Origin of the sequence: Bacillus sp. FSL M8-0049, from assembly GCF_038593355.1 — a bacterium.
Classification (GTDB): Bacteria; Bacillota; Bacilli; order Bacillales; family Bacillaceae; genus Bacillus; species Bacillus safensis.
Window position 1 is genome coordinate 1,607,152 of record NZ_CP151986.1, and the last position, 230,686, is coordinate 1,837,837.

Annotated in this window: 232 protein-coding genes and 1 pseudogene (2 of these 233 running past the window's edge); 138 read left to right on the plus strand and 95 right to left on the minus strand. The window is 40.7% G+C overall.

The window, feature by feature from the left end:
• On the plus strand, nt 1-20 hold the 3' portion of the coding sequence (locus tag NSU13_RS08200) for an ABC transporter ATP-binding protein (RefSeq protein WP_211042750.1). Its footprint begins 1,699 nt before the window's first position; 20 of the gene's 1,719 nt are visible here — the last part of the coding sequence; its start codon lies off the left edge, out of view; it ends in the stop codon at nt 18-20.
• Here the strand turns inward: NSU13_RS08200 and NSU13_RS08205 are convergent.
• Nucleotides 7-267 carry an acyl carrier protein gene (locus NSU13_RS08205; RefSeq protein WP_034281852.1) on the minus strand — a complete coding sequence of 87 codons (261 nt, stop codon included), beginning with the start codon at nt 265-267 and terminating at the stop codon, nt 7-9. The two genes, NSU13_RS08200 and NSU13_RS08205, sit on opposite strands and share 14 nt — an antisense overlap.
• Nucleotides 268-368: 101 nt before the next feature.
• On the opposite strand from NSU13_RS08205, the gene NSU13_RS08210 reads away from it, so the two are divergent.
• Genes NSU13_RS08210 through NSU13_RS08225 form a run of 4 tightly spaced genes read left to right on the plus strand, consistent with a single transcriptional unit; the run spans nt 369 to nt 4,325 of the window.
• The gene (locus tag NSU13_RS08210) at nt 369-1,382 is read left to right on the plus strand and encodes a hypothetical protein (protein ID WP_180951430.1); all 1,014 of its coding nucleotides are present in this window, start codon (nt 369-371) and stop codon (nt 1,380-1,382) included.
• A gap of 19 nt (nt 1,383-1,401) precedes the next feature.
• The gene (locus tag NSU13_RS08215) at nt 1,402-1,980 is read left to right on the plus strand and encodes a CYTH domain-containing protein (protein WP_034281854.1); all 579 of its coding nucleotides are present in this window, start codon (nt 1,402-1,404) and stop codon (nt 1,978-1,980) included.
• 6 nt (nt 1,981-1,986) lie between these two features.
• Nucleotides 1,987-3,132, plus strand: coding sequence for a nucleotidyltransferase family protein (locus tag NSU13_RS08220; RefSeq protein WP_305933646.1), 1,146 nt, complete (start codon nt 1,987-1,989; stop codon nt 3,130-3,132).
• A 23-nt stretch (nt 3,133-3,155) separates the two neighbouring features.
• Complete coding sequence (locus NSU13_RS08225) at nt 3,156-4,325, plus strand: hypothetical protein (RefSeq protein ID WP_342474740.1); 1,170 nt, start codon at nt 3,156-3,158, stop codon at nt 4,323-4,325.
• Here NSU13_RS08225 and NSU13_RS08230 read toward each other — a convergent pair.
• Nucleotides 4,322-5,404: a serine hydrolase domain-containing protein gene (locus NSU13_RS08230; protein ID WP_305933648.1), complete on the minus strand. Its 1,083-nt coding sequence runs from the start codon at nt 5,402-5,404 to the stop codon at nt 4,322-4,324. The two genes, NSU13_RS08225 and NSU13_RS08230, sit on opposite strands and share 4 nt — an antisense overlap.
• A gap of 109 nt (nt 5,405-5,513) precedes the next feature.
• On the opposite strand from NSU13_RS08230, the gene NSU13_RS08235 reads away from it, so the two are divergent.
• From NSU13_RS08235 to mutL, 52 genes are all read left to right on the plus strand, one after another.
• Nucleotides 5,514-6,743: a methionine adenosyltransferase gene (locus tag NSU13_RS08235; RefSeq protein ID WP_342489976.1), complete on the plus strand. Its 1,230-nt coding sequence runs from the start codon at nt 5,514-5,516 to the stop codon at nt 6,741-6,743.
• A gap of 5 nt (nt 6,744-6,748) precedes the next feature.
• On the plus strand, nt 6,749-7,783 hold the full coding sequence (locus NSU13_RS08240) for a hypothetical protein (protein ID WP_342489977.1): 1,035 nt from the start codon (nt 6,749-6,751) through the stop codon (nt 7,781-7,783).
• 13 nt (nt 7,784-7,796) lie between these two features.
• The gene (locus NSU13_RS08245; RefSeq protein WP_051627342.1) at nt 7,797-8,348 is read left to right on the plus strand and encodes an AAA family ATPase; all 552 of its coding nucleotides are present in this window, start codon (nt 7,797-7,799) and stop codon (nt 8,346-8,348) included.
• A 4-nt stretch (nt 8,349-8,352) separates the two neighbouring features.
• Nucleotides 8,353-9,342 (plus strand): phosphotransferase, encoded by a 990-nt coding sequence (locus NSU13_RS08250; RefSeq protein WP_342489978.1) that lies wholly within the window; start codon nt 8,353-8,355, stop codon nt 9,340-9,342.
• Nucleotides 9,339-10,067 carry an SDR family NAD(P)-dependent oxidoreductase gene (locus NSU13_RS08255; protein WP_327827737.1) on the plus strand — a complete coding sequence of 243 codons (729 nt, stop codon included), beginning with the start codon at nt 9,339-9,341 and terminating at the stop codon, nt 10,065-10,067. The genes NSU13_RS08250 and NSU13_RS08255 overlap by 4 nt, the downstream gene beginning before the upstream one ends.
• A gap of 14 nt (nt 10,068-10,081) precedes the next feature.
• Nucleotides 10,082-10,855 carry a glucose 1-dehydrogenase gene (locus NSU13_RS08260; protein WP_046310991.1) on the plus strand — a complete coding sequence of 258 codons (774 nt, stop codon included), beginning with the start codon at nt 10,082-10,084 and terminating at the stop codon, nt 10,853-10,855.
• Nucleotides 10,856-10,870: 15 nt separating this feature from the next.
• Entirely contained in the window at nt 10,871-11,677 is an 807-nt protein-coding gene (locus tag NSU13_RS08265) for a histidinol-phosphatase (RefSeq protein WP_034281867.1), read from the plus strand.
• A gap of 24 nt (nt 11,678-11,701) precedes the next feature.
• Nucleotides 11,702-12,784, plus strand: coding sequence for a myo-inositol-1-phosphate synthase (locus tag NSU13_RS08270; RefSeq protein ID WP_034281869.1), 1,083 nt, complete (start codon nt 11,702-11,704; stop codon nt 12,782-12,784).
• Nucleotides 12,785-12,787: 3 nt separating this feature from the next.
• The gene (locus tag NSU13_RS08275; protein WP_342489979.1) at nt 12,788-13,639 is read left to right on the plus strand and encodes an HAD hydrolase family protein; all 852 of its coding nucleotides are present in this window, start codon (nt 12,788-12,790) and stop codon (nt 13,637-13,639) included.
• Nucleotides 13,640-14,776 (plus strand): aminoacyl--tRNA ligase-related protein, encoded by a 1,137-nt coding sequence (locus tag NSU13_RS08280; protein ID WP_081124398.1) that lies wholly within the window; start codon nt 13,640-13,642, stop codon nt 14,774-14,776.
• Complete coding sequence (locus tag NSU13_RS08285) at nt 14,763-15,893, plus strand: nucleotidyltransferase family protein (protein WP_342489980.1); 1,131 nt, start codon at nt 14,763-14,765, stop codon at nt 15,891-15,893. Before NSU13_RS08280 ends, NSU13_RS08285 begins: the two co-directional genes overlap by 14 nt.
• A 4-nt stretch (nt 15,894-15,897) precedes the next feature.
• Entirely contained in the window at nt 15,898-17,154 is a 1,257-nt protein-coding gene (locus NSU13_RS08290) for an ATP-grasp domain-containing protein (protein WP_342489981.1), read from the plus strand.
• A complete protein-coding gene (locus NSU13_RS08295) occupies nt 17,141-18,451 on the plus strand; it encodes a hypothetical protein (protein ID WP_061109876.1) in 1,311 nt (436 codons plus the stop codon). Before NSU13_RS08290 ends, NSU13_RS08295 begins: the two co-directional genes overlap by 14 nt.
• A complete protein-coding gene (locus tag NSU13_RS08300) occupies nt 18,417-19,610 on the plus strand; it encodes an acyl-CoA dehydrogenase family protein (RefSeq protein ID WP_034281872.1) in 1,194 nt (397 codons plus the stop codon). Before NSU13_RS08295 ends, NSU13_RS08300 begins: the two co-directional genes overlap by 35 nt.
• 25 nt (nt 19,611-19,635) lie before the next feature.
• A complete protein-coding gene (locus tag NSU13_RS08305) occupies nt 19,636-20,631 on the plus strand; it encodes a hypothetical protein (RefSeq protein WP_046311001.1) in 996 nt (331 codons plus the stop codon).
• The gene (locus tag NSU13_RS08310) at nt 20,600-21,154 is read left to right on the plus strand and encodes a hypothetical protein (RefSeq protein ID WP_034281877.1); all 555 of its coding nucleotides are present in this window, start codon (nt 20,600-20,602) and stop codon (nt 21,152-21,154) included. The genes NSU13_RS08305 and NSU13_RS08310 overlap by 32 nt, the downstream gene beginning before the upstream one ends.
• Nucleotides 21,155-21,166: 12 nt before the next feature.
• Entirely contained in the window at nt 21,167-23,134 is a 1,968-nt protein-coding gene (asnB, locus tag NSU13_RS08315; protein ID WP_328699732.1) for an asparagine synthase (glutamine-hydrolyzing), read from the plus strand.
• A 62-nt stretch (nt 23,135-23,196) separates the two neighbouring features.
• The gene (locus NSU13_RS08320; RefSeq protein ID WP_342489982.1) at nt 23,197-23,466 is read left to right on the plus strand and encodes a YlmC/YmxH family sporulation protein; all 270 of its coding nucleotides are present in this window, start codon (nt 23,197-23,199) and stop codon (nt 23,464-23,466) included.
• Between the two features lie 125 nt (nt 23,467-23,591).
• Complete coding sequence (gene dpaA, locus NSU13_RS08325) at nt 23,592-24,494, plus strand: dipicolinic acid synthetase subunit A (RefSeq protein WP_024424129.1); 903 nt, start codon at nt 23,592-23,594, stop codon at nt 24,492-24,494.
• A complete protein-coding gene (dpaB, locus tag NSU13_RS08330; protein WP_025092602.1) occupies nt 24,491-25,084 on the plus strand; it encodes a dipicolinate synthase subunit B in 594 nt (197 codons plus the stop codon). Before dpaA ends, dpaB begins: the two co-directional genes overlap by 4 nt.
• 139 nt (nt 25,085-25,223) lie before the next feature.
• On the plus strand, nt 25,224-26,243 hold the full coding sequence (gene asd, locus NSU13_RS08335) for an aspartate-semialdehyde dehydrogenase (RefSeq protein WP_024427010.1): 1,020 nt from the start codon (nt 25,224-25,226) through the stop codon (nt 26,241-26,243).
• Nucleotides 26,244-26,335: 92 nt separating this feature from the next.
• Nucleotides 26,336-27,550 carry an aspartate kinase gene (dapG, locus tag NSU13_RS08340; protein WP_342489983.1) on the plus strand — a complete coding sequence of 405 codons (1,215 nt, stop codon included), beginning with the start codon at nt 26,336-26,338 and terminating at the stop codon, nt 27,548-27,550.
• Nucleotides 27,551-27,580: 30 nt separating this feature from the next.
• Entirely contained in the window at nt 27,581-28,447 is an 867-nt protein-coding gene (dapA, locus tag NSU13_RS08345) for a 4-hydroxy-tetrahydrodipicolinate synthase (protein WP_024427012.1), read from the plus strand.
• Nucleotides 28,448-28,618: 171 nt separating this feature from the next.
• Nucleotides 28,619-30,286, plus strand: coding sequence for a ribonuclease J2 (gene rnjB, locus NSU13_RS08350; protein WP_034281883.1), 1,668 nt, complete (start codon nt 28,619-28,621; stop codon nt 30,284-30,286).
• 119 nt (nt 30,287-30,405) lie between these two features.
• A complete protein-coding gene (locus NSU13_RS08355) occupies nt 30,406-31,134 on the plus strand; it encodes a ClpP family protease (protein WP_024424124.1) in 729 nt (242 codons plus the stop codon).
• On the plus strand, nt 31,131-31,367 hold the full coding sequence (locus tag NSU13_RS08360) for a YlzJ-like family protein (protein ID WP_008344712.1): 237 nt from the start codon (nt 31,131-31,133) through the stop codon (nt 31,365-31,367). The genes NSU13_RS08355 and NSU13_RS08360 overlap by 4 nt, the downstream gene beginning before the upstream one ends.
• Nucleotides 31,368-31,477: 110 nt before the next feature.
• Entirely contained in the window at nt 31,478-33,850 is a 2,373-nt protein-coding gene (locus NSU13_RS08365) for a DNA translocase FtsK (protein WP_342489984.1), read from the plus strand.
• Nucleotides 33,851-34,013: 163 nt separating this feature from the next.
• On the plus strand, nt 34,014-34,739 hold the full coding sequence (locus NSU13_RS08370; protein WP_024424122.1) for a GntR family transcriptional regulator: 726 nt from the start codon (nt 34,014-34,016) through the stop codon (nt 34,737-34,739).
• 99 nt (nt 34,740-34,838) lie between these two features.
• Nucleotides 34,839-36,071: an MFS transporter gene (locus NSU13_RS08375; RefSeq protein ID WP_170825840.1), complete on the plus strand. Its 1,233-nt coding sequence runs from the start codon at nt 34,839-34,841 to the stop codon at nt 36,069-36,071.
• Between the two features lie 311 nt (nt 36,072-36,382).
• Nucleotides 36,383-39,499, plus strand: coding sequence for an MMPL family transporter (locus tag NSU13_RS08380; protein WP_111927400.1), 3,117 nt, complete (start codon nt 36,383-36,385; stop codon nt 39,497-39,499).
• 145 nt (nt 39,500-39,644) lie between these two features.
• Complete coding sequence (locus NSU13_RS08385; RefSeq protein ID WP_342489985.1) at nt 39,645-40,925, plus strand: pitrilysin family protein; 1,281 nt, start codon at nt 39,645-39,647, stop codon at nt 40,923-40,925.
• Nucleotides 40,922-42,214 carry a pitrilysin family protein gene (locus NSU13_RS08390; protein ID WP_025092606.1) on the plus strand — a complete coding sequence of 431 codons (1,293 nt, stop codon included), beginning with the start codon at nt 40,922-40,924 and terminating at the stop codon, nt 42,212-42,214. Before NSU13_RS08385 ends, NSU13_RS08390 begins: the two co-directional genes overlap by 4 nt.
• 151 nt (nt 42,215-42,365) lie before the next feature.
• Nucleotides 42,366-42,842, plus strand: a complete 477-nt coding sequence (locus NSU13_RS08395; RefSeq protein WP_034281891.1) for a MarR family transcriptional regulator — start codon at nt 42,366-42,368, stop codon at nt 42,840-42,842.
• The gene (locus NSU13_RS08400; protein ID WP_034281893.1) at nt 42,820-45,939 is read left to right on the plus strand and encodes an MMPL family transporter; all 3,120 of its coding nucleotides are present in this window, start codon (nt 42,820-42,822) and stop codon (nt 45,937-45,939) included. Before NSU13_RS08395 ends, NSU13_RS08400 begins: the two co-directional genes overlap by 23 nt.
• 28 nt (nt 45,940-45,967) lie before the next feature.
• Complete coding sequence (locus NSU13_RS08405) at nt 45,968-46,699, plus strand: SDR family oxidoreductase (protein WP_051627347.1); 732 nt, start codon at nt 45,968-45,970, stop codon at nt 46,697-46,699.
• A gap of 73 nt (nt 46,700-46,772) precedes the next feature.
• Nucleotides 46,773-47,030, plus strand: a complete 258-nt coding sequence (locus tag NSU13_RS08410; protein ID WP_024424114.1) for a DUF3243 domain-containing protein — start codon at nt 46,773-46,775, stop codon at nt 47,028-47,030.
• 131 nt (nt 47,031-47,161) lie between these two features.
• Complete coding sequence (locus NSU13_RS08415; protein WP_003211480.1) at nt 47,162-47,953, plus strand: DUF3388 domain-containing protein; 792 nt, start codon at nt 47,162-47,164, stop codon at nt 47,951-47,953.
• 23 nt (nt 47,954-47,976) lie between these two features.
• Complete coding sequence (locus NSU13_RS08420) at nt 47,977-48,876, plus strand: helix-turn-helix domain-containing protein (RefSeq protein WP_061109885.1); 900 nt, start codon at nt 47,977-47,979, stop codon at nt 48,874-48,876.
• Nucleotides 48,877-48,949: 73 nt separating this feature from the next.
• Nucleotides 48,950-49,531 (plus strand): CDP-diacylglycerol--glycerol-3-phosphate 3-phosphatidyltransferase, encoded by a 582-nt coding sequence (gene pgsA, locus NSU13_RS08425; RefSeq protein WP_008358030.1) that lies wholly within the window; start codon nt 48,950-48,952, stop codon nt 49,529-49,531.
• Between the two features lie 16 nt (nt 49,532-49,547).
• On the plus strand, nt 49,548-50,798 hold the full coding sequence (locus NSU13_RS08430) for a competence/damage-inducible protein A (RefSeq protein ID WP_041117442.1): 1,251 nt from the start codon (nt 49,548-49,550) through the stop codon (nt 50,796-50,798).
• A 177-nt stretch (nt 50,799-50,975) separates the two neighbouring features.
• On the plus strand, nt 50,976-52,019 hold the full coding sequence (recA, locus tag NSU13_RS08435) for a recombinase RecA (protein ID WP_034281901.1): 1,044 nt from the start codon (nt 50,976-50,978) through the stop codon (nt 52,017-52,019).
• A 308-nt stretch (nt 52,020-52,327) separates the two neighbouring features.
• A complete protein-coding gene (gene rny, locus NSU13_RS08440) occupies nt 52,328-53,890 on the plus strand; it encodes a ribonuclease Y (protein WP_003211958.1) in 1,563 nt (520 codons plus the stop codon).
• 90 nt (nt 53,891-53,980) lie between these two features.
• Nucleotides 53,981-54,775 carry a TIGR00282 family metallophosphoesterase gene (locus tag NSU13_RS08445; RefSeq protein WP_342489986.1) on the plus strand — a complete coding sequence of 265 codons (795 nt, stop codon included), beginning with the start codon at nt 53,981-53,983 and terminating at the stop codon, nt 54,773-54,775.
• Nucleotides 54,776-54,977: 202 nt separating this feature from the next.
• On the plus strand, nt 54,978-55,238 hold the full coding sequence (gene spoVS, locus NSU13_RS08450) for a stage V sporulation protein SpoVS (protein WP_003211281.1): 261 nt from the start codon (nt 54,978-54,980) through the stop codon (nt 55,236-55,238).
• Nucleotides 55,239-55,440: 202 nt separating this feature from the next.
• The gene (locus tag NSU13_RS08455; RefSeq protein ID WP_061109888.1) at nt 55,441-58,488 is read left to right on the plus strand and encodes an efflux RND transporter permease subunit; all 3,048 of its coding nucleotides are present in this window, start codon (nt 55,441-55,443) and stop codon (nt 58,486-58,488) included.
• A gap of 174 nt (nt 58,489-58,662) precedes the next feature.
• The gene (gene tdh, locus NSU13_RS08460) at nt 58,663-59,727 is read left to right on the plus strand and encodes an L-threonine 3-dehydrogenase (RefSeq protein ID WP_034281903.1); all 1,065 of its coding nucleotides are present in this window, start codon (nt 58,663-58,665) and stop codon (nt 59,725-59,727) included.
• Nucleotides 59,727-60,905, plus strand: a complete 1,179-nt coding sequence (locus NSU13_RS08465) for a glycine C-acetyltransferase (RefSeq protein ID WP_034281904.1) — start codon at nt 59,727-59,729, stop codon at nt 60,903-60,905. The genes tdh and NSU13_RS08465 overlap by 1 nt, the downstream gene beginning before the upstream one ends.
• A 148-nt stretch (nt 60,906-61,053) precedes the next feature.
• Nucleotides 61,054-62,580, plus strand: a complete 1,527-nt coding sequence (miaB, locus tag NSU13_RS08470; protein ID WP_024427027.1) for a tRNA (N6-isopentenyl adenosine(37)-C2)-methylthiotransferase MiaB — start codon at nt 61,054-61,056, stop codon at nt 62,578-62,580.
• A gap of 1 nt (nt 62,581) precedes the next feature.
• Entirely contained in the window at nt 62,582-63,016 is a 435-nt protein-coding gene (locus tag NSU13_RS08475) for a RicAFT regulatory complex protein RicA family protein (RefSeq protein ID WP_008358013.1), read from the plus strand.
• A 255-nt stretch (nt 63,017-63,271) separates the two neighbouring features.
• Nucleotides 63,272-63,817 carry an outer spore coat protein CotE gene (cotE, locus tag NSU13_RS08480; RefSeq protein ID WP_024424105.1) on the plus strand — a complete coding sequence of 182 codons (546 nt, stop codon included), beginning with the start codon at nt 63,272-63,274 and terminating at the stop codon, nt 63,815-63,817.
• 124 nt (nt 63,818-63,941) lie between these two features.
• Nucleotides 63,942-66,518 (plus strand): DNA mismatch repair protein MutS, encoded by a 2,577-nt coding sequence (gene mutS / locus NSU13_RS08485; protein ID WP_342489987.1) that lies wholly within the window; start codon nt 63,942-63,944, stop codon nt 66,516-66,518.
• 21 nt (nt 66,519-66,539) lie between these two features.
• Nucleotides 66,540-68,441, plus strand: a complete 1,902-nt coding sequence (mutL, locus tag NSU13_RS08490; RefSeq protein ID WP_342489988.1) for a DNA mismatch repair endonuclease MutL — start codon at nt 66,540-66,542, stop codon at nt 68,439-68,441.
• Between the two features lie 36 nt (nt 68,442-68,477).
• On the opposite strand, the gene bslA is transcribed toward mutL, so the two are convergent.
• Together bslA and NSU13_RS08500 are read right to left on the minus strand one after the other, a co-directional pair.
• A complete protein-coding gene (gene bslA / locus NSU13_RS08495; protein WP_111927416.1) occupies nt 68,478-69,002 on the minus strand; it encodes a biofilm surface layer hydrophobin BslA in 525 nt (174 codons plus the stop codon).
• A gap of 123 nt (nt 69,003-69,125) precedes the next feature.
• Nucleotides 69,126-69,530 (minus strand): hypothetical protein, encoded by a 405-nt coding sequence (locus NSU13_RS08500; RefSeq protein WP_111927418.1) that lies wholly within the window; start codon nt 69,528-69,530, stop codon nt 69,126-69,128.
• A gap of 572 nt (nt 69,531-70,102) precedes the next feature.
• Here NSU13_RS08500 and NSU13_RS08505 point away from each other — a divergent pair.
• The 3 genes from NSU13_RS08505 (at nt 70,103) to NSU13_RS08515 (ending at nt 72,946) form a co-directional block, all read left to right on the plus strand.
• Entirely contained in the window at nt 70,103-70,576 is a 474-nt protein-coding gene (locus NSU13_RS08505; RefSeq protein WP_024424099.1) for a CarD family transcriptional regulator, read from the plus strand.
• A 309-nt stretch (nt 70,577-70,885) separates the two neighbouring features.
• Nucleotides 70,886-71,635 (plus strand): poly-gamma-glutamate hydrolase family protein, encoded by a 750-nt coding sequence (locus NSU13_RS08510; protein ID WP_065214380.1) that lies wholly within the window; start codon nt 70,886-70,888, stop codon nt 71,633-71,635.
• A 162-nt stretch (nt 71,636-71,797) separates the two neighbouring features.
• On the plus strand, nt 71,798-72,946 hold the full coding sequence (locus NSU13_RS08515; protein WP_034281920.1) for a Rap family tetratricopeptide repeat protein: 1,149 nt from the start codon (nt 71,798-71,800) through the stop codon (nt 72,944-72,946).
• A gap of 90 nt (nt 72,947-73,036) precedes the next feature.
• On the opposite strand, the gene NSU13_RS08520 is transcribed toward NSU13_RS08515, so the two are convergent.
• Entirely contained in the window at nt 73,037-74,362 is a 1,326-nt protein-coding gene (locus NSU13_RS08520) for a S8 family peptidase (protein WP_101677169.1), read from the minus strand.
• Nucleotides 74,363-74,946: 584 nt separating this feature from the next.
• Between NSU13_RS08520 and NSU13_RS08525 the strand changes: the two genes are divergently transcribed.
• Together NSU13_RS08525 and NSU13_RS08530 are read left to right on the plus strand one after the other, a co-directional pair.
• Nucleotides 74,947-75,681 (plus strand): poly-gamma-glutamate hydrolase family protein, encoded by a 735-nt coding sequence (locus NSU13_RS08525; protein ID WP_024427035.1) that lies wholly within the window; start codon nt 74,947-74,949, stop codon nt 75,679-75,681.
• Between the two features lie 76 nt (nt 75,682-75,757).
• A complete protein-coding gene (locus NSU13_RS08530; RefSeq protein WP_034281924.1) occupies nt 75,758-76,207 on the plus strand; it encodes an OsmC family protein in 450 nt (149 codons plus the stop codon).
• 47 nt (nt 76,208-76,254) lie between these two features.
• Here the strand turns inward: NSU13_RS08530 and NSU13_RS08535 are convergent, their stop codons facing one another.
• The 4 genes from NSU13_RS08535 to NSU13_RS08550 form a co-directional block, all read right to left on the minus strand.
• Nucleotides 76,255-76,623, minus strand: coding sequence for a multidrug efflux SMR transporter (locus tag NSU13_RS08535; RefSeq protein ID WP_034281925.1), 369 nt, complete (start codon nt 76,621-76,623; stop codon nt 76,255-76,257).
• 15 nt (nt 76,624-76,638) lie between these two features.
• Nucleotides 76,639-76,956: a multidrug efflux SMR transporter gene (locus tag NSU13_RS08540; protein ID WP_034281927.1), complete on the minus strand. Its 318-nt coding sequence runs from the start codon at nt 76,954-76,956 to the stop codon at nt 76,639-76,641.
• A 2-nt stretch (nt 76,957-76,958) separates the two neighbouring features.
• Nucleotides 76,959-77,501, minus strand: a complete 543-nt coding sequence (locus tag NSU13_RS08545) for a TetR/AcrR family transcriptional regulator (RefSeq protein ID WP_342489989.1) — start codon at nt 77,499-77,501, stop codon at nt 76,959-76,961.
• 112 nt (nt 77,502-77,613) lie between these two features.
• The gene (locus NSU13_RS08550) at nt 77,614-77,877 is read right to left on the minus strand and encodes a hypothetical protein (RefSeq protein ID WP_025093279.1); all 264 of its coding nucleotides are present in this window, start codon (nt 77,875-77,877) and stop codon (nt 77,614-77,616) included.
• 104 nt (nt 77,878-77,981) lie between these two features.
• On the opposite strand from NSU13_RS08550, the gene NSU13_RS08555 reads away from it, so the two are divergent.
• From NSU13_RS08555 to NSU13_RS08595, 9 genes are all read left to right on the plus strand, one after another.
• The gene (locus tag NSU13_RS08555) at nt 77,982-78,383 is read left to right on the plus strand and encodes a YmaF family protein (protein WP_252050449.1); all 402 of its coding nucleotides are present in this window, start codon (nt 77,982-77,984) and stop codon (nt 78,381-78,383) included.
• A gap of 70 nt (nt 78,384-78,453) precedes the next feature.
• Nucleotides 78,454-79,410, plus strand: a complete 957-nt coding sequence (gene miaA / locus NSU13_RS08560; RefSeq protein WP_034281931.1) for a tRNA (adenosine(37)-N6)-dimethylallyltransferase MiaA — start codon at nt 78,454-78,456, stop codon at nt 79,408-79,410.
• Nucleotides 79,411-79,435: 25 nt separating this feature from the next.
• Nucleotides 79,436-79,657 (plus strand): RNA chaperone Hfq, encoded by a 222-nt coding sequence (gene hfq / locus NSU13_RS08565; RefSeq protein WP_024424088.1) that lies wholly within the window; start codon nt 79,436-79,438, stop codon nt 79,655-79,657.
• 162 nt (nt 79,658-79,819) lie between these two features.
• Nucleotides 79,820-80,140, plus strand: a complete 321-nt coding sequence (locus tag NSU13_RS08570; protein WP_024424087.1) for a YmzC family protein — start codon at nt 79,820-79,822, stop codon at nt 80,138-80,140.
• A gap of 79 nt (nt 80,141-80,219) precedes the next feature.
• Nucleotides 80,220-80,432, plus strand: a complete 213-nt coding sequence (locus tag NSU13_RS08575) for a hypothetical protein (protein ID WP_003212415.1) — start codon at nt 80,220-80,222, stop codon at nt 80,430-80,432.
• A 265-nt stretch (nt 80,433-80,697) separates the two neighbouring features.
• Entirely contained in the window at nt 80,698-81,090 is a 393-nt protein-coding gene (nrdI, locus tag NSU13_RS08580; protein ID WP_008360380.1) for a class Ib ribonucleoside-diphosphate reductase assembly flavoprotein NrdI, read from the plus strand.
• Nucleotides 81,050-83,152, plus strand: coding sequence for a class 1b ribonucleoside-diphosphate reductase subunit alpha (gene nrdE, locus NSU13_RS08585; RefSeq protein WP_024424086.1), 2,103 nt, complete (start codon nt 81,050-81,052; stop codon nt 83,150-83,152). The genes nrdI and nrdE overlap by 41 nt, the downstream gene beginning before the upstream one ends.
• A 17-nt stretch (nt 83,153-83,169) precedes the next feature.
• Nucleotides 83,170-84,150 carry a class 1b ribonucleoside-diphosphate reductase subunit beta gene (nrdF, locus tag NSU13_RS08590; protein ID WP_024424085.1) on the plus strand — a complete coding sequence of 327 codons (981 nt, stop codon included), beginning with the start codon at nt 83,170-83,172 and terminating at the stop codon, nt 84,148-84,150.
• A gap of 84 nt (nt 84,151-84,234) precedes the next feature.
• Nucleotides 84,235-84,852, plus strand: coding sequence for a hypothetical protein (locus tag NSU13_RS08595; protein WP_024424084.1), 618 nt, complete (start codon nt 84,235-84,237; stop codon nt 84,850-84,852).
• Nucleotides 84,853-84,919: 67 nt separating this feature from the next.
• Here NSU13_RS08595 and NSU13_RS08600 read toward each other — a convergent pair whose 3' ends face one another.
• Nucleotides 84,920-85,678: an N-acetylmuramoyl-L-alanine amidase gene (locus NSU13_RS08600; protein ID WP_024427042.1), complete on the minus strand. Its 759-nt coding sequence runs from the start codon at nt 85,676-85,678 to the stop codon at nt 84,920-84,922.
• A 320-nt stretch (nt 85,679-85,998) separates the two neighbouring features.
• Here NSU13_RS08600 and spoVK point away from each other — a divergent pair, with 320 nt between their 5' ends.
• The 5 genes from spoVK (at nt 85,999) to glnA (ending at nt 91,535) form a co-directional block, all read left to right on the plus strand.
• Nucleotides 85,999-86,958, plus strand: coding sequence for a stage V sporulation protein K (gene spoVK / locus NSU13_RS08605; RefSeq protein ID WP_024424083.1), 960 nt, complete (start codon nt 85,999-86,001; stop codon nt 86,956-86,958).
• Between the two features lie 121 nt (nt 86,959-87,079).
• The gene (gene hflX, locus NSU13_RS08610) at nt 87,080-88,351 is read left to right on the plus strand and encodes a GTPase HflX (RefSeq protein ID WP_342489990.1); all 1,272 of its coding nucleotides are present in this window, start codon (nt 87,080-87,082) and stop codon (nt 88,349-88,351) included.
• 6 nt (nt 88,352-88,357) lie between these two features.
• Nucleotides 88,358-89,638, plus strand: a complete 1,281-nt coding sequence (locus tag NSU13_RS08615) for an aminotransferase class I/II-fold pyridoxal phosphate-dependent enzyme (protein WP_342489991.1) — start codon at nt 88,358-88,360, stop codon at nt 89,636-89,638.
• Between the two features lie 91 nt (nt 89,639-89,729).
• Nucleotides 89,730-90,140, plus strand: coding sequence for a MerR family transcriptional regulator (locus NSU13_RS08620; protein WP_034281940.1), 411 nt, complete (start codon nt 89,730-89,732; stop codon nt 90,138-90,140).
• A 60-nt stretch (nt 90,141-90,200) separates the two neighbouring features.
• On the plus strand, nt 90,201-91,535 hold the full coding sequence (glnA, locus tag NSU13_RS08625) for a type I glutamate--ammonia ligase (protein ID WP_024427046.1): 1,335 nt from the start codon (nt 90,201-90,203) through the stop codon (nt 91,533-91,535).
• Nucleotides 91,536-91,877: 342 nt separating this feature from the next.
• Here glnA and NSU13_RS08630 read toward each other — a convergent pair whose 3' ends face one another.
• Nucleotides 91,878-92,375, minus strand: a complete 498-nt coding sequence (locus tag NSU13_RS08630) for a GNAT family N-acetyltransferase (protein ID WP_342489992.1) — start codon at nt 92,373-92,375, stop codon at nt 91,878-91,880.
• Between the two features lie 196 nt (nt 92,376-92,571).
• Here NSU13_RS08630 and NSU13_RS08635 point away from each other — a divergent pair.
• Nucleotides 92,572-92,670: pseudogene (locus NSU13_RS08635) on the plus strand (hypothetical protein); the annotation flags it as partial.
• 36 nt (nt 92,671-92,706) lie between these two features.
• On the opposite strand, the gene NSU13_RS08640 reads toward NSU13_RS08635, so the two are convergent.
• Nucleotides 92,707-92,952, minus strand: coding sequence for a hypothetical protein (locus NSU13_RS08640; protein WP_231122761.1), 246 nt, complete (start codon nt 92,950-92,952; stop codon nt 92,707-92,709).
• Between the two features lie 211 nt (nt 92,953-93,163).
• Here NSU13_RS08640 and NSU13_RS08645 point away from each other — a divergent pair, with 211 nt between their 5' ends.
• From NSU13_RS08645 to NSU13_RS08665, 5 genes are all read left to right on the plus strand, one after another.
• Nucleotides 93,164-94,003, plus strand: coding sequence for an SMI1/KNR4 family protein (locus tag NSU13_RS08645; RefSeq protein ID WP_065214384.1), 840 nt, complete (start codon nt 93,164-93,166; stop codon nt 94,001-94,003).
• Between the two features lie 557 nt (nt 94,004-94,560).
• The gene (locus NSU13_RS08650) at nt 94,561-95,670 is read left to right on the plus strand and encodes a hypothetical protein (protein ID WP_342489993.1); all 1,110 of its coding nucleotides are present in this window, start codon (nt 94,561-94,563) and stop codon (nt 95,668-95,670) included.
• The gene (locus NSU13_RS08655) at nt 95,671-95,805 is read left to right on the plus strand and encodes a hypothetical protein (RefSeq protein ID WP_254966822.1); all 135 of its coding nucleotides are present in this window, start codon (nt 95,671-95,673) and stop codon (nt 95,803-95,805) included.
• An 89-nt stretch (nt 95,806-95,894) separates the two neighbouring features.
• Nucleotides 95,895-97,820 carry a T7SS effector LXG polymorphic toxin gene (locus tag NSU13_RS08660; RefSeq protein ID WP_065214385.1) on the plus strand — a complete coding sequence of 642 codons (1,926 nt, stop codon included), beginning with the start codon at nt 95,895-95,897 and terminating at the stop codon, nt 97,818-97,820.
• A 4-nt stretch (nt 97,821-97,824) separates the two neighbouring features.
• Entirely contained in the window at nt 97,825-98,307 is a 483-nt protein-coding gene (locus NSU13_RS08665; protein WP_041117480.1) for an immunity protein YezG family protein, read from the plus strand.
• A gap of 64 nt (nt 98,308-98,371) precedes the next feature.
• Here the strand turns inward: NSU13_RS08665 and NSU13_RS08670 are convergent, their stop codons facing one another.
• Nucleotides 98,372-98,833 (minus strand): macro domain-containing protein, encoded by a 462-nt coding sequence (locus NSU13_RS08670; RefSeq protein WP_342489994.1) that lies wholly within the window; start codon nt 98,831-98,833, stop codon nt 98,372-98,374.
• A 228-nt stretch (nt 98,834-99,061) separates the two neighbouring features.
• Between NSU13_RS08670 and NSU13_RS08675 the strand changes: the two genes are divergently transcribed.
• On the plus strand, nt 99,062-99,643 hold the full coding sequence (locus tag NSU13_RS08675) for an undecaprenyl-diphosphatase (protein ID WP_046311175.1): 582 nt from the start codon (nt 99,062-99,064) through the stop codon (nt 99,641-99,643).
• 52 nt (nt 99,644-99,695) lie between these two features.
• On the opposite strand, the gene NSU13_RS08680 is transcribed toward NSU13_RS08675, so the two are convergent.
• The gene (locus NSU13_RS08680) at nt 99,696-100,067 is read right to left on the minus strand and encodes an iron chaperone (RefSeq protein WP_046311177.1); all 372 of its coding nucleotides are present in this window, start codon (nt 100,065-100,067) and stop codon (nt 99,696-99,698) included.
• Nucleotides 100,068-100,609: 542 nt separating this feature from the next.
• Between NSU13_RS08680 and NSU13_RS08685 the strand changes: the two genes are divergently transcribed.
• Both NSU13_RS08685 and NSU13_RS08690 read left to right on the plus strand, forming a co-directional pair.
• Entirely contained in the window at nt 100,610-101,722 is a 1,113-nt protein-coding gene (locus NSU13_RS08685) for a tetratricopeptide repeat protein (RefSeq protein ID WP_024425110.1), read from the plus strand.
• Nucleotides 101,723-102,176: 454 nt separating this feature from the next.
• Nucleotides 102,177-102,410 carry a hypothetical protein gene (locus tag NSU13_RS08690; protein ID WP_044335602.1) on the plus strand — a complete coding sequence of 78 codons (234 nt, stop codon included), beginning with the start codon at nt 102,177-102,179 and terminating at the stop codon, nt 102,408-102,410.
• A gap of 40 nt (nt 102,411-102,450) precedes the next feature.
• Here the strand turns inward: NSU13_RS08690 and NSU13_RS08695 are convergent, their stop codons facing one another.
• Together NSU13_RS08695 and NSU13_RS08700 are read right to left on the minus strand one after the other, a co-directional pair.
• Nucleotides 102,451-103,146, minus strand: coding sequence for a YoaK family protein (locus tag NSU13_RS08695; protein ID WP_342489995.1), 696 nt, complete (start codon nt 103,144-103,146; stop codon nt 102,451-102,453).
• Nucleotides 103,147-103,213: 67 nt separating this feature from the next.
• Complete coding sequence (locus NSU13_RS08700) at nt 103,214-105,046, minus strand: DNA ligase D (protein WP_342489996.1); 1,833 nt, start codon at nt 105,044-105,046, stop codon at nt 103,214-103,216.
• A 115-nt stretch (nt 105,047-105,161) separates the two neighbouring features.
• On the opposite strand from NSU13_RS08700, the gene NSU13_RS08705 reads away from it, so the two are divergent.
• A complete protein-coding gene (locus tag NSU13_RS08705; protein WP_024425113.1) occupies nt 105,162-106,010 on the plus strand; it encodes a Ku protein in 849 nt (282 codons plus the stop codon).
• Between the two features lie 217 nt (nt 106,011-106,227).
• Here NSU13_RS08705 and NSU13_RS08710 read toward each other — a convergent pair whose 3' ends face one another.
• Nucleotides 106,228-106,671: a DUF2188 domain-containing protein gene (locus tag NSU13_RS08710; protein ID WP_041117496.1), complete on the minus strand. Its 444-nt coding sequence runs from the start codon at nt 106,669-106,671 to the stop codon at nt 106,228-106,230.
• Between the two features lie 160 nt (nt 106,672-106,831).
• On the opposite strand from NSU13_RS08710, the gene NSU13_RS08715 reads away from it, so the two are divergent.
• The 7 genes from NSU13_RS08715 (at nt 106,832) to NSU13_RS08745 (ending at nt 112,845) form a co-directional block, all read left to right on the plus strand.
• Nucleotides 106,832-107,305 carry a VOC family protein gene (locus NSU13_RS08715; protein WP_342489997.1) on the plus strand — a complete coding sequence of 158 codons (474 nt, stop codon included), beginning with the start codon at nt 106,832-106,834 and terminating at the stop codon, nt 107,303-107,305.
• Between the two features lie 48 nt (nt 107,306-107,353).
• The gene (locus tag NSU13_RS08720; protein WP_034283385.1) at nt 107,354-107,767 is read left to right on the plus strand and encodes an Rrf2 family transcriptional regulator; all 414 of its coding nucleotides are present in this window, start codon (nt 107,354-107,356) and stop codon (nt 107,765-107,767) included.
• Nucleotides 107,768-107,868: 101 nt separating this feature from the next.
• Nucleotides 107,869-108,720, plus strand: coding sequence for an SDR family oxidoreductase (locus tag NSU13_RS08725; protein ID WP_342489998.1), 852 nt, complete (start codon nt 107,869-107,871; stop codon nt 108,718-108,720).
• 189 nt (nt 108,721-108,909) lie between these two features.
• Entirely contained in the window at nt 108,910-109,632 is a 723-nt protein-coding gene (locus NSU13_RS08730) for a (Fe-S)-binding protein (RefSeq protein ID WP_323650248.1), read from the plus strand.
• A 15-nt stretch (nt 109,633-109,647) separates the two neighbouring features.
• On the plus strand, nt 109,648-111,069 hold the full coding sequence (locus NSU13_RS08735; protein WP_342489999.1) for a LutB/LldF family L-lactate oxidation iron-sulfur protein: 1,422 nt from the start codon (nt 109,648-109,650) through the stop codon (nt 111,067-111,069).
• Nucleotides 111,069-111,791: a lactate utilization protein C gene (locus NSU13_RS08740; RefSeq protein WP_101677149.1), complete on the plus strand. Its 723-nt coding sequence runs from the start codon at nt 111,069-111,071 to the stop codon at nt 111,789-111,791. The genes NSU13_RS08735 and NSU13_RS08740 overlap by 1 nt, the downstream gene beginning before the upstream one ends.
• 145 nt (nt 111,792-111,936) lie before the next feature.
• Complete coding sequence (locus NSU13_RS08745) at nt 111,937-112,845, plus strand: DMT family transporter (RefSeq protein WP_034283398.1); 909 nt, start codon at nt 111,937-111,939, stop codon at nt 112,843-112,845.
• 12 nt (nt 112,846-112,857) lie between these two features.
• On the opposite strand, the gene NSU13_RS08750 is transcribed toward NSU13_RS08745, so the two are convergent.
• Nucleotides 112,858-113,049, minus strand: a complete 192-nt coding sequence (locus tag NSU13_RS08750) for a hypothetical protein (RefSeq protein ID WP_034283400.1) — start codon at nt 113,047-113,049, stop codon at nt 112,858-112,860.
• A 110-nt stretch (nt 113,050-113,159) separates the two neighbouring features.
• Between NSU13_RS08750 and NSU13_RS08755 the strand changes: the two genes are divergently transcribed.
• From NSU13_RS08755 to NSU13_RS08785, 7 genes are all read left to right on the plus strand, one after another.
• Nucleotides 113,160-115,376: an RNA ligase gene (locus tag NSU13_RS08755; RefSeq protein ID WP_120206960.1), complete on the plus strand. Its 2,217-nt coding sequence runs from the start codon at nt 113,160-113,162 to the stop codon at nt 115,374-115,376.
• Between the two features lie 64 nt (nt 115,377-115,440).
• Complete coding sequence (locus tag NSU13_RS08760) at nt 115,441-116,151, plus strand: DUF421 domain-containing protein (protein WP_061109909.1); 711 nt, start codon at nt 115,441-115,443, stop codon at nt 116,149-116,151.
• A gap of 228 nt (nt 116,152-116,379) precedes the next feature.
• Nucleotides 116,380-116,958 carry a TetR/AcrR family transcriptional regulator gene (locus tag NSU13_RS08765; RefSeq protein WP_034283407.1) on the plus strand — a complete coding sequence of 193 codons (579 nt, stop codon included), beginning with the start codon at nt 116,380-116,382 and terminating at the stop codon, nt 116,956-116,958.
• Between the two features lie 21 nt (nt 116,959-116,979).
• Nucleotides 116,980-120,123 carry a bifunctional cytochrome P450/NADPH--P450 reductase gene (locus NSU13_RS08770; RefSeq protein WP_120206958.1) on the plus strand — a complete coding sequence of 1,048 codons (3,144 nt, stop codon included), beginning with the start codon at nt 116,980-116,982 and terminating at the stop codon, nt 120,121-120,123.
• A gap of 194 nt (nt 120,124-120,317) precedes the next feature.
• A complete protein-coding gene (locus tag NSU13_RS08775) occupies nt 120,318-121,226 on the plus strand; it encodes a trypsin-like serine protease (protein ID WP_024425124.1) in 909 nt (302 codons plus the stop codon).
• Between the two features lie 259 nt (nt 121,227-121,485).
• Nucleotides 121,486-121,866 carry a NucA/NucB deoxyribonuclease domain-containing protein gene (locus NSU13_RS08780; RefSeq protein ID WP_044335941.1) on the plus strand — a complete coding sequence of 127 codons (381 nt, stop codon included), beginning with the start codon at nt 121,486-121,488 and terminating at the stop codon, nt 121,864-121,866.
• A 144-nt stretch (nt 121,867-122,010) separates the two neighbouring features.
• Nucleotides 122,011-122,859: an STAS domain-containing protein gene (locus NSU13_RS08785; RefSeq protein WP_034283414.1), complete on the plus strand. Its 849-nt coding sequence runs from the start codon at nt 122,011-122,013 to the stop codon at nt 122,857-122,859.
• 31 nt (nt 122,860-122,890) lie between these two features.
• Here the strand turns inward: NSU13_RS08785 and NSU13_RS08790 are convergent, their stop codons facing one another.
• Nucleotides 122,891-123,433: an IseA DL-endopeptidase inhibitor family protein gene (locus tag NSU13_RS08790; RefSeq protein WP_041109224.1), complete on the minus strand. Its 543-nt coding sequence runs from the start codon at nt 123,431-123,433 to the stop codon at nt 122,891-122,893.
• Between the two features lie 295 nt (nt 123,434-123,728).
• Here NSU13_RS08790 and NSU13_RS08795 point away from each other — a divergent pair, with 295 nt between their 5' ends.
• The gene (locus tag NSU13_RS08795) at nt 123,729-124,175 is read left to right on the plus strand and encodes a hypothetical protein (RefSeq protein ID WP_120206954.1); all 447 of its coding nucleotides are present in this window, start codon (nt 123,729-123,731) and stop codon (nt 124,173-124,175) included.
• Nucleotides 124,176-124,220: 45 nt separating this feature from the next.
• On the opposite strand, the gene lexA is transcribed toward NSU13_RS08795, so the two are convergent.
• Nucleotides 124,221-124,841 (minus strand): transcriptional repressor LexA, encoded by a 621-nt coding sequence (gene lexA, locus NSU13_RS08800; RefSeq protein WP_034283422.1) that lies wholly within the window; start codon nt 124,839-124,841, stop codon nt 124,221-124,223.
• 158 nt (nt 124,842-124,999) lie between these two features.
• Here lexA and yneA point away from each other — a divergent pair, with 158 nt between their 5' ends.
• From yneA to NSU13_RS08830, 6 genes are all read left to right on the plus strand, one after another.
• Entirely contained in the window at nt 125,000-125,311 is a 312-nt protein-coding gene (yneA, locus tag NSU13_RS08805; protein WP_024425130.1) for a cell division suppressor protein YneA, read from the plus strand.
• A gap of 17 nt (nt 125,312-125,328) precedes the next feature.
• Nucleotides 125,329-125,976: a recombinase family protein gene (locus NSU13_RS08810; RefSeq protein ID WP_034283427.1), complete on the plus strand. Its 648-nt coding sequence runs from the start codon at nt 125,329-125,331 to the stop codon at nt 125,974-125,976.
• A 69-nt stretch (nt 125,977-126,045) separates the two neighbouring features.
• Nucleotides 126,046-126,276: a DUF896 domain-containing protein gene (locus NSU13_RS08815; protein ID WP_024425132.1), complete on the plus strand. Its 231-nt coding sequence runs from the start codon at nt 126,046-126,048 to the stop codon at nt 126,274-126,276.
• Between the two features lie 187 nt (nt 126,277-126,463).
• Complete coding sequence (gene tkt / locus NSU13_RS08820; RefSeq protein ID WP_024427083.1) at nt 126,464-128,467, plus strand: transketolase; 2,004 nt, start codon at nt 126,464-126,466, stop codon at nt 128,465-128,467.
• Nucleotides 128,468-128,665: 198 nt separating this feature from the next.
• Nucleotides 128,666-129,112 (plus strand): sporulation inhibitor of replication protein SirA, encoded by a 447-nt coding sequence (sirA, locus tag NSU13_RS08825; protein ID WP_024425134.1) that lies wholly within the window; start codon nt 128,666-128,668, stop codon nt 129,110-129,112.
• Nucleotides 129,113-129,196: 84 nt separating this feature from the next.
• On the plus strand, nt 129,197-129,415 hold the full coding sequence (locus tag NSU13_RS08830; protein ID WP_003212379.1) for a YneF family protein: 219 nt from the start codon (nt 129,197-129,199) through the stop codon (nt 129,413-129,415).
• Nucleotides 129,416-129,677: 262 nt separating this feature from the next.
• Here the strand turns inward: NSU13_RS08830 and NSU13_RS08835 are convergent, their stop codons facing one another.
• A complete protein-coding gene (locus NSU13_RS08835) occupies nt 129,678-129,845 on the minus strand; it encodes an aspartyl-phosphate phosphatase Spo0E family protein (RefSeq protein WP_008343814.1) in 168 nt (55 codons plus the stop codon).
• Nucleotides 129,846-130,059: 214 nt separating this feature from the next.
• Between NSU13_RS08835 and NSU13_RS08840 the strand changes: the two genes are divergently transcribed.
• Nucleotides 130,060-130,767: a cytochrome c biogenesis protein CcdA gene (locus NSU13_RS08840; protein WP_024427084.1), complete on the plus strand. Its 708-nt coding sequence runs from the start codon at nt 130,060-130,062 to the stop codon at nt 130,765-130,767.
• A gap of 94 nt (nt 130,768-130,861) precedes the next feature.
• On the plus strand, nt 130,862-131,344 hold the full coding sequence (locus NSU13_RS08845; RefSeq protein ID WP_024425136.1) for a CcdC protein domain-containing protein: 483 nt from the start codon (nt 130,862-130,864) through the stop codon (nt 131,342-131,344).
• 19 nt (nt 131,345-131,363) lie between these two features.
• Here the strand turns inward: NSU13_RS08845 and NSU13_RS08850 are convergent, their stop codons facing one another.
• The 4 genes from NSU13_RS08850 to sspO all read right to left on the minus strand — a co-directional run bounded on the left by NSU13_RS08850 (nt 131,364) and on the right by sspO (nt 132,868).
• Nucleotides 131,364-131,792, minus strand: coding sequence for a DUF2621 domain-containing protein (locus tag NSU13_RS08850; protein WP_024427086.1), 429 nt, complete (start codon nt 131,790-131,792; stop codon nt 131,364-131,366).
• A gap of 262 nt (nt 131,793-132,054) precedes the next feature.
• Nucleotides 132,055-132,456 (minus strand): Hsp20/alpha crystallin family protein, encoded by a 402-nt coding sequence (locus tag NSU13_RS08855; RefSeq protein WP_041117524.1) that lies wholly within the window; start codon nt 132,454-132,456, stop codon nt 132,055-132,057.
• Nucleotides 132,457-132,558: 102 nt separating this feature from the next.
• A complete protein-coding gene (locus NSU13_RS08860) occupies nt 132,559-132,705 on the minus strand; it encodes a small acid-soluble spore protein P (protein WP_003211331.1) in 147 nt (48 codons plus the stop codon).
• A 16-nt stretch (nt 132,706-132,721) separates the two neighbouring features.
• Nucleotides 132,722-132,868, minus strand: coding sequence for a small acid-soluble spore protein O (sspO, locus tag NSU13_RS08865; RefSeq protein WP_034283440.1), 147 nt, complete (start codon nt 132,866-132,868; stop codon nt 132,722-132,724).
• Nucleotides 132,869-133,088: 220 nt separating this feature from the next.
• Between sspO and acnA the strand changes: the two genes are divergently transcribed.
• From acnA to NSU13_RS08900, 7 genes are all read left to right on the plus strand, one after another.
• Entirely contained in the window at nt 133,089-135,818 is a 2,730-nt protein-coding gene (acnA, locus tag NSU13_RS08870; RefSeq protein WP_101677143.1) for an aconitate hydratase AcnA, read from the plus strand.
• 66 nt (nt 135,819-135,884) lie between these two features.
• Complete coding sequence (locus NSU13_RS08875) at nt 135,885-136,388, plus strand: TlpA disulfide reductase family protein (RefSeq protein ID WP_101677142.1); 504 nt, start codon at nt 135,885-135,887, stop codon at nt 136,386-136,388.
• Between the two features lie 73 nt (nt 136,389-136,461).
• On the plus strand, nt 136,462-136,587 hold the full coding sequence (locus NSU13_RS08880; RefSeq protein ID WP_003211002.1) for an FbpB family small basic protein: 126 nt from the start codon (nt 136,462-136,464) through the stop codon (nt 136,585-136,587).
• A gap of 50 nt (nt 136,588-136,637) precedes the next feature.
• Nucleotides 136,638-136,781: an acid-soluble spore protein N gene (locus NSU13_RS08885; RefSeq protein WP_008357830.1), complete on the plus strand. Its 144-nt coding sequence runs from the start codon at nt 136,638-136,640 to the stop codon at nt 136,779-136,781.
• A gap of 13 nt (nt 136,782-136,794) precedes the next feature.
• The gene (gene tlp, locus NSU13_RS08890) at nt 136,795-137,037 is read left to right on the plus strand and encodes a small acid-soluble spore protein Tlp (RefSeq protein WP_024425142.1); all 243 of its coding nucleotides are present in this window, start codon (nt 136,795-136,797) and stop codon (nt 137,035-137,037) included.
• 107 nt (nt 137,038-137,144) lie between these two features.
• Nucleotides 137,145-137,567, plus strand: coding sequence for a thioesterase family protein (locus NSU13_RS08895; RefSeq protein ID WP_024425143.1), 423 nt, complete (start codon nt 137,145-137,147; stop codon nt 137,565-137,567).
• A 3-nt stretch (nt 137,568-137,570) separates the two neighbouring features.
• Nucleotides 137,571-137,882, plus strand: a complete 312-nt coding sequence (locus NSU13_RS08900; protein ID WP_101677141.1) for a hypothetical protein — start codon at nt 137,571-137,573, stop codon at nt 137,880-137,882.
• 39 nt (nt 137,883-137,921) lie between these two features.
• Here the strand turns inward: NSU13_RS08900 and NSU13_RS08905 are convergent, their stop codons facing one another.
• On the minus strand, nt 137,922-138,209 hold the full coding sequence (locus NSU13_RS08905) for a HesB/YadR/YfhF family protein (RefSeq protein ID WP_041117530.1): 288 nt from the start codon (nt 138,207-138,209) through the stop codon (nt 137,922-137,924).
• Between the two features lie 97 nt (nt 138,210-138,306).
• Nucleotides 138,307-138,888 carry a glycerol-3-phosphate 1-O-acyltransferase PlsY gene (plsY, locus tag NSU13_RS08910; protein WP_024425146.1) on the minus strand — a complete coding sequence of 194 codons (582 nt, stop codon included), beginning with the start codon at nt 138,886-138,888 and terminating at the stop codon, nt 138,307-138,309.
• 75 nt (nt 138,889-138,963) lie between these two features.
• Between plsY and NSU13_RS08915 the strand changes: the two genes are divergently transcribed.
• The 4 genes from NSU13_RS08915 to parC all read left to right on the plus strand — a co-directional run bounded on the left by NSU13_RS08915 (nt 138,964) and on the right by parC (nt 144,282).
• Nucleotides 138,964-139,092: a hypothetical protein gene (locus NSU13_RS08915; RefSeq protein ID WP_257995200.1), complete on the plus strand. Its 129-nt coding sequence runs from the start codon at nt 138,964-138,966 to the stop codon at nt 139,090-139,092.
• On the plus strand, nt 139,043-139,456 hold the full coding sequence (locus tag NSU13_RS08920) for a CoA-binding protein (RefSeq protein ID WP_034283453.1): 414 nt from the start codon (nt 139,043-139,045) through the stop codon (nt 139,454-139,456). The genes NSU13_RS08915 and NSU13_RS08920 overlap by 50 nt, the downstream gene beginning before the upstream one ends.
• A gap of 417 nt (nt 139,457-139,873) precedes the next feature.
• Nucleotides 139,874-141,841, plus strand: coding sequence for a DNA topoisomerase IV subunit B (parE, locus tag NSU13_RS08925; RefSeq protein ID WP_034283454.1), 1,968 nt, complete (start codon nt 139,874-139,876; stop codon nt 141,839-141,841).
• A gap of 2 nt (nt 141,842-141,843) precedes the next feature.
• Complete coding sequence (gene parC / locus NSU13_RS08930) at nt 141,844-144,282, plus strand: DNA topoisomerase IV subunit A (RefSeq protein WP_034283455.1); 2,439 nt, start codon at nt 141,844-141,846, stop codon at nt 144,280-144,282.
• Between the two features lie 53 nt (nt 144,283-144,335).
• On the opposite strand, the gene NSU13_RS08935 is transcribed toward parC, so the two are convergent.
• From NSU13_RS08935 to NSU13_RS08945, 3 genes are all read right to left on the minus strand, one after another.
• Nucleotides 144,336-144,461, minus strand: coding sequence for a hypothetical protein (locus tag NSU13_RS08935; RefSeq protein WP_255222231.1), 126 nt, complete (start codon nt 144,459-144,461; stop codon nt 144,336-144,338).
• A gap of 43 nt (nt 144,462-144,504) precedes the next feature.
• Nucleotides 144,505-144,840 carry a hypothetical protein gene (locus NSU13_RS08940; protein WP_034283456.1) on the minus strand — a complete coding sequence of 112 codons (336 nt, stop codon included), beginning with the start codon at nt 144,838-144,840 and terminating at the stop codon, nt 144,505-144,507.
• Nucleotides 144,841-145,034: 194 nt separating this feature from the next.
• Nucleotides 145,035-146,207, minus strand: a complete 1,173-nt coding sequence (locus tag NSU13_RS08945; RefSeq protein WP_342490000.1) for an MFS transporter — start codon at nt 146,205-146,207, stop codon at nt 145,035-145,037.
• A gap of 225 nt (nt 146,208-146,432) precedes the next feature.
• Here NSU13_RS08945 and NSU13_RS08950 point away from each other — a divergent pair, with 225 nt between their 5' ends.
• Complete coding sequence (locus tag NSU13_RS08950) at nt 146,433-147,002, plus strand: sugar O-acetyltransferase (RefSeq protein WP_342490001.1); 570 nt, start codon at nt 146,433-146,435, stop codon at nt 147,000-147,002.
• A 136-nt stretch (nt 147,003-147,138) separates the two neighbouring features.
• Here NSU13_RS08950 and NSU13_RS08955 read toward each other — a convergent pair whose 3' ends face one another.
• From NSU13_RS08955 to NSU13_RS08970, 4 genes are all read right to left on the minus strand, one after another.
• On the minus strand, nt 147,139-147,573 hold the full coding sequence (locus NSU13_RS08955; RefSeq protein WP_046311224.1) for a VOC family protein: 435 nt from the start codon (nt 147,571-147,573) through the stop codon (nt 147,139-147,141).
• A gap of 179 nt (nt 147,574-147,752) precedes the next feature.
• Nucleotides 147,753-148,466: a DsbA family oxidoreductase gene (locus NSU13_RS08960; RefSeq protein WP_070325877.1), complete on the minus strand. Its 714-nt coding sequence runs from the start codon at nt 148,464-148,466 to the stop codon at nt 147,753-147,755.
• A gap of 89 nt (nt 148,467-148,555) precedes the next feature.
• On the minus strand, nt 148,556-149,176 hold the full coding sequence (locus tag NSU13_RS08965; protein WP_335371186.1) for an NAD(P)H-dependent oxidoreductase: 621 nt from the start codon (nt 149,174-149,176) through the stop codon (nt 148,556-148,558).
• Between the two features lie 154 nt (nt 149,177-149,330).
• The gene (locus tag NSU13_RS08970) at nt 149,331-149,975 is read right to left on the minus strand and encodes an NAD(P)H-binding protein (RefSeq protein ID WP_342490002.1); all 645 of its coding nucleotides are present in this window, start codon (nt 149,973-149,975) and stop codon (nt 149,331-149,333) included.
• Nucleotides 149,976-150,201: 226 nt separating this feature from the next.
• Between NSU13_RS08970 and NSU13_RS08975 the strand changes: the two genes are divergently transcribed.
• Nucleotides 150,202-150,789, plus strand: coding sequence for a TetR/AcrR family transcriptional regulator (locus NSU13_RS08975; RefSeq protein WP_034283465.1), 588 nt, complete (start codon nt 150,202-150,204; stop codon nt 150,787-150,789).
• A 448-nt stretch (nt 150,790-151,237) separates the two neighbouring features.
• Here NSU13_RS08975 and NSU13_RS08980 read toward each other — a convergent pair whose 3' ends face one another.
• Nucleotides 151,238-151,819, minus strand: a complete 582-nt coding sequence (locus NSU13_RS08980; protein ID WP_267542746.1) for an NAD(P)H-dependent oxidoreductase — start codon at nt 151,817-151,819, stop codon at nt 151,238-151,240.
• Between the two features lie 123 nt (nt 151,820-151,942).
• Here NSU13_RS08980 and NSU13_RS08985 point away from each other — a divergent pair, with 123 nt between their 5' ends.
• Nucleotides 151,943-152,287 (plus strand): helix-turn-helix domain-containing protein, encoded by a 345-nt coding sequence (locus NSU13_RS08985; RefSeq protein ID WP_041117536.1) that lies wholly within the window; start codon nt 151,943-151,945, stop codon nt 152,285-152,287.
• Between the two features lie 309 nt (nt 152,288-152,596).
• Here NSU13_RS08985 and NSU13_RS08990 read toward each other — a convergent pair whose 3' ends face one another.
• The 5 genes from NSU13_RS08990 to NSU13_RS09010 form a co-directional block, all read right to left on the minus strand.
• Nucleotides 152,597-152,851 (minus strand): hypothetical protein, encoded by a 255-nt coding sequence (locus NSU13_RS08990; RefSeq protein WP_231293985.1) that lies wholly within the window; start codon nt 152,849-152,851, stop codon nt 152,597-152,599.
• Between the two features lie 115 nt (nt 152,852-152,966).
• Nucleotides 152,967-154,070, minus strand: a complete 1,104-nt coding sequence (locus tag NSU13_RS08995) for a threonine synthase (protein ID WP_342490003.1) — start codon at nt 154,068-154,070, stop codon at nt 152,967-152,969.
• A gap of 72 nt (nt 154,071-154,142) precedes the next feature.
• Nucleotides 154,143-154,517: a RidA family protein gene (locus NSU13_RS09000; RefSeq protein WP_024427108.1), complete on the minus strand. Its 375-nt coding sequence runs from the start codon at nt 154,515-154,517 to the stop codon at nt 154,143-154,145.
• Complete coding sequence (locus tag NSU13_RS09005) at nt 154,514-155,179, minus strand: helix-turn-helix transcriptional regulator (RefSeq protein WP_061109937.1); 666 nt, start codon at nt 155,177-155,179, stop codon at nt 154,514-154,516. Before NSU13_RS09005 ends, NSU13_RS09000 begins: the two co-directional genes overlap by 4 nt.
• A gap of 257 nt (nt 155,180-155,436) precedes the next feature.
• Nucleotides 155,437-155,664, minus strand: a complete 228-nt coding sequence (locus tag NSU13_RS09010) for a hypothetical protein (RefSeq protein WP_335371283.1) — start codon at nt 155,662-155,664, stop codon at nt 155,437-155,439.
• On the opposite strand from NSU13_RS09010, the gene NSU13_RS09015 reads away from it, so the two are divergent.
• Nucleotides 155,606-155,794: a hypothetical protein gene (locus NSU13_RS09015; RefSeq protein ID WP_046311248.1), complete on the plus strand. Its 189-nt coding sequence runs from the start codon at nt 155,606-155,608 to the stop codon at nt 155,792-155,794. The genes NSU13_RS09010 and NSU13_RS09015 overlap by 59 nt on opposite strands.
• Before the next feature lie 168 nt (nt 155,795-155,962).
• Nucleotides 155,963-156,277: a monooxygenase gene (locus NSU13_RS09020; protein ID WP_342490029.1), complete on the plus strand. Its 315-nt coding sequence runs from the start codon at nt 155,963-155,965 to the stop codon at nt 156,275-156,277.
• Nucleotides 156,278-156,325: 48 nt separating this feature from the next.
• Here NSU13_RS09020 and NSU13_RS09025 read toward each other — a convergent pair whose 3' ends face one another.
• On the minus strand, nt 156,326-157,273 hold the full coding sequence (locus NSU13_RS09025) for a carbon-nitrogen hydrolase family protein (RefSeq protein ID WP_342490004.1): 948 nt from the start codon (nt 157,271-157,273) through the stop codon (nt 156,326-156,328).
• 101 nt (nt 157,274-157,374) lie between these two features.
• Between NSU13_RS09025 and NSU13_RS09030 the strand changes: the two genes are divergently transcribed.
• Nucleotides 157,375-158,265: a LysR family transcriptional regulator gene (locus tag NSU13_RS09030; RefSeq protein ID WP_046311252.1), complete on the plus strand. Its 891-nt coding sequence runs from the start codon at nt 157,375-157,377 to the stop codon at nt 158,263-158,265.
• 89 nt (nt 158,266-158,354) lie between these two features.
• Here the strand turns inward: NSU13_RS09030 and NSU13_RS09035 are convergent, their stop codons facing one another.
• The 9 genes from NSU13_RS09035 to NSU13_RS09075 all read right to left on the minus strand — a co-directional run bounded on the left by NSU13_RS09035 (nt 158,355) and on the right by NSU13_RS09075 (nt 167,853).
• Nucleotides 158,355-159,668 (minus strand): citrate:proton symporter, encoded by a 1,314-nt coding sequence (locus NSU13_RS09035; RefSeq protein ID WP_342490005.1) that lies wholly within the window; start codon nt 159,666-159,668, stop codon nt 158,355-158,357.
• Between the two features lie 113 nt (nt 159,669-159,781).
• Nucleotides 159,782-160,636, minus strand: coding sequence for a 3-hydroxyacyl-CoA dehydrogenase NAD-binding domain-containing protein (locus NSU13_RS09040; RefSeq protein ID WP_065214421.1), 855 nt, complete (start codon nt 160,634-160,636; stop codon nt 159,782-159,784).
• 14 nt (nt 160,637-160,650) lie between these two features.
• On the minus strand, nt 160,651-161,844 hold the full coding sequence (locus NSU13_RS09045; RefSeq protein ID WP_342490006.1) for a thiolase family protein: 1,194 nt from the start codon (nt 161,842-161,844) through the stop codon (nt 160,651-160,653).
• 19 nt (nt 161,845-161,863) lie between these two features.
• The gene (locus tag NSU13_RS09050) at nt 161,864-162,649 is read right to left on the minus strand and encodes an enoyl-CoA hydratase-related protein (RefSeq protein WP_342490007.1); all 786 of its coding nucleotides are present in this window, start codon (nt 162,647-162,649) and stop codon (nt 161,864-161,866) included.
• A gap of 70 nt (nt 162,650-162,719) precedes the next feature.
• Complete coding sequence (locus NSU13_RS09055) at nt 162,720-163,484, minus strand: enoyl-CoA hydratase/isomerase family protein (protein WP_041117558.1); 765 nt, start codon at nt 163,482-163,484, stop codon at nt 162,720-162,722.
• A 21-nt stretch (nt 163,485-163,505) separates the two neighbouring features.
• Nucleotides 163,506-164,288 carry an enoyl-CoA hydratase-related protein gene (locus NSU13_RS09060; RefSeq protein WP_342490008.1) on the minus strand — a complete coding sequence of 261 codons (783 nt, stop codon included), beginning with the start codon at nt 164,286-164,288 and terminating at the stop codon, nt 163,506-163,508.
• Between the two features lie 22 nt (nt 164,289-164,310).
• Nucleotides 164,311-165,525 (minus strand): CoA transferase, encoded by a 1,215-nt coding sequence (locus NSU13_RS09065; RefSeq protein WP_046311264.1) that lies wholly within the window; start codon nt 165,523-165,525, stop codon nt 164,311-164,313.
• 279 nt (nt 165,526-165,804) lie between these two features.
• Nucleotides 165,805-166,575, minus strand: a complete 771-nt coding sequence (locus NSU13_RS09070; RefSeq protein ID WP_041117564.1) for an IclR family transcriptional regulator — start codon at nt 166,573-166,575, stop codon at nt 165,805-165,807.
• 132 nt (nt 166,576-166,707) lie between these two features.
• Entirely contained in the window at nt 166,708-167,853 is a 1,146-nt protein-coding gene (locus NSU13_RS09075; protein WP_342490009.1) for a choline esterase, read from the minus strand.
• A 206-nt stretch (nt 167,854-168,059) separates the two neighbouring features.
• Between NSU13_RS09075 and NSU13_RS09080 the strand changes: the two genes are divergently transcribed.
• On the plus strand, nt 168,060-168,827 hold the full coding sequence (locus NSU13_RS09080; RefSeq protein ID WP_046311273.1) for a pentapeptide repeat-containing protein: 768 nt from the start codon (nt 168,060-168,062) through the stop codon (nt 168,825-168,827).
• 41 nt (nt 168,828-168,868) lie between these two features.
• Here NSU13_RS09080 and NSU13_RS09085 read toward each other — a convergent pair whose 3' ends face one another.
• The 7 genes from NSU13_RS09085 to NSU13_RS09115 all read right to left on the minus strand — a co-directional run bounded on the left by NSU13_RS09085 (nt 168,869) and on the right by NSU13_RS09115 (nt 175,759).
• The gene (locus NSU13_RS09085) at nt 168,869-169,291 is read right to left on the minus strand and encodes a cytidine deaminase (protein WP_041117570.1); all 423 of its coding nucleotides are present in this window, start codon (nt 169,289-169,291) and stop codon (nt 168,869-168,871) included.
• A gap of 111 nt (nt 169,292-169,402) precedes the next feature.
• Complete coding sequence (locus NSU13_RS09090) at nt 169,403-169,675, minus strand: DUF2651 family protein (RefSeq protein WP_268481060.1); 273 nt, start codon at nt 169,673-169,675, stop codon at nt 169,403-169,405.
• A 229-nt stretch (nt 169,676-169,904) separates the two neighbouring features.
• Nucleotides 169,905-170,825 (minus strand): alpha/beta hydrolase, encoded by a 921-nt coding sequence (locus tag NSU13_RS09095; RefSeq protein ID WP_268481058.1) that lies wholly within the window; start codon nt 170,823-170,825, stop codon nt 169,905-169,907.
• 29 nt (nt 170,826-170,854) lie between these two features.
• Nucleotides 170,855-171,247, minus strand: a complete 393-nt coding sequence (locus NSU13_RS09100) for a MerR family transcriptional regulator (RefSeq protein WP_342490010.1) — start codon at nt 171,245-171,247, stop codon at nt 170,855-170,857.
• A gap of 167 nt (nt 171,248-171,414) precedes the next feature.
• Nucleotides 171,415-172,878, minus strand: a complete 1,464-nt coding sequence (locus NSU13_RS09105) for a glycoside hydrolase family 1 protein (RefSeq protein WP_176544438.1) — start codon at nt 172,876-172,878, stop codon at nt 171,415-171,417.
• Nucleotides 172,879-172,901: 23 nt separating this feature from the next.
• Nucleotides 172,902-174,803 (minus strand): beta-glucoside-specific PTS transporter subunit IIABC, encoded by a 1,902-nt coding sequence (locus tag NSU13_RS09110; RefSeq protein WP_342490011.1) that lies wholly within the window; start codon nt 174,801-174,803, stop codon nt 172,902-172,904.
• A gap of 113 nt (nt 174,804-174,916) precedes the next feature.
• Complete coding sequence (locus NSU13_RS09115; protein ID WP_046311285.1) at nt 174,917-175,759, minus strand: PRD domain-containing protein; 843 nt, start codon at nt 175,757-175,759, stop codon at nt 174,917-174,919.
• A 343-nt stretch (nt 175,760-176,102) separates the two neighbouring features.
• Here NSU13_RS09115 and NSU13_RS09120 point away from each other — a divergent pair, with 343 nt between their 5' ends.
• Nucleotides 176,103-176,411 (plus strand): DUF4870 domain-containing protein, encoded by a 309-nt coding sequence (locus NSU13_RS09120; protein WP_041109292.1) that lies wholly within the window; start codon nt 176,103-176,105, stop codon nt 176,409-176,411.
• A 55-nt stretch (nt 176,412-176,466) separates the two neighbouring features.
• Here NSU13_RS09120 and NSU13_RS09125 read toward each other — a convergent pair whose 3' ends face one another.
• The 15 genes from NSU13_RS09125 to NSU13_RS09195 form a co-directional block, all read right to left on the minus strand.
• Nucleotides 176,467-177,870, minus strand: a complete 1,404-nt coding sequence (locus NSU13_RS09125; protein WP_342490012.1) for a HAMP domain-containing sensor histidine kinase — start codon at nt 177,868-177,870, stop codon at nt 176,467-176,469.
• Nucleotides 177,871-177,872: 2 nt separating this feature from the next.
• Entirely contained in the window at nt 177,873-178,580 is a 708-nt protein-coding gene (locus NSU13_RS09130; protein WP_034283500.1) for a response regulator transcription factor, read from the minus strand.
• 140 nt (nt 178,581-178,720) lie between these two features.
• Complete coding sequence (locus NSU13_RS09135; protein WP_034283503.1) at nt 178,721-179,986, minus strand: glucuronoxylanase; 1,266 nt, start codon at nt 179,984-179,986, stop codon at nt 178,721-178,723.
• 35 nt (nt 179,987-180,021) lie between these two features.
• Nucleotides 180,022-181,560, minus strand: coding sequence for a glycoside hydrolase family 43 protein (locus NSU13_RS09140; protein WP_342490013.1), 1,539 nt, complete (start codon nt 181,558-181,560; stop codon nt 180,022-180,024).
• 220 nt (nt 181,561-181,780) lie between these two features.
• The gene (locus NSU13_RS09145; RefSeq protein ID WP_342490014.1) at nt 181,781-183,241 is read right to left on the minus strand and encodes a CoA-acylating methylmalonate-semialdehyde dehydrogenase; all 1,461 of its coding nucleotides are present in this window, start codon (nt 183,239-183,241) and stop codon (nt 181,781-181,783) included.
• A 338-nt stretch (nt 183,242-183,579) separates the two neighbouring features.
• A complete protein-coding gene (locus NSU13_RS09150; RefSeq protein ID WP_211044075.1) occupies nt 183,580-184,920 on the minus strand; it encodes an alpha-glucosidase/alpha-galactosidase in 1,341 nt (446 codons plus the stop codon).
• Between the two features lie 31 nt (nt 184,921-184,951).
• Entirely contained in the window at nt 184,952-185,782 is an 831-nt protein-coding gene (locus tag NSU13_RS09155; protein ID WP_211044076.1) for a carbohydrate ABC transporter permease, read from the minus strand.
• A complete protein-coding gene (locus NSU13_RS09160) occupies nt 185,782-186,714 on the minus strand; it encodes a sugar ABC transporter permease (RefSeq protein ID WP_041118130.1) in 933 nt (310 codons plus the stop codon). Before NSU13_RS09160 ends, NSU13_RS09155 begins: the two co-directional genes overlap by 1 nt.
• Nucleotides 186,715-186,744: 30 nt before the next feature.
• The gene (locus tag NSU13_RS09165) at nt 186,745-188,001 is read right to left on the minus strand and encodes an ABC transporter substrate-binding protein (RefSeq protein WP_211044077.1); all 1,257 of its coding nucleotides are present in this window, start codon (nt 187,999-188,001) and stop codon (nt 186,745-186,747) included.
• 218 nt (nt 188,002-188,219) lie between these two features.
• Nucleotides 188,220-189,260, minus strand: a complete 1,041-nt coding sequence (locus NSU13_RS09170) for a LacI family DNA-binding transcriptional regulator (RefSeq protein WP_211044078.1) — start codon at nt 189,258-189,260, stop codon at nt 188,220-188,222.
• A 186-nt stretch (nt 189,261-189,446) separates the two neighbouring features.
• On the minus strand, nt 189,447-190,139 hold the full coding sequence (alsE, locus tag NSU13_RS09175) for a D-allulose 6-phosphate 3-epimerase (protein WP_034283513.1): 693 nt from the start codon (nt 190,137-190,139) through the stop codon (nt 189,447-189,449).
• Between the two features lie 17 nt (nt 190,140-190,156).
• The gene (locus NSU13_RS09180; protein ID WP_034283515.1) at nt 190,157-191,419 is read right to left on the minus strand and encodes a PTS ascorbate transporter subunit IIC; all 1,263 of its coding nucleotides are present in this window, start codon (nt 191,417-191,419) and stop codon (nt 190,157-190,159) included.
• A gap of 25 nt (nt 191,420-191,444) precedes the next feature.
• Nucleotides 191,445-191,711 (minus strand): PTS sugar transporter subunit IIB, encoded by a 267-nt coding sequence (locus NSU13_RS09185; protein ID WP_024425192.1) that lies wholly within the window; start codon nt 191,709-191,711, stop codon nt 191,445-191,447.
• Nucleotides 191,712-191,726: 15 nt separating this feature from the next.
• Complete coding sequence (locus tag NSU13_RS09190; RefSeq protein ID WP_342490030.1) at nt 191,727-193,799, minus strand: BglG family transcription antiterminator; 2,073 nt, start codon at nt 193,797-193,799, stop codon at nt 191,727-191,729.
• A 798-nt stretch (nt 193,800-194,597) separates the two neighbouring features.
• On the minus strand, nt 194,598-195,560 hold the full coding sequence (locus NSU13_RS09195; RefSeq protein WP_342490015.1) for an HTH domain-containing protein: 963 nt from the start codon (nt 195,558-195,560) through the stop codon (nt 194,598-194,600).
• Nucleotides 195,561-195,668: 108 nt separating this feature from the next.
• Between NSU13_RS09195 and NSU13_RS09200 the strand changes: the two genes are divergently transcribed.
• Both NSU13_RS09200 and NSU13_RS09205 read left to right on the plus strand, forming a co-directional pair.
• Nucleotides 195,669-196,148 (plus strand): GyrI-like domain-containing protein, encoded by a 480-nt coding sequence (locus NSU13_RS09200; RefSeq protein WP_342490016.1) that lies wholly within the window; start codon nt 195,669-195,671, stop codon nt 196,146-196,148.
• Between the two features lie 21 nt (nt 196,149-196,169).
• Nucleotides 196,170-196,634 (plus strand): phage tail protein, encoded by a 465-nt coding sequence (locus NSU13_RS09205; protein ID WP_268429545.1) that lies wholly within the window; start codon nt 196,170-196,172, stop codon nt 196,632-196,634.
• A 424-nt stretch (nt 196,635-197,058) separates the two neighbouring features.
• Here the strand turns inward: NSU13_RS09205 and NSU13_RS09210 are convergent, their stop codons facing one another.
• From NSU13_RS09210 to NSU13_RS09220, 3 genes are all read right to left on the minus strand, one after another.
• A complete protein-coding gene (locus NSU13_RS09210) occupies nt 197,059-197,340 on the minus strand; it encodes a hypothetical protein (protein ID WP_101677119.1) in 282 nt (93 codons plus the stop codon).
• 5 nt (nt 197,341-197,345) lie between these two features.
• Nucleotides 197,346-199,073 carry a T7SS effector LXG polymorphic toxin gene (locus NSU13_RS09215; RefSeq protein ID WP_342490031.1) on the minus strand — a complete coding sequence of 576 codons (1,728 nt, stop codon included), beginning with the start codon at nt 199,071-199,073 and terminating at the stop codon, nt 197,346-197,348.
• A 320-nt stretch (nt 199,074-199,393) separates the two neighbouring features.
• On the minus strand, nt 199,394-199,813 hold the full coding sequence (locus tag NSU13_RS09220) for a MarR family transcriptional regulator (RefSeq protein WP_342490032.1): 420 nt from the start codon (nt 199,811-199,813) through the stop codon (nt 199,394-199,396).
• Between the two features lie 170 nt (nt 199,814-199,983).
• On the opposite strand from NSU13_RS09220, the gene NSU13_RS09225 reads away from it, so the two are divergent.
• Nucleotides 199,984-201,504: an MDR family MFS transporter gene (locus tag NSU13_RS09225; RefSeq protein WP_342490017.1), complete on the plus strand. Its 1,521-nt coding sequence runs from the start codon at nt 199,984-199,986 to the stop codon at nt 201,502-201,504.
• A 38-nt stretch (nt 201,505-201,542) separates the two neighbouring features.
• Here the strand turns inward: NSU13_RS09225 and NSU13_RS09230 are convergent, their stop codons facing one another.
• The 5 genes from NSU13_RS09230 to NSU13_RS09250 form a co-directional block, all read right to left on the minus strand.
• The gene (locus tag NSU13_RS09230; RefSeq protein ID WP_065214439.1) at nt 201,543-202,412 is read right to left on the minus strand and encodes a class II fructose-bisphosphate aldolase; all 870 of its coding nucleotides are present in this window, start codon (nt 202,410-202,412) and stop codon (nt 201,543-201,545) included.
• A 2-nt stretch (nt 202,413-202,414) separates the two neighbouring features.
• A complete protein-coding gene (locus NSU13_RS09235) occupies nt 202,415-202,873 on the minus strand; it encodes a fructose PTS transporter subunit IIA (RefSeq protein ID WP_024427781.1) in 459 nt (152 codons plus the stop codon).
• 15 nt (nt 202,874-202,888) lie between these two features.
• Entirely contained in the window at nt 202,889-204,304 is a 1,416-nt protein-coding gene (locus NSU13_RS09240; RefSeq protein WP_326483874.1) for a PTS fructose transporter subunit IIBC, read from the minus strand.
• A 13-nt stretch (nt 204,305-204,317) separates the two neighbouring features.
• Nucleotides 204,318-205,232 carry a 1-phosphofructokinase gene (gene pfkB / locus NSU13_RS09245; protein ID WP_342490018.1) on the minus strand — a complete coding sequence of 305 codons (915 nt, stop codon included), beginning with the start codon at nt 205,230-205,232 and terminating at the stop codon, nt 204,318-204,320.
• 130 nt (nt 205,233-205,362) lie between these two features.
• Nucleotides 205,363-206,139: a MurR/RpiR family transcriptional regulator gene (locus NSU13_RS09250; RefSeq protein WP_034284000.1), complete on the minus strand. Its 777-nt coding sequence runs from the start codon at nt 206,137-206,139 to the stop codon at nt 205,363-205,365.
• 159 nt (nt 206,140-206,298) lie between these two features.
• Here NSU13_RS09250 and NSU13_RS09255 point away from each other — a divergent pair, with 159 nt between their 5' ends.
• Nucleotides 206,299-207,705: a phospholipase D family protein gene (locus NSU13_RS09255; protein WP_342490019.1), complete on the plus strand. Its 1,407-nt coding sequence runs from the start codon at nt 206,299-206,301 to the stop codon at nt 207,703-207,705.
• Between the two features lie 8 nt (nt 207,706-207,713).
• Here NSU13_RS09255 and NSU13_RS09260 read toward each other — a convergent pair whose 3' ends face one another.
• The 3 genes from NSU13_RS09260 to NSU13_RS09270 are packed head-to-tail and all read right to left on the minus strand — an operon-like array spanning nt 207,714 to nt 209,340.
• Entirely contained in the window at nt 207,714-208,199 is a 486-nt protein-coding gene (locus tag NSU13_RS09260) for a DMT family transporter (protein WP_034284003.1), read from the minus strand.
• Nucleotides 208,200-208,220: 21 nt separating this feature from the next.
• Nucleotides 208,221-208,901, minus strand: coding sequence for a cyclic nucleotide-binding domain-containing protein (locus tag NSU13_RS09265; RefSeq protein ID WP_041117620.1), 681 nt, complete (start codon nt 208,899-208,901; stop codon nt 208,221-208,223).
• 13 nt (nt 208,902-208,914) lie between these two features.
• Nucleotides 208,915-209,340 (minus strand): DMT family transporter, encoded by a 426-nt coding sequence (locus NSU13_RS09270; RefSeq protein ID WP_041109341.1) that lies wholly within the window; start codon nt 209,338-209,340, stop codon nt 208,915-208,917.
• A gap of 212 nt (nt 209,341-209,552) precedes the next feature.
• Here NSU13_RS09270 and NSU13_RS09275 point away from each other — a divergent pair, with 212 nt between their 5' ends.
• Nucleotides 209,553-210,980: an aldehyde dehydrogenase family protein gene (locus NSU13_RS09275; RefSeq protein WP_111927467.1), complete on the plus strand. Its 1,428-nt coding sequence runs from the start codon at nt 209,553-209,555 to the stop codon at nt 210,978-210,980.
• A 254-nt stretch (nt 210,981-211,234) separates the two neighbouring features.
• Here NSU13_RS09275 and NSU13_RS09280 read toward each other — a convergent pair whose 3' ends face one another.
• Nucleotides 211,235-211,894, minus strand: coding sequence for a hypothetical protein (locus NSU13_RS09280; protein ID WP_046311337.1), 660 nt, complete (start codon nt 211,892-211,894; stop codon nt 211,235-211,237).
• A gap of 180 nt (nt 211,895-212,074) precedes the next feature.
• Here NSU13_RS09280 and NSU13_RS09285 point away from each other — a divergent pair, with 180 nt between their 5' ends.
• The gene (locus NSU13_RS09285) at nt 212,075-213,895 is read left to right on the plus strand and encodes an assimilatory sulfite reductase (NADPH) flavoprotein subunit (RefSeq protein ID WP_342490020.1); all 1,821 of its coding nucleotides are present in this window, start codon (nt 212,075-212,077) and stop codon (nt 213,893-213,895) included.
• Nucleotides 213,896-213,928: 33 nt separating this feature from the next.
• Nucleotides 213,929-215,647 (plus strand): assimilatory sulfite reductase (NADPH) hemoprotein subunit, encoded by a 1,719-nt coding sequence (gene cysI / locus NSU13_RS09290; protein WP_342490021.1) that lies wholly within the window; start codon nt 213,929-213,931, stop codon nt 215,645-215,647.
• Nucleotides 215,648-215,676: 29 nt separating this feature from the next.
• On the opposite strand, the gene NSU13_RS09295 is transcribed toward cysI, so the two are convergent.
• From NSU13_RS09295 to NSU13_RS09340, 10 genes are all read right to left on the minus strand, one after another.
• Nucleotides 215,677-217,611, minus strand: a complete 1,935-nt coding sequence (locus tag NSU13_RS09295) for an AMP-binding protein (protein ID WP_081124472.1) — start codon at nt 217,609-217,611, stop codon at nt 215,677-215,679.
• Between the two features lie 13 nt (nt 217,612-217,624).
• Nucleotides 217,625-219,148, minus strand: a complete 1,524-nt coding sequence (locus NSU13_RS09300) for an acyl-CoA carboxylase subunit beta (protein WP_081124473.1) — start codon at nt 219,146-219,148, stop codon at nt 217,625-217,627.
• A gap of 18 nt (nt 219,149-219,166) precedes the next feature.
• Nucleotides 219,167-219,949, minus strand: coding sequence for an enoyl-CoA hydratase (locus NSU13_RS09305; protein WP_070325911.1), 783 nt, complete (start codon nt 219,947-219,949; stop codon nt 219,167-219,169).
• 12 nt (nt 219,950-219,961) lie between these two features.
• Nucleotides 219,962-220,870 (minus strand): hydroxymethylglutaryl-CoA lyase, encoded by a 909-nt coding sequence (locus NSU13_RS09310; RefSeq protein ID WP_342490022.1) that lies wholly within the window; start codon nt 220,868-220,870, stop codon nt 219,962-219,964.
• Between the two features lie 11 nt (nt 220,871-220,881).
• Entirely contained in the window at nt 220,882-221,097 is a 216-nt protein-coding gene (locus tag NSU13_RS09315; RefSeq protein ID WP_034284022.1) for an acetyl-CoA carboxylase biotin carboxyl carrier protein subunit, read from the minus strand.
• A complete protein-coding gene (locus NSU13_RS09320; RefSeq protein ID WP_120206908.1) occupies nt 221,094-222,443 on the minus strand; it encodes an acetyl-CoA carboxylase biotin carboxylase subunit in 1,350 nt (449 codons plus the stop codon). Before NSU13_RS09320 ends, NSU13_RS09315 begins: the two co-directional genes overlap by 4 nt.
• A gap of 8 nt (nt 222,444-222,451) precedes the next feature.
• Complete coding sequence (locus tag NSU13_RS09325) at nt 222,452-224,089, minus strand: AMP-binding protein (RefSeq protein WP_041117637.1); 1,638 nt, start codon at nt 224,087-224,089, stop codon at nt 222,452-222,454.
• A gap of 42 nt (nt 224,090-224,131) precedes the next feature.
• The gene (locus tag NSU13_RS09330) at nt 224,132-225,274 is read right to left on the minus strand and encodes an acyl-CoA dehydrogenase family protein (RefSeq protein ID WP_034284029.1); all 1,143 of its coding nucleotides are present in this window, start codon (nt 225,272-225,274) and stop codon (nt 224,132-224,134) included.
• A 147-nt stretch (nt 225,275-225,421) separates the two neighbouring features.
• Nucleotides 225,422-226,963 (minus strand): family 10 glycosylhydrolase, encoded by a 1,542-nt coding sequence (locus NSU13_RS09335; protein WP_342490023.1) that lies wholly within the window; start codon nt 226,961-226,963, stop codon nt 225,422-225,424.
• A 24-nt stretch (nt 226,964-226,987) separates the two neighbouring features.
• Nucleotides 226,988-227,794 (minus strand): tyrosine-protein phosphatase, encoded by an 807-nt coding sequence (locus NSU13_RS09340; RefSeq protein ID WP_034284033.1) that lies wholly within the window; start codon nt 227,792-227,794, stop codon nt 226,988-226,990.
• A 150-nt stretch (nt 227,795-227,944) separates the two neighbouring features.
• Between NSU13_RS09340 and NSU13_RS09345 the strand changes: the two genes are divergently transcribed.
• Nucleotides 227,945-228,709 carry a DeoR/GlpR family DNA-binding transcription regulator gene (locus tag NSU13_RS09345; protein WP_342490024.1) on the plus strand — a complete coding sequence of 255 codons (765 nt, stop codon included), beginning with the start codon at nt 227,945-227,947 and terminating at the stop codon, nt 228,707-228,709.
• Nucleotides 228,710-228,725: 16 nt separating this feature from the next.
• Here NSU13_RS09345 and NSU13_RS09350 read toward each other — a convergent pair whose 3' ends face one another.
• Nucleotides 228,726-229,304: a hypothetical protein gene (locus tag NSU13_RS09350; protein WP_034284037.1), complete on the minus strand. Its 579-nt coding sequence runs from the start codon at nt 229,302-229,304 to the stop codon at nt 228,726-228,728.
• Between the two features lie 125 nt (nt 229,305-229,429).
• Here NSU13_RS09350 and NSU13_RS09355 point away from each other — a divergent pair, with 125 nt between their 5' ends.
• Together NSU13_RS09355 and glcD are read left to right on the plus strand one after the other, a co-directional pair.
• Nucleotides 229,430-230,563, plus strand: a complete 1,134-nt coding sequence (locus NSU13_RS09355; RefSeq protein WP_342489468.1) for a sugar diacid recognition domain-containing protein — start codon at nt 229,430-229,432, stop codon at nt 230,561-230,563.
• A 78-nt stretch (nt 230,564-230,641) separates the two neighbouring features.
• On the plus strand, nt 230,642-230,686 hold the 5' portion of the coding sequence (gene glcD / locus NSU13_RS09360) for a glycolate oxidase subunit GlcD (protein ID WP_342489469.1). The gene runs 1,365 nt beyond the window's last position; the window shows 45 of its 1,410 coding nt (coding positions 1-45); it begins with the start codon at nt 230,642-230,644; its stop codon lies off the right edge, out of view.

A 230,686-nucleotide genomic window follows, 5' to 3' on the forward strand; every position in this document is an offset into this window, starting at 1 on the left:
AGGTAATTACAGCGTCTTAGTCAGTTTGTTTTTAACTAAAGTGAAGAGTCGTTCTAAGGTGCGGAAGTGGTCAGGGTGTAATTCTTCGTCTTCAAAGGCAATATGAAAGGTGTCTTCTAATGAAATAACAAAAGAGACGATTTGGACAGAATTTAATCCTAAAGCTTTTAAACTATCATCTCGGCTTGGCTGCTCATTGAGAGACAACTTATTCATGACAAGCTGTACAATTTTTTCTTCAACTTCAGTTATTGTCAGTTCATTCATGTCGCGGCTCCTTTCTAAGAGATTGATATATGTTACATTTTGGTTGATTAAGGAAAAAAATGCAATTGTTTTTATAAATCTATCATAAGGGGTGGCATTCATTGTCATATGTAAGCTATCAAAAAAATGATGTTCGTGTCGTATTAGGTGCAGATGAATCAGTTCAGAATTTAGTGATAAGTAAAGTGCATCCATATATTGACTGCAGCAAAATAACAGAAAAACATGAAGGTGACGTTTGGACGATTCTAACCAGTAAATATGCACAAGAAATACAAAAAGAAATACCTCTTGAAGAAGTCTTTTACCAAACGAAGATGGAGCCCCGCTGCCGCTACCTGTATGACGGAGAGAAAAAAATCATTGTGATAGATGAACCAAAAGATGTCAGATGGACAGCCCAGCATGCGCTTCGGTTAATAAGAGTTTTGCTTCGCCTTTTGTGTTATCAGGATGGACTCATCTATTTGCATGGGGGCATGATGGAGATGAATCAAAAGGGAATTGCCCTAGTGGGCGGATCAAGGGCAGGGAAAACGTCCACCATCTTATCCTTATTATCATTAACCGATGCTCGATATATCACAAACGATGATATAGGTGTTTCATATACGAACACCGAGTACACAGGAACTGGCTGGCCGAGATCTATGAGTATTCGGAAAGATTCGTTTGAAGCCATTGAAAAGCTAGGTACCCCATACAGACTCCAAACATCGAGTCATCCATTTAACGAGGATGATAAAAGCTATCATTTTGTATATCCAGAGGAGCTAGAAAAATGGTTTTTACGTGAAGTCAAAACAATGGGAAAAATCGATGTGATTGTGTTTCCTGAATTTTTACCTCACGGGCAAACTGGGGCAGAACTTTCGAAAATGACTCCGCAGGAAGCAGCGGAACGTTTGAAGCAGCATGCAGTCATTAATCCAGGAAGACATAATGAATTCTTATTACCATATTTCACATTGCCAACACCCGAAGAGCTAGAACCATTCCTTAACGCACTAGCGGAAAAGGTGCCCTGTTACTCATTAAAACAGGCATTTACTTCTTTAGAGAAAGGCACTGCCCTCATTCAAGAGCTTCTTGAGCAAACCGACATTGTCGTGTAAGACTTTTTGGAGGTGAATTATGGTTGAGCAGGAGTACAAATATTTGTTGTCACAAACAGATTTTCAGCACATATATGACATGTTCATTCAATATCATACACCTACTTATGTTCTTAATTTCAATTACTATTACGACACACCAGATTTTTTATTAAAACGATTTGGTTATACCGTACGTATCCGTCAAATCAGCGGCAAACTAACACTTGAAATCAAATGTCCCAGCCAAACGTCTGGCTATAAAAGAGTAAGAGAAGAAACGTCATTACCTATTGAGGAGTTACCGCAAAAACTAGATGTACAGAACATCATGACGTCTTTACCAATTACAATCACTCAACAGCCAGAATTGTTAGGGCTATTGGTCACTGAGCGAACAACCTTTTACATTGAGAAAGGCATCAAAATCGATTTGGATCAAAGCAGCTATCTTGGCATCACAGATTATGAACTGGAAATTGAATATGACAGTGAAAAAGCATATGAGGCAGATCAATTGTTTCATACACTAACTGATGATTTGGACATGCCAGCCAATCGAAAAGGAAAGCGCTCTCGATTTATCACTAGATTTCAATCGTTTTACGGGAAGGAGTAGTCAAACATGCGGGCTGTTTTGGATCAATCCACTCTCTCAAATGAGCAGAGGCTGTTATTACTTAGCTCACGTATTCAATTAAATGAACAAGAAGAAGAGTCTATTAGAGCTCTATTGAAAGATGGCATCGATATGCCTAAATTAATTGGACTGGCATCAAGACATAAGGTGCTTCAGCTGATGACGCCTCATTTAATTCGCCTTGATGATGAAAAAAACATTACGACGACATACAAATTTTTGCTTCACTATCACTATATAGGGAATCGTCAAAAAAATGTGGAGAGATTCAAGGAATTCAAACGTCTTTTACAAACATTCCGAAATGCAAAGCTAAAAGCGGTCCCCCTTAAAGGCGCCATTTTAACCCCGCTTGTGTACAAAGATTATGGACTGCGAATGATGTCAGACCTTGATTTCTTAATTCATCCAGATGACCGGAAGAATGCCTCTTCATTGCTCAAGAAGGAAGGGTTTATCATCGGGAAATATGACTGGGCTGCCGATCAGGAAATACCGATTGAAAGAGAAGAAGAAATGATGTGGAGAATAAATGCCGGGAATCTTTATTCACATATTAAACGAAGCGGAGAAGATTTTTTGAAGGTACACCGGGTCGATTTCTCTTATGATGTTGAGCTGAAAAAAAACTACGAAGCAACAAATGCCTTGCTGGATGCTGCTGAAGAAAAGCCCTTTTTTCAAACAGATGTCTATTTGCTTCAGCCGTTAGATTTTCTTATCCATCTTGCCTTCCATCTATATAAGGAGGCAACAAACGTACAGTATGTCTACTTACATGCAGATCTTAATTTGATTAAGTTTTGTGATGTAAGGGAGTACGTCATGTTTGCTGAAGAGCAAAATCAGCTTGATTGGCATGCTTTGCAAGAAAGAGCGAAGGAATTAGGGGCCGAGAAAGCACTTTTTTACACGTTTACGTTTTTAGATTTACTGTACCAAACGAACTATATTGACGAATTGAAGCAGCTAGACATGAGTGACCAATCATTCTTAGAAGCCTATGGAGAGAATGATTTCGGTTCTTCGAAAATATGGAAAAAATCCTTTATTGAACGTTTTTTCAGCTTGGATAATCGCAATGAGCTTGAAGAGGAACCAGCCATACAGCTATTTCCTGAAAGGCAATAGCAAATTGAAGGGGAGGATTCTATATGGATATAAAAGCGTTTTTTGAAAAGCCGAAGACCGATTTTCCTTATGAAAAATCATTTGTGTTTGCAGGTATTCATTTTCATATTCTATCTATGGAATTGCTGGCGATTGAAGATATTGAACATTATATCCCAAAAGAATTGGATCGCCGCGAGGGGGATATCCCATCACAGATTGAAATACGGTTTATCATTGATCCGGAGCTTGAACAGTCTATTCGCAGTGCTTGCTTTCAAAAGGGTGAAACCATTACTGCAAAAAGGAAGTTTACTTACAAACGATTAACATTAGACGATCAAGTATTATTTGCCTCACATGAAGGTGACGAACCGCACAGTGTGGCGGTCAATAACGGGCGTTATGCTGTGATTGGAAAAAACAATAATGAGTCTGCGATACGCTGTCCACTGCGAATTGTTCGAGAGATTGCCCTTAGAACATTAGAAAATCAAGGCGGATGCTTTACGCATGCAGCAGCTGTCTCTTTTGAAGATGGCCAAAAAGGAGCGCTCATTATCGGCGATAAAGGTGCCGGGAAGTCAACCACTATGTGGCAGTTTTTGCATCATGGAGGAGCAGATTTTATCACAAACGATCGTTCCATTTCAGTGCTTGAAGATCAGGAACTTATTGTGTATGGATGGCCGATGTGCTTGGCGCTTGGAGTAGGAACTGTCCAAGCCACCACAAATATACAGGAACTGAAAAACAAAAAATTCAGCCGGTCTCAAGATAAAAGAATATGGGATGAAACGATATCAACAGAGGAAGAGGCAAGAGAAAAATGGGCGAGCGGCTGTAAGTTTGAAATTACACCAAAAGAAGCTGCTGAAATGACAGGAACAACGATTAGAAGCTCTACGAAAGTAGATATGGTGATTTTTCCTTCACTTAAAATAGGTTCGGGTGAGATTAGGCTTGTGCCGGTAAAAAAAGATGATCAAAGAGCAAAAGAAATTATGGCAGCAAATATAAGAGAACCGGAAGATCCCGACTATTTAAAAGGCTGGCTCGGACTTCGACAAGTGTCAGATACCTTTCTGGAGCAAAAGGCATCTGAGCTTATCCATCACTTGTTTAACATGCCATGCTTTTATTTAGAGGGTGATCCGCGTTATCTGCAAGAAGCAATTCCAGATCTGTTAAACAAAAAAGTCAGTTCGATTTAAAGAGACGATTGTCTAAACATTCGTTTGAGCCGGTCTTCACGTTTTTTCATGTGCTTGTGATCTGCTGGCAGCAAAATTTGAAAGAGCATTTCGGCAATTGGCCGTGCGAGCCTTTCGTCAGAGTTCATTAGAATGCAAACACCTAATTTTGTCTTTGGAATGAATCCAATATAGGAGGTGAATCCTTTAATTTCTCCGCTATGTTCAGCTAAGGTGCATCCGTTAAAAGGTCTCAAAAACCATGAAAGACCGGCACCTCTGCTGAAATCTTCTTCAACCATAACGGGGCTTTGCATTTCTTTTAGCGAATGCTGTTGAAGCACGCTGTTTGCACCGTATTGAGCTTGAATGAATTGAATCAGATCTTCTGCTGTGGAGATTAGTCCGCTTGAACCGTCCTCCCAAGATGGTGTTTCAGCACTTGGATAGGATACGCCGGACAGGCCTGAGGAAGAAACTGTATACCCTTTGGCTGTGGATGCTGTTTCAATAAAACCAGTTTGCTTCAAGTCGAGCGGTTTTAGTATGTGGGTATGCACTAATTCTCTATATGGCTGATGACTCACTTTTTCTAGCACTTTACTTAATATAGAGTAGCCAAGACTGGAATAATTGATGATAGACCAAGGCGGTGTGAAAATAGTGAGTATTTCAATACACTGAGCTAGCGTCATATCTCGTAAATGAGCTGCTTTGTCAAGTGCTTTGGGCAGGCCTGAGATATGAGAGGCAATCATTCGGAAAGTGAGTGGAATTGGTTCAGACAAGTGACTTTTTATGAAAGAAAGTAGTGGTTCGTAAGTATGAATGGGTTCATCGAGTTGAATGAATCCTTCCTCTCGCAATTTCATCATAACCATTGCAGTAAAAGGCTTAGTCACAGAACCAATTCGAAAGGTTGTGTCTTTTGTAACAGGGGTGCCGCTTTCAATATCAGCGAGGCCTTCATGCCACGACCAAATGTGCTCATCTTCATGAGAAATACAAATGGAACAGCCGGGAATTTGATGTTGTTCCAATAATTCCCTAATATTAGTGGTTGTATCTTGCAGACGCTGCAGGATCGATTCATTGATCAAAATAGACACCTCTTTCATACAGAATATATATATATTACCAAATGTTTCATGTTGTTTTAAGATGAACGATCAATATTTTTATATTTTAAAAGAGAGCGGGCGATAGATGATGAAAACAATTCAAAAAACCATTCTTGATATTTTAAAAGGTGATGGCCAAGATATAGAACAAATTCCATATGAGCTTGTGGAACGTAAAGGTGTAGGACATCCAGATACGATGTGTGATGCTATAGCAGAAAGAGCTTCTCAATATTATTCTCAATATTGCATGGAGCATTTTGGCAGAGTGGCACACCACTGGTTTGACAAAGTCATGCTTCTTGGCGGAGATGCTGATGTCACGTATGGGAAAGGGACAATGGTCAAACCGTATCAAGTTGTGTTTGCAGGAAAAGGGGCATACGCATACGGCGATGAGCCCATTCCTCTTAAAAAGATTCTTTTCGATGCGGCAAAGGATGTGTTATTAGAGGTGACAACAGGATTTGATCCTGAAGAACATCTCGTCATCGACTGCCGAATCGTTGATCATCAGGGGGCAGGCCGCAAAAACTCACGATATCGTCCGATGGTTGAAACGGACATGATTGAAATCGGTGATCCAAAGCTTGTGTCAAACGACTGTAACTTACTGCATGCTCATGCGCCATTAAGCCGTCTTGAGAAGCTGGTTCTTTATACAGAGCGTTATGTGAATGGTCCAGAATTTAAAAAGGTCAATCCAGATACCGGCTGGGATGTAAAAATATTTGGAAGCAGACGTCATGAAGATTTCAAACTCATTGTGAACATGCCATTTCTAGCTAAAGATATTCATAGTCTTGAGGAATATTTTGCCCGCAAAAAAGAATGCCAAGATCAAATTGCTCGCTATATTCATGAAACGGTAGGCCTCACGCCTGATCTCATGCTGAACGCAACAGATCGCAATGGCCGTCCGTACTTAACAGCGCTAGGTTCTGTAGCAGATACCGGCGATGTAGGAGTTGTTGGAAGAGGAAATAGATTAAATGGCCTGATCACCCCAATGCGGTCTATGAGTATTGAAGCGCCGGCTGGGAAAAACCCGCTTGATCATACAGGAAAATTATATGGGGTGCTCGCACAACGGCTGGCAGATCAAATTTTTGAGACCATTCAAAAGCCAACAGAAGTGCATATCTTTACTTCAAAAGAGGCACCGCTCCACAACCCTGATGAAATTTCCGTCCGTATTCAGCAGTGGGATGGAAATGAAGTGGATAGAAAAAGAATTGAAGACCTCGTCATGAATGCGGTTCATTCAATGGGCGATGTGACAACAGATTTAATTTTTAAAGGCGTGACAATGTGGTAAAAAGAATGAAAGAAAGAGTCATTGAAGCCGTACATGCATGTATTCATACAAAAGAACCTATGGCAGTGACGATTCATCCCTATGAAATTGAAAAACAACAACAATTGAACCAACACCATCTTCTGTTGATGCTAAAGCCTGAATTAACAAGCATCAAAAAAGGTGTACAGCTTGATCTCATACTAGATGAACTTCTCCACCGATTAGATGATCGTGATGTAGAAATAGGAGCCGTGCGCGTCATATCATCCTTATATTTGAAAGAAAGGAAAATCATTGAAAATCAATATGGGATGCTAAATAAAATTTCTAAAAACGGTCTGAGTGAAGTGTCAGATGCAGCAAAAAAGATGCTGGCTTTGAAATACCCAGAGTTTAAAAAGAAGGAACATTTCATATATGGAGGCCATCAATTTTTACAAAAGTACAAAGAGCTCACGCCGTATGGTTTAGAGCTGTTAACCCGAAACGTCAAGGTAGACAAGCTGGGTGCGGGCACATACGCCATAGAGGCCGAGGTGGATGGAGAAAAGATGCTTCTGCTCAATTCATTCCACCCTTGTCAAATAGAGTGGTTCACTGCACCTGCAAAGTCTATTATCGTCATTGAATGTTTTTCAAAGCAGCCAATGAGGATGTTGAGAGAAGATTTCATTGGTGCAACGGACCCTAAAGAGGCTAAAGCGGGTTCTTTTAAACACATGCTGCTGTCGGAGCAAAAACGGTTAGGTTTATCTAACGTGTGTACTCGGTTTAATGGCATTCACCTGTCACCGGGTCCTGTAGAAGCGATGGCGGGAATGATTCACTATTTTAGTACACCTGATACAAGACTGACTCCCGCGCATACACTTTTTGGCCAGCTGTTAAAGGAAAATGGCTTTTCGGCGGAAGCATTAGATCTATTATGTAAAGATGTGTCCATTCATTCAAGCGAAACGCCCGTATTTGAATTAACAGAAAACCTAAATTGGGATGAAGCACTTGATCTGCTAGTAAAAGTGAGAGACGACATTCAAAAGCATCAACGTGTTCTGTAACGGAGGGAACAACTTGAACAATAAAGGAGCTAGCCAGCGAATTTGGATTGTCGGTCCGCCTGGATCTGGAAAAACAACCCTTGCACATCAATTGAAGCAGGAGTTAACGTTACCTCACTATGAACTCGATGCTCTATTCTGGCAAGCGAACTGGAAAAAAACAGATAAGCCGGTGTTTATCGATAACGTCCATGAAATTGTCAAACAAAAGAAATGGGTCGTCGATGGTCAATATTCATCTGTTCACCACATATTGGCTGAATATGCTGATACGATCATTTGGCTTGATGTCAAGAGAAGACAGACATTCCCCCGTCTCATGAAAAGGACATTCAAACGGCTCATCACAAGGGAGAAACTTTGGAATGGAAATAAGGAGCGAATGGGTAACGCGCTCCAATTTTTCTCATATGCCTTTCAAGTCTATCCAGAGGTGATTCATCAAAACGAAAAGCTTTTTCACAAATTAAAAGAAAAATCTCATGTGAAATGCTTGCGCATAGACAAACGGGACGATGCAGACCAGGTGCTAATGAAAATCAAAAACCTTGAGAAAAAGGGGTGAGGACATGACGACACTAGATGATGCTAATAATGTCCTGAAATATTGGTTTTCTGAACAGCCGATTCGCTTAACACCTTTAAACGGAAGAAGCCCTAATGAAGGATGGCTTGTCGAAACGATCAAAAACCGTTTTGTCTTAAAAAAATGTGCGAGAAATCATGATGCAAAGTGGCTTCAATATTTAGAGGAATTAACAGATGCTCTGCTTGATCATGGCTTCCCGATTCAACCTATGGTGGAGGCAGAAGATCATCGTAAGACCATTTTATTCAAAGAACACTTTTGGCAGCTGCGGCCCTATTTCGAAGGAAGACCATATGAAATGGGAAATCGTTACGATGAACAAGAAGCCATCCGGGTATTAAAACAGCTCCATTCACTGAAGAACTTACCGAAAGGACCTGTGAATCCAAACTGCGAATTGAAGAACTGGATTACTTCTCCGGACGAAACGCTCGGCAAGACGGCTTATGCCCTAAAAAAGGTTGTTTCTTCTAAAAAGGCTGCTGCTTTGCTCAAAGTGTATGAACGGGAACTAATGAATATCATCACGCTGCTAAACCCTAGTATATACGAAGGATTACCTCATGCTGTTACACATGGTGACTTTCATTCTGGCAACCTGTTAATTCGTAACAAAAAGCTTGCCATGGTTCTTGATTTTGATACAGCATGCTTTAGACCGCGAGTATATGATGCAGCCATATCTGCTTTTTTGTTAACGAGAATCAAGAGAGGAACGTTTCAACTAGATATTGTGAAAACGATTCAATTTTTAAAGGCATATGCAGATGACTTATCCGAATATGAATGGCGCTCAATATCTGCGTTTATCAGACTTTTATATATTCCGACAGAGCGGTATTTAACACTGCTGCACACCTATACACCTCACTTACTAAACTGGTATATTGATTGGTCTTTCGAAGCACTAGAATCTGCATCGAACCAGCTGAAGGAAGATTGGTATCTCCAAAAGGAGATGAGAATATGAAGGTCGCTGTTGTCACAGGTGGAAACAGGGGCATAGGCAAAGAAGTATGCAGACAGCTTGCGCAGTGTGGAATGCTTGTTATTTTAACTGCACGGCAGCTTGAGAGTGCCGAAATAGCTGCGTCTGAAATGACTGAGCATGTTGTGCCATTTCAGCTGGATGTAACAAATGATGAATCGGTTGAACGTTTCTCGGCATTTATGAAGAATTCGTTCGGGAAAGTGGATGTGCTCATTAATAATGCCGGTGTCTTTCATGACAACATAAAGGGTCACACATTTCCATCTTTTCTAGATCTTCCTGTATCGACACTCCAAGAAACGATGAATGTGAATGTGTATGGTGCAGTCAGAATGACCAAGGCCGTTTTTCCTTACATGAAAGAAGCTGGATATGGACGGATTGTCAATGTATCTAGCGGTATGGGAAGGCTCTCTGCGATCTACGCTTCAGGCGATGTCAGGCGTGATGGAAAAAGCGGTCCTTACTACCGGATGTCAAAAGCGGCGCTGCATGTTCTCACAAAGGTCACAGCTTTAGAGGGGGCACCCTATTCTATCCTTGCGAATGCAGTGTGTCCTGGCTGGGTACAAACGGACATGGGGACATCAGAGGCTGTTAAAACCATACAGGAAGGTGCATCAGGAATCGTGTGGGCGGCACAGCTGCCCCGAGATGGACCAACAGGAGAATTGTTGAGGGACGGGCAAAGACTTCAGTGGTAAGAGGAGGCAGCTACATGCGAGGGATGAAAGGAAAGACAGTTATTGTGACAGGCGGAGCTCAGGGGATTGGATATGCGGTCGCAGAACGAGCCGCACAAGAAGGCGCACAAGTCGCCATTGCTGATCATCATGTAGATTACGGAATTGCAGCAGAAAAACAGCTCAAAGCAAATGGATATGATGTTTTGTTTATAGAGGCTGATATTGCTGATGAAGCATCCATTGTTTCAATGATCGAAAAAACAGCCAATCATTTTGGGAAAATAGACATGCTGGTGAATTGTGCAGCCGTGTTTATCATGCGGGGTCTTGAAGCAACCGTTGAAGAATGGCGGCGCATTATGGATTTGAATATTATGGGACAAGCGCTTTGTGTCAAACACACGGCGCCTTACATGGAGAAAATAGGAAAAGGATCGATTGTAAATATTGCCTCCATTTCAGGCCACATTGCCCAGCCGAAATATTTAACATATAACGCGACAAAAGCAGCTGTTGTCAATATGACGCGGTGCATGGCAATGGATTTGGCGGATGCAGGTATTCGTGTAAACGCAGTGAATCCCGGCACGGTATGGAACAAAAACAACGAGCGGTTCCATTTAGAAGAGCTTGGATTGACAAGAGAGCAAGCAAATCAGCATCCTGATATTGGCGGGATGCACATGTTGAAACGAACCGCTGATCCAGAAGAGATCGCATCTGCTGTCATCTTCCTTCTTTCAGATGAAGCGAGTTTTATTACAGGAGAAAATTTGATGGTTGACGGCGGCTATACTGCCATGTAGAGGAGTAAAAATTGCATGAAATTTGATCTGCACACACATCATCAACGCTGTGGTCATGCGGAAGGGAACATCAGAGAATATATCGATGAGGCTGTCAAATTAGGTCTGGATTTTATTGGGATATCAGATCACTCTCCGTTCTTTGGTGAAGAGGCTGACCACTTTAAACCATGGGTAGCGATGGCTAAAAGTGAATTTCAATCATATATAGAGGAAGTCCTGCAGTTGAAAAAGGAATATGACGGAAAAATTCACGTGCTGTTAGGTGTCGAATCTGACTATTTTCCAGATCACGAGACCCTTTACCGAGACGTGTATCGACATTATCCATTTGATTATATCATTGGCTCGGTTCATGTCAGTAATGGATATGACCTATTTAACCGGAAACGGTGGGAACAAATCACAGAGCAGAAAGCCATCATTGAAAAAGAAACGTATTACCAGTTAATTAAAATGTCTGCTGAGAGTCAAATGTTCGACGTTTTAGGCCATATTGACGCCTTAAAAGGTTTTTATCCAGAGATTGCTCATCTCAAAACAGAAGCTGTCGATGATGCACTGCAAGCAATTGCGGAGAGTGGTTCTGTCATTGAAGTGAATACCTCTGGCAAAACAAAAGACTGCGGCGGCTGGTATCCATCAATGGATCTATTAGAGCGAGCCAAATTTTATGGTGTGGATGTCACGTTTGGCTCAGATGCCCATCAGCCAGCCCGCGTAGCAGATGATTGGCTGAAAGTAAAAGAGACGCTGAAGGAATTGGGTTACAAGGAATGGTATATCTTTCAATCTCGTCAAAAGCGAAAATTGGCTCTATAAATTCTAAAAAAAGGGGTTATGAAAATGACAAAAGTCCGCGTAGCAATTGCAGGAGTAGGATCATGCGCTTCAAGTATCGTTCAATTTGTAGAATTGGCAAAGGAAAAGATGGATACGCTCTCCGGTGTTATGCATGATGTCATTGGAGGTTATCACTTGTCTGATGTGGAATTTGTTGCAGCTTTTGAAGTAGATCAAAATAAAGTAGGAAAAGATTTATCAGAGGCTATTTTTACTAAACCAACGGCTGCAGTTAAACATATTGATGTTCCGTTTTTCCAAGTACCTGTTGAAGCAGGTCCTTTATGTGATGGTCTTGAAGGAGATTTGTCCAACTGCATTCAGCCGCATGAACATTCATTAAAAATGAACACACATGATGTGACGCAAAGATTAAAGGACGTTCAGGCAGATGTACTAGTCTGCTTCTTACCGACAGGTTCGTTTGAAGCAGTTCGAGTATACGCAGAGGCGTGTGCACACGCGCAAACTGCCTTTATTAATGCGACACCTGAACCAGTGGCAAATGATCCTGAATTTGTCAAAATGTTTGAAGAGTCGAATACCCCGCTCCTTGGAGATGATTTAAGAAGTCATTTAGGTGCCACAACACTGCATACAGCGTTAATTGAGCTATTAAAATCCCGAGGGATTGATATTACCAATACGTACCAATTGAATGTCGGTGGTAATACAGACTTTTTAAACCTTGCCAACCCAATGAGATCAACGAGTAAACAAAAATCGAAGAGAAAAGCATTATTTGCCTCTGGTATTGATGCCAGCGAAGTGGCAGCAGGTCCAAATGGCTATGTCAGCTACTTAGGGGATCATAAAGTCTGCTTCCTGCGATTGGAAGGAAATTCTGTTTTAGATTCAGACATTTCGCTTGAAATCCGTTTACAAGTAGAAGATTCTCCGAATTCAGCTGGTGTTATTGCTAACGCAATGCGCGTAGCAAAAGCAGCTAAAGATATGAATCACAGCGGTGTCATACATGACGTCTGCCCATTCTTATTCAAAAGCCCTCCAATTGGACAAGTAGATTCAGAATCATTGCGTTTATTCAATGAATATGTAGCAAATGCTGAGCTGAAAAAGGTGTGATCAGTGGAAGCAGAACTAAATCTTTGCGAGATAAAATTTGCCGCTTTTGACTTGGATGGAACATTAATTGATGATCGAGGCGAGCTTATTGGTGATGTCTATGGCGCAGTGAATATGCTGCGCCAAAGAGGCATTATTTCAATAATTGTCACAGGCAGAACCTATGATTCTTTCTTCTCTCTGAACTTAGATCCATCTTTACTCAATTTATTTCATCATGATGTTTTGCTGAATGATGGAAATGTGATTTGCCATCATCAAAAGAAAACATTTGACGTTAAACAATATCTAGATGCTGCTATATGCCGGCAGGTTATCTCATCACTTGATGGTCAAGCTGAATTTGTCATGGAATCACACGGGAAGCATGTGGCATCAAGTAAAAGCGCTAAGTTGAAATATTGCATGCTTTACACATTTCCACGAGAAAAAATAGAGGTTGGTCATCAGAAAGAATTCACATTTGACCGTGTGACAAAACTATTTATTTTACCGAAAGAAAAAATAGATATCGCTCATCTATTAAGAGATTGTCATTGTGATGTTGCGGATGCCCAGTTTTTAAATGCACAAGTGGTATCCCCGAAAGGAATTTGTAAGGCGGATATGCTTGAACGCCATTTATTAGATTGTTTTGGAGAAAGTGATTTAAATCGTGTGATTGCTTTTGGAAATGGTCATAATGACAGACTGCTGCTCAAGAAGGCGAGGTGGGGGCTGGCAGTTCAAGATAGCCAACCATCGGCGATTGAGTTATGTGATGTTCATCTGGGGGAGTCTATTTATAACTATCTTGATAAAGCTTCACAACCATTAGAAGCATCAAAAGTGATCAATAAAAAGGGAGGAATTTAGTTGAGAACCCTTCAGCTGCCTTTACCAGATGCAATAGAAGATACAATGATACCAGATTTTGTGGAAAGAGTTTCTTTTCTATCAGCCCATATTTTGCACGTTGATCTTCTTGAAGAGGAATCTGTTATTGAAGTAACAGTCGATCATACAGGAGATGCAGAGGCAATATCAGCTGCGTTTTTAAAGTTATCGTCAAATGTAGCTCAACTGCGGAGGTTTCGTGAAAAGGAAATGAAATCAAATATTCATTTAAAAAGTGAGCCTGTTCATTCGAAACTAAGCGGGGATGACCAAAAGAGAACTTTCTATGACGAAATTGAAATGGAACTCGCACACTATTTTGATCAATTATTCTTAAATATGGGGGCTTCACTTGGGGCCAAATTAAGAAAATACCCTTCTACGATGAGTAAAGAATTAATGGAAAAGTGTAAATACCATACAAATTTTCCGCAAAATATTTATTCTGTTTTTGAAATACCTCATGATTACCAGGTTATTGATGACATTCGAGAAAAGCATCATGGTTTTCTGCCTGAACACTTCCAGCAAGCAGGCCGTTTTTTACAGCCGTGCATTTGTTATCACTGCTACGAGGAATGGGAAGGGAAGACCTATACAGACAATCAAATGATGACAGCAGCGGGGCAGTGTTTTAGACATGAAATTTCTTGGAAAGTAGATCCTCTAAGGAAACTAGAATTTAGTATGCGTGAAATTGTCTTTATCGGTGATAACGAATACATTAACGAAACAAGAAAAACACTTCTTGAACACACATGGCAATGTTTTCATCAGCTTGGCCTTAGTGGTAAGGTCACCACCGCAAATGACCCCTTTTTCTTTTATGATGATATGGATAAAGCGAATTATCAATTAATGGCAAACAGCAAATATGAGTTAGTAGCTGTGACAGAAAAGAAAGACGTTTCGATCGCTTCATTTAACGACTGTGGAGAGATGCTTTGTGAAAGGTTCCAAATCAAGGGAGAAAATGATAAGCCGCTTTATTCGGGTTGTGCCGCATTTGGTATCGACCGATGGGTTCAAGTATTTTTACAAACATACGGTCGAAATAAAACGAATTGGCCGGATGAGATGCTTCATATAAAGGAGGGTCACTATGCTGCAAAGTAATCTGACTCAAGAAGAGCACACAGCCCTCATTTTATCTACTCCTTTTTTAGAAGACAGCCAGATAGAAGAGATGCAGGAGCTTCTGTATCAGCAGCAAGACTGGAATGTCATTCTTGGAATGCTGCATGTTCATCGGACAGCTGGTATTGCATGGAAAAATATTAAACGTTACGCCATTCATTTAAGAAAAGATTTTAAAGCAACTTATTTTTTAAAGTCATTAGAGATTATGTATAAGGGGCAACTAGAAACGGCACGAGACAATATCACGTTAAACGATCAGTTATTTCAAGCACTTGATCAAAAAGGAATTGAATATGCCATTGTAAAAGGAAGTGTGATTGGCCAGTGGGCATACGGCGATGTAGGGCTTCGCTTATTTGGGGACAACGATCTCTTTATCTCACAAGATCAGCTGCAAGAAACTGGACATGTATTAAAAGAATTAGGCTATATTCAAGGTTCTTGGAATTATGAAACGGAGACAGTCACACCTGCGAAACGAAAAGACATTCTTTACCTCATCATGAACTCACATCAAACCTACACCTACATGAAACCTACACCAGAATGCCGCTTTATTGACTGTCATAAAATTGATGTTCAGTTTTCAGTTGACCTCATGACAGGAAACCGGACAGATTCAATTGTCCAAGAAATGCTGTCTAGACGAATTCAAACGTCTGTTGACGATCACCTTGTATGGTCATTAAAAGAAGAGGATATGCTGATTTTCTTATGTATTCATTTTTACAAAGAGGCGATTTATTTAAATGAAGTGGAGTCAATGAAAGATTTACTGCTTTATAAGCTGCTTGATATATATGGCATGTTTATGAGAGAAGACCTATTGGATGTGGAGTTGTTTGTCCGTCGAACGAAAGCGTATGGCTTTGGAAAGATGGTCTATTTTGCTTTGCATTATGTGAATGAAGTCTTTCCTCATACGATTCCTGATCTTGTCATGGAGGCACTTCAGCCTGAATCACTTTCTTATTTATCCGAAGTGCTGGATGCAAATGATGTCGTTCATACATGGAATCAGCCTATTCGTAAACGATTCTTTCACATTAATCGGTCTTTAGAAATTAAAAAGCATTCTGTTCATAAGGAGTAGTGTGATGAAAGATCCGGCAGCTCTATTTGATTTTAAGGGAAGAAACGACGTGATATGGTTTGGGAATATGAATCAAGAACAAATCTGGGATCAAACAAAGGCTTTACCTGTTTTGACAGACCATGTTCAAAATGAACTCGTTCTTCAGCAAGAACAACAACTGCTTTTGATTGCTTCTAAGGATCATCATGTCATCATGCATCATCAGCCAGAACCAGCTTTTTTAGCCTATTTGGAAAAGCAGGGTATCAAGCTTCCACATATGATTCAAAAAGAAGATGCGTTCAATTTAAAGGGACTCATTGTACCCTATCTTTTAGATGAATCGGTTGATCAAGATTCGTCACTTGAAAAAAGAAAGATTTATGGTTCAAATCCAACACTCGTAAAGCGATTTAATCATAAGATTTCAACTAGAAAGTGGGCAGAAGAACATCAGTTTAATGTTACGTGTGGTGCTGTTTGTCAAAATGCTGACGAGTTAAAACAGACGTATGAAGAATTAAGGGCGAATCATTTCTCAAAAATGGTTCTGAAATTACCTTATGGATCATCTGGTAAGGGACTTCGTATTTTAAAAAACGAGAGAGAATTCATGCAGTTAGTGACCTTTATTGAAAGAAGAAAAATCCAAACAGACCTCCTCTTAGAGGGATGGCATCCAATTAAGCGATCTTTAAATGCCCAATTGCTCATTCAAGAGGAAGGATCACACTTACTTTCAATTACAGAACAGAAAATCAATGAGGACGGCATCTACTTAGGGACGAATTTTGCGCCTATTTATGAACAGGACAAAAAACGTGAATATGAAGTAAGCATGCATCGAATCATAGAGCTTCTATATGCAGAAGGGTATCGAGGCGTGGTTGGCGTTGATTCGATCATTGATATAAATGAACAGCTCATACCGATCATTGAAATAAATGCACGGTTTACGCAGGTTACTTATTTACTCCCAATCATTTGCCGTTTTTTTTCAACCTACGAATATATTGAAAGCCGCTTTAAAAGATTCTCAAGCAGTGCCGACCTGCCGTTTGAAGGTGTGTTAACGGAGGTAACAGAAGCACTCGATCCCGGAGAAGAAGGTGGGTTTTTTATTTATACTTTCGGTAAAACGAGAGCGGATGATATGTGGCACTATCGACTGTTTATATTGTTTTACCATATGAAGAAGGACAAGCAGATTCATATGCTGACAAAGTTTGATGATATGGAATTTTCAGCTGAAAGGGGGAGAGAATTTGCCGAAAAATGACGCTACGCTCTTAGAGAAAGCGAATGGTTATGGGACGCCGATGTATGTATACGATGGAGATGCATTAAAAGATCACTATGATCACATTACAGCATGGCTCCATCAATCAGCTGAGGTGTTCTTTTCATTTAAGTCCAATGGAAATGCCTCAATTGCGTCACTGTTACGGTCTTTTGGGGCTGGTATAGAAGTGGCTTCTGCAGGGGAGCTCCTTATGGCTGTAAAAGCAGGTTATTCCCCGGAGCATATCATTTTTTCTGGCCCTGGTAAGCAGAAGCAAGAGATCGATGCCGCTATTCAGCATGAGATCTATTGTATTATCGCCGAATCAAAGGAAGAGCTCATTTATATCGCTGAGTCTGCAAAGCATCAGGATAAACAGGCATCAGTAGGCATTCGGATTAATCCTGAATCCATTGAGTCACGGGCAAAAATCAAAATGGGCGGAGTTCCAAGTCCATTTGGGATAGATGAATCCAAACTGAAAGACGTATTTGACCTATTTCAGAAGTATGATCATTCGCTCTTATTTAAAGGGATTCATATGTATTTGGGAACGCAGGTTCTTGATGAAACATCGCTTTTATCATCGTTTGAATACACGCTCAATACAGCTGTTCGAATCAAGAATGAATTTGGACTAACATGCCAGATGGTTGATTTAGGCGGCGGGTTTGGCATTCCGTATTTTCAGCATGAGACACCTCTTCATGCTGAACGTTTATTTCAAAACGTAGCGGAATTGATTCGAACGTACGAAACTGAGCTGGAATTTCCGAGGTTTATTATTGAGATGGGGAGATTCCTTTTAGCGGAATGTGGGGTTTATTTAACCACTATACAATATGTAAAAGAATCAAAAGGACAGACGTTTTTAATTGCAGATGGAGGAATGCATCATCATCAAGCGATGACGTTTAGAGGCAGGCTGCTCCGCAATAATTATCCAATGCGGCTCATTAAACCTTCCAGCAAGCCCTCAGCTGTAGTGAAACAATCGATTGTAGGTCCACTATGTACTCCAGAAGACTTAATTGGCCGGCAGGTGGAGCTTCCGCAAGGCGATGTAGGTGATCTTCTTTGTATTGAGAAATCTGGGGCATATGGACTTTGCTACAGTCCTACCTTATTTTTAGGTCATTCTTCTCCGCTAGAGCTGCTTTTGTTTGAAGGAAACGATTATATCATTCGAGAGAGAGGGACCCCGGATGATCTTTTATTAAAACAAAATAGATTATTCTTTAGACAAAGGAGGGATGAATATGACACTGACAGAGCTACGTCAAGAAACGATTGATCGTCTTATTTTGCAATTTTCGGAAAGGGCGAGTCAGCTTGATGACAAATTTCAGTTCCCGCATCAAAATCTAGACGAACTGATTGATTGTGGATTACATGTCGCCAATATGCCGAAACAAGACGGGGGTCTTGGTTATGGATTTGAAGAAACGGTGACTCTTTTGTCACACATATCTAAAGGATGCGCGTCGACAGGACTCATTATGGCGATGCATTACTATTCGCTCGGCGCATTTTCTGAAGTGCTTACAAGTGAGCAGCAGGCCATGGTTTTTGACGATATTCGGCGTTCAGGAGAACTAATCGCTTCTGTTAGCGATCCGAATGTGATTTTTATTTATCAGCGTAAGCAAATGGACGGAATTCCGACCATTACCGCAGAAAAAACAGATGGCGGATATCTTGTGAGCGGAACTAAATTTACAGTAACTGGTGCACCGCGCATTAAATATTTACCGATTTATTGTCAGTATGCTCCGTCGTCATGCACATCTCAATATGGAATGACGGCTCTATTAATGACATTACCTACTGAAGGCGCTGCGATTGAAGAATCGTGGAATTATTCGGGCATGAGGGCATCGATGAGTCATCACATTCATTTTGACCAAGTGTTTATACCCGATCATCAGCTAATCGGACGGGAAGGCTACGCGATAGAAGATACTGAAAATTTAATTTACTGGTTTCGTCTAGCTGTTACAGCTGTTTATTATGGCATTGCAAAAGCAGCATATGAACATGCCCTCGGTATGGCATATAAAAGAAATGATCGAATTTCCAAGAAAAAATCAGCCTTTTTACCAGGTCCACAATTTCGTATTGCAGATATGAAAATTAAATTAGATGTTGCACATTCTCAGCTTATGGCTTGCGCTCAGCAAGCAGATCAAGAAAAGAAACAAAATCATTACTCAAGTGATTTGTATACGAAGACACTGATTACAAAACATTTTGTGACGCAAGCAGCAGAAGAAATCGTGCAGCTAGCTTCTCAGGTCGAGGGTTTTTCTTCATTACAGCAAGGATCTTTGCTCGAGCGTTTAAGCCGAGATGTGAAAGCGGCAAAATTTCATCCGCCTTCTGAAGATTTATTAAAAGAAGTGATTGCGAAAAAAGAGCTGGGCATTATCCCGTTAAAAAATCGATGGGTATGATGGCAAGAAAAAGGAGGAGACATAAGTGGCTACTGCAGCACCTATTTACCGGAACAATTACTTAAACTGTTCTCAATTAACGATTGCAGCCATGCTTCTTAGAAAAGGGATTGAAATTGATAGGATTTGGAGGCAGGCCGGCCTTGTTTATAGACCCCAAGACAAAGGGTTTGTTTTGATCGGTTCCTTTAAACATTTTCGTGAGGATATTCTTCATCATAATGGCATTCATTTAGAAGAAATTTTTTACACGGAAGAGGAATTAGACCTCTATATCAATCGTGTGTTTAAACAGCATCCAAGCGGAGGGACTGTGTCTGTTTCCCTAGATATATTTGACTTACCGTACTGTCCATTTTACGAAAGAGAACATGGGTATCACACATTGGAAGTACTTGAGGTGAATGATGATCATGCAGTGGTCAGTGATCATGCATACTCCTATCATGGCACATTGAGTAAAGACCATTTGATGAAAGCGGCGCGCTCTGTATATGAACATACACCTCGAACCGAAAATCGTTATAAGTGGATTAAACATGTGGAACTTCAGAAAGAACCGGATGTGTTGGTGATATTAAAAGAGCATGCGGCCATATTAGAAGGAGCACCGCCGCATTTTGATTTGCCTGGAGCTGTCACAGGGCTGGGCGCTATTTCAGTCATTCAAAGGGATTATATTGATAGTATCAAAGACAATGAAACTGGAAATTTATTAGACAATGTTTACTTTGAAGGACTAAAGGATGTGGCTAACTCCAGAAAACATATGGTGACATTCCTATCTTCTTATGAAAATGAGCTTTTACATCCCCTTATTCAAGCGTTTGAAGATGCTTATCAAAGCTGGACAGTACTCGCCAATTTTACGGCTAGAGTAGGCCTCAGTAAAAATCCTCGCAGTATGATAGAAAGAACGGCGAATCGGTTTCAAAAAACATTAGAAGTGGAGACCAGCCTGCTCACAGAACTAAAAGAGGTGATTCAAAATGAAGACTTATCAAACTCTTTCTCTTCATGATTATGTCAATAACAGAGGCATCACATATCAAAATGAATATGAAAAAGGCCAATTAACAATTGGCGGAGCTTCTTTGCCGGCTGAGTTAATTATGAACGTGCAAGATCCTTTTATCGAAGGGATTCCATTTCAGTTCATATATCAAGATCAAGGAGACAATATTGAATTAGAGGGACAGTCTCTTCATTTTCCGCCACTTGAAGCAGAAGCGCTTCATGTCGTTGGCTGTTCATCCAATGGCAATCTTTACGAAGAGATTTCATTATTACGAGAGGGGAACGTTGTCTGTGAGACTCGGCTTTCATTAACGGATGTGATTGAACGTGAACCTGCATTTCATGATCGAGCGGCATATGCATTTGATTATATTCATACGGTATCCGGCATTAATCATCATATGACATCAAACCTATGGCTTGATTCGCTCACCTTCTCGAAAAAAGTAGTTTTTGATGAAATTCGCTTTCAAGATAATCCATTTATGCATATTTTCGCAATGACGATTCAGCAGTCAAATCATTAATGGAAGGGAGCCATGTCTATGTGCGGCATTGCAGGTTATTGTCATTTTAACCAAGCACCACTAGATCCTCACATCTTACTGAAGATGAAAAACGCCCTTGCTGTGCGTGGACCTGATGATAGTGGTGTATATCAAGATGACTCAGTTGGTTTGGTTCATACGCGGCTTTCCATTATTGATATTCAATCTGGACCGCAGCCAATAACAAATGAAGATGATTCTATCTGTGTGATTCTAAATGGTGAGATTTATAATTTCAAAGATTTAAGAGAGAAATTATGGAATAAAGGCCATTTGTTTCGTACGCAGACAGATACAGAAGTACTTGTTCATGGTTATGAAGAATACGGAATTTCCTTTGTTGAGCAATTAAACGGAATGTTTGCAGCTGCGATATGGGATAAAAAGAAGAAAGCACTTTATTTGTTTAGAGACCGGTCTGGGATCAAACCGCTGTATGTTTCAGAATGCCGGGGAGGGCTTATTTTTGGATCGGAAATGAAGGCTCTTTTTCAGCATCCTGACATAAAAACTACTATTGAGCCGGAGGCTGTTCTTAGTTATTTATCCTTCCGTTATTCGATCGGAGAGCAGACTTTTTTTCAAGGAATTCAAAAATTACCCCCAGGTGTTATCTTGAGAATAGATGAAACAGGCATAACAAAAGAGGCCTACTGGCAATATCCGCTTCCGGCTGATGGGATCGATCGGGGAGAACGTTATTATCAAAAGGAATTGTTTGAATTAATTCAAGATAGTGTGCAAAAACAGATGATGTCTGATGTGCCTGTGGGAGCTTTTTTGAGCGGGGGAGTGGATTCGACTTCGATTGTCGCTTTGATGTCCAAATACAAAAACGAGAATATTCATTGTTTTTCGACCAGCTTTGAAGAGGAAGGCTTTTCTGAAGAAAGTTATGCCAAACTCGCGGCAGATCAATACAATGTCAAGCTTCACTCACATCGAATGAGTGAAGAAGAGTACTTTCAATTACTGCCTGAAGTTGTGAAGCGAAGAGATCATCCTCTTTCTATTCCTCATGAAGTCGCTTTTTACCATATGTCACGGGAAGCAAAAAAGCACGTGACGGTTGTTTTATGTGGTGAAGGAGCGGATGAATTGTTTGCAGGTTATGGACGTGTCTTTAGGAGTCCAGCAGATTGGAGGAAAATTTTATGGCTTCAAAAAAACCGAAAACTGTCCTCCATCCTTTCTAAGGTATTATTTGAACCATCCTTTCAGCACGAGGTGCATCAAATGATCCACCTTGAAGGTGAGATGGATCATTACAAAAAAAGGTATGCATGGTTTACTGCTGGCGAAAAAGAGCTGCTTTTAAGGCGTCACGCTGATTCAATTGATCCTCCTGACTCTCACATGAACCAGTTTATTGCCCATTGTTTTCAAAAGATGGAGGGGGAGTCGTATGAAAATAAACTGCTCTATTTATTTCAGCAGATTCATTTACCCAATCTGTTAGACCGGCTGGATATGATGACGATGTCACATGGACTAGAAGCGCGTGTTCCATTTCTTGATCATCGCATCATCCAATTTGTCAATGACATGCCCTTTAAATATAAGCTTCCTTATAAAGGACTGCCTAGCAGGCTGCAAGCCTTTTTTCAGTCGAGTCTCAAAACAAGTGAGGTACAAGACATTCCGAAATATATGTTAAAAAAGACAATGGAGCAAACGGTGGATAAGCGTATATTATATAGAAGAAAAATGGGTTTTCCGGTTCCTGTGTATCATTGGATGAGCAAAAGGATGAAAGAAATCGAAGAGAAGCTTCTTGACCAACAAAGCTTTGCAACAGAACTGTTTCAAAGAAAGCCGCTAGAGCAATTTTTACGAAATCATTCGAATCAGAAAAACAAAAATGGAGCGGATCAAAAAGTCTGGATGCTTTACAACTTGGAATTATGGCATGATCACTACATGAAAGAGGCGCGGCTTCCTCTCCAAACTAGTCATTAAAGAGATCCGGTCTATTCCTCTTGCCTGCTGCATATATGATACGGAAGGGAAGTGATGCGATTTTGAGGCTGAGTGAACTGTCAGGAAAAGAGATCGTCGATATTAAACGAGCGGAGCGGCTTGGCGTGCTTGGACAAACCGACCTTGAAATCGATGAACAGGACGGTCAAATTACAGCACTCATTATACCTTCCGTGAAGTGGTTTGGTTTTCGAAAACAAGGAAATGACATCCGCGTCCCGTGGAATCACATTCAAAAAATAGGATCAGATATGATCATTCTCGATGTGCCTGAAGAACTTCAGCCGCACGGAGAAAAAGAGCACCCATAATAATGGGTGCTCTTTTTCTTTTCTCTCTCTGATTCGTTCACAGGCTGAATCCTCTCCTCATATGCTGAAAGGGAGATTCAGAAAATATTACAGACTTTTTTAAATAAAGAAGGTGAACGGTCAGTATGTTGAGCGGTTTAACGGTTGCGGTGATCGGGGGAGATGCAAGGCAGCTTGAAATTATTCGCAAGTTGTCACAGCAGCATGCCAAAGTATTTTTGGTTGGATTTGACCAGCTGGATCATGGATTTATCGGTGCTGAAAAGCTGAAAATGTCTGAACTTCCATTCGAACAAGTAGACAGTATGATCCTGCCAGTATCTGGGACAACGGATGAAGGCGCTGTTGCTACCGTTTTTTCAAACGAGCAGGTCTTGCTGGAAGCTAAATATTTAGAAAGAACCCCTGCCCATTGTATCTTGTACTCAGGTATTTCAAATACGTACTTAGACAATCTGGCAAAGCAGGTGAACCGGAAGCTTGTGAAGCTGTTTGAGCGAGATGATATTGCCATATATAACTCTATTCCAACAGTTGAAGGAATTATCATGATGGCCATTCAGCAAACGGACTATACGATTCACGGGTCTCATGTCGCTGTTCTCGGACTTGGAAGAACAGGACTCACCATTGCCCGCACATTTCGGGCACTAGGGGCAGACGTAAAAGTAGGGGCGGCAGACACAGCACATTTAGCACGGGCATTTGAGATGGGGCTTAATCCATTTTCAATGGACCAGTTAAAAGAGGAAGTAACGGATGTTGATATTATCATCAATACCATTCCAAGTCTTGTATTAGATTCATCTGTCATCGTCAGCATGACACCAAAGACACTCATTTTGGATATCGCCTCACGCCCAGGCGGAACAGACTTTGACTTTGCACAAAAGCACGGAGTGAAGGCACTTCTTGCACCAGGACTCCCGGGGATTGTTGCACCAAAAACAGCAGGACAAATCATTGCAAAAGTGCTTTCCGGGCTTTTATGTGAACTTGCGGAGGAAAAAAGGGGGATGGAATCATGACAACATTAAAAGGGAAAAGAATCGGTTTTGGTTTAACAGGTTCCCACTGTACGTATGAAGCTGTTTTTCCGCAAATCGAAGCGCTTGTAAAAGAAGGGGCAGAGGTGCGTCCAGTGGTGTCGTACACGGTGCAGAGCACGAATACGAGATTTGGAGATGGAGCCGAGTGGATCGACCGGATTGAGAAGCTGACTGGTTTTCAAGCGATTGACTCAATCGTGAAAGCAGAGCCGCTCGGACCTAAGCTGCCGCTTGATTGTATGGTTATTGCTCCTCTAACTGGTAACTCGATGGCGAAATTTGCAAATGCCATGACAGACAGTCCTGTTTTAATGGCTGCTAAAGCAACCATACGGAATCATCGACCAGTCGTTTTAGGTATCTCAACAAATGATGCGTTAGGTTTAAATGGTACAAATCTGATGAGGCTCATGTCGACAAAGAATATTTTCTTTATTCCGTTTGGTCAGGATGATCCATTCAAAAAACCGACTTCTATGGTCGCGAACATGGATCTGCTATCTCAAACAGTAGAAGAGGCACTCCAGCATAGACAAATTCAACCAATTTTAATTGGACCAAACGAATAATAGATTCACTAGAAAATCATGAAAGATTCAAAAAAGATGCTTCAAGCCTTGCTTTTCTATGGTAAAATAAAATGTAAAAAGTCATAGGATGGCCATCCGAAAGAAAAGAATCATGGATGGGTCGGAAGGAGTTTTACTGATGGGAAGAGGATTGCATGTAGCTGTAGTTGGAGCGACTGGAGCTGTCGGTCAACAAATGTTAAAAACACTAGCTGACAGAGATTTTGAAATGGATACACTTACTCTACTATCCTCAAAACGTTCTGCTGGAACAAAAGTGACATTCAGAGGTCAAGAGTACACTGTTCAGGAAGCAACACCTGAAAGCTTTGAAGGAGTGAACATCGCATTATTCAGTGCTGGAGGAAATGTTTCTAAAGCGCTGGCTCCTGAAGCAGTCAAACGAGGTGCGATTGTTGTTGACAACACAAGTGCTTTTCGTATGGACGAAAACATCCCTCTTGTCGTACCAGAGGTAAACGAAAAAGATTTGCATGATCATCAAGGGATCATTGCAAACCCTAACTGTTCAACGATTCAAATGGTAGCGGCATTAGAACCGCTTCGTCAGGCATATGGAATGAAAAAAGTCATTGTCTCTACGTATCAAGCAGTATCAGGTGCGGGACATGAAGCCATTGACGAACTATACAGCCAATCACAAGCCATTTTAAATAAAGAGGATGTAACACCAGAAGTCATGCCTTATCAAATTGCATTTAATGCGATCCCGCAAATTGATAAATTCCAAGACAACGGTTATACATTCGAAGAAATGAAAATGATCAATGAAACGAAAAAAATCATGCATATGCCTGAGCTGGAAGTAGCGGCAACATGCGTAAGGCTTCCAATTGAAACAGGTCATTCAGAATCTGTCTACGTCGAACTAGAATCAAATGATGCAACAGTGGAAGACCTCAAATCAATTCTAAAAGATGCACCAGGAATTACGCTGCAAGATGATCCGTCTCAGCAAATTTATCCAATGCCTGCAGATGCTGTTGGGAAAAACGACGTATTTGTCGGCCGCATTCGGAAAGATTTGGACCGTCCAAACGGGTTCCATATGTGGATTGTATCTGATAACCTGCTTAAAGGCGCTGCATGGAACTCAGTTCAAATTGCAGAAAGCTTAAAAGCATTAAAATTAGTTTAACATTCAATGGATGATGAGGACGAACAGAAGAGAGTTAGGCATCTTTCGCCTGCTCTCTTCTGTTACGTCAGAATGAACTTGGAGTGAAAACAGTGAAAATAATTGTCCAAAAATTTGGCGGTACATCTGTCAAAGATGATCAAGGTAGAAAAAGGGCACTTGCACATATCTTATCTGCAAAAGAGAAAGGCTATAAGTCGGTTGTTGTCGTTTCTGCAATGGGACGAAAAGGTGATCCCTATGCGACAGATACGCTGCTCGGTCTGCTTTACGGCAGCGCGCAGAACATGACAAATCGAGAAAAAGACTTGCTTGTTTCCTGCGGAGAGAATATCTCAGCTGTTGTGTTTTCAAGTATGCTGAATGAAAACGGTCTAAAGGCTGTAGCGATGACTGGAGCTCAGGCGGGCTTTGTGACAGATAAGGAGCATACAAGTGCGAAAATTATTGACATGAAGTGCGAACGTCTGGAGGCAGCAATCTCTGAACATGATGTGGTCGTTGTCGCTGGGTTCCAGGGAGCCGCGAAAAATGGAGACGTGACAACAATCGGACGAGGTGGCAGTGATACGTCCGCTGCTGCTTTAGGCGCTGCATTGCAGGCAGACTTTATTGATATTTTTACAGATGTAGAAGGCGTTATGACAGCAGATCCCCGCATTGTTGAAAATGCAAAACCGCTGAGAGTCGTGACATATACGGAAATTTGCAACCTCGCATATCAAGGGGCAAAAGTCATTCACCCGCGAGCTGTCGAAATTGCGATGCAGGCAAAAGTACCAATGAGGGTCCGTTCAACATACTCTGATGATGAGGGCACACTCGTTACATCACATTACTCAGATAAAATGAGCCATGATGTGTATGACCGCCTCATTACGGGTATTGCACATGTCAATGATGTGACACAAATCAAAGTCCCTGCAAAAGAAGGTCAGTACAGCGTACAAACAGAGGTCTTCAAAGCAATGGCAAACGCACAAATCAGTGTCGACTTCTTCAACATCACACCGAGTGAAATTGTGTATACAGTGACAGGTGCAATGACTGAAAAGGCAACGTCGATCCTAAAAGAACTTGGCTATACACCAATTGTGACAACAAATTGTGCGAAAGTATCAGCTGTTGGCGCAGGCATTATGGGTGTACCAGGTGTCACATCGAAAATTGTAACGGCTCTATCCGAGCAAAACATTCCGATTTTACAATCGGCTGACAGTCATACGACCATTTGGGTGTTAGTGAACGAAGAAAACATGAGAGCGGCTGTCAATGCCCTGCATGAAGTGTTTGAACTTTCAAGATAAATGTGATTGAATCATGATGAGGTGAAAAAAATGAATTTCGGAAATATCGCAACAGCTATGATTACACCTTTTGATAAAAAGGGCAACATCGATTTCCAAAAGCTATCAATTCTCATTGATTACTTGTTAAAAAACGGCAGTGACTCCTTAGTCGTTGCAGGGACAACAGGCGAATCGCCAACTTTATCGAATGAAGAAAAAGTCGCTCTTTTTCAGCAATCGGTCAAATTAGCAAATGGTCGTTGTAAAATCATTGCAGGAACAGGCAGTAATAATACAAATGCGTCTATCAAACTAACGAAAAAAGCAGAAGAAGCGGGCGTTGATGCAGTGATGCTTGTCGTACCTTATTACAACAAGCCATCACAGGAAGGCATGTATGCACACTTTAAAGCCATTGCCGAGTCTACATCTCTTCCTGTCATGCTTTACAATGTACCAGGAAGAACGGCAGCTTCATTAGCACCAGAAACAACGATTAAGCTTGCGCAAATACCTAACATTGTTGCCATTAAAGAAGCAAGCGGCGATCTTGATGCTATGACAAAAATCATTGCAGAGACGCCAGAAGATTTCGACGTATATTCAGGGGACGACAGCTTAACACTTCCAGCTGTATCTGTTGGTGCAAAAGGAGTTGTCTCGGTTGCGTCTCATATCGTAGGACTGGATATGCAGCAAATGCTGAAAAGCTATGCTTCAGGCCAAACAGCGAATGCAGCATTGATCCATCAAAAGCTGCTTCCAATCATGAAACAGCTTTTCTCAGCACCAAATCCAACGCCTGTCAAAACAGCCCTTCAGCTGAAAGGACTAGACGTCGGATCTGTTCGTCTTCCGCTTTTGCCTTTGTCAGAAGAAGAGAGACTGGATTTAAGCAGCGTTTTAAACAGCTGATCAAAACAAAAGATTTCGTAAGCGGTCATTCTCAGATGTCCCTGAGTATGACCGTTTTTTATACATAAACACTTTCTTAAAATGTGACTTCATCTTGTTTTCTAAAATTAGATTCAGTTATAATAGCATTAAGCGATGATGGACGGGCTTGAGACTAGGAGGATAAGAATTTTGAAAAAGAAAAATACAGAGAACGTAAGAATTATTGCACTCGGAGGCGTTGGAGAAATCGGAAAAAACCTATATGTCATTGAGATTGATTCGGACATATATGTAGTAGATGCAGGTTTAATGCATCCAGAAAATGAAATGCTGGGCATTGACGTCGTCATTCCTGATATCTCTTATTTAACAGAGCGTGCTGATCGGGTGAAAGCAATTTTTCTTACCCACGGACATGATGAAGCAATCGGAGGCGTATTCCATTGCTTGAGCAAATTGTCTGTACCAGTCTACGGAACGAAGCTGACCCTTGCGTTACTTCGAGAAAAATTAAAGCAGTATGGCTTCAATCAAAAAGCTGATTTGCGTGAGGTACATGCAAAATCAGTCATTACTTTTGAAACAACAAAAGTATCGTTCTTTAGAACGAATCACAGCATTCCTGATTCAGTTGGGATCAGCTTCAAAACCTCTCTTGGTTCAATCGTATGCACAGGTGATTTTAAATTTGATCAAACCCCAGCGCTTAACCAAGCCTGTGACATCGGAGAGATTGCGAAAATTGGGAACAACGGCGTTTTAGCACTACTTTCAGACAGTGCAAATGCTGAAAAACCAGGCTATACACCTTCTGAGGCGCTCGTCCAAGACGAAATCTCAAATGCGATGTACAATGCTGAAAATCGTGTGATTGTTGCTGTGTCTTCATCTAATATTAACCGCGTGCAGCAAATCATTAATGCAACAAATCAAAATGGCCGTAAGCTTGCCGTTGCAGGGAAAAATATGATGACAACCCTTCAGCTGGCGATCAAGCTTGGTTATGTTACAGCAGACGAAGAATTATTTGTACCCGTTCAAGAAGTGAAGAAAATGGCGAAAAACGACGTGGTTATCCTGACCGCTGGAAGCCACGGAGAGCCGCTTGCTGCTTTAACAAAAATGGCGAAGCAAAATCACAAACAGCTTCATATTGAAAAAGATGATACTGTTGTGATTGCATCTACACCTCTTCCTGGACAAGAACTCACATACTCTAAAACAGTGGATTTCCTTACAAGAAGCGGAGCACAAGTCATTTTTGCGCAAAAACGTGTACATGTATCTGGACATGGCTGCCAAGAAGAGTTAAAGCTAATGCTGAACTTACTAAAACCGAAGTATTTAATTCCGGTGAATGGCGAATATCGTATGCAAAAAGCACATTCTCGTATTGCTGAAGAAGTAGGTATGAAACGCAGTGATATTTTCTTGATTGATAAAGGAGATGTTGTTGAGTTTAGAGGACAGAACGTCAAAATCGGTGAAAAAGTTCATCAAGGAAACATTTTGATCGATGGTCTTGGCGTTGGTGATATCGGAAACATCGTGTTACGCGATAGACGTCTATTGTCTCAAGACGGTATCTTGATTGTTGTCATTACGCTCGATAAACAAAAGAAACAATTAATTTCTGGACCTGAAATCATCACAAGAGGATTTGTCTATGTAAGAGAATCCGAAGAGCTGATTGTGAAAGCAACAGAAATGGTCAAAGAGATTGTCAAAGAGCAAACGGAAAACTCAATTGTTGAATGGTCAACATTGAAACAATCCATGCGTGATGTGCTAAATCAATTCCTATATGAAAAAACAAAACGTAAGCCGATGATCATTCCAATTATTATGGAAGTGTGATGATAAAGCCCAAGGTGCATAAGCTCTTTGGGCTTTTTTGATGTGGCATGAGGAATGCGGATGGAATATGCCCTATTTGTTCATAATAGGAGAAGAGTTTGAGGAAAGGATGGAGACAAATGGACGAAAAGAATGAACAGCAGCCTGAGCGAAAGCCAGAAGAAAAAGACAGCATTATGAGCAAAATACAGCAGCTTGGTGAAACAGCCGTTCCGCAGCTGCCGCAAGATACAAATATCCATTGCCTAACCATTATTGGACAAATTGAAGGCCACATGCAGCTTCCACCGCAAAATAAAACAACCAAATACGAACATGTCATTCCACAAATCGTAGCTGTTGAACAAAACCCGAAAATAGAAGGTCTTCTGATCATCTTAAATACAGTAGGAGGAGATGTTGAAGCGGGACTCGCGATTGCAGAAATGCTTGCTTCTTTATCGAAACCAACTGTCTCGATTGTGCTTGGCGGCGGCCACTCGATAGGCGTCCCGATTGCTGTATCGTGTGACTATTCGTATATTGCAGAAACAGCCACAATGACCATTCATCCTGTGCGATTAACAGGTCTTGTGATTGGCGTTCCGCAAACCTTTGAATACTTAGATAAAATGCAGGAAAGAGTCATTAACTTTGTTACAAGCCACTCCAACATTACAGAAGAGAAGTTTAAAGAGCTCATGTTCTCAAAAGGCAATTTGACGAGAGACATCGGAACAAATGTCGTTGGTCATGAGGCAGCAGAATACGGACTCATGAATGAAGTGGGCGGCGTAGGACAAGCGATTAAAAAGTTGAACGAACTTATCGGAGACAGGGCATCTCAAAACGAGGGGCTGATCCAATGATTTTATATACGCCTATGCCATATGAAGCCATTTACGCTGAGGAACAGGGAGAACGCAAGCTCCAGCAGGTAAACATTCAAGGTGTGCCAGTGATGGTTGAAATGAAAGAAGATGAAGCAGAAATCGTTCAAGTCATGAGCACCAATCCAATGGATTTTCTCAATCAAGAGCTTGCACCAGGCAAGCGATTGAAGTTACATTTAGGCACCAATCAAACCGACTCATATGAATGATTCTATGCTATAATAAAGGGAAAACTTACAACAAGATGCAGCCAAAACCAGGCTGCTTTCTTTCTGATCTTTCGGTAGGTTATATTTTCTTTCGTAGTAAGGTGATGAGTATGGCTAAAAAGAGAAAACGGAAAACGAGAAAAAAACAAAATAAACAGCTAAAACTGAAATATGAATTAAATGGGTTAGTCTGTATTGCCATAGCGATCATTGCCATTTTACAGCTGGGCGTTGTTGGACAAACCTTTGTACATCTATTCCGATTTTTTGCAGGTGAATGGTTCATTCTCTGCCTTATCGGATTATTTCTTTTTGGTGTGACGATTTTCTGGAAAAAACAAATCCCAGATATTTTAACAAGAAGAAAAGCAGGTCTCTACTGCATCATTGCGAGTATCTTGCTTTTGTCACATGTGAAGCTCTTTCAGCATCTTTCATCTGCTGGTGTCATTGGCTCTCAAAGTGTGATTAGAAATACATTTGAGCTCTTCTTGATGGATATGAAAGGTGAAACAGGATCGCCTGATTTAGGGGGCGGCATGATTGGCGCCGTATTGTTTGCTGCTTCTTATTTCTTATTTGCACAAGCAGGCTCGCAAATCATGGCGATTGTTCTGATGCTGATTGGAATTGTCCTGATTACAAACCGATCCCTTCAGGAAATGGTGAAAAAAGTGACGATTCCTCTATCACAATTTATGGTGAAGCAGTGGAAAGCGTTTGTTGAAGATATGAAAGGAATCAGGCAGGCGAAAAAGAGCGCGTCCTCTCAGAAAACAGGTGAAAAGAAAAAACGTTCACGCATTCAAGAAGAAGACGATGATGATCTGATCTTGATCGAAGAGGAAACCTCGTCTTCTGATAATAGCCAGCCGATTATTTCAAGCTTTGCAGACAGAGATGACATTCTCACCCCGACGGATCAAAAAAAGCAGGCGGCAAAAGAGACAGCGCCTCTTCAGGACTCTGTGCAAAGTGCACCAGTTCAATCAGATACAGCCGATGAACCAAAAGAGGCACCGCCGATGACATTTACAGAACTTGAAAACAAAGATTACGAATTGCCGTCACTTGATATTTTGGCAGAGCCCCAGCATTCAGGTCAGCAAACAGATAAGAAAAATATTTATGAAAATGCAAGAAAGCTTGAAAAAACATTTCAAAGCTTTGGTGTGAAAGCAAAAGTCACACAGGTTCATTTAGGGCCAGCTGTGACCAAATATGAAGTATATCCAGATGTCGGTGTGAAGGTCAGCAAAATCGTCAATCTAAGTGATGATTTAGCCCTCGCGCTCGCAGCAAAGGACATTCGAATTGAGGCGCCGATTCCTGGCAAATCAGCCATCGGCATCGAAGTTCCGAATGCAGAAATTGCTATGGTTTCATTAAAAGAGGTATTAGAATCGAAGCAAAATGACCGTCCAAATGCCAAGCTCCTCATTGGACTAGGCCGCAATATTTCGGGTGAAGCCGTGCTTGCTGAAATGAACAAAATGCCGCATTTGCTTGTAGCAGGTTCGACTGGAAGCGGAAAAAGTGTGTGTATCAATGGTATTATCACAAGCATTCTCATGAGAGCGAAGCCTCATGAAGTGAAAATGATGATGATTGATCCGAAAATGGTTGAATTAAATGTGTATAACGGTATTCCGCACCTTTTGGCTCCTGTCGTAACTGACCCTAAGAAAGCCTCGCAGGCCCTGAAAAAAGTAGTCAGCGAAATGGAACGCCGCTATGAATTGTTTTCGCATACGGGGACAAGAAATATTGAAGGATACAATGATTACATTAAACGGATGAATCAAACAGAAGATGCTAAACAGCCAGAGCTTCCTTATATTGTTGTCATTGTAGACGAGCTTGCAGATTTAATGATGGTCGCTTCCTCTGATGTGGAGGATTCCATTACAAGACTTTCTCAAATGGCACGTGCTGCGGGAATTCATTTGATTATCGCCACACAAAGACCTTCTGTCGATGTCATTACAGGTGTCATTAAGGCCAACATCCCGTCCCGCATTGCCTTTAGCGTATCCTCACAAACCGATTCAAGGACGATCCTTGATATGGGAGGCGCAGAAAAGCTGCTGGGCAGAGGGGACATGCTGTTTTTACCTGTTGGTGCAAACAAGCCGGTTCGTGTGCAAGGCGCCTTTTTATCAGATGAAGAAGTGGAGCATGTTGTGGATCACGTGATCACACAGCAAAAAGCTCAATACCAAGAGGAAATGATTCCGAGCGAAGAAACGCAGGATCAGCTTGCGGCTGTGGAAGATGATCTGTATGATGAAGCGGTTGAATTGATTATCGGCATGCAGACGGCTTCTGTTTCTATGCTGCAAAGAAGATTCCGCATCGGTTATACCCGGGCGGCACGTCTCATTGACGCAATGGAAGAGCGGGGCGTGGTAGGCCCATATGAAGGAAGTAAACCGAGAGAAGTTCTTCTCTCAAAAGAACAATATGACGAGCTCTCTTCATAATTGAAGAGAGCTTTCCTGAAAAATAGTAAACGATAGTATGATTATGTTAACTGGATGTCAGACTATTTATTTATTTGCAAAAACATGATATAGTTATGTTCAACTTATCTCGGAATAGAGATTTCTCATCTTATCATTTGCATTGATTAGACGGAGGGAAAACATGTCGACCAAAACAGACAATCGCCATTTATATTTGAAAGTGATTGACCGTATTAAAGAAGATATTCAAACAGGTGTATATGCCGAAAAAGAAAAGCTGCCTTCTGAGTTTGAGCTCTCAAAACTTTTAGGTGTGAGCAGAGCGACACTGCGTGAGGCCCTTCGTATATTAGAAGAAGAGAAGTATTTAATTAGAAGGCATGGGGTAGGGACTTTCGTCAATTCAAGACCACTTTTTTCGACAGGCATAGAACAGCTGACAAGTGTCACGAAAATGATTGAGCAGGTCAATATGACGCCTGGCACCATCTTTTTATCCTCGCAAGAAGGGGAGCCAACAGAGAATGATGTCATTCGTTTTCAGTGTGATAAATCTGATGGGATTTTTTCAATGGAACGCGTTCGAACGGCAGATGGGCAGCCAGTTGTTTATTGTTTAGATAAAATTCCGGTCAAACATCTTCCCGCTTCTTTTACACATGAAGAAGAGTCTCTTTTTGAGCTGTTTGGAAGAGAACCGCACAGCGGGATTAAATATGCAGTTGCTGACATTGAACCAATTGGCTACCACGATCAGGTCTCACCGATTCTAGATTGTGACCCTGAAACGGCGTTATTATTACTGAAACAAATGCACTATGATCAGGATGATCAGCCGGTCTTATACTCCCTCAATTATTTTCGAGCGGATAAATTCAGCTTTCATGTCATACGCAAACGATTTTAACAAGCAGTCGCTTCCATAGGCGTCTGCTTTTTGTTTGCCCATACATAATACTCGTCAAACTTGCCACACTAATACGTAACAGTATATAGAATTGGGTGAATGATGTTGGGCGAGAAAACAGTCAGTAAAAAGAATATCATTGCATTATCATCAGTCCCTCTAATCATGACACTAGGGAACTCGATGTTAATACCAGTATTGCCAGAGATAGAAAAGAAACTCTCAATTACTTCCTTTCAAGTCTCTCTCATTATTACGGTATATTCGGTTGTAGCCATCTTATGTATTCCAATCGCCGGTTACTTATCAGACCGGATTGGGCGGAAAAAGGTACTGCTGCCGTGTCTTTTAATCGCCGGACTTGGAGGAGCTGTGGCAGCAGTCGCCTCAACGATCATGAAAGAACCTTATATGTGGATTCTGTTTGGAAGGGTCCTTCAAGGTATTGGTTCAGCTGGAGCCGCACCTGTCGTTATGCCGTTTATTGGAGATTTGTTTCATGATGATGAAGAGGTCAGTGCAGGACTTGGCGCCATTGAAACCTCTAATACAGCAGGTAAGGTACTAAGCCCTATTATTGGGGCACTTCTTGCTTCATGGTTTTGGTTTGTGCCTTTTTGGTTCATCCCGTTCTTTTCGATCATCAGCTTTCTCATGGTACTGTTCATGGTAGAGTCGGCGAAAAAAGAGGAGGACCCGCCTACATTTAAAGAATTTTTAAAATCAACAAAGACCATTTTTAAGCATGAGGGACGCTGGCTTTATGCCATTTTTGCTATTGGCGGTTTTATTATGTTTCTTCTTTTTGGTGTGCTTTTTTACCTATCCGATAACCTAGAGGCGGCTTATCAAATAAAGGGCGTCAAAAAAGGGCTCTTGCTGAGTATTCCGCTCCTTTTTCTATCAATCAGTTCCTACATTGCTGGAAAAACGATTGGAAAAGAAAAAGGAAAAATGAGAATCTTTTTAATTGTAGGGATGGCTTTGTTATCACTTTCTTATATTTTTTTATGGTGGAATCACAGCTTTTACGTATTGTTTATCTGTTTAAGCATTGGCGGAGTGGGCATCGGTATTGTGCTGCCTGCACTTGATGCGCTGATTACAGAAGGAATTGAAAAAGAGCAGTGCGGTACCATTACGTCATTTTATAGCAGTATGCGTTTTATTGGTGTTGCTTTAGGACCTCCGATTTTTGCCTATCTAATGGATAAAGGGGACTCCATTGTTTTTATTCTCTCGACCATTTGCAGTCTCATCTCACTATTTTTGGTCCTCTTTTTCATCCAGCCAGATGAAGAGGATGAGAGTGAACAATTAAAAACGGTTTAAATATAGAAAAAAGATGGTATTTTGCCATCTTTTTTCTTTTTTATAAATTGACATGTAAAATTTTGATAGTTAAACTAATGTATAGTAATATCTTTTAAATTATCCCAAATTGGAGGTGTTCAAAAACATTCATTTTCTGTCTTTCTTTAGGCAGAAATTGAGCTCGCGTGCTGATGATGGAGATATGCTTCTTCAACACGAAAGGACAATTGAATAGGTCATCCTGCCATTTGAAGGAGACGCAGTCAGCACTTCAGACACGCTCACATACAGCAAATTGATTGAAGAAGTAGAAGGAGCTTGAAGCAGCTATGTTGCAAATAATTAAAGCAAGATGGATTGTATTAGTGGTGTGGATGATAACAGCTGTGATTCTGTTTATTACTGCGCCCGATTTAGAGGAATTAACAAGAGAAAAAGGGCAATTAAAGGTTCCGGAGGGGACACCAACAGCTGAAGCACTTCACCTATTGGATAAGCTGTCAGATAAGAACGGGAAAAAAGATACAGGTGTGCTTGTATTCTCCGAACAACATCTGTTCCCTGCGAAAGAGCAGGAATTAAAAAAGGCTTTAGCTGCACTCATGTCAAATGCCCCAGAACTCCACATTGACGGAATTACTTCGTATTTTCATGTAGATCCGGACATTCAAAAACAACTTTTATCAAAGGATAAAAGTACACTTCTTGTTCCATTCAAATTCGACCACTACGAAACAAAAGCTGTGAAGATTAAAGAACAAATTGAGGAAGTTTTAAAGCCCTATCATGTCTCATATGAAATAACGGGCCAAAAATTTGTGGATTCAGATGTCATTCAAAGCTCTCAACAAGGTCTGAAGAAAACTGAACTTATCACGATGATTTTTATTTTCTTTATTTTAATCATTGTTTTCAGATCGATATTGGCACCTGTTGTTCCGCTCATTACGATAGGCATTTCTTACGCTGTCAGCCGGTGTATTGTAGCTTTTCTCGTAGAATATACACAATTTCCTCTATCTAATTTTACTCAGATTTTTATGGTAGCCATTATGTTCGGTATCGGAACGGATTATTGCATCCTGCTGTTAAGCCGTTTTAAAGAGGAGATCGGTCAAGGCCGTGATGTCAAAGAGTCGATTATCGTCACATATCAATGTGCAGGGAAAACGGTATTTTTCAGCGGCTTAGCCGTGTTAGTCGGCTTCTCAAGTATTGGATTTGCTAAATTCCAATTGTATCAATCAGCCGTTAGTGTTGCCGTTGGAGTGGGCATTCTGCTGATTGCCCTTGTCACCATCGTTCCCTTTTTTATGTCTGTTTTCGGAAAATCTCTATTCTGGCCATCTAAAAGAGAAAACATTCGGCACCCGCAAAGTAAAATGTGGGAATGGGCTGGGCGTTTTTCATTTAAAAGGCCGCTGATCAGCTTAGGGTTAGTCGCTCTTATTACGGTACCTCCTATTCTGATGTACGACGGGACCCTATCTTATAACAGTTTAAATGAAATTGGGAATAAATATGAGTCGGTGTCTGCATTTAATACGATATCAGAGCAATTTGGCTTTGGTGAAGCGCTGCCGCTGAATGTGCTTGTCGAAAATGATGATAAGCTAGATAATCAAGAAAAGATTGTCATGATTGAAAAACTGACTCGTAAATTAAATGACATTGACGAAGTCAAAACAGTCCGCAGTGTCACGCGTCCTGTTGGGGACGGGCTGAGCCAGCTTTATGTCACCTCTCAAGCGAAAGAGCTGGGAGGAGAACTTGGCAAAGGCCATGAAGGAATCGGGAAAATTTCAGATGGCTTGACCGAAACAAATCTCGCTCTTCTCAAACAAAAACCAAAAATTGAAGAATCCGCTCAAGGCATTGACCAGCTGATTGATGGAACAAAAGCAATCAAAAGCGGTGTCGGAGAAGTCAGGGAATCCCTAATCTCTTTAGAAGATGGGGTGAGACGCAGTAAGGAAGGCGTCGGCACCATTCGAAGTAAAATCAAAAAAGCGAAAAAAGAATTAGAGCAAGAATATCGCAGCAGCGAAACGATGATTCAAGAGCTAGAGCGTGTGGTGAATACACTTGAACGCCATGCGAAATCGAATCAGCAGCTGATGACAACCATTAAGAAAGTAAAAGCATCCTATGAAAATCTATCATTTGAAGCACTAGAAAATCGTCTTCCAGAAGTAAAAGACATGGATGAATATAAAGAAATCAAGAAGGTATTCAAAGAAACAAAAGGAATGCTTGATCAAGCAGGGGATCAAATGAGTGTATATGAAGAGGAAGCCGCTCATTTTAAGCAAAAGATCAAACAGGCAGATCAAGTGCTTCAAACCTTATCAAGCAAGCAAAAAGAAGTAAAACGCCAAGTGCAAGCGCTCATGGACGGGCTTGATCAAATTTATGACGGCCTTGACCAAACAAATGAGGGCCAAAAACAATTGATTAAAGAAATGCCTAAAATCGAAGATGGTGCAGATCAGCTGACAGAAGGCCAAAAAGCCATCAAAAAAGGATTTAGTCAGCTTTCATCGAAACTTACGTTATTAACAGATGGATTAGATGAAAGTATTGAAGGGCTTGAGCAGGTCAAAAGCGGCTTCACCGAGGCTGACGGCTACTTAAAGCAGCTTCAGCAAGCGCCAGATGAAGAAGTAACGGGCTGGTTTATTCCAGAAGAAGTGCTGAAACGCCAAGAATTTAAGCAAATCTTTCATACGTATATGTCTCCAGATCGTAAATTAACGACTTTTGAAGTCATCTTAAATGTGAATCCATACAGCAATGAAGCGATGAAAGGTGTCGCGAAAATTGAGGAAACCCTTGATCAATATTTACCTGTAAGTGGACTCAAAAATGCCAAATACGGGGTATCTGGTATCTCAAGCTTAAATGTGGACTTAAAAGAAACGTCTGACGGTGACTTTATTCGAACTGTTATCTTCATGTTAATTGGTATTTTTATTATTTTAATTATTTTATTACGGTCAATCGTCATGCCGATATACTTAACACTTTCACTGATTTTAACGTATTTTACATCAATCGGTTTAACAGAATGGATCTTTAAAACATTTTTTGGCTACGATGGTGTCAGCTGGGCTGTCCCATTTTTCAGCTTTGTCATTCTTGTGACGCTCGGGATCGATTATTCCATCTTCCTCATGGATCGTTTTAATGAATGGAAGGGAGAGCATGTACAAGCATCGATGATATCAGCGATGAGAAATATGGGTTCTGTCATTATTTCTGCAGTGGCCATTTTAGCAGGTACGTTCGCTGCTATGCTGCCATCAGGAGTATTATCGCTTGTTGAAATTGCAACGGTCGTACTCATTGGACTTTTATTATATGCTTTTGTTGTATTGCCCCTCTTTATTCCGGTCATGGTTCGTATTTTTGGTAAATGGAATTGGTGGCCGTTTAGAATGAAATAACGACTGGCGTCTCTGCTATGAGCAGAGGCGTTTTTATTTCCTATCCTTTCCTCTGATTGATATAATGTCTATTAAATGGCTGTTTCACGTATATATCAGCCATGTTCTAATACATAATAAATAGGATGAACAAAGGAGGTTTCTCATGACGTACTTACAAGAGAAGACACTGGACACACCCGGTCTTCATACTCATATTGTCAAAACAGAAAAATTTAAAACTGTGACAATTCTTTTTAAAATGCTTGCACCGCTATCCAAAGATGACGTCACCATGCGTTCTCTTTTCCCGCATGTGCTGTTAAGAGGAACAGAAAAGATGCCCAAAACAGGAGCACTGCGTGCCTATTTTGATGAGCTCTATGGAGCAACCGTTTCGGCAGACATGGCAAAAAAAGGTGAGAATCACATCATTACCTTCCGCCTAGAAATGGCGAATGAAAAATATTTAAAGGATCAAACTCCTTTACTAGAAAAAGGGATTTCCTTACTATCCGACCTATTATTCCACCCGTATGTTGAAGATGGGGTGTTTAGTCAATTATATGTGGATCAAGAAAAACGCACTTTAAAACAGCGAATTCAGGCAGTTTATGATGACAAAATGCGTTATTCGAACTTAAGACTCGTGCAGGAAATGTGTAAAGGAGAACCATATGCACTGCACGTCAATGGTGAAATGGAAGACATTGACGCCATCACAGCTCACTCGCTCTTTGAAGCTTATGAGCATGCGCTTCAATCAAACCAGCTTGATCTTTATGTTGTCGGAGATGTTGACGAAGAAGACATCAGCCGAATGGTCTCCCAGTACTTTAAAACAAGTGAAAGAGAACCAGTCAAAAAGCAGACTGAATCAGCAAGAGCTCAAAATGGACCAAAAGAAGTCATTGATGAAGAGGACGTAAAACAAGGCAAGCTGAATATCGGCTTTCGCACACATACAACGATTGCAGATAAAGATTATCCGGCACTGCATTTGTTTAATGGCATATTCGGCGGTTTCTCGCATTCTAAGCTTTTCATTAATGTTCGGGAAAAAGCAAGTCTTGCTTACTACGCTGTGTCTAGACTTGAGAGCTTTAAAGGCTTGATGATGGTGATGTCAGGAATTGAAGTCGGCAACTACCAGCAGGCAGTGGACATCATCAAAGAACAATTTGAAGCGATGCAAAAAGGTGATTTTTCAGATGAAGCAATTGATCAAACAAAAGCAGTCGTCAAAAACCAGCTGCTTGAAACGATCGATACGTCTTATGGAACAGCAGAATATTTGTATCAGCATGCCGTTGTGTCAACTGGGGAAACCCTTGATTCCTTTTTAGAAGCATTAGACCGAGTGACAAAAGAGGACATCATCAAAGTGGGTCAGAAAATCGAATGGGATACGACCTATTTTCTTAAAGGAACGGAGGGTGCTTCATGACAGTGAAAACAATTCAATTCGATCAGCTGCAAGAAACGGTCTATCACGAAAAAATGGAAAGCGGACTTGACGTCTATGTGCTGCCAAAGCAAGGGTTTAACAAAACCTATGCGACTTTTACAACAAAATATGGCTCTGTCGATAACGAATTTGTGCCGCTTGGAAAAGAAGACATGATTCGAGTGCCTGACGGAATTGCCCATTTCTTAGAGCATAAGCTGTTTGAAAAAGAAGATGGAGACGTGTTTCATACTTTTAGTAAACAAGGAGCATCCGCAAACGCTTTTACAACGTTTACAAGAACGGCTTATTTGTTCTCAAGCACTTCAAATGTCGAACAAAACCTTGAGACACTCATTGATTTTGTTCAAGAGCCTTATTTTACTGAAAAAACAGTCGAAAAAGAAAAGGGCATCATTGGTCAAGAGATTAACATGTATGATGACAATCCGGACTGGCGTTTATTCTTTGGTCTGATTGAAAATTTATATCAAGAGCATCCTGTGAGAATAGATATTGCTGGAACAGTAGAGAGCATTGCCCCTATTACAAAAGATCATTTATATGAATGCTACGAAACGTTCTATCACCCGAGCAATATGCTTCTATTCGTTGTCGGTCCGGTTGATCCGAAGCAAATTTTAGATCAAGTCAGAGCGAATCAGGCGAAAAAGCCATTTACAGACCAGCCGGAGATCAAACGAAAAGACATCAATGAGCCTGAAGGTGTATACCGGAAAGAATACGAACTTCCAATGAACGTACAAGGCTCTAAATGTATGTTCGGTTTGAAAACAAAGAATCCGCATAAAAAAGGAAATCAGCTGCTAAAGCATGAGCTTGGGATGAATCTCATTTTAGAGACGCTGTTTGGCAAAAGCTCCTTACAATATGAACAGATGTATGAAAAGGGCTTAATTGATGAAACATTCAGCTACGATTATACCGAAGAAGGCGGTTTTGGCTTCACTTCAGTTGGAGGGGATACAAATGATCCTGATCAACTCGCAAAGGTATTAAAAGAAACCCTTCTTCAAGCAAAAAGCCTCATGACAGAAGAGAAAATTGAGCTTGCACGCAAGAAAAAAATCGGCAGCTTTTTAAAAGCCATGAATTCTCCAGAATACATCGCGAACCAATTTACTCGATATGCATTCTTAGACATGAGCTTATTTGATGTCGTCACAATGCTGGAACAAATTCAATTAGCTGATATTCAGCAAATTTTAGATGAAGAAATTGATGAAGAACGGATGTCTGTTTTCAAAGTCGTTCCAAAAACAAAATAAATTTAAAAAGACAAACTCATATCGGCAGAGTTTGTCTTTTTTATGTTCATTGAAAAAGCCGCTTTATTTACGAGGATATTCATTGACATTTGTTTTGGATATTAGTTAAACTCTTTAATAGTTAAACACTTAAACTAAAAAGGAGCAGCGTATGGAACAAAATAAAATTGCCCAGCTCATCCAGAGGTATGCAGATGTCTATCTCTGGATGGAGAAAAAAGTCTCGAGTATGATCACCGAAAAGCTTGATAAAGAGCTGACGCTTGATCAATATTACTCGCTTCGATACATCAATTTACATCCAGGGTGTACATCTACGGACCTTGCTTATGTATGTAATGTAAACAAAAGTGCTGTAACATCCATGACCAACCGTCTTTTTACGAAAAACTATATTTTTCGTGAACATGATCAAGCTGACAGAAGGAATGTTCATCTGTACGTCACGCCAGAGGGCAAAGAAGTGGTCAGCCGAATGGAAAAGCAGCTTCAAGACTTAGTTCGGTCTTATTTTGAAAAGCTTGAAGAAAAAGAAATGGAATCATTTATTCAAACATATGAAAAGATCTATCAAGTGATCATCGAAGAGGAGGCACAAAGTACTAATGAGAGCAATCATAAAGGGTAGATGGCTGATCACGATCCTGTGGGTCGTATTAGCGGCAGTGTTACTCATCACCGCTCCTAATATGGCGCAATTAACAAAAGAAAAGGGGCAAATTTCTGTACCAGACGGCTATCCGTCCTCATATGCCAATCAGTTATTAAAGAAAATGTCTGAAAACGGCGATACAGAAAAATCAATCGTCATTGTCTTTCAAGAAAAGAACATTGTGAAAGAAAGAGAAACATCTTTAAAAAAGGCAATGGATATTTTAGAAAAGGATCAAGATCTCCACATAGAGGACATTACTTCTTACTTTGAAGCCAATAAAGATATCAAAAAACAAATGCTCTCTAAAGATCAAACGACACTCCTTGTTCCAGTTACATATGACTCAAACAAAATCAAAGCGTCCGATTTTAAAGAAAGAGTCAATGAAAAGCTGAAAAGCTTAAATCTGAAATTTGAAATGACAGGGCAGCCGTTAATTGATGATGATGTTATTACAAGTTCGCAGGAAGGCCTGAAGAAAACAGAATTCATTACGATTGGGTTTATTCTCGTTGTCCTTATTCTTGTCTTTAGGTCAGCTGTGGCGCCTTTCGTTCCGTTAGTCGCAGTGGCACTGTCTTACTTGGTGAGTCAATCAATCGTAGCTTATTTAGTGAAATATGTAGACTTTCCGCTCTCGACCTTTACTCAGATCTTTATGGTCGCGATCATGTTTGGAATTGGAACGGACTACTGCATACTGCTTCTCAGCCGTTTTAAGGAAGAGATCGCACACGGTAAAGATAAAATTGAGGCGATTCTGATTACGTATAAAACAGCAGGAAAGACCGTCTTATTCAGCGGAATTGCGGTTCTGATCGGTTTTACATGTATTGGCTTGGCACAATTCCAGCTTTATAAATCAGCTGTTGCAGTAGCAGTTGGGGTTGCTGTGCTCATTGTGGCTCTTCTCACGATTGTGCCGTTCTTTATGGCAGTTTTAGGAAAGGTGTTATTTTGGCCGATTAAAGGCGATATTGCCCACCCGCAGTCAAAAATGTGGGAAACAGCAGGCCGTTTTTCATTTAAGAAACCGCTTTTCAGTTTATTAATTGTAGGAATCATTACGCTTCCGCCAATTCTCATGTATAAAGGAACTCTTTCTTATAACAGCTTAGATGAAATTGGTAATAAATACGAATCGGTTAACGCATTCAATACCATTTCTGATAAGTTTGGACCGGGTGAAGCACTTCCGGCAACAGTGGTTGTGAAATCATCTGACCTTTTAGACAACAATGAAGGGCTGATTGCCATCGAAAAACTCAGCCGTGCAATTGAACAAACAGATGGCGTCAGCAAAGTCAGAAGTGCCACCCGTCCTGTCGGTAAAGGGCTGAGTGATCTGTACGTAAAATCACAAGCCAAAGAACTGAACACAGGACTTGATAAAAGCAATGAAGGCTTGAAAAACATCCAAGATGCACTGACGACAATGAGTCAATCCATTGAGGATCAAACGCCGCAAATCAAATCATCAGGAAAAGGCATTAACAAATTGATTTCTGGTACAGAATCTGTGCAAACAGGGATTCAAAATGTTGAAAAATCCTTAAGAAAATTGCAAAACGGCATCGACCAAAATAAAAAAGGTGTAGCAGCCATTAAAGATGAAATCAAAGGTGCAAAAAAGGAATTAATGGCTCAAGTCGCACAAGTGAATCAGCAAGTTTCACTGTATAAAAGCATTTCCAAAGAATTAAAGGCAGCATTAGCGCAAGTGGATACGTCATCCTCTGCCGCAGCAGATGTAAAAGCGTTAATCAAACAAGCAAATACACAATTTAGTACCCTTGAAAAGCAAATCCCGCAGGTAAAAGAAAATCAATCGTATCAAGCGATTAAAGCTTCGTACAATGAACTTTCTGCGACTTTGCAAGAAGGGGCGAAACAGGCAGACAGCTATGCCAAACAAGCGAAAGAAGCTAGAAAGCAGCTTGAAGCAGCTGATGCCTTTATCGCAAAAGCTTCTGAGCAGCAAAAAGTCTTGACAAATCAAATCGATGAACTCATTGCTGGCTTAGATGCAGTTGAAAATGGACTGGATCAAACGTCTAAAGGTCAAGGACAATTAGCTGATAATATGCCAAAGCTTGCAAATGGAGCGGGCGACATCATGAATGGCCAAAAGCAAATGAAAGAAAAGATTGGCGGCTTTGGGGATAACCTGACCAAGCTGACAGACGGTCTGAACAAAAGTGTGAAAGGATTGGAGAAAATTTCAAGCGGCTTAATGGGTGCAGGTGACTACTTAGACGAACTGAAAAATGCACCAGATCAAGATATGACCGGCTGGTTTATTCCAAAAGACGTCTTAAAAAATAAAGCATTCAAGCAAGTATTTGATTCATACATGTCAGATGACCGCAAGATGACAAAAATTGATGTCATTTTAGAGAAAAATCCATATGGAAATGACGCCTTGTCGATAATTAAACAAGTGGAAGCTTCTGTCGAGCGGGCACTTCCTGAAACAAACCTAAAAGATGCGTCATTTGGCGTCTCAGGTGTATCAAGTATGAACGCTGATCTAAAACAGCTGTCAGACCAAGATTTCAATAAGACAGTTCTTTACATGATGATTGGTATTTTCCTTATTTTGGTGATTTTGTTCCGTTCGCTTGTCATGCCGCTTTACTTGGTAGGTTCACTCATATTGACTTACTTTACAGCAATCGGTGTAACAGAATTTATTTTCACCCATTTCTTCGGATATCCTGGCATTAACTGGGCAGTACCATTCTTTGGATTTGTCATATTAATGGCGCTCGGAGTCGATTATTCGATTTTCTTAATGGAGCGGTTCAATGAATATAAAACAAAAGACATCCAGTTTGCCATGACTGAATCAATGAAAAATATGGGATCTGTCATTATGTCTGCTGCTGTTATTTTGGCAGGTACATTTGCCGCAATGCTTCCATCCGGTGTGCTGTCTCTCCTGCAGATTGCAACACTTGTCCTCACAGGACTTTTACTGTACGCACTCGTTGTGCTACCATTATTCGTACCTGTGATGGTGAAATTGTTCGGATCAGCCAACTGGTTCCCATTTAAACGAAAAGAATAGGTATTCTATATAGAAAGAAGGAATCAATGTGACGAGTCGTTGGGCGCTGATAACAGGTGCCAGTGGCGGGATTGGGCAGGCAGTTGCCAAAAAGCTTGCCCAAGAAGGCTGCCATGTGATGCTCCATTATTATAAAAATGAACAGGCAGCTGTGCGCCTCGCCGCTCATTTGGATGAGGTATATTCCATTCAAACGCATGTCGTTCAAGCAGATTTATCTAAAACGGGAGGAGCAGATGAGCTTGTCAGCCGTCTGCCGCTCTGTCCAGATATTCTTGTTTTAAATAGCGGCAGGAGCCATGTCGGATTGGTGACAGACACAGAAAAAGACGTATTAGCCAGTATGGTGCAGCTTCATGTCACAAGTCCATATGAGCTTACCCAATCCCTTTTACCTGCCATGATTCAAAAGAAAGCAGGCCATATCATTGCGGTCAGCTCGATATGGGGAGAAACGGGAGCATCGTGTGAAGTGCTGTACAGCATGGTCAAAGGTGCGCAAAATGCATTTATAAAAGGATTAGCAAAAGAGCTTGCTCCAAGTGGAATTAGAGCAAATGCTGTCTCGCCAGGTGCTGTCAAAACAGACATGATGAATCGTTTTACGCAGGAAGACATCGCGATGCTGGAAGAAGAAATTCCGCTTGGCCGGCTTGCATCGCCTGAGGAGGTTGCAGATGTCATTTGGTTTCTCGCCTCAAAACAGTCAAGTTATATCACCGGTCAAATTTTATCTGTCAATGGCGGCTGGTACTGTTAAAAAACGTGTATAATTCGTCTCTCCATGACAAAAGCTATGGCTGTAATTCATCTTTTCGAATGGAGGAATCGACATGTCTGTACTTGAGAACTGGGACCATTGGAAAAACTTTTTAGGTGATCGCTTAAATCATGCGCAGGATAAAGGTTTAGAGGATGAGACCATCAATAACCTTGCGTATGAAATTGGCGGATATCTAGCTAACGAAGTTGAGGCAAAGAACGAGCAGGAAAGAGTACTTGCTGACCTTTGGAGCGTTGCATCAGAAGATGAGCAGCGTGCCATTGCAAATATGATGGTCAAGCTGGTTGAAAATAATAGCTCGCACTAAACAAAAAGAGAGGTCGTTTGTGCCTCTCTTTTTATTTTAACCGTTTCACAACATTGTGCTTTCTAAAAATGTGAAAATGCTTTATGATAAAGGAAGGTAAAAATTTGCCACAATGAAGGGGGTAATATCATTTGGCAAAGCTCGAATGGTATTTTGAATATGAGATACAGGTAAACCGTCCCGGACTTTTAGGAGACATTTCTTCTCTAATGGGGATGCTTTCAATTAATATTGTGACAATCAATGGTGTTGATGTATCAAGACGCGGAATGCTTTTACGCTGTGACCACACAGATCAAATTAAGCGGCTTGAATCAATTTTAAATACAATGGAAACGATAAAAGTAACGAAATTAAGACAGCCAAAGCTTCGTGACCGCTTAGCTGTTCGTCATGGAAGATACATACAGCGTGATGCGGATGACAAAAAGACGTTCCGTTTTGAAAGAGACGAGCTCGGTCTTCTTGTTGATTTTATGGCTGAACTCTTTAAAAAAGAAGGACATAAATTGATTGGGATTCGCGGAATGCCGCGTGTCGGAAAAACAGAATCAATTGTGGCTTCAAGTGTTTGTGCAAGCAAGAGATGGCTGTTTGTATCATCAACTCTTTTGAAACAGACGATCCGAAGTCAGCTGATCGCAGATGAATACAGCCCAGATAACGTCTTTATTATTGATGGGATTGTGTCGACAAGAAGAGGTTCTGAGAAGCATTTGCAGCTTTTAAGGGAAATTATGAGACTGCCGGCAACGAAGGTGGTCGAGCATCCAGACATCTTTATTCAAAATTCAGAATATACAATGGATGATTTCGACTATATCATTGAATTGCGGAATAGCGCAGACGAAGAGATTACATATGAACACGCTGAAGAACCACAAGTGTTTGATCATTCTGGTTTTTCCGGCTTCGATTTTTAATATGGTAATGGTAGGTGTTTGTTTTGACTGAATTGGGAAAACGGCTCGTTGAGGCCAGAGAGGAAAAAGGGATGTCGCTGGAGGATCTGATGGCGGCTACCAAGATCCAAAAGCGCTATTTGCTAGCAATCGAACAAGGAAACTATGATATTATTCCAGGTAAATTTTACGTCAGAGCGTTTATTAAACAATATGCCGAAGCCGTTGGACTGAATCCTGAACAATTGTTCGAAGAATTTCGTAAAGATGTTCCAAGCACGTATAACGATGAAGTATCTGATAAATTATCGAATATTAAGCCGCAAAGAGAGCTGCCAAAGCCTGCCTCGAAAGTGCTTGAACTATTGCCGACAATTTTAATTATTGGAGGCATCATTGTGGTCATCGCCATCATCTATGTGATCGTGCAGGCGGTCAATCATGATAGCGGACAGAAGAATAATCAGGCGGCCCCTCAGCAATCAGAATCTAAATATGAAGTATCTGAGGATTCATCTCTTGCAAAAGATCAAAAGAAAAAAGAAAAAGCTTCGTCAGATGATAAAGAAAAATCTTCTAAAAAAGACGATTCATCAAAAGACGATGAAACTGTTTCTTTAAAGGCGACGAATACAGAAGGCTCGACAACAACGTATGAAGTATCAGGTGCAGACGAAATGGAGTTAACCATTTCTGCCTCGCAAGCTTCATGGCTGCGCGTAAGAGACGAATCTGGAAAAGTGCTGAAGATGGGTGAACTAAAAGATGGCGAATCGTTTAAAACAGACCTGTCTGAGCTTTCTCAGGTCGATATCCGCCTAGGCAATGCGTCTGGAATAGATATCAAGGTAAATGACGAGACACTTAAGTACGAATTAGACCCTAAGAACACCATGACACAAAACATTGTGATTGTGAATAAAGGAAAGGAAAAGTCATCTTAAGCAAGTAGATGACTTTTCTTTTGTTCCTACTATTATATACATAAAAAATTGCATTATTGGAGGATTGGATTTCATGTTTAACTTACCGAATAAAATAACCCTTTCTAGGATCGCCTTGATCCCTGTTTTTATGATTATTATGCTTGCACCGCTAGATTGGGGTGTTGCGCGCTTTGGCGACGTCAGCATCGAAGTGACGCACCTTGTTGGAGCGATCTTGTTTATCGTCGCTTCAACAACTGACTGGATTGATGGATACTACGCACGTAAGCTTAATTTAGTGACGAACTTTGGTAAATTTTTAGATCCGCTTGCAGATAAATTGCTTGTTTCAGCTGCTTTAATTATACTTGTTCAATACAACCTTACACCGGCATGGATGGCGATTGTGATTATCAGCCGTGAATTTGCTGTAACTGGTCTAAGGCTTGTATTAGCCGGAGGCGGTGAAGTAGTGGCAGCGAATATGCTTGGAAAGGTGAAGACATGGGCGCAGATCATTGCGATTTCAGCACTTTTACTGCATAACCTGCCGTTTGAACTTGTGTCATTCCCGTTTGGTGATCTAGCGATGTGGGTAGCGGTGTTCTTCACTGTTGTCTCAGGCTGGGATTACTTTGCAAAAAACTGGGAAGCTTTAAAGAATTCTAACTAAAAAGGACGTGTACGCTTTGAAGTCAGAGAGAAAAGCAGAAATTATTGCAGTCGGTTCCGAACTATTGCTAGGGCAAATTACGAATACGAATGCACAATTCATCAGCAAACAACTAGCTGAAATTGGTGTGAATGTTTATTACCACACAGCAGTTGGTGACAATCCAGAGCGTTTAAAACAGGCCATTCAGGTGGCGCAGGAAAGATCTAATTTTATTATCTTCTCAGGTGGTCTTGGACCAACCAAAGATGACTTAACAAAAGAAACCATTGCGAGCTCGCTTGGGAAAGAGCTTGTACTAAATGAAGAAGCATTTGAATCGATTCAAGACTACTTTCTAAAGACCGGACGCGTTATGTCACCGAACAACCGTAAGCAGGCACTCGTTCTAGAAGGGTCTGATGTGCTCGTGAACCGTTTCGGGATGGCCCCGGGTATGTTTGTTCAAGAAGACGATACGTTTTATATGCTTCTTCCTGGACCGCCAAGTGAACTGCACCCGATGTTTGAAAACGAGGCAAAGCCGCTGATTTCTGAGAAGCTTGGCTTAAAGGAAAAGATCGTGTCTGTTGTTCTGCGCTTCTTCGGAATCGGTGAATCGCAGCTTGAAACAGACCTAGAAGATTTAATTGACGCTCAAACGAATCCGACAATTGCACCACTCGCATCTGACGGTGAAGTGACGCTAAGGCTGACTGCTAAGCATGAGGATGAAAAAGAAACAGAGCGTCTGTTAAAAGAAACAGAAGCGCAAATTTTGGCGCGGGTAGGTGAGTACTTCTACGGATATGGGGATACATCACTTGTCCGCGAAGCATCCAAAGCCTTGCACGAGCACGGAAAAACAGTAGCAGCAGCAGAAAGCCTGACTGGCGGAATGTTCTCCGAATGGCTGACAGATCTCGAAGGAGCATCATCCATTTTGAACGGAAGTGTGGTTTGTTATACAAACCAAGTCAAGCAGCAGGTACTTGGCTGCCGGGAGGAAACATTGTCTTCCCATGGTGCTGTCAGCAAAGAGTGTGCTTTAGAGCTTGCTGAAGGAGTTAGAAAGCTGACCGGGAGTGATATTGGCATTAGCTTTACGGGTGTAGCAGGACCTGATACCCAAGAGGGTCAGCCTGTTGGAAAAGTGTTCATTGGACTATCGACGAAAGACCAGACGGACGTGTTTGAATGGATGTTTACAGGCAGCCGGTCGGGCATTCGAAAGCGTGCTGTGAAATATGGTCTGCATCACTTACTCAACTTATTAAAAGAGAGCTAATTTTGTTTTTTGTTAGGTTTACTCCTTTATAAAAGAGCGTTTTTTCTAATAGAAAATACTCTTTTCTTAAAAAAACTGCTAAGAAAAAATCGAATATGTGTTCGTTTTTTTCTTGGCAAATGACGTAAAACAAGGTATAGTATAGATAGTGGAATTGATAAAGGAGGAAACAATAGAATGAGTGATCGTCAAGCAGCCTTAGATATGGCTCTTAAACAAATAGAAAAACAGTTTGGTAAAGGCTCTATTATGAAACTAGGAGAGCAAACAGATACACGTATTTCAACAGTACCTAGTGGTTCGTTAGCACTTGATACTGCGCTTGGAATAGGCGGATATCCCCGCGGCCGTATTATCGAAGTATATGGTCCAGAGAGTTCTGGTAAAACGACAGTAGCCCTTCATGCCATTGCTGAAGTTCAGCAGCAGGGAGGACAAGCTGCATTTATTGATGCAGAGCATGCACTCGATCCAGTTTACGCTCAAAAACTAGGTGTCAACATTGATGAACTGTTACTTTCTCAGCCGGATACAGGAGAGCAAGCACTTGAAATTGCAGAAGCTCTTGTCCGAAGCGGGGCAGTTGATATTGTTGTTATTGACTCTGTAGCTGCTCTTGTACCAAAAGCAGAGATTGAAGGAGACATGGGTGATTCACACGTTGGTCTTCAAGCACGTTTGATGTCCCAAGCGCTCCGTAAACTATCAGGTGCCATCAACAAATCAAAAACAATTGCCATCTTTATCAACCAAATTCGTGAAAAAGTTGGTGTCATGTTTGGTAACCCTGAAACAACGCCTGGTGGACGTGCGCTGAAGTTCTATTCGTCTGTTCGTTTAGAAGTGCGCCGTGCTGAACAGCTGAAACAAGGCAATGACATTATGGGGAATAAAACGAGAATTAAAGTGGTCAAAAACAAAGTAGCACCTCCATTCCGTATTGCCGAAGTAGACATTATGTACGGTGAAGGGATCTCAAAAGAGGGAGAAATCATCGACCTTGGAAGCGAGCTGGATATCGTACAAAAGAGCGGTGCTTGGTATTCTTACCAAGAGGAACGTCTTGGACAAGGCCGTGAAAATGCGAAACAGTTCCTAAAAGAAAATAAAGATATCATGCTGATGATCCAGGAGCAAATTCGCGAACACTACGGTTTGGATACAAACGGAGTGAAAGCAGCTGAAGAAGAAGGACAAGAAGAATTGGAGTTTAATGACTAAAAAGACTAAAAGACGCTGAAAAGCGTCTTTTTTTTACATTTACATGACAGCTGGCAGGTCAAAAGTTCTGTCTTTGCTTGAAATAACGACTTACGCCTCAGTCTGACTAGCTTGACAAGTATTTCCGACACAATTACAATGGGAATGTATCACTTGTTTTTCTTAACATGATTGATAACTAATTTAAACTTGACAAGGGCAGTGAGGATCTCATTCCCTGTGAAGGCCCTGTATGTTGAGACACAAAACAATGTACATGCCGACACTTTATTTGTAAAACCAAGTTCATAGCAAGAGGAGGTGAAAATATGTCGCCTACGATGTTTACGATCATCTCCATTTTGCTGAGCCTAATCTGTTTAGTTGTTGGCTACTTTGTTCGTAAAACCATTGCAGAAGCAAAAATATCCGGCGCAAGAAACATGGCCGAACAAATTGTTGAGGATGCAAAGCGTGATGCGGAAGCATTGAAGAAAGAAGCGCTCTTGGAAGCGAAAGATGAAATTCATTCGTTTCGTGTAGAGGCGGAGCAAGAAGTTCGTGAAAGACGAAATGAGCTTCAAAGACAAGAAAACCGTTTACTTCAAAAAGAGGAAAATCTTGATCGCAAAGACGAATCTTTAGATAAACGGGAGTCCCTGTTGGAGAAGAGAGATCATTCTCTGAATGAACGACAACAACATATTGAAGAGATGGAAAGCAAAGTGGATGATATGATTCGTTTGCAGAAAGCCGAGTTGGAACGTATTTCAAGTCTAACTCGAGATGAAGCGAAACAAATCATTCTGGATCAAGTTGAAAATGAGCTTTCCCACGACATTGCAGTCATGACGAAAGAATCTGAAAACCGAGCGAAAGAAGAGGCTGACAAAAAGGCGAAAAACATTCTTTCACTTGCGTTACAGCGTTGTGCAGCTGATCATGTGGCTGAAACAACGGTATCTGTAGTCAATCTTCCAAATGATGAGATGAAAGGTCGTATTATCGGACGTGAAGGACGAAATATCCGTACGTTAGAAACGTTAACAGGTATTGACCTGATCATAGATGATACACCTGAAGCTGTCATACTATCGGGCTTTGATCCGATTAGACGTGAAACAGCGAGGATAGCTCTGGACAAGCTAGTCCAGGATGGCCGCATTCATCCTGCACGAATTGAAGAAATGGTGGAAAAATCACGCCGTGAAGTCGATGATTATATCCGTGAGATGGGTGAGCAAACGACATTCGAAGTCGGAGTTCACGGTCTGCATCCGGATCTGATCAAAATTCTCGGCCGCTTAAAATTCCGTACAAGTTATGGACAAAATGTCCTGAAGCATTCAATTGAGGTTGCACATCTTGCAGGTCTCATGGCTTCAGAGCTTGGAGAAGATGCAAAGCTTGCAAAACGAGCAGGTCTTCTGCATGACATTGGAAAAGCCATTGATCATGAGGTAGAAGGAAGCCACGTAGAAATTGGCGTTGAGCTTGCGACGAAATATAAAGAGCATCCTGTTGTCATCAACAGTATTGCCTCTCACCACGGTGACCAAGAACCGACATCTATTATCGCTGTTCTTGTTGCGGCAGCTGATGCATTATCTGCAGCACGCCCTGGTGCAAGAAGTGAGACACTTGAAAATTACATTCGGAGACTTGAGAAATTAGAAGATATCTCTGAATCTTATGAAGGTGTTGAAAAATCGTTTGCGATACAGGCTGGACGTGAAGTACGTATTATGGTGAAGCCAGATTCAATTAATGATCTTGAAGCTCACCGTCTAGCAAGGGATATTCGTAAGCGAATTGAGGACGAGCTCGATTACCCTGGTCACATTAAAGTGACAGTCATTCGAGAAACTCGCGCAGTAGAGTATGCAAAATAGAGCGGTGCGCTTAGCGCCGCTTTATTTTTTTGTGTAAATATGCAACACTGATAAGAAGATCAATTTAAAAGAGAAAGGGTTCAAAAGCGCATGAAAATATTATTTGTTGGAGATATCGTCGGTTCACCTGGCAGAGACACACTGAAAGAATACTTGCCAAAGCTGAAGAAAAAATATCAGCCGCACTTTACTATTGTCAACGGAGAAAATGCTGCTCACGGGAAAGGTCTAACTGAAAAAATCTATCATGAGCTGCTGCAAGCAGGAGCTGATGTGCTCACAATGGGTAACCATACATGGGATAAAAGAGACATTTTCGATTTCATCGATGATGCAGCAAATATGGTCCGACCTGCTAACTTCCCAGAAGGCACACCTGGAAAGGGTCTCACCTTTATTAAAAAACAAGGAAAAGAACTGGCTGTCATCAACCTGCAAGGACGTACGTTTTTACCGCCAATTGACTGCCCATTTCAAAAAGTAGATGAATTAATTGCGGAAGCATCCAAACGGACACCGTTTATTTTTATTGATTTTCATGGTGAAGCCACAAGTGAAAAGCAGGCGATGGGCTGGTATACAGACGGCCGTGCATCATGTGTCGTTGGAACGCATACACATGTTCAAACAGCAGATAACCGCGTATTGCCTAAAGGAACTGCGTATATTTCAGATGTCGGGATGACAGGACCTTATGATGGCATTTTAGGTGTTGACCGAGAAACGATCATTAAACGATTCAAAACAAGTCTCCCAGTCCGGTTTGAAATTGCAGAAGGCCGCACGACGTTAAGTGCAGTAATCATAGAAATTGACGAACAGTCGAAAAAAGCTGTCAAAATTGATCGAATTTTGATAAATGATGACCATATTTTCTTTGAATAAATGTTCACATATTTATTTCAGAAAAATATTAATCAGAAAGAAGGAATATGCGCCCTCTATCGTGAATATAGTAAAAATGGTAGGTAGCCTGCTATTTTTGAAAAACATTTTGGGGATGGATTTTCAAAAAAATAGCATCATCTAACAAAGATTGTTCTAATGAACACTCACTTATCCATTGTAAATTTAAGGGGGAGCAGAAATGGAAATTTTAAAAGTTTCAGCAAAGTCAAATCCGAATTCAGTAGCAGGAGCATTAGCCGGCGTTTTACGTGAACGCGGTGCAGCGGAAATACAAGCAATCGGCGCTGGAGCTCTGAATCAGGCGGTTAAGGCTGTCGCCATTGCAAGGGGATTTGTCGCGCCAAGCGGAGTGGATTTGATATGCATTCCAGCCTTTACTGACATTCTGATCGATGGAGAAGAAAGAACAGCCATCAAATTGATTGTTGAGCCACGATAATTCTAATTTTATTATTTTCAACCTGCTTACATCATGTAAGCAGGTTGTTTTTGTTTACCGCTATACATTTCTTATATAACATATTCAGTTCGTGAAATAGATAAAAATGACATATTAGAGCTTGCATTTTTTCACCATGATGATAAATTAAGATTAAGTTGAATTTACTTCATCAAAAATAAATATTTAAGTAGGTGAAATAATGTTCGAAGCTTTTTTGAAAAGAGGAAAGCTAGTTTTTATTTTATTTTTTATCGTTCTCATTGCTGGCGGCTATTTATTCGCGCAGCTTCCTAAACGAGAACTGCCAGAATTCGAGGCGAATCTCGTCACGATTTCTACCGTTTTTCCTGGTGCAGATGCAAAACAGGTGGAAAGAGATGTCACCAATAAACTGGAATCAGCCCTATCTGATATCAACGGTGTAGAGAAAACGAGCTCGGTTTCAGCCGTTGGTTTCTCAAATATTGTGATTGAAATTGAGGACCAAGCCGACTTTCAAAAGACGGCAAGTCAAATTAAGAATGAAACCACAAGTGCTGCGTCGTCTTTTCCTGATGGGGTGATGGAGCCGGAAGTAAAGGATGAATTTGGCAGCGTGCCGGTTGGTTCTTATATGATTGTGTCGAGTGAATCATCGGACTTAGCAAAGAGTCAGAAATCGCTGCGTGCATTGAAGGAAAAAGTGGAGGACATCAAAGGGGTAGACAGTGTCGTTATCAAAGGCTTCAATGACAAACAAGCGATATTAAACTTAGATTCAAACAAGCTGGAGGGTGAAGGGCTCAATGTAACTGATGTCACAAATGCCATCAATCAGGAATTTGACACATCTCCGCTAGGCGATATTCGGGCAGGCAAAGAGAAGGTGAAGCTGTCCATCGATACATATGACCGCTTAGATCAGGTTAAAAAGATTGAGCTTTTTTCTAAAACGAAAAGAGAGCCGGTCACAATTAGTCAGCTTGGCAGTTTAAAAGAAGTAGAAAAACAGAAAAGTGATATTGTGTCGTATAACGGAAAGCCCGCTTATTCATTTACTGTGAATATTAAACCAGGGCTTGATATTCCTAAAATGTATGACAAAGTCAGTGATGTCATTGAGAAAGAAAAGCAGCTGCCAAACGGGGTGGAGTGGGTAGACTACTATTCACAAAAAAGTGAAGTGGATACCATTTTCAATGATTTAATAAAAGAAGCCATTGTTGCGGTCATTGCTGTCATAATTGTTACCACACTTGGACTCACGATTGGCGGGGCGTTTATCGTTTCACTAGCCATTCCGCTATCGATTACAATTGGAACGATTCCGCTGCCATTTTTACAAGTGGACCTCAATCAAATTTCGATCATCGGCTTTATTATTGCCTTAGGGATACTTGTCGATGATGCCATTGTCGTCAATGATAATATTTTAAGACAAATGAAAAAATACGAAAGTCCGCTTAAAGGAACAATTGCAGGAGTGAAAGAAGTCGCAGGATCCATTTTGACATCAACACTAGCTGTTGTATTTGCCTTCCTGCCGCTTGTTTTCCTATCAGGTGCAAACGGTTCATTTATTCGGGCATTACCGTCTGTTCTAGTTACGACTGTGCTTGCATCCATGGTGATTTCTCTGACACTTGTACCGGTCTATCAATATACTGTGAACAACCGGAAAAGAAAGAACAAAAACAGTCAAAAAGAGCCGGGATTCCTAGGGAAACCATTAAAAAGGCTGGCTGATTTCTATGCAGACCGTGTGCTGACAAACATTGTGAAGCGGCCGCTCGTTATTGGACTAAGTGGTTTGCTCGTTGCAACGCTTGCTTTTTTACTTATTTTCGTCACACCATTTGAATTTTTCCCTGCGGCGAATAAGAAAGAAGTGGTCGTCACTGTCACACTTCCAAGTGAAACAACACTAGACAAAACAAATGAAACACTAAAGAAAATAGAACAAGAGATCAAACGGCAAAAAGGCATTGAAGAAACGGCGATTTTTGCAGGCGGCGGTGTGCCGAACCTGTTTAATGAAAGTATTTCAAATGCAAGTGACCACACCGGTCAAGTTGTTGTGAGAGTAGACAATGATCAGATAACTAGTAAGGCATTGATAGATCGTATGACTGAGCCTTTGCGAGAGAAATTCAATGAGGCAGAAATCTTTATGAAAACCATTGTTCAAGGGCCGCCAGCTGGAGCACCAGTGACAGTAACGGTTGCGGGTGAATCTTTTTCAAAGCTCATTGATGTCAAAGAAACGCTGACAAATGAAATGAAAGACAAAGGGGCAAGCTTGATTACGGACGATGTCAATCAGCCGGTGAAAACGATCTCCTTTGAATTAAACCGCGAGCGAATGGCAGAGGATGGGCTCAGTGCTCAATTTGTCAGCAGACAGCTTGGTCTTGTGACAGAAGGGATTCCATTAGGTACCTTTCAACAAGGAACAAATGATATCGATTTAGTGGTGAAACAGGATACAGGCACACATCAAAATGGTTTAAAGCTAAAAGAAATGAATGTGCCTGTGAAGACAAATGAAGGCGGTATGCCTCAACTTGAGCCGCTTAGCCGATATGTAAAAGAAAAAGAAACAGAGGAGTACGAAAGCATTCCACATGAAAATGGAGTGCCGACCATTACGCTGAAGGCGTATCCCGGTGCATCAGATTCGTTTAAAGACGATATGAAAGAAGTCGTCAATCAAGTAGGAAAAAGTTCTGCAGCGAAGGATTTGACCATTTCACAAGGCGGAGAAAATGAAAATCAGACCCAGTTCTTTATTGAAATTAGCCTCTTATTTGCAGTTGTCTTGCTGCTCATTTATGTGACCATCGCATTCCAGTTCAATTCATTGATGCTTCCGCTGTTAGTTCTAGGAACGGTTTACTTAGCCGTATCAGGAGCCATTATCGGACTATTTGTTACACAAACACCATTCAGCTTTATGGCAACAATGGGAATTGTCTCATTGGCTGGTATTGTCGTCCGAAATGCGGTCGTCCTCTTCGAATTTATTGAGCAGCGGCGCAAGCAAGGGTTTGATCAACAGACAGCTGTCATTGAAGCAGGAAGAGCAAGGATTAAGCCGATTCTCTTAACAGCATTTACGGCACTTGTTGCACTAATGCCTGTTGCATTAAGTCATGATCCACTCTTTAAGCCGCTGGCAATCTGCATTGTATCAGGTGTGTTTTTCTCAACAATTCTGACATTATTCATTGTGCCAGCCCTATATGTTGCCGTTTCAAAGAAACGCTGACGATGAAAGCAAATCTCCGATCGAAAGGAGATTTGCTTTTTTTTTAGAAAAATATCCAAAAAAATATGTGGGGTGTTCATTTGTGTTTATCTGGTGGACAGTGGTATTTACGACTAAAATAAGTCGTGTTAAAATCTGATTGGGAGAAGTTTTTTAACAAAGGGGTTGTACGTCATGTGTGGAACGATGAAAGCAATTGTTAAAAAAGAAAGCGCTTACGGAGCGGCGTTGATGGAGATGCCGATTCCAGAAATCAAAAATCATGAAGTTTTGATCCAAGTGAAAGCCACTTCGATATGCGGAACAGACGTGCATATTTATAATTGGGACGACTGGGCTAAGGGAAGAGTCAAAGCGCCCTACATTTTTGGACATGAATTTACAGGGGAAGTTGTTAAAGTGGGGAAGCAAGTCTCACGAGCAAAGGTAGGGGACTTTGTATCGGCTGAGACGCATGTTGTATGTAATCAATGTTATATGTGCTTAACAGGGCAGCAGCATTTGTGCAGTGAAACGAAAATTTTAGGGGTAGACATTGATGGCTGTTTTGCTGAATATGTCAAAGTACCTGAACAAAATGTGTGGCACAATCCAGCCCAAATGCCGGTTGAGCTTGCCTCTATACAAGAGCCGCTAGGAAATGCTGTTCATACTGTACTGCACACACCTGTTTCAGGTAAGTCAGTGGCGATTTTTGGCTGCGGACCAATCGGTTTAATGGCAATTGCTGTCGCAAAAGCCTCCGGGGCTGTTCAAGTGTTCGCTGTTGATAAAAATGAATACAGGCTCGATCTTGCCCGAAAAATGGGTGCAGATCATATTGTAGATATTGGAAAAGATGATCCAGTCGCGATGATTAAGCAGCTCACGCGGATGGAAGGGGCAGACGTGATGTGTGAGATGTCAGGTCATCCAGCTGCCATTAATCAAGCACTCGAAGCTTGTGCAAATGGAGGAAAAGTCAATATACTAAGCTTGCCAGAACGGCCAGTGACAATTGATATTACGAATCAAATTGTTTTTAGGGGATTAACCGTGCAAGGGATCACGGGGAGAAAAATGTTTGAGACGTGGCGTCAAGTATCTGAGCTGTTAAGAACGAATACCATTGATGTAAAGCCAGTTGTCACTCATACACTGCCATTTGAAGAGTTCCAAAAGGGATTTGAACTTATGCAAAGCGGTACGTGCGGAAAAGTCGTACTGATGATGCCATCATATCAAAGGGGGAAGAAATGATGAAAGAATTCACGTATTTACAAGATGAATTGGACACAATGAAGCAGCAAGGCACCCACCAAACTTTGAAAGAGATCGACTCAAAACAATCATCCACTGTTACATTAAATGAACAATCTGTCATACAACTCTCCTCAAATAACTACTTAGGCCTCACCTCGCACCCAAGGCTGATGAAAGCAGCAAAAGAGGCGATTGATGAATTCGGTGCGGGTACAGGATCTGTACGAACCATCGCCGGCACAATGACAATGCATGAACGCCTTGAAAAAAAGCTTGCTTCATTTAAAAAGACAGAAGCTGCTCTTGTGTTCCAATCAGGCTTTACGACCAACCAAGGGGTCTTATCCAGTATCCTGACAAAAGATGATATTGTCATTTCAGATGAACTGAATCATGCCTCCATTATTGATGGAATCCGATTAACCAAAGCAGATAAGAAAGTATACAGTCATTCTAATATGGAAGAGCTGGAGAAGATTTTGAAGAAATCAATGAATTACCGCGTCCGCCTCATCGTTACAGATGGTGTGTTCTCGATGGATGGAGATATCGCGCCACTTCCTGAGATCGTCAGGCTCGCAGAAGCATATGATGCATTTGTGATGGTAGACGATGCGCATGCCTCGGGCGTGCTTGGCGAGAATGGCCGCGGGACGGTCAACCATTTTAAACTCGACGGCAGAGTGCACATTCAGGTCGGGACACTTAGCAAGGCTGTCGGAGTGCTCGGCGGCTACGTGGCTGGTTCAGCGGTTTTAATTGATTATCTAAAACATAAAGCAAGACCGTTTTTATTCAGCACCTCACATCCGCCAGCTGTGACTAGAGCGTGTGAAGAAGCGATTGAAGTGCTGTTAGATGAACCGAAGCGAATCGATACACTTTGGGAGAACGCCGCTTATTTTAAAGAAAAAGTCATCAGCCTTGGATTTCAAGTCGCTCCAACAGAGACACCGATTATCCCAATCATGATTGGAGACGAAGCACTTACTTTTCGTTTCTCAAAGGCTTTAATAGAACGAGGCGTGTTTGCCCAAGGCATCGCCTTCCCAACTGTAGCAAAAGGCAAGGCAAGAATTAGAGCCATCATCACAGCCGAGCACACAAAAGAAGAACTAGACCGGGCACTGACAATCATTGAAGAAGAAGCAAAAAAACTAAACATACTTGATTGAGAGAGCGCAGGCTCTCTTTTTCTTTTGTGAAAAATGGCTATGACTAATTGGCAATTTTCATAGAAGAACCGTATATGATTTATTTTCAATTCATCACAAAATAGTCTATACTGTAGGGTGGAACTTGGTTTGAAAGGAGTACAAATTCATGAATGAAGAGCAGAGAAAAGCGAGCGGACAAGTAAGTTCATCGGACAAAAAATCCGAGAAGGACTACAGCAAATATTTTGAAGCTGTGTACATTCCGCCTTCCTTAAAAGATGCAAAAAAACGGGGTAAAGAAGAAGTTGAATACAATCAATTTCAAATTGACGAGCAGTTTCAAGGGTTAGGAAACGGCCGCAAGTTTTATATTCGCACATATGGCTGTCAAATGAATGAGCATGACACAGAAGTGATGGCTGGTATTTTTATGGCGCTTGGCTATGAACCAACAAACTCAACGGAAGATGCAAATGTCATCTTATTAAACACTTGTGCTATTCGTGAGAATGCAGAAAATAAAGTGTTTGGAGAGCTTGGACATTTAAAAGCATTAAAACGTGAAAAGCCAGATTTAATTTTAGGTGTCTGCGGATGTATGTCACAAGAAGAATCTGTCGTGAACCGTATTTTGAAGAAACACCCATTTGTTGACTTGATTTTCGGCACGCACAACATTCACCGCCTGCCAGAGCTGTTATCTGAATGCTACCTTTCAAAAGAAATGGTCATTGAGGTTTGGTCAAAAGAAGGCGACGTGATTGAGAACCTTCCAAGAGCCCGTCAAGGTAAAATCAAGGGCTGGGTGAACATTATGTACGGCTGTGATAAATTCTGTACATACTGTATCGTGCCTTACACGCGCGGCAAGGAAAGAAGCCGCCGCCCAGATGAAATTATTCAAGAGGTCAGACGTTTAGCGGCAGAAGGATATAAGGAAATTACCCTTCTTGGTCAAAACGTGAATGCATATGGAAAAGATTTTGAAGATATGGAATATGGTCTTGGCCACCTGATGGATGAGCTGCGAAAAATTGATATTCCGCGTATCCGTTTTACAACAAGCCACCCGCGTGATTTTGATGATCACTTAATTGAAGTGCTTGCCAAGGGCGGAAACCTTCTCGATCATATTCACCTGCCAGTTCAATCCGGAAGTTCTTCTGTGCTGAAACTTATGGCGAGAAAATATGACCGTGAGCGTTACCTTGATCTTGTGCGCAAAATCAAAGAAGCTATGCCGAATGCTTCATTAACAACGGACATTATTGTTGGGTTCCCAAATGAAACAGATGAGCAGTTTGAAGAAACACTTTCCCTCTATCGCGAGGTTGAGTTTGATGCTGCTTATACATTCATTTATTCTCCAAGAGAAGGAACGCCTGCAGCGAAAATGAAAGACAACGTGCCAATGCGTGTGAAAAAAGAACGTCTGCAGCGCCTAAATGCACTTGTGAATGAAATTTCTGCGAAAAAAATGAAGGAATATGAAGGGCAGATTGTCGAAGTATTAGTAGAGGGTGAAAGTAAAAACAACCCTGAGATCCTAGCCGGATATACAAGTAAAAGCAAGCTTGTGAATTTTAAAGCACCAAAAGAAGCGATTGGCAACATCGTCAAAGTGAAAATCACACAAGCCAAAACTTGGTCTCTTGACGGAGAAATGGTTGGAGAAGCTATCGAGGTGAATTAAAATGACACTTTATTCAAAGAAAGAGATTGTCGAGCGCGCAAGAGAGCTCGCTAAAATGATTTCTGAAACTGAAGAAGTTGATTTCTTCAAAAAAGCAGAAGCGCAAATCAATGAAAATACAAAAATTTCAACGATCATTAATCAAATTAAGGCGCTTCAAAAACAAGCTGTGAACTTAAAGCATTATGGCAAACATGAAGCCTTAAAGCAAGTCGAAGAAAAAATCGATGCCCTGCAAGAAGAACTGGATGACATCCCAGTGATTCAAGAATTCAAAGAATCACAAATGGAAGTCAATTCCCTGCTTCAGCTTGTAGCGCACACGATTTCGAATCAAGTAACAGATGAAATCATTCTTTCAACCGGCGGTGACCTCTTATTAGGAGAAACCGGTTCAAAAGTGAAAAACTCATCACCAAGTTGCTCCATTAAATGAGAAAACCCCGCAGATGCGGGGTTTTTTGCTTTCATATTAACATTTTTTGAAAAGCACTATCCATTCTTTTTCATGCTTCATCGTCTCCAAACCTCTCACTCTCCAACTTTTCCAATTTTCAAGGCAAGTTTATGGGCGACCATGCATACACTGAAACAGAAATGAATTTAATTGAACATGAAGTTCAAAATCGTGACACACTAGACGAATGCCCAGCATAAGATAAAACGATCAAGAACAAGGAGGCATGCCGGAATGTCTGAATACAGAGAAATTATTACAAAAGCGGTGGTTGCAAAAGGGAGGAAATTCACCCAAAGCACACACACCATTTCTCCATCGCAAAAACCAACCAGCATCCTAGGTGGTTGGATCATTAATCATAAGTATGATGCTGAAAAGGTCGGTAAAACCGTTGAGATCGAAGGAACATTTGATATTAACGTATGGTACTCTTACGCCGACAACACGAAAACAGAAGTCGTCACAGAGCGTGTGAAGTATGTAGACATCATTAAACTGAGATATAAAGATAAGAATTTCCTTGATGATGAGCACGAAGTAATTGCGAAAGTATTGCAGCAGCCCAATTGCTTAGAAGTGACCATTTCTCCAAATGGCAATAAAATTATCGTTCAGGCAGAGCGTGAATTCATTGCTGAGGTAGTCGGTGAAACAAAAATTGTCGTAGAGGTCGATTCAAGCTGGAAAGAAAAAGATGATCACGAGTGGGAAGAAGAAGTGGATGAGGAGTTAGAGGATATTCATCCAGAATTCCTAGCAGGTGAGACAGAAGAGTAATGAATGACTAGGGCGCATATCCCCCTAGTTTTTTTGTGCCTGATCTAGGAGAAAAAAGGTGATTTTTTATGCTATAATTAGAGATGGTATGAATTCGAAAGTAATATAGTGAGGGATTAGAAATATGGCAAGTTATACGCCCATGATACAACAATATTTAAAGATCAAGGCAGATTATCAAGATGCCTTTTTATTTTTTCGCCTAGGCGATTTTTATGAGATGTTTTTTGATGATGCAAAGGAAGCCGCGCAAGAACTAGAAATTACGTTAACAAGCAGAGACGGCGGCACAATTCCAATGTGCGGCGTTCCTTATCATTCTGCGTCTGCATACATAGAACAGTTGATTTCAAAAGGCTACAAGGTCGCCATTTGTGAGCAGGTGGAAGACCCAAAAACGGCAAAAGGTGTAGTCAAAAGGGAAGTCGTTCAACTGATTACACCAGGAACCGTCATGGATGGTAAAGGTTTAAGTGAAAACGAGAACAACTTTATTGCGTCTGTTACCAGCTTTCAAAATGGGTACGGTCTTGCGCTGTCTGATTTATCAACAGGTGAAAACATGGCGGCTTTCATCGATCGATTAGATGAAGTCGTATCAGAAATTTATTCTGTCGGTGCAAAAGAAATTGTGGTGTCAAAGCAGCTGGATGAGGAAACAATCAAAACCCTTAAAGAACGCTGCCAAGCGACCATTTCATACGAAGATAGTGATGAATTATTAGATGAAGCTGAACAGCTCATTTCCCATCTTGATGAAAAGTTAAAAACAGCATTTTTAACACTATATGCCTATTTAAGAAGAACGCAAAAAAGAAGCTTGGACCATCTTCAGAAAGTTCAAGTATTTGAGCTTGAACAAACGATGAAAATCGATCTTTACTCAAAACGAAACCTTGAATTAACAGAAACGATTCGTTCAAAAAGCAAAAAAGGCTCTTTATTATGGCTGTTAGATGAAACAAAAACAGCGATGGGCGGCAGACTGCTCAAGCAATGGATCGATCGGCCGCTTATTCGCCTTTCGCAAATTAATGAGCGTCAGGAAATGGTGCAAATCCTGATGGATCATTTCTTTGAGCGAGAGGATCTGCGCGAACGATTAAAGCAAGTATATGATCTTGAGCGTTTAGCGGGCCGCGTGGCATTTGGCAACGTGAATGCCCGTGATCTCATCCAGCTCAAAGAATCCTTAAAACAAGTACCGGATATTAAAGAACTCGTTCATTCATTACCAGAGGAAATGGCAAAATCAAGAGCGAATGAGATTGATCCTTGTGGTGACTTGCTTGATTTATTAGAAGATGCACTTCATGAAAATCCGCCGATGACGATAAAAGAAGGCAATTTGATTAAAGATGGGTACAATGCAAAATTAGATGAATACCGTGATGCCAGCCGAAACGGAAAGGACTGGATTGCACGGCTTGAACAGCAGGAAAGAGAATATACCGGTATTCGCTCCTTAAAAGTCGGGTTTAATAAAGTGTTTGGTTATTATATCGAAGTGACACGCGCAAATACACATCTGCTGGAGGAGGGGCGTTACGAAAGAAAACAAACGCTTGCCAATGCAGAGCGGTATATCACACCTGAATTAAAAGAAAAAGAAGCACTGATTCTTGAAGCAGAATCAAATATTAACGAATTGGAATATGAACTATTTACAGCTCTTAGGGAGCAAGTAAAAGGCTATATTCCTAGATTACAGCTGCTTGCAAAACAAATGAGCGAGCTTGATGCGCTTCAATGCTTTGCGACTGTCAGTGAAAAGCGCCGTTATATCCGGCCGGAATTCTCAGAGGATGACGTGGATGTCAAAGATGGCCGTCACCCTGTCGTTGAAAAAGTGCTGGATCACCAGGAATATGTACCGAATGACTGCCAGATGGGAAAAGGCAGACAAACCTTACTCATCACTGGACCGAATATGTCAGGGAAAAGTACGTATATGAGACAAATGGCGCTCATCTCGATTCTTGCGCAGATTGGCTGCTTCGTGCCTGCGTCAAAGGCGACGCTTCCAATCTTCGATCAAATCTTTACACGTATTGGTGCGGCAGATGATTTGATTTCTGGTCAAAGTACTTTTATGGTAGAGATGCTCGAAGCGAAAAATGCGATGGTGCATGCTACGAAAAACAGCTTGATTTTATTTGATGAAATTGGACGCGGGACAAGTACTTATGATGGAATGGCTCTTGCGCAGGCGATCATTGAATTTGTTCATGATCATATTGGGGCCAAAACCCTATTCTCTACACATTACCATGAGCTCACTGTCCTTGAATCTCAATTAAGCGAGCTGAAAAATGTTCATGTGCGAGCTGAAGAGCATGAAGGCACGGTCGTTTTCTTACATCAAATCAAAGAAGGTGCAGCTGATAAAAGCTATGGTATTCATGTAGCGCAGCTTGCGGAATTGCCTGATGCCATCATTAATAGAGCCCAGACTATTTTAACGGAGCTTGAGAGCGGATCACATGACGTGACCCCAACCGTATCTGCAGCACCAAAAGCAGAAAAGGCTGAAGAAAAACAGCAGCTATCTTTCTTTGAAGTAGAAGAAAAACCGCAGCCCAAAGCTGCCCTAAAACAGAAGGATCAAGCGGTCATCGACGAATTAAAGTCATTCAACCTAATGGATATGACGCCGCTTGACGCCATGACAAAGCTATATGAATTGCAAAAGAAATTATAATGTAAGGTGAGGTGAGCAGAAATGGCAAAGATTATTCAGTTATCCGATGACCTATCCAATAAAATTGCTGCAGGTGAAGTGGTTGAGCGTCCGGCTTCTGTTGTAAAGGAGCTTGTGGAAAATGCGATCGATGCAAAAAGTACAGTCATTGAAATCGATGTAGAAGAAGCAGGTCTTTCTTCTATCAGGATTATTGATAATGGTGTTGGAATCGATGCTGAAGATTGTAAGCTCGCCTTCCAGCGTCATGCAACGAGTAAAATCAAAGACGAAAATGATCTGTTCCGTGTTAGAACGCTCGGATTCAGAGGAGAGGCGCTGCCAAGTATTGCGTCCGTCTCTCATCTAGAAATGAAAACAAGTACTGGCGAAGGAGCTGGGACACACTTAGCTTTGCAAGGCGGGAAGATTATTTCAGAGAAAAAAACCTCTGGCCGCCGCGGCACCGAGATTGTGGTCACCAATTTATTTTACAATACGCCAGCCCGCCTAAAATACATGAAAACCGTTCATACGGAACTTGGCAACATATCGGATGTGGTCAATCGAATTGCACTAGCTCATCCCGAAGTATCGATCCGTTTGCGTCATCAAGGGAAAATCCTGCTACAGACGAATGGAAACGGAGATGTACGTCATGTACTTGCAGCCATTTACGGGACAGCTGTGGCTAAAAAAATGCTGCCGCTTCACGTACAATCACTTGATTTTGAAGTGAAAGGATATATTTCCTTACCAGAAGTGACGAGGGCATCACGGAATTATATGTCTTCTGTTGTAAACGGCCGATATGTCAAACATTTTCCGCTCGTGAAAGCCATCCATGAAGGGTATCACACGCTGCTTCCGATTGGCCGCCATCCAATTACATTTATTGAGATGAAGATGGATCCCATTCTAGTGGACGTGAACGTTCATCCTTCGAAGCTTGAAGTGAGACTAAGTAAAGAGCAGGAACTTCATGAGCTGATTAAACAAGGAATTAAGGAAGTATTTCAAAAGCAGCAGCTCATTCCAAGTGCTTCAGTACCAAAAAAAGCACCAATGCCAGCTGTGAAAAATGAGCAGCAATCCTTAACCTTCGATGCGAAACAAGGAAAACAAAGCCCAGCGGAAACACCGCTAACCTATCAGCCGGAGCCGCTCGAATCGATCGTATACGAGACAAGTCATACCGATGCATACGGCATACCTAAACAAGAGAAGACAGAAGCCTCATCACCAGTATGTTATGAAGAAGCCTCATCTGAGCGTGTTCATTTAGAGGAATCCGCCGCTTCACTTGAATATGAAGAGACGGTACTGCACGAAGAAATGACAGAAACAATTCCTGAAAATGAGCGCGTCCCTGTGATGTATCCAATTGGACAAATGCACGGCACATATATTTTGGCTCAAAATGAACGAGGTCTTTATATCATCGACCAGCATGCGGCTCAAGAGCGAATCAAGTATGAGTATTATCGTGAGAAGGTGGGAGAGATCAAGCAGGAAGTGCAAGAAATGCTCGTCCCCTTAACATTTCACTACTCTAAAAACGATATGCTGATCATTGAAGAGCATAAGGATATTCTAGCGAAAGTGGGGGTCTTCTTAGAGCCCTTTGGTTCAGGTAGCTACATCGTTCGGTCGCATCCGCAGTGGTTTCCAAAAGGTGAAGAGGCTGAACTGATCGAAGAGATTATAGAGCAAGTGCTTAATGAAAAACGTGTTGATATCAAGAAACTGAGAGAAGAAGCGGCGATTATGATGAGCTGTAAAGGCTCAATCAAAGCAAATCGTCATTTGCGTCATGATGAAATCAAAGCCTTATTAGATGAACTTCGGCAAACGAAGGACCCATTCACCTGTCCGCACGGCCGGCCGATCATCATTCATCACTCCACTTATGAAATGGAGAAGATGTTTAAACGGGTGATGTGATATAAAAAAAGCGCTCTAATCAGAGCGCTTTTTTATTTAGCATCCGCAAGGATCTGGTGGTGTGACCACAACTGGTCGTGTATTAATATCAATCGTATCTTCTGCATAAAATGTGGAACCGATGCTGATGGCTCGATTTTCTGCACGGAACGTATATGTACCTGCAGCAGGAAGTACTTTATGTGAAAGCTTTAATGTATATTTGGAAATTCCAAGTAAATCCAATCTGAGCGGGATACGAACGGTTTGTCCGTTGTTCAAAATATAGCTGTCTTTTAATGCTTTACCGTTCATAATGTCTTTAGTTGTTGCTTGGAAACCCTTTGGCAGAGTGAACTCAACCGCACCAAGACTTAGAACAGAATTTGGGCTGTACGTCAGCTCAATGTCAGAAAAAGACCATTCCTGCTTACTTGCTCCTGTAATTTTTGCGTAAAGTGCAGCTGGTCTTGCATTGGTTGTTGCTTTGCCGGCTTCCTCAGCAGATGCAGAAAGCGGTACTGACAGTGCCATAACCAATGTGAGCATCCCCATCATAAGAATCGTCCACGTTTTTTTCATTTTTTCCTTCCCCCTTGTTGAATATAGGTAAATAATAGATGATTACACCCATTATTTACCTATAATGTTACCATATTACCATATGGTATTAAATGGGATATTATACCCTTATTTTGTCATTCTTTAGTAATAGCGGGGAAATAGCGCATTTGGTTGATTCATTCCGTAATAATGGCCTGGCATTTGCTGGTTTGTTGGCATCATCATATGCATATCTTGATAACCATATGGATGATGTGGCATCATCCCGTATCCACCATAATGGCCTAGATGATGATGGGCCTTCATTGGAACATGCTTTGAAAAGGTATCATGCTGATTTGGAAACGGTGAATAAACTGAATGATGATGTGGATGGTGCGCGTTATACACATCTTTTTTGCCGCTATGATAATGGTTTGGCATATTCATATGATCATGCATGTTTGGCGCGACCATATGCTCATGATTGGCTGTATACACATTTTCAAATGTGTGATAGGGATTTTCTTGGTGATAATGATTCATTTGGCTGTTCATATCGTTCATGTATATCTCATCCTTTATGTCAGGTTGCCATATCCTATGAGACAGATCTGCTTCATGAGCCTATCCATATAAAAGAAAAAAACCGGCCTTTCAGCCGGGAAAAGGAAAAGCAGGTAAAGCGTCAAGCCTTAAATTGTGTAGCTGTGTCTTCTTCTGCGACGCTTTTTACATCTGCTGCAGACACTTTTAGGAAAATAACAGGGATCGTAGCTTCGAGAGGTATCCCAAAAATCGCTCTCAAACCATTTATCTTTTTTATGACAAAACTTTTTTTCTCTACATGGATCCTCATGGCAATGATCGTCATGCTTTTTATGGCAGTGTGAGTGGGAATGTTTGCACTTGCATTTGCACATTGTCATCCCTCCTAAATGTGACTCAATGCTAGTATATGCAAGAAAGAGTCATGAGGACTGGATGCTCTTGCTTCTTTTATAAAAAAAGGCCTTTTTCTGAAAAAACTCAAATAAAAAGAATTGACTAGTGCTAAATTAACATGATAAAATATAAATTTTTATCCTCTGATGAAATGTGTTATAATGATATTGTGAATACTTTCGGAGGTGGCGGATTTGTTTCAAATAGGTGATAAAATTGTTTATCCAATGCATGGAGCCGGTGTGATTGAAGGAATGGAAGAAAAAGAGATTTTAGGTAAGACGCAGGAATATTTCCTGATTCAAATGCCGAATATGCAGATGATGGTCCCAAAAGGCAGAATCAATCAACTAGGTATACGTCCGGTAGCAGATCAAGCAACGCTGAAAGTTGTGATGAACAATTTTGCAGAAGAAACAAACGACGACACGCTTACTTGGAAGCAAAGATATGATGAAAATCTGAAAAAGCTAAAAACAGGTGCGATCGAAGATGGTGCAGACGTTGTCAAAGATCTAATGAGACGAAATCAGAAGAAAGCATTAAATTCAAGTGAAAAGAAGATGCTTGAAGATGCAAGAGGTATGTTAGTGAGTGAGATTTCACTTGCACAGGGACTGACGCAAGATGAAGTGATGACAGCTTTAGAGAATGAATTAAGAATGTAATGATGATATACAGAGACTAGCTGTAAACTGAAGGGGGCACTCCTTTTGTTTACAGCTTTTTTGTTTGAAGAAAAGAGTAATATTGCCATTTTTGTAGGTGGTTTTAACTAAAATTGAAATGAGGTCATACGATTTAGTTTTTACGTTCACAACAAAAATTTAAAGACCTCTGAAATACCTAGATAACATTAAAAACAGGTAACTTCTCCTGATTCATTCAAATGAGCCGGACAACCTTTGAATTTTCTAAGCCATTGATAGTAAAATATTGCGGTAAGATGACACCTAAGAGAAAAAAGGAGCGGTGAAATGAAAAGGTTACTAATATGTGGATTCATCTTTCTTATTCTGTGTACTCTTTTAATGGTGAAATGCAGCCATTCTGTTCAAGAAAAAAAAGAGCAAAAGCAGCATCATCAAGAGGTAGAAAAGTATCAAAAAGAGCGAAAACAAGGCGATCAATATGAAAACTTTAAACAGCTCATGCGATATGAAAGAGACGGTTATGAGATAGAATTTCACGAAAAGGGCGGAAGTGATTTACTCGTATTTTCTCCTCATGGAGGTGACATTGAACCAGGAACAAGTGAAATTGTAGAAGCCTTTCAAGAAAGCTACTCTACGTATTTGTTCGAAGGTACAAAGCAAGACAATAACCGGGACCTGCATATCACGAGTACCAATTTTGATGAACCCATTTTGGTTCAAATGATTAAAACGTATCCTTTTTCAGTTTCCATCCACGGCTATAAAAGTGATAAAAGACACACGCTCGTTGGCGGCACAAATGAAAAAATGCAAAGAGCAGTTGTACGAGAACTAAAAGATCGGGGATTTTCCGCAGAAATGGTACAAAAAGGCGAACGGCTTTCTGGTACAGACCCTAAAAATATAAATAATCGAAATGCGAGTGGTGAAAGCGTGCAGCTCGAAATTAGTACAGCGCAAAGAGAAGCTTTTTTTGACAATTTTGATACGAGAAAGGGAAAGAAAAAAGCATTCAGACGCTATATTAATGCGTTAAAAGAAGTGCTCAGAGAATTCGACCCTTCTTCGTAAAACAATTTTGATGGGCAAAAGTACTCTATTTAAACTTGGTAAAAAAGATAGGAATATGCAATTTGAACATAAAATATGTAATAACTTACAATTTGCCTTAAAAACATAAATTATGTAAAATAATAGTTATCAGTTTGATATGATAGAATGGGGCTGAAGTGGATGGCACACAAAATACCATCTTCCGAAGTAGGTGTAAAGATCAATCAATGGTACACGCATATTTGCAAATTTGAAGTTGAACAGGCAAACGGCATGAAGCGCCTTGTTGAAGAAGAAATTCATGATATGGAAGAGGATCAAGATTTACTCCTATACTATTCTCTAATGGATTTTCGCCATCAAATGATGCTTCAGCACTTAGCGCCAGTCCATGCAGGGAGTGAAACGCTTCAAGCAGTGTCCTTTCCTAAAGAAATTGACGATGCAGAAGATGAGATGACAGGCTTACTCGGCTATTATTTTCATTTTTTTCATGGAATGTATGCGTTTATCCAGCGCCGCTATATCGAGGCCATTTCATATTACAAGCATGCTGAACATCAACTGATTTTAGTGACAGATGAGATTGAAAAAGCAGAATTTTACTATAAAATCGCAGAAGTATACTATCATATGAAACAAACCTATTTCTCCATGCACTACGCTAAAAAGGCAAGAGACATCTACAAGAAACATCAGCTTTATGGAAAAAGAAGCATTCAATGTGATTTTGTCATGGCAGGTAATTGGATTGATGTTAATCAGTATCAAAAAGCGCTTCCTTATTTAGAAAAAGCGTTAAAGGTCTGTGAAGCGATGGAACAAAAAGAATGCACATCTTACTTTAAAGCAATGGCTCTTAATAACTTAGGCACTTGCCATTATAGTATGGGAACGTACCATACAGCGACTGTCTTTTTTGAACAAGCCATCTCACTTTATCAGAAAGATCAAGCATCCACGATGATCAAATCATTGTTTTCACTTGCCCTTACTTGTTTTAAACTCGGAGATATTCAGCGGGCGGGCGAGGCCATATCTACAGGAATGAAAGAGGCTTGTGTATTGGAAGATGAAATTTATCAGTTGAAATTCCAATTTTTGCAGGCGCTCTATATAGAGAAAGACGGCTGTGAGCAATTGAGGTCGGCCCTTTTTGGTCTGAGAAATAAAAAAATGTTTGCTGATTTAGAGGAATTAGCACTTGATGCGGCTAATTATTATAAGGAACGCGACATGTACAAGGAATCCTCCACTTTTTTTGAGATTGTGATCGAAGCGCGTACGCACATTCAAAAAGGAGATGAGATGTATGAGAACGAAGCATAACATGTCAGCTGCTCAAGTAGATGAAAGACTTCACACTTAAAAATGAGACAAACAACACCCTTTACGCATAAACGTAAAGGGCTTTTTTCTTTATTCTTTGATTGCTTTTTCTGCGTCAATTGCACCTGCTCCATAAATCATCGGGTCATCCCCAGACCACTTGCTTGTATTTTCTTTTAACAGGGTTTTGATTTCATTCGGTGTTAAATCTGGTGAATGCTCTAGTAGTAGAGCGCAAATACCAGCACAAATCGGTGTTGCCATCGATGTGCCAGATAACGTTGTATAATCATGATCGACTCTGCTTGATTTATCGAGTTTATCCAGAAAGGATCTTGGTGATCTGAGAGAAACGATGTTTACGCCTGGTGCGAGGATATCAGGTTTTGCCTCCCCGTAAACCGTTGGTCCTCTGCTTGAAAACGGTGCCACGACATCGTCACTTGATTCTGGTGTATTCCTGTCATCGTAGGCTCCGACCGTAATGACTTTTTGGCTGACAGCAGGGCTTGCAATTGTCTGGCTGTTAGGACCAGAGTTTCCTGCAGCGACGCATACAACAATGCCTTGATCCCAAGCCGCATTGACAGCACGCACCATTGGATCGTCCTGTTCGTCATCATAACGCTGCGCAGCTCCGCCTAGCGACATACTGATAATATGAATCGGATCATCAGGGTGGTCTTCGTTGAACTGTATGCACCATTCAACACCTTCTATAATAGTAGAAAGTGATCCAGCCCCTTGTTTATTTAACACTTTCACGCCAATCAGATTTGCTTTTGGGGCAGGTCCTTTGTATAAGCCGTCTGAAGCGGCTCCATCTCCCGCGACATCTCCCGCGCAGTGAGTACCGTGGCCATTATCATCATAAGGCTTTGTTTTTTGTTTGACGAAATCCACAAAATCTCGAATTCTTCCATCTAAATCTTCATGCGGATAAATTCCTGTGTCAATGACAGCGACCGTAATTCCTTCTCCGGTTAAAGTTGTCCCGTTTCGGATGACTTCTTCAGCATGGCTTGCTTGTGCGGCTACATCCAGCAGCGCATGAACTTTCCGGTCTAAATAAATTTTACGAATATGCTCCCCATTTGCTAATAGCTCCTCTAAAGCAGCAGGCGTTAGATCAGCAGCGCAGCAGTCGATATGTGAAAAATGCCGTTTTATATTTGTTTTTCTGCTTTTTTTCATGAGCTGTTTTGTGCTTTGAATCCCTGCTTCGGCTGCACCTTCCTTAAATTCAATGATCACACGAAGCTTCTTTTTCTTCTTCAGCCTGCCTTCGAAAAAACGATGAAGAAAGCATGGCGTCCATTTAAAAGGTTTATAAAGGTGAAGAACGGTCTCTCTTAAAGGCTGATCTAGTTTACTAGCATGTGTTCTGACCATCTGCACCATAGAAAATCCAAACATGTGATGCCCTCCATTCCAGCTATCCATTCTCGTACACTCTTACGTTATGAGAATGAGAACTGCTTGGTTCGGATTCTTGTCCCTCCTTTTCTTTATATTGGCGGCTTGCTTATGTCTTTCAAAAAAGAAAAGCGCTTACATTTTGTAAAATAATAGAAAAAGGTGGAAATCATTTAGAATCTGCCGATGATAGGTGGGAGAGTTCTTCTGAGAGAACCAGTGAAACAGAGGATTTTGCAGAAAAAGGAGGGCTGTGGACAGGGTCAATGCTCATATAAATGTGATGCGTGACAGATGGAAAACATCAAATCCTTATCAAAAAAAGCCGAATTAAAGAAAACAGACTGGATAGGACTAGGTCATATTAAACATAACGTCATTTGTTTGTCATACTATTCTAACTCTGTTTTCAAAGAGGAGAGGCGTTTCTGTGTATATAAATGCAATTATCTTATTTTTGAGGAATCTCATGATCTAGAGTGTTATGATCAAACGTGAAGAGAAAATGTGGAAAAAATGATAAGAAATGATGATTCAATATAAATCATAGAAACGGCTTAGAAATCTGTTAAAGGAGAACGGGAATGAAGAAGTTTTTTGCTTTGCTTCTCCTGCTTGCGATCGGATGGGGCGTTTATTATACCATGCAAGCACAGGAACATGATGAGCCAGTGTCATCAGGTGGGGAAGACGAAAGCGGTTCAAATGATATTTATCGAAATTTTAAAGAACTTGAAGAAAACGAATCAACGAGCAGCTATAACATTACAGCCAACCCAGTGCCCGGCAGCCGCCTTCTTGTGATGTCACCTCATGGCGGGAGGATCGAAGGCGGCGTGAGCGAGATCGTCCATTTTTTTGACAACGATTTTTCGACGTATTTATTTGAAGGTCTAAGAGAGAATGCATCAGAACTTCATATTACAAGTACAAACTTTGATGAGCCAATCGGCGTCGCGCAGGCAAAAGCACATGATTACATTTTAGCAGTGCATGGATACAAAGGCGAGGAAGGAATTGACCATACTCTCGTCGGCGGAACAGATTACGACCGTGCAGAGAAAATTGTCAACTCATTAGAGCGGAACGGATTTTCTGCTGAACTAGCTGTCGCACACGCAACCCTGAGCGGGACAAGCAATCATAATATTAATAATCTTACAAAAACAGGGCAGAGTGTGCAGCTTGAGATTAGTAGAAGTCAGCGTGAAGCTTTATTTGACAGTTTCGATTTTCGGAGGCGGTCAAGTACAAAAAACGAGACATTCTATCGTTATGTCAGGGCGATTCGGACAGTGCTGGATGAAGAATATACATAATGGCTGTGCACATGCTAAGACAAGCAGGGGAATTCTTGTTACACTATGAACAGTGATAACAAAAGGAGAGACGGATATGGCGCGTCATCATTTTCATCTTCAGGCAAGCTGGCCTGGTCTGCGTAACGATGTGGGTACAATCGCATGTGAACAATTAAAAACAAAGATTTCGATTCCAAAGGAAATGGACGGTCCTGGTGTTGGAACCAATCCAGATGAGATGCTCTTAGGTGCAGCGGCTACGTGTTATATCATTACACTTGCAGCCATGATGGAGCGGAGTCAATTAGAGAAAGAGGATCTATCGATGAGCTCTGAAGCCGTCGTAGATGTGACAAATGGTGTGTTTACTTATGAGGAAATCATTCATCGACCTGTCATCACACTTAAAGAGTCCGCTTCTGCACATGAAATTGAGCTTGCCCGTAAGCTTGCGCATAAAGCCGAAAGCTCATGTATGATCTCAAGAGCTGTTCAGGGGAATGTGAACATTTCTTTAGAAGAAACCATTCAAGTCGGCCGTTAAAAACAAAAAAGTCATTTTCTCTTGAAATATGGAGAAAATGACTTTTTTTATGACGTCCATTCGGTTTGATCGAGTTGTGCTTTGGTTTCGTTCTGTTGCTTCTTGGATTGATTTAAGACAATCACGCCGCAGATGACAAGTGCAAGGCCGATGAAGCCTTTCGTGCTGATGGTTTCGTTAAACAGCACAAGTCCTACAAGAGCGGTAAGGGCTGTTCCAACGCCAGACCAGGTTGCATAGGCAGACGAAAGCTCAATGGTTTTTAGTGCCAAACTGAGGAAAGTAAAGGCGCAGCCAAATCCGATCAGTACCCCAATACTCGGCAGCAGCTGCGTAAAGCCTTGTGAAAGCTTCAGCATTGTACTGCCAAAAACCTCCGTTAAAATGGCTCCTGTTAAGTAGAGCATTCCTTTCATGATCTCTCACATCCTTTATGACATATTCAATAGTACGACCCCTGAGACAAGCATCGCCATGCCAATGACTGCTTTTTGGTTCAAGGTTTCTTTGAAAAAGAGCACGCCAAAAATAGCCGTGAGGACCGTACCAACCCCAGACCATGTTGCGTAAGACATGCTTAGCGGAATGATATTGAGCGTCAATGACAGCATATAAAAAGCAAGTGTATAGCCAGCCACAACGGCAGCGCTAGGCTTCCAGCGCGTAAAGCCATTTGATAATTTTAACATCGCGGCGCCAATGGCTTCTGAAAAAATGGCAACAGCCAAAAAAAGATATCCGAGGATCATGATCATCCCTCCTCTAATAGGTGTAAAATTCGATGAAGTAAAAGGGTTTTTTCCTCTCTTTTCAGCGGTTCAAGCTGAAACATTTCTGAAAACCATATCCCATCACATGCAAGGCGGATCAGCTGACTCAGTGCAGGATCGCTTATTTCCTCAGATGCTTTTTCTTTGAACTCCGCATAAAAATCACGCCAAGGTTGCAGCAGCGCATCATCAAATGACATCGTAGCCAGCATACTTGTACATAGCTGGGTCGTATGCTGCATATCTAGATCATGTAATGTGGCCAATATATATGCGCGTACATAAGGCGCTTTTTCGTGTTTGTATGTTTCTTGATACGTCTCGAGCTGCTGACGAAAACAAAGAATCGCATGCTCATTCATTTTTTGGACGAGCTCTTCCTTGCTTGAAAAATGATAAAGCAGACCAGCTTTGGTCATATTTGCATGCTCTGCCACCTGCTGAAGGGTGAGCTGGCTGACTCCTTCTTTTAGAATTGTGCTGGCAGCCGCGTCAAAAATTTGCTCTTTTTTGGTTTTAGACATAAAAAAAACACCTACTTTACTGAACAGTCGGTAAAGTAAATGTTAACCCATGAAAAAAGAGTGTGTCAATCGATTCATTTTATGAACGGATGTTTTCACTTAAACGTCATATTTAATACCAAGGGTATGGTCCATATGGCGGGAATGGCGGATAAGGATATCCAAATCCTGGAGCAAGCAAAGATCCAGCAAGCAGACCGCCAGCAAAACCACCTAAAAATGGGGGTCCAAAGAATCCAGGTCTTCCAAAGCCAAAGCCTGGGCGGCCAAATCCAAAACCGGGTCTCCCAAATCCAAAACCAGGGCGGCCAAACCCAAATCCAAAAGGTCTTCTCATGTCTTCTTGAATAAACGGAGGTGCGTCAAAATAATTCATAATGAAAGGCTCCTTTCTCATAAAATCACTGTAACTGACATCAGTGTATTCCAGTTGTCTACATATGTTTGGGTGAACGCCTAATATAAGGAGGAATGTTAGAAATGGGCCTGTATCCATCTGATTGGGCAAAGTGTCCGCCGCATGCTCATGCATATAAAGCACGTACGGATGTAACAGAGGGGCATTATCATTTAATAGAAGGTATTTCTCAGCCTGTGAATGGAAGCAATACCGACCGGCATACTCATTTTTATCGCGGAATCACCTCCTTTGAAAGAGGGCATTTCCACAGGTACTACGGGGTCACAGGGCCTGCAATTCCGAGAGTGGATGGAACACATTATCACGAGATCCAGGAAGTCACCTATTCAGCCTATCTCGATTCTGTTCCCATCCCATATGGAGGTGTCGTCTATAGTCCAGATGAGAAGCGGCCAACCCATAAGCATCGTTTAAAAGGAAAAACATATGAGGTGGTTGGAAATGAACCGCTTGGCTGGTGATGGGCAGGATATAGGAGAGTAAGAAAAGTTATGCTATACTGTAGGCAGTTTTGTAAAAGTGAGTGATGTTATGAATAAAGCGAAGCAGCCAGTAATCGTGTTAGTAGGGCCGACAGCTGTCGGCAAAACCAAATTGAGCATTGATATAGCCAAAGCATTTAATGGAGAGATTATCAGCGGGGATTCGATGCAGATTTATAAAGGGATGGATATCGGAACAGCTAAAATCACCCCCGAAGAAATGAATGGCATCCCGCACCATTTAATTGATATTAAACAGCCGGACGAATCTTTTTCGACAGCTGAATTTCAGCAGCTGGTTCGTTCGAAGATCAAAGAGATTGCCGCTAGAGGGAAAACGCCAATGATTGTCGGCGGAACAGGCCTCTATATCCAATCTGTTTTATATGATTACACATTTACGGATGAGAAAAGTGATCCTGCTTTTAGAGAAGAAATGACGCTCTTTGAACAGCAGCACGGCGCGCTTTTGCTGCACGAAAAGCTAAAGGCAGTAGATCCTGATGCGGCAAACGCTATTCATCCAAATAACGTCCGCCGCGTGATCCGGGCGTTGGAAGTGATTCATACAACAGGTCAGAAAATGTCGGAGATGCAAAACGGGCATCAAGAAGTTCCTCTTTATGATACAGCCTTCATTGGGCTGAAAATGGATCGAGAGGTTTTGTACGAGCGCATTCATCAAAGAATTGATATGATGATAGATGAGGGCTTAATTGAAGAAGTGAGAGCACTTTATCAATCTGGCTTGAAGGATTGTCAGTCTGTTCAAGCCATTGGTTATAAAGAGCTGTATGCCTATTTTCAAGGTGACTGCTCACTTGATGAAGCCATCCAGCAATTAAAGCAAAATTCCCGTAGATATGCGAAGCGTCAGTTCACGTGGTTCCGTAATAAAATGGCGGTCACTTGGTTTGATATGACACCGCCTTGCCACTTTTCAGACAAAAAAGAGGAAATTTTCGCATATATAGCAGGAAAGCTTGGACTTAAAGCGAAACTGTAGTTATCAGAATCAAGGAGGACGAAACATGAAACCGATTAATATTCAGGAGCAGTTTTTGAATCAGATCCGCAAAGACAATACATTTGTCACAGTATTCTTGCTGAATGGCTTTCAGCTTCGCGGTCAAGTGAAAGGGTTTGACAATTTCACGGTGCTGCTTGAAACAGAAGGGAAGCAGCAGCTTATTTATAAACACGCCATTTCTACATTTGCACCTCAAAAGAATGTAAATCTAGAATTAGAATAGGATATGTTGTATTTAAAATAGCCCCATGCCTCTGCGAATAAACCGGCCGGAACCCGCTACGTTTTTTGTCAGTGCAGAGGGGCTATTTTGTATGCAATGAAACTTTTCTGCCAATTTTCCGTATAATTCCTTATTGGATATTAGAAGGGTGAGAGAATTCATATGGAAAATGCAGAGCTTGAATTAAGAAGGATTAGAGTGATCCTTCTTTTGATTGGAATTGTTGTCTTGTTTGGATCGTGCGCTATCTCAAACATTGAAACGAGACAAGAAAGTTGGAATAACCATTCTCATGAAAATGCAGATGGAGTTTTACCATCATCTGCTGCACTAAAAAATAATCATTTTGCTGTTGTGAAAGATGATCAAGTACATGTGTACCGGTTTGATGAAAAAGAAGGAGAGCTGACTCTCGTTACAACGAAATACATAGATGAATGGGACGACGAAGAATATGATGATGACCTTGATGAAGAAGAGTAAGCACGTAAATTTACAAATGAATGTGAAGCCGCTACACTATAATCATGCATCAGACATCTAGACAGAAAAGGATGAGTTCATGACACATAAAATTAAAATTAATCATTGGGAACAAACTTGTGAAGACGATTCCTGTTTCGAATATGGAACGAGTGTTTCTGTAAATGGGAAAGAATTAGTGAGAGAAGCTTCAATCGTCTCTGCGCTTGAAGCGGTGCTAAAAGAATTAGGTGTTGAAGTGGAAATTACAGAAGTGTCAGAAGATTTACAGTGCGATGCCTACAAAAAATAAAACAAAAAGTCTAGTCTACTAAGCGATTTTTTTTCGTGTTATGATAGATTTCGGTTTCAGTTGAATAGGGAGTAGAGCAGTCTATTTTTAGATCCTGTTCTGCTCTATTTATTTGAACGTACGAGTTCGGCTATGAAGGTTCGGCCGGGTTGGTTGATTTTTTTCGTTTCGAACATCTATATGTTGTGTTTTGAAAAAACATAGTATACTATATATAGTGAATAGCGAAATGATCAACAATACTAAAAACTAGGTCGTGATGGAATTGATTCAAATCGTATTTGATTCAAAAACAGGAAATGTTCAACGCTTTTTGGACAAGACCCCTTTTACAGACAAACGAAAATTGACTGGAGAAGAGTTTTTGGATACGCCGTTTATTCTCGTCACCTTTACGACAGGATTTGGACAAGTCCCTAGTACCACTCAGTCCTTTTTAGAGAAAAATGCTCACCTTTTACTAGGTGTTGCGGTGAGTGGCAACAAAGTGTGGGGAGATAATTTTGCAAAAAGCGCCGATACGATTTCTAAACAATATCAAGTTCCTATTTTGCACACCTTTGAACTAAGCGGAACAAAAAGGGATGTTGAATTGTTTACACAGGAGGTAGAAAGAATTGTCACAAAATCAGGTTCCAAAGTGGATACAATTAAATAACGAAATTATGATTCAAAAAGAAGGAAAGTTTCAGTTCGATAAGGACAAAGAAGCTGTACATAGTTATTTCGTAGATTACATCAATCAAAACACGGTCTTTTTTCATAATCTAGAAGAGAAGATTGATTACTTAATAGAAAACGACTACTATGAGGAAGAATTTTTAAGACAATATAGCATGGCAGATATTAAAGAAGTCTTTGAAGCTGCATATGCCAAAAAATTTAGATTCCCATCATTTATGAGTGCGTTTAAGTTTTACAATGACTATGCACTGAAAACAAATGATAAAAAGAAAATCCTTGAACGCTATGAAGACCGCATTTCAGTTGTAGCACTTTTCTTTGCAGGTGGGGATAAAGAAAAAGCACTTGAGTTTGTAGAACTGATGATCAATCAAGAGTACCAGCCAAGTACACCAACCTTCTTGAACGCTGGACGTAAAAGACGCGGTGAACTTGTGAGCTGCTTCTTGCTTGAAGTAAATGACTCACTAAACGATATTTCAAGAGCGATTGATATTTCCATGCAGCTGTCAAAACTAGGCGGCGGCGTCAGTTTGAACCTGTCAAAACTTCGTGCAAAAGGCGAAGCAATCAAAGATGTCGAAAACGCGACAAAAGGTGTCGTCGGCGTGATGAAGCTTCTTGATAATGCATTCAGATATGCAGATCAAATGGGGCAAAGACAAGGATCAGGCAGTGCCTACTTGAATATTTTCCACAGAGATATCAATGATTTCTTAGATACGAAAAAAATCTCTGCCGATGAAGATGTTCGCGTGAAAACTCTGTCCATCGGAGTCGTCATCCCGGATAAATTTATCGAGCTTGCTAGAGAAGATAAAACAGCTTATACCTTCTATCCGCATACAGTCTATAAAGAATATGGACAGCATCTTGATGAGATGGACATGGAAGAAATGTATGACGAGCTTGTAGAAAACCCGAAAGTCAAAAAAGAAAAAGTCAATCCGAGAAAGCTTCTTGAAAAGTTGGCTGTTCTACGCTCAGAATCAGGCTATCCATATATCATGTTCCAAGATAATGTAAACAGAGAGCATGCCTTGAACCATATTTCACGAGTGAAATTCTCAAACCTTTGCTCAGAAGTGCTTCAGGCTTCAGAGGTTTCTTCTTACACGGACTATGATCAAGAAGATGAAATCGGTCTTGATATTTCTTGTAACCTTGGTTCATTAAATATCATGAATGTCATGAAAAACAAATCGATTGAAAAAACGGTTAAGCTTGCAACAGACTCACTAACGCTTGTGTCTGAAACAACAGACATTCGCAATGCACCAGCTGTTCGAAAAGCGAACAAAGCGATGAAGTCAATCGGACTCGGTGCGATGAACCTTCACGGGTATTTAGCTCAAAACCAAATTGCCTATGAAAGTGAAGAAGCAAGAGATTTCGCAAATACATTCTTTATGATGGTGAACTATTATTCAATTAAACGCTCAAGTGAGCTTGCGAAAGAAAAAGGAGAAACATTCCATCGTTATGAAGGCTCTGGCTATGCAACTGGTGAGTACTTCAATAAATACGTGGAGAATGATTTCACACCAAAAACAGAAAAAGCAGCAGCGCTATTTGAAGGCATGCACATTCCAACAAAAGAAGACTGGGCCGCACTCAAAGAATTTGTAGCGGAACATGGCATGTATCACAGCTATCGTTTATGTATTGCACCAACAGGTTCCATTTCCTATGTTCAATCGGCAACAGCTTCTGTGATGCCAATTATGGAACGTATCGAAGAAAGAACATACGGCAACAGCAAAACCTATTACCCAATGCCAGGTCTTTCAGCACAAAACTGGTTCTTCTATAAAGAAGCGTACGATATGGACATGTTTAAAGTGGTCGATATGATCGCAACGATTCAGCAGCACGTCGATCAAGGAATCAGCTTTACACTATTCTTAAAAGATACGATGACAACGCGTGATTTAAACCGCATCGATCTTTATGCACACCATAAAGGCATTAAGACACTTTATTATGCAAGAACGAAGGATACAGGGCAGGAAGGCTGTCTTTCTTGTGTTGTTTGATTAAAGGAGAGTTTAACGTGACAAAAATTTATGATGCAGCCAACTGGTCAAAACACGAAGACGATTTTACACAAATGTTTTACAACCAAAATGTGAAGCAGTTCTGGCTTCCAGAAGAGATTTCCTTAAACGGAGATCTCTTAACATGGAAATATTTAGGTGAAAAAGAGCGAGATACGTACATGAAGGTACTTGCTGGACTGACTTTACTTGATACAGAACAAGGAAATACAGGGATGCCGATTGTTGCTGAACATGTGGACGGCCATCAGCGTAAAGCTGTACTCAACTTTATGGCAATGATGGAAAATGCGGTGCATGCGAAATCATACTCCAATATCTTCATGACACTTGCACCAACTGAAACGATCAGTGAAGTGTTTGAATGGGTCAAGAAGAATAAATTCCTGCAAAAGAAAGCAGATATGATTGTCAGTTTATACCGTTCGATTCAAAAGGACGATCCTATTTCTCTCTTTAAAGCAATGGTTGCTTCTGTTTATTTAGAAAGTTTCCTATTTTATAGTGGTTTTTACTACCCGCTTTATTTCTATGGACAAGGAAAGCTCATGCAAAGTGGTGAAATCATCAACTTAATTTTGCGTGATGAAGCGATTCATGGTGTGTATGTTGGATTATTAGCACAAGAAATTTACAACAAACAAACACCTGACGTGCAAAAAGAGCTGTATGATTTCTCTATTGACCTTTTAAACGAGCTTTATGAAAATGAACTTCATTACACTGAAGATATTTATGACCAAGTCAATTTATCGCATGATGTGAAAAAGTTCATTCGTTACAATGCCAATAAAGCGTTAATGAACCTTGGATTTGCCCCTTACTTTGAAGAAGAAGAGATCAATCCTATTGTATTGAATGGACTCAATACAAAAACAAAGTCGCATGACTTCTTCTCAATGAAAGGGAACGGCTACAAAAAAGCAACAGTTGAGCCGTTAAAAGATGACGACTTCTTCTTTGGAGATGAATCATAAGGAAAGCGTAAAAGTCAAAACGCATCACTCGTTTTGGCTTTTTGCCATTTCTAACAATGTGTTACATACTGGAGGTTACCGAACATGGGAAAAATGGACGAAATCATTTTAGTTGCACCACGCGCACGCGTGTTCCAAAACGAAACACTTGCGTTTAATGGTGTGAACAGTGAAGAGAAAACAATCAGCACAATAATGAAAGAAATCGAAGAGCACTTCGAGCAAATGCGAAGAGGCGATGCAGAAGAAAATCCTGACTTCAAGCAGCCGATTCCTTATGTTGTGATTAAGCGTGAGGACGAAGTGTATGTATACGAAAGACTTCAAGGCGGGGGAGAGACTCGCTTACATCATAAGTTATCTCTTGGCTTTGGGGGGCATATGAATTTCATCGAAGGAAAAAACTTTGCTGAGATTCTAAAAGAAAATACAGATCGTGAGCTGGACGAAGAACTTTCTATTCAAGAAGAAGACAAACTTGAAATGAAAACCCTTGGATTAATCAATGACGATGACAACAGTGTCGGCCGTGTGCACATCGGACTGTTATCAGCGCTTGAGCTATCTCCGGGTGCTCATGTGGAAGTAAAAGAAACAGATCAAATCTCAGGAAAATGGATGAAAGCAGCCGATTTGAAAAAGCCTGAATACTTCGACCGTCTTGAAACATGGTCTCAATTTGTTGTCAACATCCTAGCGTAAATGAATACACAACAAACCGGCTCAGCAGAAGACTTGAGCCGGTTTGTTTCGTTAAAACAGCTACAGCTTATTGGAAAACGAATGCGTCGTGACCGGCCTGCTTCAATCTTGCGACGAGGTCATCTGCATTTTGTTTTGTACGGAAAGCGCCGGCCTGTACTCGGAACATGCCGCCGTCTAATACAACAAACGCGTCAAAGCCTTTGGATTTAAGTGTTGCTGCTAATTCATCTGCATTGGCTTTCACTTTGAAAGCTCCTGCCTGCACTTTATAAAGATTACTTGCTTTTTTTTTCAATTGAAAGGCTTCTTCTAGACCAGTCGCATGAGCGCGAGCGATGCCTTGAAGGAAGGTTGCGTTGCGGAGCTTATTAGCATCAGCTGCCGTATCAATAAAACCATTCTCTGTTAAAATAGCGGGCATAGAAGTTTCTCGAAGAACGTGGAAGTTCGCAGTTTTCTTGCCGCGGTTCGCAAAATCAACCGAGCGGACAATTTCATCATGAAGGGCATTGCGATACGTGGTGGTCGGTGCTGAAACGCCAGGATACACATAGCTTTCAAACCCTGTGCCCCCGCCAGCATTAATATGAATAGACACGAAATAGTCTGCCCCCCAGCTGTTTGCCGCATTCGTACGCTGGGACAAAGTGACGGATTGGTCAGTTGAACGACTTAAGCGGACGGAAACCCCATCATATTCACTAATCAAAATGTCTCTCAATAAAAGCGCGATTTGAAGTGTTATATTTTTCTCCAAAAGTCCATTAGCACTAGCTCCAGAATCTGTTCCTCCGTGGCCAGGATCAATAAAAATTTTCACCATCTATTCATCACCTCGTCTTTATTTTATGAGAAAATAGAAGAATTGCCTGTACAAAATGCGGAAATCATTGAGACTCTTTTCTGCATCATTTGTGATCAAAAAGCTACATTTTTCTAAGAAAAAGCAAATTGTTGGTTTGTCCGCCCAAACGGGATGAATACAATGGAAATAGCACATCATTTCCTGGGAAACCGCAGAAATCCCTACAATATTCGGTATCTCGGGTCATTTTGACAGCAAACTTGGGCTTAAGCGGGCGATTGTCACGATTACAGCTCCACCCGAATAGAATAAAGAGAGAAGAGCGAGAGGTGAATACGTTGGAGCGAGCTGTCACATATAAAAACAACGGCCAAATCAATATTATACTTAACGGACAAAAGCAAGTATTGGTTGATGCAGACTCAGAGGCAGAATACCTGGAAGCCTTGCAGAAAAATGAGGCAAAACACAGCATCTTACGGGAAATAGAGCGTGAAATGAACAGCCTTGTCGGTATGGATGAAATGAAACGAAACATAAAAGAGATTTATGCTTGGATTTTTGTTAATCAAAAACGGCAAGAACAAGGGTTAAAGGTAGGAAAACAAGCGCTTCATATGATGTTCAAAGGAAATCCTGGCACAGGAAAAACCACAGTTGCAAGACTTGTCGGGAAGCTTTTCTTTGAAATGAATGTGCTCTCAAAGGGTCACTTAATTGAAGCAGAACGCGGTGATCTTGTTGGAGAGTATATTGGTCATACAGCGCAAAAAACAAGGGATTTAATTAAAAAATCACTAGGTGGTATTTTGTTCATTGACGAAGCCTATTCTCTTGCACGCGGAGGAGAAAAGGATTTTGGAAAAGAGGCGATTGATACCCTTGTAAAACATATGGAGGACAAACAGCACGAATTCATTCTCATTCTTGCTGGCTACTCCAAGGAAATGGATCATTTTCTTTCTTTAAACCCCGGCCTGCAATCAAGATTTCCAATCAACATCAGCTTTCCTGATTATACAGTCGATCAGCTCATGGATATTGCAAAACGAATGATGGCAGACAGAGAATATGTATTTACACAAGAAGCCGAATGGAAGCTGCGGGATTATTTAATGCACATTAAAAGTACCACAAGCCCGGCAAAATTCAGCAACGGCCGGTTTGTGCGAAACACCATTGAAAAAGCCATACGAACCCAGGCGATGAGACTGCTTCTTGTGGATCATTATGATAAAAAAGATCTGCTGACCATTAAAAGTCACGATCTTCAAATGAAAGAGGATACGCCTTCTTGAAATGGCGTATCCTTTTTATAAAGAGTCACTAAAATAAACCATCCGAATAGTGGTATACGTGTGATGTGTTTGGTATGATGGTACTACTGAAAACTTAAGTACAGAAAGGAAACAACTAACGTTGAATGAACATGAAATGACTGAAAAAGCGATCCTTGTCGGCTGCCAATTGCCGCATGTAACGGATGAACGCTTTCAATACTCAATGGAAGAATTAGCTTCGTTAACTAAAACCGCTGGCGGTGAAGCTGTCAGCGTGATGACGCAGAAGAGAAATAGACAAGACAGTGCAACGTATATCGGTAAAGGGAAAGTAGAAGAACTTGAAGTGCTTTGCGAGGAACTCGAATGTGATGTCGTTATTTTTAATGACGAGCTTTCTCCAAGCCAGCTAAAAGCTTTGGCGACTGCTTTAGATGTGAAAATTATTGATCGTACGCAATTGATTTTAGATATCTTTGCAAAAAGAGCCCGTACAAGAGAGGGGAAGCTGCAAATAGAGCTTGCCCAGCTTCAGTATGCCTTGCCGAGACTAAGTGGACAAGGGATCAGCCTTTCAAGACAAGGGGGCGGAATTGGCGCAAGAGGTCCAGGTGAAACAAAACTTGAAACAGACAGACGTCATATTCGAAACCGCATTCATGAAATTAACGGGCAGTTATCTGCAGTCAAAGAACACCGCACAAGATACCGGGAGCGCCGAAAGAAAAATGGTGTGTTCCAAATTGCCATTGTCGGGTATACGAATGCCGGAAAATCAACTTTGTTTAACCAATTAACAGAAGCGGATAGTCATGAAGAGGACCTGCTGTTTGCGACACTTGATCCAATGACACGTAAGATGACATTAGAATCTGGCTACAGTGTGCTGATTTCGGATACGGTTGGCTTTATCCAAGACCTTCCGACCACACTGATTGCCGCATTTCGTTCCACCCTTGAAGAAGTGAAGGAAGCCGATTATTTGCTTCATGTCATCGACTCTTCTAATGAGGATTATGAAGGACACGAACGAACGGTTCATGAGCTTTTAGAAGAATTAGAAGCGGACCGTATTCCGATGCTGACTGTTTATAACAAGGAAGATCAAATTAGACCAGATTTCATCCCATCTTCAAAGCATCGCCACATCTTAATCAGTGCTAAGCGCAAAGAAGATGTAAAAAGGTTAAAAGCGGATATTATGGCTGAGCTGAAAAAAGCCTTTTTAAAGCCATATCATGTAAAGATTCCAGCGCATGAAGGCAAGCTCATCTCCGCATTAAAATCAGAAACGCTTGTGGAATCACTAGAATTTCAAAAAGAAGCAGAGATATATGACATCACCGGATATAGTGGTGAGGATCAGACCATTTTAGGTCAAATCAAGAAGTATATGTTGGAAAGGAATTAAATCAAGATGTTTCACACATTAAAACACGGCAGTATTTTAGAAAAAGCAGCAGCAGAAACAGAACAAGAGATTTTACACGTGCATCAGCAAATTGATCAAAAGAGCGAACAAAATGAGTGGCGGGTGCTTGAAAGCTATCGAAAGCACAAAGTCAGTGACTCTCACTTTAATCCGACGACTGGATATGGCTACGATGATATGGGGAGAGACACATTAGAAAAGATTTATGCGGATGTCTTCGGAGGAGAAAGCGGGCTTGTGCGTCCGCAGATTATTTCCGGTACACACGCAATTTCCATTGCCTTATTTGGTGTGCTGAGACCTGGCGATGAATTGATCTATATGACGGGAAAACCATACGATACGCTAGAAGAAATTGTCGGGATTCGCGGGAAAGAAGGGACAGGCTCATTAAAAGACTTCCAGATTGACTACAAAGCCATTGATTTACGACAAGATGGATCCGTTGATTATGAGAAAGTTAAAGAGTCAATTTCCTCTAAAACAAAAGTCATCGGCATTCAGCGTTCGAAAGGCTATGCGTCAAGACCATCCTTTACTATAGAAGAAATTGAGCAAATGATTTCATTTGTGAAAGAGATGAATGAAGAAATCATTGTGTTTGTAGATAACTGTTATGGTGAATTTACTGAATTAAATGAGCCGTGTCATGTCGGAGCTGATCTCATGGCCGGTTCACTCATTAAAAACCCAGGCGGAGGCCTTGCCAAAACAGGCGGCTACATCGTTGGAAAAGAAAAATGGGTAGAAGCTTGCTCTTATCGAATGACTTCTCCAGGCATCGGCAGTGAAGCGGGTGCATCGCTGTATGCGCTCCAGGAAATGTATCAAGGCTTTTTCTTGGCGCCGCATGTTGTGGCTCAAAGCTTAAAAGGCGCAGTATTTACGGCTCGTTTTCTTGAGAAGCTCGGATTCCAAACAAACCCAGCGTGGAATGCGAAAAGAACGGATTTGATTCAATCAGTTGAATTTGGAGATCCTAAAAAAATGATTGCGTTCTGTCAGGCAATCCAGTATGCATCTCCGATTAACAGTCACGTCACACCACATGCAAGCTATATGCCGGGCTACGAGGATGATGTCATTATGGCAGCGGGCACATTTGTACAAGGAGCCAGTATCGAATTATCAGCCGATGGTCCGATCAGACCGCCTTATACTGCCTATGTTCAAGGCGGACTCACGTATGCCCATGTGAAAAATGCGATTTGCAGTGCTGTCGATGCCTTATTGGAACAAGGTTTTATTGAAGTACCTGCTCAATAAAAAAATCCATGTTAATATTCCTAACATCTTGTTGACACATAATATAACATGACATATAATAAATTTAAGCAAAGAGGAGGAGACAGTTGAGATGAGTGATAACATTCGCCGCTCAATGCCTTTATTCCCAATTGGGATTGTCATGCAGTTAACAGAATTATCTGCAAGACAAATTCGCTATTATGAGGAAAATGGTTTAGTATTTCCAGCAAGAAGTGATGGAAACCGCCGATTATTTTCTTTTCATGATGTTGATAAATTACTAGAAATTAAAAACCTCATCGAACAAGGTGTAAACATGGCAGGAATCAAAAAGCTTTTTGCCAAAGCTGAGGCAGAAAATCCATCGTCTGTTACAAAGACGGAGGAAAAAACCACAGCGAAGCACAACTTGACAGATGATGAACTCAGGAAGCTACTGAAGAAGGAACTCATTCAGGCTGGACGTTTCCAACAAGGAACGACCTTTAGGCAGGGGGATATGTCAAGGTTCTTCCGTTAACCAATTAGCAAAAGCATTGCTATACACATTTTACCTTTTGTAGGGGAGGAGTTTTACGAAATGGCAAAGTACACAAGAGAAGATATCGTAAAATTAGTAAATGAGGAAAACGTAAAGTACATCCGTCTGCAATTTACAGACATTCTCGGAACGATTAAAAATGTTGAGATTCCTGTGAGCCAGTTAGAAAAAGCTCTCGATAACAAATGTATGTTTGACGGTTCATCTATTGAAGGATTCGTACGTATCGAAGAATCAGATATGTATCTATACCCAGATCTAAACACATTTGTTATTTTCCCTTGGACAGCAGAAAAAGGTAAAGTTGCACGCTTTATTTGTGACATTTATAAGCCAGACGGGACACCATTTGATGGAGACCCGCGTAACAACTTAAAGCGTATCTTAAAGGAAATGGAAGAACTAGGATTTAGTGATTTCAACCTTGGACCTGAGCCAGAATTCTTCTTATTTAAATTAGATGAAAAAGGCGAGCCAACGCTTGAACTAAATGATAAAGGCGGATACTTTGACCTTGCACCAACAGATCTAGGCGAAAACTGCCGCCGTGATATCGTGCTAGAGCTTGAAGAAATGGGCTTTGAAATTGAAGCATCTCACCACGAAGTAGCACCAGGGCAGCACGAAATTGATTTCAAATATGCAGGCGCAATCCGTTCTTGTGACGACATTCAAACGTTCAAACTCGTTGTCAAAACCATTGCGAGAAAACACGGTCTTCATGCGACATTCATGCCAAAACCATTGTTCGGTGTAAACGGATCTGGAATGCACTGTAACCTATCATTATTTAAAAATGGTAAAAACGCATTCTTTGATGAAAAAGCAGATTTACAATTAAGCGAGACGGCTAGACACTTTATCGCAGGTATCGTCAAGCACGCAACAAGCTTTACCGCAGTCACAAACCCAACGGTTAACTCATACAAGCGTCTTGTACCTGGCTATGAAGCACCTTGCTATGTGGCATGGAGTGCACAAAACCGCAGCCCATTGATCCGTATCCCGGCATCACGCGGCATCAGCACACGCGTAGAAGTGCGCAGCGTAGACCCATCTGCAAACCCATACCTTGCACTAAGTGTATTACTTGCAGCAGGTCTAGACGGAATCAAAAACAAACTAGAAGCACCAGCACCAATCGACAGAAACATCTATGTCATGGACAAAGAAGAGCGTCTTGAAAACGGCATCTCTGACCTTCCTGCAACACTTGCAGAAGCACTCGAGCTGCTGAAATCAAACGAAGTCATGATCAACGCACTAGGCGATCACCTATTCGAGCACTTCATCGAATCAAAAGAAATTGAATGGGATATGTTTAGAACCCAAGTACACCCATGGGAACGCGATCAGTATATGTCTCAGTATTAATAATAAAAACCCCTTGGAGCCATTGGCTTCAGGGGTTTTTATTTTGGTCAAAAAATAACGGAATAATATTTTTGGTCTTTGACCAAAATATGAACAAGAAAATTTGAAGTTATGAATTTAGGCTCACACTGCGAAGCAGAGTGGGTTTGATTTTATTAAATGGTGCGTTTTATCTTAGCGCTATAGCTTTAGGTGGTCTAATTATTGCTGTAATTAAAATAATAAAGAGCCTCTGTCATTTTTGAGAGGCTCTTTATTTTAACCGTAGTACTTTCTAAATTTAAGGGAACCTATACAGCTCCTTTTTTATAATGAAATAAAGCGTATTGTAGATTGAAAACTTCAAGTCATATCTTTCCTTAATTTAAGTAGATTGTACCAAGTGAATCCACCGTGTTGCGAGTGTGATCTTCCATGATTTTTAAAATCAAGTTTTTCATAAAAGGGAATCAATTCTTTCTTACAAGTTAAAGTAATTCCTTCTCTCCTATTTTCTTTAACTAGTTCTTCCATTTTCTCTACTAATAATTTTGCTATCCTTTGGTTTCTAGCTGATTTTGAGACGACCAATCCTAAGATGCTTTGGTATCCACCTTTTGAGGTATTTTCCTTAATTTCTTCAAAAAGATCATCTGTAATATAAGGTTGATTAATAACAGGTCCATTAATATAGCCGACAATATTACCTTCTTTTTCTGCGACAATAAAAGTATCATTTATTAATCGAATCCTCTCAATTATAGCTTCTTTTGTAGCGGCCTCTTCTGTGGAAAAACCCTCATTTTCAATAACTAATAACTCATCTAAATCATCAAGTTGAACATTCCTTAAAATAACCATAATAGTTAGGACTCCTTTATATAATAAAAAATGTTTAAACTATAAAATTTTAGAACCCAAACAATAATTTGTCAAGAAAATCTTATACATTCGATGTATCCAATAAGCATACTCTTTCATAATTTTATAAAATAAATCAATTTCACTTTTAGTAAAACTGTTACGTAGTAAATTATTTGCCTGTGTAAGTGCTCTAATTATCTTAGTCTTTATAGTTGTGAAAATAAATGAATGGTATAAAATGATTTGGCAATTCAGCGTTCCAGACGCAGAGATTTTGAAAGCGGAAGTTGAATGAGAAATAGATAGATTGGAAGAGGATCAAGATCTTCTAATCTATTATCAATTCATTTCCGAATTTAAAAATCCTTCCACCAGCATTTTCACCTAAGGAAGCAATAAGAATTCTTTTTCCATCTTCTCTTATATTTCCAAACTCTTTTTGTTTAAGAGCAGATGGTTTTTCTTCTGCTTCAAGGCCAGCATTTTTAAAAGCTTCAATAATATTGGCTGTCGTGAGCTGTTTTTCATTAGATGCTGCGCTACTGCAACGCAAGCTGTTAGCATAATGAGACAAGTAAAAATGAATACAAAGAATTTCTTCATCATTGATCCTCCTGATTTTTAGGTGCAAAGGAAATTTTAGATGAAGTACCTTCTTTTTACTATTGTTTCGACAAAAATAGACAGCGTAAATAACTAATTAATTCTTTTATTTTGACTAAATTGTTAAAAATAATCATCTGGATGGTATACTTATGTGCATATTGTACTAGGAGGTGTTCACCTTGAAACCATTTTGGGAAATAGACGAGGAAGGTTACTATACGTTAAAAAAGATCAACGAATCAGAAATATCTAAGGCTGAAAAGAAACTTGGAGTCACTTTGCCAGATACATATAAAAAGCTCATATTAGAACAAAATGGTGGTTATATATTTCATAATGCTTTTCCAACCAATCACTCTAATTCATGGGCTGAGGATCACATTCAATTTAATCACTTGCTGGGAATTGCTGAAGATGAAGGAATTATGGATAGTGCCTATTTAATAAAAGAGTGGGAGTTGTCAGAAGGGCTTGTTCTAATTAGCGGGGATGGCCATACTTGGGTAGCGATGGATTATCGAAAAACGAAAAAGAATCCTCCAATTCATTATTTTGATGTTGAGATGGAAGAAGACTTTAAATTAGCAGATTCCTTTGATGAATTCATTCAGGGGCTTTATACAGCTGAGTATACTGTTGATGAGGAAGCAGCTGAGGGTGAATATGAAATTCCTGAAGATCATTTAAGTAAAGAAGAACTTGAAGCTATATTTGAATTGGACGTCCTTGATGAAGGTAATCTGCATAAAATTCAATATTACCCAATGGTTGATTTGAACGAAATTGAATGGTTTTTTAAAAAGATGCAATATCACATTGAAAATACAAAAGATGAATATACGCTTTATCAAGTAGCTGATACGATTCTCTGCATTTTCTTATTAAATCAAAATATGCCGATTAACGAAAAAATTAGTGAGATTCTGGATCAAATTGTTAAATTTTTAGAAAAAAATGATAACCCACTACTAGTGAATCTCGGAGAAAATATTGCGATTGAAACAGAATTTCTATCTTAGTAGAACGATCTTAAGTTGTCCTTTCTAGAGAAATTATCGGAAATGGCTAAAGAAGAAAAAGTGAAAAAGCTGATGAATTTAAATTTTGTATTTTTTTCTATAAATATCTGTTAATTTATGACGAATTCCACGCCTCTTTTTCCGTTAATAGGATTGTGAAACTTTGAATCTCTATCTATATGTAGGTCTAATTTTAGATGTACGATTAAACCAATCGGCAAATAAAATAAGGGGGCTGAGCTTTTTGTAGTTGAGAACAAATGTTTAATTAACTACTTTGATTTCATTATGATAAGAATATGATTGACCCCTTCATGAACCTGGCTGAAACTCAGTCAGGTCTTTTTTATATCAATTTTAAAACATGAAGGCGGTCATTCTAAAAGAAATAAGTAGGCAGCTCCTCTCTTATAACCAACTCTTTTAATTACACACCATTCAATTATTATCATATTTGCGGGATACCGAAAATTTCTATTATGAGTAGACTCACTTTACATATGTTGTAAATCACGTGTTAGAATATACAAGGGATTTGTTTTGAAGGGGGTAAAGGGATGACAGAATTAATTGCCTCTCAGGAGGTAGGAAACATGTTAAACACCTGGAATCTTGCCATACAAAAAGGGGATTTGTCGGCAGCTATTGAAATGCAAGATGACATAGACAAGGCAATCGAACAAATGGAAGAAAATCAAGATATTCTTTTGTACTATCAACTATTAAGCTTTAGACTTAAGCTGAAACTTCAGAATATTAGCAAAAACCTAGATAAGCCATTCTTTGAGAGGAATGCACCAGACGAAAAAGAAGAGAAGACAAACAAACTCATGTCCTATTACTTCTATTTCTATAATGGGATCTATCATGACTACTTACAAGATTATGATAAGGCGCTAAGTTATTTCAGAATAGCTGAAAAGAAGTTGGCCTATGTCGATGATGAAATAGAAAAAGCAGAATTTCATTATAAATTAGCTGTTCTATTTTATGATTTGAAAATGACTTTCTTATCTAAATATCATGCTCAAATTGCTTGTGACACATTTAATGCACATGAATCATATATCAAAAGACAAATTAACTGTAGAATGCTGCATGCGCTGAACTTAATCGATCAATTTGAATATGAGAAAGCAAGTGAACTTTTTAATGAAGCAGAGAACATGATCCGGAGTATCAATGACAATCATTTAATTATTCATCTCTATTACAGCATGGGTTTTTTGGAAAGCAAAAGAGAGAATGCTGAGAAAGCATCTGCATTTTTTAGACGCACACTGAGTTATGAAGAAATTGAGCAACAAATGTTATTAAAAATGAGATGTTTATATGAACTAGCCAGAATAGAATTATCAAATCAAAGCAATGAAGTGATTGAATGGGTTGATCTAGGCATTTCCTTGTCGGAACAAGTGAACCATCACATTTTTCAAATTAAATTTAAATTGTTAAAAGAACTATTATATGAAACAAATGAAACTCAACAAGCCAATATAAGTAATTTGTGTGCAGAGCTTGAAGAAAGAAAAGTTTGGGTTGATTTAGAGGAAATCTTGGTTGATGTGGCGAAATATTTAGAGGAAAAAGGTTTGTTGCAACAATCATTGAAATACTATAAAAGAGCCTTACATGCAAGTCAATTTGTAGGAAAAGGAGTGAATTAAATGAAAAAGTCTTTTTTTATTCCATTATCAATAGCTGTGGTAGCATTAGGTACACTTTTCTTTACAAATGGTTTCATTCAACCTCAACATGATGATGTCCAAACCGTCGCATCAAGAGGGAGCTCTGGAGGATAATTGGTTAAAAAACGATAAAGTGGATTAAAGTGTAAGACTCCTTATGGTATTCTAGTAAAAGAATACGCCATAAAAGGAGTCTTTTTTATATGAAAATATTAGATGCTCCATCTTTACTATCAGCTGTCGAACAAAGGTCAAAAGCCTATCAGGAGCTTCGAGACGAAATGCAGCATGTGAAAAAAGCATTAAAAAGTGTGTCGGGATTAGGTGATGAATTTACTGGAAAAGGTGCAGACAATATTAAAGCCTTTTATGAGGATCTTGCGCTTTACACAGACACTTATCTTGATTTTATTGATATGCAAAAAGCTTTTTTAGATGGGGTAAAAGGAAAGCTTGATGATGAATCGTTAGGCGGGAGTACATTTATTGATGAGCATTTCTTAGGCGCTCAACTGAAACAAGGGATTCAGAATAATAAAGATATGGTCAAGGAACAAAAAGAAGCCCTATCCACTATTTTTGATGACATCAGTGATCTCATAGAACTGAATGTATTTTCAAGTAAAGAGGTCAATGAACATTTAGACGATGCAAACGAAAAAAGAAAAGAGGCAATTGATGCTGTACATAAATTAGATCATGCCCTAAAAACAGAGTACGAAAAATCAGAAGCGATTGAGAAACATCTTGCAACCTTTTATGCAAAAATGATGGCTGCTACAGGAAAAGGGAAAAATGCGCAGCCCATGTATTACGATGCAAAAGCATTTCATGAGACAAATGTGTACAAGAATCATGATAAAATCGATGCACAGGTGAAAGCATATTTAAAGGTGAAAAAAGAAGAAAAAGAGAAACGAAGAATCAAAGAATTGAAAGAAAAACTCAACGATCCTTCGTGTATATCAGAGGAAAAATACTTTGAGATTGTAGACGAAATTGGATATGAAAATCTTTCTTACGATCAAAAAATGTATTACAGCCAGCTTCTCCAGATCAAAGCGCAGGAAGAAGCATCAGAGGGGTTCGTTGATGTTGTAAAAGGTGCAGCAGTTGGTCTATATGATGTGGCCAAAGATACAGTAGTTGGCATCTACGATCTTGTGACAGATCCTGGTGGTGCCGTTGAATCGGTCGTAACGGCTGTTTCTCATCCAATTGAAACGTCGAAAGCGATTGGTAAGTCGATTTCAGACTCATTCCAAAAAGAAGTCATCGATGGTGATGCATATTCTCGATCACACTGGTTCGCCTATGCGACTGGTTCTCTAGCAGAAATCGTCTTTGGTTCTAAAGGGGCAGGTGCCATTACAAAAACGGGGGCAACAGCAGCCAAAACGACGGTGAAGAAAGGCCTTGAGCAAGGAGCAAAATCATTAGACAGAGTTTCTATTCCGAATCTATTGCCATACTCACCAAAGTTTCAAATGGCTGGCGGCCCGAAGCTGCCGTATAACGTGTTTGACGGAGAAAATCTCAAAAATAAACTCCTCTCCATGGCGAAGCGTCTAGACAACAATTCAGGATACGGCATCTCTAAGACAGGCAGACGCTTACCAGCACCAAAATCACCACCAACCGTTGTTAGTTACGGAGAACACTATGTGAGATGGAAACGTAAGAAAGTATTAAAACCGAATGTCGTTTATTCAACAAAGCAAGGCTACACCTACACAACCGATCACTACGGACGTATTGTCAAAGTCGAAGCAAGTGATTTAAAATACGGAGAGGTCAAAAGAAACCAATATGCCCAATCCAATTCAGGAAAGCCGGATCGATTATCAAAAGATGACGGAGGTCACTTGATTGCCTCTATTTTTAAAGGGTCTGGGGATATTGATAACCTTGTTCCGATGAGTTCACAGATTAATAGAAGTGGCGGGAAATGGTATGAGATGGAGCAACGGTGGTTGAAAGCTTTGAAAACCGATCCACCTAAAACTGTGACTGTTTCAATAAAAGCATTTTATGAATCCGATTCGTTAAGACCATCTGAATTCCTAGTCAAATACAAGATAGACGGAAGAGTTTATACAGACACAATATATAACAGACCAGGAGGATGAACAAATGGAAACAAAAGAGATGGAAAGCTTATATAGAGAAATAGCCAGAAATTTAAATGAAATGATTCCAGTGGAGTGGGATACAATTTGGATGTATGCAGAAATGTTAGATGACTCTGCATCTGCTCTCTTTTATTTTACGGTTCCTAATAAAGAGGAATATTTTTATTCACACAATATCCCAGATCAATATCAGGTTAGTGAAGACATATATGATAGCCTGTTGATTAACTTACAAAGAAAGCTAAGACAGTTGAGGGAAGAGTATACTAAAGAACAATCAGATAAATGGACAACTGTAAAAATGAAATTGACTTATTCAGGAAAAATGTCAACAGATTTTGGTTACGATGATGTATTTTCTTTAGGTATTGACAATATACAGAGAATAGCAGTTTGGGAATATGAAACGTTTGGATTTTTACCCGATGATGAGGAAGATAAAGAAGCCGTGCTAAATTTTATAAAAAATAAAGACGATAACTAACGCACAATACCCTCCGATTAAGGAGGGTATTTGTCATATATGTTTCATAAAAGCCTCATTTCCATTATTTAAACCGATAAATCGTCACCTCACAATCACCCAGTACCTCTTCAATCATCTCTTCCACAACCGTCCAATCGCCGCCTGCCAATCCGCAGCCGATCCCGTATGGAATGGCGATGGACGTTTGGTTTTTCTCTTCAGGTGATTGTGTCACTGTATCCTTTAGGTGTTGAAAGCAGCTGCGTAAGGCATCGTAGTCTGTTTGCTTTCTTGTTCTTCCGTATCCAGCTTGGGCAAATAAGTTGGCAATTGTTTTTCCGTCTTTTGTTGTGATGAGTTGAACGGAGCTTAACAAGTCATCTCCTTGTTCTGTACATAACTGTTTATAATCTTTGTACACATTCGGATATTTGCTTTTGATCTGTTTTGCTAATCCAGCGCCCATGACTCCTTTACAGTTCACCTGGTGACAGATGATGTCTTCGCTTGCCTCTAAAATGTTGCCATCCACCGTTTTGATCATATGATGTAACCCCTTTTTGATAAAATGCAAACCTATGTTCTATTATAACAGTTTTGTTCCTGTGATTTAATAGCTTTTGATGATTTTTTAGTTAGTACACGATGTTCAGGTGACAGCAAAGTGACAAACATGTCATATGATTCCATAGTTTGTTCGTTCGATCGATGGAGGCAGACATCTCATTTCAATTATCTTTATCATAAATCAAGTAAAAAGGGATGAAATGAGATGCAGGGACTTAATGAAGATTTATTTAGGCGGGTGAATCAGTTCAGTATCGATCATGGTTACTTGAATCCGATATTTATTGGACTAGCTGAATATACAGTGCTGCTGGCAGCGCTCATGTGTCTGTTCGTATGGTTTCAAAATCGCAGCAGGTACAATAGGGCGATGGTCGTATCTGCCGGAGTGACCTTCATATTGGCAGAGTTACTTGGGAAAATCGCAGGGCTCCTTTATTTCAATCAGCAGCCCTTTGCAGAAATGAGCCACGTCAATCTTTTGATTCAAAAGGAAGTGAATAACTCGTTTCCAAGTGATCATACCATCTTTATTTTTTCGATTTGCGTGATCTTTTGGCTGTTTCACAAACGCCATATGTATTGGCTGATCATTGCGTGTGCTGTTGGTTTTTCAAGGATTTGGGTAGGTGTTCATTATCCATTTGATGTCTTGGCAGGAGCTGCTATAGCGTGTTTAACAGCCGCCGCCGTTGTATATGTGCCGCTATGCCAAAAGAGCGTTGATGCCCTTTTGTCATGCTATGAATGGCTTGAACAAAAATTGGTAGGGAAGAGAACAAAATAACATTGTTGCAGCAAAATACCCCGATCTGTTAACGCTGAGATCGGGGTACTGTTTATTTTCGCCAAAACGTTGAACAATCCGCTTTGTCTTCAATATTAAATTCGATGATTTTTTTTAGGAGAGGATAATCAACTGGCAAGCTCTCTTTCATGCGAAACAGATTTTTCCCATGATCGTACCCAGCTTGTACAATGTCAGCTGAAAATTGATTAATTCCTTTAGCTTCTGGTGCGACAGAAATGTGATGTTTTGCCACGCTAAACCCAATAATAAATGTGCCGTGATCTGTGAACATGGGCTGATTCCAAGCAATTCTTGGCTCTAATTGAGGGAATGTGTCTTCTACCCATTGTAAGATGTCTTGAGTTCGCTGCTTCAGCTCTGGGTTACCGATTTTGCTGATATATTCTTCAAACACATGCATGATATTTTATCCTCCCAATCCATCTACCTCATAAGCCTCAGACGGGATTCGAACCCGCACTCCTTTCGTAAGCATAGGCTAGGGGCAACACGCTTCCCTACGGAATTTCACCGACAGGAATTTCACCTGTCTCAGCTCATGTGCTTTTCGGTGCTTCTGAAACCCTTGCCTTGCGACCCGCCAGCTACAATTTGTTTTACGGCGCTCTTCCCTTCTAGAGCTACTGAGGCGTGTAAGTGATTGATCATATTATATAAAGAAATTGGATAAATGAAAAGCTGCTATGAACCATCATAAGATTAGAAAGCCTCGACATTGGGCTTTTTTCATTTCATCTCGAGATGTTTATTTTAAAAAAAGGCGGAATTTTTTCGCAAATATCATTGACTAGGAGAAAGAAACGCACTTTCAATGGAAACGGTTATTGAAGATTCAAGTGATTCATATTAAAATGATGTCAAATGGACTAATTAGCAATTGCTAATAGAAGTTCCATATTTAGTGAAATATGTGTTGCAGCTGAAGGTGATTGGGGGTGTAGAATGAGCAAAGTTCCTGTTGCGGAATTGGCATCACTATTAAATGACTGGAACATGGAAATCAAAAAAGATCATGCAGATGAGGCAGAACGGTTATTTGCCAAAGCGAAAAAAGCGGTAGAGGAAATTGACGATGCGGATATCCTCATATACTATTCTCTTCTTGAGAAGAGGCATCACATTCTTATGTACAATTTAAGAGGTCAAAAAGGCAATGTTTCAACGAAAAGCATAGAGGGTCATTATGGAAAAAAAGAAGATGACCTGTCTAATCGTCTTGCCTATTATTTTGATTTTTATGAGGGTGTGTATGAGCAGCATCAAGGTAATTATGAGGTTGCATTGCAAATGTATCAAAGTGCTGAAAAGCTCTTAGATAAAATTCCAAGTGAGATAGAACGTGCTGATTTCGATTTTAAAGTGGCATGGCTTTATTACCGGCTCAGTCATATCATGCTCTCATTAAGCTATATCCGCAGAGCGCTGCACGTCTATAAGCGGCACAAGCAGTATGAAAGAAGAACGGCCCTTTCATACTCTCTTATAGCAGCGAATCTAACGGAGATCGGCCGGTATGAAGAGGCGCTTGAGAATTATCGTCTGGCGGAAGAAGTTTTGACAAATGAGCAGGATGATTTTATGCTGGCTCAGCTTCATCACAATGTGGCCATTTTATATTCATTTTGGAATAAACCGAAGGAATCGATACGTCATCTTGAAAAAGCACTGTCCCATCAAGAGTATTATGATTCAGATTTCTTTTTCCATTCTACGTATCTGATCAGCCGGGAACTCTGTGTGATTGGTGAAAAGCAGCGTGCAAGCCAATATATAGAGGCTGCATATGCCAGAATAAAAGATGCTTCTCATGAAGTGTTTCAGCTAAAAATAGGCATCGTACATGATCTTTACTTAACGCATGCGCCACAAAGATTTCAGCAAATTGATGAGAAATTAAGAAAGTTAGAAGAGAAGAATGAATATCATGAAGTAAAAGAGCTATCACAATTTGCAGCAAAATATTGTGAAAAGCAATCACTTTATGAGCAGTCTGTTTTTTACTTGAACAAAAGTTTAGAAGCGGATTTACATATGAAAAGAATGGGGTTGATTTAAGATGAAAACAGGATTAAAAGTATTATTCGTTGTAGGTTTAGCGGTCGCTGCGACTGTTCTGACGCAAAACGTTGCAGGTTCTTTCGAAGTTGCAGAAAAAATCATTGGTGGTTAATACCATTTATCTCTCGCCCTTGTTGATATCGTCAGCAAGGGTTTTTTGTGTTTTAATAGGCTCTTCTTATTAAACGCTCCAAGAACGTTTAATAAGAAGAATTCGCAACAAAGGGGGTGTGCAAATTTATTACCTGCTCCATTATTCTAAATAAACATAGGGCAGAGCAACAAGTTAAAAAGGTCACTTTTCTTTGCTTAATTTAATTTTTTGCAGGACTTTTCATTCAAATTTTATCAAATTGGTCTAATGTACATAGAAGGAAAGAAAAAGCAGGAGCACCGCCCCATTTGTCATGCATATGATGAGATAAGGTCTGATTCGAAGGCAGGTGATTGTATGTATCCACGGGTTTATGGTGGTTTTCATGGAGGCGGTTTTAGCGGAGGCGGGGCACATATTGGGCCGGTTGGTTCCCATATCGGCTTTGGCGGGTCTTATTTGAGTCCTGGTGTATTCTCTGGCTTAGGCGGTTTTCCTGGGTACGGAGGATTCGGGACATTTTCTGGATATCCATATGGTTCAACGTTCATCATGGGACGCCCTCCTGGTTTTTATGTCAGGAGTTATTAGTGTAAGATCACAATAATTGAAATAGCCATCTAAAGAGAGGCTATTTCAATTGGTGAAAGTGCTTCAATCCAGCAGTTATCACAATGATGCCTAGAATGATGATCGGCAGCCATATGATGATAAACGGATCGTAACAATCTGTGTATGCGGCAATAGCTGCACCTAGGCAGTAGAAGACAATAGAGCCTATTCGCATCAAGCTTACAAGCTGGATAGGGGCCTTTCTTTTTTCCCGGTATGATATGCGCTGGGCTGCATCTTCAAATAGGTTAGCAAGTGTACTTGTGAGAACGGTTGTGGAAATGCCAGCAACATTCAATTTACGTGCGGCCGCCGTTTGCATGCCCATAGCCATACTTAAAAGAATGATCAGCATAAAGTAAGCACCTTGTGTATAAGGGAAAATGGTCATGAGAGCAAATAGAAGCAAAATCATCAATTCGATGATAAAAATGCGGGTTACGGCTTTTGGCCAAAACGTTTTCTCGTGATTTCCGCCTATCACCACTGCAAGTAAAACCCCTAAAACGAATCCACTTAGAGCAATGATGGAATGAAGGGCTGTTAGCTGCAAGGAGCTTCCTGCTGCAATGCCAAGCAGCACAATATTACCTGTCATATTGGCTGTAAACACATGCCCTAGGCTTAAATAGCCAATCACATCCACAATTCCTGCGGAAAGACATAAGAAAATCAAAGCTGTATTTCGAAATGAATGTGCGGTCAAAATAGTCATCCCTTTCTTCCTCTCTAATGAATAAGTGTAACGCTTCATGACCGCAAATGTCCATCTGATGAGATTGTCACATGTGTGCAAGCTGATGTAAGACTTGTCTAAAAGCATCATCATTCACAAGGTGCCTCATGCGGCGGAACGGATCGCCCTTTTCCTTTAAACGCTCTATAACAGCCGGCATCGTAAAAAGAGAAGGATGAAGCTCATCATGATAGAGTTCGTCCCATTCAAGCGGTGTCGCAACAAGTCCAAGCTCATTTCCTCTTGGAGAATATGGAGCGATGATTGTTTTCCCAGCATCGTGCTGAATGTAGTCTAAATACAAGCGATTGCCGCGTTTTTTCTTAAGGCGTTCCAGAGTAAAAAGATCCGGTGCTTGCTCACATAAAAATTGGCATATGAACGCAGTGAATTGTCTTGTTTCTTCGTATGTGAAGGCGTTTTTCTTTAAAGGAATATAGACTTGAAGCCCTTTACCTCCGCTTGTTTTAATAAAGGCTGTGAGAAAAAGCCCGTCTAAAAGCGCTTTGATTCGTTTAGCCGCTTCTATGGCTAGATGAAACTCATTTACAGATGGCGGGTCTAGATCAAAGACGATTTCTGTCGGCCGATCCGTATCTCTTGTCTCAAAAGGGATATGAAATTCCATCGCCAGCTGATTGCCAAGCCAAAGAAGCGTACGAGGATCATTACAGACCGTATAAGAAATATCATCAACTTCATCTGTTAAAACAAAATCCGGCGCATAATCAGGTGTCGACTTTTGATAAAAGAATTCGTCTCCAGTGCCATGCGGATACCGAATTAAAGTAAGACGCCTTTCACGTAAAAAGGGCAAAAGGTAGGGAGCCGCTTGTCTTAAATAAAGTAAGTAATCTGCCTTGTTTAGTTGAAGAGCCGGGACAATCGGTTTCTCAGGGTGGGTGACGTCTATAGCAGCAGGGAGTGGATACAGCTGTTTGAGCATTTGCTGAAATGTACATGCTGCTGGATCAGCATCTAGTAAAAAGGAAGAAAAACGCGGCTCTCTTAACGCCGATCCATCAAAGGATATACAAGCAATGCTGGCAACGATAGAAGGAGGGATTTCGTATAATGATCCTCCTGTTAACTGGCCTTTTGTCTGAAATAGCGTACGCAGCGTTTGTTCTTCTTCTTTAGAAAAACCATGCTTGAATTGGACAACCTCGATGAGAGCCGAATCTTGATAAATGGAACCTTGAAAATAGCCATTTTCTTTGTCAAAACGGGTGACAATGACAGAAACATACCGCCAGTTTTTCATTTTCAGCCATTCTTTTGAACGAGTATTGTCATGCCACTTACTCATCTTTTTTTTCGCTACTAGTCCTTCTGCTAAATACGTCGTCATCACGTTTTTCATGTATTCAGAGTCTGGGTCTGTAAGAATGACCTGCAAAAGGGAAGGGTGCTCAAGCTGAACTGAGGAGGGGAGCTTTGCTTTTTGGAATAATTGCTGAAGCTGATTTTTTCTTTCCATCAACGGTGAATCAACGAGAGGTTTCCCTTTGCAGCTTAATAGATCGAATGCAATGAAATGACACGGAAATTGTTCAGCCTGTCGTTGGATGGCTTCTTTGTTTTTCAGCCTGCCTCTTTGCTGAACCTTCGCAAACTCGCTTTGCTGTTCACTCAGTAAAAAGACCAATTCTCCGTCAAGTGTCAGCGGTAAAAAGGGAGCAAATTGGTCTCTTAATTGCTCGCACTGCTCCATCACTTCAGGAAATTGCTTATTTAGCCGTTTTCCGGTCCTGCTTTCTAAACGAATCTCGTCTTCTTCCCATACAAGAATAGCCCGAAATCCATCATATTTTAATTCATACACCCAGTCTGCACCGGCAGGTATATCATGTGCAGGTGTTAATCGCATAGGTTTCATTGTGCATGTCACTTCCTTATATCGTGTGTTCTTAGAGTGGGATGAAATTTTCAATCACATACATAAGTCTGATGAAAACATTACATAGTAAGGAGAAAAGAACGGAGGAAACGCGATGCATACAGTATGGAAAGGCGGCATTAGTTTCGGATTGGTCAATATTCCAGTCAAGCTGTTTACCGCTACAGAGAACAAAGACATTAAATTAAGACAGCTGCATAAAGAGTGTCATACGCCCATTAACTACAAGAAAGTATGTGCCAATTGCGGTGAAGAAGTAGCGCCGGAACAAATCGTGAAGGCGTATGAATATGCGAAAAATAAATTTATTGAATTGGACGATGAAGAGCTGGAAAAACTGCGAAAAGAAAATGAAGAAAAAGCAGTTGAAATCATTGATTTTGTAAAGATTGAGGAGATTGATCCAATCTATTACGAAAGAAGTTACTTCTTATCACCGGATACCGGCGGAGCGAAGGCTTATTCATTATTAAGAAAAGCTTTAGAGGAATCGGGGAAAATTGGTGTCGCAAAAATTATGATTCGCTCAAAGGAGCAATTAGCGATCGTTAGGTGCTATGAACATATTTTGCTGATGGAAACCATTCATTTCCCTGACGAAATTAGACAAGTATCAGATGTGCCGAATATCCCCCAAGAGGAGAACATTGTAAAGAAAGAGTTAGATACAGCGCTCCTTTTAATCGAGCAGCTGACCACAACGTTCGATCCAGCGGCATATCAAGATGAATACAGAGAACAGCTGATGAATTTAATTGGCGATAAAATATCTGGAGAACATACCGTTCAGCCAGAAACGACAGGCAAAAAAGATCCTGCAGCCAATGTGACAGATTTAATGGCCGCACTACAGGCTTCGATCGACCGATCAAAACCAGCCAAAGCGAAAAAAGCAGCACCTAAGAAAAGAAAAACTCCAGCGAAAAAAGAAAAGAATGCTTAAAAAAAGACCGCTGACAAGCGGTCTTAAATTGTTGACAAAAGGCTAAAATGATCTTTATTTTAGCCTTTTGTTTTCATTCAGCGTGATAGAAAACCTTTGCAGTCTAGGAAGGACGAGTACCGGAGTGGAACGAATTTGACATTCGTGAGCACCGGAGCGCAGACCTGACAAAGAATGCGAGGGTTTGTCTACACGCTAAGACCGCTGACGAGCGGTCTTATTGCGGCTTTAACACATCCTGGATCGTCCCATCTTTTCGATGAATGACAACGGATGTTCCTTTATTAGCTGAAATCTCCTTGGCCCGGTCAATTGCTTCTTGTTTTGTTTCTTTGACCTCACTTGCTCGTTTCGCTTTCTCTGTTTGAACCGCCCAGCCTTCCTCGTGTTTCACAACATGCTGCGCCTGATCCATGAGCTCTGGTCTTGCGGAGCTGCTGTTCTCAGAAGGTTTGACAGAACCATGAGAGGAGAAATTTTCTACCTCTTTCTCCGTTGCGTTCTTTTTCCACTCTTTCGCTTGACTGATTGCAATTGGAATGGCTCTATTTTCCTCATAGCCTTCCTGAATCATTTTATTGGCAATCTCAAGCGCTTTTTTTCGAATGACGTTGTCTAATGATTGAAATGAAGCTGGATAATCGTTCATCGTCCAAGGCATAAGAAACGCTCCTTTCTTTTATTTGAACACCTTCCCCCATCTGTAATGGATCAAACATTCAAGTTCTCTCAATCCAATGTTGGGGATAAAATACATCGTTTTGCTGAGGCAGAATCTCATCAATTCCCGCAGAATAGAAGGTAGAAAAGGAGTGATTTTGATGATGATGAAAGGTTTGTATGAAGCACATTTACCTGTGAGTGATTTGAAGGCATCGATTGCGTTTTATGAAAAATTGGAATTGACACTTGCTCATGAAAATGAACGAGTTGCTTTTTTATGGATTGAGAAAGGAAAAAGCTGGCTTGGCATATGGAAGGCTGATATGTCCACTATTCCATATCATCCAGCGACTCGACATGTTGCCTTCCAAATTAAAACATCTAGTATTGGACAGATCAAAGAATGGCTAATAGAAAAAGGGATCGACATTCATCCTATGTTTGGCTTTTCGGATGAGCAGCAGCCTTTAGTTCTCGATAATCCGCCACAATTTCATGCCGCCATTTATTTTCTTGATCCCGATGGGAATCTGCTTGAATGTATCGCACCACTAGAAATCGATGCATCAGAACAGCATGAGATGATGACATTTGAAGATTGGGATCGAAAGAAAAATCCGTTTATTGATTGACAAGATCACTCATTGTAACTATAGTGGTTACAACGGTGGTGAAAGATCGTGAAACAAATTAGCAGCAGGTATCCGATTGCTGTTCATATTGTGTCATTTATTGCAGGTGTTCCAAAAGAGTGTACAGGTGATTTTATTGCAGAGAGCGTGAATTCAAATCCAGCCATTGTTCGAAAAATGATGGCAATGCTCAAACGGGCGGGTCTCATTGAAATTCGCCGCGGAGTAGGCGGTGCTTATTTAAAAAGACCGGCTGAGGACATCACGCTCTTAGATGTGTACCGTGCTGTGGATGTAAGCGAGGATGAAGAATTATTTAACTTTCATCAGCCCGTCATCGCATGCCCGATTGGTCAAGCGATGGATACGAGACTGCGGCATGAACTAAAAGAAGCACAAGCTGCACTTGAGAATCACCTAAAGCAAGTGACAATTCAGCAATTATTAACAGAGGCGGAATAAAAAAGCTCGTACTTTGGAGCTTTTTTTACACCTTTGTTGTAACCATTTTGATTATAACGTATGCACATCACCGTTGAACGAAAAATGAGGAGGTCAAACAAATGAAATTATTAGTAACAGGTGCAACAGGACAACTTGGGACGCTCGTCGTCAAGCATTTGCTCACAAAAGTACCGGCTGAACAAATTGCAGTCAGTGTTCGAAATCCGCAAAAAGCAGCACATTTGAAGGATGCTGGGGTGGATGTACGCCGTGGAGATTTTACTCAGCCAGACACCCTGACATCAGCATTTAAGGGCATTGATCGTCTGTTGATCATTTCAACAGCGGATGGAGACCGTGTGCAGCAGCATAAAGCGGCAATCGAAGCGGCAAAAGCAGCAAATGTGGCATTTATTGCTTATACAAGTGTTGTCAATGCAAGAGAGAGTCAGCTTATCCTTGCAAATGACCATGCTAAAACAGAAGAAGCCATTGTGGCCTCTGGCATTCCTCATGTATTTTTAAGAAACAACTGGTATGTTGAAAACGAAAAAGATACGATTCTGGCGTCAGTCAGCGGCGCACCATTTTTAAGCCCTATTGGCGAAGGAAAGGTTGGCTGGGCAACAAGAAATGACTACGCAGAAGCGGCAGCAAATGCGTTAACACTTGCCGTACATGATCAGGAGATATATGAACTGTCAGGACCTCTTCGGACGCATAGTGAACTTGCACAAATTGTTAGTAAGGTAAGTGGAAAAGAAATCAAAGTAGAAAAAATAGATGTAGACACATTTGGAGACTTTTTAGCTTCAAATGGTGTACCAAAAGAAGCAGTGCCATTTGTCAAAACCATTCAAAGCGGCATACGCGATGGTGCTTTAGCCATCGAAAGCCAAGATTTCGAAACATTACTAGGCCGGCCGTTAACACCTATTGAAGAGAGAATCCGTGAATTGATTTCAGAATAAACAACAAAAACGCCCTATGAAAAGGGCGTTTTTTCATTTAGTCACACGAATCATAAGGACAAATTTTAGACAAATCACTTCGTTGAAATTTCAGAAATTTGGGATTAAAATGAAATTAGGGTCTGTTATTTAGTCATCAGATGACCAGAATGATGAATCAAAATGCAGCAATAGAAGGGAAGTTCGCCGATGAAAGTCCATTTATTCGTTACTTGTTTAATTGACACGATGCAGCCAAATGTAGGAAAGGCGACAGTGGAAGTATTGGAAAGACTCGGTGTTGAAGTGGAATTTCCAGAAACACAAGTGTGCTGCGGGCAGCCAGCCTTTAACAGCGGCTATACAAAAGAGACAATCAAAGCAGCGAAAAACATGATCAAAGCCTTTGAATCAGCTGAATATGTTGTGACACCATCAGGTTCGTGCAAGGCGATGTTTTTAGAATATCCTCATCTTTTGAAAGAAGACCGAGTGTGGTCGGCCAAGGCTGAGGCACTTGCCGCAAAAACATATGAATTAACAGAGTTTATTGTTGATATATTACACGTGACAGATGTAGGCGCGAGCCTGAAAGGAAACGCAACCTATCACACCTCTTGTCATATGACGAGACTGCTGCGCATTAAGGAGGCACCTTTTACCCTATTGTCAAATGTCAAAGATTTGACGATGAAACCATTGCCCCGCGCAGAAAATTGCTGCGGATTTGGAGGAACCTTTTCAGTGAAAATGACCCCTATTTCTGAGCAGATGGTTGATGAAAAAGTACAAAGCATAGAGGAGACAGGCGCCGAATATATCATTGGTGCTGACTGCGGGTGTCTGCTGAACATTGGCGGGAGGCTGAACCGTCTTGATAAACCTATTCAGGTCATGCACATCGCAGAAGTATTAAACAGCCGCGGACTTTAAGAGGGGGAACGGCACATGAGTATGAAAATTGGAGAAAAGGCCTTTAAAGAACGGATCGGGGATGGCTTAGAAGACGCTGTCATGAGAGGTGCTGTCTCCTCAGCACAGGAACGCCTGTATAAAAGAAGGCTGACTGCAAGCGAGGAGCTTGGCAATTGGGAAAAGTGGCGTGAGCTTGGCGAGGAAATCAGGCAGCATACGCTGACGCATCTTGATGATTACTTATACCAATTAAGTGAAAGTGTAAGTGCACGCGGAGGCCATGTCTTTTTTGCGAAAACAAAGGAAGAGGCATCAGCATATATTCAAGACGTGGCACAGAAAAAAGCAGCCAAAAAGGTCGTCAAATCAAAATCAATGGTCACAGAAGAAATCGAGATGAATCAAGCGCTTGAAGAGATCGGCTGCGAGGTAGTCGAAAGCGATCTTGGTGAATATATTCTGCAAGTGGATGACCATGAACCGCCTTCACATATTGTGGCACCCGCCCTTCATATGACGAAAGAACAAATACGGGAAGTATTTCATGAAAGGCTTGGGTATGAGATGTCAGACACACCTGAAGAAATGACGAGTTTTGTGAGAGCCATCTTGCGTGAAAAATTCCTCGAAGCTGATATTGGTGTGACCGGCTGTAATTTTGCAGTGGCCAACACAGGGTCCATCTGCCTTGTGACAAATGAAGGGAATGCAGATCTTGTCACGGCTATACCGAAGACGCATATTGCCGTTATGGGAATGGAGCGGCTTGTTCCAACAATGGAGGAGCTGGATGTCCTTGTGGGTCTTTTGTGCAGGAGCGCAGTCGGTCAAAAATTAACTAGTTATATTTCTGTCGTGGGACCAAAAGGAGAAGGAGAAGTAGATGGACCAGAAGAATTTCACTTGGTCATTGTGGACAATGGGCGGTCAAATATATTAGGAACGCCCTTTCAGCCTGTTCTCCAATGTATCCGGTGCGCAGCCTGCATCAATGTATGCCCGGTTTACCGGCATGTTGGCGGACATTCGTACGGTTCGATTTATCCGGGGCCAATCGGAGCTGTTCTTTCGCCGCTTCTTGGCGGCTATGATGACTATAAAGAGCTCCCCTTTGCATCAAGTCTGTGCGCAGCCTGCACGGATGCTTGTCCAGTGAAGATTCCGCTTCACGAGTTATTGATTAAACATAGACAGGTGATCGTAGAAAAAGAGGGCAGAGCGCCTAAAGCTGAAATGATGGCGATGAAAATGTTTGGTATGGGGGCATCGTCTCCCGGAATGTATCAATTTGGAACAAAAGCAGCCCCTGCGCTCTTGAATCGTATGGCTTCAAACGGACAAATTTCAAAAGGGATAGGCCCTTTAAAGAATTGGACAGATATTCGTGACCTGCCAGTTCCAAGTAAAGAAAGATTCAGGGATTGGTTTAAAAAGAGACAAAAGGAGGAGAAGTGATGAAGGGGACCATTTCTCACCGAGAGTCGTTTCTATCTCATATCCAGCAGCAATTAGGCAAAAACTCCTCCCCATCTGCATCAATTCAGCGTCCGGAATGGAGGCATCAAGTCCAGTGGGAAACAAACGGAAGTTTGTCTAAAGAAGAGCTAGTCGAGCAATTGAAAAAGCAATGTCAGCAAATTCACACAAGAGTGGTCGAAACAACACCGGAGGAAGCGCCCTCTGTATTACGATTATTGATGACAGAATATGGTGAGGGCTCTGTAATGACATCGCGTGATCGGCGTTTTGAACAATATGGTTTCCGTCCTATGTTTGACAGCTTGCAACAAGAAGGAATTTCCATCACCAGCTGGAATACAGATGCATCAAGAGAAGAAAAATTAAGGCAGGCAGAACAAGCGAAATATGCAGTTGTGTTCAGTGATTATACCCTTGCAGAATCAGGTACAGTTGTCCTTTCATCCCACCAAGGTCAAGGAAGAGCGCTGCATTTTTTACCGATGATGTATATCGTGTGTATAGAGAAAAGCTCAATTGTTCCGCGGATGATTCAGGCTGTTTCGGCTCTCAATCGCTCAGTAGAAGAGGGGGAGAAGCCGAAAGGTGCCATCCATTTCATATCAGGTCCAAGTAATTCTGCCGATATTGAAATGAATTTAGTGGTGGGGGTTCATGGCCCAGTTCAGGCCGTTTATCTGTTAATAGATGATGAATGAAGGCTTTCGTCATGAAAGCTTTTTTTCATCCAGAAAGCTCGCGCCAGTTTTAAAAAATCATCTTGCCACTAGGTGAATGGACATAGTAAGATGACGACATACAAGATGAACTGCTCATCTACTGCTGATGTAAAGGAAGCTGCTAATGGAAATGAAGACAACTGCTCAAACGAAATCAATTGCACTACCGCTTGTGATTTCAATTATTGCCATTTCGTTTTCTGCAATTATTGTGAAATGGTCAAATGCACCTGCTGCTATTTTAAGTATGTATCGAATGATCTTTGCGGCGGCTCTCATGCTGCCGTTTATCCTACCTAGAAAAAAAGAATTTCTCTCGATAAAGCGAAGAGACTGGTTTTTCTTATGTATGTCAGGCTTCTTTTTAGGGCTCCATTTTGTGTTGTGGTTTGGCTCACTGAAACTGACGACAGTGGCAAGCTCTACCATTATTATCGCCCTTCAGCCGATGGTCTCCTTATTAGGCGGATTCCTCATTTTCCGTGAACGAACAACAATGTCTGCTCTATTGACGATGTGTGCAGCGATTGTTGGTGCCCTCATGATAGGCTGGGGAGATATTGGTCATAGCAAGGAAGCCATCTTAGGAGATATTTTATCCTTTTTGAGTGTGATTGCTGTTGTTTGTTATTTGTTAATAGGCCAACAGGCTGTAAGAAAAATATCTCATTGGATTTATAGTTTTTGTGTATTTGGTTTTGCCGGTCTTTTTTTAATTTTATTCAACCTGCTTCAGCAAACCCCTTTCACAGGCTATCCGGGTAAAGAGTGGGGAATCTTTTTATTGCTCGCCATCATTCCCACCATGTCTCATGTCATTAATAATTGGCTTTTAACCTATGTGAATGCGACAACCATTTCAATGAGTATTCTTGGTGAACCTGTTGGGGCAACGATCCTTGCTGTATGGCTGCTTGGAGAGAAAGTTACACTGCTTCAAATGCTTGGCGGCCTGCTTGTTCTTTTAGGCGTCTTTTTCTTTTTGATGCAGCAGCGTCAAGGAATCGTGATGAAAACAAAAAAATCCGGTTAACTTCCGGATTTTTTACTCTTTTAAATCGTTTTTTTCAATCACTTTGTTTAATCTTGCCTCGATTTTTTTCAATTCCATTCGTTTTCTTCTGATCATGCGAAACGCGATGACAATGATTGTCACAATAAAGGCAATGAATAGAAGAGAGAACATTTGAAATAGAAGATCTCCCATGTTGAATGCCATATCCTCTCTATTAGACATACGTAAAACCTCCTTTTCTATCTATATATTACCATAATCATTAAAAGATTGAGATTTATCCATAATTTATCTATAATAGGTAAAATATCACTCATTAAAGGAGAACCATTATGAGAACTTTAGTCCTTTTGCGAGGTCTCCCAGGCGTAGGTAAATCAACATGGATCAAAGAACAAGGCTTAGAGCCTTACACTTTATCAGCGGATCAAATCCGGCTGTTAACGCAGCCGCCGCAGCTATCAGTCAATGGGAAACTAGACATTTCAAGCAAGCATGACCACAAAGTTTGGTCTTTATTATTCGATCTACTCACGGCTCGTATGGAACGCGGAGACTTTACTGTGATTGATGCGACACATATTTCAAGTAAATCGATTTCTCAATATAAGTCTTTAGCGACTTCGTATCGTTACAGGGTATATGTCGTCGATTTCACGCAGGTGCCCCTTGAAACAGCTCTTTTGCAAAATCGCTCACGTGAATCTCACAAAGTGGTGCGGGAATCTGTTTTGTATCAAATGAACGAGCGGTTAAAAACAGAAAAGGTCCCGTCATGGGTGACTGTTTTGCAGCCGGAGGAATATCCGCAAGTGATGACCTATCAGCCTCGATCCTTTGATCAATATGAGGCCATTCATGTTTTCGGAGATATTCACGGTTGTTACACCGCACTTACCACCTATTTGCAAGGAGACATCAAAGAAAACGAACTTTATATCTTTACAGGGGATTTACTTGATAGGGGAATAGAAAACAAAGAAGTATTAGATTGGATGCTCGCCCATAGAGAATGCCGGAATGTCATCGTCATTGAAGGCAATCATGATCAGCATTTATACCGATTTGCACATGGTGAAAAAGTCAGAAGCAATATGTTTAACCGGCATACTGCGCCTGAAATTGAAGCAGCAGACTTTGATTTGAAGGAAGTACGAAAGTTTGTCAGAACCTTTCATCAGCTGACTTATTTTACGTACCATGATCAGACATTTCTTGTTACCCATGGCGGACTTGCTCATTTGCCGAAAGAGCTTCTTCATGTCTCAACACAGCAGCTCATTCACGGCGTAGGAGAATATTCAGATGACATTGATCACTTATTTGTTCAAAACACAGCTGGGCTGGATATCATCCAAATTCACGGGCATCGCAATTTATACAGACTGCCTATTCACGCAGCGGAAAGATCTTATAACCTAGAAGGCCAGGTTGAATTTGGGGGGCAGCTGCGGGTGTTAAAAATCACAGCTGACGGGATTGAGACTCATGAAATTGACAATCCAGTCTACAGAGCCTCTGAGAAAAAACAATCGGCTGCTGTTCAGCCAGATATTTCACTGGATGACTTTTTAGCTCATTTAGATCAGCATGAATACGTACAGGAATTAAAGCTTCCACACCATATTTCATCTTTTAATTTTACGAAAAAGGCTTTTAGTGAACGTCAGTGGGATGATGTGAATGTGAAGGCAAGAGGTTTGTTTGTCAATATGGTTTCAAAGCAGATTGTGTCTAGAAGCTATAATAAATTTTTTAACATTGATGAGCGTCCGGAGACAAGAATGCAGCATTTAGTGAACCATCTTCAATTCCCTGTCGCCGTATATGATAAAGCGAATGGATACTTAGGCACTGTTGGGTATAACGAAATGGAAGATGAATTGGTGTTTACGTCCAAATCGTATACATCACATGTGAAACAAAATCAGCATGCTTCCTGGGTCGAAGAGCTATTTTATAAAACCTTCAGTGATGTCCAGGCTGACTACATCAAATCATACGTCCGTGACCACCATGTATCTCTTGTGTTTGAAGTCATTTTGCCAGAAAAAGATCCGCATATTATCACATATGAACAAGATCAACTCATTTTACTCGATATAGTGAAGCGGCAGTTAAGCTATGAAAAAGCACCATTCGCTGAAGTGAAAAGATTAAGTGAACAGCTGGGAATATCCTGTAAGCAGGAAGTGGCTGTTTTCCATGATTGGACGTCTTTTTATAAATGGTATCAGGCGGTCTCTCATGATGACACAATAAAAGAAGAAGGATATGTCATTGAGGATGCTCGCGGCTTTATGACCAAACTCAAGCTTCCTTATTATCAATTCTGGAAGCAGATGCGCGGGATAAAGCAGCGCGTTGCAGAGAAGCGTTCCTCGCAAAAATATATGCAGGCGTTGCAGACAGCGGAGCAAGCTAGGTTCTATACGTGGCTTCTTGAGCAAGAAGCAGATCATGTGAGGAATAGCACAATTATTGAACTGCGGTCACAATTTGAACAAAGCGGTACTGCCCAATTGAATAATGGTGGGATAAATGCATAGTCTAACAAAGAGTCTTTTCTAAGGAAAAGGCTTTTTTTGATGCAATTGAAAGGTGGACACTTGCATGCCTGACCATATTGAAGTCATTCTTCGGACGATGTTTGCTTTTGCAATTTTATTTGGAGGAGCACGTCTTTTAGGAAAACAAACCATTGCGCAAATGAATATTTTTGATTTTATAGCAGCCATCAGCTTAGGTTCAATTGCAGCGAATCTGGCGTTTAATACAACGCTCCCGCTTCAGCACACAACGATTTCCTTTGTGTCACTTGTCATGATTATTTATGTGATTTCCCTGCTTGCATTAAGAAGCCGGAAGATGAGAGGGTTTATGGCTGGTAAACCAACCCTTGTCATACAAAATGGAAAAATTCTTGAAGGAAATATGAAAGGGATGAGATATACCCTTGATTATTTAAATCAACAGCTGAGAGAAAAAGACATCTTTGATATTAGCGAAGTTGAATTTGCGATGATTGAAACAGATGGGCATATGTCAGTGAAAAAATACCCTTCGTTTGAAAAAGTCACGCGGAAAGACCTTCATTTATTCATGGAGGCAGAGCGTTACATGCCGATTGAAGTCATCATGGACGGGAAACTCATCCAAAAGAACATACAAGAAAATCAATTAACAGAGCAATGGATAGAAGAAGAGCTTAAAAAAAGGCAGCTGTCCTTAAAGGACATTGTTTATGCTGTTCGTTCAAGTAATGGAAACTTATATATTGATACATATGACGACCATATTCATTCTCCAATCGATCAGGAATGAATGTGTAGTGCTGATGACACCTGTGTGACACACATTTGACAATCTTTATAAGTCCTTTGGGTGTCATACGACTAGGTAGCATTTCTCAATTATTATTATTTTCAGAAAATGTGATGACGGATTAAAATAAGTATGTTTAAGTATAAATAGATGGAATTAAAATATTAATATAATATACCGAAAGTGGAATGAACGTTCATTCCTATATTTTTATAAGGAGGGGATGAAATGCCAGCAGTGACTGATAAACAAGAACAGATCATGAAGGCTTCGCTGGAACTATTTATTGAACGAGGCTTTGACGGCACCACAATGCCGATGATTTCAAAAAGAGCAAACGTCGGAGCGGGCACCATTTACCGTTATTTCGACAGCAAGGAGGCGCTCGTCAATATTTTGTACCAGCGCAGTCTCTCAGCATTTATCGAAAAAATGAACACAAACAGTCCAGATCCAAAGTTAAGTATCCGGGCGTACTTTAAGCATGTATTTTATTGCTTGGTTTTATTTACAAAGGAGAATCCAAGCGGGCTGTATTTCTTAGAGATTGATAAACGGTCTCATTACTTAGACGAGACGAGCAAAGAGAAAATGCAGCATTTGTTACATGAGCTTTTCCTTATCTTTGAAGAAGGGAAAAAGGATGGAATTCATCCAAATCTCTCAGGCAGAACCATTTTATCTATTGTATTTGGTGCCTTCGTGCAGCTGCATAAACAAATTCTTGCAGAAGAAATAGAGCCAACGATTGATTTTTTAGAGGATATTGAGCAATGTTTATGGCGCGCCATCAGCGTTGCATCTTAAAGAGATAAAGGGAGTGGGCATATGAAGCAAACATCAATCATTCCAAAACCAAAAACATACGGACCTTTTAAAAATATTCCCCATATAAAAAAAGGAGAGCTTTCCCAAACCTTTTGGCGGCTGGCAGATGAATTAGGACCGATCTTTCAGTTTGAATTTTCAAATGCAACAAGTATTTTTGTTTCCAGCCATGAACTTGTCAAAGAAGTATGTGACGAGAGCCGTTTTGATAAATACATTGGGACTAGTCTGAGTAAAGTTAGAGCATTTTCAGGGGATGGACTATTTACAAGCTGGACAGAAGAACCGAACTGGAGAAAGGCTCATCAAATTTTGATGCCTGCATTCAGCCAGCAGGCCATGAAGGGCTATCATGAAATGATGCTCGATATTGCCACACAGCTTGTGCAAAAATGGCAAAGAACAGGCCGCGATGAAGAAATTGAAGTAGCTGAGGATATGACAAAGCTGACTTTAGATACAATCGGCCTTTGCGGTTTTGATTTTCGCTTTAACAGCTTTTATAAAGAAAATCAGCATCCGTTCATCGACAGCATGCTGAAAGGTTTAAATGAAGCAATGGAGCAGTCGAGCCGATTGCCAATTGCAGATAAACTCATGATCAAAAGAAGAAAAGAATTTGACCAGCATGTCGATTTTATGAAGAAATTAGTAGATGACATTATTCAGGAACGAAGAAAACAAGATAAAACGGGCGATGATTTACTGTCTCTTATGCTGCATGCAGAGGACCCTGAAACAGGTGAACGTTTATCCGATGAAAATATCCGTTATCAAATCATCACCTTCTTAATTGCAGGACACGAAACAACAAGCGGGCTGCTATCATTTGCGATTTATTTCTTACTGAAGAATCCAGAGAAATTAAAGAAAGCCGTCCAGGAAGCAGATGAGGTGCTGCAGGGCGGGCTTCCGGCATTTAAACAGGTGCAAAAGCTAAGCTACACTCGTATGGTGTTAAATGAAGCTCTCCGCCTCTGGCCAACTGCGCCTACGTTCTCTCTTTATGCGAAAGAGGACACAGTAATCGGGGGGAAATATCCGATTCAAAAGAATCAAAGTGTCTCTGTTCTGCTCCCTAAACTACATCGTGATCAAGCGGTATGGGGAGAGGATGCAGAAGACTTTAAACCAGAGCGGTTTATGCACCCTGAGAAAATTCCGCAGCATGCCTATAAACCGTTCGGAAATGGCCAGCGTGCATGTATCGGTATGCAGTTCGCCCTGCATGAAGCTACGATGGTTCTCGCGATGGTTCTGCACAATTTAGAGTTAATTGATCACACATCTTATGAGCTAGATTTAAAAGAATCTCTCACAATTAAACCTAACGATTTTAAAATCAAAGTACGGCCAAGGAAGCAGCAATTCTTTATGGCACCACCGAAGGAAGAACCGAAGAAAAGCACCAATTCTAGTGAGTCAAAAGTGGCGAGTCACGGTACACCGCTGCTAGTTTTGTACGGATCAAATCTTGGCACAGCAAAGCAAATAGCGAACGAATTGGCTGAAGACGGGAAAGCAAAAGGGTTTGATGTGACCACTGCACCGCTTGATGACTTTACACGCCGATTGCCAGATACAGGTGCTGTCCTCATCGTGACCGCTTCATACAACGGACATCCACCTGACAATGCGAAGCAATTTGTGGATTGGCTGGCGCAGGATGAGGAGCAGGATTTATCAAACGTGACATTTGCTGTCTTTGGATGCGGAGATCGAAATTGGGCGAGTACGTACCAGCGGATCCCCCGTCTGATTGATGAAGCTCTAGAAAGAAAAGGAGCCAAACGTGTAGCTGATTTAGGAGAAGGCGATGCAGGCGGTGATATGGATGAGGATAAAGAAATCTTCCAGAAAAATGTCTTCGAACAGCTTGCAAAAGAATTTAAGCTCACCTTCAAAGAAAAAGGTAAGGAAAAGCCAAACCTATCAGTTGCTTATACTAATGAGCTAGTGGAACGTCCTGTAGCTAAAATATATGATGCCTTTTCAGCTGTTGTATTGAAAAATGAAGAATTACAATCAGAAAAAAGCACACGGCAGACAAGACATATTGAATTAAAATTACCTGCTGGAAAAGCATACAAAGAAGGGGATCATATTGGGATTGTACCGAAAAATAGTGATGCACTCGTCCAGCGTGTGACCCGCCGCTTTAAACTAGATCCTGAGCAGCACATTAAGCTTTCATCTGAGAAAGAGGCAAGTCATTTACCATTAGATCAGCCGATTCCAATCAAAGAATTACTTGCCTCGCATGTTGAGCTTCAAGAGCCTGCAACACGTACACAGTTAAGAGAGCTCGCAGCACATACTGTATGTCCGCCTCACCGCGTGGAGCTTGAACAAATGGCTGGTGAAGCATATCAAGAAGCCATCTTAAAGAAACGAGTAACCATGCTGGATTTATTAGATCAATATGAAGCGTGTGAGCTGCCGTTTGTGCAATTTTTGGCGCTTTTACCAGGTTTGAAGCCGCGTTATTACTCGATTTCTAGCTCGCCAAAGGTAGATGAAGAAAAAGTCAGTATCACAGTGGCGGTTGTCAAAGGTAAAGCATGGAGCGGAAGCGGAGAATATGCCGGAGTCGCATCAACCTATTTATGTGGTTTGAAAGAAGGGGAAGAAGTAGCCTGCTTCCTGCATGAAGCGCAAGACGGATTCCAGCTGCCCCCTTCATCAGACATACCGATGATTATGATTGGACCAGGTACAGGAATCGCTCCATTTAGAGGATTTGTTCAGGCAAGAGAAGTGTGGCAGAAGGAAGGGAAGCAGCTAGGCGAAGCCCACCTATATTTTGGCTGCCGTCACCCTCAGGAAGATGATCTGTATTATGATGAAATGCAGCTTGCAGCGCAAAACGGAGTTGTCCATATCCATCGCGCTTATTCTCGTTACGATGAGCAAAAAGTATATGTCCAGCATTTGTTGAAAGAAGACGGCGGCATGCTGATCGAATTGCTTGATCAAGGTGCTTATCTGTACGTGTGCGGAGACGGAAAAGTCATGGCCCCAGATGTAGAGGCTACACTGATCGATCTCTATCAAAACGAGAAACAATGCTCGAGAGAAGCAGCTGAAAATTGGCTGACAACCCTCGCAAATGACAATAGATATGTAAAAGATGTGTGGAGCTGACAAAGAGGAAAGACCGCCTATTAGGCGGTTTTTTTTTGTTCTCATAGAAAGAGATCGATAGAATGAAGATTGGGAAGATACAAAACACCTAATTTGGAAATGAAATATTTTGTAAAAAATAAGAATATTCTCTCATTTACTCCAATATGAAACAATCGTATGATTTTTGATATAGGACATAAAGGAGGAATATGATGAAAAAGGTGAAAATGTTACTCCCTTCTCTTCTCGTTTTTGGTGCTTTAAGTGTGCCTAGTTTTGCCCATGCCGCATCGGATTCAGTACTAACGTCTGATTATGACATGGTGACTTCTGATGGTAAAGTGATTTCTTCAAGTGATTTCCACAATGATACGAAAGCCCCCTCATCCTTTGACAAAGTGGATGATCTTTCTTCTACTGTTGGCGAAAAAGTAAAACCACTATCAAAATATTTAAAAGATTTTCAAACGAAAGTCGTCATTGGAGACGATGGTAGAACCAAAGTAGCAAATACAAGAGTGGCACCATACAATTCGATTGCTTATATTACATTTGGCGGCTCAAGCTGTACGGGAACACTCATTGCTCCTAACAAAATTTTGACAAACGGACACTGCGTATATAATACGGCATCGAGAAGCTATAGTGAGAAAGGGACTGTATATCCTGGTATGAATGATAGTACTGCGGTGAATGGTTCAGCAAAAATGACTGAGTTCTATGTGCCAAGCGGATATATTAATACTGGAGCAAGCCAATATGACTTTGCCGTGATCAAAACCGATACGAACATTGGCAATACGGTCGGCTACCGATCCATCCGCCAGGTGACAAACTTGACTGGGACAACCATTAAAATCTCAGGATATCCTGGTGATAAAATGAGATCGACTGGCAAGGTGTCACAGTGGGAGATGTCAGGTCCTGTGACGAGAGAAGATACGAATCTAGCGTACTATACGATTGATACATTCAGCGGAAATTCAGGTTCTGCCATGCTGGATCAGAACCAGCAAATCGTTGGAGTTCATAACGCTGGGTATTCAAACGGAACGATAAATGGCGGTCCGAAAGCGACAGCTGCTTTTGTTGAGTTTATAAACTATGCGAAAGCGCAATAAAAAATAAAGCTTGTTTCCTTCATAGGGGACAAGCTTTTTTGTATGAATCGATTTGATAGGATTCATATTTCTAACCTGAGAGATTTGAGATTGAGAGCCTCATCATTTTTTTCTCATGTCATCTGCACACCACTCATACATTAAAATGACACATTTCCTTTCAGTCAAGATGATGCTTAAGATGGATGAGGAGGGTCACGCGCTTTTGAAGATGAAAAGAGGCTGGATCGCTGCTGTCACCTTATGTTTTGTGATATGGATGGGCACGTTGTTAGGTGGATTTGGAGAGAAGCAGGCAGCAAAAGGGGCTGATCGATATGATCATGTCGTTCAATTTCCAAAGGAAAGGTACCCTGAAACAGGCAGTCATATTCAAGAAGCCATTCGAAAAGGGCATTCAGATGTGTGTACCATTGACCGAAATGGAGCAGATGCCCGCAGGCAAGAATCATTAAAAGGAATTCCGACAAAACCTGGCTTTGACCGGGATGAATGGCCAATGGCGGTTTGTCTTGAGGGAGGAAAAGGCGCAAGCGTACAATATGTTAGTCCATCTGATAATAGGGGAGCAGGCTCATGGGTCGGGCACCAAATCAGCGGGTTTCCTGATGGGAAAAGAATATTATTCATTGTGAAATAAATTGGAAAGAGTCTCCCTAGAGTGGGGGCTCTTTTGTTTATCATCGGAGCCTATTCGAGCTAGCAGGGACAAAAGATTCAGTGGTACAATCAATCTATAAGGTACAAAGACTGACAAGAAGAAAATGTGAAGGGACATTTGCTTATGGATAAGAACCGTGCATTATACGATTTTTTTATGCAGCATGCAGAGGAGCTGACCGAAACATGGTATGAATCAATTGAGGACGATGATCCAGAATCCATATATCGTTCAACAGATTCCAGCATCATATCAGAGTTAAAACGGCAGAATCAAGATTATTACCAGCATTTTATACGAGCTATTATTGAAGATAAGACGTATTTACATACTGAATTTAAAAAATGGTCTGAGGAATTAGCCAGTGACCCAAAGCATTTAAATACACCATTAGATTATGTCGTGAGAGAATACATGTCCAATCAAAGAGTGGTTCTGCATTACTTAAAAGAATTTATCAAACAGCGTCAAGATGAAATTGATATTGACCGCATCTTTTATTGGTATGATTTAATTTCCGAAGCGTTTAATATTTCAATCCATGTGTTTATCCAGCAATATGTGAAAAATACAACCGAAAAACTCGTGGCTCAAAGAGATATGATTTACGAATTGAGCTCACCGGTCATTGTCTTAAAAAGCCAGATTGCGTTATTGCCTTTAGTAGGTGACATTGACACAGCGAGAGCAAAGATTATTTTAGAAAATACGCTAAATCAGTGCTCGCAAAAAGGTGTTCAGCATTTATGTATTGATCTATCGGGTGTGGTCATTATTGATACAATGGTGGCTCATCAAATCTTTGATCTTGTCACGTCACTTCGGTTAATTGGAGTAGAGACGACCATTTCAGGGATTAGACCAGAAATTGCCCAAACAGCAGTGCAGCTCGGGCTTCCTTTTAATGAATTTCGCACGGCATCATCACTTGCTCACGCGCTGGACCGCATGACTGAATTTTCTCCAAAATAAAAACCAGGCCGATGAACGGCCTGGTTTTTATTTAGATGACAGCGTCAATTTGTGTGACTTTCCAATTTTTTTGTACTTTTTCGTACGTAACAGTTCGTTTTACTTTGCGTCCATCAAGTGTTGGGACAGTAAATTCATATGTGCGGACCGTTTGTTTTTTAGAAACAAGTTTAGGTGTGGCTTTTTCCCAATTGAGCATGTTGTCTCCATCACCGACTGGAACAGCCATTTTGCCTTTATGAACAATGAACTGATAATCTTTTAAACCATGTTTGATGGCATCTTGAGTGAAAACTTGAGATAGGTAGCTGTTTAATTTTTTCTTTGTATCAAATGTTTTAGAAAGATAGTTGTACGTCATATCTTTATAGGTAAAAGATTTTAATTTGACATTAGAATGGTCTTTAATTTTGTAGCCTGACATTGCACTCCAAAAATGTTCTCTTGCATCAAGGGCAATATGTAACGCTTCTTTATTAGTCAAAGCGGCTGATTTCTTGGAAGCGGCCAATGTTGTTGTTTGTAATGAGATCATAAGCATAATAGCAGTTAATAAAACAAATAATTTTTTCAAGGCGATTGCCTCCTTTTCTCAATGAAAACTTCTTATGTTACAAATGTTACAATAATTACATCGATATTACAAGTATTAAATCTAAATGTTTTTTTATTTCTTTTGTTTCTAATTATATAACGTTTGAGGGAGACAAAAAGTTTTCATTTTTTTATTTTTCTTCTTAATCATTATTTAACCGTTCTAAAGAAGAACGAAACGTCTTTTGGAAAAATTTCTATTTAGACGTTTAACACTCTTTTTTATTTAAGACATATACTATCGTGATGAATGTCTAAAGAAAGTGGTGTTTAATATGTATCATCCGTATGAAGGTGTGTATAATGGGTACTCATATGATAGGCAGATGCAGGGATTGCCATCGATTTCTATTCCTCAAATTGGAGGTTTTCCTGGGTTTCCGATTGGAGGAGGTACTTGGCCAGGTCAAGGTTCAGGCGGACACTCAGCACCGCCGGCACCGCCGCAGCATATCATTTCCCAGTATCAGCAAGCACTCTCTCAGCCACAAAGTATGCAGTCGCTTATATCGGGGCAAGGTGTTGGCGGAGGCCATCAAACTGTACAATTTGCAGCGGGATGTAATAGAAGATGGACGATTGTGCTTTTGAGAAACGGTCAAGTATTTTTAATGTTTGTCCTTTCCTCACAGCCTTTTGGCAGAACAACTGGCTTTATATGGCCGAACTTTACATTTGGCTCCTTCCCAAGTTCAAGTATTCTTGCATATTCCTGTGCATAAGAAAAAGCCGGTTCTCATCAGCAGCTGATGAAATACCGGCTTTTTTTAATGAATATTTCGAAATACGCCAATCACTTTACCTAGTATACTCACATTCTGTAAAATAATCGGTTCCATTGATGGATTCTCTGGCTGTAATCTAAAGTGTGTATTTTCTTTATAGAAACGTTTCACTGTCGCTTCATCTTCCTCTGTCATGGCGACCACAATATCTCCATTGTTAGCGGTGCTTTGCTGACGCACAATGACATAGTCCTTGTCCAAAATACCTGCATCAATCATACTTTCTCCCATAATTTCAAGCATAAACACTTGTTCGTCTGGTGCTGCAAAAGTCTCTGGAAGAGGGAAGTATTCTTCTACATTCTCAACAGCTGTGATAGGAAGGCCGGCGGTTACTTTTCCGATGACTGGAACGTTCATTACAGCACTCTTTGGAATATTCATTTCCTCTTCATCTAGTACTTCGATCGCTCTAGGTTTTGTCGGGTCTCTTCTTATTAAGCCCTTTGTTTCCAGTCTAGCTAAATGTCCATGGACCGTTGAACTGGATGCTAGACCGACAGCTTCTCCAATTTCACGGACGGATGGGGGATAACCCTTGCTTTTTACTTCATCTTTGATGAATTTCAGGATATCGAGTTGTCTTTTTGATAGCTTCGTCATCTTTTGCACCTCAAAACGTCAATTTTAAAGAAATTATAGCATGTTTTTCCTAACAGTACAAACATAGGTTCGAAAAAACGTTTGACAGAAACGTTTGTTCGTATTTATAATGAGAGACAGAAAGAGCGAACACACATTCTATTAGGAGAGATGACATTATGAGGTTAAAAGAATCTATTATTTTTATTGGGGTATTCTCATTCATCGTTGGCATATTTCTCTCACTTATTGCAGTCACAAGCCATAATGATTCAAATCAATATGTTAAAATAGAGGTTCAATCAGGAGATACTCTTTGGGGATTAGCTGATCAAGTAAATGACAGCAAATCAATCGACAAAAATGCATTTATTGACTGGGTAACAGAACACAATGATCTTGCTTCAACAGAAATCCAGCCTGGAGACATTCTTGTCATACCCGTGAAAAAAGAGCATCCAGTCGTATATCAGCTTGCAACAGTACAGTAGAAAGGTCGATTGAAGACATGAACGCAATCATTTATGCGAGAGTAAGCACTGTGAAAGAAGAGCAGGAAACCTCGCTGAAAAGACAAGAAGAAGAACTGCTGGCTTTAGCTGCCATGCACAAGATGAATGTGGTCAAAGTCATCAAAGAAAAAGCAAGTGGATATGAGCTAGATCGTGATGGCGTGTTTGAAATGCTTGCTGCACTGAAGGAAGAGTCGATCGATGCCGTTCTTATCCAAGATGAAACACGTCTTGGAAGAGGACAAGCTAAAATTGCGCTTCTTCATTGTCTATTTAAAGAGAACGTAAAGGTATACAGCGTGTTTCATAGAGGAGAGCTTGAGCTTTCAGAAGCAGATGAAATGGTCATCGAGATTGTAGGAGTCGTCGAAGAGTACCAACGGAAAATTCATAACCTGAAAATCAAGCGGGGGATGAAAAGGGCTGTTGAGCGCGGATATCAGCCTGAACTAAATTTAAGGCAGCAGGACCATGCACCTGGCCGTGAGCGTATTGAAGTGCCTATTTCAGAAATTGTTCGATTAAGAAAAAATAACATGACGTTCGCCGAAATTGCCGCAACTCTTCAGGCATTAGGTTTTGACATTTCAAAAGCAACAGTGCATAGAAGGTATCAAGAATATGAAAAAGGCCTTACCACCTAAAGCGTGATTTGTTGTCAAAATGATTGATATTTAGTAGTATGTAGAGAAAATGCTTTAAAGGAGTTTGTCATGATTTCTAAAGAACAGCTTGCAAGAATAAATGAGCTTTCAAAAAAGTCGAAAGAAACCGGTTTATCAGACGCTGAAAAAACAGAACAAAAGCAGTTGAGAGAAGAGTATTTAAAAGCTTTTCGTTCTTCTATGAAAAATACACTTAAAACTGTCAAAATCGTTGACCCTGAAGGAAACGATGTCACACCAGAAAAATTAAAAAGAGAAAAAGATCAGAACCTTCATTAAGGCTGTGATTTCTTGAATTTTGAAAAGATGGGAAGAATATTCTCGTCTTTTTTCATATTTGCATAACTTTTTAGGTGATCGATAAACTAAATGTGACAAAATCCTTCTTTTTCAGCGTGAAATAGTTGTGAAAAAAGGACAGTAGATTTATGATAATGGTGTACACAAGATACGGAAGGGGATTTATATGGAAACGATTGAATTGAAATCTATTGCAACAATACGTACTCTCTCCATAGACGCAATTGAAAAAGCGAATTCCGGTCACCCAGGAATGCCGATGGGTGCTGCACCAATGGCATACGCTTTATGGACGAATCACTTAAACGTAAGTCCGCAAAATCCAAATTGGTTTAACAGAGACCGCTTTGTTTTATCTGCGGGCCATGGTTCTATGCTTCTATACAGCATGCTTCATTTAAGCGGATACAATCTGAGCATTGAAGATTTAAAACAATTCCGCCAATGGGGAAGCAAAACACCTGGACATCCTGAATTTGGACACACAGAAGGCGTAGACGCGACAACGGGTCCACTAGGCCAGGGAATTGCTATGGCAGTAGGAATGGCACTTGCAGAAAGACATCTTGCGGAAACGTATAACAAAGACAACTTTCATGTTGTAGACCACTATACATACAGCATTTGCGGAGATGGAGACTTAATGGAGGGAATTTCCTCTGAAGCAGCTTCACTTGCTGGTCATTTAGGCTTAGGCCGTTTAATCGTTCTTTACGATTCAAATGACATTTCTTTAGATGGCGATTTAGATCGTTCATTCTCTGAAAATGTGAAGAATCGTTTTGAAGCGATGAACTGGGAAGTTCTTTACGTGAAAGACGGCAATAACATCGAAGAAGTAACAGCTGCTATTGAAAAGGCGAAGCAAAGCACAGACAGACCTACATTAATCGAAGTGAAAACAACGATCGGTTTCGGATCTCCAAACCGTGCGGGAACGTCTGGTGTGCATGGTGCACCGCTTGGCAGCGAGGAAGCAAAGCTGACGAAGGAAGCTTACTCTTGGACGTTTGAAGAAGATTTCCATGTACCTTCTGAAGTGTACGATCATTTCAAAGAAGCTGTCAAAGACGCTGGACAGAAAAAAGAAGCAGCGTGGAATGAATTGTTTGCGCAATACGAAAAAGAATATCCAGAGCTGGCAGCACAGCTGAAGCTTGCGATTGAAGGAAAGCTTCCTGAGAATTGGGATCAAGAAATTCCTGTTTATGAAGCAGGTTCAAGCCTTGCTTCCCGCGCATCTTCAGGTGAAGTGTTAAATGGCATTGCAAAGCAAGTACCTTTCTTTATTGGCGGGTCTGCTGACCTTGCTGGATCAAATAAAACAACGATTAAAAACACAGATGATTTCGGGAAAAATAATTATGCCGGCAAAAACATTTGGTTCGGTGTCAGAGAATTTGCAATGGGTGCAGCGCTCAATGGTATGGCACTTCACGGCGGTCTTCGTGTATTCGGCGGAACGTTCTTTGTTTTCTCAGATTACTTAAGACCAGCGATTCGTCTTGCTGCCTTAATGGGACTTCCAGTCACTTACGTCTTTACTCATGATAGTATCGCTGTTGGTGAAGATGGTCCAACGCATGAACCGGTTGAACAGCTTGCTTCACTGCGTGCGATGCCTAATCTTTCCGTTATCCGCCCAGCAGATGGAAATGAAACAGCTGCAGCGTGGAAACTAGCTGTATCTTCAACGGATAAACCGACAGCACTAGTTCTTACTCGTCAAAACCTTCCAACAATTGACCAGGCACCAGAGAAGGCATATGAGGGAGTAGAAAAAGGTGGATACGTTGTGGTTGAAGCAGCTGATGCACAGCCGGAAGCACTTCTACTCGCTTCAGGATCTGAGGTTGGTTTAGCCATTGAAGCACAAAAGGCACTTGAAAAAGAAGGTATCCGCGCGTCTGTTGTCAGCCTTCCTGCATGGGATCGCTTCGATCAGCAGTCAGACGAATACAAAGAATCCGTTCTTCCTAAAGCAGTACGTGCACGTATTGCAATTGAAATGGGTGCTTCACTTGGCTGGGAGCGTTACACGGGGCTTGATGGTGACGTGATTGCAATTGATAAATTTGGCGCTTCTGCACCAGGAGAAACCATTATCGAGAAATACGGCTTTACTGTCAGCAATGTAGTCAGCCGTGTGAAAGCGAAGCTGAATAAATAAACGAACTCCAAGCATCATGCTTTTTTGCTATCTGTTTGCAGAGCATTTTCATCCGCTCTGCAAACTTTTTTCTTTTTTCTTGTTTTTTTGACAAAACTAGTTTCTTCTTGCTTCATATATAGACAATTCTTTCTTTCACATTTTTGTATAATACAAGCAATAAACGAGATTGACGAAATGTGAAAGGAAGGGATAGACATGGAACGTCATTATTATATTTATTGGATTGAGGATGAATTTGCGCATCACTATTTTGGCAGAGAATCGATTTTGTTTCATTTGTTTGAGTCGTTACATTGGACGAACCGCACTGACGATGAACTTGTAATGCTTGTGAAGCAAGTGGATTATGTGACGAAACGAATCCCTGCTTTTCATATGCACCAGCGTCTAATGAATAACTTAACGAACATTCACTATACACAAATAGGCTCGATTTACAGCGCTTCCTTACCAGATGGAAAAGGAACTGCAGCATTTATTATTAAAGACCGGTATATTCAAATGTCTGCCACTGGCAGTTATGAGGCAGAAGCGGTGTTTTTTGAAGTGCTGAGAAAAATCAGCCCTTGTTTTCTTGCAATGGACTTTAGTTCAAAGAAACACGGATGGCTCAATCCAGTAAAAGTGAGGAATTTTGTTTAAAAAAATAAAATTGAACGTGAAATGTTGTATAATAGCCTTTTGTTTAGTACACTTTATACGAGACAACATGAAGGAGGAAGAATTATGGATTTATGGGTTGTCATCCTTGTAGGCGTTGTTGCACTGCTTGCAGGAGTTGCACTCGGATTCTTTATTGCTCGTAAGTATATGATGAGCTATTTGAAAAAGAATCCACCGATTAATGAACAAATGCTTCGAATGATGATGATGCAAATGGGCATGAAACCGTCCCAGAAGAAAATCAATCAAATGATGAAAGCCATGAACAACCAAGCGAAATAATACGTACGATATTATGATCATAGATGGAACATGGTTTTAAAGAATGGACAAGCATTGTCCTTTCTTTATTCAATTCACCTTCATCAGACGCTTAAAACCACTGTACTTGCATGAATGAAGCAGGGAAGGTGGTTTTTATTATGGCGTCAAGAGTATGTAAAAAACAAAAAACCCCTAAGTCAGAGGTTTTTTGTTTCGTTTATGGTCACACATATCAACTGTTCTAAAAATGGTGCGGCATGTTTGATATCATGAAGTATGATTAGTTGGCTGAGTTTGAGTGTAAGTGTCGTTGATATTGTAAGAGGAGATGATCTAGCTGCTGGCTATGTTCGATGGTCACTGTTGATGTCATCCCATTATGCAAGACAACTTTCATCAGCTCTTCTCTTTTTTCTTCGATTTGAGTTAATAATGATGTTTTTACCAAAGTCATGTTCCTTTCATGCAAATCTTGATAAAAAGAATCGATTCTATTATATCCATTTTAAGGTTTATTTTCAAATTTAAAGGATTCATTATCTTGATGTCAAATTAAATTATATAAGGTTTTAAGAGAATAGACCATCTTTATTGAGGTGATGTAAAAAAAATGAAATGATTTTGTCATCTCTTATTGTATATTGTAAGAAGGGGGTGTTCTTTTGACAGATTTGAATTACTTTTTAGCATTTGGAGCAGGATTTCTTTCTTTTATTTCACCGTGCTGTCTGCCGCTTTATCCAGCGTTTTTATCGTATATTACGGGCGTTAGTATAGATGAAGTGAAATCCGAGAAGGTGATGCTGAGAAGAAGAAGTCTGCTTCATACTTTATTCTTTTTAGTTGGGTTCTCTATTATATTTATTGCGATTGGCTTTGGGACATCGTTTGTCGGGAAGTTTTTTAATGATTATCATCAAGCGATTCGTCAAATTGGAGCCATCCTCATTATTTTCTTTGGTTTTATGACTCTTGGCGTATTCAAGCCCTCTTTCCTCATGGGCGAAAAGAGAATCCAGTTCAAAAACCGTCCTGCTGGTTTTTTTGGATCCATTCTCATCGGAATGGGCTTTGCCGCTGGATGGACACCTTGTACTGGACCTATTTTATCCGCTGTTATCACACTGGCGAGTAACCATCCTGAGTCGGCGGTTATGTATATGATTGCGTATGTTTTTGGATTTGCCGTCCCGTTTTTTATTCTCTCCTTTTTCATTACGAAAATGGCGTGGATCAGAAAACGTCAGCAGCTCATCATGCGAATTGGCGGAATCATTATGATTGTGGTAGGGATTTTGCTGTTCTTTGATCTTCTGACATGGATTATCATCATGTTCTCATCATTGTTTGGCGGCTTTACAGGCTTTTGAAATCGTTTTCTACAGTCGCGGCGAATGGTTTTTTTTCGTCAATTGGAGTATATTATACATAGGCTGACCTTAAAGAATAAAGGAATGATTTGATATGATGATCTTGATCTCTTCTATAATTGCGGTATGTATGGCGGTGGCCGTCATGTTTATTCGCATTAAGTCATCTGCAAAACCTGCAACTGCGAAAAAAATTATTTTACCTCCTATTTTCATGAGCACTGGCGCACTGATGTTTTTTGTTCCTATGTTTCGGGTAACTGGAGCTGAATTTCTAGAAGCGATCACAGTGGGGATGTTTTTCTCTATATTTTTAATCAAAACATCGAAGTTTGAAATTAGAGGTAATGACATCTACTTAAAACGGTCAAAAGCATTTGTGTTCATTCTCATTGGACTTCTTGTCCTTCGTATCGGGATGAAGACCATCTTGAGTTCTTCTATTGATTATGGTTCATTAAGCGGGATGTTTTGGATTCTTGCCTTTGGCATGATCGTGCCTTGGCGGGTTGCCATGTATTTATCGTTTAGAAAGCTGTCTAAACAATTAGATCCGCAGCAGATTCAAATGAATTAAACCTCCTTTTTAAAGGAGGTTATTTTAATAACGATTCATATGGCGAGTGATCAATGTTTTTTTCTTGAAGGCGCTTCAGTAAAAACTTATGATCCCGCTTTGGTGTGGCCATAATGTAGCCGCGAATGATTAAGTCTAAATTAATGCTGGCAGCCTGTTCTTTTAATGCCAGCTCACCGATTTTACCCGCTATTTTTTCTTTGGCAACATCTCTAAACAGCTCTGGAACAGGTAATACGAGTTCATTTAACAGCTGTTTGTCCTCATCCCGCCATAGGTGAAGGCTCTTTTGAATATATTCATCCTGCCAATCAAGCTCTGATTTCCCATCTTCCTTTGGCAATCGTTTTAAAAACTTGCGAAACATAAAAAAGCCACCGATTGCGAGTAATCCGATCATCACTGTACCCCAAAATAAAATGAACCACAAAAACCAGCCGCTTAACATGTTCTCACTCCTTATACCCCTTATCTCTCTATTTTATATTACATGAAGAGAGGATAGAAGAAAATAACAAAAATGTATGTCTATCATCTCTATAAATGCCCTTTTTCATTGATAGCCGCCCATTTACTAGAATGACCCAAACCAATTAATAGAAAAAGAATACATTATCATATAGCGACTCTACTATTTGGCCATGGTGGTTCGCAAAAGGTATTGACTTGAAACGAACGGGAAGAGAGCCCACCTATATAAAGGTGGGCTCTTAATGTTTGAAGTGCGGGATTTGAAAGGAAAATGCACCGTTTGGATGGTCGGAACATTTTTTAATTTTGATCGATATGACTCGGTTTTCATAATCTGTTTCAATGTCTTTGTCGTTTAAATAAAAAGGGAGCATCACGCTTTTTTCAATTGGCTGTTCGCCTTCACCATTTGCATGTTGTACTGTGTAAGTCAACGTCAGCTCATGTCCAGCGAAGGTCAGCTTTACATCAGTGATCGATAAGGTGGAGACATCGATTTCGATAATATAATCACGGCTTGTTTCATAAAGATCAATTGGGAGGTGTTCATCATACCAGGCAAATGGATCATCCATTAAAACATTGAGCCAATCATCTATTTCAATAAAATCAGAGGAATTCGATTGCTTTTCATTCTCCATAAACACTCCTCCATCACATCTCATAATAAATCATATGATGAAAATAGAAATGTGTGAAAGACCTAAAACATCCCGTGTGGTCACGGGATGAGAGGGGGATAATTACATATCATGATGAGAATTGTGCTTTTGTCTTGTATGGTTGCGGTTTTTCACTTTTTTACTGCCTGATAACGGCTCAGGCTGACCGCCTTGATGCTCCTTAGGAGAGTTTTGACGGATGTCTTTCCCTGTGTTTTTATTCGTCATGATGTTTGGCTCCTTCTTATTGATTCTTTTTACGTTTTTTATTGTTTTGCCTTTGTTCTTCTGTTAAAACGAGCTGATCATCTTCCGTATAGCCTGCGCCATTACCCTGGCTTTTGGCTGCGTTCATGCCATTAATGACATGATTCGCTTTGCGTTTTGTCATGTTTTATCACCTCATTTATAGTATGAGCCCGCCCCGCTTCGTTTATGAAGAGTAATCATTTCCTAATGATAAGTTAAACTTATTGAATTTAATAAAAGCATTGTTATTTACTTATGTATGAATTTGTTTTAAGATGAAATTGTGAGAAAATTGTGGTGAAATACGACGATTTTTCTGAGAATTGAAATTGATCTTGATCATCAAAAGGGGGATTTTGGACATGTCGAAACAGCAGCAAGTCGCTAAACAAGACGCTTTTCAATCTAGAAAAACGTTTTCGACAAATGGGAAAACGTATCACTATTATTCGTTAGAAGCACTAGAGAAACAAGGAATCGGAAATGTTTCTAAGCTGCCTTATTCCATTAAGGTACTTTTAGAATCAGTGCTTCGCCAAGTAGACGGTAGAGTGATCAAGAAGGAACACGTTGAAAACTTGGCAAAATGGGGAACTGCCGAGGTAAAAGAAATTGATGTTCCATTTAAACCTTCTCGAGTTATTTTACAAGACTTCACGGGTGTACCAGCAGTCGTTGACCTTGCTTCTTTAAGAAAAGCAATGGCAGATGTAGGCGGGGATCCGGATAAAATCAACCCTGAAATTCCAGTTGACCTTGTTATTGACCACTCAGTACAAGTTGATAAAGCTGGAACTGAAGATGCATTAAACATTAACATGGACTTAGAATTCGAACGTAACGCAGAGCGTTATAACTTCCTTAGCTGGGCAAAGAAAGCGTTTAATAACTACCAAGCTGTTCCGCCTGCAACAGGAATTGTTCACCAAGTGAACTTAGAGTATCTTGCAAGTGTTGTTCATGCGATTGAAGAAGATGGCGAGATCATCACTTACCCAGATACATTAGTTGGAACTGACTCTCATACAACGATGATTAACGGTATCGGTGTACTTGGATGGGGCGTTGGCGGTATCGAAGCGGAAGCTGGTATGCTTGGTCAGCCTTCATACTTCCCAGTACCAGAAGTGATTGGTGCTAAATTAGTTGGAGAGCTTCCAAACGGAACAACTGCAACCGACCTTGCATTAAAAGTCACACAAGTCCTTCGTGAAAAAGGCGTAGTGAACAAGTTCGTTGAGTTCTTCGGACCTGGTGTTGCACAATTGCCGTTAGCAGATCGTGCAACAATTGCGAACATGGCGCCAGAATACGGTGCTACTTGCGGATTCTTCCCAGTAGATGAAGAAGCGCTTGCTTACCTGCGCCTCACTGGACGTGATGAAGAGCAAATTAATATCGTTGAGGAATATTCTCGTGCAAATGGCTTATTCTATACGCCAGATGCAGAAGAACCAATTTTTACTGATGTTGTGGAAATTGATCTTTCTAAAATTGAGTCAAACTTATCTGGTCCTAAACGTCCACAAGATTTGATTCCACTTTCTCAAATGAAAGAGACGTTCCATCAACACATTGAAAGCCCAGCTGGTAACCAAGGGTTTGGCTTAGATAAATCAGAGCTTGATAAACAAATCGAATTTAATCTTGCAAACGGTGAAAAAGCTGTGATGAAGACAGGTGCGATTGCGATTGCAGCGATTACGAGCTGTACGAATACATCGAACCCATACGTGTTAATCGGAGCAGGTCTTGTTGCGAAGAAAGCAAGTGAGCTCGGTATGAAAGTGCCAAACTACGTCAAAACGTCACTAGCGCCGGGTTCTAAAGTTGTAACAGGCTACCTTGTGAATTCGGGACTTCTTCCATATTTAAGAGACCTCGGATTTAACATTGTTGGATATGGCTGTACAACATGTATCGGAAACTCTGGACCGCTTGAGAAAGAAATTGAAGATGCAGTCTCTGAAAATGATCTGCTGATCACTTCTGTTTTATCAGGTAACCGTAACTTTGAAGGTCGTATTCATCCGCTTGTGAAAGGGAACTACCTTGCATCTCCACCATTAGTTGTGGCTTATGCACTTGCTGGTACGGTGAATATTGATTTAACAAAAGATCCTATCGGTGTCGATAAAAATGGCGAGAACGTTTATTTCAATGACATTTGGCCATCAATGGATGAAATCAACAGCGTCGTTAAAAGCACTGTCACACCTGAGCTATTCCGTTCAGAGTATGAAACTGTTTTTGACAACAATGAACGATGGAATGAAATTAAAACGACGGATGATGCATTGTACAAATGGGATGAAAATTCCACATACATTGATAACCCGCCATTCTTTGAAAACCTATCAGTTGAACCTGGTAAAGTTGAACCGCTTAAAGGCTTGCGCGTCGTTGCGAAGTTCGGTGACTCTGTCACAACTGACCATATTTCTCCTGCTGGAGCGATTGGTAAGGACACACCGGCGGGCAAATACTTGCAAGAAAGAGGCGTATCGCCTAGAGACTTTAACTCATATGGATCCCGCCGTGGTAACCACCATGTCATGATGAGAGGGACTTTTGCAAACATCCGTATTAAGAACCAAATTGCACCAGGAACAGAAGGCGGTTATACAACTTACTGGCCAACTGGTGAAGTGACATCGATTTATGATGCATGCATGCGTTATAAAGAGGATGGAACAGGTCTTGCGATCTTAGCAGGTAAAGACTACGGAATGGGTTCTTCACGTGACTGGGCAGCAAAAGGAACAAACCTTCTTGGAATTAAATTTGTTCTAGCTGAAAGCTTTGAGCGTATCCACAGAAGTAACCTTGTCTTCATGGGCGTACTTCCTTTGCAGTTTAAAGACGGAGAAAGTGCAGAAACTCATGGTCTAACAGGAACAGAAACATTTGAAGTTCATGTTGACGAAACAGTTCGTCCACGTGATCTCGTCACTGTGAAAGCAATTGACACAGATGGAAACGAGAAAACGTTTGAAGTGGTGGTTCGCTTTGACAGTGAAGTCGAAATTGACTACTATCGTCATGGCGGTATCCTTCAAATGGTGCTTCGCGAAAAATTGGCAAGCAACTAATACAGCAAAGAAGAGAAGGCGATCCAACAGCTTTCTCTTCTTTTTTAAAATAGTGGAGGATCAATCATGTGGAAAAAAGGAATGGCAAGCGCTGTTTTACTTGTGTTGATTGGTTTACTTGCGTGGAATTTATTTGGGCCAAAAGAGCCCACAATCGGTCTTGAAAAAGGCGATCAAGCCCCTGATTTTGAACTGAAAACCCTTGACGGCAAAACCGCCTCGTTATCTGATTACCGAGGGAAAAAGGTGCTCGTCAATTTTTGGGCGACATGGTGTAAGCCGTGCAGGACGGAAATGCCGGATTTAGACGCGATTAGGAGCGAAAATGACCAAGTTGAAGTACTAGCGGTGAATTTAACGACCACTGAAAAGAGTGTGGATCATGTGGCAGCATTCACAAAAGAATTAAAGGTGAGCTTTCCTGTTTTATTGGACCAAAAAGGCATTCAAGCAAGATATCAGGTGCTCTCATACCCAACGACATACATATTAGACGAAAAAGGACGCATCATGTCTGTGAAGCATCAAATGCTGACAAAAAAAGAAATTGAAAAAGAGCTGGATCTATAATGATTCAGCTCTTTTGCTTATTTTCTAAATGTTTTGGCGAAAATGTAATCATACATATATGGAGGTGAGTGGAATGAGAAGAAGAAAACGACGCACATTTGAAGAGCTTGTGCTTGAAAATAAAAAAGAATTATTAAGCAATGAGGAATTTTTAAACCAGCTTGAAGAAAAGTTGGAAGAGCGATTTAGACAGAAATAAGTTATGAATTATCCGTTTTCGTTCATCCTAAAGAAGAGGGAGGGATGATAATGGGTAGAGAGCATGATAAACAAGCGCAGTTTACACCAGACCATTTAGGGACAAAACCTGTAGCATACAAACGGAATAAAGGTAAAAAGATGCATAATAAATCAAATGAACAGCCTGATGTGATACAGACGAAGGGCGAATAAGGAGGGAATCATGATGAATGACAAGTCCTATCAATCCAATCCAGATGATCGTTCTGATAATGTTGAAAAGCTGCAAGATATGATCGAGAACACTCTTGACAATATTGATGAATCTGAAGCAGCGATGTCCGTTTCAACAGAGACAGAAAAGCAAATGATCAAACAAAAAAACGAAAACCGCAAAATGAGTATTGACGCGATGCGTTCTGAGATCAAGGACGAAGAAGCGGCAAGAAAGAATGGCTATACCGAATAAACCAGGGATTCCTGGTTTATTTTATTGCCTCTTTTTAGAAGAACCATTTGGAATGTGGTAAAATGGCAGAGACAGACCTTAGGTTTTGATAGGAGAGCGATGAAAACGTGTATGTATCCAAAAAAGAAATAGAAGTCCGTTATGCAGAAACAGATCAAATGGGCATCGTGTATCATGCCAATTATTTAATTTGGATGGAAGTCGGCAGAACAGCATTGATTAAAGAATTAGGGTTTTCCTATGCACAGCTAGAAGCAGACGGCGCTCTTGCACCTGTGATAGACTTGCAGGTTCAATATAAAAAACCATTGCTGTACGGTGAAACAGCAACCGTTCATACATGGATTGAAGAATATAATGGTGTCAAAACGGTGTATGGCTATGAAATTCAAAAACCTGATGGACAAACAGCGATTACAGGGACAACCTCACATATATGTGTGGATAAAGACACCTTTAGACCTATTCAATTTAGAAAAGCCTTTCCTGCCTGGCATAAAGTATATGAACAGTCGAAGAAGCAGGTTTAATTTATGGCTTTTGGTATTAAACGAAGCGATTTAAACGCTTGGAAATCAGCTGTCCAGCAAGGAAAAGTTGCTTTTTTAACACACTACTGGCTTGATGACCGTTTTCCAAATGCCAATACTGTCACAAAAGCAGCCTGTCAGGATATGAAGCGGTTAGTTGAGTGGGGAGAAAGACATGGACTAAAAAAAGAATGGATTCATGACCGCGAAGGGTTTCCTCATTTTGACTTGATCGGTGAGCCGCAAAAAAGAATTCTGCAAAAGGAACGATCTTTAGGGAACATTCAGGAGTTTGGGCTGTATATTGAAGTGTAAAACAAAAAAGATACCCGAGGGATGAGGTATCTTTTTTGTTTATTCATAATGAAATTCTGGTTCTTTCACGGACTCGTTATAATCAATATGCAGATCATGGTTGTCAAAGTACCAAATATCACTTTCCTCAATAAAGAAAGTAATACCTTCTATTTCAGCGGTTGCGCCGGCATTTTGAGGTTCATCTTTTGCGACGCCTAGAGAAAAGCCTTTTTGTACATTACTGCACCCGCCATATCTCACAAAAAAGCGAACTTGATCACCTTTTTCTAAATCTAATTCATCCTTGTACCAATTGAGTGCATCTTTTTTTATCGTTAATTTCAATGTGATCGCCCCTTTTTGAAGTCATGCTGTTTTTAAAATGCAGGATGCAAAAACAGCTTTTCTTTACTTTTACCACATATTTAAATGGATGAAACGGCTAGAGCCATTTGATTTTCGGTTCAGTTTTGTTGAGAATTCGTTTGAGGTTGGCGATGTGTCTGTAGATCACAAAGCCAGCAAGAACGGCAACAACAATGATTAAGAAAAGGTCTTTGGTGAATATGCTGTAAATGAATGTATAGATCCCGGTCAGCATAGATGATAGTGAAACATATTTACTAATGTATAAAAATAAGAAAAAAGCAGCGATCATCGTGATAAATAGGAATGGGGCATAAAATAGCAGCACACCGCCTGATGTAGCGACTGCCTTTCCCCCTTTAAATTTTGCAAAGACAGGAAAGCTGTGACCGATAACAGCAGCAACTCCTGCTAATAAGGGATGGATGTCCAGCTGCATGAAAAACGGTAGAGCTGAAGCAAGCGTCCCTTTTAGGATATCAGCAGTAATCACAATAGACCCTGCTTTTACGCCAAGTGTACGAAATGCATTCGTCGCACCTAGGTTTCCGCTGCCATGTTCACGGATATCGATTCCCTTTGCAGCTTTCCCGACAATGAGACCGGATGGAATACTGCCGAGAAGATAAGCCAAAATAAACATCAAAGCAATTAACATCTGCATAACTCCTTTATATTCTCCCTCTTGTCTTACATTTTAACATGATCTTGTGAAAAACATGGGGAACTTTTTTTGAAAAAATCGAAAGCAGATGGATTCAGCTTTGTTTTTAAGCAGAAATTCGCTAAAATAGAGGAAAAGGAGTGTCTTGATGAACAATCCTACGAAAGAAGAAATTGGCCGTATATTAAAGAGCAGTAAACGAATTGCTGTTGTTGGTTTATCAGATCAGCCGCACCGGACGTCTTATATGGTGTCTAAAGCGATGCAGGATGCCGGGTATGAGATCATTCCAGTGAATCCAACGATTGATGAAGCTCTCGGTGTGAAAGCAGTCGCTTCTTTAAAAGACATAAAAGAGCCTGTTGATATCGTCAATGTTTTCAGACGTTCAGAGTTTTTGCCAGAGGTGGCAGAAGAGTTTCTCGAAATAGACGCACCTGTTTTTTGGGCGCAGCAAGGCATATATCACGAAGAAGCGAAAAGGCTGATTGAGGAAAATGGCAAGGTCGCCATCATGGATTTATGTATCAAGGTGGCTCATGCGATGACAAAAACTCATTAAATCGTCAAAAATCCTTGGTTTTTCAAGGATTTTTGCTTTTTTGTTGAAGAAATATATTTGCGATTCTGAAAGAAAGCGATAAAATAAGGCGACAGGGACATATCGGCGGCCTTGCATATCGAGAAAAAGAGCGATAAGATAAATATAGAACATTTGTTCTGTTTTGCTAAAACCATCATATGATTGCATTTGGCTTATGAAACAGTCTTGTTTATAATGGACTTCTAGTTCTGATTGCAGAATGTAGAATGATTCTCATAGCTGTGCAAAAGAGCATGTATTGGTGAATTACACATGCATGATGATGATGCAGCTTATTAAAGTGGACAGTAATGAGCAGCATGATCATCATTAAAATCTAGAGAGATCATTTGATGATTAGCCGGTTATGTTTGTTAGTGAAAGGGGATTAAGCATTTGGTTAAAAAGCAGCAAGTAGATTATAACGATGATTCTATTCAGGTGCTAGAGGGGCTTGAAGCGGTCCGTAAACGTCCAGGGATGTATATTGGATCTACGGATTCGCGCGGTCTTCATCACCTTGTCTATGAGATTGTAGACAACTCTGTTGATGAAGTGCTCGCTGGCCATGGAGATCATATCATTGTCAAAATACATAAAGATAACAGCATTTCCGTCCAAGATAAAGGGCGTGGAATGCCTACTGGTATGCATAAGCTTGGAAAACCGACACCTGAGATCATTTTAACGGTCCTGCACGCAGGCGGAAAATTTGGTCAAGGCGGATATAAAACAAGTGGTGGCCTTCACGGAGTTGGGGCATCTGTTGTGAACGCGCTGTCAGAATGGCTCACTGTCACAATTGAACGTGACGGATTTATTTATCATCAGCGCTTTGAAAACGGCGGTAAACCTGTCACATCACTTGAAAAAGTCGGAAAATCGAAAAAAACGGGAACACTGATTCATTTTAAGCCGGACCCTACCATGTTCAGTGTCACGACTTATAATTTCGATACATTATCAGAGCGTTTAAGAGAATCTGCCTTTTTATTAAAAGGATTAAAAATAGAGCTGATCGATGAACGGCATGATGTACAGGAGACCTTTTATTATGAGACAGGCATTGAAGCCTTTGTTGCTTATTTAAATGAAGAAAAAGATGTTCTAAGTGAAGTCGTCTCGTTTGAAGGAGAGCATCAGTCCATCGAAGTAGATTTTGCTTTTCAATTTAATGATGGCTATTCGGAAAATATCCTTTCCTTCGTTAATAACGTCAGAACAAAAGATGGCGGTACACATGAGTCTGGTGCCAAAACGGCCATGACGAGAGCCTTTAACGAATATGCACGTAAAGTGGCCCTTTTAAAGGAAAAAGACAAAAATTTAGAAGGCACTGACATTCGCGAAGGACTATCTGCTATTATTTCTGTCAGAATTCCTGAAGAGCTGCTTCAATTTGAAGGACAGACAAAAGGAAAGCTTGGGACAAGTGAGGCACGCTCAGCTGTTGATGCTGTTATTTCTGAAAAACTTGCGTATTTCCTTGAAGAAAACCGGGAAACAGCCACTCTTCTTGTGAAAAAAGCGATTAAAGCGCAGCAGGCAAGAGAGGCTGCTAGAAGAGCACGTGAAGAAGCGAGGAGCGGCAAGAAACGGAAAAAGTCTGAAGCCACGCTGAGCGGAAAATTAACACCTGCTCAATCTAGAAACCCAGCAAGAAACGAACTATACCTAGTAGAGGGTGACTCAGCGGGCGGGTCAGCAAAACAGGGGCGCGACCGTAAATTCCAGGCGGTGCTGCCGCTGCGCGGAAAGGTGATCAATACAGAAAAAGCAAAGCTTGCTGATATTTTCAAAAACGAAGAAATCAACACCATTATTCATGCAATTGGTGGAGGCGTTGGAGTCGACTTTAATGTAGAAGACATCAATTATGACAAAATCGTGATCATGACAGATGCGGATACGGATGGAGCGCATATTCAAGTACTTCTCTTAACATTCTTCTACCGCTATATGAAGCCGCTGATTGAGCATGGCAAAGTGTTTATTGCACTTCCGCCTTTATATAAAGTCAGCAAAGGCTCAGGGAAAAAAGAAATCATTGAGTACGCATGGTCTGATGAAGAAATGGATGACGTACTGAAGAAAGTTGGAAAAGGGTACACGATTCAGCGCTACAAAGGGTTAGGTGAAATGAATGCCGACCAGCTATGGGAAACGACAATGAATCCAGAATCGAGAACACTTGTCAGGGTCAAAATTGATGATGCTGCACGTGTGGAACGCCGCGTCACAACTCTAATGGGTGACAAAGTAGAACCACGCCGTAAATGGATTGAAAAGAATGTCGCCTTTGGACTTGATGAGGAAAGCAACATTCTTGAAAATGAAAACTTGTCGCTAGCTGAGGAGGTTTAAACATGGCACAACAAGAACGATTTCATGATTTACCATTAGAAGAAGTAATCGGCGACCGCTTTGGCCGCTATAGTAAATATATTATCCAAGACCGTGCGCTTCCAGATGCACGTGATGGACTAAAACCTGTACAACGAAGAATTTTATATGCGATGTATGCAGAAGGAAATACGCAGGATAAAAACTTCCGTAAAGCCGCTAAAACAGTCGGTAACGTGATTGGTAACTATCACCCGCACGGAGACTCATCTGTTTATGAAGCGATGGTAAGGATGAGTCAGGAGTGGAAAGTACGAAATGTACTGATTGAGATGCATGGGAATAACGGGAGTATCGATGGTGATCCGCCTGCTGCCATGCGTTATACGGAAGCAAGGCTGTCTGCTATTGCTTCAGAGCTTTTAAAGGACTTAGACAAGGAAACGGTCGAATTTGTCGCAAACTTTGATGATACAAGTAAAGAGCCCGTTGTATTACCAGCGATGTTCCCAAACCTTCTTGTGAACGGATCAACAGGGATTTCAGCCGGGTATGCCACTGATATCCCGCCGCATCACTTGGGAGAAGTCATTGATGGCGTTATTAAACGAATCGAACAGCCGCATTGTACGGTTGAGGATTTAATGACGGTCATCAAAGGGCCAGATTTCCCAACAGGCGGTATCATTCAAGGTGTAGACGGTATTAAGAAGGCGTATGAAACAGGAAAAGGAAAGATTATGATTCGAGGCAAAGCGGAGATTGAAACCATCCGCGGCGGACGCCAGCAAATCGTGATCACAGAAATTCCTTACGAAGTGAATAAAGCTAATCTTGTCAAAAAGATGGACGAGTTCCGAATTGAAAGAAAAGTAGAAGGCATTTCAGAGGTCCGAGATGAGACAGACCGTACTGGGCTTCGAATCGTAGTAGAGCTGAAAAAAGAAGCAGATGCAAATGGTGTGCTGAATTTCTTATATAAAAACTCAGATCTGCAAATCCCATATAACTTTAATATGGTAGCGATACATAATCGAAGACCGACCTTAATGACGCTGACAACTATACTAGATGCATATATTGCCCATCAAAAAGAAGTGGTGACGAACCGCTCAGCGTACGAGCTTCGAAAAGCGAAGGAACGCCACCATATTGTCGACGGTTTAATTAAGGCACTTTCCATCTTAGATGAAGTCATTGCCACAATCCGCTCCTCTAATGATAAGCGTGATGCAAAGAACAACTTGATGGCGAAATATGACTTTACAGAAGCACAATCAGAAGCGATTGTTTCACTCCAGTTATATCGTTTAACGAATACAGATATTACGCAATTAAGAGACGAAGCAAGAGAGCTAGATGTGCGGATAGCAGAGCTTGAAGACATTTTAGCGAACGAGAAAAAGCTGCTAAAGGTCATTACAAACAGCCTGAAAAAGCTCAAAAAGACATATGCTGATGAGAGAAGATCCGTTATTGAGGAAAAAATCGAAGAAATTAAGATTAACCTTGAAGTGATGATCGCATCAGAGGATGTTTATGTGACAGTCACGAAGGATGGTTACATTAAGCGAACAAGCCAGCGCTCCTATGCTGCCTCTAACGGTAAGGACTTTGGCATGAAGGATACTGACCGTTTGATTCATCAGTTTGAAATGAATACAACGGATGTTCTTCTGCTGTTTACGAATAAAGGAAGCTACATTTATTGTCCTGTTCATCAGCTGCCAGATATACGCTGGAAAGACATGGGGCAGCATATTACGAATATCATTTCGATTGATCGCGAGGAATCAATCCAAAAAGCCATTCCAATAAAAGAATTTGATGAAACATCATATCTTTTATTCTTTACGAAAGGCGGAATGGTGAAGAAAACAGAGCTTCTTCAATATAAAGCGCAGCGTTATTCGAAACCGCTTGTCGCCTTGAACCTAAAAGGTGACGATGAACTCGTCGATGTTCATGTCACAACAGGACAGCAGGAATTGTTTATTGCAACGAAAAATGGTTACGGTTTGTGGTTTGATGAAGAAGAAGTAAGTGTTGTTGGACCGAGAGCGGCCGGCGTCAAAGGAATCAATTTGAAGGAAGGGGACGAGGTAGTCTCTGGCCAGATCATCGATCCGAAAAACGATGTCCTTGTGCTCACGACACAAAGAGGGGCTGTAAAGCGAATGAACCTCTCTGAGTTTGATAAAACATCAAGAGCGAAACGCGGGGTTCTTATGCTGAGAGAATTAAAGAAAAACCCGCACCGTATTGTGGCTGTGATCGCTGCATCTCTGCACGATACACTTGAAATAGATACAGAAAAGGGTACAACGATTCCGCTTGAAATCTCTACTCTAAGAGCAAATGACCGTTATAGCAATGGATCGTTTATTGTAGATGAGGAAGAGCAGGGAGAAGTGACTCATGTCCTTCTGACGCCTGAACGTGTGCCAGATGACAATAAATAAGCAAACGAAAACCCCCTGCGACTGGCAGGGGGTTTCTTTTATATACAGGTCTTTTAGCTCTCGTGGTTGCCAAACATGCTTGAAATGGCGTGCACTACTTCAATTCCTTGGTAGACGAAAAGAGAAAGTGAAGTGACAGAGAATAGACCTAGAATGAAAATTCTTAAGAAAAATAACATCGTGTAAAACCTCCCAATTTTTGTTTTGATTTAGATGGTTGGGTTAAACACGAGCTAGTCGGAAATAAGAAGATTGGTAGAACACTGCAAGTAAATGCTTCTTTTTCCGGTCAAATCGATCAGTATGAGTGATGCGTGCAAATCCAGCTGTCATACTGCCAATAATCAGCAGTGCTGTAAATGCGGCAAATACTGCGCTCACATGTTTTTGTTTCTTTTCATCGCCCATTGTCTGAACGATTTTCATTTCATGTGATTCTTGATCGGCAACCACCTTTGCATGATGGTATACCTGAACGGAATGAGGCATTGAGAACAAATGAAAACTTGCAAGTGCTATGCATAAAACACCTAATTTTAATAGCATATTTTTTTTCATTTTTCTCACCCCTTCCTGGTTATTTTCATGATCTTACCACGTTTTCAGTTATTTGAAAAGTCTTATTTTTTTACTTTCCCTCTTTAAAAAAGCGATAAACATCAGGACATCTATAGGACTGTTTCACTTCATGAAAGGTTTCAATTTTATTTTTTAAATTTAAAAAAAGTGCCATGATCATGGATCAGACACTTTTAGTGAGCTTGTAATGAATGCGGTTTTGCTACAGCTTTAGTAAAGATTCCTGCAATACATATGGCAAATAGAACAAAGATAAAGGCATGAAGCAGTCCTACTTGATTGGCAAGCAGCCCTAATATAGGAGGACCGGAAAGGGAGGCTGTGTAACCAGATAAGGTCACAATACTGACGCGTTTGACAGCGTACCTGCTATCATCGCCAGCTGCAGAAATGGTCAGCGGAAAGCCTAAAGATGCGCCAAGTCCCCATAAAAAGATCGATATCATACATACAACAAGTGAAATTTTTAAAATGACTAAAAATAGGCCGGCAGCTGCTGATAAAATCGCAACTCTTAGCAATAACACTCTGCCAAAGCGATCGATCAAACGTCCGCTGATCAGTCTGCCGCTAATCATGCCGCACAAAAACAAAGCATAGATGACTGTACTCATGGAATGTGAAACTTGGTAGCCATCTACCATTGCAAGTGGAATCCAATCATTGGCCGAGCCTTCGACAAACGCAAGACATAAGGCGATCATCGCAAGAGATATCGTTCGTTTGTTCAGCCATGCCGTTTGACTAGACTCAACTGTATCGGGCTGCTTCTCATGCTGATCCTTTCCTGTCCCATGCGGGATAAACCGTGTACAAATCAATATGCTGAGGAACAGCAGAAGGGCAATAGCGAGAAGGTGTATCAATACAGAGATGCCTAGATGGATAAAAAGAATACCAGCACCTGCTCCAATTAAAGTCCCAATACTAAAGGAAGCGTGCAATATAGGCAGAATGGTTTTCTTGATGCTGTATTCAATCTCTGTTCCTTCTAAGTTCATCGCTATATTACACATGCCAGAGCCTGCGCCAAAAAGAAAAAGACCAGTAGTGACGACAAAGATAGAAGAGAGCGTTGAACCAATGGCAAGAGTAGTGAATCCAAGGAACATCAAAAAAGCACTGATCACAATCGCCACTCGGCCGCCTTTTTTGCGGACGAATACATTTGAAAGAACAAGCCCAACAATTGAACCAACGGATAAACCAAGTAAAATAAGACCCATTGTTCCTGTGTTTGCTTGTAATAAATCTCTCACTTCCGGTGTCCGTGAAAACCATGTAGAAATGGAGATCCCAGACATCGTAAAGATCACAATAATTGCTTTATACCACTTTAATTCCATCAAATCCCTCACATTTAAAGATATATATGTTATTGAACAAATCTACTCGATTATAAATGAGACTTGCTGATTCGTAAATAACTTGCTGGAGGAACAAGGTCAATTCTAGTCAAAAGAAATCATTCCTTCCCAATTCTTATGATGAGAAGGTAAAATAAACATAAAGGGGGCGGTAGGATGTAATCATATCGCATCGGTATAAATAGAAGGGAGGAGGAGATCAACATGAAAAGTGAAAAGGAAAAAATGATCCAAGGAGAACATTATGTATCTAGTGACCAAACACTGATCGCAGATCGTGAAAGAGCGAAACAATTGACATACGCATATCAGCAAACCAATCGGCAAGAAAAAAGAACATCCATTTTAAAGGAATTATTAGGCGCTTGCGGAAATGATGTCGTTTTTGAAGGAAGACTGCAGTGCGATTACGGATACAATATCGAGATTGGTGAGCATTTTTTTGCAAATTTTGATGCAGTATTTTTAGACGTTTGCAAAATTACCATTGGACATCACTGTTTATTAGGTCCGAATGTACATATTTATACGGCTGTACACCCGCTTGATCCGATAGAACGTGCAAAGGGCATTGAATTCGGCAAACCAGTCACCATTGGAAACCATGTATGGATTGGCGGCGGTGCTATTATTAATCCAGGTGTCACAATTGGTGACAATGCTGTCATTGCATCTGGTGCCGTTGTGACAAAAAGTGTCCCAGCAAACGTGGTGGTTGGCGGAAATCCTGCAAAAATCATTAAATATCTTGATGAATCAAAATCTGGCGAATAAACGGCAGATTTTGATTTTTTCTATTTTGTCTCAATAAGATAAGTATACTCAATTATGAGACAAGAGAAATTCGTTTAATGTATAACTTCCTAGAATATATATTATGTAAACTAGGAAATGAGAATACATATTAGCGTCATTCCATTATTTGAATCTCCATCCCCCATGATGTTGTGATATAGAAAAATCCAAGAGGGCTCAGCTCTCTAACTTTAACATCAGGCTGTTCTGCAAAATATTTCAAAGCCTCTTCTATATTGGTCACTGTAATAGCTAAATGAGCTACACCGATATCACTCGGTTTTAGGTGAACATTCTGTTGATCTGGCGTCGACCATTGGACCAGTTCGATCTTTCTACCGCCGTATTGCAAAAATGCCGCCCCTTCTACAACTGAATGATCGTGAACCCCAAAGTATCTTTTAAAACTATCGTCTTCAAAGTGCATCCGTCCTGGCCGGAACAAGACTTCAAAACCCAAAATATTAGTGAAGAATTCAACTGCTGCTTCGATATCGGGTACTACAAATCCTGAATGCTCTATTGTGCCTTGAAAAATTGTATTTTTCATATCGCTAAACCCCTTTGATTTTTTTGGAAGTAAACGATTAATTATAAAGTAGTATTTAATGCAGCTATATAACACAAGCACCGATGATGTTGGCACTACTACAAGATTTAGAACAACAATACCTGAGCCTTGAGATACTATATTATTTTTTTGTAATTTCTATCTTTTTTGATTATCCATTAAAATTTACATGTTCCATCTGAACAATAATCATCGAGCGACGACTCTAATTTATGCTCTTCAACCTTAGCATTCGCGTACTCTTCTTTCCAAACCTGTTGTAATGTTTCTAAAAATACTTCGCTAGGTTGTGCTCCTGAGATGACATATTTATCATTCACTACGTAAAAGGGAACGCCCTGAATCCCAATTTTTGATCCCTCGGCTCTATCAGCTGCAATATTCTCGCTATATTTATCATTTGCTAAAACATCCAAAGCTTCGTTGCCATCAAGACCTATTTCACTTGTAAGTTGAGCAAGTGTTGCGTGATCACCGATATCTAGTGAATCCGTGAAATGAGCTTTCAAAATACGCTCCATAAACTCCCGTATCTTCCCTTTCTCTTTTGCATAATAAGAAAGACGAAGTGCATCATATGAATTCGTGGGAATCATTGTATCAAATTGATAATCTAATCCAACATCTTTTGCCTTCTGTTTCAATTGATTGTTCAGTACTTTTGCTTTTTCATATGGGACACCATGCTTGGAGGATAATACTTGATGGATATCCATTCCTGTATTTTTTTTCGCATATGGATCTAATTGAAAATGACGAAATAAGACTTCTACCTCTTCTTTATGTTCAAACTGTTCTAACCCTATTTCAAATTGACGTTTGCCAATATAACAAAACGGACAAACAAAATCAGACCAAATTTCTACTTTCATCATATGTTCCCCCTTTATGATTTTGATGAATGTGCGAGGGGGATTATGTTAATAAACATCTTTTTAACTAATCCCACCAAAGCTCTTTTTTAAAAAGTTCGTGCTGCCGCTTTTGCCTTTTCAATTGCTGCAGCAACAACTTCTTCTTTCTTAGTTGGATCATAGTCAATACCTTCAACAAAAATCGTTGGTTCCACTTCAATTCCAACAAACTTTAGCGCACCTCTCACGTAAGAATCGGAATGTTCCATTCCAATTGCCTGCGAATAAAATCCTCCCATTCCATGAATATGGATTGCTTTTTTTCCTTTCATCAATCCTTCTGGACCTTCTGCTGTATATTTAAACGTTTTTCCAGCACTCATGATTGTATCAAAATAGGCTTTTAATAATGGTTGGATTCCTAAATTCCACATTGAAGACTGAATGATGTATTTATCTGCTTCCATAAATTGCTTTGTGAATGCATTCACTGCTTCTATTTTTTGTGCTTCAACATCTGTTAGCGCTTCGCCACTTCTTAACTTCTTTTGTCCAGTTAAAAAATCAGCGTCAATTAATGGAACATTTGCATAATAGACATCTACTTCTATTATTTCATCCGTTGGATTTACTTCCTTATATTCATTGATAAATGCTCTAGCAACTTGCGTACTTCTTGATTGTTCCTCACTTTGGGGTGTTCCTTTAACAAATAATACTTTTGACATGATCATTTCCCCTTTATGATTTTGATGAATGTTTTTTGTTCCTAAACATTTTTTGAATACTTATTAAAAGAATTTACACGTTTCATCTAAACAATATTTTCAGTATGATCCCTACAATTTTTGCTGAATCAACACCCTCACACAAAAAGCTGAATTAATGATTATAGACAATGGGCATTTTTCCGATTAATTGGCGTTGCCTAGCGGCGTCATACATGAGTTTAGCGACATTTTCCCTTGATACGGACATTTTAGCTGGCTGATCGCCGAATGAATAACCGTAAGATTGCCCTTTGTATTTGATATTAGGATTAATGATTCGAACGACTGTCCAATCCAGGTTTGATTGTTTAATCAGTTCTCCTATCTTCTTCATTTCGGCATAACCATTTGGCATGAAAAGTTTAGGCAGTATTCTCGGCAGTATCGTCGATAAGCTTTTCTTATCGTCTTTAGATTGCAAGGCTGGCGTCGCGAGTGTAATCAACCTTTTTTTGGTGAACTTCTTCATCGCTTTGACAATCCGGTTATGTCCGTCGGCAATCGGTGTGCCTTTTCGTTTTCGCGACAAATCAATCCCGGGGCCTAAGGTGCTTATCACGACATCAGCTTCTGAAACTGCCGTTTCAATAGCTGAATTGTTCGTTAGTTCCCCCGTTACAATGCGTAAATTCGAATGCTTTTGCTTGATTTTCTCAGGGTTTCTCACATATACCATAACGAAATCTCCGTTTTCTAATGCAAACTGTGTTAAAAGTTGACCGATTGCACCAGTTGCCCCAAAAATAGTGATGTTCATGGTCTTCTATCTCCTTTTGTTATTCTGAATGATCACAATTATTTCCTTGATCAAAACTTTTTCGTAATAACATGTGTTATTTAAGCAACGCGCGTTGTATAATTTGATGATAAGATGAAAAAGAATCATAAACAATAACCAAAATAGCCGATATGTTGTTTACGCAACACTTCTATTGTATTGTCGTTTTTAAACACCATATGAACCCTTAAAAGGAGAAGAAAAAATGATTATGCCAAAAAAAGATCCAAGAACACTTCGTACAAGACAATTGATTGTAGACTCTTTTCTTTCGTTAGCTAGTGAAAAAGATTTCAACAATATAACGGTACGTGATATCACAGAAAAGGCTACTATTAACCGCGCTACATTTTATGCGCACTTTGACGATAAATTTGATTTATTACATTCTACAATCACCAATACATTTACAGACAAATTGAAAAAAAGATTAAATGATCACGATGGATTCAATGAAAAAGTCATTGCAAATATTTTTCTAGCCATGTGTGATCACCATAAAGAGCTAAGCGAATTATGTCCTAAAGGTTATCATTCTTTAGGAACGATTATAGAAAGTAAAATTAAAGAGGAGTTACAGAAGCTCATAGCTGATCTTGTGCTAAAAGGAACTGAAAATACGATTGAATTAGAGGATAAACAATTGATAACAATCCTATCTACTATGCTAAGTTGGGGGATATACGGAGCTGCATACACATGGAATAAGGATGGTAGACCTATTTCATCAGAAGAGCTAGTGACTAAGACCCTGCCTATCTTTAAAAATGGTATGAGTAAGTATTTTCTTTAATGAATATCAATTATTTTCAGCCATTTTAAAGTAGCCTTTATTAATTACGCAACAAATCGTTATTAGAATAAAACAGTTGCTGTAATTGGCAGTGGGCATTCTGCTGTTAGCACTCTGTTTGAGCTGGCAGAGCTAAAAATAATGGGGTATTTAGAGGAGAAAGCAATGATCAATCGCCTGCAAGAGGTCAATTAGTATTAGCTGCCGGTTATGAGCAGGCTCGATTTGTTTTTGCTTAAAGGACTGGTGATTAAGAGTCTGCTGAACGTATAGAACTTAAGTTACAAAGCTTTACCTTCTTGTACAGGTCTATCCTTTTGTTTGTCTAAATCTCACCTCTTTTAAATTTCAAAAACTTCTACGACCTTCTCAATAAATTAAATCGGTCGTAGAGGTTGGGCCTTTTTGGGCTTCCTTGATTTGTTACCGAATTTGTTGGTACTGTAAATCAAATATTCTGTGATATTTCTTTTAAAAATTGCTTTCTCTTTTCATCAGTTGTTAAGTTAACTCCCGAAAAATGAATCCATTTGGTGTCTTCATTTTTAATTCCCAAGTCAGCAAGAGTTCTGTTAATAAAAACGCTTTGAATCGCATTCCCGCCTTCAGATTCTATATAATCCTTATCTGTTGTAGATGTTGAGATGACGGTTGTTTTTTTTATATTTGTCAATAAACCTTTTAAAGCCCCAGTGTTTTTATCTTCCAAGAATGCGAAACCTCTTAACATGACTTTATCAATAAATCCTTTTAAAATTGCAGGTAAATCCCACCACCAGACAGGAAATATAAATATCAATTCAGTTGACTGATTTAATTTCTCTTGATAATCCTTAACTAATTGATAAGGTGTATCTCCTTTATTAAAATATTGCAATTCTTCAGCTGAAAAAACAGGATTAAACCCATCTTTATATAAATCGATCACTTGAAATGGTTCTCTCTTTGTTTCTAGATTTTCTGTAATGGAAGTCAAAATGGCATGATTATAGCTTCCGTCCCAAGGATGTGCATAGACAATCGTTTTCATGATTCATTCACCCTTTTTTATTATTTTTCATCATATTTTGATGTACATTCATTTTATTGTATGCTATAACGTACTACAAGTACGGTAATTAAAGTGCGATACTAACCTAAAGGAGAGTGTAAAATGACCGAAGAATCCTTTACAGCTCATGTTGATCTAAAAGAAACTGGATTTGGGTACACTTTATCATTAATTGGTGGGAAATATAAGATGACGGTACTGTATGCTTTATATGCAAACAATGCGCCTATTCGCTATAATCAGTTGAAGCGATTGCTTGGGGCAATCTCTTTTAAAACATTAACCAATACACTAAAAGAACTTGAAGCAGATCAGTTAATTAATCGTAAAGAATATCCTCAAGTGCCTCCAAAAGTAGAATATAGTTTATCGGAAAAGGGATTATCATTGATCCCTGTATTAGATGAGATTTGTTATTGGGGGGAAGAACAAATGAAAATGAAATAGTTAGGCTGGCAAATCTTTCTCCTCAAAGCTGCAACTACAGCTACTAAAATAAGTAACCAACCGATTAACATTCGTTTAGGCTTCATAAAAGCAAAGTTTCCTAAGTTATATAAAAATTTAGCCATTCACTTACTCCTTTTTCATCGAATTCATGATATTCACCTCTTTATTCTACGCAATGAAATAGTGAAGTAAAATTGTACTTTTGGGCAAAAGGGATTGTACATTCAGGCAAGAAAAAGAGCATCTCTCTTGAGATACCCTTCATATATATATTGAAGATCTGGCATATGACAACATATCCTCTTCCTATATAAATCCCAATATCTCATTTTGTTGATGCGCTAGTTCCATTCCCTCTGCTAGATAGAGAGCGTTCATTTTATCTATATCATCATCTGGCCAATGGCGGATCAGTTGACGCAATCTAGCTGCAACGGTCTGACAAACATCTGGTGATAAGTAACGATCAGAATCGGGCTGTTCCAGCAATGGGATGATGTCATCTTGGTAGTTTTTAAAGGGTATTTCCCCACCAAACCCCTCCATATCATCTAAATTCATACCAATACAAGCAGCTAACCTTTTTCAAAAACTATGGAAGTCACTGTATGACCAATGTGCTTCGCAATGAGTAAAATCCAAACCCATGAAACATTCCTCCGATTTCAAGTTTGGGTTATTTTGATTTAATTCCTGCACCACAAAGAGGTATGACGATTGTCTCTTTTGATTTCTTTTTATATTTCATGTAGCCAGCAAAATTGACAGCAGATGTCACTTCCACATAAAATCCTTTCTCACTTAGTTTAGAGCGTGCATTCAATATCTCTTCTTCTTCAATATCTATAAATGTGCCATTGGTATTTTGTACAGCTTCTAGAATTTGTTTGGAGCGCGCCGGGGCAGCAATGGCTATCCCTTCTGCCAAGGTTCCTGTATTCGTAACAGGCGATGCTGATTCTTTCGCATTTTGATAAGCTTTCACAAGAGGTGCACAGTTTTTCGCTTGTATGGCAATGATTTTCGGTATTTGATGAATCAAACCATTTTCAAATAACTCTTTAAAACCATAATACGCACCTAGGAGGAGAGTACCGTTTCCAACTGGAATGATTAAAGCATCAGGTGCTCCATTTAGTTGCTCATAGATTTCATAGGCGTATGTTTTAGTGCCTTCAAAAAAATAAGGGTTATAGACATGACTTGCATAAAAAACCTTTTCATTGTCTACTGCTTTTTGTGCCGCAGCTGCAATGTCCTCTCGCGTCCCGTGAATTTCTTTAATCGTTGCGCCATGGGCTTTGATTTGAGCGACTTTTTTTGGTGAAGTGTCATCGCTTAGATAGATGTCACAGGCGATACCGCAACGTGCTGCATATGCTGCTATCGCCGTTCCTGCATTCCCACTACTATCAGCAATCACCTTTGATACCCCTAATTCTTTTGCATGTGTCATCAACACAGCGGCTCCTCGGTCTTTAAAGGATAATGTCGGCATCATATAATCAACTTTTACATAAGTGTTTGGCTCATTAGGATCTAAAACGATTAACGGAGTTTGACCTTCACCCATTGTCACAGATTCCCAAGTCTTAGAATCTTTTGAAAATGGCATTGTTTCAACATAACGCCATAAGGAGTTTGGGTAGTGATTCCAAGCCTCTATATCTATTTTAGGGGTATCTTTCACCAGATTTAATACGCCGTTACAATCACATTTCCATAAAGTTGGTGTCATCTCATACTTTTTGCCGCAATGGTTGCAAATCAATTGATTCATCAATCATCAGCTCCTTTAAATAATTTTTTATATGAAATATATTTTTTTATATAACATGGGCAAAAAAATAATCTAAATATAAGAAATAGCATCAATTTCAATTTTGAAACCAAAATGTAATTCATTCGTTGGTACAACAGTCCGTGCTGGTTGATGTTCCCCGAAAAATTCAGTATAAACCGCATCTACTTTGTCCCATAGTTCAATATCCGAAATGTATAATGTCATACGCAAAATCTTTTCTTTTTTACTTCCGGCTGCTTCTACAATCATCTCCACATTCTTAAGCGCTTGCAATGTCTCTTCTTCAATGGGGCCGAATTCTTTTTCTCTCGTTTCTGGATTGATGGCAAATTGTCCTGAAACGTAGACCGTGTTTTGATGAATGGTTGCGAATGCATAGTGTCCGTTGGATTTTAGATTCCCTACCTCAAGGATACTTTTCATTTCGTTTTCCCTTCATTCGATTTATGTTTGATCTCATCCAAATAGCTGTAGACAGTGACTTTAGAAATACCTAACATAGAAGCGACCTTCTCAACCGAACCTTTCATTAAAAAGATTCCCTTTTCATCCATGAACCTTATTAATTCAATTTTTTCATGACGTTTCATAACTGGGTGGACACTGTTTTGAATGATCTGTTGAATCAATTGATCTACTATTCCTTCCACATTTTCAAGATTATCATTTGATGTTGTTTCATTCTCTTGAACTTCAACTTTTGTAGAAAGAAAAGTATCCATAAATTGCTGCATTTGATTCAATGCTTCAACATCAAAATTGATACAGAATGCTCCAACCACCTTTTTCTTAGAATCACGAATTAATGAAGTCGAAGAACGAATGGTACGGTTGTCTTCTGTTTTAAATGTATACCCAGCAAGATAATCTTCTTTAAAATCTTCGGATTGTAAAACAGTCTTTACCAAATGATCAAATGATTGACCGATTTTTCTTCCCGTCACATGATGATTGACTGTAAACATGACAGATGCTTGAGGGTTCGTTAAATCATGAATCACTACTTCACAATTTGGTCCAAACATTTTTGCCGTAGATTTTGCTAAAGGAATATAGCTCTCTAATAAATTCTTCGTATTTTCCATGCCTAAGCACCTCATTTGTTTATTCCACTAGATTATATAATTTTTTATATATAAAAACAATATATAGATTTTTTTATATATGTTGAAAAGGTTGAGAAAATATAAAAAAAGCAGCCATTGACTGCACCTGAACCGTTCCATTGATACGGTATCACCTGCAAACATTTCTTCTTTTAGGCTATGGATGAAAGAAATGCCGTCATCGTATGCATCTCCTCTTCTTTATGGAAATCGTTTAAAACTACATCACATTTATATTATAACGTACACCGTTCGTTTAAAAAGTTTATTTCACGATTGTGTGTTTTAATGAAAAGAAACCAATCGTCCGCCATCATATGATACACTCCAACTAGGAATGTGATAACGATGATTCTTGAATCAGTCGTTTCCATTGTTCTAATTCTGAGTGTAAGAGGTGTTTCTATGAATAAATTATTGGCAACGTTGATATTAGGATTGGGCTTTAGTGGTGCTGCTCTCATTCTTTCTGTCCCTTTGTTATTCAAGTCCAAACCAGAACAATTTGAGCTGGTGTTTACTGCTGGATCAGCGGGCGCTTTCGCAGTATTCGCTGTCTCGTGCCTAGTTATTCGAAAACAATTCATTCGCTAAAAAACCTAAACACAATTGGCCATTAGAACAACAAGTCCAATTAATCCTGCTAGTTGACCCATCAGATGTACGTTTTTTTATGGAGAAGGAACTTCCGCGAGAGCAGTATCAAATGAAAGAAGTGCTGGGAGAACTCTATTTTACAATTTCAACATAAGGAGAATGACGATAGTACACTTATTACAGATAGATTTTAAGATGAAGGGTCCTTTCGGTGATGAAATGGCAAAAGAGTTTTCTGATTTAGCGAAAAGTATAAATGTGGAAGACGGATTCATATGGAAAATATGGACGGAGAATCCGGAGAAAAATGCTGGCGGAATCTACTTATTCGAAACAAAAGAAGCAGCTGAAAACTATCTCGATATGCATTCTAAAAGAATCACTAGCTTTGGAATAACAGACATTAACGCTAAAATCTTTGACATCAATGCTCATCTTACTCATATCACAAAAGGTCCATTAAAAACTCATCAATGTTGACACACGAAAAAAAGAGCGGCTGATGGCTGCTCTTTTTTTGTTGGGATTTCATCGATTCATCCACTTTACATTTTCTTTTTTCTCTTCATTGACGACGAGCTGGAAAACATCAGGCCTTGAATAATGCCCTGCGACATCGAAGTCAAATTGACTAGAAGAAATATCACGCAAATCAAGTTCTGCCAGCAGTATCTCTTCTTGACCATAGACAGGTTCTTTTATATATTCGCCTAACGGACCGACGATTGCACTTCCCCCTCGGCACATTTCATCAGGAGAAGATGCTAATTCTTCATAGCAGGCTAAATCTTTAGGGTACATCTCTTTATTCACATATTGATTACAAGATAGAACGAAGCACCGGCCTTCTGCGGCAATATGGCGAATCGTAGATTGCCATAGCTCCCTGGAATCTGCCGTAGGGGCTATATAGATTTGGACACCTTTTGCATACATCGCTGCTCTAGCTAATGGCATATAGTTTTCCCAGCAAATTAAAGCGCCTATTTTTCCATACGGTGTATCGAAAACCGGCAGTGTGCTGCCATCCCCCTCTCCCCATATGAGTCGTTCAGAACCTGTCGGCTTTAGTTTACGGTGCTTTCCAAGTAAGGCTCCATCTGGTCCGAAAAACAATACGGAACAATATAAAGTCCCGCGGCTTGATTCATTATCTCTTTCAATGACACCAATGACAAGATAGACACCAGCTTTGCGGGCTGCTTCTCCTAACTTGTCTGTCGTTCTACTAGGAACTGGAACTGAATTTTCTAAGTAACGAAGCCAGTCCTTTCTCCCTTCTGGAGAACGGCTTCCTACTGTGGCGCCAAAAGCTAGTCCTCTTGGATAGGCAGGTATAAAAGCCTCAGGAAAGACAACAATATTGGCTCCTTTTTCTCCGGCCTCAAGTGTTAATGAAATGGCTTTTTCAGTACAGGCTTCTCTATCCATAATGACAGAAGCAGCTTGCACAACAGCAACTCTACATGTTGACATCTTAACCCCCTCCTTAGTCTTAGTGTAAAAACAACCGATTATAATGTACAATATATCATCATCATAATGAGTATGCATTATTGGAATAATGGGAGGATCAAATGAACATACGGGACTTTGAAATTTTTAAAACGATTGCGGAATGTGGAAGTTTTTCAAGAGCAAGTGAAAAGCTTTTTATTGCCCAGCCTTCCCTTTCTAAAACCATTCAAAAATTAGAGAAAAAACTGGGTGTCATCCTTTTCGATCGGTCAAATCGAATTTTCAGGTTAACGGATGAAGGACAGCTTGTATATGAAAAAGCGATTACGGTGCTGCAGCAAATGAATGAGCTGCAAATGGAGCTGGGTGATACAGAAACGCATATTCGCGGCCATTTAAAGATCGGACTGCCGCAAGTGATTGGAACCTTTTTCTTTTCGAAAGTGGCAAAAGCTTTTACTAAAAAGCATCCAGATGTGACGCTTGAAATGATTGAGGAGGGCGGCTTGCATGTAGAAAAACTCGTTGAGAATGGCGAAGTAGATGTTGCCTTTGTTGTCATACCTGCGCAAAGTCATGAATTAGAAGAACAACTCATTTTTGAAGCGCCGTTTGTGGCTTGTTTACCAAAAAATCACGCTTTAAAAGATGAACAGCAGCTCTCACTCGAACAGCTTAAAGAGGATAACTGGATATTGTTTGATTCTTCATTTGCGTTGAGTCAAGTGATTTTAGAAAGCTGCCGTAAGGAACATTTTGTTCCCAAAATCGCTTACAGCACAACACAATGGGATTTATTGATGACATTAGTTCGTGATGAACTAGGAGTGGCGATCCTTCCAAGTCCTTTAACGAACATGTACAAAGAGGACATTTGTGTAAAACCAATTAGCAGTCAATATATTCCCTGGAAAATTGGAATTGTCGTGAAGAAAGATCGTTATAAGACACGTGCTTTGAAAGCTTTTTTAAAAATCGTCGCGGATATATATTCTAGGGATCAAAAATAGAAACAAATAAAAAATGATCCTTCTTGTTTTCTACCATGTAGAAACTGAAAAAAGCCTAATTCCAAGGCTTTTTTTCATTTTATATGCTGTTATCTGACCATGATAGCACCTGTCAGCCATGCAATAGACATGAGAACTAAACATGTGAGTATGGACCATTTAAGGGCGAAACGTACGTATTCGGCAATATTCAGCTTGAGCATTCCTGTTAATAGAATTGTAGCAGGTACCAGTGGCAATAAGAAATGGGCAGCTTGTGTCAAAACGACTGTTCGCACAATTTCTATTGGTTCAATTCCGTAAGCTTGAGCGGTACTTGCAAAGATTGGAACGACTCCGAAATAAAAGGCATCATTGGACATAACAAATGTAAAGGGAATGCTGATTAAACCCACAATGATAGGGAAAAATGGCCCCCAAGCTTCAGGAATAATTGAAACCAAGTTTGAGGCGATAGAATCCACCATTTTTGTGCCTGATAATATCCCTGTAAATGCCCCGCCTGCAAACACGACAAGTAATACTAACAAAGCGTTGCCACCGTGATCTTTAATTCTCCATTTCTGCTGTTCCAGGGTAGGATAATTGATGAGCATAGCTACGACGACAGCAATTAAAAATAAGATCGCCGGCTGCATAAGATCTAATATTAATGCAGCCATTACAGTAACAGTTAAGGTTAAATTCACCCAAATCAACTTTGGCCGTTTAACTGATTCATCTTGGTCAAAAGCTATATTCGCAGATGATTCTTCATTCGCTACAGCTGCTTCGCTTAGATCAACCACACCTAATCTTTTTCTTTCCATCTTTCCTAGAATAAAGGAGACAAGTAAGACCCATAAAGAACCTAAAATTAATGTTGGTATAAGGGGAACAAAGAAGTCCGATTGACTAAGTCCGAGCACTGATAATGCCCGAATTCCAGGTCCTCCCCACGGTGTAACACCACACACGACGCTAAAAGCAAGCATCGAAATCGTCGCTAAAACAAGAGGATTCATCTTTAATTTCTTATATAAAGGTAGCATAGAAGAAATGACAATAATAAAAGTTGTCGTACCGTCCCCGTCTAATGCTACTAAAAGTGTTAGAATTGCCGTCCCAACTGCTACCTTTAAAGGATCTCCCTTAACTGTTTTTAATATTTTTTTAATTAAAGGATCAAACATACCTGCATCAATCATGATCCCAAAAAATAAAAGTGCAAATAATAGAAAAGCAGCTGAAGTCGCTACAAGCTTAATTCCCTCAAGCATCATGTCGTCTACAGTTGTCACAAATCCTCCAATAATAGCAAAGATAAGTGGAATGATGGTTAAAGCCGTGAACGATGATAACCGCCCTGACATAATAAAATATGTAAAGACTGTTATCATCGTTATCCCTAGTATTGTCAACATGTACGTTCCCCCTTGCACTCTTATATCCCAAAGCTGCCATTTTGATAACGCTTACAAAATGTGTTTAAGTGTGAAATATATCAACTCTATTCCACACTATTTACGATCACAGATCATTTGGCCTCAGTATAATGAAAGAATCCTGAGCCTGTTTTTACCCCTAGTTTGCCAGCTTTCACATATTTTCTTAGTAAAGGACATGGTCTATATTTTTCCCCCAACGTTTGATGCAAATATTCCATATTCCTCAATCTCGTATCCAACCCGACTAAATCTGCCAACGCAAGCGGTCCCATCGGATGGTTTAACCCTAAGTTGATCGCTTTATCAATATCCTCTGCGGAGGCAACCCCTTCCAGTAACATATTCATTGCTTCATTTCCGATGAGGCAGTTCATGCGGCTAGTAATAAATCCTGGAAACTCGTTCACTTCTACTGTTTCTTTCTTCATTTTTGTTCCAATGTCTCTTACAAAGTCCACGGTTTTTTGTGATGTATCCAGTCCTCTGATCACTTCAATTAACTTCATCTTATGAACAGGGTTAAAGAAGTGCATAGCGATCACTTTATCTGGACGTCCAGTTTGCGCACCAATTTCTGTAGGGCTCATTGTAGAGGTATTCGTTGCTAAAACTGTTCTAGGCGGGCAGAGTTTATCGAGCTTTTGAAATACATCTATCTTCACGTCCATAATCTCTAATACTGCTTCAATCGCGATATCACAATCTTCAACAGCTAATGTTAAATCTGAATGAAAAGTAAGATTTTCTAAACATGTCTTGATATCTTGTTTAGAAATATATCCCCGCTGTTCACTTTTAATGAGTTCTTGTTGAATATAGTTTTTTGCTAATGTGAGCGATTCAGTATTGATATCATGTACTGCTACAGAGAACCCATTGAGGGCTGCTACATAAGCAATCCCTCTACCCATTGTTCCTGAGCCTATAATCGCCATCTTATTCATAGGTTTACCTCCTTTTAAACTTGTAAATTTTCAAAAATAGTCGTAATTCCTTGACCTCCTGCAATGCATAAAGTCACCAAACCATATTTTTCTCCCCGGCGTTCCATTTCATGGAGTAGTTTTGTAGTTAAGATCGCTCCAGTCGCCCCTATTGGATGACCGAGGGCGATCGCTCCGCCATTGACATTTACTTTTTCTATGTCTAAATGCAATTCTTTTATAACAGCTAAAGCTTGAGCAGAAAAAGCCTCGTTTAATTCAATTAATCCAATGTCATCTATTGTTAAATGACACATTTCTAATGCTTTTATTGTTGAAGATACTGGGCCAATTCCCATGATGTCTGGGGCAACTCCAGTGCTTGCCTGCCCAATAATTTTTGTTTTAGGCACGAATCCTTTTTCCATCGCAATGGTTTTATTCATCATAAGTACGGCAGAAGCTGCATCATTTCTTCCGCTTGCATTGCCAGCTGTTACTGTACCATCTGATTGAAATACGGGTTTCAACGCTGATAGTTTTTCCATAGTCGTTTGCCGGGGATGCTCATCTGTTTCAAACAAGAAGACGTCTTTCTTTCTCTTGACCTCGTATGGCACAATTTCTTTCAAAAATACGCCTTTTTCTAATGCCTTTCTTGCTAATTCTTGGCTTCGAAGAGCAAATTCATCTTGTTCTAGCCGATCAATTTTGTATTTTTTGGCTATATTTTCAGCTGTAGCACCCATCGTGAGATGTCCGTAATCTTCGATCGGCTGTGAATAAGGCTGGCTTTCGGTATTTGGGTCAAGTAATAAGCCATTTCCTGCACCATATCCATATCGAGCATTTCGTAAATAGTAAGGAGCTGTGCTCATACTTTCTGCTCCGCCTGCAATCACTACATCGCTCAAACCTAATTTAATTTGCATGTCAGCAGTATTAATGGATTGTAAGCCTGAACCGCATTGTCTGTGAATTGTATAACCTGGTATATGAACAGGCAGTCCTGCCCTTAATAATGAAAGGCGGGCAAGGTTAGAGGAATCTGCGCTTTGCTTTGCTTGACCCATAATGACTTCGCTCACTGCATTTGGATCAAGCTTGGCACGCTGCAAAACTTCCTTTATCACTTTTGCAGCTAAGAAATCTACTAGTTCCGAACTTAACGATCCGCCTAGCTTTCCAATAGGAGTTCGAACGGATTCTACGATCACGACCTCGTTCATTTATTTTTCGCCACCTTGTTTATAATTCTTTATAGAAAGTAGGTTTTCGTTTTTCTAGAAACGCTTTCGTACCCTCATGTTTTTCATCCGAACTAAATAAAATGGTTTGAGCAAATTTTTCTAACATCGAAGCAGTATGAAAATCTGCATCTTGCCCTTGATTCACTACCATTTTAGCGAGTTTGAGTGCTAAAGGCCCCTTCGATAAAAGTGAATTGATGAATTCGTCCAATTCAGACTTTAATTCACTATTTTCTACTGATTTCGTTACGAGGCCGATACGTTCTGCTTCTGTCCCATCAACTAATTTACCCGTTAAGATCATCTCTAGAGCGCGGCCTTTACCGATCATTCTTGTTAATCTTTGAGTACCACCTGCACCAGGAATAATACCTAGGTTCAGCTCTGGCAAGCCTATTTTTGCTTGTGTTGAAGCAATTCTTACATCACATGCTAAGGCAAGCTCACAGCCTCCGCCTAAAGCGTGACCATTTATGACAGCGATGGTCACTTTATTGGATTGTTCAATTTCTTGATACATTTTTTGCAGTCCCGGCATGAGCGCTTCAAGCATTGTTCTCTCATGTAATTCTGTGATATCAGCTCCTGCTACGAACGCTTTGCTGCCTGCACCTGTGATCACAATGATCCTCAAATGTTCATCCTGCTCTAATTCGTATAAGGCTTTTTGCAGCTCTTCAATGGTCTTTTTATTTAAAGCATTTCTAACCTCTTGCCGATCAATCATAATCGTTGCGACGTACTTATTTCTTTCAACTTTTATGTGCTGAAACAATTCCTTCACCCTCTATCAAAAATGGTGGAAATTCTGTAGACCTTTTGAAAGCGCTATTATTTGGAAGCGTAAAGACATTCTATTTTCCTTTCCAAACTGGCTTTCGTTTCTCAAGAAAGGCTTGCGCTCCTTCAATTCGATCTTCACTTTCATATACATTAGGTCCGATATCCAGCTGCAAAGCTTGGAATAAAGGGACATCCATTGTCTTCCATATCGTTTCTTTGATTCTCTGTACAGAAAGGGGCGCACACTCGCAAATTTCTAGTGCTAGTTCAGTGGCTCTTTCTAATAAAAGTTCTTGATTTTCTAATATTTCATCGACTAAGCCTATCCTTAGAGCCTCTTCAGCTGTTACTAATTTACCCGTATACAACATGTTAGCTGCAAAGCTGGGTGAAATGAGTTTAGGTAATATTGTCGCTCCAAAGGTAGCACCCATTCCTCTTTTCGCCTCTGGCATTCCCAGCTTGCAATCTACAGTGGCAAGACGAATATCACTTGCCAAGGCGATTTCACAACCCGCTCCAACAGCTACACCATTCATGGCACATATGACAGGTTTATACGTTTCGATAATGGCGTTAAACAATCTCCCTCTTAAAGGTTTCTTCTTAAAAGCCTCTGGATTTTCTTTTGCTTCCTTTAAATCCCTGCCGCTGCAAAAAGCTTTATCTCCTTTCCCAGTTAAAATAAGAACACGAGCTTTCGAATCGCTTTTAAAATCCTCTAAATATTCCAAAAATAAATCCGACATGATGGAATCGATTGCATTTCTTTTTTCGGGTTTATTTATATAAAGGTAGGCGATTTCACCTTTTTTTTCATAATGGATTGGTTTCAATTGATGAACCTCCTATCAATGTTATTTTCCAATAAAGTTTGGTTTTCTTTTTTCTTTAAATGCTGCGACACCTTCTTTGTGATCCTTTGTTTCTTTGATAATTGCATAATGAGAGGAAATTAAATCAAGTGCAGGCTCTAATTCCATATTTCGAGAGTACTTCACGGCTCTTTTTGTCATCTTAATCGCAATTTGAGGTCCGTTAGCAATTTGTTCAGCTAACTCAATTGTTTTTTTCATAAACTCATTCTGAGGATAAACATGGTTGACAATCCCTAAGCTTAAAGCCTCTTGTGAGCCAATAAAGTTTCCAGTCCATAATAATTCAAGGGCTTTTGCTTCACCTACAATTTTCGGAAGAAAGAAAGCGCCTCCATCTCCAGGTATAAGTCCTACTTTTACATAACCCTCACTCACCTTTGAATCATCAATCATTGTACGAATATCGCACATGAGAGCCATATCTAATCCTGCTCCAACTGCTGGCCCATTAATTGCAGCGATGATCGGTTTATCAATATCTCTTAAGGCAAGAGGAATGCGGTGAATATTTTCCCAAAGCTTATTTTTATTGTTTAGTGGTGTTGGGTCTGTTGTCATTCCGCCCACATCGCCGCCTGAACAGAAGGCATTACCTGATCCCGTTAGCAAAATCACATGAACGTCATCGTTTTCTTTAGCACTTTGAAGAGCAGCTACCCACTCATCTATCATTTCTTTATTTAATGCATTTTTCTTTTCTGGACGGTTTAATGTAATGGTTTGAACATGGTTTTGAATTGCCGTTAAAATGGTTGGTTCCATTTTGATGCCTCCCTTAAACGCATTAGTTTTTGTTTGTCATTTCTTCTTTGGAGCGAATGACTTTTTTATGACGCAAATCCTGTAACTGTTCATGATTCATCCCTAATAATTCTTGTAAAACTTCATCTGTATGTTCGCCAATTGCGGGCGCTGCAAAGACTTTTTCAAGCGGAGAAGCCGATAATCGAATGGGTGAGCCAGGAACTTTGATTTTCCCCTCTTTTGGACGTTCAACTTCTTGAATCATTCCTCTGTATTTTAGGTGAGGATCGTCTGCTACTTCAGCGATCGATTGAACAGGTGCATGAGGAACGTTTGCTTCTATTAAAGCATCTGCAATATCCATCTTCTTTTTGTTAGAAGTCCAGCTTGTCACGATCTCATCGACAATGTACGTATTGGCTGAACGATCGATATTTGTTTGAAAACGTGGATCATCTAATAATTCATCTTTTTCCATCACCTTCAGTAATGACTGCCACTGACGATCAGCTACACAGAGTATAGCGATATAACCATCTTGTGTCGGATAGACATTGTAAGGAGCCGTTGCCATCCCGCTATGTTGATTTCCTGTTCTTTCTGCCACTTTTCCCCCTTGGCTGTAGAACGCTCCTAGTGCAGATGCTAGTGTTGGATAGATTGTATCGTGCATAGATACTTCTACTAGCTGACCCTTCCCAGTGCTCTCTCGCTGATAAAGAGCTGTTGTAATTCCTCCAAATAAATGAATGCCCCCGAGGAAATCACATATGGCTGGTCCTGCTTTTACTGGTGGTTTATCTGCAAATCCTGTGGTCGCCATCACGCCTCCCATTGCTTGAACAGTCAGATCCATTGCTGGCCTGGCGGCATAAGGACCATCTAAACCGTAGCCTTTACCTGACGCATAAATAAGGCGAGGATTGATTTCACTCAAGACGTCGTATCCTAAACCGAGCCGTTCCATCGCGCCGAGCGAAAAATTTTCTACTAAAACATCCGCTTTTTTCACTAATTCAATAAATACTTCTTTTCCTTCTGGAGACTTAAGATCTAATGATACGCCTAACTTATTTGAATTCAGCATCAATAACTCATGACAGTCTCCTTTTCTCCTTACACGCAGGTTTTCTCCTTTAAGCGGTTCTATTTTAATAACCTTAGCGCCTTGATAAGCTAACATGAGTGAACAATAAGGTCCGTTGTAGATTTGACCTAAATCTAAAACAACAATATCTTCCAATGCCTTTTTCATCATAATCCTCCTATCTTAGTGATGAAGCTGTTAAGTGTATTTTCACATTATACCGATAATCGGATTATATTTCCGATAATCAGAATTTTAGCACGAGAATTGATGGTGTTCAATAAAAAGTTTGACAATTCTGTTTATTTGTTTTGATTTTATTTTTTTGAAAAAATAAGAAACTCCCTCGAATTACTTATATCAGTAAGTAACTAGAGGGAGTTTCTATAAAAAACGATATTTATATTATCATATTAAGAGAATAAAAATGATTGTATTGCACATCCGTTAAGAGGGTGCAGCCTCTGTTTTTTCTACATGACGTTCTATCTCCAGTGCTGCTTCTTTGGCAAGTTGAGCAAAGTACTCAACAGTGTCATCTTTTTTTCGATAAGTAGGGCAATGTATAGAGAGACCTGCAAGAATGTGTCCTTCTTGAGACAGAATGGGCACAGCGACATTTAGCGCGCCTTCATTTACTTCTCCTTCTGTATAGGCAAACCCCTTAGTTTTTATTTGATCTAAATCTTCTTTTAGTCTATCAATCTCTATCTCATATTTGGACGACAATCTTCGGATCATCAGTTCTTGCTGCTTATGATCCATGAATGCAAGTAATACCTTCCTGGATGCTCCTTTATGAATAGGTTTGCTTAATCCGATAGGTCTTGAAAATTTAACATCATGAGGGCTTTCGATAGATGCAATACATACGCCCTCTTTCGTCACTGGATCCATGATATTTAAACTGACGGTTTCTTTCGTCTTTTGAGCAATATCTTCTATAAAGGGCATCGCAATTTCACGAAGTTCTGGGATGGGATCTGCATAAATTCCTAATTTATAAGCATTTAACCCAAGTCTTATTTTTCCGGTTGATGTATTCTTAGTGAGATAGCCGCATTCCATTAAAGTATTTACTAAACGAAAAGTAACAGTAGTTGATATACCCATTTTTTCTGTTATTTCTTTTACAGTAAATTCTTTATTTACTTTATGAAAAAGGTCTAGAATATGCAGACCTCTGCGTAAAGTTTGGGAGGTAGATTTATCAGTCATAAAAAAGCTCCTTTCCGTTCTTTCCTGATAGCTTTATTCTAACTTTAGATTCTAAATCCCTCCAGTGAAAAATTGCCTTTCTTCACTCGACCATCTTTTCAAGCTTGTATAAAAGGGGAAATCTCAGCTAGATCACTTTCTGCTCGTTTTCTTAATCAAGTCCACCCCATCATATGACAGACTTTCCACATGTACAGGTTTTTGCAGAATGTAATGATCAAAAAAGGTACTCGTATAGTCTGTGACAAGATTCCGCATCTCCATTGCATCGCGTTCGCCTCTCAGTTCTTCGTTCACACCGGTAAACACGATGTCGCAATAATCTAAATGTGCAGCATGGTCAACAGAGAAATAATAGGTTTCCATGCTATTGTTAGCGCCAATGATCGCATTCATATGATAGTTAGGCTCAGAAAACAGCAGTAAAAAGGGTTTTTTCAGATCGCTGTCAAGAAGACCGAAGGCACCGCTATCGAGGCCAATCCCGCAGGCGAATCGGTCGTCATCCCGGCAAACAATCGCTGTCGTAGGCCCTCCGTAAGAATGTCCGACTATGCCCATGCCGGCGTCAAGCAGCAATCTGCCATTAAAGATGGAATGGAGTTCCCCAGCGTCTAGTTTGTAAAGATAATCGGCTGCATACCTTACATCCTCTGCCTGTAATTCACTATATTTAGTTAACTGATTAAGTATTGGCAGTGTAAGGACGTTACGGCATGTCTCAATGGCAGTTTCATCGTCAGGCCGCATCGTCATCTGACCAGCCAGCGCCATCATCTCTGGATCTTCAGAAAACGCCATAATGGCATCTGAAAAATCCTTTGACACATTAAACAGACGCCCATCTTTACACTTATACATCGTGCTATTCTGATGACCGATACTGACGACAATGTACCCCATGCTAGCAAGGTCTGTACAGATCACTGTCCCCCATTCTGGAGAACCGCCCCCGCCGCAAACATAAAATAACACTGGATAGCGCTCTTCCTTCCCGGAAAGAGCCAGGTCGTCGTAACAATACGTTTGGATATCGATAGAGAAAAAATCCTTTTCCTTCATATACTCAGTGACAAGCGGCTGGTCATGCAGCATTTCGTATACTTCAGGAAACATGTACGTTGATGGGGTCTTCCCTTCATTGCTATCAGACGGATAGTATACAAATGCGGTCAGTTCTCTTTTTGAGTGATCAGATGCCGTGTACTCTAAATCCATCTGTGTGCGTCCGGCAGTATAGCTGCCGATTGGTTCTGGGAAAGCGTCATACCTTTTCATTCTTTTGTTCCCCCTTCTTGATTTAAAATGAATGTGAAATACACATTGTGATATAAGCGCTTTTCAAAACGATGACCGCTCTCTTTATGTTTCTAGCTTTATGATATAATAACTTGTCAGTGCCAACCGCTTAGTGAAACCGAAATGAACTTGCTGGAAGGTATTCATCATTGGAAAAGATTCTGAAGAAATGATAGGTGATCACAATGAGAAGGCTTGAGTCTGGAATGTCAGTAGACAACGAAATATTTTCTGATATTGTCAGGTATGAACATGAAACAATAAGCGCAGCGACGATCAACAACTCGAATGTTCATTCACCTATATTTTGGAGCTGTCACCTGCGTCATCTTGTATTTGATACGTGTGATCTAACGAATGCGAGATTTTTTGCAGGTAGTACGATCGAGCATTGTACGTTTATTCGTTCCGATTTGCGTTCTGTTGGAATTGCTAGAGAAGAGGCTGTTTTTACGAATTGCGAATTCTCCTCCTGTGATATGAGAGGAATGACATTGGAAAATGCTGCGTTTATCAACTGTACATTTTATCAATGCAGGTTTAATGACCGCGTTTTACAAGCAGCGAATATCGTAAATTGTACCTTTACCGGTAAGCTGGTGGATATAACGTTTGAGGGAAATGGTAAACAAAAGCTGATTGCCAATTTTGAAAACTGCACCCTTGACGGTGTTTGTTTTAAAGGCTGTGACCTATCGCAATGTATTCCGCCAGCATCCAAAAACCATCTATATGTTGAAGAAATCTCCGCGCGTGTCAAATCTGCATTGACGAAGATAAATAATGACTGTCAACTTTCTGACGAGGATCGCAAAGTACTGGTACGCAGACTGCGCAAGCTTGAGCATATGGAACAATATATTTTTAACACGGCGCAAATGGAGAAAATACATGGAGCTGTTTTTGTGGAGCGATTTTTCAGTTATTTAGAATGCAATAAAGAAAACACTTGATGCTTGCTGCATCCCTCTTCCTGCTAAGTCTAGGTCGTATATCAACTTCGAGTATATTTGAGTGGAATGAGTTCTCCAATTTTCACTTTGACTAGTCCGCCATCTATTTCTATGATGACAAAACATTCTGGTCCGAAATCTGAAATGAGCTCTCTGCAGATGCCGCAAGGGCTTACGACCCTCAATCTTCTATCCTCTTCATCTGAATATGGATGTCGAACGGCAACAATGGTATCAAAATCTTTATATCCATTCGATAAAGCACTGCCAATTGCAATGGCTTCTGCACAAACCGTTACCCGTCCGATATAGGCTTCTATATGGACAGCCGAGATCATTTCTCCTGTTTTCATGCGGATAGCGGCTCCTACATGGTGTTTATCCTCTTCATAAAGGCTCATAATCTTCTTTTTTGCTTCGTCTATTAACTCTACATCTTTTGGAGTAAGATCAAATGTGTGCATTGTGTTCCCTTCGCCCTTCTATGCTCGTTTTGAATGTACTGATCTATTATACCAAACTTCAGATAATGGATGGATACAAAAAAGCTGATTTTTTGACCATCAGCTTTTTCGTTATGTTCTTTTATAGCGGGCATACATATATCGAATGATTTTTGTGATGACAGAGGTACACATGCATAAAAAGGTCATCACCACGACCCAATACATATTTGACATGTCAAACCCAGTATAGGCAAATATGAAAATAGTGGAGACTGCAAATGTGATGATAAGAACGATGTAAACTCGCTTAAAGATGCAGTAGCCAACAATCCCCCATATCAAAGATAATAAAGGCAATGTAAATAAGATCAGCGCCATGGGATGGAGAAAGAAAGCACTCATCATGTCACTCTCCTTTTAAGAACCGGTGAAGAACCGAATATGTATCATATTAATAGGAAATTCGCACGTTGTAAACAAAAATTGGAATTTAAGGAATATTAATCTGAGGCGGATTGACATTCTAAATGTATGTCATGTTGAATGGAAAAAGACTGCTTTCAGTAAGCAGCCCATTTCGCTAAGCTTTCAAATATTCAAGCCGGAGCATTTTGATATGTGAAAAGAGAATCTAACTATTTATCACCTGAATGATTTTTTCCTGAGCGTCTTGTGCCTCAGGGATTGGCATGACGACAAACACATGCAGCATTTCTGGATAAACAAAGGTTTTCATGTCAATTCCTTGTTCTGCTAGCTTTTCATCAAGCTTTAGTGCATCTGGATATAAAATATCATGTGTTCCAATAAAATGAGTGATCTTCGCAAGACCGTTAAAGTCACCGTGAATTGGACTGATTAATGGGTCAGTTACCTTTTTATCTGCTGCCCACATTTTTGTAATGACATCTATTCCTTCTGGCGCTAGAATGGGATCTTTATCGGCATATTCAAATATAAGAGGATTGCTTAAACTCATATCAACACATGCAGATAATAAAATGATATCCTTCGGCTGCGGCAGACCTTCCATCTTTAAGAGGTGCGCAAGGCCAAGAGAGATATTTCCGCCCGCTGAATCACCCATGATCGTTAATTGATCGGTACTCTCAACCGTTTTTAGTATTTCTTTATATAGATTTAAGATTTTCGGATAGGTATCTTGGTAGCTGTAATGAGGTAATTTAGGGTAAATAGGAGCGATCACTTTGGCGTTAAGGGACCTAGCCAATTTATCCATGTACCACCAATGGAAATCGAGAGGCTGGTTTACCCAGGCACCACCATGTATATATAAAATCACCTTTTGTTTTTGCGACATTTGGTCATTCAATGTGAAAACCTGCATTCCTTCGAAAGACTGCTCCTTTATCTCACTCTTTAATTTCACATCGTCTCCGATTGCATAAGGCTTTATATTTTCTATTTGAGACAGAAGTTTTTTGGTTTTTTCGACACTAGCAAAACTTTCTTTATTACTTTGGGACGTGAATAATGTTTCAAATTGAATACTTTCTTCAGAACGTTCTCCATTAAAAATGTCGACACTCATTTTGTTTTCTCCCCTTTAAGCATATATGTTTATTCGTCATCCTGATTCATCATACGAAATGATTTGAGATACACTTGTACTTCTTTCTCAGGAGTCTTTAATAAGTTAGATAAAAGGTCTTGTATGAGACGGAGACTGTTAATTTTCTTTTCAATTTCTTCATGTTTTTGATGTACAATTCTTTTTAAAGTATCAAGTTCTATGTCTTGACTCAGCATTTCCAATATTCCTTTTATTTCCTTTAGTGAATAACCCAATGATTTGGCATCTTTGATTAATTGAATTTTCACGATATAATCTTGTGTGTATAGTCTATAACCGTTCGAACGGCGTCTAGGGACAGGTAAAATGTTGTGTTCTTCATAGTAACGAATTGCGGCAGGGCTTATTCCTGTTTGTTTGGCAAGTTCTCCTCTAGTCATCAACTCAAGTCGTTACTCCTTTTTCGTGATTTTGTCTTTCTATATTTACATTATAAAGGTTGAACGATACTTCAAAGTCAAGTTACGTTTTCGTAAAAAATAAAACACCATCGCATGCAGCCGGTTAAGGCGCCCCGCGATGGTGTTTTACATCATTCAATCTGCTTTTATAGATCTTCCCCATTTGATGCGATTACATTTTTGTACCAGAAGAATGAGTCTTTGCGGTAACGATTCAGTGTACCGTTTCCTAGGTCGTCTTGATCCACATAGATCAAACCATAGCGTTTAGTCATTTGAGATGTTCCGCAGCTGATTAAGTCAATGCAGCCCCAAGGTGTATATCCCATTAAGTCAACACCTTCTTTTACGGCTTCTTTCATCTGTTCAATATGTTTTTTCAAATAATCAATTCGATAATCATCGTGTACTTTTCCGTCTTGTGTCAATGTATCCCTTGCACCAAGTCCATTTTCACAAACAAATAAAGGCTTTTGGTATCTGTCATACAGTTTAATTAATGAAATGCGCAGACCCATTGGATCGATCGGCCAATCCCATTGTGATAATTCCAAGTGTTCATTTTTAATCGGACTGTCAAACGTACCCGCTAGCTCAGCTGCATCTTCACGTGCTTCTGCTACGTGGGACATATAATAGCTGATCGCAACAAAATCAACAGTGCCCTCTTTTAAAATTTGTTCATCCTGCTCTTTAATATCAAGCTTGATTTGATTATCAGCAAAGTATTTCACCATGTATGTTGGATATTCGCCTCTAGCTTGAACATCAGGATAGAACATATTCAATTGATTCGATTTGACTGCCTGCAGCTGATCCTCTGGTTTTGTTGTTTTTGCATAGGCTTCAATCTGGTTAATCATACAGCCAATTTGGACATCTGGAATGATTTCCTTCGCAGCCTTCACTGTTAAGGCACTTGCCACAAATTGATGATGAGATGCTTGGTAAGCAGCTTGTAATTTATGATCTACTAGATCCTCTAAAATTCCAGCACCTGTATAAAGGCTGTTGAGGTTCATATTCATTTCATTAAACGTAATCCAATATTTCACTTTGTTTTTATATCTTTCTAAAATCGCTCGTGCGTATTTTTCGAACAATGGGACAAGCTCTCTACTCATCCATCCATTGTATTTCTCTGTTAAAGTAATCGGCATTTCATAATGAGACATCGTTACTAGCGGTTCAATTCCATATTTCGCACATTCATCAAATACTTTATCGTAAAAAGCCAATCCTTCTTCATTCGGCTTGTCCTCTAAACCTGTTGGAAAGATTCTTGCCCATGAGATAGACAAACGAAAGACTTTAAATCCCATTTCTGCAAACAGTGCAATATCTTCTTCATAACGATGATAAAAATCAATTCCGCGTCTTTTTGGGAAATCAAATGCATCAGGATTTTCTTTGTACTTGTTTAGTTCAGCTGAACTAACATCGAATGTAAAGTTGTTCACTTTTCCTTTTGCATATGGATCTTTATATGCAGCGAAGTCTGAAGTTGACAGCCCTTTTCCGCCTTCTAAATATGCACCCTCTATTTGATTGGCAGCGGTTGCGCCACCCCATAGAAAATTATCTGAAAATCCTTTTTTTAATTCTTTCATTTCAATCATCCCTTCTATTATGATTAATGAATAAGCATTAAGAGTTTATTTTCTCCTGCGTTGACATAAGAGTCACCTGTATAGATAACATCCAGGTACTTCGAGGAATTAGTGACAATAATAGGTGTCACGACATCTAATCCTTTTGATTGAATTCCTTCTATATCAAATGATAATAAATGATCCCCGATGTTGATTTCATCTCCTTCTTCCACCAATACCTCAAAGAATTGACCATTTAGGCTGACGGTATCAATCCCTACATGTATTAATAATTCAACCCCATCATCTGAAACCAAACCTATTGCATGTTTAGTAGGTGTAACGGTCACTACTTTTCCGGAAAACGGCGCTTGTACCACCCCCTTATCAGGCATAATCGCTACTCCCTTGCCCATCATTTCGCTTGAAAAGACGGCATCATTTACGTCAGATAAAGGAACGACTTTACCAGTTATAGGTGCTTGTACTTCATAAGGATTTACTTGTCTCACAGCTTGTTGATTGACTGCATTTTCTGGATTTTTAGATGGCTTTTCCTGTTTTTCCGGCTGACCTTCATCCTTTGTGGCAGGTTCCTTGAAGCCAAGAAACATAGTGGCAAGCAGTGAGACCAAAAAGCTCAGCGCTATTCCAATTAAAGCCAGCTGGAAATTATTTGTGCCTTTCATAATGTAGGTTGGCAGAGATGTCATACCTGGAATTGAAAATGCTGTCGTTTTGACGGAGAATAAACCATAAAAACATCCGCCAGCTGCGCCGCCTATTAATGAAGCATAGAAAGGCTTTTTCAATCTCAGTGTTACTCCATAAATGGCCGGTTCTGTAATTCCAAAGAAACTCGGAAGCAATGTTGATAACGCCAAAGACCTTGTTTCTACTCGTTTTGTGCGAATGATGACACCTAAAACGGCACCTGCTTGTGCCATATTGGCAATAAAGTTCATCGGAAGCAGCATGATATCGTAACCAACTTTTTCAAAGCTGGCAAACGTGCTTGGGAAGAATGCGTAATGCATCCCAGTTAGCACAATTAAAGGCATGAGGCCTCCCATTAATAAACCTGCAATCGGCCCAGCAAAATGGAATAAAGAAGTGAAAAAGATCTCTAAATATTGACCGAAAACGTTCCCAATAGGCGCTATGAAAGCTAGTGTAAGAGGCGCTGTAATCATTAAGCTCAGTACCGGTGTAAATACGATACTTAAGGATTTTGGAATCACTTTCGTCATCCACTTATCGATAAAGCTAAGAAGCAGCACGCCTAAAATAATCGGTAAGACAGAAGAAGTATAATTATTTAATGGAATACTCAATCCTAAAAAACTAAGTGGATCTGCCCCTTTTGCTGCCCCTTCCACCATTGTCGGATATAATAAAATCCCAGCAAGTGCCATCGCGAGAGATTCTCGTGTTTTAAATTTCTTCGCTGCAGAATAAGCAATGAGGAAAGGTAAAAAGTAAAAGACAGCATTTGAAAAGATTTGAAGTACAGCATAGGTAGAGCTTTTTTCCGTCATCCAGCCTAAACTAACGAACAAAGCCATGATCCCTTTTATCAATCCACTACCAACAATCGCCGGCAAAATCGGTGTGAAAATTCCGCTAATGACATCGAATACGACTTCGATTGGATTCATTTTTGACGTATTTTTAGCAGGAGTAGAATCATTGCTGCTCTCACCAATCAGATGGTCGATTTCCTCATAGACTTCTGCAACTTTTGCTCCAATAATGACTTGGAATTGTCCGCTTTGGAATTGTGCTCCCAGCACACCGTCTACTGTTTTCAGTTCATCTACTTTCACCTGTTTTTCATCGTTGATATTAAATCTCAGCCTCGTAATACAATGCCAGCTTTGAGATATATTGCCGGTTCCACCGATTAATTTGATAATTTCTTGCGCCAATTCTTTGTTTCCCATGTCTTCACCCCTTCATTTTCACAAAAAAAACCTAAACAAAATCCACCATTAGAAAGACTTCTAAATGGAGATTTGTTTAGGTTAATGCTTTTTCATAACACGCCTAAAAGAAATCATTTATTCTGTTGATGTTTCTTTGTAATCCTTTCAATATGAATGACTAGAAAAACCAGTTCGTCTTCAGTGACATTCCAATTGAATTCCCGCTTTAACATTTCTTTAATAATCAATCCGCATGCATAGCTCTTCATATAACGATCCTGAATTAATTCCTTTAATGAATCATCCATCTGCTGCGGCGGTTGATTTGTTTCTTGTCTGACAATAAAATATCTCAAATGAGTAATAAACCTCGAATAATCTATCGATGATTTATCTAATACCATCTCGAAAATGTTTTGAATAATCTTAACGATTTCCTTCGTGAGATGGGTCATTTTGATGGTATCTCCCATAGACTGACCATCTATTTGAGCGTTTACAAAATGAAGGGCAATGAGTGAAGCCTCTGTATCTTGAAAAGTAATCCCCATCATTTTTTGAATAATTTTAAGTGCTTTTTTCCCAATTTGATATTCTTGAAAATATAGATGTGGAATTTCCCATACAATAGGGTTTTCATACTCCATTTTTTCTTGATGCCTTTGAATTGAAAAAGTCAGATGATCAGATAGCGAAAACAGCAAGCTAGAACCTAATTTTTTATTCAACATCTCTTCGCCCATATGAATGATTTTTTCAGTTAATAAAAGAATATCAGTTGGGATAGCGGCAAGTTGAGATTCTAATGGAGACGTCTGATCAGAATAAAATGTCTTACTGACAGCGCTCTCATCAAGAGTATCACCCTTTTTCTTCTTAAAGCCTATTCCTGTACCAAAAACAACTACTTCATTTTGAGTGTCTGTTAGAGCTAATACGATATTATTGTTTAAAACTTTAACGACGGTGAACATCTTCATCCCACCTTACCTAAAACTGCTAAAAAAGCATAAAAAAAACACCAAAATCTCAGCAAACAACGTACAAATGTACAACATGTTTACCTGACTTGGTGGTGCCTGATGATATCAGTAACACTCCTGCATCGGTTACGATTTTATTGTAAACACAGGATAAACCAAAGTCAACTATTTTTTTCGGTAAAATAGATTTAAATACCTATATTATAGTATGTCGTTTATAAATTATTTTAAAAGGTAAACATTTTTAAGGTTGCTGTAAGGTTCAGATTAATACGGATTAAGGTTGAGGTAGTACAATGTGTTTGTAGTGAATAAATCATAGAGGTGAAACGTTATGAAAGGAAATAAAGTCTTGTCATCATTATGTTATTTCAGTATCTTTTTTGCACCATTTTTGTTCCCAATTATCGTCTATTTTTTAGGTCAGGACGAAGTGAAATATCATGCGAAAAAATCATTATGGACCCATGTCATACCTTATTTGATTTTTGGTATTGGCATCCTTGGTTCAGGTTTACTTGGTATGAAAGATATCAGCCATGCGGGGCCTTTTTTAATTGCGACATATGCAGTGACATTCCTTGTTGCCATCTACTTCTTCATTTGGAACATTGTGAAAGGCATCAAAGTATTTTCAGAATAAATAATAGGTAAAAAAACGGTTCTGTTGTTGATCAGAACCGTTTTTTTGTCTATTTTCATGCTGGTAGTTGGAGATCAATTGTTGTTCCTTTCCCTATACTGCTGCGGATCGTGATGTCCCCGCCGTGCTTGACGATAATATCCTTTGCAATGGCCATCCCAAGACCAGAGCCAGCATGTGAAACACCTGTATTCGTCCCCCTGTAATAGCGGTCAAATACTTTTTCCAGCTCTGCCTCTTCTATTCCTTTGCCGTTGTCTTTAATCGTGATATGGGTTTTTTCTTTTTGTTCAAGCTGTACAATGATTGTCACATCAGAATCATTGTGAACAAGGGCATTTAAAATCAGATTGGTAACCGCTCTTCGAATGAGGATTTTATCAATATTCAGCATGAGCTTGTCTTCATTCGTTTGAAGCTCAATCGTCTGATCCGCATATCTTGAATCGTTCAAAATATCAATTAACGTTTCCCGCAGCAGTGACACGATGTTGACCAGCTCTTTATTGAGCATGACGCCGTTATTTTTCAGCCTTGTCGTTAAATTCAGATCCTCCATGACATCTTTGATATAAAGTGATTTATTCTCAATGATGCCCGCGTAATGTCTGATGTCTTGTTTTGAAAGAGGATACTTTGGGTCTTTCATGATTTCTGCATAGCCTTGAATAGAAGCGAGCGGCGTTTTAATATCATGAGAAATATGGCTGATCCATTCTTCCCGCATTTGCTCTAGTTTGTCTTTTTCTTTTTTGCTTGAAGCGAGCTGCTCTGATAAGTGATTGACATTATAGAAGACATCTTTATAAATTCCTTTAGCAGGCAGATTTGTCGTGTAATCTCCGTTTGCCAGCCGCTGGATGCTATGAATGGCACGGCCGAGCGGTTTTGTGAGCTGCCGGCTGAATAAGTAACCAATGAGTAACGCTATGATGGCATCAATTGATAATAAAATCATCGTCCCGATATTGAATCTTGTTACTAAATCCTTCGTGTCAAACGAGAATAGGTATTTTCCGATGGAAGGGTCTTTAAAACCGATAAAGTAGCTGTATTCTTTGCCCTTTACTTTTTTTCCGCCGGCATAAATGGTCGATAATAATTGCTTATCTTTATATTTATGTAAGTTCACGATTTCTATCGGTGTATATTTGTTCTTTAATCCTTTAGGTGCCTGCGCATGATACACGTTTTGGCCATTTTCGTCTAAAATTTGAATCCATGCATTCTGTTGTTTTAAGGCTTTCTGCCCTTCTTTGTTTACGGTCATTCCTTGATCAGAAAAAGAGATGTATTGTTCAAATGATCTTGTGAAGGTTTCGGGCGTATTTTCCTCGTTATGCTGGCTGTTTGCCTGAAGTACGAGCCAAATCATAAATACGAATAAGTTGATAAAGACCGTGATAATGGTCACGATAATGACAGAGACCATATACCTGCCTGTTAATCGCCATCTCATCCTTACGCATCCTTTACAACAAATTTATAGCCAAGCCCTTTGACTGTGACGAGAAACTCTGGTGTGGACGGGGAATTTTCTATTTTTTCCCGAAGTCTTCGGATATGAACCATCACCGTATTGTCAGAACCGAAGAAGTCTTCCCCCCAAACAGTTTGATAAAGCGTTTCTTTACTGATGATGCGGTTCGGGTGCTGCAAGAAGTAGGTCATCAGCAGAAGCTCTTTCGGCGTGAGCTCAATGACCGCGCCATTTTTCTTCAGTTCTGCTTGCTGCTCGTTTAACTCAAACGGCCCTTTTTTGATGACGGGATCCGCTTGAGATGACTGCAAGTATGAGAGCCGTCTTAGCTGCGCTTTCACCCGGTAGGCGACTTCCTTTGGACTGAACGGTTTTGTAATGTAGTCATCCCCGCCGATGGCAAGACCTACAATTTTGTCTGTTTCCTCTCCCTTTGCTGATAAAAAGATAATCGGAACATGGGAGGTCTCTCTAATTTGTCTGCAAATATCATAGCCTTCACCGTCTGGCAGCATAATATCAAGTATGACAAGATCAGGCTGTTCTTGGTGGAATTTCGTGAGCCCATCACGGGCAGTTGAAGCTGTTATAACGCGATCAATGCCTTCTCTTGTTAATACTGTGTTGATTAATTCCAAAATTTCTTTTTCATCATCGATCATTAATACTTTGCTTTGATGCTTTGGCATACATTGATCACTCTCCTGAAGTCATTGCCATTATTATACCCAATGTAAGAACATAGTGAAAAAATCAACTTCCTATTTGCATAAAAAAAGCCAATTTTCTTTTGAAATGAGAAAATTGGCTTTTGGTGATTCAATTGATTCTAGCGTTTGACTACAAATGTTGTCACACTTTGAGCCGGGAGATGAGCCCAAAATTGATTACCTGATATATTTAAGTCTGTACCGGGCTGAAGGTTGCTGTTGCTACTTGTAATCCATCTTGATGCTTGCGAAGCAGTTCCATTTTGCATCACAAAGTGCTGATTGACTCCTGTATTGTTTTTGTTAATCGCGACAATGACAACCTGATTGTTTCCTTTGTAGGCAGATACGAAAACATTTGGTTCAGGACTTTTCGTTGCATCAATTCTGACGTATCCTGGGCGTACAAACTTGGAGAAATGCGCCATGTTGTAACCGCGTTTACTGATCAGGCCATCTTCCTTCATAGGGCCGTAGGATCTGCGGATGTACCACCAAACATATGCCTGAAAGTCCCCTTCTACCATCGAATGGTGAATATGCTCTGAAACCCCTAATGCCTCAGGCCAGCGGTCCGCTGAATTGTTATCGCTATTCGGGTAGTAGACCTCTGTCATCCAAAGCTCCTTCCCCCCTCCTTTTTGTTTGAACAGAGGATATGGAAGCTGGCTGATTTGGGTTCCGTACAAATGGGCTCCGAGAATGTCCATATTTCCAAGCGCTTGCGGATCATTTAAGATAGGATCTGATATATTTTTAAGGTATTGAAAGGATTCTGGCGCAATCACGCGGGCATTAATGGAGCCGGCATTTTCTCTCATGAAACGCAGGATTTCCTGAGGAGTCCACCATGTCCATTCATGTGCATAATCAGGCTCGTTTTGTACTGATATCGCATAGAGATTGACGCCATTATTTTTCATATACGTCACAAAATCGTTCAGATGCTGAGCATATGCAGCGTATTGATTGTATCTCAGCCGCTTTGCAGTTGTACCATTACGGTTGAAAGTCTCGACCATATGGCTTGGAGGATTCCAAGGTGAAGCGATCACTAAAGCTCCATGCTCTATTGCTCTTTTGGCTGTGGCGACCTCTCTGTGCCAATTATTTCTGTTCTCATCTACAAAAATTCTTAGAATGGAAAACCCTAACTGATTCTGCCCATTGCCAAAGGCGGTTTCCCTTTGAGGTGCGGTCAAATCACCAATCCAAGCCGGATGGTTCATTCCGCCAAAGCCGCGAATCACTTGTCTTTCTGCATTGATATTAATATTGGCATCTGCTGCTGAAACTTCAGTTGCGCCAGGTCCGATGAACATGACAGACAGCATGGTGAAGCAGATCAATAAAGTACAGATTGTTTTTTTGATCATTGACATCAAATTTTTCCACTCTCCTATCATTTTCTCATCCTTTGTTATTGAGTAAACCGCCAGGAATCAAACTGAAATAGGTTTGCACCTGTTCCAGTAAAGACAAAAAATACGTTGTGCACGCCAGCTGCTCCGTTTACTGTCGTTTCTACTTCTCGCCAATTGTTTGTTCCGCCTGTGGAAGGGACATTTAGTGTTCCGACGAGTCTGCCGTCAGGGCTTCCGAGGCGTACTTCTATTTTTCCGCCTGTATTTGATGCTACATTCGCTTTAAATGTTCTTGCGCCGTTTGATCCGAAATCGACGTTACTGGCAGCCACCCAATCTCCGTTTTGAATGTTTGTGACATGCTGGTTATTGACCGGTCCGCCTGGAGCTGAAGAGGCCTCTGTCAAAATGCGTCCATTCCATGCAAATGTTTCAGCTTCTACCCGCTGATAAGGATTCAGGTTGGAAAGCTGTTTGACCCCTTCAAAATTGGCTGCAACCTCTCGAAGGGAGCCGTCAGCATTATGCACAAGCTTATTAATATGCGGAGATCTGTAGCCTTTTCCTGCCCCGTATAAAGCAGAGCTGACCGTTTGGGTATGATACACGACATACCACTCGTTTTTAAAATTGAACACCGCATGATGGTTGTTACCGCCGCCGCCAAAAAATGCACCCGGATTTTTCAGGAAATGCCCTCTATACGTAAATGGACCCATCGGACTTGAGCTCGTCATATAACCGATCTCACCAGGTGGTTTATCTGCTGGGTGGGAGCCGCCAAAGTTGATGCAATAGGAATAGTAATAGGTTCCGTTATACTTATGCATCCCCGAATCTTCAAACATAAAAGGAGCATCAATGGTTGATGCACTGCCCACAACACTTGTCATATCAGGCCCTAGTTTTAGGACTCTCGCTGTTTTAGGATTGGCCCATTGTCCCTGCGTTGGATTAGAACCGCCTGGTACGCCTCCACCGGCATATAAATAACCAGTGCCGTCATCATCTACAAAAACGGCTGGATCAAACAGCCATACAACCCCGGACATTCCTGGTGTATTTGGCGTGACAAGCGCTTTTCCGATAGGATCTGTCCATGGACCGATTGGGGAATCTGCTGTCAGAACACCAATCCCTCCGCCGCTGTTCGCAAAATAAAGGAAAAATTTATCTTTCCCATTGATTTTTTTCACCGCCGCTGATGGAGCCCAGGAAGCACCTACCCATTTAGCAATCCCTTTGCCGCCATTTGCCCCATTTGCACCGGCTACTGGAATTGCGCCATGATCTGTCCAGTTCACCATATCTGCTGAAGAGATGACGAAGACCCTATTCAAATTGGCAAAAGAATTATCTTTAATCGTACCGTTGCTGTGATATTCATAGTCATCACTCGACATATAAATGTACACTCTTCCGTTATAGGTGAGCGCAAACGGATCAGCGCCCAAGTGGTGGTCTATGAGCGGGTTTGCATTTCCTACACGTTTTGCAATTGTTGTGCTTGCCGCACTCGCATCATATACCGGTAAACAACTCAGTACCAAAGCAAAAATCAATAAACCAACGCCGCACTTCATCCTCGTCCTCATCGTTTCATTTCCTCCTGTTTTCATCTTCCTAATATTGGGGTTTAGGCCCAATTTCAAAATATGTTGATAGATACTGATGAAGAATGAATAGAAAGAATGATTTCTAGTGCAAATCCTTGCTGTAATCATGATGAAAACCCTTACTTTTTGACTAGAAGACAACAAAAAATGCAGTTCTCCTTTTGGAACTGCATTTTCTAAGTTAATTGATGAGTGTTGATCACATATAACGAGCGGTCACCATCTTCTTTCTTGTGTAAAACTCCACTCCGTCTGTTCCATTGGCGTGCAAATCCCCGTAGAAAGAATCCTTCCAGCCGGAAAACGGGAAGAATGCCATTGGTGCGGGAACACCGATATTGACGCCGAGCATCCCTGCTTCAATATTTTCGCGAAATTCTCTGATGCTTGATGCACTGTCTGTGTACAGGCAGGCACCGTTCGCAAATTTTGATTGATTAGACAGGTCGATCGCTTCTGTCAGTGAAGAGACACGAACTATTGATAAGACTGGGGCGAAAATCTCGTCCTGCCAAATTTTCATTTGATTTGTCACATGGTCAAAGATCGTTGGTCCAACGAAATACCCTTTTCCATTTGTTTCGTGATCTTTCCTGCCATCTCGAATGAGACTTGCGCCTTCTTCAATCCCTGACTGAATGTATTGAAGCGTTCGCTCCTTATGTTCCTCTCGAATGACTGGACCAAGAAAGACCTCTTCATTTATTCCGTTTCCAATGACAAGCTCATTCGATTCATCAACTAATTTTTGAATGAGATCATCTGCCACTTCTTCTTCCACTGCGACAACGGCCGCGGCCATGCAGCGCTCTCCTGCTGATCCAAAGGCAGCCCCGATGATTTGTTTCGTTGCCGCGTCTAAATCTGCATCTTTGAGGACAATGGAGTGATTTTTTGCTCCTGCAAGTGCTTGGACACGTTTGCCATGATCTGTGCCTTTTTTATAAACGTATTCTGCAACTGGCTGAGAGCCGACAAATGAAATGGCTTTGACCTTTTGGTGTTCAATCAGACCATTGACGACATCATGAGCTCCATGGACAATGTTGAGAACCCCTTTTGGAAGACCAGCTTCTTCAAATAATTCGGCTAATCGTGCGGCAAGAATCGGCGTGCGCTCTGAAGGTTTTAAAACAAACGTATTTCCGCAGGCAATGGCAAGCGGGAACATCCAGCAAGGAACCATCATCGGAAAGTTAAATGGTGTAATTCCGCCGATGACGCCAATTGGATAGCGGTACATGCCAGATTCAAGTCCAGATGCGATATCTGGTAATTGTTTTCCCATCATTAAGGTTGGTGCACCAGCGGCAAATTCGACACATTCAATTCCGCGCTGCACTTCTCCTTTTGCTTCTGTGATGCTTTTTCCGTTTTCAATCGTTACGAGTTCAGCCAGCTCATCCCATTTGTCAACGAGTAACTGTTGGTATTTAAATAAAATGCGTGCACGGCGGGGAACGGGAGTTTTCGACCAAGTGGCAAATGCTTCTTGTGCTGCCTGTACCGCATGTTCGACATCTTTTTTTGTTGAAAGCGGCACTTCTGCGATGATCTCGCCAGTAGCTGGGTTATATACTTCCTCTGTTTGACTAGTTTCTGCCTCAATCCATTGTCCGCCAATATAATTTTTCAACATTTGTACATCTGTTTTGGTCATGTTCCCTCTCTCCTTTTTATGAAAAAATGTGTCATACTTATAGGATGTGTTTAGTTGTCATTGTCTCATCTAACGGGCGTCCATCTGTATACACTCTTTGTCAAATATTATTGTTGTTTTGGTTTACGTTGTGATAAAAGCTTGCTCTAACGTGTGATAGGTTGCCGCCCAGCCATTTGTTTGTGAGAAATGATTCCGGAATGTGATTCACTCATGATTTGTTTTTGATTAACTTTTGATTAACTTTAGAAAAATCATAATATTAAAAACGCTTTCAGTCAATCCTCTATTTGCAGCATAAAAAAACCTGATGCGCATTGCATCAGGTAGAGGCTGGTTTATTTCTGTAAATTGGTTGATGCGGCATATTGATTCGGATCTGCAAAATGCGAGAGCATCTCACCATGTTCTTCAATGAGTTCATCGCATAATTTGATGATGTCATCAATCGACAGTTCAGCACTTGTGTGTGGATCTAGTAATGCCGCTTGATAAATGTGTTCTTTTTTCCCACTGATTGCTGCTTCGATGGTCATGAGCTGTGGACTAATATTGGTCCGGTTCAGTCCCGCCAGTTGTTCAGGTATTTCTCCGACATAGCATGGCATGATCCCGCTCCGGTCTGCAACACACGGCACTTCGACACACGCTTTTTCAGGCAGGTTGTGAATGAGCCCGCCTGTGTTCAGCACATTTCCGCCAAATTTAAAGGGAACGTTCGTTTCAATCGCTTCAATGATACGTGAACCATATTCTTTTGAGCGGGTATGTGTGATCTGTGTGTTCCCCACTAGATCATGCTTCATTGTATTCCAATTGTTGATTTGTTCCTCGCAGCGTCTCAGGTATTCATCGAGCGGAATGTTAAACTGACCGATTAGTTCTGGGTACCGTGATTTGATGAAATATGGATGGTATTCGGCATTGTGCTCTGAGGATTCTGTGACATAGTAGCCGAATTTATCCATCAGTTCAAAGCGTACCATATCATGATGCCTCGATTGCTGTTTTTCTTTTGCTCGTCTTTTGATTTCTGGATACAAGTCTTTTCCATCCCGTTTTACCTCTAATAACCATGCCATATGGTTAATGCCGGCGATTTTTTCTTCAATGCCTTCATGTTCCATTTCAAGAGATTCAAATAGGTCCTTTGTACAGACTTGCACACTATGACAGAGACCAATCGTTTGAACCTGAGTATAGCGCAGCATCGCACCTGTCAGTGTGGCCATTGGGTTCGTGTAATTTAACAATAAAGCATTTGGACAAACCTCTTCCATGTCCTTTGCAAATTCCAGCATGACAGGAATCGTTCGAAGGGAGCGGAAGATGCCGCCGATCCCAACCGTATCCGCAATCGTTTGTCTTAATCCGTATTTTTTTGGTATTTCAAAATCAATGACAGTACTTGGCCGGTAGCCTCCAACTTGGATGGCATTGATAACATATTTCGCATCCTTTAAGGCTTCTTTCCGGTTGTGATAGGACTGGATGGTCACATTTGCACCGTAATTTGCTTTTAAATGCCGGAGCATCGTTTCTGATTCTTTCAGCCGGTTGTGGTCGATATCATATAATGCGAATTCAAAGCCTGCAAGGGCGGGAACAAACAGACAATCTCCTAATATATTTTTAGCAAACACGGTACTCCCTGCACCGATAAATGTAATTTTAGACATAGACGACTCTCCTTTTTACATCTATATTGGGCTAGCCTTTGACAGAGCCTTGTGAAAGCCCTGCGATAAAATATTTTTGCAAAAGTAAAAACATCGTGACCATTGGCAGCATCGCAATGAGTGCAGCTGCCCCAACGAGCTGAAGCTGATGCTGATTTTGACCAAAAAAATGGGATAAGGCGACTGTGAGTGTATGCATCTCTTTATCTTGCAAAAAGAAGATAGCAAATTGATAGTCGTTCCAAATATACACGCAGGCAATAATTAATACAGAAGCGGTAATGGGCTTCAGAAGCGGAAAAACGACTGTGAAAAAAACTCTGAGTGTCCCTGCACCATCAATACGGGCAGCTTCTTCAAGCTCCTTTGGAATTGTCGACCGGATAAAGCCTGCGTATAAGAAAATTGTCAGCGGCAAAAAAGCAGCCACATTATTTAAAACAGCAATTTGATAGGTGTTCATCATCCCGATTTGAACGACCATTTTATAGAGCGGGACAAGGGCTGTAAGCGGTGGAATGACCATAATGGCAATAAATAAAACATAGACTGCTTTATTCAGCTTTGTGTTCCTTCTTGCAAGCGGATAGGCTGCAAGAGATCCAAAGATAATGAGCAATACAGCGGAACTGACCGTAATGATCACTGTATTCAAAAAGGACTGGCCAAGCTGAGCCTCTGTCCATGCTGTGCGGAAGTTTTCAAGATGCAGTGCTTTCGGAAACAGCCATTTTGAACTGAAATCTCCTATCCCCTTTAATGATGTCGTCACCAAAATATAAAATGGAATGAGGTGCAGCAATGTGATCAATAGTGCGAGGAAGGAGTAGCATCTTTTCTTGCGTTTATAGGCGTTATCCATCACACCTCGGTCTCCTTTCGTTTGAAATAAATCAGCGCTGCGACACTAATGACAAGGATGATGACCGCCATGAACACCCCTTGCGTCGCTGCATAGCCTGCATCCTGGCGTTTGAAGTACAGATCATACATAAAGGTCGACATGGATTGCGAGGAATCTCCAGGTCCGCCGCCCGTGAGTGCCACAATGACATCAAAGAGCTTGAGCCCGCCAATGACATTCAGCACAACATTAATGGTGATCGACGGCATAAGCAGCGGCAATGTAATCCGCCTGAATTGCTGGAAGCTCGATGCGCCGTCTAATTGAGCCGCTTCATAATAATCCTTAGGAATACTTTGAAGTCCTGCTAAATAAATGATCATCGCAATCCCGACGAATTGATATGTGTTGACAAGCACAATGATCCATGTGTTAAATTGCGGGTTGCCGAGCGCATTTATTTGATCAAATCCAAAAAGCGTCACCACATCATTTAAGGCACCACCTTGGTAAGCAAACACAAAATACCAAATATAGCCCATCGCAATCGGGCTGATCATGACAGGTAAATAGATGACCGTTCTTGTGATGGCTTTCATCTTTAAGCTTTGATTTAATAAAAGAGCATATCCAAGTCCGATGATATTTTGTAAGACAGTGCTCCCGATTCCATAGAGAAGCGTGTTTTTGACAACAAGCCATGTCGCTTGATCCTGAAGCAGCCGCCCATATTGCTCAAGACCAATCCATTGATAAGTTTGTGAGAAACCGTTCCAATTCGTAAAAGAAAGCTGAATGCCGTTTAAAAAAGGATAAATGATAAAGGTACTGACGACGAGAACAGCTGGCATGTACATCCACCAAAGTGATGAATTCTGGCGTTTTTGTATCTTTTGTTTTGGTAAAGAGGTGAATGCGGCGGGCTGTTTTGCTTTTGTGATGTCATTCATTGGCTTCACTCCTGTTTCAGCATCCATCGGCTATTGTTTTTTCAAACGCTTATATTCCTCTTCCATTTTCTTTGATAACTGTTCTGGTGTGATGGAGCCTGCTAATAATTCTTGACCCGTTGTTGCCATGACCGCCCACATTCCGCTTGGTAAGTATTTTCGATCGAAATACGGTTCAATCTTCACCTGTTCGTATTGATCGTAAAATGCAGAGTAATAGTTTTTCGCTTTCACTTGTTTTAGAGCTGTTTCAGAGGATGTGCCCTCGGCGATTTTTTTTGCGTTTTCAGGTTTTGCTAAAAAATCGATGAATTGTTTTGCTTCTTTTAGATGCTTAGAGTCTTTCCAAGCAGCAACAGTAAAACGTTCTCCGCCAATCCAGCTTTGTTCATCTCCTTCATGAATGGCTGGAACAGGCATCGTGCCTACTTTGATCGATGAGTTCAACTCTGTTGCTTCAGGTCCTAAGGATCCTCCGACAAAGGTGAAGGCGATTTTGTTTTGTGCCATGAGTTCAGGCGCTTGAGATAGTTTTGCTGTCAGGACATCCTTGTTTAAAAGGTCTTGATCCTTCAGATCTTTCATGAATTGTGCAAGCGGTGTATAGAGAGACCAATCAAATGATCCGTTTTCAAGTTCCTTTCCGTATTGATGCTTTTGATCGGTGATTAATAAAGGCGTCGCCAGCTCATCAAAGACTTGGGCAATATTTGAGTTATCTCCTCCTGGTATCCAGAGCGGCACAACATCTCCTTTGCTCTTTTCTTTCACTGTCAGCAAAGCAGATTTTAATTCATCAAGTGTTCTAGGGACTTCTATGCCATATTCCTTTAATAGATTGGCATTAAAGCTAAGCCCGTCTTTTGCTTGATTCAGCGGGTAAGCGTACACTTTCCCATCTTGGTCTTTTAAAATTTGGTCGAGTGAAGGATCAAGCTGTTTGACCCAATCCATCTCTTTTAAATCAGCCACATACTCGCTATAGCGCAGTTTGGCCCAGCCATGTGTATCAAACAGGTCTGGCATATCGTTTGCTCCCATTTTGACGCGGATCATATCTTCATAGCTGTTGCCTGGAAAATTAGCATCGATTCGAATCTGCTCATGCTTCTTCTCAAACTCACGAATGACTTCTTCAAACGCTTTTCTTTCCCCGCTGTTGCTCATTGTTGAAAATAGCGTCAAGGTGACCTTTCCATTTGCTTCAGATGAGCTGTTATTACCGCAAGCAGACAAAATCATGGTCAAGAAAATGGCTGCAGTCAGCAGCATGATTTTTTTATTCATGGTTTCCTCCTTTTGATCACTGAAAATTCAGACGATTATCGGTAGAATTCATGCAGTTGCGGAAACAAAGGAAGTCCATTATACTGGAATTCTATTCTTTTCAAAGAGATAAGAGAGCATAGCGGCAGGCTGCCTTGTGTTCAGCATGATCTGGCCATCATGCTAAGCAGCTTGCTTTCTGCTTTTTTGTCTCTTTTTTGTTAGCTGAAATCTATGGTTCACCCCCTTTCATGGATGAGACATGTACTGCCTCGCTCGATGAGTGTTGTTGGAACGACGACTTTCAGAGGAAGTTTTCTTCCGTTTATTCTCTCAAGCAAAAGCTTCAGACCGACTTCCCCCATTTCTTCTGTATATACTTTGACGGTCGTAAGCGGCGGGCTTGAAAATGAAGCGGCTTCAATGTCATTAAACCCAACAATGGATACATCTGAAGGTACGTGTAGACCGGCTTCATGCAGAGCGCGCATTGCGCCGATTGCCATAGAGTCACTTCCAATGAAAAAGGCTTGCGGCAGTTTTCCCTTTTTGATCGCTTGCTGCATAAGCGTATAGCCTTCTTGCATGGAGTATTCACCAATGTGGATGTCTTCCATATGAAGAGCGCCCGTCTCCTGCATTCTTTTCATAAACGTCGTTTGTCTTTCGTCCTCAATCACAGCATTACCTTCGAAATAATGCTCCCGCTCTTTCCCGCCAATATAGCCTAGATGTGTATAGCCGAGAGATTGCAGATGACGAATGGCGCGATCTGCCGCTCTGACAAAATCCACATGTACACAATCATACAAATCTTCATCCGCATAATGATTGATAAAAACAATGTGTTCCATTCGATTTGTCATTTTTTCAACCGTATCCGGGCTGATTCGTCCAATGACGATCAAGCCGTCAATTTCCTTTAGCATCGCCCCTTTATCCATGCTTCTTAGGCGAAAGGTATGGAGAGTGGACAGGCCTTGTTTGGCATATTCTTTTTCAATTCCTTTTCGAATCGATGAAAAAAAGGGATCATTTAATTCTTCGTCAATGGATTGAGCGACAACGACACCGATGATTGGGGATTCAGATGGGCTTTTTTCTTCTGCTTGATCGGCTTTTCTTGCTCTCACTGGGGTATAGTTTAACTTCTTAGCAATGTCGAGGATGTTTTGTCTCGTTGTGTGTGAAACGGCAAGCGTTTGATCGCCATTTAACACACGGGATACAGTGGAAACGGACACTTTTGCATCATGAGCAATATCTTTGAGTGTGGTCATAGGCAAACTCCTCATCGTTATTTGACTAAATATTTACTAAAGATATTTGAAGGATAACACATAAATAAAGCGCTTTCAATTATGAATTTTTGATTTTTATTTTGTTTTTGGGTAAGTTTTGGTGAATGAATTGTGTTTTAGTAAAATTTGCGTAAAAAAAGAGGATGGTTTTCATCCTCTCTTTTACTAACGTGATTCGATTGAGGCTGTTTCTTTTGCAAATATTTGCTTCATTCTTTCCCAAGCAGTGTCGAGTTCTTTATGAAGTCCAAATAAACCTGAGGTGCCGATGATGTAGATCTCATTTCCAGCCTCAGCAAGCAGCCGGAACGTGCTCTCATTACAAGAGCCGTCTACTTCAATTGAAAACGAGTATCCTTCGTGTTTTTTGATATCTTTCACCTGTTTAATTTTCTGAAGCATTTCTTTAATAAAAGGCTGTCCGGCAAAGCCTGGATCGATTGTCATGATCGTCACTCTGTCTATTAAATGAATAAAGGAATCTAATGCTGCAACAGGTGTGGCGGGATTTAGAACAAAGCCAACCTCACATTTTCTTTGGTGAATATGGCGTATGATTCGAAAGGCATCTTTTTGCACGACTTCTGGGTGTAAACAAATCATCGTTGCGCCTGCATCAATACATGCATCGATTAAAAATTCCTGCGGATGTTCGGCCATTAGATGAACATCAATCGGTAAATTTGTCAGTTTCCGAAGCTGTTCAATGAAAAAGGGTGATAACGTAATATTCTTCACATAATGCCCATCCATCACGTCGACATGGTACCGGTCTGCTCTCGTGTTGAGAAGATGAATTTGTTCACGGAAATGCGTTAGATCCATGCACATCAGTGAAGGTGAAAAAACGGCTGTCATTCTCAGGCTCCTCCTTTTTACAGTTGAAATAAAAACTTGATCAATCCAATCAAGATTCCGATGATACCAAAGTCTGTATCTCCAAACGTTGTCCCTTCAAAGCCAAGGGTTCCTAACACAGGTAATAAACAGGCAGGTAAAAAGGAAAGAAGCAATCCATTTACAAAGGCCCCAGCGACTGCACCTCTTACCCCTCCTGTTGCATTGCCATACACGCCTGCTGTAGCACCGCAAAAAAAGTGCGGGACAAGACCAGGGACAATGACAGTTAAACCAAACAAAGGTAAAAGAAAAATGGATACAATGCCTCCTGCAAAGCTGCATAAAAAACCGATAATGACCGCATTAGGCGCAAATGGAAAAACGGTTGGCGCATCAAGTGCCGGCTTTGCCCCCTTCACGAATCGATCGGCAATCCCTTTAAATGCAGGCACGATCTCGCCAATGGCCATCCGTACCCCTGCTAAAATAATGTACACACCAGCAGCAAACGTAATCGCCTGAATGAGAATGAAGACAGCGAAGTTCGTGCCCCCGCTAATTTGTTCTATATAAGGAATTCCTGCAAACGGTGCAATTGCAAAGAACAGTAAAGCCATCGTAATCGAAATGGCAACAGATGTATCTCTTAGAAAACCGAGTGATTTAGGCACTTGAATGGTTTCCGTTGATTTTTCAGGAGAACCAACCCATTTGCCGATCATTCCCGCAGTAAAATACCCGAAAGTACTGAAGTGTCCGAGCGCGAGATCATTGCTTCCGGTGACTTTCCTCGTAAACGGCTGAAGGATTGCGGGTGCAATGACCATAGCTGCACCTAATATCATTGAGCCAGTGGAGATGAGCAGCCACCCGTGCATGCCGGCTGTCGAGAGAACGACGGCGAGCATCGCCGCCATATACAACGTGTGGTGACCAGTCAAAAAGACGTATTTAAAGGGTGTGAATCTTGCAAGTAACAAATTGACCAGCATACCAAAAATCATGATAAGTGCTGTCTGTGTACCGAATTCCTTTTGAGCAATGGCGGCCATAGCATCTGTATTTGGGACAACCCCTTGAATGTGAAAGGCTGCTTCGAACATCTTTCGAAAAACCCCGAGTGAATCAGAGACGACTGTAGCGCCAGCCCCTAATATTAAGAAGCCCATGGTTGTTTTCAAGGTGCCTGACACAGTATCTGCGGCTGATTTTTTCTGCAAAAGTAAACCGGCTAGTGCAAACAAACCGATGAGAATGGCAGGTGTGCCCAATATATCGTTCATGATCAGTTCTATCATGATGTGAATCCCCCTTTTTCATGACTTAAATATGTTGACGAAGGACGTCTTTAATGGCTTCCTGGTCTAACAAATTGTTTAAGCCAGCCACATTTCTTGTGCCGTCATTCAGCTGGTCAATAATATCAGCTGCTCCGATATAAAGGTCTGCTTGTTCATTTTTACTTGTACTGAGATCGGTATGATCCACTTCAGCTTTAAGACCTAATTCTTCTAATGCTTTTTTGACATTCATTTCTACAATAAAGCTGCTTCCTAACCCGTTTCCACATACAACAAGAATTTTTTTCATTTTCTTACTCCTCCTTTATACTTGTGAAAATTGATCGATTAGTTTTTGAACCGATGCTAAATCTTCTGCTTCAATCAATTGTTTCGTCCGTTTCTCTTCACTTAACAGCATGGTCAGCTGTTTGAGTGCTTTCAGGTGGCTCATGCTGTCAATAGCCGCTAGCACTATGACGAGCCGCACCTGCTTTTTTCCATCCTTTGAAAACGAAATGGGCTGTTTGAATGACATGAGTGTCATGCTCAATTTGTTCACGCCGTCCTCGGGCCTTGCATGTGGAATGGCCACTTGTGGTGCAATGACAATATAAGGACCATTTTGAAGAACAGACTGTATCATGGCTTCTACATAACTTGGTTTAATAGCATGTTGATCAAGTAAAGGCTGCGCCGCTTTTGTAATCGCCTCTTGCCATGTGTCTGCTGTTTGGTGGAGCTTGATGGTTTGTTCTGTTAATAAATCATTTAACACTGGATTCCACCCTTTCTGATAGGATACATATGTGGGATAAAGCAGCTCCCTAATATCATGAAGCAGTGCTTGTTTATTTTGTACGATGGTATGCTGCTGAATGATGTTAAATAAAGCGTTTACATGCTTCTCTTCAATCTTCGTTTCTGAGCCTTTCCCGTATTGAAGTAATGTTTTTTTCTCATAGGCAGTTAAAATAGGATGAACGAGATGAACTGGTTTTCCTTTAAACGAAATAGGTGTTGTGGACACAACGAAATCTGCATCAACGGCTGTTAATTCTTCATATGCACGCTTTGATAACAGTCCGCGTACTTCAATGTAGCCAATTAATTCGAGAAGCTGAGTTTTCAGCATGTTACTTGTGCCGATTCCTTCTCCGCAGACAATGTATACAGAACGCCTGACAATGGATGAAATTCCTTCTCTTCTCATCCAGCTGCCAAAATGCATGGCGAGATATGCAATTTCATGGTCACTCAACTTTGAACAGGCCACCTTTTCTAAATGACAAGCAACTTTTTGAGTGATTTCAAACACTTCTGGCTGTGCCTTTTTTATAGAATCCGTCAATTCATTGATGATACCAATGTGATAGATGAGCCTGTAATAAGCTGGAATTAAATGCATTGTCAAGTTTTGCTCCAATGCTTTTGGTTCTTGAAAGGAAATACAAGCATATCTCTGAAAGTCAAATATCATTTGTCTGGCGATCGTGCGAATGAGATGTTCTTCTGGTTTTTTAATTGATGGAAGTTTTTGTTTTTTGGCACTGAGCCATAAGGTGCTAAGAAAATAGATCTCATCATCATGAACAATGAGACTGGCCTCTTTTTGAATCTGCGCCATGAAACGAATAGCAGCCAAGCATTCCTCTGTTTCCTGCAATGTTCGCTTTTCTTCGTTTGAAATGTGTACAGCATGCCCCAGCTTCATCCGCTTGAAGTAGAAAAAGAGATCCAAAGAGAGCTGTTCCAGCATCTCATCTGCAAATTCAAGCTTAAGTTCTTGTTCTGACTGCTGGAGGAGATGGTGTACCCGTTTGGATGAAATAGGTCCCTTTAACCAAAACGACGGAAACGTTTTTTCGTTTTTTATCATGGTGCGAATGAAATGTATATAAGGTTTGAGTGCCAATCGAATGGCCCTTTCGTCTCCTGATATGACATAGCCGCTTGCTGATTGATAGCGGAGTGTGATCTCCTGCTTTGAAAGCGCTTCTTTTAGCTGTTTCATATCCTCGAGCAATGTATTTCGGCTCACCTTTGTCATCTTCATAAAATCATCAATTCTTAGGCAATGCTCGCTGCATGCAATGGATAAAAGCAAAATGGCCCTTCGTTCCTTTACACATGGTTCATAATCGTGACCAATAAGAATGGTATCAGCTTTTTGAATAATGACTTCTTTTTCATGAGGGTTTAAATAATAGCCAAGTTGGCCTTTTCGCTGCACACCACTAAGCTGATGAGTTTCCAGCCAGCTGTTCATTCGTTTGATTTCAGCGTAAACGGTTCGAGTCGAGACATTCATTCGATTCTGTAAATCTTCTATTGATAGAAAAGATGTCGTATGAAGCAGCATAGATAGTAACGTCGTGCCCCTTTTGGTTAAGTACAGTTGGAATTCCTCCCTTCTTCCCTTAGGTTATAAGTTTAATCAACTCACATGCATCAAAGAAGCCCAAATGTCTTCAGCACGTGCTGTGCAGCGATTGTGTGCTCTTTTCATAAGAAAAACACACTATAAGGCTTATATACAAAGAGTCTTTTGTCTTTTTTACGTGTTTAAGGAGCAATAAAAGCAAAAAACCTTGATTGGTATAAAGCCATTCAAGGTTTTTTCACTTCTTATCATTTTTTATTTTTCCTATACGTGACGATCAAAATTATTTGTTGTTTAAACTAAATCCGAAATCCAAATAGTTTTCAAATGAAAGACAGATACACCAATCCCCTTCTAATGATATAAAGTAGTGATGCTGTGGGATATCTAAAAAATAGACTAGTAACTCTTTTAAATGTTTTAATTCAAACTGGTACCCAAACTCTGTAAGGTTATCCCCTATGTAAATTACTTGTAAGTCATTAGCTAAATATTTTTCTTTTAATTCAGTTATAAATAGAAGAGCATCAGAAAGTAACGATTCATTATTTGAGCTCTTACTATGGTGTTTATTGGTTTGTAACCAATTTATTTTCGAACCAGCAAAATCAAATTTTTGTTCTATTAAATCTAAATAAATTTATGGATTTTCATGTACTTTGACATATTTAAGTAGGTCTTTTAATTCCAAATCCTTTATTAGATCTTCATCATAAGAATTCAATAAAATAAACCCCTTTATCTAAATGTATTTATTTCACTACCTTCTTGTCAAAATTCATAGGAATCGCTGTGAGGTCTAACCAGCATTGATTATGGACAATATAGGAGGAGTCTCTCTTGTAAACCTTCCAAGATTTCTACAGGCATTTCCCTGACCTTGATATCATCGCCTAGGAAAAATAGCCAATTTGTTATTTCGGTTATTTCTTCTGAATGATTAACATCGATAAAAGTCTTTAAAATGGCTGTAGTTTGGTAAGGATTCGTATAAGAAATTGACATTTTGAAAGGATGGTATTTTTTGAACTGTGCAATTGCCTTTGGACCAAGTTCAAGGACAAGGTTAATTACTTCCTCCTGTTTACTTAGTTTTTCTAAAATCTTTTTCCTGCTTAATCGAATATTTGTAGAGCATGGTTCTACATCTGTGAGATGGTCGACAGGCAAAATCCGTTTCTTCTCCTCCTTTAAATCAAAGCCTTCGATCAGCCACAGGCTTTTTTCACGATAAAGGTTCAAGAGGTAAATAGGATAGGAATTTATCACTTTCTCCTCTCTTATGGTAATCAGTAAATATCGATCCAAAATAAGCAGTTGGATTAATTTTTCTAACATGGGATGAGGGAGATCTGTCAAATCAAGCAGATCAGGATTATTCGGATTAGTCCCTTCAAATAGCAAGAGGCGATTTAACAGAACAAGGTCATCTTGCTGGGTTTCTGAGATGAGTCCTAGTAATTTTTCAGCTAAAGACTGGCGACTCTTTAAATAAGGGAGTTGTTGGTTTCTTGTGGCCATAAAGGCAATAAAAAGAGCTTTAATCTCATTATCGGTAAAACGAACAGTTGGCAGGACGGAATTGTTCATCACAAAATACCCCCCGTCCCTTCCGACTTCTGCGACAAGCGGCATCCCCATAGCTTCAATTTCTCTGATGTCTCTAATTGCTGTCGAACGAGAGATATTAAATTCTCTCATGATTTCAGAAATTGTAAAGTTGGCGCGGTTGTTGATATACCGCATGATGGTATTAATCCGTTCAACTTTTTTCATCTGGCCCCCCTAAACAGTATCATTTTTTGACATGGTTTAAGCCTATTATATATTTATCAAGTGAAAAGAAAAAACATTTGATCAATTTTTCAAAAGGATGTGTAGAATATGACAGATTATATACTAGAAGAAAAAGACAGCTTTCACGTGTTAGGTATTGGAACTGAACTTAAGAGTCATTACACAGACTATGCGGGCATAACGAAGGAAAAAGCAGACTTTTGGCAAGCAGTCAATCAAGAAGGAAAGCTTGACACATTAAAAGCCATTGCCACAAATGACTATATTTTTATCGTAAACGAAGCGGTAAATAACAAGCTGATGCATTATGTCGGGGTGATGACAGAGGAATCGTTACCAGAAGCAGACAGAGTGATTCAATTTCCTAAAGGGGAATATCTAATCGTTAAAGGGGAAGCTAAAACCGCTGATGAATTGCATCAAACGCTTACTGGTATTGCATTTGGTCAAGTCTTGCCTGAAGCAAAGAATTTCGCCTATGTTGGTGGACCAAACGCAGTGGTAGAGATGGGTCAGCGAAACGACTTATTACTCGGTGAGATGTGGATTCCTGTTGTACGAAAATAAGAAGGATTTGGAGGGATAGAAATGGCCTATATCGTTGATTTTAAAAATGTGTCTACGATTGGTTTAGAATCTTCACCTGTAGCAGAAGCACTTGCTGGCTTACGAGCGAATGAGGCTCGTTACTTTATGAACAAATATAAGCATGAATTTACAGTATTACCTGCTAGCGAAAGTCAGGAGACCCTTGATTATGTGAACCGAGTGTTAAAAGAAGAACGTGAACTAGAGTTTGCAGCCAAACCTTTAGAAACGGCAAGTTTTCAAGTGGAAAATATCAAATGGACCTACGTCTTTTATGAGGATGGTCTTGCAATTAACGTCCTGTATACAGTCGATGACCCGAAAAAACGTGCTGTTGGTTTTAAGCTTTCTGAAGGGATGGAAGTACCAAAGGAATTAGAAGGGAAATTTAAATTTGCTAGGCAGAAGTCTAAACTAGCTGGAACGATTCGTGGGTCATTTTTTAAAATTAAAGGGGAATATTGAACTCGAATTTGTGAATCTGATGAAACAAATAAATTAAAATTATTTCCTCCTTCTAAACAGAGCAGCATTCTCTATGCATTATTAGAGGATGTTTTTCTGTTTATTGTACCAACTTTATTTTCTTATGAAGAAGTTCGCCGTTAAAATGGCTTGGCTATTGCACTGTTTAACATCTATACTTTTTTCAGACCTATATTCAAAGAAAATGATGTGAAGTATCCCTCATTCAAAAAAACACTCACCATAAAAGCTGTGAGTGCCTAGTTTTGCTTGTCTCTATCATACGATGACCCACACAGGAAAAAAGATCCCCATTCTCCTTTTGGTCGGTTTTTTCTCGGATAGGAGTCCAGAGTCCAATAAACACCAAAAACCTTGAAGCATTAGCCCATCAAGGTTTTATATAATCTATAAATTCTGTAAATCATCTCCACCGCCAGCTAATTTCCCTATCAGGATAAACTGCAGGTATATATATCCCCCTTCTTTTATTTTCATCATCAATAATGTACCAATTGTTATCCTCTAACCATTCTTCATTAAAATTTGTTTCTACAAAATCATTTTCTTCATCAACAAGTGCTGCGAAAAAATCATTAAATTTGTCTATATTATTTGAAGGGATAATCTCACCATTAACCCACATACCATCAACATTAATATCGCGTATATCTCCTAAAAACTCGTTTAGAAAGTATAATTTCACAATTCTCACTCCTTAGGTGAAACCTTAATATATTGGCTTGGAACTTCCCCTTTAATCAAATACTCATTATCCCTTTTAGTCCAATTAATCGCTCTTTTCTTCCAAAAATCAGAACAAGTAACATCTCTTTCAATCAACTTTTGAATTTGTTTTGGAGAAAGTATAACAACACCTTTTAGCTTTCCAGACTGTATATCTTTCCTTAAAGCTGATATGTTTAGTTCAATTGCATTTTCTCCATAATTTCCAATAACATTTTTGTTATTTGTAAAACTAGTATAAGGGCTATTAGATTTAGCTCCTTTTCTATAACCTCCAAGTATATGCTCTGTAACAGTCACTTCTCGTCCTTTATATAAACCTTCTTTACTAGCTGGTACTAAATCACCTGAACTTGATATATGAGGTTTACCAATTCCATTTGGTCTAGTTGGAGAGTGTAGTAAACTATCCCCTCTATATAAATTACTTTTGTTGGTTAAAGAAGCATCATCTATACCCCTAATCCCCATCTTCCCATGAAACCCTTTCACCCCAAACGGCAAAAGCATTCCAAGCGCCGCGTTCATACTCGCTTCCTGCTGTTCTTTCGAGATCTTATTTCCAAACATGTCTCGGCCTGTGATCGCTTCGCTGAAACCGTTGGTGGCGGTGAGACCATATAAGCCTTTTTGCGATGTTTTCAGGGCGTCAAAGGATTTTTGTGATGTCTTGTAAATGTCGACTGCCCTGACCGCGGCTGATGTGACTTGGGTCGTTTTATAGACAGCTTTTCCGCCTTTGAAAATGCGGCCTGCCCAGCCGACGATTGGGATGTAGCCTGCGGCTGCCATGCCGCCTGCCGCGACTCGCTGACCTGCGGTGAGTTCCTCGCCTGTGATTGGATCAACGCCCGTTGCGGCACGTTTTGCATCGTTCACGCCGGTCAGTTCATTCACGATGTTTCCACCATAATCGAGGGCTTTTTCATACCAAGGGCGGTTGGCGAGGGCTTCTTGTTCCTTTGCGATCTTGCGGGCTTCTTCTTGTTCTTTTTTGATTTCCAGATATTCAGCAGTTTGCTTCTCAATATCGCTCTTTGCCTTGTAGATTTCGCTATTTTGATACGCTTTCTTATCAAAATTCATAGGCGAAATCGCTTTTCCGTCATTTGTCGCATTCATCATTTCAGCGTACAATGCCATTGTAGCTTGCTGCTCCGTCTCTGACAAAGCATATTCATCTTTTAAATTTTGATCAAGCTCTCTCAGTTCTTTGACCGTCTTTTTTCGATCATCTTCCGCATCTTCTATTTTTTCATCAAAGGTTTGGCTATCAAATACCTCTAGGGAAATGAGGTCATCAATGTCTTGAAAAATCGTTTTGAGTGCCTTTTTTTGATCCTTTACAATGCTTTTGGCGTTTTTGATGCCCATATGTACTGCGTTGTCTAAAAAGTGATCCTCTATAAAGGTATCGCCGCCAAAGCTCGTATCATCCAGTGTCCCAGAAACACCTTCATGAAAGGCTTTTTGTTTATCAATGAAGCTGATAAACATGTCTACATTTCCAGCGAGCTCTTTATAGAAACTTTTAATGTTATCGGCACCTTTCCCAGTGAAATCATCACCGAGATTGGCCACACCTTGTAATGACTTTTTTAAATCTACCATTTGTTCGCGGAGTTCCTGATAGTGTTTTGCCCTTGTGTCCATGGCACTGGTTAGTGCTTTAGCATCAAGTATCTTACCCAGAAGAATTCACTCCTTCCTATTCATTGACAAGGTCAATTTTACCAATAAAAATTTTGTCATTAAATAGGAATATTGATACAAAAAACAGTACTTATTATATAAGTGGACAATGTTTCAATAGAATACTTTAGCTCCACTTTTGTCAGTAATAATTATGATGCGATATTTAGAACATCTTTTAAATAAATATTTTTTTAAGCTACTTCATTATAAAATTGTTATAGAGCACTTCCATGGTAAGGAAGATGTCACTAGTCGAGGCAATCCCTACATGAATTAGGAATGCACTTAGAAAAAGCACACCCGCATCAGTGTACTTTTTACGATTTAGACTTCAGCAATTGCAGCTCTTGCTCCATGATATCTGCTGCTTCAGTTATAAATTGAATAATTAAATCTAATTCTTCTGGTTTGTATTCGTTTGTAAGCTGTTTAGTTGATGCTGATAAGGATTGGAAAAGTTCTTTCACTTGTGATTTTCCTGCTGTTAGTGGGACAATGATGACTCTTCGTTTGTCTTTTGGGTCCTTTTCTCTTTTGGCGTAGCCCGCTTTGACAAGGCGGTCAATAAGAGCTGTGACCGCACCTGAGCTAAGACCTGTTTTTTCACTTAATTCTCCTGCTGTGAGAGGACCGAGTTCGTTTAATAGATCGGCGGATTTGAGATCTGTTGGAAAAAGGCCGAGCGATTGAGCGGCCGCTTGGTGGAACAAGACGGTTCGTGTGGCGAGGCGCCTCATTGTATGGATGATCTGGGCTGCTCTGTCTTCAGCCTCGTTCTTTATTGACAACTTGTTCTCCTCCCTTTAAAATCAATTTATCTTGATCATCAAGATAAATGTTCTCTTACTTTATGGTTAAGTTGATCATAGCAAAAATAATGAGAGAACGTAAGCAGGAGGTAAATGAAATGAATCATGTGGATAAAGGCAAGGCATCCACTCGCTTTGTTGTCATCGGTTTGCTGTTAGGGATTTTTATGGCAGCGATGGACAATACCATTGTTGCAACAGCAATGGGGAGCATCGTAGCAGATTTAGGCAGTTTTGATAAATTTGCTTGGGTGACGGCTTCTTATATGGTGGCAGTGATGGCGGGAATGCCGATTTACGGAAAGCTTTCTGATATGTATGGTCGAAAGCGTTTTTTTCTGTTTGGACTTATTTTCTTTTTAATTGGATCAGCGCTGTGCGGTATCGCGCAAACGATGGATCAGCTCATTATTTACCGAGCCATTCAAGGGCTTGGGGGCGGTGCACTTCTTCCGATCGCATTTACGATTATCTTTGACATCTTCCCGCCTGAAAAGCGCGGAAAAATGTCTGGTATGTTTGGAGCAGTCTTTGGTTTATCAAGTGTACTCGGACCGCTTTTAGGTGCTATTATTACGGATTCGATCGGCTGGCATTGGGTTTTCTATATTAATGTGCCAATTGGTATTGTCAGTGTCTTCTTGATCGCCAGATACTATCAGGAATCGCTTGAACATCGTAAGCAGAAAATCGACTGGTCAGGTGCTATTACACTTGTCGTTGCGGTTGTCAGCTTAATGTTCGCGCTTGAGCTTGGCGGTAAATCTTATGCTTGGGATTCGGTGCAAATCCTCACACTTTTTGCTGTGTTTCTTGTGTTCGGTACGATCTTCTTTATTGTTGAGCGCAAGGCTGAGGAACCGATTATCTCATTTTGGATGTTTAAAAATCGATTATTTGCAACATCTCAAATTTTGGCGTTTTTATATGGCGGGACATTTATTATTCTTGCTGTCTTTATTCCTATTTTCGTGCAGGCTGTGTACGGTGAATCTGCAACAAGTGCAGGGTTCATTTTAACACCGATGATGATTGGATCAGTCATTGGCAGTATGATTGGCGGAACGATGCAGACGAAAGTGCCTTTCAGACGTCTTATGACTATTTCTGTCATTTCATTTTTCGCTGGGATGCTGCTGCTTGCCAATATGTCACCAGATACAGCAAGACTGTGGCTCACACTCTTTATGATGATATCAGGCTTTGGCGTCGGGTTCAGCTTCTCCCTTCTGCCGTCAGCTTCAATGAATGATCTTGAGCCGCGCTACCGAGGCAGTGCAAACTCGACCAATTCATTTATGAGATCACTTGGAATGACGCTCGGTGTAACGATTTTCGGGACGATTCAAACCAATGTGCTGACAAATCGTTTAGCTGATGCCTTTAGCGGAATGAAAGGAGCCCCTTCTCAAGTAGGCGATCCACAGGCTATTTTCCAAGAAGGTGCCCGCTCACAAATTCCGACTGATATTTTAAATAAAGTCATCGATGCGATGTCACAAAGTATTACGTACGTATTTTTGCTTGCATTATTCCCGATTGCACTTGCGGCGATTACGGTCGTATTTATGGGAAATGCACGGGTACGCACATCTAATGAAATGAAGGAAAACGAATAAAGGGAAAAAGCAGAGCGATAGCAGCTCTGCTTTTTTTCTTATTGATATAACGGATGGGCTTTGCCCTCACTGCCAACGATTCGTATTTTCGATTGGACCATGTCTTTTGCTGCTTGTTTTGCTTTTTGTAAATACATACGCGGATCTAAGCTTTCAGGTTCGTTTGAGAAATGATCACGTATCGCCTCGGAATATGCATTTTTCAGTTCAGTTGAGACATTCACCTTTGCCATACCAAGTGCAACGCATCGCTTGACATCCTCATCTGGTACAGCGGAACCACCGTGCAGGACAAGTGGTACATCGACCAGCGCTGCAATTTGTTCAATGCGGGCAAAGTCAATATCCGGCACCCCTTTATAAATGCCATGGGCAGTACCAATCGCAGGCGCTAAAGTAGGCACCCCAGTTTCTTCTACAAATTGGCGGCATTCTGATGGAACGGCTTTTTCAGCATCCTTTTCGTCGACGACGATATCATCTTCTACGCCGCCTACCTTGCCTAGCTCTGCTTCGACATTTACACCGACTTTTAAGGCAAGATCTACGACTTCTTTTGTGCGGCGTACATTTTCTTCATATGAGTGCATAGATGCATCGATCATAACGGATGTATATCCAGCTCTGATACAGGTGAGAATCACATCAAAGTCTGTGCAGTGATCCAGGTGAAGACCGATTGGGATTTGATATTGATCAGCCGCCGCCTTCACTGTATCTGCAATCGCTTTTGCTCCAAGAGATTGAACCGTTCCAACCGTTGTTTGCAAAATCACAGGTGACTTTAATTCTGCAGCAGTTTCGAGCACCCAATAGATACTGTCAAAGGAGTGTACATTGAATGCCACAATTCCGTATTTTTCTTTTTTCGCAGCCTCAAGCATTGGTGTTGTTGAAAGTAAAGGCATGATCAAACATCCTCTCTAGTTAAAATATCCGTTTCTAATACAGCAAGCATGTCTTCATTTGTTCTTGTTTCCAGCAGTTTTTGACGTTTCGTTTCATCCATTAAGCCTCGTGAAAGGGCTGAAAGTGCTTTTAAATGAGTCGTCCCTGCTTCACTTTTAGGGATCAGTAAGGATAAGAAGAAAAAGCAAGGCTTCCCATCAAAAGCGTCCCATTCAATTCCTGTTTCCGTGCGGACGATCACAAGTGCTGGTTTCGTGATGGCTTCTGTTTGTGTATGCGGAATGGCAAATCCATCTTGAAATCCGGTTGTACTAAGTGCTTCCCTTTCCGCTAAGCCTTTTTTGACATCCTCTGGTGAGGTGCAAATACCTGCTTTATAGGCAATGTCTGCAATGGCTGCGAACACGCCAGCCTGTGAAGAAGCTGTTTCGTGAAGATTCATATAGATATGTTCCATCATTTCTCTTCCTCCCTTTTAAACTGCTGGTTTGTCTATTTTTTTACGGTAAAGTCCGTAGAGAATCGCACCTACGAGTGATCCGATTAGTATGGAAAGCACCCATTGGAATGCACCTGTGACGACCGGAAGAACAAGGAACCCGCCATGCGGAGCTGGAACCTGTACGCCAAAGAGATACGTCAATATAGCAGAGATAGCCGAGCCAAACATGATAATTGGCAGGACAACGACCGGGTTTTTGGCCGCAAATGGGATGGCTCCTTCTGTAATATGTGTCGCTCCTAGAATATAGTTGATTGCCCCTGCATTTCGTTCTTGTGGCGTGAAATGTTTTCGGAAAATCGTTGTAGCAATCGCAATGATAAGCGGTGGTGTGATACATGCTGCTGACACACCTGCCATGAAGTAAAGGTTACCTTCTGCAAGTAAAGCCGTTCCTGTGACATAGGCTGCTTTGTTAAAAGGTCCTCCCATATCAAATCCACACATCGCTCCAACAATTAAGCCTAAAAGCAGAGGGTTTGTGGATTGTACAGATGAGAGAAAATCCATTAAGGAATTATTTAGCCCTGTGATTGGAACTAACAGCGGGGTCATGACAGCCCCGATTAAGAAAATACCGATGACAGGATAGATGAAGATCGATTTTAATCCATCAAGTGATGCTGGTAATTTTTGAAGCAAGAATTGAAGCAATAAAATGATATATCCTGCTGCAAAACCTGCAATAATACCGCCTAAGAATCCAGCACCTCCATCATTTGCAAGGAGACCCCCTATAAATCCGACGACCATCCCTGGGCGTCTAGCGATCGAATCAGCGATAAATGCTGCTAAAATTGGTACCATTAAGCTGAAGCCAAGTCCGCCAATGCTTTTCAAATAGGCAGCAAACGGATGATACGTTTCGTGCTTAGGATCAGCAGAGTAGATACCAAATAAGAAAGAAAGGGCAATTAAAACACCGCCTCCAACGACAAATGGCAGCATGTGTGATACACCGTTCATTAAGTGCTTATAAATGGTGTGTATCCATTTATTTGCCGACTTTTGTTGAGAGGATGAAGGAGCAGATGGTTTCTCTGTTCCAGAAGCTCTTCCTTTCACTTGATGAACGGGAGCATCTCCACTTATAATGCTCTGAATCAGCTCAGTAGGTGTGCGAATGCCTTTGGCTACAGGCACTTCAATGAGTGGTTTGCCGTGAAAACGATCTGTATGCACATCTTTGTCGGCTGCCACGATGACCCCATCTGCTTCCATAATGTCTTGATCAGTTAAAGCGTTTTCAATTCCTACTTGACCATGCGTTTCGACTTTAATGTCGACCCCTAGCTGCTCAGCAGCGATTTTTAATGCTTCAGCTGCCATGAATGTGTGTGCAATGCCTGTTGGACAGCCGGTTGCAGCGACAATTTTTTTACGGCTCATGTGTTATTCCCCCTTAGATCTTCTGAATGTGTACTTGCTCAATCAATGAATCAATATCATGTAAATCACTTAAGCCTTTTGAAAACGCAGTGGATGCTCCCGTTGCAATGCCGTAGCGTAAGCATTCTTCAGGTGAATGTCCTTCAAGATGTTTACTAAGAAAAGCTGCGAGCATCGCATCTCCAGAACAAGCTGTGTTTACGACAGTGCCTGTTGGTGCGTTTCCTTTAAACACTGCGTCCTTCGTAATGAATAAAGCCCCTTCCTCGCCTCGGGAAATAAGCACTTGTTCTGCACCCATCTCAATGAGTTTCTCTCCTGATTGAATGAGTTCTATTTCTGACAAAGGATGTGTTTTGCCGAAAAAAGCAGCAATTTCTTCTTCATTCGGTTTTAGTAAATACGGCTTGTATTGAAGCGTCTCAAGAACTGCTGCTGAGCTTGTGTCTAAAATGAACTTGACCTTCTGTTGATGGCAAATAGCTGCTACTTCTGAAAAAATGCTGGCAGGAACGCCTTTTGGCAGACTGCCTGACATGATGAGGATGCCTCCTTGCGGGATAGCCGCAATTTTCTCACGAAAGGCGTGAAGCGCATTTTCTTCAATCGTAGGGCCCTGATTCACGAGCTTGTATTCTTCTGTCGTATTGATAAAAACATTAATTCGTGTGATTCCTTCAACCGAGATAAATTCGGTCTGAATGGAGAGATCCTTTAAAGATTGTTCAATATAAGAGCCTGAAAACCCAGCGATAAATCCTAATGCAGTGCTGGTGAAGCCATATTTCTTTAGCATAATTGACACGTTCACGCCTTTTCCATTCGGCTGATAATCTTCATCTTCCGTCCGGTTGACTGCATTTGCCCGCATTTCTTTTAATGCAATATATAGGTCAATAGCAGGATTTAAGGTGCAGGTATAAATCAATTGGTTTCACCTTCTTTCTTTTCTCTAAAGAAAGTATCTCATACGATTCAGTGAAAATGTTTTCAGAATGTGTAAAGGTTTTCATGAGAAAAAGCCTTCCAGATCAAAGTCTCGAAGGCTTTCTTATTGGTTATTTCATTCGGATCACATAGGCGTCAAGTAAAATGCGGGCAATGACATGAAGAGACAGGCGGGATCTCACTTCATAATCTGGGAAGAAAGATTGTTCCCCTTTATATCCGACTAGTGTCATATCTGATATTTTGCTTAATGTAGAATCTATTCTTGTCGTAAGCGTAATAGTTGTGACTTGCTTCATGCTGAGGTTTTGACATGCTTCAACAAGCTCAGCTGTTTCGCCATTTAATGAAACAAAGATGGCAAGCTCACTTTTATCAATGTCTCGCGATTTCAGCCGAATGATATTCGGATCGTCGTGTACTTCACATGTTTTCCCGATGAGCTGTAATTTGATGGTCATCTCTTTGGCGATCATCTCTGAGAAGCCCCTGCCGAAAATATAAATTTTGTCTGCATTATGTATTTTTTGAACGGCATCTTCAATTTGTCCAATACTTTGCAGCTGTATCGTTTTTAAAACCTCTTCTTCATTTTTCCGAATTGCTAGTTTGATGTCTTCATCAATATTTTTGAGCTGGTCGCTTGCATCTGTCATTTTCTTTTCTTGTTTCAATCGATATTTAAAGGATGTATAGCCGTTATAGCCAATTTTTTTCATCAGTCTGACAATCGTGGCCGTTGATACATTGGCTCTTTCGCTTAAAGTGACAATGGATAAGGTGGAGATATCCTCTAAATGCTGGTGAATATAATTGAGTAAATATCGTTCTGTTTCACTTAACGTTTGATAAACATCACTTGGGATGTTAAATAATGATTCATTCAATTCGATTCCCCCTTATTCATTTCATACTATAATTAAATGCCCAATAAAAACAAGATGATTCTTTTGTCATGTATTTAGATAAAAGGCGAAAATGAGTGAAATTTTATTTTTGACATAAACTAAGGAAAAGTTGTGTCTATGTGAAAGGAGCTGATCCGTATGCTTCATCTTTTGTTTTTTCTGATCCTTCTCTATGTCGTTTATGTCTTTTTGACCGCATTTGTTTTGTTTTATTTACCGATCCAAAAAACATGCAAAGAACATTGTATCTATAAAGCCTCTTCGATCTCAGGAGACGATCAGGGCACAAATCAAGTGATGCTTCTTGACGATGGATTTGAGTCTGGTCAGGCCAGAATCCAAATGATTCGTGAGGCAAAGAGGATGATCCGCCTAAGTTATTATTCCATTCAAAAGGGAAAAACAGCCGAATGGGTACTAGGTGCTTTAATTGAAGCTGCTGATCGAGGGGTGAAAGTTCAGCTGCTTTTAGACGGCATCTGCCACAGTTTGCGTGGACCGCTGAAGCATTTACGATATGCCGTGGCAAATCACCCGAACATGGCCATTCGTTTTTATGAGCCCTTTCGGTTATTTAAGCCATGGACGTGGCATAACCGCCTTCATGATAAGCTGCTGCTGGCAGATGGCCGAGTGGCTGTGATGGGTGGAAGAAATATCGGTGATAAATACTTTGCAAATCAGCCCCCGAAAGACTTTGCATTTGACCGCGATGTGCTGCTTTATAACGACAAAAAAGGAAAAGTATTAGATGAAATGGAGCAATACTTCGTTTATTTATGGAATCATGACTTTACGAAAAGAACAAAGGCTGTGTTCTCCAAACAAAAAGCAAAGAAAGGCTTAAAACTAAGAAAGAAACTGCTTAGATCCTTTCAGGAGGCAGTGCATGCGAAAGAACCTTTTGTGATGTCGTCCTTTAATTGGGCAGCAGATGGCACCTCAGTAAAGCAGATTGCATTTTTTACAAATCCTGTGGAGCGCTTCAATAAGCGTCCTCTTGTGCTCAAAAAACTAAACGATCTAGCCCACCGGGCAAAGCGTTCTGTGCTCATACAGACGCCTTATGTCATCCCGACACGACCCATGAAAGACGGCCTCACTCCCTTAGACAGCGGGATCCAAACGACAGTTGTTACGAATTCTCTTACAGCGACGCCAAATCCGTTAGCTTTTGCAGGTTACTTAAGCACGAAAAAGGAACTGATGAAAACAGGCGTTCATTTGTACGAATATGAAGGCCCGTATTCCATTCATGCGAAATCAATGGTCATTGATGATTATTTAAGTATTATTGGCACATATAATTTAGATGCGAGGTCTAGTTTTTTAAATACAGAGTCAATTTTGGTCATTGATAGTGCCCCTTTTGCGCTATCACTTACTCAGGCAATAGAACGTAAAATTGCCTATAGTATACTTGTCGCGAAGGACAAAGCAGCCTATAAAGCGCAGTCCTATGGGCAGAAAAAAAAGCCTTTGATGAAAAGGCTCCTTTTAAATGGTTTATCCGCGATCACTGTTCTATGGCGGCGGTTGATCTAAAGGGCAGCTTACTCTTGTGGCAGCCCTTTTTCTTCTGATTGATCTTCTTCTGCTGACTCCAATTTGGTCAATTTAAACACTAGGATCCCCGCAACAATCACAATGACACCTAGTAGTTTTGCGGGAGAAAATTCCACTTTCTCTAACCCAAGCCAGCCAAGCGAATCGAACAAAAGCGCAGAACCGAGCTGTGAAATCAGGACAATCGAGATTCCATAAGTCGGACCAAGACGTTTGATACTTTGAACGAGGCAGATGACCACCCCTACTCCAATGGCTCCGCTCATCCAGTACCACGCTTCCATATGTCTTAATTGAAACATGCCGGTTCCTTCTAGCAAAAGACCCATCAAAAGTGAAGCAATAAAGCCCATACCTAGAACGAGAGTGGTCGTTGACCAAGAGCCTGTCTGCTCATTGACCTTACTGTTAAAAATGGTTTGTAAGCTGACGAGTGCGCCAGCCGTGATGGCTAATCCTATTCCTATAATCATGTCTGAATCCCTTCATTTCTTCTATTCATAAATGTTTCGCTCCGCTATTTCTAAGAGTCCTTCCCGGTCAAGAATCGTAATCTTCCCTCTTCGCCTCTCTATCAGCCCTTTTTCACAAAATTGCTGAATCACCCGGTTAATATGACGGTAGCTTGTACCAATTAAGCTCGCCGCATCAGTAAGACGAAGTGCGCTCGCGCTGTTATCCCCTGTTAACACAGACAATAAGTAGCTTGCAAGCCTGACCTCTACAGGATATAAAAGGTGGAAACTCAAATCGTTTGATTTCGTATAAAATTTGTTTGTGATGCCCTTTAGTAAAAAGGTTAACACGCGGGGGTCATCCTTCGCATGGCGCATGAGCGCTTGATGAGAAATCCTTAGCATATGTACTTCTGTGACAGCCTCCACTGTATTGACCATATCAGTCTGCTGAACGTATTCAATATCTCCAATCGCTTCAAGAGGATGTTTAAAACAAAGAATAAAGGTCTTCCCTTCTTTTGTGGTGGTGAAAATCTTTAATTTTCCTTTTACTAACAAGTACAAGTGCTCCCTCTGATCTCCCTTTGAACAAATCAGCTCACCTTGCTCATAGCGCCATAAGCTGACGTGTGATATGAGTTTCTGATGAAAGACGGTTTCTAATTCATGTGCCTTGAGATAAGAGGAAAATAGAGATTCATCATGAAGCTCCTCCATCTGACGTCCTCCTTTATAGCTTTAAAATGATGACGCCTGCGATCATCAATAGAATTCCTGCATAATGCGGCCATTTCATTTTCTTCTTCTGTACACCAAACCATCCTTTTGCATCGATTGCAAAGGTAAAAGCAAGCTGTGCAATGAGTAAAGCAGCAATGGTCAGTGTGACACCGATCATTTGAATTGCAGTGACTTCATTGAAAATAATAATGGCTGCAAATGCACCGCCTACTAAATAAAGCGGCTGCACCTTTCGATATTCCCTGAAGTGTCCGTCACGTACGATCAGTAAAATGATCAGTGCAATAATAAAACCGGTCAGCTGCGTGATGGTTGCCGCCTGCCATGTCCCGATATCCTGGCTGATTCTTGCGTTTGCTACGCCTTGCAGTGTAATACAAGCGCCTCCTAATAAAGCGAAAATAACACCTTTCATTCGTTCAAATGCTCCTTCTTTTTTCAGTCTAGTTCCATTAAATGATAGATGCCCTGATGTTGAAAAGGACATATGTCCCACTTTGCGTATTATATCAGAAACTTTTTCTTTTGCAGTTTCATCGTTTTAGATTTTTCACAGTGGGTACAGTTTTATATCACCTGAAAACAGAATATTGAATGGAATCACATATAAAAAGGAGACATGTCAGAATGAGAAATCAAGAGAAACATTTTATTAACGGAGAATGGATCGCATCAACAGGAAACGAAACGACGGAAGTCATCAATCCTGCTACAGAGGAAGTCATTGGCACCATTAGTTTAGGAACAAAAGAAGATTTAGATAAGGCAGTCAAAGCTGCTCGTGCCGCCTTTCCTTCTTTCTCAAAAACATCTCGAAATGAACGCGTAAAGATGCTGGAAAACATTGTGCGCGGTTACGAAAAGCGTAAGGATGAACTGATAGAAGTCATGACACAAGAGCTTGGCGCACCACTGAAAGTATCAGAAGAGGTTCATTACAAAATGGGATATGAACATTTTTCTAAAGCAGCGGAAGCACTTAAATCGTATACATTTACTGAGGACCGCGGCGGACACACCATTATAAAAGAAGCGATTGGTGTCAGCGGATTGATTACACCTTGGAATTTCCCAACAAATCAAACATCACTTAAAATCGCGGGTGCCATTGCAGCAGGCTCACCAGTTGTCTTAAAGCCTGCGGAAATTACACCTTTTGCCGCAATGATTCTTGCAGACATCATTGATGAAGCTGGCGTACCGAAAGGCGTCTTCAACCTAGTTAACGGAACTGGTGATGTCATTGGTGACGGCATTAGCTCACACCCTGATATTGACTTTGTTTCATTTACAGGATCAGGCGCTGTCGGCTCTAAAATAATGGAAAATGCTGCAGACAATATTAAGAAAGTGGCTCTTGAGCTCGGCGGGAAATCCCCTCTTATCGTCTTAGATGATGCAGATGTGGATGAGGCAGCCGAAACAGCCGTTCATCATATTGCGATGAATACAGGTCAAGTGTGTTCCGCAGCTACACGTGTGCTGATTCCTGAATCAATGAAAGACGCATTTGAAAAAGCGCTGCTGAATGCTCTGCCGAAGTTTACAGTTGGTGATCCGCGAGAAGATCACGCCACTGGTCCGCTTGTCTCCAAAAAGCAATGGGATACCGTGCAGTCTTATATTGAAAAAGGAATTGAAGAAGGTGCTCACCTGCTTGCTGGGGGAACTGGTAAGCCGGACGGACTAGACAAAGGATATTTCGCCAAGCATACTATTTTCACAAATGTGAAAAATGATATGACCATTGCGCAAGAGGAAATATTCGGACCCGTCATGAGTGTGATCACATATAAGGACCTTGATCATGCCCTTGAGATTGCCAATGATACAGTGTATGGCCTTGCTGGCTATGTGGTTGGAAAAGATGAAAAAACATTAAAATATGTAGCTGAACATATTCGTGCCGGTCAAATTACCATCAACAATGCCGAAACAGATTACTTTGCCCCGTTTGGCGGCTTTAAGCAATCTGGTATTGGAAGAGAATGGGGAGACTTCGGGATCGAGGAATATTTAGAAGTGAAAGCTGTGATGGGACTTCCAACAGCATAATTTGAGAAAGGAGAAAAACCTTAGGGTTTTTCTCCTTTTTCTTGATAGAAAGAATCTGCCCCTGCTCCCCTACTTATCCATCATGATGTGATATTTTTTGACCGTTGCTTTAGGAGGAAACGATTCTTGTAACTCATCAAACCAAACCTCAATCGTTTGACCCTGTGACAGCTCTTTAGAATCTACTTTTGTTAAATCAGAACATAAAAAAGTGATTGGGGTTTAAAGTGGTGCCTATAATAATGATCGTGAACTCACTTTTCCACTAATCCCAAAATTACTTTAACCTCTTTAATATGATCTAATTCATAGAACATAAAAAATTCAGCTTCTTTTCGATTTGGAGATTTCATTAAAATCTCGAAACGGTCAGAATAATGAACACAAGAAATTACCTTCCAATTCATAGCTCTTCTCTTTTGCATTTGTTTATAATCCTCTTGAAATTTTTCCTCTCGTTTTAATTTCATGTCATATATTTCATCAATTAAATTGAAAAGTTTATTTGTTTTGGAAACATCAATTCTTCTACTGAGAAGAACAATAAAAACACAAAACAATATACTTAAAGCGATATTCAGATAAGTATCCATTATATTTATTGAAATTTCATCGAAAGCATTTTGCAATTTCGAATCGTTAGTTTTGTGCTTTTTAGTAATAAAATCTAATCCATAGTTAAAATATGAATTAAAGTAAGAGTTCAAAAATAAAAATGCTGGCACAATTGTTATTGTTATAATAGAAGCTTTTGTGGAAAAGTTGGCAGCTCTCTCGTATTTATCTTTCGCATAAATTCGAAGATCTGCAATTTGTCTCAGATTTAATTTTTCTAGTTCCTGTCTTTGGATAGATACATTTTTTATTAATTTAAACTTAACTTTTGGATCTTCCAAATCTCTAATAATACTCATATTTCCTCCTTGACAGAATAAATTAATTTCACCTTGCAAAGGTATTAGAAATCTTAATCATGACAATCAATATTATATATTTTACTTAATGGCAAACTTTCGGTAAAGTTCAAATTGAACCTATATATATAATTCCTATCGAATTAATCTATGTTTATATTCCTTGTGAGGTGGATATCGTTGCAACTTCATGTATTGAACAGTCCGTTTAGTCAGGAGCAGGCAGAACTGCTTAATCAGCTGCTTCCGACTTTAACAGATCAGCAAAAAATTTGGCTTACCGGTTATTTATCAGCACAGGCAGCTTTAACCGGATTAGAAAATACTGCCCAAACCCCTTCTCCTTCTGCTGCAGCACCAGCGCAGCCTGTCAGTAAAGATGTGACCGTGCTTTATGGCTCGCAAACAGGCAATTCTGAAGGGTTAGCAAAAAAGACAGCGCAGCATCTTGAAGAGAAAGGTTTTCAAGTGACGCTCTCTTCTATGTCAGATTTTAAACCAAATAGTCTGAAAAAAATAAACAATTTACTAATTATCGTCAGCACACATGGCGAGGGAGATCCGCCTGATAATGCCCTTTCTTTCCATGAATATGTTCACGGCAGACGGGCACCAAAGCTTGATCATTTAAGCTTTTCTGTCCTATCACTTGGTGACAGCTCTTACGAATTCTTCTGTCAAACAGGTAAAGAATTTGATGAGCGCTTAAAAGAGCTTGGCGGAACGCGTCTTTTCGATCGAGTGGACTGTGATCTTGATTATGATGAGCCGTTTTCTGATTGGCTTCAAGGGGTGGCATCTTCACTTAGCGAAGGCGGAGCCGCAGCAGCCCCGCAGGAATCAGCGGAAGCAAACACTCAAACAGCTGCATCTGAATACTCAAGAACAAATCCTTTTTATGCTGAAGTGCTTGAAAATATCAACCTAAATGGCCGCGGTTCTAACAAAGAAACCCGTCATTTGGAGCTTTCTCTTGAAGGTTCAGGACTTGTTTATGAGCCGGGTGACAGCCTTGGTATTTATCCAACAAATGATCCAGCGCTTGTTGATGAACTGATCAAAGCATGCGGATGGGATGCAGAGGAAGCCGTAACCGTTCATAAAAACGGCGACACGCTTCCTTTAAAGGAAGCACTCACCTCTCATTTTGAGATTACTGTCTTAACAAAACCTCTTCTTCAAAAGATGGCGTCCTTTACAAAGAGCGAAGCCTTGCAGGCCCTTTTAGAAGAAGGAAACGAAGAAAAGCTGAAAGCATATATAGCAGGAAGAGATTTAGTAGATGCTGCTCGTGATTTCGGTCCTTTTGAAGGAACAGCGGCAGACTTCACTGCCATTTTAAGAAAAATTCCGGCACGCCTTTATTCCATTGCAAGCAGCCTTAAAGCAAATGAAGAAGAAGTTCATTTGACGATCGGTGCTGTGAGATATGATGCTCACGGAAGAGAACGTCAAGGTGTCTGCTCAATCTTATGTGCGGAGCGCTTAGAGCCAGGTGATAAGCTGCCTGTTTATATTCAGCACAATCAAAACTTTAAGCTTCCTGAAAACCCTGAAGCACCGATCATTATGGTAGGACCAGGCACAGGCATCGCCCCTTTTCGTTCCTTTATGCAGGAGTGCGAGGAAGTCGGTGCAGACGGAAAGTCATGGTTGTTCTTCGGTGATCAGCACTTTGTGACGGATTTCTTATATCAAACCGAATGGCAAAAGTGGTTAAAAGATGGTGTGTTAACGAAAATGGATGTGGCTTTTTCAAGAGATTCAGAGGAAAAAGTATATGTCCAGCATCAAATGAAGAAACAAAGTAAAGAATTATTCGAATGGCTGGAGCAAGGTGCCTATGTATATGTCTGCGGAGATGAAAAACATATGGCGCATGATGTTCATGATACCCTTCTATCAATCATCCAAGAAGAAGGTGCGATGAGCAAAGAGAAAGCTGAAAGCTATCTAGCCAACTTGCAGCAGCAAAAACGCTATCAGCGTGACGTATATTGATTGAATGCTTGAAAGAAAGGAGCTTTTACTTACATGGTGAAGACAGCATTAACAGCGCCGGATGGACCTCCGAGCGACGTAGAGGAAATCAAAGAAAAAAGTGATTATTTACGGGGTACTTTAAAAGAAGTGATGCTTGATCCGATTTCAGCGGGTATCCCTGATGATGACAACCGCCTGATGAAGCATCACGGCAGTTATTTACAGGATGATCGTGACCTGAGAAATGAACGGCAAAAACAAAAGCTTGAGCCTGCCTATCAATTTATGCTGCGCGTCCGCCTGCCTGGCGGAATTGCTACATCTAAGCAGTGGCTTGTGATGGATGAGCTTGCTCATCAATACGGAAACGGTACGTTAAAGCTGACAACTCGTGAAACCTTTCAGCTTCACGGTATTTTAAAATGGAACATGAAAAAAACCATTCAAGACATCCATTCCACTATGCTTGATACGATCGCTGCTTGCGGCGATGTGAACCGTAATGTCATGTGTACATCAAACCCCTATCAATCAGAAGTACACCATGATGTATACGAGCTCGCCAAAAAATTAAGTGATGACCTGCTTCCGCAAACAAGAGCGTATCATGAAATTTGGCTTGATGAGGAAAAGGTAGCGGCAACGCCTGATACAGAGGTTGAGCCGATGTATGGTCCGCTTTATTTGCCAAGAAAATTCAAGATTGGTGTGGCAGTCCCTCCTGCTAACGATATTGATGTGTTTTCGCAGGATTTAGGCTTCATTGCGATTATTGAAAATGATCAATTAGTCGGCTTTAATGTCGCGATTGGCGGCGGAATGGGCATGACTCATGGTGATACAGCGACCTATCCTCAGCTTGCAAAAGTAATTGGCTTTTGTACACCGGAACAAGTTGTAGAGATTGCCAAACAAGTGATCACCATTCAGCGTGACTATGGAAACCGTTCGGTGAGAAAAAATGCCCGCTTTAAATATACAGTGGACCGCCTCGGTCTTGAGAATGTAAAAGAAGAGCTTGAGCGCCGCCTTGGATTTACCCTATTAGATGCAAAAGATTATCACTTCGATCATAACGGTGACCGCTATGGCTGGGTAAAAGGCATCAATGGCAGATGGCATTATACGATGTTTGTAGAAGGCGGACGCATCACGGATTACGATGACTACCCGCTGATGACAGGCATTCGTGAAATCGCAAAGATTCATACAGGTGACTTCCGCTTAACAGCGAATCAAAATTTGATCATTGGAAACGTCACATCTCACAAAAAGAAACAAATCGAGCAGCTCATTCAGGAGTTTGGTTTGTCAGATGGACAGCAGCACTCTGCACTGCGCCGCAGTTCAATGGCCTGTGTTGCTCTTCCGACATGCGGCTTAGCAATGGCAGAGGCAGAACGCTACCTCCCGCGCTTGATTGACAAAATTGAAGAGATTGTCGAAGAAAATGGCTTAAGTGATAAAGAAATCACGATTCGTATGACTGGATGTCCAAATGGATGCGCCCGTCATGCGCTTGGTGAAATTGGCTTTATCGGGAAATCACCTGGTAAATACAACATGTATCTTGGCGCTGCGTTTGATGGCAGCAGATTAAGTAAACTGTACCGAGAAAACGTAGGAGAAGAAGACATTTTAAACGAGCTTGGCTCTCTACTCCCCCGCTATGCAAAAGAACGCGAGGAGCATGAACATTTCGGTGATTTTGTGATTCGGGCAGGTATTGTAAAAGAAACAACAGATGGCACGAATTTTCATGTGCAATAAAAAAGACAGGACGCTCTCCTGTCTTTTTTTTATGGATTTTGTTTTCTTTTCAAGTATTCGCAAATGCTGTTATACACATCAGGATTATCTAGAGACGAAAGATCTGGTGAATGCTGCTGTTCATAAGCTCCTTTTAATAAACGACGGACGATTTTTCCGTTTCTTGTTTTCGGTAAAGCTGAAATGAGATGAATTTCCTTTGGTGTGAGCGCTTTTCCCGCATATGAACCAACATGTATTTTGAGCTCTTGAATGAATGCTGCTTCTTCGAAAGACTGTGAACTTGCCACAATGAAACAAACTAGTGCTTCTCCCTTCACCTTATCCTTTACTCCAATCACAGCAGCCTCATGTACGGCTGGATGCCCGACAAGAATGGATTCAATTTCAGCTGGACCAATGCGTTTACCAGCTGTATTAATGACATCATCCGATCTGCCCGTGATATGGAATGCGCCATCCTCTGATTGCATCACCCAATCACCGTGCGTCCACACCCCATCAAATCGTTTAAAATAGGTGTCTTCATATCGCTTCGGATCTTTCCAAAACCCACATGTCATGCCGACCCACGGCTTTTTCACAACAAGCTCTCCTACTTCATTCAGGACGCTCTCTCCTGCCTCATTATACACATCTGCCGCCATTCCTAAGATTGCCGCATTAAAAAGGATCGGTTTGATTGGGCGAAGCAGCGTACTTCCTACAATTCCGCCAGAAACCTCTGTTCCCCCTGAGTAATTTAAGATCGGAATGTGCTTTTGACCAATGGTGTCAAAAAGCCATTGCCATGGTGCTTCATTCCACGGTTCACCTGTAGAAATGATGGCTTTGACATGCGGCAGCTCAATGTCTGAAAGGTTTTGCTGCATCGCAGATCGAACAAAAGTAGGTGAAAGTCCAAAATGGGTGACTTTTTGCTCGTGGATGAATGACCAAAGGTGCTGTTCATCTGGATAATCGGGTGCGCCGTCATATAAAACAATTGCAGCTCCATTGATCAAGCCGCCAAAGACGAGAAAGGGCCCCATCATCCATCCCATGTCTGTGAGCCAAAACAAACGGTCTCCTTTTGCAACGTCCATACAAAGACCGGCATCAAAAGCCGCTTTTACAGGAAAGCCTGCGTGTGTATGAACAGCCCCTTTGGGTGTACCGGTTGTTCCAGACGTGTATAAGATCATAAGGGGATCTTCATTTGAAAGATAAGTCGTTTCACTCATTGGTTCTTCTTTTAACAAATCGTTTAGCTGAATATCCTCTTTATATCCAGTAGGAGAGGAAGCATGTACAATGACTGTTTGGACAGTCTTGGTTTTGTCGATTGCTTCTGCCGCACATTCACGCATGTTGATCGTCTTTCCCCGGCGCGTCACGCTCGAGCCTGTGACGACAATGGTTGCACCGGAAGCACGAATACGTACGGCTAGAGGCTCGCTTCCATAGCCGGAAAAGACTGGGCTAAAGATGACACCAATCTTTGCAAAGGCAAGCATGACAGCAGCCGTTTCCGGAAGCATCGGCATATAAATGACTGCCACATCCCCTTTTTGAATCCCCTTCTTCAAAAAACCAGCAGCGAGACGATTGACATTTTCCTGAAGTTCGAGGAACGTCCATCTTCTCTCTTCGCCCGCTTCATTTCTCCAAATCACGGCTGGTTGATGCTGGGTTTCTTCATTCTCTGCCCATTTGTCAACAGCCGTTTCGACCACGTTGAGCCGGCCGCCTTTATACCAATTGGGCCACATGAATGAATCTTGGCCTAATGCGGCTTCATACGGCTCCTTCCACACGATGCCGACCGCCTTTTCGGCTTCTCTCCAAAACCAATCGGTGCGCTCGATACTAGCTTGATAGAACGCATCATAAGTAGAAAAACCAAGTGAATGCATCCATTTGTAAAGGCGTGTTTGTTTCATCATCTGCTCTTCGGGTATCCACGCTGGTTTTAGGTTCATCATGAGGCCGCCCCCTTTAGACCGGATAAACCGGGTGTTTTCGTCTTGTAAATGTCATCTCTTTAGAGGTATAGGCTTGTAATCTATGACAAAGCTCATCTCGCAAATGGTCAAATGGGATGACACCATCGACAATCATTTCAGAGGCAAGCTCATATATATTCATATCTTCCTGGTATTCCTTGCGCTTCTCTTGAATAAATGCTGCTCTTTCCTCAGCAGGCAGTTCGGCAATTTTATTCGCATAGACAGCATTTACAGCGGCTTCTGGCCCCATGACAGCAATTTGCGCAGATGGAAGAGCGAGACAGCAGTCCGGTTCAAAGGCTGGACCTGCCATTGCATATAAACCTGCACCGTATGCTTTACGAACAATGACGGATATTTTCGGAACTGTTGCCTCCGACATGGCGGAAATCATTTTCGCCCCGTGCCTGATAATGCCTGCTTGTTCCACTTTTGTTCCGATCATAAACCCCGGTATATCGGCAAGGAAAAGGAGTGGAATATGAAAGGCGTCACATAGCTGAATAAACTTGGCGGCTTTGTCGGCTGAATCGTGGAATAAAACGCCGCCTTTTACCCTCGGCTGGTTGGCAATAAGACCGACAGGCTGACCATTCATGCGGCCAAAGCCTGTGATCAATTCTGCGGCAAACAGTTTTTTGATTTCAAAAAATGATCCTTCATCAATGAGTAAATCAATGAGCTGATACATATCAAAAGGGGTATTCTGCCCCTTAGGGATAAGGTCTTGGATGGTGATCTCTGATGGTTTAGGTGCGATTGCGGCTGCCCGTTTTGGTTTTTCTGTATAGTTGGCAGGCATGTAAGTTAAATAAGTGCGGGCGATTTGAATGGCCTCTTCCTCTGTTTTTGCTAAAATATCGCCGCATCCAGAAATGCTGCAATGCATTTTTGCCCCGCCCATTTCTTCAAGTGATACTTTCTCTCCAATCACCATTTCGGCCATTCGCGGTGAGCCTAAGTACATTGAGGCATTCCCTTCGACCATGACGACGATGTCACAAAAAGCAGGAATGTAAGCACCTCCGGCTGCCGAAGGACCAAATAGTAAACAAATTTGCGGAATACGTCCAGACAGCTTCACCTGGTTATAAAAAATGCGGCCTGCACCCCTTCTGCCTGGAAACATGGCGATTTGATCGGTGATTCTAGCACCCGCAGAGTCAACTAAATACAGCATTGGGCAGTTGAGCTTTTCGGCTGATTCCTGGATTCTAATGATTTTTTCTACCGTTTTGACGCCCCATGATCCTGCTTTGACGGTAGAATCATTTGCCATGACACAAACAGTCTGCCCATTCATCCGCCCTGTCCCTGTGATAACACCATCTGCTGGTAAATGTTCATTTTGACACTCGGCAAACATGGCATCCTCAATGAAAGAATCCTCATCTAATAACAACTGGAGGCGGTCACGGACAAACAATTTTCCTTTTTCTTTGTTTTTTTGATGGTATCGGTCTGCCCCGCCTTTCAGAATCTGCTGTTTTTTCAGTTCATATTCTTCGATCATACCCATTCCCCTTTCTTGCTACCTGCCTCTGTATTGAGGCGTTCGTTTTTCTTGGAAGGCTTGAAGACCTTCCGTTCGATCTTCTGTCTCAATGAGCCGTAGATAGGCTTCGTATTCCTTTGTCAAACCTGTATGCAAATCGTGATCAAGGCTTGATTGAATCGCTTGTTTCGCTTCTTTTAAGGCAAGCGGGCCATTTTTGATGATTTGTTGTGCAAGAGAGATGGCATCGTTCATGAGGGAATCTGCTAAAGAGATATGCTCAATGAGCCCAATTTGAATGGCTTCTTCTGCTTGTAATGATGCGCCTGTGAAAATAAGTTCTTTTGCTTTACCGAGTCCAATGAGGCGCGGAAGCCGCTGCGTCCCTCCGGCTCCTGGTATGATAGCTAGTCCTGTTTCTGGCAGGCCGAGTCTGGCTCCGGCTCGTGCGATGCGGAGATCACAAGCGAGCGCGAGCTCAAGTCCTCCGCCAAGTGCGTGTCCGTTCATCACTGCAATGACAGGTACAGGAATGGATTCAATCTCGATAAACGTTTGCTGAATCGAAAGAACAGCTCCTTTTGCTTCTGCTTCTGTCATCAATCGTCGTTCTTTTAAATCTGCTCCAGCGCAAAAGACTTTTGAACCGGCTCCTGTAATGAGAAGACAGCGAATGCTTTCATCATGTTTGATTTCTTGAATGATTTGATTGATCTCCTCCAGCATCGGAGCAGATAGGGAATTCGCTTGTTCTGGCCTGTTTAAGGTCATGATGCCGATCTGTTCATCTTGTATCGAAAAATGGACCAATGATGTCATGTTATTCATCCTTTATGAAGTAGTCTGAGAGTGAAAAGCGCGTAAACAGTGACTAGGAAGGGTTCGATCTACTTTTGCTTCAATCCATTCTGCCGCTTTAATTAATGCAGGTAGGTGAATATTTGTCTCAATTCCTAGTTTTTGAAGCATATGCACCACATCTTCTGTCGCCACATTTCCGCTGGAACCAGGTGCATAGGGACATCCGCCCAGCCCGCCGCTGGAGGAGTCAAATATGGTAATCCCTGCTTTTAATGCCGTATAAATATTGGCAAGAGCCATCCCCTTCGTATCATGAAAATGAAGAGCGATTTTATCAGCAGGAAAACGTTCAAGTAAAATGTCTAAGCGCCTTTCTACTTGAAGCGGATGGGCTTCACCGATGGTGTCACCGAGAGATATTTCATCAATGTCATAAGAAAGCAAAATATCCGTTAACCGAAGGACTTGATCCATTGGCACTTGTTTTTCATACGGGCAGCCAAACACAGTGGAAATATACGCGCGCGTGTTTTTTCCTGCTGCTTTTAAATCAGCTGTCATTTGTTTGATAACAGGAAGTGTTTCATGGATGGATTGATTCATATTTTTCTTGTTATGTGTTTCACTCGAAGAGATAAACATAGCGCCTGTGTCAAGATTGGCTTCAAAAAAATGAGCTAAGCCTTTTTCATTGGGAATGAGTGCTGCATAGGTGATGTCGTCTTTTTTGTTAAAGGATTGGGTGAGTTCTTTGGCATCTTTTAAGGCTGGAACCCATTTGGGATGAACAAATGATGTGACTTCAATATAAGGGAGCTGGGCTGCTGCGAGCAGGTCAATCCACGTTCGCTTCTCGCCTGTGTCCAGCCAGACTGATTCATTTTGCAGTCCGTCCCGCGGGCCGACCTCCCTGATAATCACACTCTTTGGTAATGTCATCTGGCTCCCTCCTATTCTGTCAGTTCTAGAAGAACCTCTCCTTCATCGACAAACTCTCCCTCTGCCTTATGCACTTTGCTGATGGTTCCGGTCTCTTCAGCAACGATCGGAATCTCCATTTTCATTGATTCTAAGATGGCAACCTCCTGTCCTTTTTGCACTTCATCGCCTTGTTTCACAAGAAGCTTCCATAAGTTTCCGGCCATTTGAATTGTGACAGTTTTCATGAACGGTTTCCCTCCCTTTTTTTCATGAGAAAATCGGTTGTGATGCTGCCTTGTAAGAAAGCAGAAGATCCGGCCATTTCCCTTAAAAGAGGTAAGTTGGTTTTGATCCCTTCTATTTCATATGCTTGTAGTGCCTCTTTTAATCGTTCTATTGCAAGTTTTCGCGTATCACCGTAAACGATCATTTTCGCCATCATTGGATCGTAAAAAGGGGTAATGAGGCTTCCATTTGTCACACTTGACTCATGACGGATATACGGAGCTTCAGGTGTGGAGAGCCGAGTGATTGTTCCTGGTGATGGATAAAAGGTGACGGGATCTTCCGCATAAATTCTAACCTCGATGGCATGACCGATTTGATGAATATCCTCCTGATTAAAGGAAAGCGGCTCACGTGCAGCGATTTTCAGCTGCTCCTCGACAAGGTCAATGCCTGTAATTTCTTCTGTGACAGGATGCTCTACTTGTAATCTCGTGTTCATTTCTAGGAAATAAAATTGTTGATGCTGATCGACTAAACATTCAATCGTTCCTGCATTTTCATACCCAATCGCTTTGGCTGCTTTGACGGCCATCTCCCCCATTTGATGTCTCACCGATTCATCGAGACAGGCGGCTGGTGCTTCTTCAATGATTTTTTGATGTCTTCGCTGGAGTGAACAGTCGCGCTCAAATAAGTGGACCCCATGGCCGAAGGAATCAAAAAGGACCTGAATTTCAATGTGACGCGCGTTTTCAATGACCTTTTCCATATACAGCGTCCCATCGTTGAAAAAGCTTTGCGCTCTTTTTTGATTCCCTTCAAAAGCCCTGTACAGCTCATCGTCATTTTGCACGAGCTGCATGCCAATTCCTCCGCCCCCGCTTGATGCCTTGAGCATGATCGGATAACCGAGTGACTGCGCTTGACTGACCCCTTCTTCTGCATCATGCAGCGGAGCTGAAACGCCTGGTACAATGGGGATACCTGCTTGAGCCATCGTTTTTCTTGCTTCAATTTTATTCCCCATTCGCTGAATGACTTGTGCGGATGGGCCAATAAAGGCGATTCCTTCGCTGCGGCAGCGTTCTGCAAAGTCTGCATTTTCTGATAAGAGGCCATATCCTGGGTGGATGGCATCTGTATTTGTCTGTTTGGCTGCCCTAATGATTGCTTCCATGTTTAAATAGCTTTCAGATACTTTCGCGCCTCCAATCGGATAGGCGCTGTCTGCTTCTTGCACATGAAGTGCATGTTGATCTGCTTCTGAATAAACGGCGACGGTGTAGATCCCGAGCCTTTTACACGTTCGAATAATTCGCCTGGCAATTTCGCCTCGATTTGCAATCAGTACTTTTTGAAACATCGCTGCCTTCACTCCTTTATTAGATCAAGCGCCTGCTTTTTCAGACGAAATTTTTGAATCTTCCCTGATGCAGTCATTGGATACTCGTCAGTGATGAAAAAATATTTAGGAATTTTGTAGCGTGCCATTTGCGACTGACAATAGCTGGTGAGTGTCTCAATCGTCACCGCCCTGCCTTGCTTGAGCCGAATGAATGCGGCGGCTTCTTCTCCATACGTCTCGTCAGGTATACCAACGACCTGTGCATCAAGAATGTCCGGATGAGTATAAAGAACGTCCTCAATCTCTTTTGGGTATACATTTTCCCCGCCTCTAATGATCATATCTTTCAGCCGTCCTGTGATTTTCACATAGCCGTCCTCATCCATCTCTGCTAAATCACCCGTATGAAGCCAGCCGTCCTGATCAATCACTTCATTTGTGGCTTCTTCATTTTTATAGTAGCCTTTCATCACATGATAACCTCTTGTACACAGCTCTCCTTGTTCTCCTCTTGGTACTTCCTCCGGTGTGCCTGGAACGGTGATTTTCACTTCGATGTGAGGAAGCGCCCGGCCGACCGTTTGAACCCGCCTTTCAAATGAATCATCCGTTCTTGTTTGGGTAATGACAGGAGAGCTTTCGGTCTGTCCGTAGGCAATCGTGAGCTCCTTCAATCCCATTTGTTCAATGACGGCCTTCATCACATGAGATGGGCAAAGAGATCCTGCCATAATGCCCGTTCGTAATGTGGACAGATCGTATTGGTGAAAATTCGGATGGTCGAGCTCTGCAATGAACATTGTCGGGACGCCGTGAAGGACGGTGCACTTCTCTTTTTCTACGGTTTGAAGAACTCGCTCTGGGTGGAAGGATTCAATTGGAATGATCGTTCCTCCTTTTGTGAGACAAGCAAGCACGCCAAGAACGGATCCAAAGCAATGAAAGAAAGGAACAGGGATACACATTCGATCCTTTTGGGTAAGCTTCATACAATCTGCGATTTGGCTGGCATTGCAGACAATGTTTGTATGGCTGAGCATGACTCCTTTTGGATAGCCGGTTGTGCCTGAAGTATATTGCATATTAATGACATCATCAGGCGCAAGCTCATCCATTCGTTTCTCCCACTCATGATCCTCTGTTCTTTTAGCAGCTGCTTGAATACTATCCCAGCTGCGCATGCCCTTTGGCGTGTGCTCGCCAATATAGACGACACTTTTTAAATAAGGAAAAGATGAGGATGTGATCTCACCTTGATGAGCGTTTTGAAACTCCGGTATAAGTTCTTCAAGCATTTTGACATAGGATGTCTCTTTAAACCCGTCTACGATAAACAGCATGCTGCTATCAGAGTGCTTGAGTAAATAAGCGAGTTCTTGTGATTGAAAGTTTGTATTTACGGTGACGAGAACGGCTCCAATCGACGCGCAGGCGAATTGCAGCATGAGCCATTCGGGTACATTGGGCGCCATGATGGCGATATGATCGCCTTTTTGAACACCTAATGCCATAAGACCTTTCCCGGTTTCCTTGACTTCTCGATAAAACGCTTCATATGAAAAACGTAAGGAACGTTCTGGATACACAATGGCTTCATGTGCTGGATGCTGCTCCATTTTCCCTTTTAATAAGGAACCGATCGTTTGTGGATGAATCGACATCATGGCTTTCCTCCTCCATTGATGGTAAGCGTTTTCATTATCGGATTACGCTAACAGTTGTCTTGCGATGACTAGACGCTGAATTTCAGAGGTCCCTTCTCCAATTTCCATTAGCTTCGCATCTCTCACAAGTCGTTCTACACCACATTCTTTCATGTAGCCTGTTCCCCCGTGAATTTGAACAGCATCAAGACTTGCTTTTGTCGCCATTTCAGAAGCGAAAAGCTTGGCATAGGCAGCTTCTTTTGTAAACGGCTTGCCGTGATCTTTCAGCCAAGCGGCTTTCCAAACCATTTGTCTGGCGAGCTCTATTTGCATCGCCATATCTGCCAGCTTAAACTGAATCGCTTGGAAGGAAGAAAGGGTCTGCCCAAATTGCTTTCTTTCTTTTGCATGCGAGAGCGAAGCATCTAGTGCAGCTTGTGCGATACCAACTGATAACGCAGCAATTGAAATGCGTCCCCCGTCTAATGTATATAAAAATTGCTTAAAGCCTTTCGCTGGGTCTCCTAAAATATTCTGGGCGGGTACACGTACACTGTCTAAAATGATTTCTGCTGTATCTGATCCGCGCACACCCATTTTGTCATATGGATTTGTAATGGACAGCCCTTTTTGCCCTTTCTCCACAATGAAGGCGGAGATGATTGGGCGGCCGTTTTCATCATAATCCGAGACAGCAGTGACGATAATGGTTCTGGCAAAATTGGCGTTTGTGATCCAGCATTTCTCCCCGCTGATGACATATTCTTGTCCGTCTTTGACCGCTTTTGTTTTTGTCCCTTTTGCATCTGACCCTGCATTTGGTTCTGTTAATCCAAAGGAACCGAGTGCTGTTCCAGATGCCAGCGGGACAAGATGATCCATCTTTTGCTCCTCTGTACCGAAATAATAAAGCGGGCTTGCGCCTAAGGAAACGGCTGCAGCATAGCTAAGACCTGTACTACCGCACTGTTTGCCGATTTCTTCTACAGCCAGTGCATATGATATCGTATCTCCACCTGAGCCTCCGTATTTCTCTGGAAAGGGGATGCCCATAAAGCCGAGCTCCCCCATTTTTTGAAACGTTTTGACTGGGAATACGGCCTGTTCATCAATGGTTTGAGCGAGTGGTGCAATTTCTGCTTTGGCGAAATCTTTGACCATCTGGCGGATCATTTGTTGTTCTTTCGTTAATTCAAAATCCATCTTGTTTCCCCCTTTGGCTCTTTTCTATCATATTTATTAATCAAGCAGCTGCTTCATGCCAAGCTTGATTGAATTCAGAAAATTAAAACAAAAATAATAGAAAAAAAGCATGATTGAAGAAAAATCCTCAATCATGCTTTTTTTCTATTATTTCACTATTTTTGTAGAAGGCTTGCTTTCGTGATGAAGACGATTAAGAGCCGTAATCTTGTAAGTATCCATTTTCTTTTGATTGACTGGGAGGTCTTTAATCGTTGTTATGGTTCCTTTTTCTTTTCTAACCGTTTGCAGCAATTCATATGTTCCTTTATTTGTTAATCGATAGACTGCATAATAGGATACGGTAGAATGCGGATCATTTTTGATTTGTAAAGCCGCACCATCCGATGTCTTTTTCACAGATTGAATGATTGGTTTTTTAGGTGCTTTCTGATGAAGCCAAGGCATTTCTGGAATGAGAGCTGGTTTGCGGTATGACTCTTCTATCAATCGATCCTTTACATTCAAAGGGTTGCGATTGATATCCTTCAGGCTGAAATGCATGCTTCCCTGCACGAGCTGTGACTGCCTGTTCAGCTCAATCTGCCTAAAATATTCTTCCGGGTCAGACCAAGCAGGATCACTGTTTTGATTAATTTTATATGCCGCCTGACCGATGTACAGATGAACAGGCTCCCCTTTCACCTCATTTGACCACCATTTCGTCAGCACATCATAAGCGGCAGCTTGAAAGCCGATGCTCCAGTAAATTTGCGGAGTGACATAATCAATATCGTGCTGCTGAATCCACTCTCTTGTATCAGCATACAAATCATCGTAGTTGGTCATACCTGCTGTTGTGTTTGAACCAGTCGGGTCATCTTTTATGTTGCGCCATACACCGAATGGACTAATACCAAATTTCACATAAGGTTTTTCTTTCTTAATGGTGTCATTGATTTGCTTCACGAGCTGGTTCACATTATCTCTTCGCCAATCTTCTATATGTGTAAATGCTTTTTTTCCATATGTTTCATACGTTTCTTGATCTGGAAACGGGACACCAGCTATTTTATTAGGGTAAAAATAATCATCCATATGCACCGCATCAATATCGTAGTTTTTCACAACTTCTTCTATGCCGCCTACAATGAAGTCCTGAGCCTCAGGAATGCCTGGGTTGTAATAAAGCTGATTACCATATGCAATCGTCCAATCAGGATGCTCTCTTGCAGGGTGATCGGCTGACAAACGGCTGAGATCAGTATGATTCATTGTGATTCGATAAGGGTTAAACCAAGCGTGAAATTCAAGGCCGCGTTTATGAGCTTCTTCTATCATAAACTCAAGCGGATCATACCCAGGATCTTTCCCTTGTGTTCCAGTCAAATATTCTGACCACGGCCCGTATGCTGAAGGATAAAAGGCATCTGCTGTTGGTTTAATTTGCATAATGACGGCATTCATATTCATCGCTTTGATCTCATCTAACAAACGAATGAACTCTTGTTTCTGCTCTGCTACGGGCAGCCCCTTCTTTGAGGGCCAATCTAAGTTATAAACCGATGCAATCCATACCGCGCGCATCTCTCTTGTGCTCTCAAGCTTTCCTTTTGGCACTGGGCGAGCAGCTAGACTGCTAGAAGGAATCAATAAAAATACAAACATCAACATCAGTGTTAAAACTGTCATACTGATCTTTTTCAGCATGTTTTGCATCACCTCACCTTAAGTTTATTCCGCTTTTTGTGATGGAATGCCAGCAGATGGTGTAAGCAGAATGTTTTTCATTTCATTGAGCTGAGCTTCAGGGACTTTGCAGGCTTCAATTAAATACTGCTCTGCACTCCCGTATGTCTCCAGCATTTCGTGCAGCACATCTTCAAGATAATCTTGCTGCACACCGACAAGCGGCTGAATTTGTTCTTTTGACACCCGGTATAAACTCATCAATCGGACAAATCGTTCCTGCCTTCTGACGAGCATTTGCACGCCTTCATTGGAACGCATATATTCACTTAAAACGACAGCCAGCGGTACACCTGCTGTTAACTGAATCAGGGCAGATAAAAAACCTGTACGGTCCTTGCCACTCGTGCAGTGAAGCATCAGCGGGTAATGGCTTTGATCTGAAAGCAGTGTGAACAGCTGCCGAATCTCTTCTTTACGCTCTGTCAGCATGCTTTGATATAACTCTTTCATGATCGGTGTAAATGAGAGAGACTTCCCTTCTGTTACCAGCATACGAAACATGGTCCATTTACTCGGCATCTTACTGTCAGGCTGCATCGGAATATGAACGATTTTGTCGTGTTCCTTGATCTTTGCTGGATGTGATTTACGTTCTGAGGCTGTACGGAGGTCACAAACGGTTTGAATTCCGAGTGCTGAGAATATCTCGATGTCTTGTTTCGTCAAACGGGATAAGTCTGCGGATCGATAAATCATTCCCTTTTTGATCACCATCCCATCTGTTGTTTGAAGTCCCCCTACTTCTCTAAAATTCGCAAGCTTTGAAAATGGGTTGTTTGATTGATTCATAGAAGTGAAAGTTCCTTTCTGGTTTCTTTCTTTTTTCTATCATACGCTTTTATATCAAAGGAGAAAAGAGAATCAATTGGCCTAATCCCAGTAAGAGAATTTATTGGTATAATGGAAAAAGGACATTCGGATTGATTGGAGATATGAAGTATGATAAAAACAAAACGGATTCAGCAAATCAAAGAGTATGTGTTTGACCGTGAATCTGCCTCACTTGATGAGCTTGTGGCGCATTTTGGTGTCTCAAAAAACACGATACGCCGAGATGTACAGGCATTGGTCGAGTCTGGCGTGCTCAAAAAAGTGTATGGCGGAGTGGCTGTGAACCACTCAACGTTAGTGGTGTATCAGGAGCGAAAGACCCGTCAGCTCAGTAAAAAGCAATTGATCGGTCAGACGGCTGCCGCTTTTGTGGAAAACGGGGATATGATTTTTATTGATTCTGGTACGACAACGCTTGAGATGCTCCCCTATTTGACTGAGAAACAGGTGACCATTGTGACCAATAATGTAGATTTCATTACACAGGCGATGCCTTATGACAATCTCACCATCTTTTCCACTGGCGGGATGCTTGAAAGAAAAACGAATTCTTTCGTTGGCTATCAAAGTGTTGAGCGCTTAAAAGCTTACAATGTCAATAAAGCCTTTATCGCATCAACTGGTTTATCCATTGATCACGGCGTCACGAATTCGTCTCCGCTTGAAACCGATATTAAAAAGACGCTTGTTCAAAAAAGTGCCAAAACCTTTTTATTAGTGGATGATAGCAAATTCGATCATTACGCCTTGACCACGTTTTGTGATTTGCACGAGATTGATATCGTCGTGACCAATCAGGAGCCAAATGAAGATTATCTTCAATATGGAAAAGAGCATGATGTACGGTTTGTCACACCTTCATCGAATGAATAGATGGACAAAAAACGGCTCAGGAATTTGAGCCGTTTTTTGATTCATTGATTTCAAGCTGCATGATCATACGGAATAAAAATCGATACACGGCCGAGATGACGTCAATGAAAGCCGTATCTTCGTGGATATCCTCAAGCTCAAGAAGCTGCAAATTCACATCAAATAAGCCATCTTGTCCATTAAATTGAAGCTGAGCACCATTTAATGGCGATAGCATGTCCTTTAGAATATTCGTGTCTTTTTTAGGACGTTTTAAACCGAATAGGACGGTATACGTTTGAAACACTTCATCCCATTCAATGGCCAAGCCATCCACTTTCACGACATCAAACCACTTGGATTCGATATAAATGAATTCTTTTTGATGTTTTTTCACATATGTAAGCGGTGTGTTTAGAAATGAGGCGTTTTCTGTTTGAATCATGTTCTCTGATTCCTTGTCTACACGCTCTATATATACATCGCCAAAACGGGCTTCTTCTTTTATTCTCGCCCCTTCTAATGTCCAATTGCGGCGCGCCGCTTCATCATATTCAAAGTCGGTCAGCGCCTGTCCTTCTTTTAGTAAGTCTTGTAAGCGATTTTGCAGTGACATGGCTATGTCTCCTTTCTTCTCCTTCATGTGTGTTTATTATTTTAGCATAACTCATGAAAAGAAAGATATGTCCGAGCATATGATGGTATGATAGTGTCAAAAGAAACATCTCGGAGGGGTACGTTTTGCTCACAATGACACTGGCAGAAAAAATCGTAGACGAGGTTAAAAAGGTGCTGACTGAGGAAATCATCATCGCACAAACAAACGGCACCATCATTGCAGCAACAGATCCAGCGCGCGTTGGACAATTTCATGAAGGAGCGTATCTGACATCTTTTGAAGGACAGAAACGAATTCTCACAAAGGATGACCAGCAGCACATGAAAGGCGTCAAAGCTGGCATCAATCTGCCTATTTATTTTAAGCAAGAGGTCATCGGGGTCATTGGAATGACAGGAGATCCTGTACATGTGTCTCCTTTTGGCAAAATATTAAGAAAAATGACCGAGCTGCTTATTCATGAACATGAATTTTTTCAAGAAACTGAAACGGATGAACGTCAGCTCGAAGCGTTTGTATTCGACTGGCTTCATCTGCCAGAGACAGCGATTGATCTCACTGAAAAAGCGTCGCGGCTTCAGCTTGATATCAATAAGGAGCGCGCAGTTGTTCTGATCGATTGTCAGGATGAATCGTTTATGAAGCAGAATCAATACAAAGAATTGAAGGAAACGCTGCATCTCACTAGTCAGGAGATCATCGTCCGCTGGGGGCATGCCCGTTTTTTGCTCATGCTGCAGACAACAGCAGATGATCGTAAAGCCTTGCAGCAGCGCCTGTTTCACATCCATGCCTCCCTTACGGCGCGGGGCACACAGGGGGTTTTGATTGGAGCAGGAAAACCAGCAGCTGCTCATTTGATGAAGCAATCCTTTCAACAAGCCTTTCGAGCATTAAAAATGGCACATGCTGATACACCGATTGTATTTGATGAAGATTTAACGCTTGAACTTTTTATGGAGGAAGTGAGTCAGGAAACAAAAGAAGTGTTTCTTGATCGAACAATCGCCCCTCTTCTCCCCTATCCTGAATTAGTGAAAACATTGCGGGTGCTTATGACATCAGATTGCTCATTGAAATATACAGCAGAAGCGATGCATGTCCATATCAATACACTGCATTACAGGCTAAAACGCATCCAAGATTTAACGACACTTGATCCAAAGCGCATGCAAGATGCAATGCTCTTTTATTTAGCCTTCATGTTATTAGATCATGATCCAAAAAAACGAAGCGAACAGCCCGATATTTTGTAGAATCGTCCATAGGCATGAGGCGATTCTTTTTTTATACTGAAAGAAACGATACGTCTCATCAATAGGAGTTGAATGCGTATGTTACATTCTGAATTTTTAAATCAATTAAAAAAGATTGTCGGT

What these genes read in the sequence shown, in the direction of transcription:
- NSU13_RS08205 (WP_034281852.1), bottom strand. Translation starts at nt 267, where the DNA reads ATGAATGAACTGACAATAACTGAAGTTGAAGAAAAAATTGTACAGCTT.
- NSU13_RS08215 (WP_034281854.1), top strand. Translation starts at nt 1,402, where the DNA reads ATGGTTGAGCAGGAGTACAAATATTTGTTGTCACAAACAGATTTTCAG.
- NSU13_RS08220 (WP_305933646.1), top strand. Translation starts at nt 1,987, where the DNA reads ATGCGGGCTGTTTTGGATCAATCCACTCTCTCAAATGAGCAGAGGCTG.
- NSU13_RS08225 (WP_342474740.1), top strand. Translation starts at nt 3,156, where the DNA reads ATGGATATAAAAGCGTTTTTTGAAAAGCCGAAGACCGATTTTCCTTAT.
- NSU13_RS08235 (WP_342489976.1), top strand. Translation starts at nt 5,514, where the DNA reads ATGAAAACAATTCAAAAAACCATTCTTGATATTTTAAAAGGTGATGGC.
- NSU13_RS08240 (WP_342489977.1), top strand. Translation starts at nt 6,749, where the DNA reads ATGAAAGAAAGAGTCATTGAAGCCGTACATGCATGTATTCATACAAAA.
- NSU13_RS08250 (WP_342489978.1), top strand. Translation starts at nt 8,353, where the DNA reads ATGACGACACTAGATGATGCTAATAATGTCCTGAAATATTGGTTTTCT.
- NSU13_RS08255 (WP_327827737.1), top strand. Translation starts at nt 9,339, where the DNA reads ATGAAGGTCGCTGTTGTCACAGGTGGAAACAGGGGCATAGGCAAAGAA.
- NSU13_RS08260 (WP_046310991.1), top strand. Translation starts at nt 10,082, where the DNA reads ATGCGAGGGATGAAAGGAAAGACAGTTATTGTGACAGGCGGAGCTCAG.
- NSU13_RS08265 (WP_034281867.1), top strand. Translation starts at nt 10,871, where the DNA reads ATGAAATTTGATCTGCACACACATCATCAACGCTGTGGTCATGCGGAA.
- NSU13_RS08270 (WP_034281869.1), top strand. Translation starts at nt 11,702, where the DNA reads ATGACAAAAGTCCGCGTAGCAATTGCAGGAGTAGGATCATGCGCTTCA.
- NSU13_RS08285 (WP_342489980.1), top strand. Translation starts at nt 14,763, where the DNA reads ATGCTGCAAAGTAATCTGACTCAAGAAGAGCACACAGCCCTCATTTTA.
- NSU13_RS08290 (WP_342489981.1), top strand. Translation starts at nt 15,898, where the DNA reads ATGAAAGATCCGGCAGCTCTATTTGATTTTAAGGGAAGAAACGACGTG.
- NSU13_RS08300 (WP_034281872.1), top strand. Translation starts at nt 18,417, where the DNA reads ATGACACTGACAGAGCTACGTCAAGAAACGATTGATCGTCTTATTTTG.
- NSU13_RS08310 (WP_034281877.1), top strand. Translation starts at nt 20,600, where the DNA reads ATGAAGACTTATCAAACTCTTTCTCTTCATGATTATGTCAATAACAGA.
- asnB (WP_328699732.1), top strand. Translation starts at nt 21,167, where the DNA reads ATGTCTATGTGCGGCATTGCAGGTTATTGTCATTTTAACCAAGCACCA.
- dpaA (WP_024424129.1), top strand. Translation starts at nt 23,592, where the DNA reads ATGTTGAGCGGTTTAACGGTTGCGGTGATCGGGGGAGATGCAAGGCAG.
- dpaB (WP_025092602.1), top strand. Translation starts at nt 24,491, where the DNA reads ATGACAACATTAAAAGGGAAAAGAATCGGTTTTGGTTTAACAGGTTCC.
- asd (WP_024427010.1), top strand. Translation starts at nt 25,224, where the DNA reads ATGGGAAGAGGATTGCATGTAGCTGTAGTTGGAGCGACTGGAGCTGTC.
- dapA (WP_024427012.1), top strand. Translation starts at nt 27,581, where the DNA reads ATGAATTTCGGAAATATCGCAACAGCTATGATTACACCTTTTGATAAA.
- NSU13_RS08355 (WP_024424124.1), top strand. Translation starts at nt 30,406, where the DNA reads ATGGACGAAAAGAATGAACAGCAGCCTGAGCGAAAGCCAGAAGAAAAA.
- NSU13_RS08360 (WP_008344712.1), top strand. Translation starts at nt 31,131, where the DNA reads ATGATTTTATATACGCCTATGCCATATGAAGCCATTTACGCTGAGGAA.
- NSU13_RS08365 (WP_342489984.1), top strand. Translation starts at nt 31,478, where the DNA reads ATGGCTAAAAAGAGAAAACGGAAAACGAGAAAAAAACAAAATAAACAG.
- NSU13_RS08370 (WP_024424122.1), top strand. Translation starts at nt 34,014, where the DNA reads ATGTCGACCAAAACAGACAATCGCCATTTATATTTGAAAGTGATTGAC.
- NSU13_RS08375 (WP_170825840.1), top strand. Translation starts at nt 34,839, where the DNA reads ATGATGTTGGGCGAGAAAACAGTCAGTAAAAAGAATATCATTGCATTA.
- NSU13_RS08380 (WP_111927400.1), top strand. Translation starts at nt 36,383, where the DNA reads ATGTTGCAAATAATTAAAGCAAGATGGATTGTATTAGTGGTGTGGATG.
- NSU13_RS08385 (WP_342489985.1), top strand. Translation starts at nt 39,645, where the DNA reads ATGACGTACTTACAAGAGAAGACACTGGACACACCCGGTCTTCATACT.
- NSU13_RS08390 (WP_025092606.1), top strand. Translation starts at nt 40,922, where the DNA reads ATGACAGTGAAAACAATTCAATTCGATCAGCTGCAAGAAACGGTCTAT.
- NSU13_RS08395 (WP_034281891.1), top strand. Translation starts at nt 42,366, where the DNA reads ATGGAACAAAATAAAATTGCCCAGCTCATCCAGAGGTATGCAGATGTC.
- NSU13_RS08400 (WP_034281893.1), top strand. Translation starts at nt 42,820, where the DNA reads ATGAGAGCAATCATAAAGGGTAGATGGCTGATCACGATCCTGTGGGTC.
- NSU13_RS08410 (WP_024424114.1), top strand. Translation starts at nt 46,773, where the DNA reads ATGTCTGTACTTGAGAACTGGGACCATTGGAAAAACTTTTTAGGTGAT.
- pgsA (WP_008358030.1), top strand. Translation starts at nt 48,950, where the DNA reads ATGTTTAACTTACCGAATAAAATAACCCTTTCTAGGATCGCCTTGATC.
- recA (WP_034281901.1), top strand. Translation starts at nt 50,976, where the DNA reads ATGAGTGATCGTCAAGCAGCCTTAGATATGGCTCTTAAACAAATAGAA.
- rny (WP_003211958.1), top strand. Translation starts at nt 52,328, where the DNA reads ATGTCGCCTACGATGTTTACGATCATCTCCATTTTGCTGAGCCTAATC.
- NSU13_RS08445 (WP_342489986.1), top strand. Translation starts at nt 53,981, where the DNA reads ATGAAAATATTATTTGTTGGAGATATCGTCGGTTCACCTGGCAGAGAC.
- spoVS (WP_003211281.1), top strand. Translation starts at nt 54,978, where the DNA reads ATGGAAATTTTAAAAGTTTCAGCAAAGTCAAATCCGAATTCAGTAGCA.
- NSU13_RS08455 (WP_061109888.1), top strand. Translation starts at nt 55,441, where the DNA reads ATGTTCGAAGCTTTTTTGAAAAGAGGAAAGCTAGTTTTTATTTTATTT.
- tdh (WP_034281903.1), top strand. Translation starts at nt 58,663, where the DNA reads ATGTGTGGAACGATGAAAGCAATTGTTAAAAAAGAAAGCGCTTACGGA.
- NSU13_RS08465 (WP_034281904.1), top strand. Translation starts at nt 59,727, where the DNA reads ATGAAAGAATTCACGTATTTACAAGATGAATTGGACACAATGAAGCAG.
- miaB (WP_024427027.1), top strand. Translation starts at nt 61,054, where the DNA reads ATGAATGAAGAGCAGAGAAAAGCGAGCGGACAAGTAAGTTCATCGGAC.
- NSU13_RS08475 (WP_008358013.1), top strand. Translation starts at nt 62,582, where the DNA reads ATGACACTTTATTCAAAGAAAGAGATTGTCGAGCGCGCAAGAGAGCTC.
- cotE (WP_024424105.1), top strand. Translation starts at nt 63,272, where the DNA reads ATGTCTGAATACAGAGAAATTATTACAAAAGCGGTGGTTGCAAAAGGG.
- mutS (WP_342489987.1), top strand. Translation starts at nt 63,942, where the DNA reads ATGGCAAGTTATACGCCCATGATACAACAATATTTAAAGATCAAGGCA.
- mutL (WP_342489988.1), top strand. Translation starts at nt 66,540, where the DNA reads ATGGCAAAGATTATTCAGTTATCCGATGACCTATCCAATAAAATTGCT.
- bslA (WP_111927416.1), bottom strand. Translation starts at nt 69,002, where the DNA reads ATGAAAAAAACGTGGACGATTCTTATGATGGGGATGCTCACATTGGTT.
- NSU13_RS08500 (WP_111927418.1), bottom strand. Translation starts at nt 69,530, where the DNA reads ATGAACGATATGAACAGCCAAATGAATCATTATCACCAAGAAAATCCC.
- NSU13_RS08510 (WP_065214380.1), top strand. Translation starts at nt 70,886, where the DNA reads ATGAAAAGGTTACTAATATGTGGATTCATCTTTCTTATTCTGTGTACT.
- NSU13_RS08515 (WP_034281920.1), top strand. Translation starts at nt 71,798, where the DNA reads ATGGCACACAAAATACCATCTTCCGAAGTAGGTGTAAAGATCAATCAA.
- NSU13_RS08520 (WP_101677169.1), bottom strand. Translation starts at nt 74,362, where the DNA reads ATGTTTGGATTTTCTATGGTGCAGATGGTCAGAACACATGCTAGTAAA.
- NSU13_RS08525 (WP_024427035.1), top strand. Translation starts at nt 74,947, where the DNA reads ATGAAGAAGTTTTTTGCTTTGCTTCTCCTGCTTGCGATCGGATGGGGC.
- NSU13_RS08530 (WP_034281924.1), top strand. Translation starts at nt 75,758, where the DNA reads ATGGCGCGTCATCATTTTCATCTTCAGGCAAGCTGGCCTGGTCTGCGT.
- NSU13_RS08535 (WP_034281925.1), bottom strand. Translation starts at nt 76,623, where the DNA reads ATGAAAGGAATGCTCTACTTAACAGGAGCCATTTTAACGGAGGTTTTT.
- NSU13_RS08540 (WP_034281927.1), bottom strand. Translation starts at nt 76,956, where the DNA reads ATGATCCTCGGATATCTTTTTTTGGCTGTTGCCATTTTTTCAGAAGCC.
- NSU13_RS08545 (WP_342489989.1), bottom strand. Translation starts at nt 77,501, where the DNA reads ATGTCTAAAACCAAAAAAGAGCAAATTTTTGACGCGGCTGCCAGCACA.
- NSU13_RS08550 (WP_025093279.1), bottom strand. Translation starts at nt 77,877, where the DNA reads ATGAATTATTTTGACGCACCTCCGTTTATTCAAGAAGACATGAGAAGA.
- NSU13_RS08555 (WP_252050449.1), top strand. Translation starts at nt 77,982, where the DNA reads ATGGGCCTGTATCCATCTGATTGGGCAAAGTGTCCGCCGCATGCTCAT.
- miaA (WP_034281931.1), top strand. Translation starts at nt 78,454, where the DNA reads ATGAATAAAGCGAAGCAGCCAGTAATCGTGTTAGTAGGGCCGACAGCT.
- hfq (WP_024424088.1), top strand. Translation starts at nt 79,436, where the DNA reads ATGAAACCGATTAATATTCAGGAGCAGTTTTTGAATCAGATCCGCAAA.
- NSU13_RS08570 (WP_024424087.1), top strand. Translation starts at nt 79,820, where the DNA reads ATGGAAAATGCAGAGCTTGAATTAAGAAGGATTAGAGTGATCCTTCTT.
- NSU13_RS08575 (WP_003212415.1), top strand. Translation starts at nt 80,220, where the DNA reads ATGACACATAAAATTAAAATTAATCATTGGGAACAAACTTGTGAAGAC.
- NSU13_RS08595 (WP_024424084.1), top strand. Translation starts at nt 84,235, where the DNA reads ATGGGAAAAATGGACGAAATCATTTTAGTTGCACCACGCGCACGCGTG.
- NSU13_RS08600 (WP_024427042.1), bottom strand. Translation starts at nt 85,678, where the DNA reads ATGGTGAAAATTTTTATTGATCCTGGCCACGGAGGAACAGATTCTGGA.
- NSU13_RS08615 (WP_342489991.1), top strand. Translation starts at nt 88,358, where the DNA reads ATGTTTCACACATTAAAACACGGCAGTATTTTAGAAAAAGCAGCAGCA.
- NSU13_RS08620 (WP_034281940.1), top strand. Translation starts at nt 89,730, where the DNA reads ATGAGTGATAACATTCGCCGCTCAATGCCTTTATTCCCAATTGGGATT.
- glnA (WP_024427046.1), top strand. Translation starts at nt 90,201, where the DNA reads ATGGCAAAGTACACAAGAGAAGATATCGTAAAATTAGTAAATGAGGAA.
- NSU13_RS08630 (WP_342489992.1), bottom strand. Translation starts at nt 92,375, where the DNA reads ATGGTTATTTTAAGGAATGTTCAACTTGATGATTTAGATGAGTTATTA.
- NSU13_RS08650 (WP_342489993.1), top strand. Translation starts at nt 94,561, where the DNA reads ATGACAGAATTAATTGCCTCTCAGGAGGTAGGAAACATGTTAAACACC.
- NSU13_RS08655 (WP_254966822.1), top strand. Translation starts at nt 95,671, where the DNA reads ATGAAAAAGTCTTTTTTTATTCCATTATCAATAGCTGTGGTAGCATTA.
- NSU13_RS08660 (WP_065214385.1), top strand. Translation starts at nt 95,895, where the DNA reads ATGAAAATATTAGATGCTCCATCTTTACTATCAGCTGTCGAACAAAGG.
- NSU13_RS08665 (WP_041117480.1), top strand. Translation starts at nt 97,825, where the DNA reads ATGGAAACAAAAGAGATGGAAAGCTTATATAGAGAAATAGCCAGAAAT.
- NSU13_RS08670 (WP_342489994.1), bottom strand. Translation starts at nt 98,833, where the DNA reads ATGATCAAAACGGTGGATGGCAACATTTTAGAGGCAAGCGAAGACATC.
- NSU13_RS08675 (WP_046311175.1), top strand. Translation starts at nt 99,062, where the DNA reads ATGCAGGGACTTAATGAAGATTTATTTAGGCGGGTGAATCAGTTCAGT.
- NSU13_RS08680 (WP_046311177.1), bottom strand. Translation starts at nt 100,067, where the DNA reads ATGCATGTGTTTGAAGAATATATCAGCAAAATCGGTAACCCAGAGCTG.
- NSU13_RS08685 (WP_024425110.1), top strand. Translation starts at nt 100,610, where the DNA reads ATGAGCAAAGTTCCTGTTGCGGAATTGGCATCACTATTAAATGACTGG.
- NSU13_RS08690 (WP_044335602.1), top strand. Translation starts at nt 102,177, where the DNA reads ATGTATCCACGGGTTTATGGTGGTTTTCATGGAGGCGGTTTTAGCGGA.
- NSU13_RS08695 (WP_342489995.1), bottom strand. Translation starts at nt 103,146, where the DNA reads ATGACTATTTTGACCGCACATTCATTTCGAAATACAGCTTTGATTTTC.
- NSU13_RS08700 (WP_342489996.1), bottom strand. Translation starts at nt 105,046, where the DNA reads ATGAAACCTATGCGATTAACACCTGCACATGATATACCTGCCGGTGCA.
- NSU13_RS08705 (WP_024425113.1), top strand. Translation starts at nt 105,162, where the DNA reads ATGCATACAGTATGGAAAGGCGGCATTAGTTTCGGATTGGTCAATATT.
- NSU13_RS08710 (WP_041117496.1), bottom strand. Translation starts at nt 106,671, where the DNA reads ATGCCTTGGACGATGAACGATTATCCAGCTTCATTTCAATCATTAGAC.
- NSU13_RS08715 (WP_342489997.1), top strand. Translation starts at nt 106,832, where the DNA reads ATGATGATGAAAGGTTTGTATGAAGCACATTTACCTGTGAGTGATTTG.
- NSU13_RS08725 (WP_342489998.1), top strand. Translation starts at nt 107,869, where the DNA reads ATGAAATTATTAGTAACAGGTGCAACAGGACAACTTGGGACGCTCGTC.
- NSU13_RS08730 (WP_323650248.1), top strand. Translation starts at nt 108,910, where the DNA reads ATGAAAGTCCATTTATTCGTTACTTGTTTAATTGACACGATGCAGCCA.
- NSU13_RS08735 (WP_342489999.1), top strand. Translation starts at nt 109,648, where the DNA reads ATGAGTATGAAAATTGGAGAAAAGGCCTTTAAAGAACGGATCGGGGAT.
- NSU13_RS08740 (WP_101677149.1), top strand. Translation starts at nt 111,069, where the DNA reads ATGAAGGGGACCATTTCTCACCGAGAGTCGTTTCTATCTCATATCCAG.
- NSU13_RS08745 (WP_034283398.1), top strand. Translation starts at nt 111,937, where the DNA reads ATGGAAATGAAGACAACTGCTCAAACGAAATCAATTGCACTACCGCTT.
- NSU13_RS08750 (WP_034283400.1), bottom strand. Translation starts at nt 113,049, where the DNA reads ATGTCTAATAGAGAGGATATGGCATTCAACATGGGAGATCTTCTATTT.
- NSU13_RS08755 (WP_120206960.1), top strand. Translation starts at nt 113,160, where the DNA reads ATGAGAACTTTAGTCCTTTTGCGAGGTCTCCCAGGCGTAGGTAAATCA.
- NSU13_RS08760 (WP_061109909.1), top strand. Translation starts at nt 115,441, where the DNA reads ATGCCTGACCATATTGAAGTCATTCTTCGGACGATGTTTGCTTTTGCA.
- NSU13_RS08765 (WP_034283407.1), top strand. Translation starts at nt 116,380, where the DNA reads ATGCCAGCAGTGACTGATAAACAAGAACAGATCATGAAGGCTTCGCTG.
- NSU13_RS08770 (WP_120206958.1), top strand. Translation starts at nt 116,980, where the DNA reads ATGAAGCAAACATCAATCATTCCAAAACCAAAAACATACGGACCTTTT.
- NSU13_RS08775 (WP_024425124.1), top strand. Translation starts at nt 120,318, where the DNA reads ATGAAAAAGGTGAAAATGTTACTCCCTTCTCTTCTCGTTTTTGGTGCT.
- NSU13_RS08780 (WP_044335941.1), top strand. Translation starts at nt 121,486, where the DNA reads ATGGGCACGTTGTTAGGTGGATTTGGAGAGAAGCAGGCAGCAAAAGGG.
- NSU13_RS08785 (WP_034283414.1), top strand. Translation starts at nt 122,011, where the DNA reads ATGGATAAGAACCGTGCATTATACGATTTTTTTATGCAGCATGCAGAG.
- NSU13_RS08795 (WP_120206954.1), top strand. Translation starts at nt 123,729, where the DNA reads ATGTATCATCCGTATGAAGGTGTGTATAATGGGTACTCATATGATAGG.
- lexA (WP_034283422.1), bottom strand. Translation starts at nt 124,841, where the DNA reads ATGACGAAGCTATCAAAAAGACAACTCGATATCCTGAAATTCATCAAA.
- yneA (WP_024425130.1), top strand. Translation starts at nt 125,000, where the DNA reads ATGAGGTTAAAAGAATCTATTATTTTTATTGGGGTATTCTCATTCATC.
- NSU13_RS08810 (WP_034283427.1), top strand. Translation starts at nt 125,329, where the DNA reads ATGAACGCAATCATTTATGCGAGAGTAAGCACTGTGAAAGAAGAGCAG.
- NSU13_RS08815 (WP_024425132.1), top strand. Translation starts at nt 126,046, where the DNA reads ATGATTTCTAAAGAACAGCTTGCAAGAATAAATGAGCTTTCAAAAAAG.
- tkt (WP_024427083.1), top strand. Translation starts at nt 126,464, where the DNA reads ATGGAAACGATTGAATTGAAATCTATTGCAACAATACGTACTCTCTCC.
- sirA (WP_024425134.1), top strand. Translation starts at nt 128,666, where the DNA reads ATGGAACGTCATTATTATATTTATTGGATTGAGGATGAATTTGCGCAT.
- NSU13_RS08830 (WP_003212379.1), top strand. Translation starts at nt 129,197, where the DNA reads ATGGATTTATGGGTTGTCATCCTTGTAGGCGTTGTTGCACTGCTTGCA.
- NSU13_RS08845 (WP_024425136.1), top strand. Translation starts at nt 130,862, where the DNA reads ATGATGATCTTGATCTCTTCTATAATTGCGGTATGTATGGCGGTGGCC.
- NSU13_RS08850 (WP_024427086.1), bottom strand. Translation starts at nt 131,792, where the DNA reads ATGTTAAGCGGCTGGTTTTTGTGGTTCATTTTATTTTGGGGTACAGTG.
- NSU13_RS08855 (WP_041117524.1), bottom strand. Translation starts at nt 132,456, where the DNA reads ATGGAGAATGAAAAGCAATCGAATTCCTCTGATTTTATTGAAATAGAT.
- NSU13_RS08860 (WP_003211331.1), bottom strand. Translation starts at nt 132,705, where the DNA reads ATGACGAATAAAAACACAGGGAAAGACATCCGTCAAAACTCTCCTAAG.
- sspO (WP_034283440.1), bottom strand. Translation starts at nt 132,868, where the DNA reads ATGACAAAACGCAAAGCGAATCATGTCATTAATGGCATGAACGCAGCC.
- acnA (WP_101677143.1), top strand. Translation starts at nt 133,089, where the DNA reads ATGTCGAAACAGCAGCAAGTCGCTAAACAAGACGCTTTTCAATCTAGA.
- NSU13_RS08875 (WP_101677142.1), top strand. Translation starts at nt 135,885, where the DNA reads ATGTGGAAAAAAGGAATGGCAAGCGCTGTTTTACTTGTGTTGATTGGT.
- NSU13_RS08880 (WP_003211002.1), top strand. Translation starts at nt 136,462, where the DNA reads ATGAGAAGAAGAAAACGACGCACATTTGAAGAGCTTGTGCTTGAAAAT.
- NSU13_RS08885 (WP_008357830.1), top strand. Translation starts at nt 136,638, where the DNA reads ATGGGTAGAGAGCATGATAAACAAGCGCAGTTTACACCAGACCATTTA.
- tlp (WP_024425142.1), top strand. Translation starts at nt 136,795, where the DNA reads ATGAATGACAAGTCCTATCAATCCAATCCAGATGATCGTTCTGATAAT.
- NSU13_RS08900 (WP_101677141.1), top strand. Translation starts at nt 137,571, where the DNA reads ATGGCTTTTGGTATTAAACGAAGCGATTTAAACGCTTGGAAATCAGCT.
- plsY (WP_024425146.1), bottom strand. Translation starts at nt 138,888, where the DNA reads ATGTTAATTGCTTTGATGTTTATTTTGGCTTATCTTCTCGGCAGTATT.
- NSU13_RS08920 (WP_034283453.1), top strand. Translation starts at nt 139,043, where the DNA reads ATGAACAATCCTACGAAAGAAGAAATTGGCCGTATATTAAAGAGCAGT.
- parC (WP_034283455.1), top strand. Translation starts at nt 141,844, where the DNA reads ATGGCACAACAAGAACGATTTCATGATTTACCATTAGAAGAAGTAATC.
- NSU13_RS08935 (WP_255222231.1), bottom strand. Translation starts at nt 144,461, where the DNA reads ATGTTATTTTTCTTAAGAATTTTCATTCTAGGTCTATTCTCTGTCACT.
- NSU13_RS08940 (WP_034283456.1), bottom strand. Translation starts at nt 144,840, where the DNA reads ATGAAAAAAAATATGCTATTAAAATTAGGTGTTTTATGCATAGCACTT.
- NSU13_RS08945 (WP_342490000.1), bottom strand. Translation starts at nt 146,207, where the DNA reads ATGGAATTAAAGTGGTATAAAGCAATTATTGTGATCTTTACGATGTCT.
- NSU13_RS08950 (WP_342490001.1), top strand. Translation starts at nt 146,433, where the DNA reads ATGAAAAGTGAAAAGGAAAAAATGATCCAAGGAGAACATTATGTATCT.
- NSU13_RS08955 (WP_046311224.1), bottom strand. Translation starts at nt 147,573, where the DNA reads ATGAAAAATACAATTTTTCAAGGCACAATAGAGCATTCAGGATTTGTA.
- NSU13_RS08960 (WP_070325877.1), bottom strand. Translation starts at nt 148,466, where the DNA reads ATGAAAGTAGAAATTTGGTCTGATTTTGTTTGTCCGTTTTGTTATATT.
- NSU13_RS08965 (WP_335371186.1), bottom strand. Translation starts at nt 149,176, where the DNA reads ATGTCAAAAGTATTATTTGTTAAAGGAACACCCCAAAGTGAGGAACAA.
- NSU13_RS08970 (WP_342490002.1), bottom strand. Translation starts at nt 149,975, where the DNA reads ATGAACATCACTATTTTTGGGGCAACTGGTGCAATCGGTCAACTTTTA.
- NSU13_RS08975 (WP_034283465.1), top strand. Translation starts at nt 150,202, where the DNA reads ATGATTATGCCAAAAAAAGATCCAAGAACACTTCGTACAAGACAATTG.
- NSU13_RS08980 (WP_267542746.1), bottom strand. Translation starts at nt 151,819, where the DNA reads ATGAAAACGATTGTCTATGCACATCCTTGGGACGGAAGCTATAATCAT.
- NSU13_RS08985 (WP_041117536.1), top strand. Translation starts at nt 151,943, where the DNA reads ATGACCGAAGAATCCTTTACAGCTCATGTTGATCTAAAAGAAACTGGA.
- NSU13_RS08990 (WP_231293985.1), bottom strand. Translation starts at nt 152,851, where the DNA reads ATGAATTTAGATGATATGGAGGGGTTTGGTGGGGAAATACCCTTTAAA.
- NSU13_RS08995 (WP_342490003.1), bottom strand. Translation starts at nt 154,070, where the DNA reads ATGAATCAATTGATTTGCAACCATTGCGGCAAAAAGTATGAGATGACA.
- NSU13_RS09000 (WP_024427108.1), bottom strand. Translation starts at nt 154,517, where the DNA reads ATGAAAAGTATCCTTGAGGTAGGGAATCTAAAATCCAACGGACACTAT.
- NSU13_RS09005 (WP_061109937.1), bottom strand. Translation starts at nt 155,179, where the DNA reads ATGGAAAATACGAAGAATTTATTAGAGAGCTATATTCCTTTAGCAAAA.
- NSU13_RS09015 (WP_046311248.1), top strand. Translation starts at nt 155,606, where the DNA reads ATGAATAAATTATTGGCAACGTTGATATTAGGATTGGGCTTTAGTGGT.
- NSU13_RS09010 (WP_335371283.1), bottom strand. Translation starts at nt 155,664, where the DNA reads ATGAGAGCAGCACCACTAAAGCCCAATCCTAATATCAACGTTGCCAAT.
- NSU13_RS09025 (WP_342490004.1), bottom strand. Translation starts at nt 157,273, where the DNA reads ATGTCAACATGTAGAGTTGCTGTTGTGCAAGCTGCTTCTGTCATTATG.
- NSU13_RS09030 (WP_046311252.1), top strand. Translation starts at nt 157,375, where the DNA reads ATGAACATACGGGACTTTGAAATTTTTAAAACGATTGCGGAATGTGGA.
- NSU13_RS09035 (WP_342490005.1), bottom strand. Translation starts at nt 159,668, where the DNA reads ATGTTGACAATACTAGGGATAACGATGATAACAGTCTTTACATATTTT.
- NSU13_RS09040 (WP_065214421.1), bottom strand. Translation starts at nt 160,636, where the DNA reads ATGAATAAGATGGCGATTATAGGCTCAGGAACAATGGGTAGAGGGATT.
- NSU13_RS09045 (WP_342490006.1), bottom strand. Translation starts at nt 161,844, where the DNA reads ATGAACGAGGTCGTGATCGTAGAATCCGTTCGAACTCCTATTGGAAAG.
- NSU13_RS09060 (WP_342490008.1), bottom strand. Translation starts at nt 164,288, where the DNA reads ATGGAACCAACCATTTTAACGGCAATTCAAAACCATGTTCAAACCATT.
- NSU13_RS09065 (WP_046311264.1), bottom strand. Translation starts at nt 165,525, where the DNA reads ATGAAAAAGGCATTGGAAGATATTGTTGTTTTAGATTTAGGTCAAATC.
- NSU13_RS09070 (WP_041117564.1), bottom strand. Translation starts at nt 166,575, where the DNA reads ATGACTGATAAATCTACCTCCCAAACTTTACGCAGAGGTCTGCATATT.
- NSU13_RS09075 (WP_342490009.1), bottom strand. Translation starts at nt 167,853, where the DNA reads ATGAAAAGGTATGACGCTTTCCCAGAACCAATCGGCAGCTATACTGCC.
- NSU13_RS09080 (WP_046311273.1), top strand. Translation starts at nt 168,060, where the DNA reads ATGAGAAGGCTTGAGTCTGGAATGTCAGTAGACAACGAAATATTTTCT.
- NSU13_RS09085 (WP_041117570.1), bottom strand. Translation starts at nt 169,291, where the DNA reads ATGCACACATTTGATCTTACTCCAAAAGATGTAGAGTTAATAGACGAA.
- NSU13_RS09090 (WP_268481060.1), bottom strand. Translation starts at nt 169,675, where the DNA reads ATGAGTGCTTTCTTTCTCCATCCCATGGCGCTGATCTTATTTACATTG.
- NSU13_RS09095 (WP_268481058.1), bottom strand. Translation starts at nt 170,825, where the DNA reads ATGAGTGTCGACATTTTTAATGGAGAACGTTCTGAAGAAAGTATTCAA.
- NSU13_RS09100 (WP_342490010.1), bottom strand. Translation starts at nt 171,247, where the DNA reads ATGACTAGAGGAGAACTTGCCAAACAAACAGGAATAAGCCCTGCCGCA.
- NSU13_RS09105 (WP_176544438.1), bottom strand. Translation starts at nt 172,878, where the DNA reads ATGAAAGAATTAAAAAAAGGATTTTCAGATAATTTTCTATGGGGTGGC.
- NSU13_RS09110 (WP_342490011.1), bottom strand. Translation starts at nt 174,803, where the DNA reads ATGGGAAACAAAGAATTGGCGCAAGAAATTATCAAATTAATCGGTGGA.
- NSU13_RS09115 (WP_046311285.1), bottom strand. Translation starts at nt 175,759, where the DNA reads ATGTTCACCGTCGTTAAAGTTTTAAACAATAATATCGTATTAGCTCTA.
- NSU13_RS09120 (WP_041109292.1), top strand. Translation starts at nt 176,103, where the DNA reads ATGAAAGGAAATAAAGTCTTGTCATCATTATGTTATTTCAGTATCTTT.
- NSU13_RS09125 (WP_342490012.1), bottom strand. Translation starts at nt 177,870, where the DNA reads ATGAGATGGCGATTAACAGGCAGGTATATGGTCTCTGTCATTATCGTG.
- NSU13_RS09130 (WP_034283500.1), bottom strand. Translation starts at nt 178,580, where the DNA reads ATGCCAAAGCATCAAAGCAAAGTATTAATGATCGATGATGAAAAAGAA.
- NSU13_RS09140 (WP_342490013.1), bottom strand. Translation starts at nt 181,560, where the DNA reads ATGAGGACGAGGATGAAGTGCGGCGTTGGTTTATTGATTTTTGCTTTG.
- NSU13_RS09145 (WP_342490014.1), bottom strand. Translation starts at nt 183,241, where the DNA reads ATGACCAAAACAGATGTACAAATGTTGAAAAATTATATTGGCGGACAA.
- NSU13_RS09150 (WP_211044075.1), bottom strand. Translation starts at nt 184,920, where the DNA reads ATGTCTAAAATTACATTTATCGGTGCAGGGAGTACCGTGTTTGCTAAA.
- NSU13_RS09155 (WP_211044076.1), bottom strand. Translation starts at nt 185,782, where the DNA reads ATGGATAACGCCTATAAACGCAAGAAAAGATGCTACTCCTTCCTCGCA.
- NSU13_RS09160 (WP_041118130.1), bottom strand. Translation starts at nt 186,714, where the DNA reads ATGAATGACATCACAAAAGCAAAACAGCCCGCCGCATTCACCTCTTTA.
- NSU13_RS09165 (WP_211044077.1), bottom strand. Translation starts at nt 188,001, where the DNA reads ATGAATAAAAAAATCATGCTGCTGACTGCAGCCATTTTCTTGACCATG.
- NSU13_RS09170 (WP_211044078.1), bottom strand. Translation starts at nt 189,260, where the DNA reads ATGACCACACTCAAAGATATTGCTCATGATGCAAAAGTGTCCGTTTCC.
- alsE (WP_034283513.1), bottom strand. Translation starts at nt 190,139, where the DNA reads ATGACAGCCGTTTTTTCACCTTCACTGATGTGCATGGATCTAACGCAT.
- NSU13_RS09180 (WP_034283515.1), bottom strand. Translation starts at nt 191,419, where the DNA reads ATGATAGAACTGATCATGAACGATATATTGGGCACACCTGCCATTCTC.
- NSU13_RS09185 (WP_024425192.1), bottom strand. Translation starts at nt 191,711, where the DNA reads ATGAAAAAAATTCTTGTTGTATGTGGAAACGGGTTAGGAAGCAGCTTT.
- NSU13_RS09195 (WP_342490015.1), bottom strand. Translation starts at nt 195,560, where the DNA reads ATGAAAAAAGTTGAACGGATTAATACCATCATGCGGTATATCAACAAC.
- NSU13_RS09200 (WP_342490016.1), top strand. Translation starts at nt 195,669, where the DNA reads ATGACAGATTATATACTAGAAGAAAAAGACAGCTTTCACGTGTTAGGT.
- NSU13_RS09205 (WP_268429545.1), top strand. Translation starts at nt 196,170, where the DNA reads ATGGCCTATATCGTTGATTTTAAAAATGTGTCTACGATTGGTTTAGAA.
- NSU13_RS09220 (WP_342490032.1), bottom strand. Translation starts at nt 199,813, where the DNA reads ATGAGGCGCCTCGCCACACGAACCGTCTTGTTCCACCAAGCGGCCGCT.
- NSU13_RS09225 (WP_342490017.1), top strand. Translation starts at nt 199,984, where the DNA reads ATGAATCATGTGGATAAAGGCAAGGCATCCACTCGCTTTGTTGTCATC.
- NSU13_RS09230 (WP_065214439.1), bottom strand. Translation starts at nt 202,412, where the DNA reads ATGCCTTTACTTTCAACAACACCAATGCTTGAGGCTGCGAAAAAAGAA.
- NSU13_RS09235 (WP_024427781.1), bottom strand. Translation starts at nt 202,873, where the DNA reads ATGATGGAACATATCTATATGAATCTTCACGAAACAGCTTCTTCACAG.
- NSU13_RS09240 (WP_326483874.1), bottom strand. Translation starts at nt 204,304, where the DNA reads ATGAGCCGTAAAAAAATTGTCGCTGCAACCGGCTGTCCAACAGGCATT.
- NSU13_RS09255 (WP_342490019.1), top strand. Translation starts at nt 206,299, where the DNA reads ATGCTTCATCTTTTGTTTTTTCTGATCCTTCTCTATGTCGTTTATGTC.
- NSU13_RS09260 (WP_034284003.1), bottom strand. Translation starts at nt 208,199, where the DNA reads ATGATTATAGGAATAGGATTAGCCATCACGGCTGGCGCACTCGTCAGC.
- NSU13_RS09265 (WP_041117620.1), bottom strand. Translation starts at nt 208,901, where the DNA reads ATGGAGGAGCTTCATGATGAATCTCTATTTTCCTCTTATCTCAAGGCA.
- NSU13_RS09270 (WP_041109341.1), bottom strand. Translation starts at nt 209,340, where the DNA reads ATGAAAGGTGTTATTTTCGCTTTATTAGGAGGCGCTTGTATTACACTG.
- NSU13_RS09275 (WP_111927467.1), top strand. Translation starts at nt 209,553, where the DNA reads ATGAGAAATCAAGAGAAACATTTTATTAACGGAGAATGGATCGCATCA.
- NSU13_RS09280 (WP_046311337.1), bottom strand. Translation starts at nt 211,894, where the DNA reads ATGAGTATTATTAGAGATTTGGAAGATCCAAAAGTTAAGTTTAAATTA.
- cysI (WP_342490021.1), top strand. Translation starts at nt 213,929, where the DNA reads ATGGTGAAGACAGCATTAACAGCGCCGGATGGACCTCCGAGCGACGTA.
- NSU13_RS09295 (WP_081124472.1), bottom strand. Translation starts at nt 217,611, where the DNA reads ATGATGAACCTAAAACCAGCGTGGATACCCGAAGAGCAGATGATGAAA.
- NSU13_RS09300 (WP_081124473.1), bottom strand. Translation starts at nt 219,148, where the DNA reads ATGATCGAAGAATATGAACTGAAAAAACAGCAGATTCTGAAAGGCGGG.
- NSU13_RS09305 (WP_070325911.1), bottom strand. Translation starts at nt 219,949, where the DNA reads ATGACATCATTGGTCCATTTTTCGATACAAGATGAACAGATCGGCATC.
- NSU13_RS09310 (WP_342490022.1), bottom strand. Translation starts at nt 220,870, where the DNA reads ATGACATTACCAAAGAGTGTGATTATCAGGGAGGTCGGCCCGCGGGAC.
- NSU13_RS09315 (WP_034284022.1), bottom strand. Translation starts at nt 221,097, where the DNA reads ATGAAAACTGTCACAATTCAAATGGCCGGAAACTTATGGAAGCTTCTT.
- NSU13_RS09320 (WP_120206908.1), bottom strand. Translation starts at nt 222,443, where the DNA reads ATGTTTCAAAAAGTACTGATTGCAAATCGAGGCGAAATTGCCAGGCGA.
- NSU13_RS09325 (WP_041117637.1), bottom strand. Translation starts at nt 224,089, where the DNA reads ATGATGTCGATTCATCCACAAACGATCGGTTCCTTATTAAAAGGGAAA.
- NSU13_RS09330 (WP_034284029.1), bottom strand. Translation starts at nt 225,274, where the DNA reads ATGGATTTTGAATTAACGAAAGAACAACAAATGATCCGCCAGATGGTC.
- NSU13_RS09335 (WP_342490023.1), bottom strand. Translation starts at nt 226,963, where the DNA reads ATGCTGAAAAAGATCAGTATGACAGTTTTAACACTGATGTTGATGTTT.
- NSU13_RS09340 (WP_034284033.1), bottom strand. Translation starts at nt 227,794, where the DNA reads ATGAATCAATCAAACAACCCATTTTCAAAGCTTGCGAATTTTAGAGAA.
- NSU13_RS09345 (WP_342490024.1), top strand. Translation starts at nt 227,945, where the DNA reads ATGATAAAAACAAAACGGATTCAGCAAATCAAAGAGTATGTGTTTGAC.
- NSU13_RS09350 (WP_034284037.1), bottom strand. Translation starts at nt 229,304, where the DNA reads ATGTCACTGCAAAATCGCTTACAAGACTTACTAAAAGAAGGACAGGCG.